At 65.8% G+C, this 227,918-nt stretch carries 205 protein-coding genes and 1 riboswitch (2 of these 206 running past the window's edge); of the genes, 87 read left to right on the forward strand and 118 right to left on the reverse strand.

What is annotated here, in order from left to right; genetic code table 11:
- The 6 genes in view from CEJ42_RS09630 to CEJ42_RS09655 are tightly spaced (at most 19 nt apart) and all read left to right on the forward strand, a layout consistent with a single transcriptional unit that may run on beyond the window.
- Window positions 1-940: the 3' portion of an IucA/IucC family protein gene (locus CEJ42_RS09630; RefSeq protein ID WP_088751150.1), read on the forward strand. It extends 905 nt beyond the left edge of the window; 940 of the gene's 1,845 nt are visible here — the last part of the coding sequence; its start codon lies off the left edge, out of view; its stop codon occupies window positions 938-940.
- Complete coding sequence (locus CEJ42_RS09635; protein WP_088750822.1) at window positions 941-2,176, forward strand: MFS transporter; 1,236 nt, start codon at window positions 941-943, stop codon at window positions 2,174-2,176. It begins immediately after the preceding gene.
- A gap of 11 nt (window positions 2,177-2,187) precedes the next feature.
- Window positions 2,188-3,915, forward strand: coding sequence for an IucA/IucC family protein (locus CEJ42_RS09640; protein ID WP_088750823.1), 1,728 nt, complete (start codon window positions 2,188-2,190; stop codon window positions 3,913-3,915).
- Between the two features lie 4 nt (window positions 3,916-3,919).
- Window positions 3,920-5,704 (forward strand): IucA/IucC family protein, encoded by a 1,785-nt coding sequence (locus CEJ42_RS09645; RefSeq protein WP_088750825.1) that lies wholly within the window; start codon window positions 3,920-3,922, stop codon window positions 5,702-5,704.
- A complete protein-coding gene (locus CEJ42_RS09650) occupies window positions 5,701-6,459 on the forward strand; it encodes an HpcH/HpaI aldolase family protein (RefSeq protein WP_088751151.1) in 759 nt (252 codons plus the stop codon). The genes CEJ42_RS09645 and CEJ42_RS09650 overlap by 4 nt, the downstream gene beginning before the upstream one ends.
- Before the next feature lie 19 nt (window positions 6,460-6,478).
- Window positions 6,479-7,666, forward strand: a complete 1,188-nt coding sequence (locus CEJ42_RS09655; RefSeq protein WP_088750827.1) for a type III PLP-dependent enzyme — start codon at window positions 6,479-6,481, stop codon at window positions 7,664-7,666.
- A gap of 91 nt (window positions 7,667-7,757) precedes the next feature.
- Here the strand turns inward: CEJ42_RS09655 and CEJ42_RS09660 are convergent, their stop codons facing one another.
- From CEJ42_RS09660 to CEJ42_RS09685, 6 genes are all read right to left on the reverse strand, one after another.
- A complete protein-coding gene (locus CEJ42_RS09660; RefSeq protein WP_079216255.1) occupies window positions 7,758-9,080 on the reverse strand; it encodes an MFS transporter in 1,323 nt (440 codons plus the stop codon).
- 75 nt (window positions 9,081-9,155) lie between these two features.
- Window positions 9,156-10,100: a hydroxyacid dehydrogenase gene (locus CEJ42_RS09665; protein WP_088750829.1), complete on the reverse strand. Its 945-nt coding sequence runs from the start codon at window positions 10,098-10,100 to the stop codon at window positions 9,156-9,158.
- Complete coding sequence (locus tag CEJ42_RS09670) at window positions 10,097-10,789, reverse strand: RraA family protein (RefSeq protein ID WP_079216258.1); 693 nt, start codon at window positions 10,787-10,789, stop codon at window positions 10,097-10,099. Before CEJ42_RS09670 ends, CEJ42_RS09665 begins: the two co-directional genes overlap by 4 nt.
- A gap of 52 nt (window positions 10,790-10,841) precedes the next feature.
- Window positions 10,842-11,762, reverse strand: coding sequence for an SMP-30/gluconolactonase/LRE family protein (locus CEJ42_RS09675; protein ID WP_088750831.1), 921 nt, complete (start codon window positions 11,760-11,762; stop codon window positions 10,842-10,844).
- An 18-nt stretch (window positions 11,763-11,780) separates the two neighbouring features.
- A complete protein-coding gene (locus CEJ42_RS09680; RefSeq protein WP_079216262.1) occupies window positions 11,781-13,106 on the reverse strand; it encodes an MFS transporter in 1,326 nt (441 codons plus the stop codon).
- A 10-nt stretch (window positions 13,107-13,116) separates the two neighbouring features.
- A complete protein-coding gene (locus CEJ42_RS09685; RefSeq protein ID WP_088751152.1) occupies window positions 13,117-14,073 on the reverse strand; it encodes an amidohydrolase family protein in 957 nt (318 codons plus the stop codon).
- Between the two features lie 128 nt (window positions 14,074-14,201).
- On the opposite strand from CEJ42_RS09685, the gene CEJ42_RS09690 reads away from it, so the two are divergent.
- Both CEJ42_RS09690 and CEJ42_RS09695 read left to right on the forward strand, forming a co-directional pair.
- Entirely contained in the window at window positions 14,202-15,107 is a 906-nt protein-coding gene (locus CEJ42_RS09690) for a LysR family transcriptional regulator (RefSeq protein WP_088750832.1), read from the forward strand.
- 4 nt (window positions 15,108-15,111) lie between these two features.
- Window positions 15,112-15,705 (forward strand): nucleotidyltransferase family protein, encoded by a 594-nt coding sequence (locus CEJ42_RS09695; protein WP_088750834.1) that lies wholly within the window; start codon window positions 15,112-15,114, stop codon window positions 15,703-15,705.
- 70 nt (window positions 15,706-15,775) lie between these two features.
- Here CEJ42_RS09695 and CEJ42_RS09700 read toward each other — a convergent pair whose 3' ends face one another.
- Window positions 15,776-16,444, reverse strand: coding sequence for a winged helix-turn-helix transcriptional regulator (locus CEJ42_RS09700; RefSeq protein ID WP_088750835.1), 669 nt, complete (start codon window positions 16,442-16,444; stop codon window positions 15,776-15,778).
- 152 nt (window positions 16,445-16,596) lie between these two features.
- On the opposite strand from CEJ42_RS09700, the gene CEJ42_RS09705 reads away from it, so the two are divergent.
- A complete protein-coding gene (locus tag CEJ42_RS09705; protein WP_338064252.1) occupies window positions 16,597-17,052 on the forward strand; it encodes a MaoC family dehydratase in 456 nt (151 codons plus the stop codon).
- 22 nt (window positions 17,053-17,074) lie between these two features.
- On the opposite strand, the gene maiA is transcribed toward CEJ42_RS09705, so the two are convergent.
- Genes maiA through CEJ42_RS09725 form a run of 4 tightly spaced genes read right to left on the reverse strand, consistent with a single transcriptional unit; the run spans window position 17,075 to window position 21,781 of the window.
- Window positions 17,075-17,722: a maleylacetoacetate isomerase gene (gene maiA / locus CEJ42_RS09710; protein WP_079216269.1), complete on the reverse strand. Its 648-nt coding sequence runs from the start codon at window positions 17,720-17,722 to the stop codon at window positions 17,075-17,077.
- Between the two features lie 38 nt (window positions 17,723-17,760).
- The gene (gene fahA / locus CEJ42_RS09715; RefSeq protein ID WP_088750837.1) at window positions 17,761-19,107 is read right to left on the reverse strand and encodes a fumarylacetoacetase; all 1,347 of its coding nucleotides are present in this window, start codon (window positions 19,105-19,107) and stop codon (window positions 17,761-17,763) included.
- A complete protein-coding gene (gene hmgA / locus CEJ42_RS09720; protein WP_088750839.1) occupies window positions 19,104-20,441 on the reverse strand; it encodes a homogentisate 1,2-dioxygenase in 1,338 nt (445 codons plus the stop codon). Before hmgA ends, fahA begins: the two co-directional genes overlap by 4 nt.
- Window positions 20,438-21,781, reverse strand: a complete 1,344-nt coding sequence (locus CEJ42_RS09725; RefSeq protein ID WP_088750840.1) for an MFS transporter — start codon at window positions 21,779-21,781, stop codon at window positions 20,438-20,440. Before CEJ42_RS09725 ends, hmgA begins: the two co-directional genes overlap by 4 nt.
- A gap of 218 nt (window positions 21,782-21,999) precedes the next feature.
- Between CEJ42_RS09725 and CEJ42_RS09730 the strand changes: the two genes are divergently transcribed.
- From CEJ42_RS09730 to CEJ42_RS09750, 5 genes are all read left to right on the forward strand, one after another.
- Window positions 22,000-22,908 carry a LysR family transcriptional regulator gene (locus CEJ42_RS09730; protein ID WP_079219180.1) on the forward strand — a complete coding sequence of 303 codons (909 nt, stop codon included), beginning with the start codon at window positions 22,000-22,002 and terminating at the stop codon, window positions 22,906-22,908.
- A 58-nt stretch (window positions 22,909-22,966) separates the two neighbouring features.
- Window positions 22,967-23,800 (forward strand): alpha/beta hydrolase, encoded by an 834-nt coding sequence (locus CEJ42_RS09735; RefSeq protein ID WP_088750842.1) that lies wholly within the window; start codon window positions 22,967-22,969, stop codon window positions 23,798-23,800.
- A gap of 253 nt (window positions 23,801-24,053) precedes the next feature.
- Window positions 24,054-26,696, forward strand: a complete 2,643-nt coding sequence (locus tag CEJ42_RS09740; RefSeq protein WP_088750844.1) for a sulfite reductase flavoprotein subunit alpha — start codon at window positions 24,054-24,056, stop codon at window positions 26,694-26,696.
- Between the two features lie 343 nt (window positions 26,697-27,039).
- Window positions 27,040-28,425, forward strand: a complete 1,386-nt coding sequence (gene cls, locus CEJ42_RS09745; protein ID WP_243397836.1) for a cardiolipin synthase — start codon at window positions 27,040-27,042, stop codon at window positions 28,423-28,425.
- A gap of 60 nt (window positions 28,426-28,485) precedes the next feature.
- A complete protein-coding gene (locus tag CEJ42_RS09750; protein ID WP_338064253.1) occupies window positions 28,486-29,355 on the forward strand; it encodes a hypothetical protein in 870 nt (289 codons plus the stop codon).
- Window positions 29,356-29,503: 148 nt separating this feature from the next.
- On the opposite strand, the gene CEJ42_RS09755 is transcribed toward CEJ42_RS09750, so the two are convergent.
- Window positions 29,504-29,818: a c-type cytochrome gene (locus tag CEJ42_RS09755; RefSeq protein ID WP_079216283.1), complete on the reverse strand. Its 315-nt coding sequence runs from the start codon at window positions 29,816-29,818 to the stop codon at window positions 29,504-29,506.
- 227 nt (window positions 29,819-30,045) lie between these two features.
- Window positions 30,046-31,716, reverse strand: coding sequence for a dihydroxy-acid dehydratase (gene ilvD, locus CEJ42_RS09760; RefSeq protein WP_088750848.1), 1,671 nt, complete (start codon window positions 31,714-31,716; stop codon window positions 30,046-30,048).
- A gap of 228 nt (window positions 31,717-31,944) precedes the next feature.
- On the opposite strand from ilvD, the gene CEJ42_RS09765 reads away from it, so the two are divergent.
- Both CEJ42_RS09765 and lgt read left to right on the forward strand, forming a co-directional pair.
- Window positions 31,945-32,856, forward strand: coding sequence for a LysR family transcriptional regulator (locus tag CEJ42_RS09765; RefSeq protein ID WP_420809783.1), 912 nt, complete (start codon window positions 31,945-31,947; stop codon window positions 32,854-32,856).
- Between the two features lie 72 nt (window positions 32,857-32,928).
- Window positions 32,929-33,750, forward strand: coding sequence for a prolipoprotein diacylglyceryl transferase (lgt, locus tag CEJ42_RS09770; protein ID WP_088750850.1), 822 nt, complete (start codon window positions 32,929-32,931; stop codon window positions 33,748-33,750).
- A 203-nt stretch (window positions 33,751-33,953) separates the two neighbouring features.
- Here lgt and CEJ42_RS09775 read toward each other — a convergent pair whose 3' ends face one another.
- Both CEJ42_RS09775 and edd read right to left on the reverse strand, forming a co-directional pair.
- A complete protein-coding gene (locus CEJ42_RS09775; protein ID WP_079216289.1) occupies window positions 33,954-34,583 on the reverse strand; it encodes a bifunctional 4-hydroxy-2-oxoglutarate aldolase/2-dehydro-3-deoxy-phosphogluconate aldolase in 630 nt (209 codons plus the stop codon).
- The gene (gene edd, locus CEJ42_RS09780) at window positions 34,580-36,451 is read right to left on the reverse strand and encodes a phosphogluconate dehydratase (protein ID WP_079216291.1); all 1,872 of its coding nucleotides are present in this window, start codon (window positions 36,449-36,451) and stop codon (window positions 34,580-34,582) included. The genes CEJ42_RS09775 and edd overlap by 4 nt, the downstream gene beginning before the upstream one ends.
- 315 nt (window positions 36,452-36,766) lie before the next feature.
- Here edd and pgi point away from each other — a divergent pair, with 315 nt between their 5' ends.
- The 4 genes from pgi to tal all read left to right on the forward strand — a co-directional run bounded on the left by pgi (window position 36,767) and on the right by tal (window position 41,908).
- Window positions 36,767-38,422, forward strand: a complete 1,656-nt coding sequence (gene pgi, locus CEJ42_RS09785; protein WP_088750852.1) for a glucose-6-phosphate isomerase — start codon at window positions 36,767-36,769, stop codon at window positions 38,420-38,422.
- A 71-nt stretch (window positions 38,423-38,493) separates the two neighbouring features.
- The gene (gene zwf / locus CEJ42_RS09790) at window positions 38,494-39,960 is read left to right on the forward strand and encodes a glucose-6-phosphate dehydrogenase (RefSeq protein ID WP_079216295.1); all 1,467 of its coding nucleotides are present in this window, start codon (window positions 38,494-38,496) and stop codon (window positions 39,958-39,960) included.
- 42 nt (window positions 39,961-40,002) lie between these two features.
- Entirely contained in the window at window positions 40,003-40,857 is an 855-nt protein-coding gene (locus CEJ42_RS09795; protein WP_079219183.1) for an SIS domain-containing protein, read from the forward strand.
- 115 nt (window positions 40,858-40,972) lie between these two features.
- Entirely contained in the window at window positions 40,973-41,908 is a 936-nt protein-coding gene (gene tal, locus CEJ42_RS09800) for a transaldolase (RefSeq protein WP_079216297.1), read from the forward strand.
- 89 nt (window positions 41,909-41,997) lie between these two features.
- Here the strand turns inward: tal and CEJ42_RS09805 are convergent, their stop codons facing one another.
- The 5 genes from CEJ42_RS09805 to CEJ42_RS09825 form a co-directional block, all read right to left on the reverse strand.
- Entirely contained in the window at window positions 41,998-42,798 is an 801-nt protein-coding gene (locus CEJ42_RS09805; protein ID WP_088750854.1) for a hypothetical protein, read from the reverse strand.
- Window positions 42,799-43,138: 340 nt separating this feature from the next.
- On the reverse strand, window positions 43,139-44,176 hold the full coding sequence (locus CEJ42_RS09810) for an L-idonate 5-dehydrogenase (RefSeq protein ID WP_079216302.1): 1,038 nt from the start codon (window positions 44,174-44,176) through the stop codon (window positions 43,139-43,141).
- Window positions 44,177-44,225: 49 nt separating this feature from the next.
- Complete coding sequence (locus tag CEJ42_RS09815; protein ID WP_088750855.1) at window positions 44,226-45,020, reverse strand: glucose 1-dehydrogenase; 795 nt, start codon at window positions 45,018-45,020, stop codon at window positions 44,226-44,228.
- Between the two features lie 37 nt (window positions 45,021-45,057).
- Entirely contained in the window at window positions 45,058-46,611 is a 1,554-nt protein-coding gene (gene gntK / locus CEJ42_RS09820) for a gluconokinase (RefSeq protein WP_088750857.1), read from the reverse strand.
- A gap of 55 nt (window positions 46,612-46,666) precedes the next feature.
- Window positions 46,667-48,019, reverse strand: a complete 1,353-nt coding sequence (locus CEJ42_RS09825; RefSeq protein WP_088750859.1) for a GntP family permease — start codon at window positions 48,017-48,019, stop codon at window positions 46,667-46,669.
- Between the two features lie 433 nt (window positions 48,020-48,452).
- Between CEJ42_RS09825 and gntR the strand changes: the two genes are divergently transcribed.
- Together gntR and ggt are read left to right on the forward strand one after the other, a co-directional pair.
- Entirely contained in the window at window positions 48,453-49,505 is a 1,053-nt protein-coding gene (gntR, locus tag CEJ42_RS09830) for an HTH-type transcriptional regulator GntR (protein ID WP_088751155.1), read from the forward strand.
- A 341-nt stretch (window positions 49,506-49,846) separates the two neighbouring features.
- Window positions 49,847-51,607, forward strand: a complete 1,761-nt coding sequence (gene ggt, locus CEJ42_RS09835; RefSeq protein WP_079216310.1) for a gamma-glutamyltransferase — start codon at window positions 49,847-49,849, stop codon at window positions 51,605-51,607.
- A gap of 102 nt (window positions 51,608-51,709) precedes the next feature.
- Here ggt and CEJ42_RS09840 read toward each other — a convergent pair whose 3' ends face one another.
- From CEJ42_RS09840 to CEJ42_RS09850, 3 genes are all read right to left on the reverse strand, one after another.
- Entirely contained in the window at window positions 51,710-52,468 is a 759-nt protein-coding gene (locus CEJ42_RS09840; protein WP_165774415.1) for an outer membrane protein, read from the reverse strand.
- Between the two features lie 422 nt (window positions 52,469-52,890).
- Entirely contained in the window at window positions 52,891-54,213 is a 1,323-nt protein-coding gene (locus CEJ42_RS09845; protein ID WP_088750863.1) for a hemolysin family protein, read from the reverse strand.
- Window positions 54,214-54,346: 133 nt separating this feature from the next.
- Window positions 54,347-55,354, reverse strand: a complete 1,008-nt coding sequence (locus CEJ42_RS09850; RefSeq protein ID WP_088750865.1) for a zinc-binding alcohol dehydrogenase family protein — start codon at window positions 55,352-55,354, stop codon at window positions 54,347-54,349.
- A gap of 141 nt (window positions 55,355-55,495) precedes the next feature.
- Here CEJ42_RS09850 and CEJ42_RS09855 point away from each other — a divergent pair, with 141 nt between their 5' ends.
- Complete coding sequence (locus tag CEJ42_RS09855; protein ID WP_088750866.1) at window positions 55,496-56,428, forward strand: LysR family transcriptional regulator; 933 nt, start codon at window positions 55,496-55,498, stop codon at window positions 56,426-56,428.
- Here CEJ42_RS09855 and pdxR read toward each other — a convergent pair.
- Entirely contained in the window at window positions 56,406-58,031 is a 1,626-nt protein-coding gene (gene pdxR, locus CEJ42_RS09860; RefSeq protein WP_088750868.1) for a MocR-like pyridoxine biosynthesis transcription factor PdxR, read from the reverse strand. The two genes, CEJ42_RS09855 and pdxR, sit on opposite strands and share 23 nt — an antisense overlap.
- A gap of 118 nt (window positions 58,032-58,149) precedes the next feature.
- Here pdxR and gabT point away from each other — a divergent pair, with 118 nt between their 5' ends.
- From gabT to CEJ42_RS09905, 9 genes are all read left to right on the forward strand, one after another.
- Complete coding sequence (gene gabT / locus CEJ42_RS09865; protein ID WP_088750870.1) at window positions 58,150-59,433, forward strand: 4-aminobutyrate--2-oxoglutarate transaminase; 1,284 nt, start codon at window positions 58,150-58,152, stop codon at window positions 59,431-59,433.
- A gap of 43 nt (window positions 59,434-59,476) precedes the next feature.
- Window positions 59,477-60,607 carry an ABC transporter ATP-binding protein gene (locus tag CEJ42_RS09870; RefSeq protein ID WP_088750872.1) on the forward strand — a complete coding sequence of 377 codons (1,131 nt, stop codon included), beginning with the start codon at window positions 59,477-59,479 and terminating at the stop codon, window positions 60,605-60,607.
- 115 nt (window positions 60,608-60,722) lie between these two features.
- A complete protein-coding gene (locus tag CEJ42_RS09875; RefSeq protein ID WP_079216324.1) occupies window positions 60,723-61,769 on the forward strand; it encodes an ABC transporter substrate-binding protein in 1,047 nt (348 codons plus the stop codon).
- Between the two features lie 137 nt (window positions 61,770-61,906).
- On the forward strand, window positions 61,907-63,190 hold the full coding sequence (locus CEJ42_RS09880) for an ABC transporter permease (protein ID WP_088750874.1): 1,284 nt from the start codon (window positions 61,907-61,909) through the stop codon (window positions 63,188-63,190).
- A 23-nt stretch (window positions 63,191-63,213) separates the two neighbouring features.
- On the forward strand, window positions 63,214-64,047 hold the full coding sequence (locus tag CEJ42_RS09885; protein WP_088751156.1) for an ABC transporter permease: 834 nt from the start codon (window positions 63,214-63,216) through the stop codon (window positions 64,045-64,047).
- 21 nt (window positions 64,048-64,068) lie between these two features.
- The gene (gabD, locus tag CEJ42_RS09890) at window positions 64,069-65,523 is read left to right on the forward strand and encodes an NADP-dependent succinate-semialdehyde dehydrogenase (protein WP_088750876.1); all 1,455 of its coding nucleotides are present in this window, start codon (window positions 64,069-64,071) and stop codon (window positions 65,521-65,523) included.
- 244 nt (window positions 65,524-65,767) lie between these two features.
- Window positions 65,768-67,111, forward strand: a complete 1,344-nt coding sequence (locus tag CEJ42_RS09895; RefSeq protein ID WP_088750878.1) for an MFS transporter — start codon at window positions 65,768-65,770, stop codon at window positions 67,109-67,111.
- A complete protein-coding gene (locus tag CEJ42_RS09900; RefSeq protein ID WP_088750879.1) occupies window positions 67,111-68,130 on the forward strand; it encodes a histone deacetylase family protein in 1,020 nt (339 codons plus the stop codon). The genes CEJ42_RS09895 and CEJ42_RS09900 overlap by 1 nt, the downstream gene beginning before the upstream one ends.
- A gap of 72 nt (window positions 68,131-68,202) precedes the next feature.
- Window positions 68,203-69,180, forward strand: coding sequence for a LysR family transcriptional regulator (locus tag CEJ42_RS09905; protein ID WP_088750881.1), 978 nt, complete (start codon window positions 68,203-68,205; stop codon window positions 69,178-69,180).
- Here the strand turns inward: CEJ42_RS09905 and CEJ42_RS25375 are convergent.
- The 7 genes from CEJ42_RS25375 to pruA all read right to left on the reverse strand — a co-directional run bounded on the left by CEJ42_RS25375 (window position 69,177) and on the right by pruA (window position 77,327).
- Window positions 69,177-70,772: a methyl-accepting chemotaxis protein gene (locus CEJ42_RS25375; RefSeq protein WP_088750883.1), complete on the reverse strand. Its 1,596-nt coding sequence runs from the start codon at window positions 70,770-70,772 to the stop codon at window positions 69,177-69,179. The genes CEJ42_RS09905 and CEJ42_RS25375 overlap by 4 nt on opposite strands.
- Before the next feature lie 77 nt (window positions 70,773-70,849).
- Window positions 70,850-71,569: an ABC transporter ATP-binding protein gene (locus CEJ42_RS09915; protein ID WP_088750884.1), complete on the reverse strand. Its 720-nt coding sequence runs from the start codon at window positions 71,567-71,569 to the stop codon at window positions 70,850-70,852.
- Window positions 71,566-72,372: an ABC transporter ATP-binding protein gene (locus CEJ42_RS09920; RefSeq protein WP_088750886.1), complete on the reverse strand. Its 807-nt coding sequence runs from the start codon at window positions 72,370-72,372 to the stop codon at window positions 71,566-71,568. Before CEJ42_RS09920 ends, CEJ42_RS09915 begins: the two co-directional genes overlap by 4 nt.
- Window positions 72,369-73,256 (reverse strand): branched-chain amino acid ABC transporter permease, encoded by an 888-nt coding sequence (locus tag CEJ42_RS09925; protein WP_079216340.1) that lies wholly within the window; start codon window positions 73,254-73,256, stop codon window positions 72,369-72,371. Before CEJ42_RS09925 ends, CEJ42_RS09920 begins: the two co-directional genes overlap by 4 nt.
- The gene (locus tag CEJ42_RS09930; RefSeq protein WP_088750888.1) at window positions 73,249-74,142 is read right to left on the reverse strand and encodes a branched-chain amino acid ABC transporter permease; all 894 of its coding nucleotides are present in this window, start codon (window positions 74,140-74,142) and stop codon (window positions 73,249-73,251) included. The genes CEJ42_RS09925 and CEJ42_RS09930 overlap by 8 nt, the downstream gene beginning before the upstream one ends.
- A 169-nt stretch (window positions 74,143-74,311) precedes the next feature.
- A complete protein-coding gene (locus CEJ42_RS09935) occupies window positions 74,312-75,406 on the reverse strand; it encodes an ABC transporter substrate-binding protein (RefSeq protein WP_207760415.1) in 1,095 nt (364 codons plus the stop codon).
- A gap of 301 nt (window positions 75,407-75,707) precedes the next feature.
- Complete coding sequence (pruA, locus tag CEJ42_RS09940; protein ID WP_088750891.1) at window positions 75,708-77,327, reverse strand: L-glutamate gamma-semialdehyde dehydrogenase; 1,620 nt, start codon at window positions 77,325-77,327, stop codon at window positions 75,708-75,710.
- A gap of 244 nt (window positions 77,328-77,571) precedes the next feature.
- Between pruA and CEJ42_RS09945 the strand changes: the two genes are divergently transcribed.
- Both CEJ42_RS09945 and CEJ42_RS25000 read left to right on the forward strand, forming a co-directional pair.
- Window positions 77,572-78,282, forward strand: a complete 711-nt coding sequence (locus tag CEJ42_RS09945; RefSeq protein ID WP_079216346.1) for a GntR family transcriptional regulator — start codon at window positions 77,572-77,574, stop codon at window positions 78,280-78,282.
- A gap of 207 nt (window positions 78,283-78,489) precedes the next feature.
- Window positions 78,490-78,663, forward strand: coding sequence for a hypothetical protein (locus tag CEJ42_RS25000; RefSeq protein WP_165774417.1), 174 nt, complete (start codon window positions 78,490-78,492; stop codon window positions 78,661-78,663).
- 436 nt (window positions 78,664-79,099) lie between these two features.
- On the opposite strand, the gene CEJ42_RS09950 is transcribed toward CEJ42_RS25000, so the two are convergent.
- From CEJ42_RS09950 to CEJ42_RS09960, 3 genes are all read right to left on the reverse strand, one after another.
- Window positions 79,100-79,708 carry a GNAT family N-acetyltransferase gene (locus tag CEJ42_RS09950; RefSeq protein WP_088751157.1) on the reverse strand — a complete coding sequence of 203 codons (609 nt, stop codon included), beginning with the start codon at window positions 79,706-79,708 and terminating at the stop codon, window positions 79,100-79,102.
- A gap of 104 nt (window positions 79,709-79,812) precedes the next feature.
- The gene (locus CEJ42_RS09955) at window positions 79,813-80,550 is read right to left on the reverse strand and encodes a hypothetical protein (RefSeq protein ID WP_079216350.1); all 738 of its coding nucleotides are present in this window, start codon (window positions 80,548-80,550) and stop codon (window positions 79,813-79,815) included.
- 76 nt (window positions 80,551-80,626) lie between these two features.
- Window positions 80,627-81,697, reverse strand: a complete 1,071-nt coding sequence (locus CEJ42_RS09960; RefSeq protein WP_088750892.1) for an alpha/beta fold hydrolase — start codon at window positions 81,695-81,697, stop codon at window positions 80,627-80,629.
- Window positions 81,698-81,948: 251 nt separating this feature from the next.
- Here CEJ42_RS09960 and CEJ42_RS09965 point away from each other — a divergent pair, with 251 nt between their 5' ends.
- A complete protein-coding gene (locus CEJ42_RS09965; RefSeq protein ID WP_079216354.1) occupies window positions 81,949-82,164 on the forward strand; it encodes a glycine zipper 2TM domain-containing protein in 216 nt (71 codons plus the stop codon).
- An 83-nt stretch (window positions 82,165-82,247) separates the two neighbouring features.
- On the opposite strand, the gene CEJ42_RS09970 is transcribed toward CEJ42_RS09965, so the two are convergent.
- Complete coding sequence (locus tag CEJ42_RS09970) at window positions 82,248-82,949, reverse strand: SDR family oxidoreductase (protein WP_088750894.1); 702 nt, start codon at window positions 82,947-82,949, stop codon at window positions 82,248-82,250.
- Window positions 82,950-83,200: 251 nt separating this feature from the next.
- On the opposite strand from CEJ42_RS09970, the gene CEJ42_RS09975 reads away from it, so the two are divergent.
- The 4 genes from CEJ42_RS09975 to CEJ42_RS09990 all read left to right on the forward strand — a co-directional run bounded on the left by CEJ42_RS09975 (window position 83,201) and on the right by CEJ42_RS09990 (window position 86,843).
- A complete protein-coding gene (locus CEJ42_RS09975) occupies window positions 83,201-83,992 on the forward strand; it encodes a phytanoyl-CoA dioxygenase family protein (protein WP_079216356.1) in 792 nt (263 codons plus the stop codon).
- A gap of 242 nt (window positions 83,993-84,234) precedes the next feature.
- Window positions 84,235-85,260 (forward strand): TRAP transporter substrate-binding protein, encoded by a 1,026-nt coding sequence (locus CEJ42_RS09980; protein WP_079216357.1) that lies wholly within the window; start codon window positions 84,235-84,237, stop codon window positions 85,258-85,260.
- A 151-nt stretch (window positions 85,261-85,411) separates the two neighbouring features.
- Window positions 85,412-86,128 carry an MgtC/SapB family protein gene (locus CEJ42_RS09985; protein ID WP_088750895.1) on the forward strand — a complete coding sequence of 239 codons (717 nt, stop codon included), beginning with the start codon at window positions 85,412-85,414 and terminating at the stop codon, window positions 86,126-86,128.
- Between the two features lie 97 nt (window positions 86,129-86,225).
- Window positions 86,226-86,843 carry a LysE family translocator gene (locus CEJ42_RS09990; RefSeq protein WP_088751158.1) on the forward strand — a complete coding sequence of 206 codons (618 nt, stop codon included), beginning with the start codon at window positions 86,226-86,228 and terminating at the stop codon, window positions 86,841-86,843.
- Window positions 86,844-86,922: 79 nt separating this feature from the next.
- Here the strand turns inward: CEJ42_RS09990 and CEJ42_RS09995 are convergent, their stop codons facing one another.
- The 7 genes from CEJ42_RS09995 to CEJ42_RS10025 all read right to left on the reverse strand — a co-directional run bounded on the left by CEJ42_RS09995 (window position 86,923) and on the right by CEJ42_RS10025 (window position 94,220).
- Entirely contained in the window at window positions 86,923-87,798 is an 876-nt protein-coding gene (locus CEJ42_RS09995) for an L-fucono-1,5-lactonase (protein ID WP_088750897.1), read from the reverse strand.
- Window positions 87,799-87,963: 165 nt separating this feature from the next.
- Window positions 87,964-88,902, reverse strand: a complete 939-nt coding sequence (locus CEJ42_RS10000) for an ABC transporter substrate-binding protein (RefSeq protein WP_079216362.1) — start codon at window positions 88,900-88,902, stop codon at window positions 87,964-87,966.
- Between the two features lie 91 nt (window positions 88,903-88,993).
- Complete coding sequence (locus tag CEJ42_RS10005; RefSeq protein ID WP_079216364.1) at window positions 88,994-90,046, reverse strand: ABC transporter permease; 1,053 nt, start codon at window positions 90,044-90,046, stop codon at window positions 88,994-88,996.
- 21 nt (window positions 90,047-90,067) lie between these two features.
- Entirely contained in the window at window positions 90,068-91,615 is a 1,548-nt protein-coding gene (locus CEJ42_RS10010) for a sugar ABC transporter ATP-binding protein (RefSeq protein ID WP_088750899.1), read from the reverse strand.
- 142 nt (window positions 91,616-91,757) lie between these two features.
- On the reverse strand, window positions 91,758-92,099 hold the full coding sequence (locus CEJ42_RS10015; RefSeq protein ID WP_088750901.1) for an L-rhamnose mutarotase: 342 nt from the start codon (window positions 92,097-92,099) through the stop codon (window positions 91,758-91,760).
- 9 nt (window positions 92,100-92,108) lie between these two features.
- A complete protein-coding gene (locus CEJ42_RS10020; RefSeq protein WP_079216370.1) occupies window positions 92,109-92,885 on the reverse strand; it encodes an SDR family oxidoreductase in 777 nt (258 codons plus the stop codon).
- 57 nt (window positions 92,886-92,942) lie between these two features.
- Window positions 92,943-94,220, reverse strand: coding sequence for an L-fuconate dehydratase (locus CEJ42_RS10025; protein ID WP_088750903.1), 1,278 nt, complete (start codon window positions 94,218-94,220; stop codon window positions 92,943-92,945).
- 447 nt (window positions 94,221-94,667) lie between these two features.
- On the opposite strand from CEJ42_RS10025, the gene CEJ42_RS10030 reads away from it, so the two are divergent.
- The gene (locus CEJ42_RS10030; RefSeq protein WP_079216373.1) at window positions 94,668-95,522 is read left to right on the forward strand and encodes an IclR family transcriptional regulator; all 855 of its coding nucleotides are present in this window, start codon (window positions 94,668-94,670) and stop codon (window positions 95,520-95,522) included.
- A gap of 22 nt (window positions 95,523-95,544) precedes the next feature.
- On the opposite strand, the gene CEJ42_RS10035 is transcribed toward CEJ42_RS10030, so the two are convergent.
- Together CEJ42_RS10035 and CEJ42_RS10040 are read right to left on the reverse strand one after the other, a co-directional pair.
- Complete coding sequence (locus CEJ42_RS10035; RefSeq protein ID WP_088750905.1) at window positions 95,545-96,426, reverse strand: SMP-30/gluconolactonase/LRE family protein; 882 nt, start codon at window positions 96,424-96,426, stop codon at window positions 95,545-95,547.
- A 156-nt stretch (window positions 96,427-96,582) separates the two neighbouring features.
- Window positions 96,583-97,728: a porin gene (locus tag CEJ42_RS10040; protein WP_079216377.1), complete on the reverse strand. Its 1,146-nt coding sequence runs from the start codon at window positions 97,726-97,728 to the stop codon at window positions 96,583-96,585.
- 319 nt (window positions 97,729-98,047) lie between these two features.
- Here CEJ42_RS10040 and CEJ42_RS10045 point away from each other — a divergent pair, with 319 nt between their 5' ends.
- Window positions 98,048-98,989 (forward strand): LysR family transcriptional regulator, encoded by a 942-nt coding sequence (locus CEJ42_RS10045; RefSeq protein WP_079216380.1) that lies wholly within the window; start codon window positions 98,048-98,050, stop codon window positions 98,987-98,989.
- A gap of 294 nt (window positions 98,990-99,283) precedes the next feature.
- Here CEJ42_RS10045 and CEJ42_RS10050 read toward each other — a convergent pair whose 3' ends face one another.
- The 9 genes from CEJ42_RS10050 to CEJ42_RS10090 form a co-directional block, all read right to left on the reverse strand.
- Window positions 99,284-100,069, reverse strand: a complete 786-nt coding sequence (locus CEJ42_RS10050; protein WP_088750907.1) for an SDR family NAD(P)-dependent oxidoreductase — start codon at window positions 100,067-100,069, stop codon at window positions 99,284-99,286.
- Window positions 100,070-100,150: 81 nt separating this feature from the next.
- Complete coding sequence (locus CEJ42_RS10055; RefSeq protein ID WP_088750909.1) at window positions 100,151-101,908, reverse strand: IlvD/Edd family dehydratase; 1,758 nt, start codon at window positions 101,906-101,908, stop codon at window positions 100,151-100,153.
- Between the two features lie 64 nt (window positions 101,909-101,972).
- Window positions 101,973-103,190, reverse strand: a complete 1,218-nt coding sequence (mmsB, locus tag CEJ42_RS10060) for a multiple monosaccharide ABC transporter permease (protein WP_079216386.1) — start codon at window positions 103,188-103,190, stop codon at window positions 101,973-101,975.
- A 26-nt stretch (window positions 103,191-103,216) separates the two neighbouring features.
- On the reverse strand, window positions 103,217-104,746 hold the full coding sequence (gene mmsA / locus CEJ42_RS10065; protein ID WP_079216388.1) for a multiple monosaccharide ABC transporter ATP-binding protein: 1,530 nt from the start codon (window positions 104,744-104,746) through the stop codon (window positions 103,217-103,219).
- A gap of 215 nt (window positions 104,747-104,961) precedes the next feature.
- Window positions 104,962-106,035 (reverse strand): multiple monosaccharide ABC transporter substrate-binding protein, encoded by a 1,074-nt coding sequence (gene chvE, locus CEJ42_RS10070; protein ID WP_079216390.1) that lies wholly within the window; start codon window positions 106,033-106,035, stop codon window positions 104,962-104,964.
- A 217-nt stretch (window positions 106,036-106,252) separates the two neighbouring features.
- Entirely contained in the window at window positions 106,253-107,284 is a 1,032-nt protein-coding gene (gene yjfF / locus CEJ42_RS10075) for a galactofuranose ABC transporter, permease protein YjfF (RefSeq protein ID WP_088750911.1), read from the reverse strand.
- A complete protein-coding gene (locus CEJ42_RS10080) occupies window positions 107,281-108,360 on the reverse strand; it encodes an ABC transporter permease (RefSeq protein WP_088750913.1) in 1,080 nt (359 codons plus the stop codon). The genes yjfF and CEJ42_RS10080 overlap by 4 nt, the downstream gene beginning before the upstream one ends.
- Window positions 108,357-109,907, reverse strand: coding sequence for a sugar ABC transporter ATP-binding protein (locus tag CEJ42_RS10085; protein WP_079216397.1), 1,551 nt, complete (start codon window positions 109,905-109,907; stop codon window positions 108,357-108,359). The genes CEJ42_RS10080 and CEJ42_RS10085 overlap by 4 nt, the downstream gene beginning before the upstream one ends.
- A 238-nt stretch (window positions 109,908-110,145) precedes the next feature.
- On the reverse strand, window positions 110,146-111,120 hold the full coding sequence (locus tag CEJ42_RS10090) for an ABC transporter substrate-binding protein (protein WP_079216399.1): 975 nt from the start codon (window positions 111,118-111,120) through the stop codon (window positions 110,146-110,148).
- Window positions 111,121-111,643: 523 nt separating this feature from the next.
- Here CEJ42_RS10090 and CEJ42_RS10095 point away from each other — a divergent pair.
- The 5 genes from CEJ42_RS10095 to CEJ42_RS10115 all read left to right on the forward strand — a co-directional run bounded on the left by CEJ42_RS10095 (window position 111,644) and on the right by CEJ42_RS10115 (window position 116,839).
- Window positions 111,644-112,570 (forward strand): aldose 1-epimerase, encoded by a 927-nt coding sequence (locus CEJ42_RS10095; protein ID WP_079216400.1) that lies wholly within the window; start codon window positions 111,644-111,646, stop codon window positions 112,568-112,570.
- Between the two features lie 56 nt (window positions 112,571-112,626).
- Window positions 112,627-113,589 carry a 2-dehydro-3-deoxygalactonokinase gene (locus CEJ42_RS10100; protein WP_088750915.1) on the forward strand — a complete coding sequence of 321 codons (963 nt, stop codon included), beginning with the start codon at window positions 112,627-112,629 and terminating at the stop codon, window positions 113,587-113,589.
- A gap of 28 nt (window positions 113,590-113,617) precedes the next feature.
- Window positions 113,618-114,256, forward strand: a complete 639-nt coding sequence (locus tag CEJ42_RS10105; RefSeq protein WP_088750917.1) for a 2-dehydro-3-deoxy-6-phosphogalactonate aldolase — start codon at window positions 113,618-113,620, stop codon at window positions 114,254-114,256.
- 45 nt (window positions 114,257-114,301) lie between these two features.
- On the forward strand, window positions 114,302-115,450 hold the full coding sequence (gene dgoD / locus CEJ42_RS10110; protein WP_088750918.1) for a galactonate dehydratase: 1,149 nt from the start codon (window positions 114,302-114,304) through the stop codon (window positions 115,448-115,450).
- 261 nt (window positions 115,451-115,711) lie between these two features.
- Window positions 115,712-116,839, forward strand: a complete 1,128-nt coding sequence (locus CEJ42_RS10115; RefSeq protein WP_088750920.1) for an MFS transporter — start codon at window positions 115,712-115,714, stop codon at window positions 116,837-116,839.
- A gap of 37 nt (window positions 116,840-116,876) precedes the next feature.
- Here CEJ42_RS10115 and CEJ42_RS10120 read toward each other — a convergent pair whose 3' ends face one another.
- Complete coding sequence (locus CEJ42_RS10120; protein ID WP_079216405.1) at window positions 116,877-117,818, reverse strand: LysR family transcriptional regulator; 942 nt, start codon at window positions 117,816-117,818, stop codon at window positions 116,877-116,879.
- Between the two features lie 232 nt (window positions 117,819-118,050).
- Between CEJ42_RS10120 and CEJ42_RS10125 the strand changes: the two genes are divergently transcribed.
- The 8 genes from CEJ42_RS10125 to CEJ42_RS10160 all read left to right on the forward strand — a co-directional run bounded on the left by CEJ42_RS10125 (window position 118,051) and on the right by CEJ42_RS10160 (window position 124,294).
- Window positions 118,051-118,617: a cupin gene (locus tag CEJ42_RS10125; RefSeq protein ID WP_243397837.1), complete on the forward strand. Its 567-nt coding sequence runs from the start codon at window positions 118,051-118,053 to the stop codon at window positions 118,615-118,617.
- 78 nt (window positions 118,618-118,695) lie between these two features.
- The gene (locus tag CEJ42_RS10130) at window positions 118,696-119,004 is read left to right on the forward strand and encodes a ParD-like family protein (RefSeq protein ID WP_088750922.1); all 309 of its coding nucleotides are present in this window, start codon (window positions 118,696-118,698) and stop codon (window positions 119,002-119,004) included.
- Window positions 119,001-119,798, forward strand: a complete 798-nt coding sequence (gene map, locus CEJ42_RS10135; RefSeq protein ID WP_088750924.1) for a type I methionyl aminopeptidase — start codon at window positions 119,001-119,003, stop codon at window positions 119,796-119,798. The genes CEJ42_RS10130 and map overlap by 4 nt, the downstream gene beginning before the upstream one ends.
- 161 nt (window positions 119,799-119,959) lie before the next feature.
- On the forward strand, window positions 119,960-120,181 hold the full coding sequence (locus CEJ42_RS10140) for a hypothetical protein (RefSeq protein ID WP_088750926.1): 222 nt from the start codon (window positions 119,960-119,962) through the stop codon (window positions 120,179-120,181).
- Between the two features lie 135 nt (window positions 120,182-120,316).
- Window positions 120,317-120,712: a tautomerase family protein gene (locus CEJ42_RS10145; protein ID WP_079216411.1), complete on the forward strand. Its 396-nt coding sequence runs from the start codon at window positions 120,317-120,319 to the stop codon at window positions 120,710-120,712.
- A gap of 48 nt (window positions 120,713-120,760) precedes the next feature.
- Entirely contained in the window at window positions 120,761-121,234 is a 474-nt protein-coding gene (locus CEJ42_RS10150) for an OsmC family protein (protein WP_088750928.1), read from the forward strand.
- 233 nt (window positions 121,235-121,467) lie between these two features.
- Window positions 121,468-122,943: a methyl-accepting chemotaxis protein gene (locus CEJ42_RS10155; protein ID WP_420840752.1), complete on the forward strand. Its 1,476-nt coding sequence runs from the start codon at window positions 121,468-121,470 to the stop codon at window positions 122,941-122,943.
- 151 nt (window positions 122,944-123,094) lie between these two features.
- Window positions 123,095-124,294: an MFS transporter gene (locus tag CEJ42_RS10160; protein WP_088750932.1), complete on the forward strand. Its 1,200-nt coding sequence runs from the start codon at window positions 123,095-123,097 to the stop codon at window positions 124,292-124,294.
- Between the two features lie 49 nt (window positions 124,295-124,343).
- On the opposite strand, the gene CEJ42_RS10165 is transcribed toward CEJ42_RS10160, so the two are convergent.
- From CEJ42_RS10165 to CEJ42_RS10175, 3 genes are all read right to left on the reverse strand, one after another.
- The gene (locus tag CEJ42_RS10165; RefSeq protein WP_088750934.1) at window positions 124,344-125,057 is read right to left on the reverse strand and encodes a flavin reductase family protein; all 714 of its coding nucleotides are present in this window, start codon (window positions 125,055-125,057) and stop codon (window positions 124,344-124,346) included.
- Window positions 125,058-125,294: 237 nt separating this feature from the next.
- Window positions 125,295-125,561 carry a hypothetical protein gene (locus CEJ42_RS10170; RefSeq protein ID WP_088750936.1) on the reverse strand — a complete coding sequence of 89 codons (267 nt, stop codon included), beginning with the start codon at window positions 125,559-125,561 and terminating at the stop codon, window positions 125,295-125,297.
- A gap of 246 nt (window positions 125,562-125,807) precedes the next feature.
- Entirely contained in the window at window positions 125,808-126,044 is a 237-nt protein-coding gene (locus tag CEJ42_RS10175; protein ID WP_079216423.1) for a hypothetical protein, read from the reverse strand.
- A gap of 259 nt (window positions 126,045-126,303) precedes the next feature.
- Between CEJ42_RS10175 and CEJ42_RS10180 the strand changes: the two genes are divergently transcribed.
- Entirely contained in the window at window positions 126,304-126,492 is a 189-nt protein-coding gene (locus CEJ42_RS10180; RefSeq protein WP_079216424.1) for a hypothetical protein, read from the forward strand.
- A 161-nt stretch (window positions 126,493-126,653) separates the two neighbouring features.
- On the opposite strand, the gene CEJ42_RS10185 is transcribed toward CEJ42_RS10180, so the two are convergent.
- The 7 genes from CEJ42_RS10185 to CEJ42_RS10215 all read right to left on the reverse strand — a co-directional run bounded on the left by CEJ42_RS10185 (window position 126,654) and on the right by CEJ42_RS10215 (window position 134,866).
- Window positions 126,654-127,817, reverse strand: coding sequence for a Gfo/Idh/MocA family protein (locus tag CEJ42_RS10185; protein WP_079216427.1), 1,164 nt, complete (start codon window positions 127,815-127,817; stop codon window positions 126,654-126,656).
- Window positions 127,807-128,859 (reverse strand): sugar phosphate isomerase/epimerase family protein, encoded by a 1,053-nt coding sequence (locus CEJ42_RS10190; RefSeq protein ID WP_088750938.1) that lies wholly within the window; start codon window positions 128,857-128,859, stop codon window positions 127,807-127,809. Before CEJ42_RS10190 ends, CEJ42_RS10185 begins: the two co-directional genes overlap by 11 nt.
- 115 nt (window positions 128,860-128,974) lie before the next feature.
- Entirely contained in the window at window positions 128,975-129,955 is a 981-nt protein-coding gene (locus CEJ42_RS10195) for a substrate-binding domain-containing protein (protein WP_088750940.1), read from the reverse strand.
- 163 nt (window positions 129,956-130,118) lie between these two features.
- Window positions 130,119-131,141 carry an ABC transporter permease gene (locus CEJ42_RS10200; protein ID WP_202818605.1) on the reverse strand — a complete coding sequence of 341 codons (1,023 nt, stop codon included), beginning with the start codon at window positions 131,139-131,141 and terminating at the stop codon, window positions 130,119-130,121.
- Entirely contained in the window at window positions 131,122-132,609 is a 1,488-nt protein-coding gene (locus CEJ42_RS10205; protein ID WP_088750942.1) for a sugar ABC transporter ATP-binding protein, read from the reverse strand. Before CEJ42_RS10205 ends, CEJ42_RS10200 begins: the two co-directional genes overlap by 20 nt.
- On the reverse strand, window positions 132,606-133,811 hold the full coding sequence (locus CEJ42_RS10210; RefSeq protein ID WP_237772535.1) for an ROK family protein: 1,206 nt from the start codon (window positions 133,809-133,811) through the stop codon (window positions 132,606-132,608). The genes CEJ42_RS10205 and CEJ42_RS10210 overlap by 4 nt, the downstream gene beginning before the upstream one ends.
- Before the next feature lie 137 nt (window positions 133,812-133,948).
- Window positions 133,949-134,866 carry a LysR family transcriptional regulator gene (locus tag CEJ42_RS10215; protein WP_088750944.1) on the reverse strand — a complete coding sequence of 306 codons (918 nt, stop codon included), beginning with the start codon at window positions 134,864-134,866 and terminating at the stop codon, window positions 133,949-133,951.
- A gap of 142 nt (window positions 134,867-135,008) precedes the next feature.
- Between CEJ42_RS10215 and CEJ42_RS10220 the strand changes: the two genes are divergently transcribed.
- Together CEJ42_RS10220 and CEJ42_RS10225 are read left to right on the forward strand one after the other, a co-directional pair.
- Window positions 135,009-135,995, forward strand: a complete 987-nt coding sequence (locus CEJ42_RS10220; protein WP_088750946.1) for an aldo/keto reductase — start codon at window positions 135,009-135,011, stop codon at window positions 135,993-135,995.
- Window positions 135,996-136,038: 43 nt separating this feature from the next.
- Complete coding sequence (locus tag CEJ42_RS10225) at window positions 136,039-136,962, forward strand: Gfo/Idh/MocA family protein (RefSeq protein ID WP_088750947.1); 924 nt, start codon at window positions 136,039-136,041, stop codon at window positions 136,960-136,962.
- 151 nt (window positions 136,963-137,113) lie between these two features.
- Here CEJ42_RS10225 and CEJ42_RS10230 read toward each other — a convergent pair whose 3' ends face one another.
- Window positions 137,114-137,575 (reverse strand): hypothetical protein, encoded by a 462-nt coding sequence (locus CEJ42_RS10230; RefSeq protein ID WP_129587694.1) that lies wholly within the window; start codon window positions 137,573-137,575, stop codon window positions 137,114-137,116.
- A gap of 188 nt (window positions 137,576-137,763) precedes the next feature.
- Here CEJ42_RS10230 and CEJ42_RS10235 point away from each other — a divergent pair, with 188 nt between their 5' ends.
- A complete protein-coding gene (locus CEJ42_RS10235; protein ID WP_088750951.1) occupies window positions 137,764-138,201 on the forward strand; it encodes a hypothetical protein in 438 nt (145 codons plus the stop codon).
- Between the two features lie 265 nt (window positions 138,202-138,466).
- On the opposite strand, the gene CEJ42_RS10240 is transcribed toward CEJ42_RS10235, so the two are convergent.
- From CEJ42_RS10240 to CEJ42_RS10260, 5 genes are all read right to left on the reverse strand, one after another.
- The gene (locus CEJ42_RS10240) at window positions 138,467-138,706 is read right to left on the reverse strand and encodes a hypothetical protein (protein ID WP_079216460.1); all 240 of its coding nucleotides are present in this window, start codon (window positions 138,704-138,706) and stop codon (window positions 138,467-138,469) included.
- 436 nt (window positions 138,707-139,142) lie between these two features.
- On the reverse strand, window positions 139,143-139,658 hold the full coding sequence (locus CEJ42_RS10245; protein ID WP_088750952.1) for a flavin reductase family protein: 516 nt from the start codon (window positions 139,656-139,658) through the stop codon (window positions 139,143-139,145).
- Between the two features lie 115 nt (window positions 139,659-139,773).
- A complete protein-coding gene (locus CEJ42_RS10250; RefSeq protein ID WP_079216465.1) occupies window positions 139,774-140,802 on the reverse strand; it encodes a methionine synthase in 1,029 nt (342 codons plus the stop codon).
- 25 nt (window positions 140,803-140,827) lie between these two features.
- Window positions 140,828-141,811, reverse strand: coding sequence for a DUF1852 domain-containing protein (locus tag CEJ42_RS10255; RefSeq protein WP_088750954.1), 984 nt, complete (start codon window positions 141,809-141,811; stop codon window positions 140,828-140,830).
- Between the two features lie 514 nt (window positions 141,812-142,325).
- Window positions 142,326-143,216 carry a LysR family transcriptional regulator gene (locus CEJ42_RS10260; protein ID WP_079216469.1) on the reverse strand — a complete coding sequence of 297 codons (891 nt, stop codon included), beginning with the start codon at window positions 143,214-143,216 and terminating at the stop codon, window positions 142,326-142,328.
- A gap of 368 nt (window positions 143,217-143,584) precedes the next feature.
- Here CEJ42_RS10260 and CEJ42_RS10265 point away from each other — a divergent pair, with 368 nt between their 5' ends.
- Entirely contained in the window at window positions 143,585-144,322 is a 738-nt protein-coding gene (locus CEJ42_RS10265) for a type 1 glutamine amidotransferase (RefSeq protein WP_088750956.1), read from the forward strand.
- A 181-nt stretch (window positions 144,323-144,503) separates the two neighbouring features.
- On the opposite strand, the gene CEJ42_RS10270 is transcribed toward CEJ42_RS10265, so the two are convergent.
- Both CEJ42_RS10270 and CEJ42_RS10275 read right to left on the reverse strand, forming a co-directional pair.
- Window positions 144,504-145,568, reverse strand: coding sequence for an aldose epimerase family protein (locus tag CEJ42_RS10270; RefSeq protein ID WP_079216473.1), 1,065 nt, complete (start codon window positions 145,566-145,568; stop codon window positions 144,504-144,506).
- A 61-nt stretch (window positions 145,569-145,629) separates the two neighbouring features.
- Window positions 145,630-146,922, reverse strand: a complete 1,293-nt coding sequence (locus CEJ42_RS10275; protein ID WP_079216475.1) for a XylR family transcriptional regulator — start codon at window positions 146,920-146,922, stop codon at window positions 145,630-145,632.
- A gap of 495 nt (window positions 146,923-147,417) precedes the next feature.
- Here CEJ42_RS10275 and xylF point away from each other — a divergent pair, with 495 nt between their 5' ends.
- From xylF to CEJ42_RS10315, 8 genes are all read left to right on the forward strand, one after another.
- A complete protein-coding gene (xylF, locus tag CEJ42_RS10280) occupies window positions 147,418-148,434 on the forward strand; it encodes a D-xylose ABC transporter substrate-binding protein (RefSeq protein ID WP_079216477.1) in 1,017 nt (338 codons plus the stop codon).
- A 114-nt stretch (window positions 148,435-148,548) separates the two neighbouring features.
- Entirely contained in the window at window positions 148,549-150,120 is a 1,572-nt protein-coding gene (xylG, locus tag CEJ42_RS10285) for a D-xylose ABC transporter ATP-binding protein (protein ID WP_079216479.1), read from the forward strand.
- 29 nt (window positions 150,121-150,149) lie between these two features.
- Window positions 150,150-151,289, forward strand: a complete 1,140-nt coding sequence (locus tag CEJ42_RS10290; protein WP_088750958.1) for a sugar ABC transporter permease — start codon at window positions 150,150-150,152, stop codon at window positions 151,287-151,289.
- 40 nt (window positions 151,290-151,329) lie between these two features.
- Entirely contained in the window at window positions 151,330-152,139 is an 810-nt protein-coding gene (gene xylB / locus CEJ42_RS10295; protein ID WP_079216483.1) for a D-xylose 1-dehydrogenase, read from the forward strand.
- A 13-nt stretch (window positions 152,140-152,152) separates the two neighbouring features.
- Window positions 152,153-153,034: an L-fucono-1,5-lactonase gene (locus CEJ42_RS10300; protein WP_079216485.1), complete on the forward strand. Its 882-nt coding sequence runs from the start codon at window positions 152,153-152,155 to the stop codon at window positions 153,032-153,034.
- A gap of 361 nt (window positions 153,035-153,395) precedes the next feature.
- Window positions 153,396-153,686: a co-chaperone GroES gene (gene groES / locus CEJ42_RS10305; protein ID WP_079216487.1), complete on the forward strand. Its 291-nt coding sequence runs from the start codon at window positions 153,396-153,398 to the stop codon at window positions 153,684-153,686.
- Window positions 153,687-153,791: 105 nt separating this feature from the next.
- Window positions 153,792-155,441, forward strand: a complete 1,650-nt coding sequence (groL, locus tag CEJ42_RS10310) for a chaperonin GroEL (RefSeq protein ID WP_079216489.1) — start codon at window positions 153,792-153,794, stop codon at window positions 155,439-155,441.
- A gap of 288 nt (window positions 155,442-155,729) precedes the next feature.
- Entirely contained in the window at window positions 155,730-157,130 is a 1,401-nt protein-coding gene (locus CEJ42_RS10315; RefSeq protein WP_088750960.1) for an ABC-F family ATP-binding cassette domain-containing protein, read from the forward strand.
- A gap of 3 nt (window positions 157,131-157,133) precedes the next feature.
- Here the strand turns inward: CEJ42_RS10315 and CEJ42_RS10320 are convergent, their stop codons facing one another.
- The 3 genes from CEJ42_RS10320 to CEJ42_RS10330 are packed head-to-tail and all read right to left on the reverse strand — an operon-like array spanning window position 157,134 to window position 160,971.
- Window positions 157,134-157,817: a Fe2+-dependent dioxygenase gene (locus CEJ42_RS10320; RefSeq protein WP_088750962.1), complete on the reverse strand. Its 684-nt coding sequence runs from the start codon at window positions 157,815-157,817 to the stop codon at window positions 157,134-157,136.
- Entirely contained in the window at window positions 157,814-158,575 is a 762-nt protein-coding gene (locus CEJ42_RS10325) for a tetratricopeptide repeat protein (RefSeq protein WP_088750963.1), read from the reverse strand. The genes CEJ42_RS10320 and CEJ42_RS10325 overlap by 4 nt, the downstream gene beginning before the upstream one ends.
- Complete coding sequence (locus CEJ42_RS10330; protein ID WP_207760409.1) at window positions 158,575-160,971, reverse strand: TonB-dependent receptor; 2,397 nt, start codon at window positions 160,969-160,971, stop codon at window positions 158,575-158,577. Before CEJ42_RS10330 ends, CEJ42_RS10325 begins: the two co-directional genes overlap by 1 nt.
- Window positions 160,972-161,223: 252 nt before the next feature.
- Here CEJ42_RS10330 and CEJ42_RS10335 point away from each other — a divergent pair, with 252 nt between their 5' ends.
- Window positions 161,224-161,946 (forward strand): response regulator, encoded by a 723-nt coding sequence (locus CEJ42_RS10335; RefSeq protein ID WP_079216499.1) that lies wholly within the window; start codon window positions 161,224-161,226, stop codon window positions 161,944-161,946.
- Window positions 161,943-163,358: an ATP-binding protein gene (locus CEJ42_RS10340; protein ID WP_088750965.1), complete on the forward strand. Its 1,416-nt coding sequence runs from the start codon at window positions 161,943-161,945 to the stop codon at window positions 163,356-163,358. The genes CEJ42_RS10335 and CEJ42_RS10340 overlap by 4 nt, the downstream gene beginning before the upstream one ends.
- Here the strand turns inward: CEJ42_RS10340 and CEJ42_RS10345 are convergent.
- The 10 genes from CEJ42_RS10345 to CEJ42_RS10390 all read right to left on the reverse strand — a co-directional run bounded on the left by CEJ42_RS10345 (window position 163,345) and on the right by CEJ42_RS10390 (window position 170,868).
- Entirely contained in the window at window positions 163,345-164,136 is a 792-nt protein-coding gene (locus CEJ42_RS10345; protein ID WP_079216504.1) for an ABC transporter ATP-binding protein, read from the reverse strand. The two genes, CEJ42_RS10340 and CEJ42_RS10345, sit on opposite strands and share 14 nt — an antisense overlap.
- Window positions 164,133-164,621 (reverse strand): azurin, encoded by a 489-nt coding sequence (azu, locus tag CEJ42_RS10350; RefSeq protein ID WP_243397838.1) that lies wholly within the window; start codon window positions 164,619-164,621, stop codon window positions 164,133-164,135. Before azu ends, CEJ42_RS10345 begins: the two co-directional genes overlap by 4 nt.
- Before the next feature lie 26 nt (window positions 164,622-164,647).
- A complete protein-coding gene (locus CEJ42_RS10355; RefSeq protein ID WP_088750967.1) occupies window positions 164,648-165,736 on the reverse strand; it encodes a FecCD family ABC transporter permease in 1,089 nt (362 codons plus the stop codon).
- Complete coding sequence (locus CEJ42_RS10360) at window positions 165,733-166,848, reverse strand: ABC transporter substrate-binding protein (RefSeq protein ID WP_088750968.1); 1,116 nt, start codon at window positions 166,846-166,848, stop codon at window positions 165,733-165,735. Before CEJ42_RS10360 ends, CEJ42_RS10355 begins: the two co-directional genes overlap by 4 nt.
- 241 nt (window positions 166,849-167,089) lie before the next feature.
- On the reverse strand, window positions 167,090-167,509 hold the full coding sequence (locus tag CEJ42_RS10365) for a DUF6691 family protein (protein ID WP_207760410.1): 420 nt from the start codon (window positions 167,507-167,509) through the stop codon (window positions 167,090-167,092).
- Window positions 167,510-167,513: 4 nt separating this feature from the next.
- On the reverse strand, window positions 167,514-167,948 hold the full coding sequence (locus CEJ42_RS10370; protein WP_088750971.1) for a YeeE/YedE family protein: 435 nt from the start codon (window positions 167,946-167,948) through the stop codon (window positions 167,514-167,516).
- Window positions 167,949-168,150: 202 nt separating this feature from the next.
- Complete coding sequence (locus tag CEJ42_RS10375; protein WP_079219192.1) at window positions 168,151-169,341, reverse strand: porin; 1,191 nt, start codon at window positions 169,339-169,341, stop codon at window positions 168,151-168,153.
- Between the two features lie 536 nt (window positions 169,342-169,877).
- Window positions 169,878-170,132: a type II toxin-antitoxin system YoeB family toxin gene (locus tag CEJ42_RS10380; RefSeq protein ID WP_158522561.1), complete on the reverse strand. Its 255-nt coding sequence runs from the start codon at window positions 170,130-170,132 to the stop codon at window positions 169,878-169,880.
- Window positions 170,129-170,371 carry a type II toxin-antitoxin system Phd/YefM family antitoxin gene (locus tag CEJ42_RS10385; protein ID WP_079219193.1) on the reverse strand — a complete coding sequence of 81 codons (243 nt, stop codon included), beginning with the start codon at window positions 170,369-170,371 and terminating at the stop codon, window positions 170,129-170,131. Before CEJ42_RS10385 ends, CEJ42_RS10380 begins: the two co-directional genes overlap by 4 nt.
- A gap of 107 nt (window positions 170,372-170,478) precedes the next feature.
- The gene (locus CEJ42_RS10390; RefSeq protein ID WP_088750975.1) at window positions 170,479-170,868 is read right to left on the reverse strand and encodes a DUF4148 domain-containing protein; all 390 of its coding nucleotides are present in this window, start codon (window positions 170,866-170,868) and stop codon (window positions 170,479-170,481) included.
- 595 nt (window positions 170,869-171,463) lie between these two features.
- Here CEJ42_RS10390 and CEJ42_RS10395 point away from each other — a divergent pair.
- The 3 genes from CEJ42_RS10395 (at window position 171,464) to CEJ42_RS10405 (ending at window position 174,027) form a co-directional block, all read left to right on the forward strand.
- Window positions 171,464-172,501, forward strand: a complete 1,038-nt coding sequence (locus CEJ42_RS10395) for a methionine ABC transporter ATP-binding protein (protein ID WP_079216521.1) — start codon at window positions 171,464-171,466, stop codon at window positions 172,499-172,501.
- Window positions 172,491-173,144: a methionine ABC transporter permease gene (locus tag CEJ42_RS10400; protein WP_079216524.1), complete on the forward strand. Its 654-nt coding sequence runs from the start codon at window positions 172,491-172,493 to the stop codon at window positions 173,142-173,144. The genes CEJ42_RS10395 and CEJ42_RS10400 overlap by 11 nt, the downstream gene beginning before the upstream one ends.
- Window positions 173,145-173,229: 85 nt before the next feature.
- Complete coding sequence (locus tag CEJ42_RS10405) at window positions 173,230-174,027, forward strand: MetQ/NlpA family ABC transporter substrate-binding protein (RefSeq protein WP_079216526.1); 798 nt, start codon at window positions 173,230-173,232, stop codon at window positions 174,025-174,027.
- A gap of 104 nt (window positions 174,028-174,131) precedes the next feature.
- Here CEJ42_RS10405 and ylqF read toward each other — a convergent pair whose 3' ends face one another.
- Together ylqF and CEJ42_RS10415 are read right to left on the reverse strand one after the other, a co-directional pair.
- Window positions 174,132-175,091 (reverse strand): ribosome biogenesis GTPase YlqF, encoded by a 960-nt coding sequence (ylqF, locus tag CEJ42_RS10410; protein WP_088750977.1) that lies wholly within the window; start codon window positions 175,089-175,091, stop codon window positions 174,132-174,134.
- A gap of 130 nt (window positions 175,092-175,221) precedes the next feature.
- Window positions 175,222-176,643: an MFS transporter gene (locus CEJ42_RS10415; protein ID WP_088750978.1), complete on the reverse strand. Its 1,422-nt coding sequence runs from the start codon at window positions 176,641-176,643 to the stop codon at window positions 175,222-175,224.
- Between the two features lie 204 nt (window positions 176,644-176,847).
- Here CEJ42_RS10415 and CEJ42_RS10420 point away from each other — a divergent pair, with 204 nt between their 5' ends.
- Window positions 176,848-177,720, forward strand: a complete 873-nt coding sequence (locus CEJ42_RS10420) for a LysR family transcriptional regulator (RefSeq protein WP_079216532.1) — start codon at window positions 176,848-176,850, stop codon at window positions 177,718-177,720.
- Between the two features lie 34 nt (window positions 177,721-177,754).
- Here CEJ42_RS10420 and CEJ42_RS10425 read toward each other — a convergent pair whose 3' ends face one another.
- Window positions 177,755-178,696, reverse strand: coding sequence for a histone deacetylase family protein (locus tag CEJ42_RS10425; RefSeq protein ID WP_088750979.1), 942 nt, complete (start codon window positions 178,694-178,696; stop codon window positions 177,755-177,757).
- Window positions 178,697-178,872: 176 nt separating this feature from the next.
- Here CEJ42_RS10425 and mltB point away from each other — a divergent pair, with 176 nt between their 5' ends.
- The 3 genes from mltB (at window position 178,873) to CEJ42_RS10440 (ending at window position 183,449) form a co-directional block, all read left to right on the forward strand.
- Window positions 178,873-180,042, forward strand: coding sequence for a lytic murein transglycosylase B (gene mltB / locus CEJ42_RS10430; protein WP_207760411.1), 1,170 nt, complete (start codon window positions 178,873-178,875; stop codon window positions 180,040-180,042).
- A 61-nt stretch (window positions 180,043-180,103) separates the two neighbouring features.
- A complete protein-coding gene (locus CEJ42_RS10435) occupies window positions 180,104-182,275 on the forward strand; it encodes a TonB-dependent siderophore receptor (protein WP_088750981.1) in 2,172 nt (723 codons plus the stop codon).
- A 7-nt stretch (window positions 182,276-182,282) separates the two neighbouring features.
- The gene (locus CEJ42_RS10440; RefSeq protein ID WP_088750983.1) at window positions 182,283-183,449 is read left to right on the forward strand and encodes a phosphotransferase enzyme family protein; all 1,167 of its coding nucleotides are present in this window, start codon (window positions 182,283-182,285) and stop codon (window positions 183,447-183,449) included.
- Between the two features lie 168 nt (window positions 183,450-183,617).
- Here CEJ42_RS10440 and CEJ42_RS10445 read toward each other — a convergent pair whose 3' ends face one another.
- The gene (locus CEJ42_RS10445) at window positions 183,618-184,160 is read right to left on the reverse strand and encodes a YaeQ family protein (protein WP_079216541.1); all 543 of its coding nucleotides are present in this window, start codon (window positions 184,158-184,160) and stop codon (window positions 183,618-183,620) included.
- Between the two features lie 108 nt (window positions 184,161-184,268).
- Here CEJ42_RS10445 and CEJ42_RS10450 point away from each other — a divergent pair, with 108 nt between their 5' ends.
- Window positions 184,269-184,847: a DUF1415 domain-containing protein gene (locus CEJ42_RS10450; RefSeq protein ID WP_207760412.1), complete on the forward strand. Its 579-nt coding sequence runs from the start codon at window positions 184,269-184,271 to the stop codon at window positions 184,845-184,847.
- Between the two features lie 340 nt (window positions 184,848-185,187).
- A complete protein-coding gene (locus tag CEJ42_RS10455) occupies window positions 185,188-185,535 on the forward strand; it encodes a hypothetical protein (RefSeq protein WP_079216545.1) in 348 nt (115 codons plus the stop codon).
- Window positions 185,536-185,638: 103 nt separating this feature from the next.
- On the opposite strand, the gene cysM is transcribed toward CEJ42_RS10455, so the two are convergent.
- Window positions 185,639-186,541 (reverse strand): cysteine synthase CysM, encoded by a 903-nt coding sequence (gene cysM / locus CEJ42_RS10460; RefSeq protein ID WP_079216546.1) that lies wholly within the window; start codon window positions 186,539-186,541, stop codon window positions 185,639-185,641.
- A gap of 233 nt (window positions 186,542-186,774) precedes the next feature.
- Between cysM and CEJ42_RS10465 the strand changes: the two genes are divergently transcribed.
- Entirely contained in the window at window positions 186,775-188,427 is a 1,653-nt protein-coding gene (locus CEJ42_RS10465; RefSeq protein WP_088750986.1) for an isovaleryl-CoA dehydrogenase, read from the forward strand.
- Window positions 188,428-188,760: 333 nt separating this feature from the next.
- Window positions 188,761-190,407 (forward strand): methyl-accepting chemotaxis protein, encoded by a 1,647-nt coding sequence (locus tag CEJ42_RS10470; protein ID WP_088750988.1) that lies wholly within the window; start codon window positions 188,761-188,763, stop codon window positions 190,405-190,407.
- Window positions 190,408-190,413: 6 nt separating this feature from the next.
- Here the strand turns inward: CEJ42_RS10470 and CEJ42_RS10475 are convergent, their stop codons facing one another.
- From CEJ42_RS10475 to CEJ42_RS10490, 4 genes are read right to left on the reverse strand one after another with little or no spacing between them, the layout of a single operon-like run.
- On the reverse strand, window positions 190,414-191,769 hold the full coding sequence (locus CEJ42_RS10475; RefSeq protein WP_088750990.1) for a four-carbon acid sugar kinase family protein: 1,356 nt from the start codon (window positions 191,767-191,769) through the stop codon (window positions 190,414-190,416).
- Between the two features lie 7 nt (window positions 191,770-191,776).
- Window positions 191,777-193,066 (reverse strand): ribulose-bisphosphate carboxylase large subunit family protein, encoded by a 1,290-nt coding sequence (locus CEJ42_RS10480; protein ID WP_088751163.1) that lies wholly within the window; start codon window positions 193,064-193,066, stop codon window positions 191,777-191,779.
- Window positions 193,067-193,074: 8 nt separating this feature from the next.
- Window positions 193,075-193,614: a VOC family protein gene (locus tag CEJ42_RS10485; RefSeq protein WP_088750992.1), complete on the reverse strand. Its 540-nt coding sequence runs from the start codon at window positions 193,612-193,614 to the stop codon at window positions 193,075-193,077.
- 22 nt (window positions 193,615-193,636) lie between these two features.
- Complete coding sequence (locus CEJ42_RS10490) at window positions 193,637-194,674, reverse strand: TRAP transporter substrate-binding protein (RefSeq protein WP_079216551.1); 1,038 nt, start codon at window positions 194,672-194,674, stop codon at window positions 193,637-193,639.
- Between the two features lie 252 nt (window positions 194,675-194,926).
- On the opposite strand from CEJ42_RS10490, the gene CEJ42_RS10495 reads away from it, so the two are divergent.
- Window positions 194,927-196,012 carry a LacI family DNA-binding transcriptional regulator gene (locus CEJ42_RS10495; RefSeq protein ID WP_079216552.1) on the forward strand — a complete coding sequence of 362 codons (1,086 nt, stop codon included), beginning with the start codon at window positions 194,927-194,929 and terminating at the stop codon, window positions 196,010-196,012.
- 12 nt (window positions 196,013-196,024) lie between these two features.
- Here the strand turns inward: CEJ42_RS10495 and CEJ42_RS10500 are convergent, their stop codons facing one another.
- From CEJ42_RS10500 to CEJ42_RS10530, 7 genes are all read right to left on the reverse strand, one after another.
- The gene (locus tag CEJ42_RS10500) at window positions 196,025-197,863 is read right to left on the reverse strand and encodes a hypothetical protein (RefSeq protein WP_088750994.1); all 1,839 of its coding nucleotides are present in this window, start codon (window positions 197,861-197,863) and stop codon (window positions 196,025-196,027) included.
- A 178-nt stretch (window positions 197,864-198,041) separates the two neighbouring features.
- Window positions 198,042-198,776, reverse strand: a complete 735-nt coding sequence (locus tag CEJ42_RS10505) for an amino acid ABC transporter ATP-binding protein (protein WP_088750995.1) — start codon at window positions 198,774-198,776, stop codon at window positions 198,042-198,044.
- Window positions 198,773-199,456, reverse strand: coding sequence for a glutamate/aspartate ABC transporter permease GltK (gltK, locus tag CEJ42_RS10510; protein ID WP_079216558.1), 684 nt, complete (start codon window positions 199,454-199,456; stop codon window positions 198,773-198,775). The genes CEJ42_RS10505 and gltK overlap by 4 nt, the downstream gene beginning before the upstream one ends.
- An 11-nt stretch (window positions 199,457-199,467) precedes the next feature.
- Window positions 199,468-200,193 carry an amino acid ABC transporter permease gene (locus tag CEJ42_RS10515; protein WP_088750997.1) on the reverse strand — a complete coding sequence of 242 codons (726 nt, stop codon included), beginning with the start codon at window positions 200,191-200,193 and terminating at the stop codon, window positions 199,468-199,470.
- 41 nt (window positions 200,194-200,234) lie between these two features.
- Window positions 200,235-200,810: a carboxymuconolactone decarboxylase family protein gene (locus CEJ42_RS10520; RefSeq protein ID WP_079216562.1), complete on the reverse strand. Its 576-nt coding sequence runs from the start codon at window positions 200,808-200,810 to the stop codon at window positions 200,235-200,237.
- A 37-nt stretch (window positions 200,811-200,847) separates the two neighbouring features.
- Window positions 200,848-201,729, reverse strand: coding sequence for a transporter substrate-binding domain-containing protein (locus CEJ42_RS10525; RefSeq protein ID WP_420809796.1), 882 nt, complete (start codon window positions 201,727-201,729; stop codon window positions 200,848-200,850).
- Between the two features lie 85 nt (window positions 201,730-201,814).
- On the reverse strand, window positions 201,815-203,137 hold the full coding sequence (locus tag CEJ42_RS10530) for an aspartate aminotransferase family protein (RefSeq protein WP_088750999.1): 1,323 nt from the start codon (window positions 203,135-203,137) through the stop codon (window positions 201,815-201,817).
- 95 nt (window positions 203,138-203,232) lie between these two features.
- On the opposite strand from CEJ42_RS10530, the gene CEJ42_RS25160 reads away from it, so the two are divergent.
- Complete coding sequence (locus tag CEJ42_RS25160; protein ID WP_207760413.1) at window positions 203,233-203,427, forward strand: hypothetical protein; 195 nt, start codon at window positions 203,233-203,235, stop codon at window positions 203,425-203,427.
- A 26-nt stretch (window positions 203,428-203,453) separates the two neighbouring features.
- Here the strand turns inward: CEJ42_RS25160 and CEJ42_RS10535 are convergent, their stop codons facing one another.
- On the reverse strand, window positions 203,454-204,335 hold the full coding sequence (locus CEJ42_RS10535; RefSeq protein ID WP_079216568.1) for a MurR/RpiR family transcriptional regulator: 882 nt from the start codon (window positions 204,333-204,335) through the stop codon (window positions 203,454-203,456).
- Between the two features lie 451 nt (window positions 204,336-204,786).
- Between CEJ42_RS10535 and CEJ42_RS10540 the strand changes: the two genes are divergently transcribed.
- Entirely contained in the window at window positions 204,787-205,173 is a 387-nt protein-coding gene (locus CEJ42_RS10540) for a hypothetical protein (protein ID WP_088751001.1), read from the forward strand.
- Here CEJ42_RS10540 and CEJ42_RS10545 read toward each other — a convergent pair whose 3' ends face one another.
- A complete protein-coding gene (locus CEJ42_RS10545; RefSeq protein ID WP_088751003.1) occupies window positions 205,174-206,001 on the reverse strand; it encodes an AraC family transcriptional regulator in 828 nt (275 codons plus the stop codon).
- A gap of 81 nt (window positions 206,002-206,082) precedes the next feature.
- Between CEJ42_RS10545 and CEJ42_RS10550 the strand changes: the two genes are divergently transcribed.
- Window positions 206,083-207,333, forward strand: a complete 1,251-nt coding sequence (locus CEJ42_RS10550) for an MFS transporter (RefSeq protein WP_088751004.1) — start codon at window positions 206,083-206,085, stop codon at window positions 207,331-207,333.
- Window positions 207,334-207,395: 62 nt separating this feature from the next.
- Here CEJ42_RS10550 and CEJ42_RS10555 read toward each other — a convergent pair whose 3' ends face one another.
- Both CEJ42_RS10555 and CEJ42_RS10560 read right to left on the reverse strand, forming a co-directional pair.
- Window positions 207,396-209,240, reverse strand: coding sequence for a methyl-accepting chemotaxis protein (locus tag CEJ42_RS10555; protein ID WP_088751006.1), 1,845 nt, complete (start codon window positions 209,238-209,240; stop codon window positions 207,396-207,398).
- Window positions 209,241-209,746: 506 nt separating this feature from the next.
- On the reverse strand, window positions 209,747-211,000 hold the full coding sequence (locus CEJ42_RS10560) for a voltage-gated chloride channel family protein (protein WP_088751008.1): 1,254 nt from the start codon (window positions 210,998-211,000) through the stop codon (window positions 209,747-209,749).
- Window positions 211,001-211,085: 85 nt separating this feature from the next.
- A riboswitch (Fluoride riboswitch) is annotated at window positions 211,086-211,158 on the reverse strand.
- 223 nt (window positions 211,159-211,381) lie between these two features.
- On the opposite strand from CEJ42_RS10560, the gene CEJ42_RS10565 reads away from it, so the two are divergent.
- Complete coding sequence (locus tag CEJ42_RS10565) at window positions 211,382-212,596, forward strand: cyclic di-GMP phosphodiesterase (protein WP_079216580.1); 1,215 nt, start codon at window positions 211,382-211,384, stop codon at window positions 212,594-212,596.
- Window positions 212,597-212,664: 68 nt separating this feature from the next.
- Here the strand turns inward: CEJ42_RS10565 and CEJ42_RS10570 are convergent, their stop codons facing one another.
- The 11 genes from CEJ42_RS10570 to glpD all read right to left on the reverse strand — a co-directional run bounded on the left by CEJ42_RS10570 (window position 212,665) and on the right by glpD (window position 223,468).
- Entirely contained in the window at window positions 212,665-213,255 is a 591-nt protein-coding gene (locus tag CEJ42_RS10570; protein ID WP_079216582.1) for an OmpA family protein, read from the reverse strand.
- The gene (locus tag CEJ42_RS10575) at window positions 213,248-213,688 is read right to left on the reverse strand and encodes a FecR family protein (RefSeq protein WP_088751010.1); all 441 of its coding nucleotides are present in this window, start codon (window positions 213,686-213,688) and stop codon (window positions 213,248-213,250) included. Before CEJ42_RS10575 ends, CEJ42_RS10570 begins: the two co-directional genes overlap by 8 nt.
- A gap of 198 nt (window positions 213,689-213,886) precedes the next feature.
- The gene (locus CEJ42_RS25005; protein WP_158522563.1) at window positions 213,887-214,036 is read right to left on the reverse strand and encodes a hypothetical protein; all 150 of its coding nucleotides are present in this window, start codon (window positions 214,034-214,036) and stop codon (window positions 213,887-213,889) included.
- 190 nt (window positions 214,037-214,226) lie between these two features.
- The gene (gene glpK, locus CEJ42_RS10580; RefSeq protein ID WP_088751012.1) at window positions 214,227-215,717 is read right to left on the reverse strand and encodes a glycerol kinase GlpK; all 1,491 of its coding nucleotides are present in this window, start codon (window positions 215,715-215,717) and stop codon (window positions 214,227-214,229) included.
- Window positions 215,718-215,840: 123 nt separating this feature from the next.
- Window positions 215,841-217,535 (reverse strand): ABC transporter substrate-binding protein, encoded by a 1,695-nt coding sequence (locus tag CEJ42_RS10585; protein WP_420809797.1) that lies wholly within the window; start codon window positions 217,533-217,535, stop codon window positions 215,841-215,843.
- Between the two features lie 156 nt (window positions 217,536-217,691).
- Entirely contained in the window at window positions 217,692-217,976 is a 285-nt protein-coding gene (locus tag CEJ42_RS10590) for a DUF2160 domain-containing protein (RefSeq protein WP_079219196.1), read from the reverse strand.
- A 2-nt stretch (window positions 217,977-217,978) separates the two neighbouring features.
- Window positions 217,979-218,797: a carbohydrate ABC transporter permease gene (locus tag CEJ42_RS10595; protein WP_079216590.1), complete on the reverse strand. Its 819-nt coding sequence runs from the start codon at window positions 218,795-218,797 to the stop codon at window positions 217,979-217,981.
- Window positions 218,790-219,680 carry a carbohydrate ABC transporter permease gene (locus CEJ42_RS10600; RefSeq protein WP_079216592.1) on the reverse strand — a complete coding sequence of 297 codons (891 nt, stop codon included), beginning with the start codon at window positions 219,678-219,680 and terminating at the stop codon, window positions 218,790-218,792. Before CEJ42_RS10600 ends, CEJ42_RS10595 begins: the two co-directional genes overlap by 8 nt.
- A 3-nt stretch (window positions 219,681-219,683) precedes the next feature.
- On the reverse strand, window positions 219,684-220,775 hold the full coding sequence (locus CEJ42_RS10605) for an ABC transporter ATP-binding protein (RefSeq protein WP_088751014.1): 1,092 nt from the start codon (window positions 220,773-220,775) through the stop codon (window positions 219,684-219,686).
- A gap of 1 nt (window position 220,776) precedes the next feature.
- Complete coding sequence (locus CEJ42_RS10610; protein ID WP_088751016.1) at window positions 220,777-221,865, reverse strand: ABC transporter ATP-binding protein; 1,089 nt, start codon at window positions 221,863-221,865, stop codon at window positions 220,777-220,779.
- A gap of 46 nt (window positions 221,866-221,911) precedes the next feature.
- Window positions 221,912-223,468 (reverse strand): glycerol-3-phosphate dehydrogenase, encoded by a 1,557-nt coding sequence (glpD, locus tag CEJ42_RS10615; RefSeq protein WP_088751018.1) that lies wholly within the window; start codon window positions 223,466-223,468, stop codon window positions 221,912-221,914.
- 158 nt (window positions 223,469-223,626) lie between these two features.
- On the opposite strand from glpD, the gene CEJ42_RS10620 reads away from it, so the two are divergent.
- Window positions 223,627-224,385 carry a DeoR/GlpR family DNA-binding transcription regulator gene (locus tag CEJ42_RS10620; RefSeq protein WP_079219197.1) on the forward strand — a complete coding sequence of 253 codons (759 nt, stop codon included), beginning with the start codon at window positions 223,627-223,629 and terminating at the stop codon, window positions 224,383-224,385.
- A gap of 192 nt (window positions 224,386-224,577) precedes the next feature.
- Window positions 224,578-225,603 (forward strand): alcohol dehydrogenase AdhP, encoded by a 1,026-nt coding sequence (gene adhP / locus CEJ42_RS10625; RefSeq protein ID WP_088751020.1) that lies wholly within the window; start codon window positions 224,578-224,580, stop codon window positions 225,601-225,603.
- Window positions 225,604-225,683: 80 nt separating this feature from the next.
- Here the strand turns inward: adhP and CEJ42_RS10630 are convergent, their stop codons facing one another.
- Together CEJ42_RS10630 and CEJ42_RS10635 are read right to left on the reverse strand one after the other, a co-directional pair.
- The gene (locus CEJ42_RS10630; RefSeq protein WP_088751164.1) at window positions 225,684-227,189 is read right to left on the reverse strand and encodes a DASS family sodium-coupled anion symporter; all 1,506 of its coding nucleotides are present in this window, start codon (window positions 227,187-227,189) and stop codon (window positions 225,684-225,686) included.
- A 306-nt stretch (window positions 227,190-227,495) separates the two neighbouring features.
- Window positions 227,496-227,918, reverse strand: the end of a protein-coding gene (locus tag CEJ42_RS10635) for a glycosyltransferase family 9 protein (protein ID WP_088751022.1). It continues 894 nt past the right edge of the window; 423 of the gene's 1,317 nt are visible here — the last part of the coding sequence; its start codon lies off the right edge, out of view; the stop codon is at window positions 227,496-227,498.

Consider the following 227,918-nt stretch of genomic DNA (forward strand, 5'->3'; position numbering starts at 1 on the left):
GTCCCTCTCCGTCAACACGCTGGGGGCGATACGCACCATGCCGCCACGTTATCTGCTCAATGCCGTCTGCGCCTCCGCGCTCCTTGAGAAGCTGAGGCAAGACGATCCATGGCTTGCCCGCCATATGCTCTTGTGCGACGAAACACGCTGGTGGGCCGTCAACACCGACGCCTCCACGGAAGAGCATGCCGGCCTGATTCGCGACCCCGGCGAACTGGCTTGCCTGATCCGACGCTATCCGACCTCCCCTGGAAGAGTCCTGATCCCGATGTCCGCACTGCCGGTGTGCCTTGAAGATGGTTCGCTGCCGGCCTTCGACTACCTTGCCGCCAATATCGCGAGCGGCACGGGGGACGACAGGAGCGAGACCGATTGGCGCCTGTTCGGCGCTATCGCCGCAATGGTCGTCGGAATCGGCCTGCGCTGCATCGCCAAGGGTGTCATGCCCGAAATGCATGGACAGAACTTGCTGCTGGCATGCAACGGAGCACAAATCGAAGCGATTGTGCTGCGCGATCACGACACCCTGCGCATCTGCCCACCCAGCCTGCGAAAAAATGGCCTCGCCGTTCCGGCCTACCTCATCGATCGCAACACGCCCAACACTCTGGAGCTGGAGCGACTGGTCGACCTGCTGGCCTATTTTCAGACGCTGGCCGTCGAGGTCAACCTCTACGCGATACTCGCCGCGTTGGCTCTGCGCCATGGCGTACCTGAAAGCCATGGCTGGCGGATCGTCCGCAGGGAAATCACCTCGCTCCTGGAGGAGCTCGCCATAGCGACGGACGATGCCGCCCTGATCCACAGCAGCCTGCTGGAAGAGGAACGGTGGCCGTTCAAGCAGGTAATCGCCCCGCTGCTGGAGAGAGAGAACTTCGGAACCGGCATGCCCAGCAAGATGGGGAACATCGCCAACCCCCTGCTCGCGGTAGGAGGCTGAATGCGCAAACTCCGCTTGCCAGTCCTGGACCACAATCTTTCACTGCTCCTGATCTGCCAGGCCGTCACCACGCTGGGCATGATGACGGTGGTGCCGGTCATGCCGCTGTACATCGCATCGCTGTCACGATCCGGCGCAGCTCCTGATCCAGCCGCCGTACTGCTCTGGAGCAACCTGGCCCTGGCAGCGCCGGGCCTGGGCACGCTTTGCTGCGCGCCGCTGGCGGGACGCTTGTGCGAGCGCTTCGGCTATCGCCGGATGTTGCTGCTGTCCTTGCTTGCTTTCGTCGCCAGCATGCTGGCGATGGCCTTGAGCCAGGAAATGCTGATGTTCATCGCCGGCCGGCTCCTGCAAGGCATCAGCACCATCGGCCTGATACTGACCGTATTCATCGGCCGCATCAGCGAAAGCAGCACGCGCGGACGCAACTTCGGCCTGCAGGAAAGCGCCATCGCCGCCGGCTCCCTGCTCGGTCCCGTTGTTGGTGGCCTCATGCTGGATCACTGGTCGTTGCGCCCGATGCTGATGGCCAGCGCCGTGGTCACCGCCCTGGCCGGAGCGATGTTGTGGAGCCGCACCCGTGAACCGGCAAAGGCGGCAGAAAATGCAAATGCGGATACCGGTCCCGTGCCCGGCTTCCGCGGATTGCGCAGCATTCTCCATCACAGCGACCTCCGATGCTGGGCCCTCGCCGCCTGCCTTGCACAAGCTGCCGGCTTTGCCATGCTCACCGTATTCGCCCAGTTCATCCCGACGCGTTTCCCGGGGCTTGAGGCGCCTGCAAGCGCCATCGGCTCGCTTCACGCATTGGGCTGGCTGGCCACCATGCTGGCAGGACCGGCATGGGGACGCATCAATGACCGCGGCGATCCGCGACGCAACTTCCTGCTGGCGGCCGCCGGCTGCGCCGCATCCAGCGCATTGCTGATGGCGTGCGGACAATTGTGGATGGTTGCACTGATGCGCCTGCTCCAAGGCGCCTGCTACGCGGCATTGGCGCAATCCATGCTGCTGGCTTGCCTGCGCCAACTGCCGCCATCGGCCAATGGACATTTCACCGGCCTGAGCCGCAGCTTCATGGTCATGGGGCAATTGCTCGGCCCCTTGCTGGTCATCCTTTTCTCGCCGCTATTGGCGCCGCAACACCTGCCCTGGCTGGTATCCCTGCTGTTTATCTGCGCAGGCTTGCTGGTCTGGCAGCCCGGTCGCAGCGCTTCCCACTCCCAACAGATCTGAGGAGGACACTCATGTCTCATCCGATTCAACACGCTCACGGCATCGAGCGCCGCCTGGCTGAGCAATACATCAACACCTATTGCCGCGAGACCGCTTATCCTGATCCCCGTATAAGCGGCAGCGATGTGCCTGAAGCTTTGACGGCCGAAACGTACGCTGCCTGGCGCAGCGCAGGACTGGCGCCGTTTGTGATCGGTTTTCCGCTGCTCGGCGCCCGGATCGCCGGCGCATTCAGCTATTTCTCACCGATCGGCTACCACCGCCTCGCGGGAGAAATCTGGCTCGAACAGGCGGGCCGGTGGGCTCGCCTGGAAGACGCCGCCGTGCTGTCCGACCTGATTGCCGCTTCACTTGCTGCAAGCGCTGCTGCAACCAGCTGTGTGCAGGCAGGCAAACTGCGGCTGCAAGGCCTGATGCGCAACAGCATCGCCAAGGTCCGTCATTTTCACGCGATCGCGCCGCAAGCTGGTCGCCCGGCCTACATGAGATCTGAACAGGGCCTGCGCTTCGGTCACATTTTCCACGTCACCTCCAAGGCGTCGGACGGATTCGACGAGAAAGACCTGCAGGCCTATGCGCCGGAACTCGGCGCCTCGTTCCAGTTGCACTATTTCGCCGTGCGCTCGGATCTGCTGGAAATGCGTGCCCTTGAGCGCAAGGCGGTTCCCATCGACCCGGAAGCCATGCATTTTGCCGAAGCCCTGCTGAAAGAAGGCGAATATCGCCTGCTACCTTGCCACCCATGGCAGGCCCGATACCTTCTCGGTTTGGACGACGTCGCCATGCTCATACGTGACGGCGCCCTGATTTCACTGGGGCCTCTGGGAGAACGGGCCTGGCCGACTTCCTCCGTACGCACGGTCTGGCTGCCGCAACAAAATCTGTTCTTCAAGCTCGCCCTCAATATCCGCATCACCAACTTCGTGCGCAACAATCCCGACGATCACGTCGCCCGTGCACTCGACGCCAGTGCTGCATTGGGTATGTTGCCCGCACATCGGATACGCAATGCGCGCTTCCGCATCCTGCTGGAGATCGGCAGCGAGACACTGAAGGTCCCTGATACCGAACTGCGCGCCGCCTGCTCGGTTATCTATCGCCAGGCCATGACGCCGACGGAAGCCCAGGAAACCCACCTGGTCGCCGCCCTGCTGGAAGAGCCGGCGCAAGGAGAAATTCCCCTGCTGGCACTGCTGCGGCAAGCGGCCGGCGAGGCGATACCCGACGCCGATCTGGCACGCCGTTGGTGGCGACACTACCTCGACGTCACCTTGATTCCGATGCTTGAGTTATTCGCCGACTACGGCGTCAGCCTTGAAGCGCACCTGCAGAATTGTCTGGTGGAATTTCGCGATGGCTGGCCCAGTTGCGGCTATGCGCGCGACATGGAAGGCACATCGATCAGTCGTCAGCGATTCCCCTTCCCCGACCGGCTCGCAGCAACAAGCCCGGCGTTGTACGACGAAACGCAAGCCTGGCATCGATTCCAGTACTACGTACTGGTCAATCACATCGGTCATGTCGCGGCTTGCCTGGCTCGACTCGGATTGTCCGACGAGCGCGAGCTCTGGGATGATGCGGGCAGGCATCTTCAGACCTGCTCGACCGGCGCCGCACCGCTGGTCCAATCCCTGTTGCAGCAATCCGCACTGCCGGCCAAGGCAAACATGCTGAGCAGCTTCAATCAGCAGGGTGAGACGCCGTCCTGGATTTCCATTCCCAACCCGCTGAGGAAGTAAGCTCATGTCCCCCTTGACCTACCAAACGCTGCTCGATTCTCCCGCCTATGCCCAGGCGGGCCGGCGCGTGCTGCGCCAATTGCTCGAAGCGCTGTTATTTGAAAATGCACTGGCCGGCGTACAGGTCCGCGATGGGCAGATACATCTGGACGGCCTGGACCACGACGGCCGGGCCGTGACCTACCGCTGCGCCGCGCAGGCTACCGTCAGCTTCGGTCGCGTCCGCCTGCTCGATCCGCTCGTGCGTACCGATACCAACGGACGTGATCAGGAGGCCGGCGACCCGGCGCTGTTCCTGGCCGAGATCGCTCATCTTCTTCATGCAGACCCGCAACGCCTTCAACAATTCGCGACCGAACTTCTGTCGACGCAGATCAAGGATGCCCAAACCTTGCAGGCGCGAGGCAAGGAGCCGCTGCGCGATGCTCCCTATGACCGGATTGAGGCCCGCCTGACCGACAGCCATCCTTACCACCCCAGCTATAAATCGCGCCTGGGCTTCACTCTTTCCGACCAAGCCGCCTATGCACCAGAGATCACGGAGACCGTCCGCCCGCTGCTGCTGGGCGTGCTGCGCACGAAGGCGCGCGCGGCGTTCGGCGCCGGCATCCCTGCCGCAGATGAAAGTCGCCACCTCCTGCATGAGCGCGACTATGACCGGTTCTGCACAGAACTGGCGCGTCGCCATCTGTCTGCAGACGACTACCTGCCGTTACCGGTCCACCCCTGGCAATGGGACGAGATCATCGCGCCTGGATATCACCAGCCCCTGGCGGTCGGGGAGCTGCAGTTGCTGGGCATACTGGAGGAACAATACCTGCCGCAGCAATCGATTCGCACCCTCGGCAGCATGGCAGCTCCGCAGCGGCCCTCGCTCAAGCTGGCCATGAATCTGGTCAACACGTCGACCTCGCGCGTATTGGCGCCGCATACGGTGCAAAACGCCGCACCGATCAGCGACTGGTTAGCCGCCCTGGTCGGAACGACCGATTGGCCGCAGCCGATGAAGCCCCCGGTCATCCTGCGCGAAGTCGCGGGGGTCAGCTATACCTCCCGGGCTCCGGCTGCCGGCCACTACGGCGCGCTGTCGTGCATCTGGCGCGAAAGCATCCATCTGCATCTGGCCGCGCCTGAGCATGCCGTGCCGATGACGGCCCTGCTTCACATCGACGCCGACGGTCGCCCATTCATTGATCCGTGGATTAATCGTCACGGCATAGCGCGATGGCTGCAAACGCTGATCGAGCGGGCCTGGCTGCCGGTCCTGCATCTGCTGTGGACCCACGGCACCGCGCTGGAATCGCATGCGCAGAACATGCTGCTTCTGCACGTCGATGGCCTGCCGGAGCGGGTGGCGCTGAAGGACTTCCATGACGGCGTACGCTTCAGTACTGCGTTGCTCTCAGGACCACCACCCGCCTTGACGCCACCGCCACCCGAACATGCCAGGGTCAATCCGAACTCCTTCATCCACACGGACAATCCGGATGAATTGCGCGACTTTACCTTCGACGCGCTCTTCTTCGTCAACCTGGCAGAGCTGGCGTGGCTGTTTGAGCGTTGCTATGACTTTCCTCAGCACCGTTTCTGGCAGGTCGTGGCGCAAGTGCTGCGCGCGCACCAGCAGCGCCATCCCGAACAGGCGCCGCGCTTTGCGCTGTTCGATTGCTTCGCGCCACAAGTCGAGATCGAATTGCTGGCGAGCAGGCGCTTCCAGCCGGAAATCCGGCTGCGCACCCGCTCGGCCCCCAATCCGCTGTCACAAACGCCCCCGCAGGAATGCTCATGATGGCCCTCAAGAACCGGATCTCCCTGCCCTCGCCACTATTTGGGCTGTTTTGCTCGACACCGTCGCCGCTGACGGTGGAACTGATCGCGGCCGCCGGATACGACTTCACGATCATCGATCTGGAACATACGCTGATCTCGCCCGACCAGCTTGCCGTCATGCTCATGGCCGCACGCGCGTCCGGCATCTCCGCGCTGGTCAGGGTCGCCGCTCCTTATCAGGCTCTGCAGGCGCTGGACAACGGCGCCGAGGGCATCGTGTTCGCGCGCATCCGTTCGCCCGCGCAGGCGCTTGACGCGGTGCGCTCCTGCCACTACGCGCCGCTTGGACTGCGTGGGCTCAACAGCACATGGCATAGCGCTTACGGTCGCGACGATCTGGTCGAGACCATGCACGCCATGGCGCTGGAAACTCTGGTCATCGCCATGATCGAGGATCTTGAGGGCCTGGAACACGTGGATGCCATCGCCGGCGTGGACGGCATTGATGCCCTGATGGAAGGTGCGGCCGACCTGTCGCAATCGCTGGGCCTGCCTTGGCAAACCCGGCATCCGCGTGTGCGCGCCGGCGTCAGCGCCATACAGTCGGCTGCGGCCAGAAACGGCAAAGCGTTCTGCTGCCTGCCTCGGGCAAAGGAGGATTTCGACTGCGCCGTGGAACAGCAAGTCCGGCTGTTCATCCTCGGCGACGATCGAGGAATCACACGCCGTGCCATGAACAGCCACCTGGTACAACACAAGCCCTCCCTCCGCTAAGCAGACAAGAGCACACCACATGCGTGAACAATTGATATCCGACTACCTCCGGTCGATGCCGTCCCCCGCCTGCGCCTACCTGTACGACCTGCGCCACCTTCAGGAGCGAAGCCAACGGCTGCGCGGCGCGCTGCCGCCCCAATGCAAGCTTTTCTATGCCATCAAGGCCAACAGTGATGCCCCCATCCTCGACACGCTCAGACACAACCTGGACGGATTTGAAGTCGCTTCACTGGGAGAAATCGAGAAGGTCCGCGCCACGGATCACAAGACGCCCATCGTCTTCGGGGGGCCTGGCAAGACCGATGCCGAACTTGAAGGCGCTCTGAAACATAGCGTCATGCTGATTCACGTCGAGAGCGAACACCAACTGCGTCGGCTGAACTGGATTGCCGGTCGGCGCAGACAGGCCGCGCGCGTGCTGTTGCGGCTCAATCCGGCTGCCCTGCCAGGCGAAACCCGGGCCACTTTGCGCATGGGCGGACAGGCCACGCAGTTCGGCATCGACGAAGCGCAAATGCCGGAGATGATCGCGCTCAGTCAAAATCTGCCCAACATCCGCCTGGAGGGTCTGCACATTCATGCCCTTTCCAACAATCTGGATGCTGCAGACCATCTGGCCCTCGTGCGCCACTACCTCGAACTGGCCCAGGCGTGGGAACGCCGCTACGGGATCCGCTTTTCCTGGCTCAACGCCGGCGGCGGCATCGGCATCAACTATGCCGATCCGGCGACGCAATTCGCCTGGGACGGTTTTTGCGAGGGCCTGCACGCGCTATTGGAGCAATACCGGCCCGGATTCAAACTGATTTTCGAATGCGGGCGATACATCAGCGCAGACTGCGGCTGCTATGTCGCCGAAGTGATCGACATCAAGACCACGCATGGAAAAAATTTCGCCATTCTGCGCGGCGGCTCACACCATTTCCGCCTCCCATCATCATGGCAACACAATCATCCGTTCACGGTCTTCGACCGCGAGAGCTGGCATTACCCGTTCCCCCGCCCCGGGCTGACCGATGCTGACGTCACTGTTTGCGGAGAGCTCTGCACGCCCAAGGACACGCTGGCGCGCGATGTCCGTGTGGCGCGATTGCGCGCCGGCGACTGCCTGGTGTTTTCGCTCGCCGGGGCCTATGGGTGGCATATTTCGCACCATGATTTTCTCAGCCACCCTCATCCCGATCGGCGGTACTTCAACGGATGAGGATAACGTTCCCGCAGGCATCCGATAGGAGGGCGACCGAAAAATTCGACCACCCGCCAACCGGAGTACCGCAAGACGCAGGGCATGCGCCTCAGCGCACCGCCTCCTTGACCGCGCCGGACGGCGTGCGCGACTTGCGGCTCAGGTGCAGCAGGATGCTCACGCTGGCCAGCGACATCAGTACCATCGGCAGCAGCGCCATCGAATAGCTGCCGGTGGCGTCCTTCACCCAGCCGTAGACGTTGACCATCAGGCCGCCGCCGATCAGGTTGGAGACGGCGTTGATGCCGGCCAGGCCGGCTGCGGCCGAACCGGTGGCCAGCCAGCCGGTGGCCATGGCCCAGAACGGTCCCTTGAACGAATACGCTCCGATCAGCACCAGCGACAGCAGCATCACCACCGGCGCCAGCGTGTGAACCGCGGAGGCCAGCCCCATGCCCGCGCCGATCAGCAGCAGCGGGATGGCGGTGTGCCAGCGGCGCTCGCCGGTGCGGTCGGAGTGGCGGCCCCACCAGACCATCAGCACCGAGGCGATGGCATAGGGAATGGAATTGACCAGGCCGGTCTGGATCACGCTCAGCCCGAAGGATTTCAGCAGCTGCGGCTGCCAGACGTTGAGCACGGTGCCGGCGGCCGAGGCGCAGGAGCATACCAGCGCCATCCCCCACACATGCGGGCTGCTGAAGAGCTTCCACAGCGGCACATGGGCCTTGGCGCTGCGGGCGGCGGCTTCGCGGTTCATGGTGCGGGTCAGCCATTCGCGCTGCTGCGGGTTCAGCCATGCGGCATCCTCGGGCTTGTCGGTCAGGTAGAACAGGCAGACCACGCCCAGCAGCACGGTGGGCAGCCCTTCGATGACGAACAGCCAGTGCCAGCCGCGCATGCCGCCCACGCCGTCCATCTGCAACAGCAGCGCCGAGACCGGCGAAGCGATGAAGCTGGCGGCCGGGATCGCCACCATGAACAGCGCCACGATGCGCGCGCGATAGGCCGACGGCACCCAGTAGGTCAGGTACAGCACCACGCCGGGGAAGAAGCCGGCTTCGGCCGCGCCGAGGATGAAGCGCACGAAGTACAGCGAGTTGGGCCCCTGCACCAGCGCGGTACTGGCCGAGATCAGGCCCCAGGTGATCATGATGCGCGCCAGCCACCTGCGCGCGCCGAAGCGTTGCAGCGCCAGGTTGCTGGGCACCTCGAAGATGAAATAGGCGATGAAGAACAAACTGCCGGCAAAGCCGAACATCCTGGGCGACAGCCCGATGTCCTGGTTCATCTGCAGCGCGGCCATGCCGATGTTGCCGCGGTCGATGAAGGCGAACAGGTAGCAGACCATCAGGAAGGGCAACAGGCGCCAGGTCACCCTGCGCACCGTCTCCTGTTCCAGCTGCTTCTCGTCTGTGACGCTTGTCTGCATGTGTCTCTCTCTTGGAAGGATGGCCGCCGTCTGCCGCTCTGTCTGCGACGGCTGGCCGGTTGTCATTATGATCAATCAGGCCATTGCCTGCTCGGCCTCCAGCACCGCCAGCACGTTGTCGGCCGCGCCCGTGCCCATGGCGATGTAGGCATCCTCGGTGACGCCGCCGATATGCGGGCTGAGCACGACGTTGCCCACCTGCTGCAGCGGATGCGGAGCCGCGAAGGGTTCCTTCTCGAAGCTGTCCAGGCCGGCCGCGCGCAACTTGCCCGAGGCCAGCGCCGCGACCAGCGCCTGCTCGTCGACCAGGCCGCCGCGCGCGGTGTTGACCAGGATCGCGCCGTCCTTCATGCGCGCGATCGACTGCGCGTTGATCATGTGCCGGTTCTCGGCCGTCAGCGGGCAATGCAGCGACAGCACGTCGGCCTGCGCAAACACCGCGTCCAGGTCGGCCAGCTGCACGCCGGCCGGCGCCTCCTTCGCGTAGGGATCGTGGGCGATCACGCGCATGCCCAGCGACAGCGCCGTGGCCGCGACGCGGCGACCGATCGCGCCCAAGCCCACCAGGCCGATGGTGCGGCCCTGCAGCTCCAGGCTTTTGTGAGTGGACTTGTCCCAGTGCCCGGCGCGCATGCGGCCATCCAGGCCGACCACGTTCTTGGCGCAGGCGAACACCAGCGCCCAGGTGTGCTCGGCCACGGCCGGGGCATTGGCGCCGGCCGCCGCCTTGACGGCGATGCCGCGCTCCTGCGCGGCGCGGCTGTCGATGGTGTCGATGCCGGTGCCGTGCTTGGAAATCACGCGCAGCGCCTTGCTGGCGTCCATCACGCGGCCGGTCACGCCGCCGTAGCGTACGATGATGCCGACCGGCTGGTGCTGCGTCGACAGCGCCAGCAGGTCGTCCTCGGTCGGCTTGGCGCCGGCGAACACCAGCTCGTAATCGCGCAGGATCTCCACGGCCTGCGGCGCGAGATCGACGCCGGTGACCAGCACCACGCCCTTCTTGCCTGCCGCGCTCACAGCGTTTCTCCTTCGGCCAGCGCGCCGGCCTTGCGCAGCGCGCCGTCCAGCCAGCCCGGACGCAGCGGACCGCCGGTGCGGATCTCGGTCAGGCGCTTGGTCTCGTCCTGCACCTTCTTGGCGGCGGCGGCCAGCAGCGATGCGGCCTTCTCGCGCTCGACCACCACCACGCCGTCGGCGTCGGCCACGATCAGGTCGCCCGGCTGCACGCTGGTGCCGCCCACCGACACCGGCCAGTTCACGCGGCCGGCGATGTTCTTGGTCGGGCCGTTCGGGTTGGCGCCGACCGCATAGACCGGGAAACCGATCTCGCGGATCGCCTCGGTGTCGCGCACCGAACCGTAGATGACGATGCCGGCCAGGCCGATGGCCTTGCACTGCGACACCATGATCTCGCCCATCAGCGCGCAGGTCTCGTCACCCTTGCCGTCGATCACCAGCACGTCGCCGGGCCTGGCGATGGCCATGGCGGCGTGGATCATCAGGTTGTCGCCGGGGCGCACTTCCACCGTCAGCGCCGGGCCGGCGATGCGCATGCTGGGCGCCAGCGGCGCGATGCGGCTGCTCAGGGTGCCGCGCCGGCCGGCGACGTCGGCCAGGATGGAGGCGGCGAATTCCGACGCCTGGGCGACGATGCCGGCGTCGACGCGCTCGATGTCGCGGATGAGGTCTGGCTTGGTAGTGCTCATGGAAAAGGTCCTTTGCTGAAACGTTTGCAGGTTGGTTGATCTTGGGTGCGGCTCAGGCGTGCGAGTACATCGGCAGGCCGGGAACCGGCACATCGGCGCGCAGGATGGAGCCGGTCTGCGACTCGGTGATGAACAGGCTCTTGCCCGCGGGGCCGCCGAAGGCCAGGTTGGTGGTCGAGATGCCGGCGCTGGAACGGATGCGCAGCAGCGGCTCAGCGAACTTCGACAGCCGCCAGATCGAGCCGAAGCCGGTGTGGGCGATGTACAGGCAGCTCTCGGCATCCAGCGCCAGCCCGTCCGGCCCTGCCATGCCGCCGTGCAGGTTGGCGAACACGCCGACCTTGCCGACCACGCCGCTGTTGTGCAGCGGAATGCGCCAGATCTGCTGCGCGCGGGTCACCGCCACCAGCAGGTGATTGAGCGCCGGGTCGTAGACGATGCCGTTGGGGCTGGGAATGGTGTTGATCAGGCAGCTCAGCTGTCCTTGCGGCGAAAGGCGGTAGACGCGACCGGTCGGATCCTGCAGGCCGGTCTGTCCCTGGTCGGTGAAATAGATCTCGCCCGACGGCCCGAACACCAGGTCGTTGACGCCCTTGAAGCCTTCCGAACCGACCGTCTCCAGCAAGGGCGAGACCGCGCCCGTCTCCGGATCCAGCTGCACCAGCCCGCGCTTGTAGTCGGTGATGACGATGCGACCGTCCTTGTCGATCTTCAGCCCGTTGGGCCAGCCGTCGTATTCGGTGACCAGTTCCCACTCGCCTTGCGGCGAGATGCGGAAGATGCGGCCGTAGGGAATGTCGGTGACGTACAGCCGTCCCTGGCGGTCGAAGGACGGCCCTTCCAGGAACGAGTCGATCGGCAGGCCGCCGCGGTTGGCGTCGCTCCAGGAGTTCTTGCGCGGCTTGCGGAAATGCTCGGGCAGGCGCGTGAAGACGGTGGTCTCGATGATGGGCGGGGGGGCGAAGAAACTCATGGTCAGCTTTCGTGGGGTTTATTGCCGGGCCCTGGACGGGTCGCCGAGCGCCAGGGTGATCACCGCGCCCAGCAGCAGCGCGCCGGCCACGAAGATCAGCGGATAGGTGAAGCCTTGCGTGGCTTCGCGGATGAAGCCGATCACCGAGGGGCCGACGAAGCCGCCCAGGTTGCCGATGGAAACGATCAGCGCCAGCCCGCCCGCGGCGGCGCGGCCGGTGAGGAAGCCCGAGGGAATGGCCCAGAACGTGGCCTGGAAGGAAAGGATGGACGCCACCGCCACCGTGATGGCCAGCATCTTCAGCAGCGGGTCGTGCAGGAAGGCCGAGATGGCCAGCGACACGGCGGCGGCGACGATGGCGCCGGCCACGAACAGCAGCCGCTGCTCGCTCTTGTTGGCCAGCCTGGCCCACAGCGTCATGGCGACGGCGCCGACGATGTAGGGCACCGCGGCCACCAGCCCGACCTGATGCGACGGCAGGCCGAATTCCTTGATGATCTGCGGCAGCCACAGGCCGATGCTGAGCGAGCCGATGATGCCGCAGAAGTTGGCGCCGGCCAGCGCGAACACGCGCCAGTTGGTGAAGGCGTCGCGCAGCTTGTTGCCGTGGCGCGCGGCCAGCGTGTTCTGTTCGGCGTCCAGCCTGGACTCCAGCCATTGCCTTTCCTGCGGGCTCAGCCAGCTCGCCTGCGACGGGCGGTCGGGCAGCAGGAACAGGCACAGCACGCCCAACAACACCGCCGGCAGCGCTTCCAGCAGGAGCAGCACCTGCCAGCCCTTGAAGCCCCACATGCCGTGCAGCTCCATCAGCGCGCCCGACAAGGGCGAGCCGATGATGTTGGCGATCGGAATGCCGACCAGGAAGAAGGCGGTAGCCTTGCCGCGCCACTGCCCGGGGAACCACTGGGTGAAGTAGAGATAGATGCCGGGCGTGAAGCCGGCCTCGGCCATGCCCAGGAAGAAGCGCGCCGCGGCGAAGCTCTTGGGGCCGACCACGAAGGCGGTCAGCATGGAGATCACGCCCCACGAGATCATGATGCGCGAGATCCACATGCGCGCGCCGAAGCGATGCAGGGCCAGGTTGCTGGGAATCTCGAAGAAGAAGTAGCCGATGAAGAACAGCCCCGCGCCCAGGCCGAACTGCGACGGCGTCAGGCCCAGGTCCTTGTTCATGGTCAGCGCTGCGAAACCGACGTTGATGCGGTCGAGGTAACTCACCACGTAGCACAGCAGGATGAAGGGGATCAGGCGGCGCATCACCTTCTTCATGGTGTTCTGTTCGTCGATGGCTGGCGCGTGCGTTGCGATGTCGCGTGTCATGCCGATGTCTTGTGCCTGGCTCATGTCGGTCCGATCAGAAGTGGTAGAGGCGCGCCGGGTTGTCGACCAGGATGGCCTTGAGGCGCTCGTCCGAACCCGCCCAGGCGGCCATCAGGTCCAGCAGCCGGGCGTCGTCGGGCTTGTGCTGCTCCGTCGGGTGCGGCCAGTCGCTGCCCCACACCACCTGCGCGGGCGCGGCGTCGATGAGCGCGCGCGCCAGCGGCGCGACGTCGGCATAGGACGGGGCGCCGCTCCTGCTGGCCAGGTAGGCGCCGGAGAGCTTGACGCTGGCGCGCCGGTCCCGCATCAGGCCGGTGACGACATCGAAGACCGGATGGGACGCGCCGTCCTGCAGCGGAATGCGCGCAAAATGGTCGAACACCACCGGCACCGGCAGGCGCGACAGCATGTCGCGATTGGCCAGCAGGTCGCCGTTGGACATGTTGATCTGCAGGTGCCAGCCCAAGTGCGCCACGCGGCGCGCCAGCGGCTCGATCATGGCGACGGTGGTGACCGAACCCAGCGCCAGGTTGAAGCGCAGGCCCTTGACGCCGGCCCGGTCCAGCCGCGCCAGTTCCTCGTCGCTCACGCCGTCGTCGACCACGGCCACGCCGCGCGCCGACGCGCCCAGCTGCGACAAGGCGTCCAGCGTGCAACGGTTGTCGGTGCCGTAGGCCGACGGCGTGACCACGACATTGCGCGCCGTGCCCAGCCGCCGGCGGATCTGCAGATACATCGCGACGGTGGCCGGCGCATGCGTGAGCCTGGCGCCCGGCGCCCAGGGGAAGCGCTCGTCGTAGATATGCATGTGGCAGTCGCAGGCGCCCTCGGGCAGCCTGGCCGAGGCGCGCTGGTCGCCTGATGAATGCGGATACGCCGCAGGCAAGGAGTCGGCCGCGAACGCCGCCGGCAGGTATGCCGCCGCGCCCAGTGCCGCCGCCGTCGCGCCGCTTCGGCGCAGGAAATCACGACGTGTGTGTAGTGCCCTCAAGATGCTGGTCTCCATGTTTTCCCGCGCCGGCAGTGGGCGGGGTTCTTGTTTGGAGGGCAGTCTACGCGGCGGTTTTTTTAATGTATATTTGCTTTTATTTTATATTTCATAAATCTCAGGAATGAATCATGGACTTCCGCGACCTCAAGTATTTTGAGGTCATCGCCGAGGAAGGGCACGTAGGCCGCGCCGCCGAAAGGCTCTACAAAACCCAGCCGGCGCTGACCAAATGCATCGACCGGCTGGAAGAACAGCTGGGGGCGCCGCTGTTCGAGCGGGTAGGCCGCGGCATCCGCCTGACCGCAGTCGGCACGGCGCTGCTGGCGCGCGCGCGCCGGATCAGCCTGATGATGGACGACACCGCGCGCGAGATCGGCGACTACGCCAACGGCCGCGAAGGCAACATCCGGCTCGGCTGCATCCCCACCCTGGCCGAGCACATCCTGCCGGGCATCTGCGAGGAGCTGCTGGCCGAAGCCGGCAAGGTGACCATCGACCTCAGGGTATCGATGAACGACGTGCTGCTGGAGGGACTGAAGGCCGGCGAGCTGGACATCGCGCTGGGCCCGATGATCCAGACCGACGACCTGTTCGAGACCGAAGAAATCATGCAGGACCAGATGGTGGTCATGGCCAGCGCCAGCCACCCGATCTTCAGCCAGAAGAAGATCAGCCTGCGCACGCTGCTCGATTACCAGTGGGTGCTGCCGGCGCATTCGGTGGCCAGCCGCCAGTGGCTGGACAATGTCTTCGACCGCCACCACCTGCCGCGGCCCGCGGTGCAGATCACGCCTACGGTGCTCAACATGATCATGCCGCTGATCGAGCGCAGCAACCTGCTGGGTTTCGCCTCCAAGCTGAACCTGAGCACCGGGCGCGGACAGCTCAAGGAGGTCGTATTGAAGGACACCACCATGCTCAGGCGCATGGGCCTGAGCTATCGGCGCGACACTTATCTCTCGCCCGCCGCGCAACGCCTGATCGCCATCATCCGGCGCAACTACCGCGGCAAGCGCCAATCCGCAAAGGCCTGACGCGATGACCGCCCCGCCCGCTCCCCGCTACACCGCCATCCTGCTGGCCGCGGGCCGCGGCTCGCGCTTCGACGCCGACGAAGGCAAGCTGGTCCAGCGCTTCAGCGGCGCCGACACGGTTGCCGTCGCCGCCGCCCGGGCCTGCCTGGCGGCGATGCCGGTGCTGGCCGTGGTGGCGGAAGAAGGCTCCCTGGCGCAGGCCCTGCGCGACTGCGGCTGCGACGTTGCGATACTGGACGCAGGCGCCGCGCGCGAGATGAGCGCGTCGTTGCGGCATGGACTGCAGCAACGCGGGCAGGATCACGGCTGGCTGGTGGCGCTGGCCGACATGCCGCTGGTGCGCCCGGCCACCATCGCGGCCGTGGTCGCGGCGCTACAGGCCGGCGCCGACATCGCCGTGCCCGCGATGGAGGGCCGGCGCGGCCATCCGGTGGGATTCTCGCGCCGCCACCTGGATGAATTGCTGGCCCTGCGCGGCGACCGCGGCGCGCGTGCGCTGCTGCAGGCGCATCCGGTGCGCGAGGTGGAGGTGGACGATCCCGGCATCTTCGCCGACATCGATACGCGCGAGGATCTGGAACGCCTGCGCGGGCGCTGACGCGGCCAGGCGCGGCGCGAAAAAAAACGCAGCCGCGCGGGCTGCGTTTTTTCATCCGGCGGCAAAGCGCTCAGGCACGTTTGGCCAGCTTTGCTGCCTTCCCCGTTTTTTCCGCCGGCTTGGCTTTTGCCTTGGCCGGCTTGCTTTCCTTCACCTTCAGGTCCGACACTTTTTTCGCTTTCTTCGGCGCCCCGGGCTCGACTGCCTCTTCCGTCAGGCGCGCCTCATTGGCCGCATCATTGGCCGCCTCGCGCAGGCGCTGCATCGAGTCCAGGCGCTCGCGGGTCATCTCGTCGGCTTGCGGGCCGGCCACGATGACGTGCTCGCGGCCACTGATCTCCTTGCCGGTGTTGCGGTCCACCAGGCCGAGATCGACCTGCTTGCCGCTGTCGCGGTCGACCAGCATGACGCTCGGGCCTTCCGGCGCGAAGTGCTTGTTGCCCCAGGCATTGAGCGCGACGATGATGGTGCGGAAATCGCGGCCGAGGTCGGTCAGCACGTATTCGAAGCGCGGCGGGCGGTCGCTGTACTGGCGGCGCTCCAGCATGCCGGCGTCGACCAGCGTGGTCAGGCGCCGCGTGAGCATGTTGGGGGCGATGTCCAGGCTCTTCTGGAACTGGTCGAAACGGGTCAGCCCCTGCAGCGCGTCGCGCAGGATCAGGATGCTCCACCATTCGCCCACGCGCTCCAGGGTGCGCGCCACCGGGCATTGCATATTGCCGAAACTCTTGCGTTCCATATCCGCTCCTCGCCCGCCGCAGGCCCTTGCCGGCCGCCCCGTGGCGGCTATACTCGGCAGTGGCTGGAGCCGGGCTTTTCAGTTACCATCGTCCAGTTACTATCATTTTGCAATGATATAGGCAGTATATACCAATCAAACGTGGAGACGCCGTGAAAGAGCTGATGTTCCTGGAAGATTTTGAGGTCGGTCAAGTGTTCCGCCATCCCGGCGGCGTGGTCGTGACGGCCGATGCCATCAAGCAATTCGCGGCGCAGTACGACCCGCAGCCCTTCCACCTGGATGAGGCTGCCGCGCAACAGTCCTTCTTCCGTGGCCTGGCCGCCAGCGGCTGGCATACCGCCGGGCTGACCATGAAGATGCTGGTGGAGACGCTGTCCATCCACGGCGGCCTGATCGGCGCCGGCTTCGACGAATTCCGCTGGCCGCGCCCCACCCGTCCGGACGACACGCTGCGCCTGGAGGTCGAGGTGCTGGGCGTGAAGTTCTCGCAATCCAAGCCGCACCAGGGTTTCCTCAACCACCGCGTGACCACCTTCAACCAGCACGACGAAGCCGTGCTGATCATGACCGGCAACCTGCTGGTGCCGCGCCGCCCGCAGTCCTGACCCGGGGTCTGGCCGGCGACCGTCAGGCGGCGTCGGGCTGCTGCGCGGGATGCGCGGCCTGGAAGGCCGGCAAGGCGTTACAGGCGTCCTCGATGGCGCACAGCGTGGGGTACGGCGCCATGTCGACCTCGAAGCGGCGCGCATTGAAGATCTGCGGCACCAGACAGCAGTCGGCCATGGTCGGCATGTCGCCGACGCAGAAATGGCCGCGCGCGGCGTCGGCCGCCAGCTGTTTTTCCAACGCGGTGAAACCGAGCTTGATCCAGTGCTGGATCCAGGCGTTCTTCTTCTCTTCGTCCACGCCCAGCGTGTGCTTCAGGTAGCGCAGCACGCGCAGGTTGTTCAACGGGTGGATCTCGCAGGCGATCGCCAGCGACAGCTCGCGGATGCGGGCGCGCTGGACGAAATCGCCCGGCAGCAGCGAAGGCATCGGGAAGCGCTCTTCCAGGTACTCCAGCACCGCCAGCGACTGGGCCAGGTGATGGCCGTCGTGCGCCAGCACCGGCACCAGCGAATGCGGATTGAGCTCGGCGAAGGCCGGCAGGAACTGCTCGCCACCCTGGTTGAGCAGGTGCACCGGCACCGTGTCGTAGGCCTGGCCCTTGAGGTTCAGGGCGATGCGCACGCGGTAGGACGCGGAACTGCGGAAATAGCCGTAAAGGGTAGTCATCCTCTTCCTTCCAGATCGAATGGGGTCTGCGGGCCTGCTCAGGGCAGACTGCGCGCCGGCAGCACGGTTCCCGCCGCCTCGCCGAAGCCTATCACCGGCAGACCGTCCCGGCGCGCGGCGGCGCGCAGGATGATGGTATCGCCGTCTTCGACGAAGGTGCGCTTCTCGCCGCCGGCCAGGGTCACGGCCTGCTTGCCGCCGCCGCTCAGCTCCAGCAGCGAACCGGCCTCTTCCGGCCTCGGCCCCGATTGCGTGCCCGAGCCCAGGAAATCGCCCGGGCGCAGGTTGCAGCCATTGACGGTATGGTGCGCCACCAGCTGCGACACGCTCCAGTAAGAATCGCGGAAGTTCGACAGCGACAGCCGCTGCGGGGCCTGGCCGGCTTCGCGCATGGCGCGCGTCTGGATCAGCACTTCCAGCTGCAGGTCGATGGCGCCGGTCTCGCGCAGCGTGGGCGAATCGAGGTAGGGCAGCGGCTGCGGATCGCCTGGCGCGCGCGTCCACGCGCAGCGGTACGGCGCCAGCGCTTCCAGCGTGACGATCCAGGGCGAGATGGTGGAGGCGAAGCTCTTCGACAGGAACGGCCCCAGCGGCTGGTATTCCCAGGCCTGCACATCGCGCGCGGACCAGTCGTTCAACAGGCACAGGCCGAACACCTTGCCCTCTGCGTCGTCCATCGCCACCGGCTCGCCCAGCGCGTTGCCGGCGCCGATGAAGATGCCCACCTCCAGTTCGTAGTCCAGCCGCTTGCAGGGGCCGAAGGTGGGCGTCTCGGCGTCCGGCGCCTTGGTCTGCCCGACCGGGCGGCGGAACTGCTGGCCCGACACGCCGAGGGAGGAAGCGCGGCCGTGATAGCCGATCGGCACCCACTTGTAGTTCGGCAGCAGCGGATTGTCGGGACGGAACAGCTTGCCTATCGTGGTGGCGTGATGGATGGAGGTATAGAAGTCGGTGTAGTCGCCCACGTGCGCCGGCATCGCATGCTCGGCCGCGGCCTGCGGCACCAGGCAGGCGGCCAGCTCGCGCTGGTGCGCCGACCCCGTGCGCAGCGCATGCGACAGCGCCGCGCGCAGCGCCGACCAGGCGGCGGCGTCCAGCGCCATCAGCGCATTCAGCGTCGCTCCTTCGCAGGCCGCGTGGGCCGCCTTGCGCGCACTCTCGTCGAAGCCGGAGAAAGCGCCGGCGGCCCACGCCGCCTGCAGGTCGAGAATCTGGTCGCCGATGGCCACGCCGGCGCGGAAGCGTTCTTCGCTGCCGGCGCGGCGGAACACGCCGTAGGGCAGGTTCTGGATCGGGAACGGGCAGCCGTCGGCGTTGGCGCTCTCGACCCAGCTACGCAGTTCGGGATCGTGGGTGTCGTTCAGTTTGATGCTAGGCAGGCTCATGCTCGCTCCGGGTTGAAGTTCTTCTTGATGCCCAGCCAGCAGTCCTGGTAGTCGCGCTGCAGCGTGGGCGACTCCAGCGCATGGCGCGTCGGGCGGATGATGTTGCGGGTCTCGAACATGAAGGCCATGGTGCTGTCGACCTTGTTCGGCTTGCTGGTGTCGACGCGGCTGGCCTTCTCGAAGGTGGCCGCGTCGGGCCCGTGGCCGCTCATGCAATTATGCAGGCTGCCGCCGCCGGGCACGAAACCGCCGCCTTCCTTGGCGTCATACTGGCCGGTGATCAGGCCCATGTATTCACTGGCCACGTTGCGGTGGAACCAGGGCGGGCGGAAGGTGTGTTCGGCCGCCAGCCAGCGCGGCGGGAAGATCACGAAGTCCAGCGTGTCCACGCCCGGCGTGTCGCTTTGCGCCTGCAGCACCAGGAAGATCGACGGGTCGGGATGGTCATAGCTGATCGAGCCGATGGTGTTGAAGTGGCGCAGGTCGTACTTGTAGGGCGCGTAGTTGCCGTGCCAGGCCACCACGTCCAGCGGCGAATGGCCGATCTGCGCCTGCCACAGGTGGCCGCCGAACTTGGCAAGCAGCGTGAAATCGCCTTCGCGGTCTTCGTACCAGGCGTTGGGCGTGAGGAAGTCGCGCGGGTTGGCCAGGCCGTTGGAGCCCAGCGGACCGAGGTCGGGCAGGCGCAGCAGCGCGCCGAAGTTCTCGCACACGTAGCCGCGCGCCTCGCCGTCCGGCAGGCGCACCTGGAACCGCACGCCGCGCGGGATCACCGCGATCTCCTGCGGCTCCAGCGCGATCACGCCCATTTCGGTGAACAGCTGCAGGCGGCCGGCCTGCGGCACGATCAGCAACTCGCCGTCAGCCGAATAGAAAAAGCGCCCGGTCATCGACCGGTTGGCCGCGTAGAGATGGATGGCGCAGCCGCTCTGCGCCTCCGGCGAACCGTTGCCGGCCATGGTCACCAGGCCTTCGACGAAATCGGTCGGCGCCGCCGGCATCGGCTGCGGGTCCCAGCGCAGCTGGTTGGGCGGCGTGGGCACGGCGTCGAAATGGCTCAGCAGCTTGCCGCCGTCGATCTGCTCGAACGGTTGATGCACCGCCGCCGGACGGATGCGGTAGAGCCAGGAGCGGCGGTTGTGGCCGCGCGGCGCGGTGAAGGCGGTGCCGGAAACCTGCTCGGCGTACAGGCCGTAGGCCACCTGCTGCGGCGAGTTCTGGTGCGGCGGCAAGGCGCCGGGCAGCGCCTCGGTGGCGAATTCGTTGCCGAAGCCGGACTGGTAGCCGCGGGCATCGACGTCTTGCTTCAGGTGCGGGTCTGCGATGGTGTTCATGCGGTTGCTCCATGGGATGTGCGGTGCAGGCGCGCGATCGTCAGCGCCGAGATCAGGGCCGGCACGGCGGCGGCGACGAACAGCGAGGCGTTGCTCCATTGCATGGCGATCAGCTGGCCGCCGATCACCGGGCCGACCACCGAACCGATGCGGCCGATGCCCAGCGCCCAGCCGATGCCGGTCGAGCGCAGCGTGGTCGGATAGTAGGTGCCTGCCAGCGCATTGACCGCGGGCTGGCCGCCGACGATGCAAAAACCGGCCACCACCACGGCGATGAACAGGAAGGCGGGCGTGGCCGCGACCTTGCCGATCAGCGCGATGGCCACGCAGGCGGTCACGAAGCAGCTGCCCAGCACGCGGGTGAAGCCGAAGCGGTTGATGAACCAGCCCAGGGTCAGCGTGCCGGCCACGCCGCCCACCTGCAGCGAGGTGCCGATCAGTACCGCCATGCTGGTGGAATATCCGGCGTCATGGATCAGCGTCGGCAGCCAGTTGGAGAGGAAGTAGAGGTTGATCAGGTTCATGAAGCTGATCAGCCACAGCAGCAGCGTGATGCCGCCGCGCCCGCCGCGAAACAGCTCGGCCACCGGCATGCCCTCGGCCTTGCTTTCCTTGACCACGACGCGGGTGGCGGCGTCGATCACGATCGAGGGATCGAGCTTGCTCAGCCAGCGCGCGACCTGCTCCGATGAACGGCGGCGCAGCACCAGGAACTGGATCGACTCCGGCAGCCACGCCAGCATGGCCAGGCCCAGCGCCAGCGGCACGGCCCCGCCCACCCAGAATACCGCATGCCAGCCATAGGCCGGGATCAGCGCGGCGCTGACGAAGCCGCCGGCGGCGGCGCCCACGGTGAAGCCGCAGGACACCAGCATCATGCGCGTCACGCGCGAGGACGACGGGCTGTATTCGCCCACCAGCGCCATTGCGTTGGGCATGATGCTGCCCAGGCCGAAACCGGTGATGAAGCGCAGCGCCAGCAGCTGGTCGATCGATGTCACCAGCGGCGTGGCCAGCATGCAGACGGCGAAGAACAGGGTGGAGGCGATCAGCACCGGGCGGCGGCCGTAGCGGTCGCCCACCGGCGTCAGCGCCAGCGAACCCAGCAGCATGCCGAACAGGCCCGCGCCGAACACCGGTCCCAGGGCGGCCTTGCTCACGCCCCAGTCGGCGATGATGGCCGGCGCCACGTAGCCCATGGCCTGCACGTCGAATCCGTCAATGATCAGGCACAAACCGCACAGCAGCAGCAGGCCGAACTGGAAAGCGCCGAATCCGCCCTGTTCCACCACCTGGTCGACATTGACCGTGGGCGCGGCCGCGCTCGCATGAATGCTCATCTCGTCTTGCTCCTCGTCTTTATGGTTGGACCTGCCGCTTCGCCGTGCGCCGATTGGATGGCGCGGGAGCAACAATCGCGGGGATTGCCGGCAGGACATCGTTAATTGTTCTTATTGCGTTGACACTCTAGTGCAATCGACTTTCTTTTACGATATAAATGCCAAAATCCAGTCCATTGATTTCATGAATATTGGTCGGCTTTGCCGGCCGCACCGCCATGATCGAACCCCGCGACATCGACCTCAACCTGCTGGTGGTCTTCCAGGAAGTGTTCCAGGAACGCCAGATCTCTTCCGTGGCGCGCCGCCTGGGCCTGTCGCAGCCGGCGGTCAGCAACGCGCTGGCGCGGCTGCGGCGCAGCTTCGGCGACGAGTTGTTCGTGCGCACCGCGCAAGGCATGCAGCCCACGCCGTTCGCCGAGCACCTGGCCGAGCCGGTGGCTGCGGCGCTGCAGCAAGTCTCGCGCGCGCTCAACCTGCAGGAAGGCTTCTCGCCGCAGTCCAGCGAACGCCACTTCACCATCGCCATGACCGACGTCGGCGAGGTCTACTTCATGCCGGCGCTGATCGAGACCTGCGGCCGCCTGGCGCCGGGCGTGCGCATCAGCACCGTGCGCGCCGGCGCCATCGACCTGAAAAACGAGATGGAATCGGGCCGGGTGGACCTGGCCATCGGCGCGTTCGACAATGTCTCCGGCGCGCTCTACCAGCGCCGGCTGTTCCGCCAGAACTACGTGAGCATGTTCCGGGTCGGCCATCCGCTGGACGGCAGGGACGAGATCACGCTCAAGGATTTCCTTGCCGCCGAGCACCTGATGGTGTCGTCGCTGGAGAGCCCCTACGACCGCATCAACCAGAACCTGGAAAAGGCCGGCGTGCTGCCGCGCGTGCGTTTCCGGGTGCCGCACTTCACCGCGGTGCCCTACATCGTCAGCACCACCGGGCTGGTCGTGACGGTGCCGCGCAAGCTGGCCGAGAGCGCGGCCGAGCCGTTCGGACTGCGCTATGTCAAACCGCCGCTGCGCCTGCCCTCATTACAGACCAATATTTTCTGGCATCGCCGGTACAATCAGGATGAGGGCAACCAATGGCTGCGCGGCTTCATCTCCGAACATTTCGCCGAATAGCGCCAGGCAATGCCGAGCCGGCCAGGACCGGACGAGCCAATACCAAAAGGGACATCGCATGAAGATCTACCGCGACTACACGCGAGACGAGCTGGACCGGCAGTACAACGTCAGGCTGGGCATCACCGACTTCCAGGACTACTTCGACCGCTTCGCGCGCCAGGCGCAGGCGGTGCGCGAAGCCCATCCGCACCTGGCCGACGTGCCCTACGGCGAGGATCCGCTGCAGACCTTCGATTTCTTCCCCGCCAGCGCCAACGGCCGGCCCCTGCTGGTCTTCATCCACGGCGGCTACTGGCGCTCGCTGGACAAGGACCAGTTCAGCCACCTGGCCGAGCCTTATCTTGCGGCCGGCATCAACGTCGCCCTGCTCAACTACCGGCTGGCGCCGCAGGTCAAGATGGGCGACATCGCCGCCGACTGCGCGCGCGCCTTGCGGCTGCTGCACGCCAAGGCGGCGGCGCTGGGCTTCGACGCCGGCGCGATCTGGCTGATGGGCCATTCGGCCGGCGGCCACCTCGCCTCGCTGATCGCGGCGCTGGGCGCGGTGCCGGTGCGCGGCATCGCCTGCCTCAGCGGCATCTATGACCTGGAGCCGGTCAGGCTGTGCTACCTCAATGAAATCCTGCACCTCTCGCCCGGCGACGCCGAGCAGGCCAGCCCGGTGCGCCGCTTCCTGCCGCAGCAGGCGAAGGCGCTGCTGTGCGCCGGCGGCAAGGAAAGCGACGAGTTCCTGCGCCAGCGCGACGCCTACGCCGCCAACCTGCGGCAATCCGGGCACGAGGTGCTGATCGCCCAAGCGCCCGACGCGCACCACCTGAGCATCATCGATGTGGCCGCCGACGCCGGCAGCGCCTTCACGCGCGGCATGCTGGCGATGATCGAGGACTGACGCCGGTTTCGTTTCCCGGATGACAATATTTCGCGGCGCGTACGACACGCCGCCGCGAAATAAAGACAAACGCCAATCATTATCATTTACAGCCGTTCTATAATGGATGGTTGCTTCCGCGCGCTCATTGCCAGCCGGCAATCGCAGTGCGCCGGCCAGGCAAGCCGGGCCGCGGCTGATCTCTTCCACGGCACCCATAACAAGACGCGGCGCGCCCGGGGGCCGCCGCACGCACAGACGCAGCGCCAACAGCATGTTCAAGAATATCTGGTTCCAAATCCACTGGTTCATCGGCATCACCGCCGGCACCATCCTGATGACCATCGGCGTGTCCGGCGCCCTGCTGGCCTTCCGTGAAGAAATCATGGACGTCCTGAGCCCGGGCGTGATGCATGTCAAGGTGCAGGAGCAGCAAGCCCTGACGCCGCAGCAGCTGCTGGAGAAGATCCGCGACCAGGAGCCGGAGCGCCGCGTCACCTCGATGTCGATCACGCCGCAGCCGGGCGCCTCCGCGCGCGTGGTGTTCGCGCCGCCGCCGGGCGTGCGCCGCGGCGAGGCGCGCTATGTCGATCCCTACACCGGCGCGGTGCTGCCGCCGCCGACCGGCATGGAATTCTTCGAGATCACCGAGCGCTTCCACCGCTGGCTGCTGCTGCCCACCGAGATCGGCAAGATCGTGCTGGGCACGCTGGGACTGGGGCTGCTCACGCTGGCGCTGTCGGGCCTGTACCTGCGCTGGCCGCGCCGGCCCTTGTCGCTGAGCGCCTGGTTCCGGCTGGACTTCCAGCTGCAGGGTCGCTCCTTCCTGTGGAACCTGCACTCCATCATCGGCACCTGGCTGCTGGTGATGTATGTGATCTTCTCCATCACCGGCACCTACTGGGCGCTGGACTGGTTCAAGCAAGGCATCAACACCCTGGCCGGCGAAGGCCGCCCGCCGCAGATGCAGCGCGCCGGCGGCAATGAAGGCAAGCGCCAGGGCGGCGAGCACGCGCACAAAGACAAAGGCCAGGAAGCCGCCCCCGCGCCGCTGGAGCTGACGCTGGCGTGGCAGGCCTTCATCGCCAAGGTGCCGCATTTCGAGAACGCCCAGATGCGCCTGCCGGAGAAATCCACGCAGCCGATCCAGATCCTCTTCCTCGGCGAGAACGCGCCGCATGAGCGCGCCCGCAGCCGCATGACGGTGCTGCCGCAGACCGGCGAGGTGAAGCAGCTCGAACTGTACGAAGACAAGAGTTTCGGCGGCAAGGCCATCGCCGCCATCTACCCGCTGCACATGGGCACCTTCTTCGGCCTGCCGGGCCGCATCATCATGGCGCTGGCCAGCCTGATGATGCCGCTGTTCGGCATCACCGGCTGGATGCTCTATCTCGACCGCCGCCGCAAGAAGGCGGCGCTGCGCGCCGAACGCGCCGCGCTGGCCCGCACCGAACAGGCCGCCCCGCCGGCGGCCAATGAGGTGACCGCGCGCGGCCCCTTCCTGGTGGCCTATGCCTCGCAGGCCGGCCAGGCCGAACGCGTGGCGCTGCACACCGCCGCCCTGCTGCGCCAGTCCGGCGCCGAAGTGACGGTGCAGTCGCTGGCGCGCACCACGCCCGAGAAACTGCGCCACCACCAGCGTATCCTGTTCATCGCCAGCACCTTCGGCGAAGGCGACGCGCCCGACAGCGCGCGCGCCTTCGAGCGTCGCATGCGCATGAGTTCGGGCGAGTCGCTGGCGCATGTCGAATACGCCTTGCTGGCGCTGGGCGACCGCAACTACGTCAAGTACTGCGGCTTCGGCCACACGCTCGACCACTGGCTGCGCAACCGCGGCGCCAAGGCGCTGTTCCCGCTGGTGGAGGTGGACCGCATGGAACCTGCCGGGCTGCAGAAATGGGAGTCGATGCTGGCCTCCCACGGCGTCATCGACGCCGCCGTCGCCGGCCGGCAGGCCCCGCGCGACACCGCCGTCGCGCCGCAAGCGGGATGGCAGGCCTGGTCGCTGTCCGAACGCCTGCAGCTGAACCCGGGCAGCCAGGGCGAACCCATCTTCCACATCGAGCTGCGCCACGCCGCCAACGACGGCGCCTGGCAGGCCGGCGCGCTGGCCGAGGTGCTGCCGCGCCACGCGCCGGACCGCATCGCGCTGCTGCTGCAGCGCCTGCGCCTGGACGGCTCGCTGCTGGTCGACAGTAACGGCGCGCGCCACGCCCTGCAGGATTTGCTGGCCACCAGCGTGCTGCCGCTGGCGCACGCCGCGCCCGACACCCACGACAAACAGGCCGCCGCCCAGGCCCTGGCCGACACGCTGCAGCCGCTGGCCGCGCGCAGCTACTCGGTGGCCTCGGTGCCGCAGGACGGCGCGGTGCACCTGCTGGTGCGCCAGGCGCGCCATGAAGACGGCCTGGGCCTGGCCTCCGGCTGGCTGACCGAATACGCCGACGTCGGCGCCACGCTGCAGGTGCGCCTGGTGGAAAACGCCAACTTCGCGCCGGCCGGCGACGTGCCCGCCATCTTCATCGGCAACGGCTCCGGCATGGCCGGCCTGCGCGGCCACCTGCGCGCGCGCGTCGGCGCCGGCCACGCGCGCAACTGGCTGCTGTTCGGCGAACGCAACCGCCGCCATGACTTCCTCTACCAGGAAGAACTGGAGCAATGGCTGGCCCAAGGCAAGCTGGCGCGCCTGGACCTGGCCTTCTCGCGCGACCAGAGCCAACGCGTCTACGTGCAGGACCGCCTGCGCGAAGCCGGCGAGGAGCTGCGCCGCTGGATCGCCGAGGGCGCCGTCATCTACGTCTGCGGCAGCCTGGAAGGCATGGCCGCCGGCGTCGACGCCGCCCTCATCGAAGCACTGGGCGAACAGGCCGTGGAAGACCTGATCGAACAGCACCGCTATCGCCGCGACGTCTACTGAGGCCGCAACGCCGGCCAGGCCGACCACATCGCAATGCATCGGATGCGCCCGCCGCGGCGCATCCGGCCCATCCCGCTCCCCCTCCTCCGCTAGCCCTCCTCCGCTAGCCCCGCCGCATCGCCGCTGGCATCCTGGCAACAGGCCCTGTAGGCAGCTCCCGCTTTCCCCTGTAGGAATCCGCCGCTTCCGCCGCATGGCGTATGGAGCGCCCAAAATCCCGGGCATATACTCAGCCGGACAGCGCCATCAAAACGTCCGGCCATCTCCGCGCTCGGACGGCGGCGCGCAACCGAGACGAGTCATGAAGACGTTCGCTTCAATAAAAAATACAAGCCGAACCGGCATGCATGCCGCGCTGCTTGCGCTCATCCTGTTGTCCACCTTGCTGGTCGGCTGCGGTTCGCTGCCCACCATCGTGCCCGACATGGATACGCAGTCGGCCCGCAGCATCGAGATGAAGGGCGGCCGCGGCATCCTCTCCGAGCAGCAGACCAAGGCGGTGCTCGACAAGCTGAAACAGCAGAACGGCGACAGCACCCTGCTCGATCGCCACCTGGCGGTGGAAGGCGCGGTCACCGGTTCGCCGCTGGTGACCGGCAACAAGGTCACGCTGCTCATCGACGGCCCCGCCACCTACGCCTCGATGACGCAGGCGATCCAGGCCGCGCGCTACCACATCAACATGGAGACCTACATCATGGAGGACGACGAGGTCGGCCGGCAGTTCTCCGACATGCTGATCGCGATGCAAAAGAAAGGCGTGCAGGTCAATCTCATGTACGACAGCGTGGGCGCGCTGAACACGCCGCGCGCCTTCTTCCAGCCGATGATAGACGCCGGCGTGAAGGTCCTGGAATTCAATCCGCTGAACCCGACCCAGGTGCGCAAGGACTGGGAGGTCAACCAGCGCGACCACCGCAAGCTGCTGGTGGTGGACGGCAAGACCGCCTTCGTCGGCGGCATCAACATCAGCAGCGTCTATTCGGCCGGCTCCTTCAGCAAGCGCAAGAGCCGCAAGCGCGACGCCGACAGCAAGGAGGTGCCGTGGCGCGACACCCAGGTGCGCGTGGACGGCCCGGTGGCGCTGGAATTCCAGAAGCTCTTCATCGACACCTGGAACAAGCAGCGCGGCCCCGATCTCGGCGAACACAATTATTTCCCCAAGGTGGCGGCCGCCGGCGGCGAGATCGTGCGCGCCATCGGCAGCTCGCCGGACGATCCCTACAGCGTGATCTACGCCACCTTCATCTCGGCCATCCACCATGCCGAATCGTCGATCTACCTGACCAACGCCTACTTCGTGCCTGACCCGCAACTGCGCGACGCCTTGAAGAATGCCGCCAAACGCGGCGTGGACGTGCGCCTGGTGCTACCCTCCACCAGCGACTCCTCGCTGGTGCTGTACGCCTCGCGCTCGTTCTACCAGGAGCTGCTGGAAGCGGGCATCCGCATCTATGAGCGCCAGGACGCGCTGCTGCACTCCAAGACCGCCATCATCGACGGCGTCTGGTCCACGGTCGGGTCGACCAACCTCGACTGGCGCAGCTTCGTGTTCAACCAGGAAATCAACGCCGTGATCCTCAGCCCGCAGTTCGGCGCGCAGATGAAAAACATGTTCGACCGGGATCTTGGCGCCTCCAAAGAAATCACACTGAAAGAGTGGGAGCAGCGCCCCGTGAGCGAGCGCATGAAGGAATTCGGCGCGAGCGTGTGGGCGCGGCTCCTGTAAGGATGAGTTTTCCCGGAGGGACTTTTGCGACCACGCCTACTACGATTTGCTGTTGAGATATTGCTGCTGACGCTGCTGACGTCGACGCTGGCCTTGCGCCCGGCGCTGGCCGATGAGCCCGCCGGCGCCGCTGCCTTGAAGGCGAAGTATGAAGAGCTGCAGGGCGAGCTGGCCGACAACCAGTTCAAGCAGCCGCTCTACCTGAAGTCGAGCGAAGGCTCGGGCGCCGTCAAGGGCGACATCTACGCCGTGCTGGGTTATCCGTTCGCGCAGGTGCGCGAGGCGCTGGGCGCGCCGGAGAACTGGTGCGACATCCTGATCCTGCACCTCAACACCAAGTACTGCCGGCTGTCGACGGCGCAGGGCAAGTCCATGCTGCGCATGCACGTCGGCAAGAAGATCGAGCAGGACCTGTCCGACACCTACCGCGTAGACTTCTCCTATCGCGGCGGCGCCGCCGGCGCCGACTACCTCTCGTCGTCGATGCAGGCCGACAAGGGGCCGCTGGACACCGCCGACTACCGCATCCAGATCGAGGCCATCCCGCTGGCCGACGGCCGCTCCTTCCTGCACCTGAGTTACTCCTACTCCTACGGCATGGCCAGCAAGCTGGCGCTGCGCGCCTACCTGATGACAGTGGGACGCGACAAGGTCGGCTTTACAGTCGTCAAGCGCAACGCCGACGGCCAGCCGCAATACGTGGACGGCACGCGCGCCACGGTGGAGCGCAACACCATGCGCTACTACCTGGCCATCGACGCGTATCTCTCGGGCCTGTCCGCGCCGCCGCAGCAGCGCCTGGACAAGCGGCTGGAGGCCTGGTTCGCCGCCACCGAACAGTATCCGCGCCAGCTGCACGAGGTCGAGCGCGAATCCTATCTGTCGATGAAGCGCAACGAATACGCGCGGCAGCAGAAACAGGTGGACTGAGCGGCCCGGCCCGCATGGCCGGCGACCGTGCGTCATTCGCCGCGCCCGGGCGAAAAAAAAGGAAACGCCGAAGCGTCTCCTCAACTCCACATCGACCGGGCGGGGCCAGACAACCCCGCGCGGCACCACACTGCAAAAACGGTATTGCTTACTTCAGGGTCAGGATCCACTTGACCAGTTCGCGCGCCTCGGCTTCGCTGACCTGGCCCTTGTTGGCGGGCATCGGCACCGCGCCCCACACGCCGCCGCCGCCGGCCAGCACCTTCTGGGTCAGCTTGGTTTCGGCATCCTTCTGCCCGGCGTATTTCTTGGCCACGTCCTTGAAGGCGGGGCCGACGATCTTGGCATCCACCGAATGGCAGGCCATGCAGTTCTTGGACTTGGCCAGCTGCGGGTTGGCCAGGGCTTCGGCGGAAATGGCCGATCCGGCGACCAGGGTGGCGATCAACAGCAGATATTTCATTGGGGGCTCCTCAGCATTCGGTGAACGCGGCCTCCCGCGAAACGGGGCGCGGGAAGACTGCAGGCGGGGCTATTCTACCCGCCTTCGGGAGCTTGCCATTATCTGTGGGCGCGTATATCTGTCATAGATCAAATCCCATGTGAAAAAGCATATGGCGCGCGGGAGCCGCCATAAAAAAAGCCCCCGGCGCCAACGCCGGGGGCTGTGCGGATACCGCCGGCGGCGCTTCAGCCGGTGACCGCCCCCTTGCTGGCGGTGGACGCCAGCGTGGCGAACTTGGCCAGCACGCCGCGCGTGTACTTCGGCGCCGGCTGCTTCCAGGCGGCGCGACGCCGGGCGATCTCGTCGTCGGCCACGTTGAGCTGGATCAGCTGCCGGTGCGCGTCGATGGTGACGGAATCGCCCTCCTGCACCAGCGCGATGGTGCCGCCGACGAACGCCTCCGGCGCCACATGGCCGACCACCATGCCCCAGGTGCCGCCGGAGAAACGGCCGTCGGTGATCAGCCCCACCGACTCGCCCAGGCCCTTGCCGATCAGCGCCGAGGTCGGCGCCAGCATCTCCGGCATGCCGGGGCCGCCCTTGGGCCCCAGGTAGCGCATCACCAGCACGTCGCCGGGCTTGATGCTGTCGGCCAGGATGGCGTCCATGGCGCTGTACTCGTCGTCGAACACGCGCGCCGGACCGGTGATGACCGGGTTCTTCAGCCCGGTGATCTTGGCCACGCAGCCCTCGGTGGCGAGATTGCCCTTGAGGATGGCGAGGTGGCCCTGCTCGTACAGCGGCTTGTCGATCGGATGGATCACGTCCTGGTCGGCGCGCAATGCGGGGATGCTCTCCAGCTCTTCGGCCAGCGTCCGGCCGGTGATGGTGAGGCAGTCGCCGTGCAGCAGGCCCGCCTGGTGCAGCACCTTCAGCACCGCCGGGATGCCGCCGGCCCGGTGCAGGTCGGTGGCCACATATTTGCCGGAGGGCTTGAGGTCGCAGATCACCGGCACCTTCTGGCGCATGCGCTCGAAGTCGTCGATGTTCCACTCGACCTCGGCGGCGTGGGCGATGGCCAGGTAGTGCAGCACGGCGTTGGTCGAACCGCCGGTGGCCATGATCAGCGCCACCGCGTTCTCGATGGATTTGCGGGTGATGATGTCGCGCGGCTTGAGGTCCTTCTTCACCGCTTCCACCAGCACGCGCGCCGACTCGGCGGCCGAACCGTCCTTCTCGTCGTCGGGATTGGCCATGGTGGACGAATACATCAGCGCCATGCCCAGCGCCTCGAACGACGACGACATGGTGTTGGCGGTGTACATGCCGCCGCACGAGCCGGTGGAGGGACAGGCGTTGCGTTCGATGCCGTCGAAGTCCTCCTGCGTCATGCGCCCGGCCGAGAATTCCCCGACCGCCTCGAAGGCGGAGACGATGGTGAGGTCGCGCCCCTTCCACTTGCCCGGCTTGATGGTGCCGCCGTAGACGTAGATGCCCGGCACGTTGCTGCGCGCCAGCGCGATCATGCCGCCGGGCATGTTCTTGTCGCAGCCGCCGATGACCACCACGCCGTCCATCCACTGGCCGTTGACCGCGGTCTCGATGCAGTCGGCGATCACCTCGCGCGAGATCAGCGAGTACTTCATGCCCTCGGTGCCCATGGACATGCCGTCCGAGATGGTGGGCGTGCCGAACACCTGCGGGTTGGCGCCGGCGTCCCTGATGGCGGCGATCGCAACGTCCGCCAGTTTCTGCAGGCCGGCGTTGCAGGGCGTGATGGTGGAGTGGCCGTTGGCCACGCCGATCATGGGATTGTCGAAGTCGCCCTTTTCATAGCCGAGGGCGTAGTACATGGAGCGGTTGGGGCTGCGCGACACGCCCTCGGTGATGTTCCTGGAACGGCGGTTGTATGGCATGGCTGTCTCCTGGTTGAAATCTCGGACGAATGATTCGCGGATCCTTCAGGGTTCGGCCAAAGCCGGCAACGGCGCTGGCGCGAACGGCGCCTTGCCCCTGCGCTGTCGATTGTTGTGGTTGTGGTTGTGGCGGGGGCGGGCGTTCTGGCTGCGGCCAGCTTGCCTTGCCGGTACTGGCGTGTCAAATATATTATTCGTTCCAGACTAATTCACCGCCGATATCAATCCATGCCCGCATCCATGTCCGAAAGCCGCCTGGAGCTGCGCCAATTGCGCTACTTCGCCGCCGTCGCCGAGGAGAAGCATTTCGGCCGCGCCGCCGCCCGGCTGCACATGACGCAGCCGCCGCTGTCGCAGGCCATCGCCGCGCTCGAAGAGATGCTGGGCACGCCGCTGTTCCTGCGCACCAAGCGCAGCGTGGCGCTCACGCCGGCCGGCGTGGCGCTGCTGCCCGAGGCCCAGCGCATCCTGCAGCAGGCCGCCGCGCTGCCCGACCTGGTGCGGCGCGCGGCCAGCGGCGCCTCGGGACTGCTGTCGCTGTCCTTCATCTCGACGGCCGACTACAGCATCCTGCCGCCACTGCTGCAACGCTTTCGGGCGCGCTATCCTCAGGTACAGATCGACCTGCGCGAAGCCACCACCGACATCCAGCTGGAAGACCTGATGCAAGGCAAGATCGACGCCGGCCTGCTGCTGCCGCCGCTGCCGGAGAAAGCCGCCGCCGTGCTGGATTGCCGCCCGGTGCTCTCCGAGCCGCTGATCGCGGCGCTGCCGCAGGGCGCGGCGCGCGGACGCGGGCCGGTGTCGCTGAAGAGCCTGCGCGAGCTGCCGCTGATCATCTTCCCGCGCCGCATCTCGCCGGCTTTCCACGACACCATCCTGTCGTGCTTCCGCGATGCCGGCGTCACGCCGCATATCGGCCAGGAGGCGATCCAGATGCAGACCATCGTCGGCCTGGTGTCGGCTGGCATGGGAATGGCGCTTGTGCCACAATCCGTGTCGAACCTGAAACGGCCCGGGGTCGACTACCGGCCGCTGTCGGATCCCACGCCGCAGATCCAGACCGGCCTGGCCTGGCGGCGCGACAGCCAGTCCACCGTGCTGCGGGCCCTCCTCGAACTGCTGGATACCCCGGCCTGACACGGCCCGCGAACTTGCATCGCCGGCGCGGCTCCAACCGCCGTTCCGCCCAACAACAGAAAGATCAAACTCATGCTGATCCACCCCATGCCCAACCCGATCGCAGTCCAGATCGGGCCGCTGGCCGTCCATTGGTACGGCCTCATGTATCTGCTGGCCTTCGCCCAGTTCATCGCGCTGGGCCGCCTGCGCATCAGGCAGCCGCACATCGCCGCCGCCGGCTGGAAGAAGGAGGACCTGGACGACATGCTGTTCTACGGCGTGCTGGGCGTGGTGATCGGCGGGCGCCTGGGCGAGATCCTGTTCTACAACCCGGCCTATTACTTCGCCAACCCGGCCGACATGATCGCGGTATGGAAGGGCGGCATGTCCTTCCACGGCGGCTTCCTCGGCGTGATGCTGGCAATGTGGCTGTGGGGGCGCAAACGCGGCCACCAGCTGATGGACATCATGGACTTCATCGCCCCCATGGTGCCGCTGGGCTACGCCGCCGGCCGCCTGGGCAACTTCATCAACGCCGAACTGCCGGGCCGTCCCGCCGATCCTTCGCTGCCCTGGGCCATGATCTGGCCCAACGTGGACAACATCCCGCGCCACCCGTCGCCGATCTACCAGATGCTGGTGGACGGCATCCTGCTGTTCATCCTCCTGTGGTTCTTCTCCCGCAAGCCGCGCCCGCGCATGGCGGTGGCCGGCATGTTCTCGCTGCTGTACGGCTGCGCGCGCTTCTTCACCGAGTATTTCCGCACGCCCGACTACGAGGTGCACTTCGGCCCGGTGACCATCTCGGCCGGGCAGATGCTGTCGGTGCCGATGATCGTGCTGGGCATCGTGCTGCTGCTGATTGCCTATCGCAATCCGCAGGCGCCCAAGTCTGCGGCGCAGATCAGATAAGCCTCACGCTGGCTTCAGATAAGCGACAGAAGCGGCAAAGAAAAACGGGCGACACCATCATCGGTGTCGCCCGTTTTTCTTTGGCCGCTTGAAACGTATGCACTACCCGGTCCGAGCTGTTTTCCCATCAGATGGCAACATCACTCCCGTTCGAACCGAGCAGCCGCGCGACGACGCACCGGGGCGCGCCGCCGCGTCGGCGATCAAGCCTTCTTCAACGCGCTGGCGGCACGGGCCAGCTCGGTGATCTTGTCCCAGTCGCCGGCTTCGATCGCCGCCTTCGGGGTCAGCCAGGAGCCGCCCACGCAGACCACGTTCTTGCACGCCAGGAACTGCGGCGCGGTCTCTTGCGTGATGCCGCCGGTGGGGCAGAAGGCGACGTCGCCCAGGGGGCCGGCGATGCCGTTGAGCATGCCCACGCCGCCGGCCGGCACCGCCGGGAACAGCTTCAACTGGCGGAAGCCCGCTTCGCGCGCGGCCATCACTTCGGACGGCGTCATCACGCCCGGCAGCAGCGGCAGGCCGCTGCGTTTGGCGGCTTCGATCAGCGCCGGGGTCAGGCCCGGCGAGACGCCGAAGACGGCGCCGGCGTCGCGCGAGGCGGCGAACTCTTCCGGCGCGGTCAGGGTGCCGACGCCGACGATGGCGTCAGGCACCGACTCGGCGATCGCGCGGATGGCCGGCAGGCCGTGCTCGGTGCGCAGCGTGATTTCCAGCACGCGGATGCCGCCCGCGACCAGCGCCTTCGCCAGTGGAACGGCGTGTTCGAACTTGTCGATCGCAATCACCGGGATGACCGGCGAGGCGCGCATGATTTCCAGTGTAGTCTTCATACCGTTGTCTTCTCTTTCTCTCTGATCGGAGGCAGGCCGAAGGTGGCCCCGCCCTCTTCCGCCGTACCGACGGTGTTACGGAACATGGCAAACAGCTCGCGGCCCATGCCGTGCTGGTTGTCGAACAGGTCGCTCTCGTCTTGCCCGCGCTTGTCCCATTCGTCCTGCGGCACCAGCGCCTCCAGCACGCCGGCTTCGGCGTCCAGGCGGATCATGTCGCCGTTGCGCACGCGGCCCAGCGGACCGCCGCCCAGCACTTCAGGCGTGACGTGGATCGCGGCCGGCACTTTACCCGATGCGCCCGACATCCGTCCATCGGTCACCAGTGCGACATGGCGGCCCTTGTCCTGCAGGATGCCCAGCGCCGGGGTCAGCGCGTGCAGTTCCGGCATGCCGTTGGCGCGCGGACCCTGGAAGGTGATGACGGCGATGAAATCGCGGTCCAGCTCGCCGGCCTTGAAGGCGGCCATGAAGGCTTCCTGCGAATGGAACACGATGGCCGGCGCCTGCACGGCGCGGTGCTCGTGCTTGACGGCCGAGATCTTGATCACGGCGCGGCCCAGGTTGCCCTGCAACAGCTTCAGTCCGCCGTCGGCCGAGAACGGCTTGGCGACCGTGCCCAGCACGCCTTCGTCGCCGCTGGTGGCCGGCACGTCCTGCCAGCTCACCCGGCCGACCTTGCCCTCGGGTGCGTCGCCGTCCAGCATCGGCTCCTTGCAATGCTGGCGCAGGCCCTGGCCGAGGATGGTGGTGACGTCGTCGTGCATCAGGCCGGCGTCGATCAGCTCGCGCAGCACGAACCCGGTGCCGCCGGCGGCGTGGAAATGGTTCACGTCGGCCGTGCCGTTCGGGTAGATCTTGGTGACCAGCGGCACCACGGCCGAGAGCTTGTCGAAGTCGTCCCAGTCGATCACGATGCCGGCCGCCTTGGCGATGGCCACCAGGTGCAGCGTGTGGTTGGTCGAGCCGCCGGTGGCGTGCAACGCGACGATGGCGTTGACGATGGCCTTCTCGTCGATCATGCGGCCCACCGGGGTGTATTGCGAACCGAGGTCGGTGATCTTGGCGGCCTGCCTGGCGGCGGCAGCCGTCAGCGCGTCGCGCAGCGGCGTGTTGGGAGTGATGAAGGCGGCGCCCGGCAGGTGCAGGCCCATCGCTTCCATCAGCATCTGGTTGCTGTTGGCGGTGCCGTAGAAGGTGCAGGTGCCGGCGCCGTGGTAGGACTTGGACTCAGCCTCCAGCAGCTCGGCGCGGCCGATCTTGCCGGCGGTGTAGAGCTGGCGGATCTTGACCTTGTCGCTGTTGCTCATGCCGCTGGTCATGGGACCTGCCGGCACGAACACCGCCGGCAGGTGGCCGAAGTGCAGCGCGCCGATCAGCAGGCCCGGCACGATCTTGTCGCACACGCCCAGGTACAGCGCGGCGTCGAACATATTGTGCGACAGCGCGATGGCGGCCGCCATGGCGATGGCGTCGCGCGAGAACAGCGACATTTCCATGCCGGTCTGCCCTTGCGTCACGCCGTCGCACATGGCCGGCGTGCCGCCGGCGAACTGCGCCACTGCGCCCACTTCGCGCGCGGCGTCTTTCAGGATCTGGGGGAAACGCTCGAACGGCTGGTGCGCCGAGAGCATGTCGTTGTAGGCCGAGACGATGGCCAGCGACGGCGCCTTGTCTTCCTTCAGCTTGAGCTTGTCGTTGGCCGGGAAGGCGGCAAAGCCGTGGGCCAGGTTGGTACAGGCCAGCGCGCCGCGCTGTGCGCCCTTGCGGCGGGCCGCTTCGAGTCGTTCGAGGTAGGCGGTCCGGTAGGGACGGCTACGTTCGGCGATGCGTCGGGTGACGCTGGCTAAGGTAGCGTTGAGAGGCATTGTCGGTTTCCTGTTAGCGTTAACAATGTAATTTTACTACACAATTTTCAACGAATGAAATCATACACTTAGATCGCGATGAGATGCGACGCCGGACCTATTTTTCAACGCCGCTTCAAAAACTGCGAAAAGCCCTGCTCAGCAAGCATTTCAGGGCAAAACAGAAGAACATCGGCATTTGTCACGGCTTCGTCATAAACTGTAGTGAAATTACCATTCCTGCTGCAATTGATGTATAGTCTGGCCGTCATATCCAAGAATACAAGCCGTGCGCGCCATGCCAGCAACGCCGCGCCGCCAACAGACTGAAGACACATGCACACCACCGCCCTGACAGACACGGCCGCTTTCCAAGCCCTGCAGCAGCATCATGCCCAGGCCGCCGGCTGGCACATGCGCGACCTGTTTGCGCAACAGCCCGACCGTTTCGAGCGCATGTCGGTGCGCGCCGCCGGCCTGCTGCTGGACTACTCCAAGAACCGCGTCGGGTCCGACACCCTGTCCCTGCTGATGAGCCTGGCGCGCGAGCGCGGTGTTGAAGCGCTGCGCGACGCCATGTTCGGCGGCGAGAAGATCAACTTTACCGAACATCGCGCGGTCTTGCACACTGCACTGCGCGCACCGGCCGGCGCCTGTACGGTGCAGGTGGATGGACAGCAGGTCGGTCCGGACGTTCAAGCCGTGCTCGGACATATCCGCGATTTCGCCGGGCGCGTGCGCGACGGCCAGTGGCGCGGCTACACCGGGCGCGAAATCACCGACATCGTCAACATCGGCATCGGCGGTTCCTTCCTCGGCCCGCAGATGGTGTGCACGGCGCTGCACGACTACGCCCATGCCCGCCTGAAGGCCCACTTCGTCTCCAACGTCGACGGCCACGACCTGCACGAGGTGCTCTCGCGGGTTGATCCCGAGACAACACTGTTCATCGTTGCCTCCAAGACATTCACCACCCAGGAAACCATGCTCAACGCCAAGTCGGCGCGCGCCTGGTTCCTGCGCCACGGCAAAGAAGCCGACCTGGCGCGCCATTTCGTGGCGGTGTCGACCAATGCGACCGAAGTCGCCGCGTTCGGCATCGATACCGCGAACATGTTCCCCTTCTGGGACTGGGTCGGCGGGCGCTATTCGGTGTGGTCGGCGATCGGCCTGTCGATCGCGCTGCTGGTGGGTTTCGACAACTTTTCTGCCTTCCTGGCCGGCGCCCACGAGATGGACCGCCATTTCCGCGAAGCGCCGCTGGAAGCCAACATGCCGGTGATCCAGGCCCTGATCGGCATCTGGAACCGCAACTTCTACAACAGCGAATCGCTGTCGATCGCGCCTTACCACCAGTGGCTGCGCTACTTCCCGGCCTATCTCCAGCAGCTCGACATGGAGAGCAACGGCAAGCGCATCACCCGCGACGGCACGCCGGTGGGCGTGGCCACCTGCCCCTTCATCTGGGGCGACGTCGGCACCAACGGCCAGCACGCCTTCTTCCAGCTGCTGCACCAGGGCACCGACGTCACGCCGATCGACTTCATCGCCGTGCTCAAGCCCACCCACGGCATCGCCGACCACCATGACGTGCTGCTGGCCAACTGCTTCGCGCAGTCGGAAGCCTTCATGCGCGGCAAGGATGCCGGCGAAGTGCGCGCCGACCTGCAACGGCAAGGCGTGGACGACGCGGAACTGAACGCGCTTTTGCCGCACAAAACCTTCGACGGCAACCGTCCCAGCAACACCATCCTGCTGCCCGAGCTGACGCCGAAATCGCTGGGCTCGCTGATCGCGCTGTATGAGCACAAGACCTTCGTGCAGGGCGCGATCTGGGGCATCAACAGTTTCGACCAGTGGGGCGTGGAGCTGGGCAAGGTGCTGGCCAAGACGATTCACGGCGAGCTCAAGGCAGAGTCCAACCCGGCGCTGCACGATGCTTCCACCAATGCCCTGATTGCCCTGGCGAAACAGGCCAGGCAGGCGCAGTAAAGCAAAGACCAAAGCAAGGCAACGGCGCGCCGCGCGCGCTTCCACCAACGCATACGAACCGATATCACATCATGGCTATTTCCGATTTCGATCTGGTTTTATTCGGCGGCACCGGCGACCTGTCGATGCGCAAACTGCTGCCCGCGCTGTACGCGCGCGACCGCGCCCGCGACCTGCCGCCTGAGGCGCGCATCGTCTGCATCGGCCGCGACGACAAGACCAAGGAAGAATTCCTGAAGATCGTCGAGAAGGACTCCAAACCCCACATCCCCGCCGCCAACCTGGACGCGACGGTATGGGAACGTTTCTGCGGCCGCCTGCAATACGCCTCGGTCAACGCCAAGGAAGGCGCCAGCTTCTCGCACCTGAAGGACGCCCTGCGCGACGCCGACGGCCTGGCGCGCGTGTTCTACCTGGCCACGCCGCCCAGCCTGTTCGCCTCCATCTGCGAAAACCTCTCCAAGGCCGGGCTGGTGACGCCGAGCTCGCGCGTGGTGCTGGAAAAACCGCTGGGCCGCGATCTCGCCAGCGCGCGCGACATCAACAAGCAGGTCGGCCAGTACTTCGAGGAATCGCAGATCTTCCGCATCGACCACTACCTCGGCAAGGAGGCGGTGCAGAACCTGCTGGCGCTGCGCTTCGGCAACGTGCTGTTCGAGCCGCTGTGGCGCCGCGAATGGATTTCCGACGTGCAGATCACCATCGCCGAAGAGCTCGGCGTGGGCGGCCGCTTCGATTACTACGACACCTCCGGCGCGCTGCGCGACATGCTGCAGAATCACCTGCTGCAGCTCCTGTGTATCGTCGCCATGGAACCGCCGGTCTCCAACTCGGCCGATGCCGTGCGTGACGAGAAACTGAAAGTGCTGCGCTCGCTCAAGCGCTTCACGCCGACCACGCTGGCCATGAACGTGGTGCGCGGCCAGTACCGCGCCGGCCACGTCAACGGCACCGCCGTGCCGGGCTACCGCAAGGAGGCCGACGCCAATCCCGAATCGCGCACCGAGACCTTCGTCGCGGTGAAGGCCGAGATCGAGACCTGGCGCTGGGCCGGCGTGCCCTTCTACCTGCGCACCGGCAAGCGCATGGCCGACTCGCTGGCCGAAATCGTGGTGCGCTTCAAGAGCGTGCCGCACTCGATCTTCGCGCACCAGAACGACACCCCGAACTGCCTGGTGATCCGTCTGCAGCCCGACGAAGGCCTGCACATGAACCTGATGGCCAAGCAGCCCGGCGACGGCATGCGCCTGCGCCCGGTCGAGCTGGAACTGGACTTCCGCGAGAAATTCAAGACCCCGCGCATGGACGCCTACGAGCGCCTGCTGCTGGACGTGCTGCGCGGCCACCTGACCCTGTTCATGCGCAGCGACGAGCTGGAAGCGGCCTGGGAATGGGTCGAACCCATCCTCAACCACTGGGACCAGCAGGAAGCCGACCCGATTCCGTACAACGCCGGCACCTGGGGCCCGGCCGCGGCCAGCGCCCTGATCGGACGCGACGGCCTGCAGTGGCGCGAAGAAGCGCTGCCCGAGGTCTGACGTCCAGATGCCCTAAAGGAAAGCCCAGGTCGCGCCATGTCCATGCTGCTTGATTCCATCCGCACCCACATCAACTCCCTCTCGAAGTCGGAGAAGAAGGTGGCCGCGACCGTGCTCGCCAATCCGCAGCTGGCGCTGGCGGAAAACCTGACGGCGCTGGCCAAGAACGCCGAGGTGTCGGAGCCGACCGTGATCCGCTTCTGCCGCGCCATCGGCTACGAGGGCTGGCACGACTTCAAGCTCAAGCTGGCGCAAAGCCTGGCGCTGGCCCTGCCCGGCGCCGACGAGACGCTGGCCCAGGACGACCTGGCCGCCGACCTGGTCAACAAGATCTGCAGCCGCTCCATCAACACCCTGCTGGACCTGCGCAACCACCTCAATCCCGACGCGATCCAGCTGGCGCTGGACGTGCTGGCGCGCGCCAACAAGATCGAGTTCTACGGCCAGGGCACCTCCGGCATCGTGGCCAACGACGCCCAGCACAAGTTCTTCCGCTCCGGCGTGCCCACGGTGGCCTACTCCGACCCGCACATCCACAGCATCGCGGCCTCGCTGCTCAAGGCCGGCGACTGCGTGGTGGCGATCTCCCAGCGCGGCGGCAACGCGGCGCTGCTGCGCTCGATCCAGCTGGCCCGGAAAGGCGGCGCCGACATCATCGTGCTGGGCCCCTCCGGCACGCCGCTGGCCGAGCTGGCCACGGTGCTGGTGCCGATCGACCTGTCCTTCAACATCGACCCCTACACGCCGATCTCGGCGCGCCTGGCGCACCTGGTGGTGATCGACATCCTGGCCGTGGGGCTGGCGCTGCGCCGCGGTCCCGAGTTCCGCCGCCAGATGCAGAACGCGCAGAAGTCGCTGCAGAAGTTCGACATGCAATTCGACTCCTTCTTCCGCTGAGCGCCCGCAGCCTGCGACAGGTCAAGGATCAGTCTTTGGCCGACAGACAGGCCGCCGCGATTGCGTACAATGCTGCTGTTGAGCCTTCCTTCCAACTTTGCAACCAGGACTTCCCATGAGCCAGCTTGACCAGTTGAAGCAGTACACCACCATCGTGGCCGACACCGGCGACTTCCAGGCCATGAAGGCCTTCGCGCCGCAGGACGCCACCACCAATCCCTCGCTGATCCTGAAGGCGGTGCAAAAGGACGAATACAAGCCGCTGCTGGAAAACGTCGTCAAGGCCAATGCCGGCAAGAGCACCGAACAGATCATCGACCGCCTGCTGATCGCCTTCGGCCTTGAAATCCTGAAACTGATACCGGGTCGCGTCTCCACCGAGACCGACGCCCGCCTGTCCTTCGACACCGAAGGCACGGTCGCCAAGGGCCGCGAGCTGATCCGTTTGTACGAGGAAGCCGGCATCAAGCGCGAGCGCGTGCTCATCAAGATCGCCTCCACCTGGGAAGGCATCCGCGCCGCCGAGATCCTGGAAAAGGAAGGCATCCATTGCAACCTGACCCTGCTGTTCTCGCTGCCGCAGGCCATCGCCTGCGCCGAGGCGCAGGTGCAGCTGATCTCGCCCTTCGTCGGCCGCATCTACGACTGGTACAAGAAATCCACCGGCCAGGAATACGCCGGCGCCGACGACCCGGGCGTGCAGTCGGTCAAGGCTGTGTACAACTATTACCGCAAGTTCGGCTATGCCACCGAGGTGATGGGGGCGAGCTTTCGCAACACCTCGCAGATCGTCGAACTGGCCGGCTGCGACCTGCTGACCATCAGCCCCGAGCTGCTGCAGAAGCTGGCCGACGCCGATGCGCCGGTCGAGCGCAAGCTGAGCCGCGATGCCGCCCAGGCTGCCGACATCGAACGCATCTCGCTGGATGAAAAGGCCTTCCGCCTGGCCCTGAACGCCGATGCGATGGCGACCGAAAAGCTGGCCGAAGGCATCCGCCTGTTCGCGGCCGATGCGGTGAAGCTGGACAAGATCGTCGAAGCGCTGCGCTGATCGCGCACGACCGCCTTCTGCATCAAAAAGGGCCGCATTCCCCCCGGGAATGCGGCCCTTCTTCATTCAAGCATCAGTGCGTCAGACCATCAGCGTGCCAACATTTTCGGCAAGGCCGCGATCACCTTGTCGGCGCACAGCTGCAGGGTCTCGTCCATCCATTGGCGCACCATGACGTAGTCGTCCTTCATCCAGTCGTCCAATGGGAGGGCCTTCTCCGAGACGCGGTTGCAGGAGACACGCTCGAAAGGATTCACGGAGAACATGCCCGCGCCCTCCTTCTTCTTGTAGACCTCCAGCTCTGTATTCATCCTGAACTGCTTCGACTCTTCGCCGGTCAGGCTTTCGTAGATGAGGCGGCTGCTGCCGCCGGCCACGCTGACGGGGTGCTTGTACACTGCCTTGTACTGACTGCGCTTGACATCCATCTCGGCATTGAGCTGCTCGCGCAAGTGCGCCGTGAAGTCGGTCGATACCGTATTGCGAATGTTGTTGCGATCCTTCACGTCTTCGATCTTCTCTCCCTTCAGCGATTCCTTGCTGAAGCCGCTGAACCCTGCGCCACCGCCGAACGCGAAGGTCAGAATCGCGAGAGCGGTCTGTCCGGCAGCCGCCTTTTGCGTGGTCTCGCTGCGCACGATCATGATCTCCGTCGGCGTGTCCTTCAAACGACTGCCATCAGGAAAATTGGTGGTGTAAACCACATTCAGCGCGCCGGGGACGGGCTTGGCCGCATCCGCCTTCACCCCGTTGTCGGCCGGGCCGCTGGCGCCGGTGGTGGGGGCTGCGGTAGCAGCCGCCGGCGCCGCATCGTTGGCGGCGCGATGGCCGGCGCAACCGTTGAGGACAATCAGTGAGGCCAGGAAAAGATGCTTCAGGTTTTTTTGCATGTTCTTGTTTCGTCGGATGATTGGATAAAGCCGCCCCCTCGCCCTTCCATCCGGAAAGCGATCGATCAAAAAAGGAGGCGGGAGAGCAGACGAAATCCTTCCTGGCGATGCGCCGCAAGCCTCATGGCCGGCTGCGCCTGCAGTGACAGATTCCCCCTTGTCTGCGAGGGAGAAATCTTATGCGATGAGAAGACATATTGTCTATAGACAATGTTTCAACACGGCATCAGGCGCCGATCCAGACAGGGCAGCCCGCATCACCAACGCTGCGCCAACTCTGCGCTCAATAAAAAAGGCAGGCCTCGCGGCCTGCCCTGCATCGACGCACCATCCCGCCGTATCACGCGAAGCTGATCTGTACCTTCATCATCTTCGAGCGGTCGCCGGCGATCTCGAAGGCTTCCACCGATTTCTCGATCGGATAGGTGGCCGAGATCAGCGGCTTCACATCCACCAGCTTCTTGTTCATCAGCTCGACCGCCATCGCGAACTCTTCATGGAAGCGGAACGCGCCGCGCCAGTCCAACTCCTTGCCCACCAGCAGGTTGGCCGGGAAGTTGATGTCGCCGCCCAGGCCGACCTGCACGATGATCGCCTGCGGGCGCAGCGCTTCCAGCGCGCCGACCAGCGCGCGCTCGTTGCCGCTGGCTTCGAACAGGACGTCGAAGGTCCCCTTGTCGGCGGCGTAGGCCTTCAGGGCATCGGGTGTCTCGGCCATGTTGACGGCGCGGTCGGCGCCGACCTTCAGCGCGGTTTCCAGCGGCATCTTCGCCACATCCGTGGCCACCACTTCCAGCGCGCCGGCGCGGCGGGCGGCGATCACCACCAGTGCGCCGATGGGACCGCAGCCGGTCACCAGCACGCGTTTGCCGACCAGCGGGCCGGCGCGGCGCACCGCGTGCAAGGCCACCGACAGCGGCTCGGCCATGGCGGCTTCGCCGTCGCTGACGTGGTCGGCCACCACATGCGCCTGCGAACGTTCGATCACGATCTCCTGGCGGAACGCGCCCTGCACGTGCGGGGTGCGCATGGCGCTGCCGTAGAAGCGCATGTCCAGGCAGTGGTTCTGCTTGCCTTCCTGGCAGTACTTGCAGGCGCCGCAGGGACGGCTGGGCGAGATCGCGATGCGGGTGCCGGGAGCGATGTCGGCAATCGCCGAACCGACTTCGGCGATCTGGCCCGAGACCTCATGGCCCAGCACCATCGGCTCCTTGATGCGCACCACGCCGAAACCGCCGTGGTGGTAGTAGTGCAGGTCCGAGCCGCAGATGCCGCCGGCCTTGACCTTGACCTTCAGTTGCTGCGGCTGCAGCTCGCCGGTGTCCAGTTCCTGGATGCGCAGGTCGTGCGGCGCGTGGATGACGATGCCTTGTTGCATGGTGGTCTCCTGAGTTGTCCTGAATTGTCCTGAGTGCTGCTGATTATTGTTAGAGCGTGGCGGTGACGCCGCCGTCGACGTAGAGAATGTGACCATTGACGAAGCGCGAGGCGTCGCTGCCGAGGAACACCGCGGCGCCGACCAGGTCCTCGACGTCGCCCCAGCGGCGCGACGGCGTGCGGCCCACCAGCCAGTCGGTGAACTTGGCGTCGTTGACCAGGGCCATGTTCATCTCGGTCTTGAAGTAGCCCGGGCCCAGGCCGTTGACCTGGATGCCGTACTTGCCCCAGTCGATCGCCATGCCCTTGGTGAACATCTTGACCGCGCCCTTGGTGGCCGCGTAAGGCGCGATGCCCGGACGGCCCAGTTCGCTCTGCACCGAGCAGATGTTGATGATCTTGCCGCGGCCGCGGCCGATCATGTGGCGCGCCACCGCCTGCGCGGCGTAGAACACGCTGTTGAGGTTGGTGTTGATGATGTCGTGCCAGTCGGATTCCTTGAACTCTTCCAGCGGATTGCGGCGCTGGATGCCGGCGTTGTTGACCAGCACGTCGATGGCGCCGATCTCGCCCTCGATCTTCTGCACCGCGGCCTTGACCGCCTCGTTCGAGGTAGCGTCGAAGCTGGATTCATGGATGGTGTGGCCTTCGTCGCGCAACTGCTGCGCCACCTTGGCCAGCTTGCCGGCATCGCGCCCGTTGAGCACGATGGCCGCGCCCGCCTGCGCCATGCCGCGCGCCAGCGCCAGGCCGATGCCGCCCGACGATCCGGTGATCAGGGCCAGCTTGCCCTCCAGCGAAAATTGCTTCAGCCCGGCGGGCAGCGCCGCAGTCTTGTCTGTCATGTCGTCTCCGTGATTGAGGTGGGTCGCTACGAATCGATTATTTAGGTTTGACCATCTCGCGCTGGAAGGCGGCGATGGCGTGGTATTCGGGTTCCAGCTTGGCCGGGATGGCCGCGAAGATCGGTTGCAGGCGACCGTAGACCTTGACCGCGTCGACCTCGGGCTTGTGATGATGGTTGGAGCCGACCATGCCGGAGATCGCCTCCAGCGAATCCACCAGGCCCAGCGCATAGGCGCCCAGCACGGCCGCGCCCAGGCAGGACGATTCCACGCTCTCGGGCACCATCACCTCCCGGTTGAAGATGTCGGCCATCATCTGGCGCCACAGCGCCGAACGCGCGAAACCGCCGGTGGCCATCATGCGCTTGGTGGGGCCGACCAGGTCTTCCAGCGCCGGCAGGATGCTGTAGAGGTTGAAGATCACGCCTTCCAGCGCGGCGCGGATCATGTGGTGCTTGCCGTGGTGCAGGCCCAGGCCGAAGAAGGAGCCGCGCAGGTCGGCGTTCCACAGCGGCGCGCGCTCGCCCGCCAGGAAGGGATGGAACAGCAGGCCCTCGGCGCCCGGCGCCACCTTCTCGGCGATGCGGGTCAGCGCTTCATACGGATCGACGCCCTCTTCGCGCGCGGCGGCGGCTTCGGCCGTGGCCAGCTCGTCGCGCACCCAGCGGAAGATGTTGCCGCCGTTGTTGACCGGGCCGCCCACCACCCAGTGCTTCTCGGTCAGCGCGTAGCAGAACAGGCGGCCGTGCGGATCGGTCAGCGGTTCGTTGATGACGGTGCGCATGGCGCCGGAGGTGCCGATGGTCACGGCGACGTGGCCGGTCTCGATGGCGTTTACGCCCAGGTTGGAGAGCACGCCGTCGTTGGCGCCGATGATGAAGGGCGTATCGGTGGCCAGCCCCAGGCGCTGCGCCATGTCAGGCTTCAACGCCGGCAGGCGGTAGGTGGTCGGCACCGGCCTGGGCAATTGCGCCGCATCGAGCTTCAGCAGCGCCAGCGCGTCCTGGTCCCAGTCCAGCTGGCGCAGGTTGAACATGCCGGTGGCCGAGGCGATGGAATGGTCCACCACCCACTCGCCGAACAGGCGGAACATCACGTATTCCTTGATGCCCACGAAGCGCGCCGCCTTGCTGAACACCTCCGGCTTCTCATGGCGCATCCACATCAGCTTGCACAGCGGCGACATCGGGTGAATGGGCGTGCCGGTGCGGCGGTAGATGGCGTTGCCGTCGAATTCCTTCTTGATGCGCTCGGCCCAGACCGAGGCGCGGATGTCGCCCCAGGTGATGCTGTTGGACAGCAGGCCGTTGGCCTCGTCCAGCGCGATCACGCTGTGCATGGCGGCGCTGAAGGACAGCAGCGCGATGTCCTGCGGCGTGGCTCCGGCCGCCTTCACCGCGCCGGCGATGGAGCCCAGCGCGGCCTCGAAGATCTGCTGCGGGTCCTGCTCGGCCATGCCCGGCTCGGTGCACAGCACCGGATACTCCTGCGCGTGCTGCGCGACCACCTTGCCATCCAGGGTGAAGACGACGGTCTTGGTGCTGGTGGTGCCGAGATCGACGCCGAGCATGTAGCGGGGAGTAGCGGACATGATGTTGGTTTCCTTTAAGACAAAAGCCCGGCGCAAGGCCGGGCGGGTAAAGCGGTTACACGACCAGGTTGAGCAGCATGATGAAGATGATAGCAACAACCGAAATCAGGGTTTCCATGAGCGTCCAGGTCTTGAAGGTTTCGCCCACGCTCATGTTGAAGTATTCCTTGACCAGCCAGAAGCCCGCATCGTTCACATGCGACAGGATCAGCGAGCCGGCGCCGGTGGCCAGCACCAGCAGTTCCTTGTTGGTACCGGGAATCAGCGCCACCAGCGGCGCCACGATGCCCGCGCCGGTGATGGTGGCGACCGTCGCCGAACCGGTCGCCACGCGGATCACGCCGGCCACGAACCAGGCCAGCAGCAGCGGCGAGATCTCCGCATGCACGGCCAGCTGGCCGATGGCGGTGCCCACGCCGGAGTTCACCAGCATCTGCTTGAAGCCGCCGCCGGCGCCGATGATCAGCACGATGGCCGCGGTCGGCGCCAGGCTCTGGTCGACGAACTTCAGCACCTGCTGGCGGGTGAAGCCGCGGGCGATGCCGAAGGTCCAGATCGCCAGCAGCAGCGCCGCCAGCAGCGCCACGATGGGGTTGCCGATGAAGTCCATCAGGTCGCGCAGGGCGTGGCCTTCGGGCAGGGTGACGTCGACCAGGGTCTTGAGCAACATCAGGAACACCGGCGAGAGCACGGTGATCAGGGTGATGGCGAAGCCCGGCAGGTTCTTGGTCTGCGGCTCGCGCGCCAGTTGCTCCATCAGCTCGTCAGAGGGCTTGATGTCGACGTACTTGGAAATGAAGGAACCGAACATCGGACCGGCGATGATGACCGTCGGCAGGCCCACGACCAGGCCGTAGAAGATGGTCTTGCCGATGTCGGCGCCGAAGATGCCGATGGCCAAGAGCGGTCCCGGGTGCGGCGGCACCAGGCCGTGCATCACCGACAGGCTGGCCAGCATGGGCATGCCGATCTTGAACAGCGGCACGCCCGAACGGCGCGCCACGATGAACACCAGCGGGATCAGCAGCACGAAGCCGATCTCGAAGAACAGCGGGATGCCGACCAGGAAAGCGCCCATCATCATCGCCCAGTGCACGCGCTCGCGGCCGAAGGCGCGCACCAGCGTCTGCGAGATCTGGTCGGCGCCGCCGGACTCGGCCATCAGCTTGCCCAGCATGGTGCCCAGGCCCAGCACGATGCCGACGAAGCCGAGCACGCCGCCGAAGCCGTCCTGGAAGGACTTCACGATCTTGGGCAGCGGCATGCCGGAGATCAGGCCGAGAAAGCCTGAGGTAATGGTCAGTGCGATGAAGGGGTGGATGCGCAGGCGCGTGATCATCAGGATCAGCGCGGCGATGGCGATGACTGCGTTCAACAGCAAGCTTGCTTCGTGGCTCATGCCCAGCATGGGATCTCCATATGCCGATAGCCGACGGCGCGCAGCCCGTGCACGCGGCCGCGCGGCGACAGGCCCCGGCGACCGTCAGGGCGCGGGGGCGTACGTCTCCGGCGGCCGCGCATTGGCGGGCGGCGCATTCGTCTGCACTATCTTCGTAGTGTTTGTGATGGACGCTCCATGGGGTCAGTCATGAATGCGTCACTTCCTGAGTGTGGTATGCCTCGGCTGCCACCGCCGCCGTGTTCCCGGAGGTTCGGATGTTAGCGTTAACATGGGGCGCGATGATAACGCTAACATTTTGCATGGGTCAAACACTTGTTGTGCTGCGCTGCGGCAGACGGCGGTCGTCGCCGCGCGAAATATTGAACCTGGGAAACGGCTTGCCGTCGCCGCCCGGCGGCGGGCGGGGTATCATGTCGCCAATCCAAAAATACCCATGCCCATGAGCAAGCGCGCAGCACAGAACCACAAGGCATCCGCCATCCCGAAAGGCAGCCGGGCCACCGGCCGGGTCACCATCATCGACGTCGCGGCCGAAGCCGGCGTCAGCCCGATGACGGTGTCGCGCGCGCTGAAGACGCCGGCGCTGGTGCAGGAGCAATCGCGCGAACGCATCATGGCGGCCATCGACAAGCTCGGCTACGTGCCCAACCAGGCGGCGGCCACGCTGGCCTCGGCGCGCTCGCAGGTGATCGCGGTGCTGGTGCCGTCGCTGACCAACGCGGTGTTCATCGAGACGCTCTCGGGCATTCGCGACTACCTGGCCGAAGCCGGCTACCAGTTCCTGATCGGCGAGACCGGCTATGCGCGCGACAAGGAAGAGCAGCTGATCTCGACCTACCTGGCCCATGCGCCGGCGGGCTTCCTGCTCTCCAGCAGCGAGCAGCACGAGATCCTGCAAAGCCGCCCGGCCAGCCGCGCCATCCCCGCGGTGCGCATGTTCGACCTGGGCCGCAGCAACGACGATTTCTCGGTCGGCTTTTCGCAGACCAAGGCCGGTTACGCCGTGGCGCGCCACCTGGCCGAGCGCGGCTACAAGCGTCCCGCCTTCATCGCCGCCCAGCTCGACCCGCGCATGATGAAGCGCCGCGAGGGCTTCCGCAAAGGCCTGCAGGACGCGGGCATCCAGAGCGCAGTGGAAGTGCTGCTGCCGCTGCCGACCACGGTCGACATGGGCGCCCAGCTGCTGCGCCGGGTGCTGGACGCCAATCCGGACTGCGACGCCGTGTTCTGCTGCAACGACGACCTGGCGCTGGGCGCGCTGTTCGAGTGCCAGCGCCGCGGCATCGCGGTACCGGGACGCATGGCGATCGCCGGCTTCAACGACCTCTCCTGGGCCGCCTGCGCCACGCCCTCCATCACCACCGTGGTCACGCCGCGCTACGACATCGGCTACAAGTCGGCCCGGATGCTGATCAGCCAGCTGCGCGGAGAAGACATTCCCAAGGGCCGCCTCGACCTCGGCTTTGAACTCGCCGTGCGCGAGAGCACCTGAAGCCTGGTGGCCGGGCCGCCGGTCTGTCCGGTTGCCGCGGCGCAGCATCGTCTTTCATCGACTGGCCCCATCAAAAGCACCGCCGCTGGCCCTGCCCCGCAGCGGCGCGAAGTGCTATCGTCCGGCCGCCGTGACCAGCGGCGGGAAGCTCATCGATATCGCACCCGCGTGGACGAAAGCGCCTTCAATAATCCACCGCGTGTCAGACGATTCCTATAGACAGGCGCGAGCCAGACTCTACAATCGTCGGGTGCCGTGATCCGTCAGCCTCCTGCCACGGAAACGGCGCATCAATAACAAACAACGATCCACAACAAGTCCAGACACTCAGGAGAATCCACATGCAAAAGTTCACGGGACTTTGCAAGCCGGCCGCCTTGGCCCTGCTGCCCCTGTGCGGCGCGCTGTCCTTCATGCCGGCGACCGCCCAGACTCCCCCGCCGGCGGCGCCGGTCGTCAAGTACGACCTCACCTACGACATCATCAGCCCGGTCTATGCCAAGAACGGCATGGTCGCCACCGAGCAGGAGCTGGCCACCAAGGTCGGCGTCGACATCCTCAAGAAAGGCGGCAACGCGATCGACGCCGGCGTGGCCGTCGGCTTCGCGCTGGCCGTGGTGCTGCCCAACGCGGGCAACATCGGCGGCGGCGGCTTCATGATGATCCACGACGCCAAGACCGGCAAGAACGTGGCGCTGGACTTCCGCGAGATGGCGCCGCAGCGCGCCACCCGCAACATGTACCTGGACGACAAGGGCAACGTGGTGCCCGGCCGTTCGCTCTACACCCACCTGGCCGTCGGCGTGCCCGGCACGGTCGCCGGCCTGACCCATGCGCTGTCCAAGTACGGCACCATGAAGCTGTCGCAGGTGATCCAGCCGGCCATCGAACTGGCGGAAAAGGGCTACCCGGTCAGCCCCAGCCTGGCGCTGATCCTGGCCGCCGAGCGCGAGCACCTGGGCCAGTGGGACTCCTCCAAGGCCATCTTCTTCAAGGACGGCCGCCCGCTGCAAGCCGGCGAGATGCTGGTGCAGAAGGACCTGGCCAAGTCGATGCGCCTGATCGCCAAGCAAGGCGCCAAGGCTTTCTATGACGGCGCCATCGCCAAGAAGATCGTGGCCGAGATGGACAAGCACGGCGGCCTGATCACCGCCGACGACCTGAAGAACTACAAGGTGGTCGAGCGCGTGCCGGTGACCGGCAACTACCGCGGCTATGAAGTGATGTCGATGCCGCCCCCGAGCTCGGGCGGCGTGCACATCATCCAGATGATGAACATCCTGGAACGCTATCCGCTGAAGCAGTACGGCGCCGACAGCGCCCAGACCATCCACCTGATGGCCGAGACCATGAAGCTGGCCTACGCCGACCGCTCCGAATACCTGGGCGACCCGGACTTCACCAAGGTGCCGGTCAAGGGCCTGACCTCGCGCGCCTACGCCGACGAACTGGCCAAGAAGATCAACCCGGACCGCGCCACGCCGTCCTCCGAGATCAAACCAGGCCAGCCGCAGCCGTATGAGAGCGACCAGACCACGCACTTCTCGGTGGCGGACAAGGACGGCAACCTGGTGGCCACCACCTACACGCTGAACCTGAACTTCGGCAGCGGCATCGTGGCTACCGGCACCGGCATCACCCTGAACAACGAGATGGATGACTTCTCCGCCAAGCCGGGCGTGCCCAACGCGTTCGGCCTGGTCGGCGGCGACGCCAACGCGGTCGGCCCGTACAAGCGCCCGCTGTCGTCGATGTCGCCCACCTTCGTGCTCAAGGACGGCAAGCCCTTCCTGGTCACCGGCAGCCCGGGCGGCAGCCGCATCATCACCACCACGCTGCAGGAAATCCTGAACGTGATCGACCACGACATGAACGTGGCCGAAGCCACCATCACGCCGCGCATCCACCACCAGTGGGCGCCGGACCAGCTGCGCGTGGAAAAGGGCCTGTCGGCCGACACCATCAAGATCCTGCAGGACAAGGGCCAGAAGGTCAGCGTCCAGCCCTCGATGGGCCGCACCCAGACTATCCAGATCAAGCCGGACGGTTTCTACGGCTTCTCCGATCCGCGCAATCCGGACGGTCGTACGATCGGTTTCTGATCGCTGCGCGAAAAAAAGAAAATGCCGCCAGGTTTGCTCCTGGCGGCATTTTTTTCACGCTCCGGGATATCCCCGATAGGTGTCAGCAATACGCTTGCCTACTTACTCAAAACGATAGCGCAGGCCTGTGAAGAACTGATGCGCCACAAGGGTGCCGCCGAAGGATTCGGAATTCCGGAATGCAGGGGTCAGGGTTCCGTCGGAAAGCATATTGAACTTGCCGAAATTGACGTATCGGTAACCTACATCCAACGTCGTGCTCTTGCTCAACATATAGTTGAACGATGCGCCAAGATTCCAGGCCAGGCTGTTTTCGCTGTTGGCGCGAAAACGTTCGCCTTGCAGCAAGCCGGCGTTGGGGGTAGCCGGCAAGGTGAAGATCTGGTTGCCTGAAGTCGTATTGCGGCTCATGCCGACGCCGCCGTTCAGCGTGACGGAAGCGGCAGGGGAGCCCAGCGGAATCCGGTAGCCCAGGTTGACGAACAACGCCTGCGATTTCACCCGCACCGAATTGAAGCCATTGAACGCCAGCGGAGAACCGCAGACCGACGCCGGACAGATTCCTACCGTATTGCGCTGGAAATCACTGGTGCCCTGGCGCTGGTATTCCAGCTCGACGCTCAGCGGGCTGGCGTCGAACGTCCTGCCCACAAGGATGCTTGCAAATTTGGCCTGAGATGAGTCATTCGACGACACGATGCCTTGCACCCGGGGATTGGTATAGTTCTGCCCGGTCTCAGCCGTGCTGGCCGCGCCCGCACGGGCGCCGACGTACCAACTGCCGGATTGGTCGGCCGCCGTGGCCAGCACGGGAAGAAACAGCGTGGAAAGCAGCAGCCCCGAATAGTGTTTTTTCTTCATGGACAAGTCCTTTTCTTTGATGAAATGAATGGCCGTGCCGCGCAACATTTAGAGCGCGATAGGCAGCCACTGCATGGACTGTTGCAAGACAGGCAATATCCGATTACTGCGTGCGCTCCCGAAATTAGAGAAAAAAACCAAACAAGTTTTAACCGGATGTCGCAATGGGATGAGCCCAAGCCGCTATGCCGGATTGCTGCACGAAAAAAAACCGCGATGTATTGAACATCGCGGTTTTTTTTTGCAGCGCTGCGGGAAAGCCTATCCAGCGGCCCCCCTTGATCAGACTTCTGATGACGTTCGCGGCACCCGCCAGGCACCTGAAAAACATGGCCAGCGCCGACAGGCAGCGACCTCTTCAGGGACGGCACGAAAGAAGAGCACCAAACCCGCAACGGCTCGCGCCGCCGCGAGGCGCGGCGTTATTCCTGCACCTCCTGCTGCTTGGGATAGATCTTCACCAGCACGATCTTCGGCCCCGACATGCGCTTGATCACCACGTCGAAGGCGGCGAACTCGATCCGCTGGCCTTCCTTGGGCAGGTCGCCCAGCTTTTCCATCACCAGGCCGCCCACCGAGTCGATGCTGTCGTCGTACTCGATGTCGATGCCCAGCATGTTCTCCAGCGTGACGATGGGCAGGCTGCCCTTGCCCAGCAGCGTGCCGTCGTCCTGGCGCGTCCACTCGCCGGTGTTGTGGCGGAACTCGTCGCGGATCTCGCCCACCAGCAGGCTGAGCATGTTGTCCAGCGTGATGAAGCCGTCCGGCGACTGGCCCTTCTTGCCGATCAGCGCGAAGTGCGGCGAGCCGGTACGGAAACGCCGCAGCAGGTCCAGCGCCGGCAAGGCCGGGGAGATGAACTGCACCGGGCGCAGGTAAGCCTTGAGGTCGGCGATGGCGCGGCCGTCCTGCTGCGCCAGGAAGACGTCCTTCAGGTGCACCAGTCCCAACACCTGGCGATGCTCGGCGTCGAAGTACGGATAGCGCGAGAAGCGGTTGCGATAGACGATCTCCAGGTTCTCGGCCAGCGTCTTGTCGTCGCCCAGCGAAACGATCTCGCTGGCCGGGCGCATGATGTCGGCCACGTCCATCTCGGCGAAGTTCAGGCTCTGGGTGAGCACGTTCCATTCGTCGCGGGTGAACTTGCCGTTCTTGGCGCCGGTGTTGCCGGCGCGCAGGATCAGCTTGAGCTCGTCGGACGAATAATGCGCGTCGTGGCCATGGCTGTTGCCCAGGCCCGCCACGCGCAGCAGCCAGTTGGAGCTGGCGTTGAGCACCCAGATCAGCGGGTACATCATCCAGTAGAAGCCGTACAGCGGCATGGCGCACCACAGGCCCAGCTTTTCCGGGCTGCGGATGGCCATGGACTTCGGCGCCAGCTCGCCGGCCACGATGTGCAGGAAGGAAATGACGAAGAAGGCGAACACGAAGGACACGCCGTGGATCAGTTCCACGTTGGTGACGCCGGCCAGGGTGAACAAGGGCTCAAGCAGGCGTGCGAAGGCCGGTTCGCCGATCCAGCCCAGGCCCAGCGAGGCCAGCGTGATGCCCAATTGGCAGGCGGAGAGATAGGCGTCCAGTTGATTGTGGACCACGGCCAGGATGCGGCCGCGTACGCCTTGAGTTTTTGCGATGGCCCGGATGCGCGTTTGCCGCAATTTCACCAGGCTGAATTCTGCTGCGACGAAAAAACCGTTCAACGCGACCAGGAAGAAGGCCGCGACGATCAGTAATATGTTTTCCAACTAGGGTTCCTATGGGGGTTGTCGAGGGGCCCGGGCGCAATCCACCGGCCCAGACTCCGTAATTTACCATGCGCCGGGCCCGCGCCCGGTTTCATTGCATATCAGGCAACTTTCACCCTCTCCCCCGCCGGCCTCAGAAACCTTCCAGCACCACCTTGCCGCGGGCGCGGTGGGTTTCGATCAGCGCATGCGCGCGACGCAGGTTGTCGGCGTTGATGCGGCCGAAGTTCTCGCCGGTGGTGGTGCGCAGCACGCCCTCGTCAATCAGCGACGAGACCCGTTGCAGCAATTCGTGCTGTTTGATCATGTCCGGCGTGCCGAACATCGAGCGGGTAAACATCAGCTCCCAGTGCAGCGAGATGCTCTTGCGCTTCAACGGCACCGCATCCAGCGTGGCCGGATCGTCGATCAGCGCGAACTTGCCCTGCGGCGCCAGCACCTCGACGATCTGGGCGTAGTGCTGGTCGGTATGGGTCAGGCTGATAACGATGTCCACCTCCGGGTGGCCGATCTTCTGCAGCTGCTCCTTCAGCGGCTGGCTGTGGTCGATCACATGGTGCGCGCCCAGCTCGCCGACCCATTGCGCGGTTTCCTTACGCGAGGCGGTGCCGATCACGGTCAGGCGGGTCAGCCTGCGCGCCAGCTGGGTCAGCATCGAGCCCACGCCGCCGGCGGCGCCGATGATCAGCAGGCGCTTGCCCTCGCCGCCGTTTTCAGCAACGGCCACGCGGTCGAACAGCAGCTCCCAGGCGGTGATCGCGGTCAGCGGGATGGCGGCCGCATCGGCGTGGCCCAGGCTCTTGGGCTTGGCGCCGACGATGCGCTCGTCGACCAGGTGCAGCTCGCTGTTGGAACCGGGACGGGTGATCGAGCCGGCATAGAAGACTTCGTCGCCGGCCTTGAACAGCGTTACCTCCGCGCCCACCGCGCGCACCACGCCGGATGCGTCCCAGCCCAGCACGCGCGGCTCCTTCACCGGGGCGCCGGCGCGGATCTTGGTGTCGACCGGATTGACCGAAATCGCCTTGACCTCGACCAGCAGGTCGCGCGGACCGGGCGTCGGCTCGGGCAGGTTGGTATCGACCAGGGCGTTGGCGTCGCCAATGGGCAGGCCGTGCTGCGTGTAGACTATCGCTTTCATGTGATTTCCTTTTCCGGAGATAAAGTGGACCTGGGCGGCATGCCGTTCACCACACGCCTCGCCCTTGGAAGCCATATTAAGAAACCGGCGGTGCCCTGAACAGCCGCCATTCCGATCAAGACTTTCACTCCTGGTGTGAAAATGATCCGCCTCGAAGATCTCCATCTCTTCCTCCGCTCGGCCGCCCTGGGCAGCTTTTCCCAGGCCGCGCGCGAGGCCGACCTGCTGCCCGGCCAGGTCAGCGCGGCGATCCAGCGCCTGGAGCGCGAGCTCGACATCCGCCTGTTCGCCCGCTCCACCCGCAGCCTGCGCCTGACCGAAGAGGGCGAACGCTACCTGCCCTACGCCCAGGAGGCGCTGCAGACCCTGCGCGAAGGCCGGGAAGGCCTGCGCAGCGACGACGCCGAACTGGCCGGCACGCTGCAGGTGGCCGCCCCGTCCGACCTGGGACGCAACGTGCTGCTGCCGTGGCTGTCGGAGTTTCGTCGCGCCAATCCGCGGCTGGACCTGCGCCTGCTGGTGTCGGACCAGGTCACCGATGTCTTCCGCGACCCGGTCGACATCGCCATCCGCTACGGCCGCATGGACGACGCCAGCTTCATCGCCCTGCCGCTGGCGCCGGACAACCGCCGCGTGCTGGTGGCCTCGCCCGACTACCTGCGACGCCACGGCGCGCCGCAGACCGCCGACGAGCTCAAGCGCCACGATTGCCTGATCTACCAGCTGCAGGGCCGGGTCTACGACAAATGGTTTTTTCCCGCCGACGGCGGGCGCACGATACAGGTGGGCGGGCCGCTGGTGACCGACGACGGCGACGTGGTGCGGCGCTGGGCGGTGGCCGGCGAAGGCATCGCCTACAAGTCGTGGCTGGACGTGGGCGCCGACGTGCGCGCGCGGCGCCTGTCCATCGTGCTGCCGCAACTGCGCGGCGAGGCGGCGCAATTGCACATGGTGTGTCCGCACCGGCGCCAGTATTCGCCGGCGGTGCGCCAGCTGCAGGCGCTGCTGGCGGCGCGCTGCGCCGCCCTGAACGAAGACCTGGAGCGCGAGATCAGCCAGGCAGGTGGCGCTTGATCACCGCCGCCAGTTTGTCGAAGGAGCGCGCGATCTCCTCGTTGGGCACGCTGGCGTAGCCCAGCAGCAAGCCGCGCCGGGCGCCGCGCGCGTGCATGTAGTAGCGCGACAGCGGCCGCACGATGATGCCGGCCTGCAGCGCCTGTTCGCATATGAGCACATCGTCGCATTCCTGCGGCAGCCCCAGCACCAGGTGCAGCCCGGCCTCGCCGCCGGTGATCGCCATCTTCTCGCCGAAATGCCGCCCGATGGACTGCATCAGCAGCTGCAGCCGCTCGGCGTACAGCACCCGCATCTTGCGGATGTGCGAGGCGAAATGCCCTTCGGCCATGAAGTCGGCCAGGGTCGCCTGCAGGAACACCTGGCCGTTGCGGTAGAGCTCGGCGATGCCGGTGGAGAAGGCCTTGGCCAGCGACTCCGGCACCACCAGGAAACCGATGCGCAAGCCCGGGAACATGATCTTGCTGAAGGTGCCCATGTAGAGCACCCGGTCGTGCGTGTCCATGCCCTGCAATGACGCCAGCGGCCGGCCGCCGTAGCGGAACTCGCTGTCGTAGTCGTCCTCGATGATCCATACCTTGTGCGCGGCCGCGTACTCCAGCAGCATGCGCCGGCGCGACAGGCTCATCACCATGCCCAGCGGATACTGGTGCGAAGGCGTGGTGCAGATGAAGCGCGGCGGCCGGCGCAGGTTGGCCAGGCGCATGCGCATGCCCTCCTGGTCGACCGCAATCGGCACCGACTGGATGCCCAGCGAGTTGAGCACGCTGCGCGTGCCCCAGTAGCAGGGATCCTCGACCCAGGCCGAGTCGCCGTGCTCGCCCAGCAGCTTGACCACGATGTCGATGGACTGGTGGATGCCGGTGGTGATCAGCACCTGCGAAGGATTGCAGTTCACCGAGCGCGCCACCCGCAGGTACTCGGCCACCGCCTCGCGCAGCGGCGCATAGCCGGCGCCCGGGCCGTAGGTCAGGAGGTCCGAGTTCGAGCGCCGCCAGTGCTTGTTCTGCAGCCGGCTCCATACCTTGTGCGGCACGCAGGTCACATCCGGCACGCCCGGCATGAACGCGCCCCACTGCCGCTCGCCCACGCCGGCCATGCGTGTGAGCAGCGCGCCGCGCGCCGACAGCTCCGACTTGCCGGAAGGGTCGGTCAGCGGCTCGATGCGCTCGGCCGCCTCCGGGATCTGGTCGGGCGCGGTGTCGGCCACGAAGGTGCCGGCGCCGGTGCGGCTTTCCAGGTAGCCCTCGGCCAGCAGCTGCTCATAGGCGTAGGTCACCGTATTGCGCGACATGCCGAGTTCGCCCGCCAGGTCGCGCGAGGACGGCAACTGCATGCCGGCCGGCAGCGTATGGGCCAGAATCGCTTCGCGGATCAGCTGGTAGATCTGGCGGTTGACCGGCATCTTTTCGGCCGGCTTGGCGGCGCCCTTGTCGTCCGGCTTTTTCGCCCCGTTTGCGGTCGTCTTTTCCGCCCCCTTCCCAAGCGCTTTTTCCGCATTGCTTTTGCCCGCTCCGGCCGCTTTGGACTTGTCCGAAGTGGTTTTCGAAGGGGTGCGATTGATGCGTAGCAGCAGATAATCGGAAAGCGAGACCAGTTTCAAGTGGCACCATCAAATAATTGAAATTGGCTCTATATTACAGGGCCAATGCGGTTTTAGTATTGTTTCCGGATCAAGCAATTCCCGCGCCGCCACGGCGCCTCATCACCCGGAGCAAGCAATGAACAGCAAGGCCCTCAGCAACGAGCAGCTGCAGCAACGAAAGAACGCCGCCACCCCGCGCGGCGTCGGCGTCATGTGCGACTTTTACGCCGAACGCGCCTCCAACTCCGAACTGTGGGACGTAGAGGGCCGCCGCTTCATCGACTTCGCCGCCGGCATCGCCGTGCTCAATACCGGCCACCGCCATCCCAAGCTGCTCGACGCCATCCGCGCCCAGATGGAGAAGTTCACCCACACCGCCTACCAGATCGTGCCGTATGCGAGCTATGTCGAGCTGGCCGAGCGCATCAACGCCGTCACCCCGGGCGACTACGCCAAGAAGACCGCCTTCTTCTCCACCGGCGCCGAGGCGGTAGAAAACGCCGTCAAGATCGCCCGCGCCCACACCGGCCGCCCGGCCATCATCGCCTTCTCCGGCGGCTTCCACGGCCGCACCATGATGGGCATGGCGCTCACCGGCAAGGTCGCGCCGTACAAGCTGGGCTTCGGTCCCTTCCCGGGCGAGGTGTTCCACGCGCCCTACCCCAACGCGCTGCACGGCATCAGCAGCGACGACGCGCTGGACGCCGTCAAGGGCCTGTTCAAGAGCGACGTCGACCCGCACCGCGTGGCGGCCATCATCCTGGAACCGGTGCAGGGCGAAGGCGGCTTCTACGCCGCGCCGGCCGAGTTCATGCGCGGCCTGCGCGCGCTGTGCGACGAGTACGGCATCCTGCTGGTGGCCGACGAAGTGCAGACCGGCTTCGGCCGCACCGGCAAGCTGTTCGCCATGGAGCACTACGACGTGCTGCCCGATCTGATCACCATGGCCAAGAGCCTGGCCGGCGGCATGCCGCTGTCGGCCGTCAGCGGCCGCGCCGAGGTGATGGACGCGCCCGCCCCCGGTGGCCTGGGCGGCACCTATGCCGGCAACCCGCTGGCGGTGGCGTCGGCGCTGGCGGTGCTGGAAGTGATGGCCGAAGAAAACCTGGTGGCGCGCGGCGCGCGCCTGGGCGACAGGCTCAAGGCCCAGCTGGGCGAGCTCAAGTCGTCGGTGCCGCAGATCGGCGAAGTGCGCGGCCTGGGCGCGATGGTGGCGGTGGAATTCACCCAGCCCGGCACCGGCAAGCCCGACGCCGAGTACGCCAGGAAGGTCCAGCAGCATGCGCTGAAGAACGGCCTGCTGCTGCTGACCTGCGGCAGCTACGGCAACGTCATCCGCTTCTTGTTCCCGCTGACGATTCCCGATACCGTGATGGATGAAGCGCTGGGCATCCTGTCGGCCGCCATCCGGCTGGCTTGAGTCTTGCATCAGCGCCAGGATCGATACATGAACGGAGACCAACATGGCCGCTAACGCCTTGAGGAAAGAGGACGCGCCGGCGCGCACGACGACGTCCGACACGCTGGTGCAGTTCTGCGGCGTGAAGAAGACCTATGACGGCGAGAACCTGATCGTCAAGAACCTGGACCTGGACATCCGCCGCGGCGAGTTCCTGACGCTGCTGGGTCCGTCCGGTTCGGGCAAGACCACCTGCCTGATGATGCTGGCCGGTTTCGAGTTTCCCACCGGCGGCGAGATCCGTCTGGACGGGCAGCTGCTCAATCGCGTGCCGCCGCACAAGCGCAACATCGGCATGGTGTTCCAGAACTACGCGCTGTTCCCGCACATGACCATCGCCCAGAACGTGGCCTACCCGCTGTCGGTGCGCAAGATGGGCCGCGCCGATCGCGAGGCCAAGGTCAGGCAGGCGCTGGACATGGTGCAGATGGGGAAATTCGGCGACCGCTATCCGACCCAGCTCTCGGGCGGCCAGCAGCAGCGCGTGGCGCTGGCGCGCACGCTGGTGTTCGACCCGCAGCTGGTGCTGATGGACGAGCCGCTGGGCGCGCTCGACAAGCAGCTGCGCGAACACATGCAGCTGGAACTGAAGGCGCTGCACAAGCGCCTGGGCGTGACCTTCGTCTACGTCACCCACGACCAGAGCGAGGCGCTCACCATGTCGGACCGCGTGGCCGTGTTCGACCAGGGCGTGATCCAGCAGCTGGCGCCGGTGGCCGAGCTGTATGAATACCCGGAGAACCAGTTCGTCGCCAACTTCATCGGCGACAACAACCGCTTCAAGGGCAGCGTCGAGAGCGTCAGCGGCGAGCACTGCACCGTGCGCCTGGCCGACGGCACGCAGCTGTCCGGCCTGAACGTGCATCGCGCCCACGCCGGCCAGGCGGTCACCGCCTGTGCGCGTCCCGAGCGCATCCGCCTGGGTGCTGCGGGCGGCGAGGAAGCCAACCGGATCAAGGCGCGCATCGCCGGCCTGATCTATTTTGGCGACCATGTGCGCGTGCGCTGCAGCGTCTCCGGCCAGGACGATTGCTTCGTCAAGCTCTCGCTGGCCGATCCGGCGCTGGCGGGCCTGGCCGAAGGCAGCGAAGTGTCGCTGCACCTCGCGCCGCAATACCTGCGCTGCTTCCTCTGAGCGGCGCCGTCGTTTTCATTTCCAAGGCAACGCAAGATTGCCGGCAGTTCCAACGCATGCAGTCAATCATCGCAACAAGTACAACTAAGTAAGCACGATAACCAACGAGGAACACATGAAACGCCTATCTCCCGCTCTGCTGTCCCCGCTCGCCCTGGGCATGCTGTTTACCGTCGGCGCAGCCTCGGCCGCGGAACTGACCGTGGTCAACTTCGGCGGCGCCAACGCCAATGCGCAAAAGGTCGCCTATGTCGAACCGTTCCAGAAGAGCACCGGCACCAAGGTCGTGACGTCCGAATTCAACGGCGAGCTGGCCAAGGTCAAGGCCATGGTCGAAGCCAAGAAAGTCAGCTGGGACGTGGTGGAAATCGACGGCGGCGACCTGAACCGCGCCTGTGACGACGGCCTGATCGAAAAGCTCGACCTGGCCAAGAGCATCAAGAAGGACGACTACATCCCCGAAGCGACGGTGAGCGAATGCGGCATGGGCGCCTTCGTCTGGTCCACCGTGCTGGCCTACAACGCCGACAAGCTCAAGAACGCCCCCACCGGCTGGGCCGATTTCTGGGACACCAAGAAATACCCCGGCAAGCGCGGCATGAAGAAGAGCGCCCAGTTCAACCTGGAGTTCGCCTTGATGGCCGACGGCGTGCCGACCAAGGACGTCTACAAGGTGCTGGCCACCAAGGAAGGCGTGGAGCGCGCCTTCAAGAAGCTGGACCAGTTGAAGCCCAATATCCAGTGGTGGGATGCGGGCGCATTGCCGGCGCAGTTCCTGGCCTCGGGCGACGTGGTGATGGCCAACGCCTACAACGGCCGCATCGACGCCGCCCAGCGCGAAGGCAAGAACCTCAAGGTGGTGTGGGCCGGCAGCGTCTACACGCTGGACTACTGGGTGATCCCGAAGGGTTCGCCGAACAAGGCGCTGGGCGAAAAGTTCATCGCCTTCGCCAGCCAGCCCGAGACCCAGAAGACCTACGCCAACAACATCGCCTACGGCCCGGTCAACAAGGGCGCGCTCAAGCTGCTGGACGCCAAGACCCTGTCCAACCTGCCGACCTCGCCGACCAACGCCAAGGACTCGGTGCAGCTGAGCCTGCAGTTCTGGACCGACCACGGCGAGGAGCTGGAACAGCGCTTCGCCGCCTGGGTCGCGAAATAAGGCGCGTCGCCTTAGTCGCTTAGACCGCCGCCATGCCTGAAGACGGCCCGCCCCGATGGCGGGCCGTCGACATGACAAGCGCAGCGGCAACAGCGACATGCCGTTTGCCGACTCACGCAGCACCGGAACACAGAACCATGACCACCATCGCCACCAGCTCCGCCGCAGCCATGCCACTGGCCGAACCGACACCCCAGCAACTCAGGCGCGAACTGCGCGCCGCCGAAACCCGCAAGCGCGTCGCCGCCCTGGCCCTGATCGCGCCGCTGGCGATCTTCCTGCTGCTGACCTTCGTGGCGCCCATCGTCGCCCTGCTGCAGCGCGCGGTGGAAAACCCCGAGGTCGCCACCACGCTGCCGCGCACCGTGGCCGCACTGGCCAGATGGGACCGCAAGGCGGCCGTGCCCGACCAGGCCTACGCCGAGCTGGCCGAAGACCTGGCGCGCGCCAAGGAAGACACCACCGCTGGCCCGCTGGCGCGCCGCATCAACATCGAGATTTCCGGTTCGCGTTCGCTGATCATGGGCACCACGCGCGCCATGCCGCTGCGCGACGCCGACGGCAAACCCTTGCCGGCCGCCGCCGCAAAGGATGCCCTGATCGCCATCAACGCCCAATGGGGCCAGCCCGACATCTGGCGCGTGATCGCGCAGAACGGCTCGCTGTATTCGCCGTATTACCTGCTGGCCTCGATGGACCTGCGCCAGAACATCTACGGCGACATCGTCCAGGCCGATCCCGACGCCTCGATCTACCGCTCCATCTTCGGCCGCACGCTGTGGATGAGCGCGGTGGTGACCGTGATCACCCTGCTGCTGGCCTATCCGCTGGCCTACTGGCTCTCCACCATGAGCGAACGCCGCGCCAACCTGCTGATGATCCTGGTGCTGATCCCGTTCTGGACCTCGATCCTGGTGCGCGTGGCGGCCTGGATCGTGCTGCTGCAATCCGAGGGCCTGGTCAACAAGGCGCTGATGCTGGTGGGCATCACGCACGCGCCGCTGGAGATGGTGTTCAACCGTGTCGGCGTCTACGTGTCGATGACGCACATCCTGTTGCCCTTCATGATCCTGCCGCTGTACAGCGTCATGAAATCGGTGCCGCCGACCTACCTGAAAGCGGCCGTCTCGCTGGGCAGCCATCCCTTCGCCGCGTTCTGGCGCGTGTACGTGCCGCAAACTTATCCGGGCATCGGCGCCGGCGTGCTGCTGGTGTTCATCATGGCCGGCGGCTACTACATCACGCCGGCGCTCCTGGGCGGCCCCAACGAGCAGATGGTGAGCTACTTCATCGCCTACTTCATCAACACCACCATCAACTGGGGCATGGCCTGCGCGCTGGGCGCCCTGCTGCTGACCGGGACCCTGGTGCTGTACGGCGTCTACCGCCGCTTCGCCAGGATCGACGTGGGCATCGGCTGATGCGCGGCCAACAGGAAACCGACATGAACAAACCTCCCCTCTTTCCGCCCTACGTGTCGCTGCTCGAACGCGCATGGTTCTTTGCGCAGCGCAGCTTCAACCTGCTGGTGCTGCTGTTCCTGGTGCTGCCGATCCTGGTGATGATTCCGTTGTCGTTCTCCGACAGCAGCTTCCTGATGTACCCGATCAAGGGCGTGTCGCTGCGCTGGTACCAGAACCTGTTCCACTCCGACGACTGGATGCGCGCCGCGCAGAACAGCTTCATCGTGGCCCCGGCCGCGACCCTGATCGCCACCGTGCTGGGCACGCTGGCCGCGGTCGGCCTGAACAAGGCCGACTTCCGCGGCAAGGGCGTGCTGATGGCGATCCTGATCTCGCCGATGATCGTGCCGGTGGTGGTGGTCGGCGTGGGCGTGTACATGTTCTTCGCCCGCATCGGCCTGTCCGACACCTATCTCGGCCTGATCCTGGCGCACGCCGCGCTGGGCGCGCCCTTCGTGGTGACCACGGTGCTGGCCACGCTGCAGGGGTTCAACCACAACCTGGTGCGCGCCAGCCTGAGCCTGGGCGCCAGTCCCTTGCGCACCTTCTTCCGCATCACGCTGCCGGTGATCGCGCCGGGCCTGATCTCGGGCGCGCTGTTCGCCTTCGCCACCTCGTTCGACGAAGTGGTGCTGACGCTGTTCGTGGCCGGCCCCAACCAGGCCACGCTGCCGCGCCAGATGTTCGCCGGCATCAAGGACAACATCAGCCCGACCATCGCCGCGCTGGCGACCATCCTGATCATCTTCTCGACCTGCCTGCTGCTGGCGCTGGAATGGCTGCGCGGACGCAACAAGGCGGCCGCCCGCTTCTGATTTCTTGAGACTGGAAACCCTATGCTGCAACTGAAAGACCCCACCCTGCTGCGCCAGCAGGCCTACCTCGGCGGCCAGTGGTGCGACGCCGACGACGGCGCCGCCTTCGATGTCGTCAACCCCGCCAACGGCGAGCGCTTGGGCAGTGTGCCCGAGATGGGCGCGACCGAAACGCGCCGCGCCATCGACGCCGCCAACGCCGCCTGGCCGGCCTGGAAGAAGAAGACCGCCAAGGAGCGCAGCGCCATCCTGCGCCGCTGGCACGACCTGATGCTGGCCAACGCCGACGACCTGGCGCTGATCATGACCGCCGAGCAGGGCAAGCCGCTGGCCGAGGCCAAGGGCGAAATCAACTATGCCGCCTCCTTCATCGAATGGTTCGCCGAAGAAGGCAAGCGCACCTACGGCGACACCATCCCCTCGCCGTCGCTCTCCAGCCGCATCGTGGTGGTGAAGGAAGCCATCGGCGTGTGCGCCGCGATCACGCCGTGGAACTTCCCGGCCGCGATGATCACCCGCAAGGCCGGACCGGCGCTGGCCGCCGGCTGCCCGATGGTGTTGAAGCCGGCCGAAGCCACGCCCTTCTCGGCGCTGGCGCTGGCGGTGCTGGCCGAACGCGCCGGCATCCCGGCCGGCATCTTCAGCGTAGTGACCGGTTCGCCCAAGGCCATCGGCGGCGAGATGACCTCCAACCCCATCGTGCGCAAGCTGTCCTTCACCGGCTCCACCGCGGTGGGCAAGCTGCTGATGCAGCAAAGCGCCTCCACCATCAAGAAACTGTCGCTGGAGCTGGGCGGCAACGCGCCCTTCATCGTGTTCGACGACGCCGACCTGGACGCCGCAGTCGAGGGCGCGATGGCCTCCAAGTACCGCAACGCCGGCCAGACCTGCGTGTGTGCCAACCGCATCTATGTGCAGGACGGCGTCTACGAGGCCTTCGCCGCCAGGCTGGTGGAAGCGGTCAGGAAACTCAAGGTCGGCGACGGCATGGAAAACGGCACCACCACCGGCCCGCTGATCAACGAGGCGGCGGTGCAAAAGGTCGAGCTGCACATCGCCGACGCGCTGGGCAAGGGCGCGCGCGTGCTCACCGGCGGCGCCCGCCATGCGCTCGGTCACGGCTTCTTCGAGCCGACCGTGCTGGCCGACGTCACGCCGGACATGCGCGTGGCGCGTGAAGAGACCTTCGGCCCGATGGCGCCGCTGTTCCGCTTCAGGACCGATGAAGAAGCCGTCGCCCTGGCCAACGACACCGAGTTCGGCCTGGCCAGCTATTTCTACTCGCGCGACATCGGCCGCATCTGGCGCGTGGCCGAAGGCCTGGAGTCGGGCATGGTCGGCATCAACACCGGGCTGATCTCCAACGAGGTGGCGCCGTTCGGCGGCGTCAAGCAATCCGGCCTGGGCCGCGAAGGTTCGCACTACGGCATCGACGACTACCTGGCCATCAAGTACCTGTGCATGGGCGGCATCTGAGCCTGCGCCATTCCCTTTCTTCCCGGCCGGCAGGATGAGGGCCGGGGACGTTTCCCGCCGTACGGTTCAGCCTGGACCGTGCGGCGCCGCCGCATTTTCGCTCCCCGCAAAGCCGCTCCCAGCCTGGACACCCATAAGACATAGCAATATGCAAAATTAGAAATCATAATTTTTCTTATGGCCTCGGCGGACGTATAAATCTGTTCTCGCACCATCAATTCACAACAAACGGGAGAGCAGAACAATGAGCAGCACCACAGCCACTCGGCGTCACCAGCCGGTCCGCGCATCGCTGGCGGCCTTCGTCGGCACCATGATCGAATGGTACGACTTCTACATCTACGCCACCGCCGCCGCGCTGGTGTTCGGCAAGTTGTTCTTCCCCACCACCACGGGCTTCTACGGCACGCTGGCCTCGTTCGGCACCTTCGCCGTGGGCTTCTTCGCGCGGCCGCTGGGCGGCGCGGTGTTCGGCTACATCGGCGACCGCATCGGCCGCAAGAAGTCGCTGGTGGTGACGCTGCTGATGATGGGTACGGTCACGGTGCTGATCGGCCTGTTGCCGACCTACGCCAGCATCGGCGTATGGGCGCCGGTGGCTCTGGTGGCGCTGCGCTTCATCCAGGGCATCGCGGTGGGCGGCGAATGGGGCGGCGCGGTGCTGATGGCCAGCGAGCATTCGCCGGACCAGAGCCGCCGCACCTTCCTGGCGTCCTTCGCCCAGCTCGGCAGCCCGGCCGGCCTGATCCTGGCCACGCTGATGTTCAAGCTGGTCAGTTCGCTGGACAACGAGGTCTTCCTCGACTGGGGCTGGCGCGTGCCGTTCCTGCTGAGCGCCGTGCTGCTGGCGGTGGGCTTCGCCATCCGCCTGTCGGTCAACGAGTCGCCTGATTTCCTGGACGAGCAGGCGCGCCGCGAACAGGCCGCGCGCAACACCCAGGCCAAGCGCGAATCGGCGCCGCTGGCCGAAGTATTCAAGAGCGCCCCCGGCCTGCTGGCGCTGGCCATCGGCGCCAACGTGCTGGGCATCGCCGGCTTCTACTTCACCAATACCTTCATGCTGGTCTACACCACGCAGTACCTGCACCTGCAGCGCGGCCTGGTGCTCAACTGCCTGCTGGTGGTGTCGGTGATGCAGTTCTTCATCACGCCGCTGTCGGCGCATATCGCGCGCAAGGTCGGCAACCACCGCTTCCTGGTGCTGGTGTCGGCGCTGTCCATCCTCTCGCCCTACATCATGTTCTCGCTGGTCGACATCGGCTCGCTCACCGCCGTCACGCTCGGCGTGGGCGTGGCGATCCTGTTCATCGGCGCCTACTACGCGGTGATCGCCGGCTTCGTCAGCGAAGCCTTCCCGACCCGCGTCCGCTACACCGGCATCTCGATGGCCTACCAGGTCTCGGGCGCCATCTTCGGCGGCCTCACGCCGCTCCTGGGCACCGTGCTGGCCGAGAAATTCCAGGGTCACTGGTGGCCGCTGGCGCTGCTGTTCTCCGCCATCTCGCTGCTGTCGATGCTGTGCGTGTCGCGCCTGGGCGCGCAGCGCCAGGCCGGCGCCGCCGCGTTCAAGCTGCAGCAGGAGGCGTGATGAAAGCCTTCTACCATCCCGACCAGAAGCTGCACCATCCGCAAAGCTATTACTCGCGCGGCAAGATGCGCGTGCCGCAGGAGGTGCCGCAACGCCTGGACGAACTGGCCGCCGTGGCCGCCCGCCTAGGCTTCACGGTGCAGCAGCCGGCCGATGCCGGCGCGGCGCCGATCGGCGCGGTGCACTCGCTGGACTACCTGCAGTTCCTGCAGGAGGCGCACGCGCAGTGGATGGCCTTGCCCGACGACTGGGGCAACGAGGTGGTTTCCAACATCTTCGTGCGCCACCCCAATCCGCTGCGCGGCGTGCTGGCCAAGGCCGCGCACTACCTGGCCGACGGCAGCTGCCCGGTGGGGCCGCACACCTGGCGCTCGGCCTACTGGGCGGCGCAGTGCGCCATCGCCGGCGCCCAGGCGCTGCTGCAGGGCGAGCGCCAGGCCTACGCCATCTGCCGGCCGCCCGGCCATCATGCGCGGCGCGACGCCGCCGGCGGCTTCTGCTATCTGAACAACGCCGCCATCGCGGCGCAGATGCTGAGCGAAAAGCACAAGCGCGTGCTGGTGCTGGACACCGACATGCACCACGGCCAGGGCATACAGGAAATCTTCTACGCCCGACGCGACGTCATGTACGTCTCCATCCACGGCGACCCGGAGAACTTCTATCCGGTGGTGGCCGGCTTCGAGGACGAGCGCGGCAGCGGCGAGGGCTACGGCTACAACCTCAACCTGCCGATGCCGCACCATTCGCCGGAGGCGGTGTTCTTCGAACGGCTGGAGCGGGCTTGCCGCGCCATCGAGCTGTACCAGCCGGAGGCGCTGGTGCTGAGCCTGGGTTTCGACATCTTCGAGAAGGACCCGCAGGCCATGGTGGGCGTCACCGCCGCCGGCTTCGAGCGGCTGGGCCGCGCGGTCGGCCGCTTCGCGCTGCCCACGCTGGTGGTGCAGGAAGGCGGTTACTATATCGAAGGCCTGCAGGACAACGCCGAACGCTTCTTCGCCGGGCTGGCGCATCCTTAGGCGCCGGCGGCGGACCTGCTGCTGCGTTCCTGCATTCCAGCCTCGCCGTCCAACCACCCAGCCTGCCGCCAGATGACCGTCGCCGACCACACCGCCGCCCGCCTCCTGCATCCCTCGCTCTCGTCGGAGCGCATGGACTGGAACCTGCTGCGCACCTTCATGTTCGTCGTCCAGGAGCGCGGCGTCGGGCGCGCCGCCAACGTGCTGTGCCTGAGCCAGCCGGCGGTCAGCCAGGCGCTGCGCCGGCTGGAGGAGACCGTCGGCGGCGTGCTGCTGCACCGGCGCAACGGCGAGTTCCGGCTGACCACGCTGGGCGAGGAAATCTACGCGGTGGCGCGCGAGATGTATGGCATGGTCTCGCGCATCGACGGCGCGGCCGGCCATGCCGCCGACGACGTGGCCGGCACGCTGCGGCTGTTCCTGATGAGCCGGGTGCAGAGCGCGGCCTATGACGATTTCCTGGCGCAGTTCCACCGCCGCTACCCCAAGGTCGAGTTCCGCATCGACGTCATGCAGAGCGCCGCCATCCTCGATGCGCTGGCCAAGGGCACCACGGCGCTGGGCATCTGCCTGTGCCGCAAGCCGGTGGAGAAACTGGAGCGCCGGCTGTTCCTGCGGCACCGCTACGTGATCGTGTGCGGGCGCCATCATCCGCTGTTCGCCCAGCGCACGGTGGGCATCGACGACATCCTCGGCCAGAACTTCGTCTGCTTCGCCAGCGACCAGCTGGGCGACACGCTCTCGCCGCTGACCGTGTTCCGCGACCAGCAGGGCTTCACCGGCCACATCGCCGGCACCTCCCCGTACGTCGAGGAAATCCGCCGCATGGTGGTGGCCGGGGTCGGCCTGAGCTTCCTACCCGAGCACCTGATCCGCCAGGACGTGGCCAACGGCGAGCTGAAGATCCTGCAGGCCGGCGGGCCGGTGGCCGAGATCGACGTGTTCCTGACCTGGCATCGCCAGCGCAAGCTGTCGGCGCCGGAGCAGGCCTTCCTGGATTCCTTCGAGCGCTTCCTGCAGCGCGTGCCGCTGGAGGTGCGCACCGCCTAGGCCGGCAACAGGCGCAGCTCCGGCGACGGCTGCGGTGGGACTGCCTCGGCGGTGGGCGCGATCCGGAACGCGCCCACCGCCGCCGCCAGCTCGCGCGCCTGCAGCTGCAACGCCATGGCCGAGGCGGCGGCCTGCTCCACCAGCGCGGCGTTCTGCTGGGTGCCCTCGTCCATCTGCGCGATGGCCTGGTTGATCTGCTCGATGCCGTGGCGCTGGTCGTCGCTGGCGTCGGCGATGGAGGCCACCACCTGGGTCACGTTGTTGATGCTGTCCATCACCTGCTGCATGGTGGCGCCGGCCTTTTCCACCAGCCGGCTGCCGGCGTCGACCTTGCCCACGGTGTCGCCGATCAGGCCCTTGATCTCGCGCGCGGCGGCCGCCGAACGCTGCGCCAACGCCCGCACCTCCGAGGCCACCACCGCGAAGCCGCGGCCCTGCTCGCCGGCGCGCGCCGCCTCCACCGCCGCGTTCAGCGCCAGGATATTGGTCTGGAAGGCGATGCTGTCGATCACCGCGATGATCTCGACAATCTTGCGCGAGGCGGCGTTGATCGCGCTCATCGTATCCACCACCTGCGCCACCACCGCCCCGCCGTCGGCGGCCACGCCGGCGGCCTGCTGCGCCATGGCGTTGGCCTGCTGCGCGCCTTCGGCGTTCTGGCGCACGGTAGCTGTCAGCGTTTCCATCGACGACGCGGTCTCTTCCAGCGAGGCCGCCTGGCGCTCGGTGCGCTCCGACAGGTCGCGGTTGCCGTTGCCGATCTCGGCCGAGGCGGCGGCGATCGCCCGGGTGCTCTGGTGGACCTTGGCGACGATGCCGACCAGGTTGGCGTTCATGGTGGCCAGGGCCTGCATCAGCTTGCCGGTTTCATTGTCGCCGGCGGCGGCGATGTGCTGGCCGAGGTCGCCCGCGGCCACGCCTTCGGCGATGCCCACCGCCTGCGCCAGCGGGCGCGAGATGGCGCGCACCAGCAGCACGCCCATCAGCAACGCGAAGCCCAGGCCGGCGCACATCGCCGCCAGGCAGGCGGCGAAGATGGCGTGGTAGCGCTGCTGCGACGCTTCATAGATGGCGCGGCCGGCCTCTTGCTGCAGGGCGATCAGGCGCGTCATCGGCGCGCCGGCCTGCTGGTGCAGCGGCGCCAGGTTCTGGCTGTAGAGTTCGGTGGCGCCCGGGATGTTGAAGCTGCGCACCGCTTCCATGGCGGGCATCACGCCGTCCTTCTTCAGCTGCTCGTAGCGGCGCGCGAAGTCCGCCGCCAGCGCGCGTTCCTGCTCGGTCAGGGCGCTGGCGGCATAGGCTTTCCAGGCCGCCTCGCCGGCCCTGAGCGACTGTTCCAGCGCGCGCATGTCGGACTCGACGTCGGCCGGGTTGAGGATAGCGGCGGCGATGCCGGAGCGGCTGCGGTCCAGCGCCGCCATCACCTGCGACAACTGCTGCATGGGCAGCAGGCGGTCGGCGTACATGGCGCGCAGCTCGCCGTTGCTGCCATGCAGACTGAACAAGCCCAGCGCCCCCAGCACCAGCAGCATCGCCGACAGAAACCCCATGCCCCAGACCAGGCTGGTCCTGATCGTCAGATTGCGCAACATTGCTCCCCTCCCCAAGTTCGACTGCGAAAAAAAACGGGCCGCGACATCCGCCGCGGCCCGCCAGGCTCATCGCCGCATCATGCGGCGCGCCCACCCAGATACAACTCCCGCACCTGCGAATCGCTCATCAGCTCGTCGGCGCGCCCGGTCAGCGCCACCGTGCCCATCGACAGCACGTAGGCGCGGTCCGAGATGCGCAGCGCCTCCATCGCGTTCTGCTCCACCATCAGGATGGTGACCTGCTCCTTGGCGCGCACCTCGCGGATGGCGTCGAACACCTCCAGCAACACCTTGGGCGACAGGCCGGCCGAGGGCTCGTCCAGCAGCAGCAGGCCGGGACGGGGCATCAGCGCGCGCGCCAGCGCCAGGATCTGGCGCTCGCCGCCGGACATGGAGGCGGCCGGCGCGTTGAACTTCAGCTTCAGCACCGGGTACAGCTCGCACAGCTCCTCCATGCGTGCGCGCGCATCGCGCTCGGGCAGGTAGTGGCCGCCGACCTGCAGGTTCTCGCGCACCGTCAGCGCCGAGAACACGTTCTCGGTCTGCGGCACGAAGCCGATGCCGCAATGGCGGATCTTGTGGTGCACCGGCAGCGCCGACACATCCTTGCCCTGCAGCGTGATGCTGCCCTCGCGCGGCTTGAGGAAACCGGCGATGGTCTTCAGCAACGTGGATTTTCCGCAGCCGTTGGGCCCCAGCAGGGTGACGATCTCGGCGCGCTCCGCCTTGAGCGTCATGCCCTTCAGGATGTCGACTTCGGCGCTGTAGCCGGCCACGACGTGGTCGATGATGATCATTGCGCGGCCTCCCCTGCCATGGCTTGCTGGTGCGCGCCGCCGCCCAGGTAGGCTTGCAGCACGCGCTCGTTGGACGAGAGTTCGTCAGGATGACAGCTGGCCACGATGTGGCCGCGGTCCAGCACGATGCAACGGGTACAGACTTCGCGGATGAAGTGCATGTCGTGCTCCACGATCACCAGCGTCATGCCCTGGCGGTTCAGGCGTTTCAAGGCCTGCACGATGTCGTTGCGCAGGTTGGGATGCACGCCGGCGGTGGGCTCGTCGAGCATCACCATCTGCGGGTCGCCCATCAGCGCGCAGACGATGCCCAGCAGCTTCTTCTGCCCGCCCGACAGCGCCGAGGCCGGCAGGTCGCGCACGTGGGTCAGCAACAGCTCGTGCAGCAGGCGCGTGGCCTTGTCGCGCGCGGCGGCTTCGGCGCCGCGCACGCCGGCGCCGTTGCACAGGGTCTCCCACAGGCCGTGACGGGTGGTGGCCGCCGCCATCGCCACTTCCATCACCGACATCATCGACGGCATGGAAGGCAGCTGGAAGGTGCGGGCGATGCCGCGCTCGACGATGCGGTGCGCGGCCAGCCGGCCGATCTCTTGGCCGCGATAGCGGACGGCGCCGTTGTCGATGGCCTCGAAGCCGGTGATGGTGTTGAGCAAGGTGCTCTTGCCCGAGCCGTTGGGGCCCAGCAGGCCGACGATCTCGCCGGCGCCGATGGAAAAGTTCACGTCCTGCAGCACGCGGTTGCCGCCGAAGGCCTTGGCCAGCGACGCCACCTCCAGCAGCCGTTCTTGGTTCGGTGTCGTCATGGGATCTTCCTCAGTTTTTCAGGGACCAGGCCCTGGCTGCGCCACAGCAGCGAAGCCAGCAGGATCAGGCCGATGGCGCCAATGCGCAGCGCGCCGGCGATGTCGGAGCCGAACTGGAAATAGTCCTTGGCGAACGGCACCAGCGAATAGGCCGCCTGCACCAGCACCACGCCGGTGATGACGCCGGCGGTGTTGCCCATGCCGCCTATCATCAGCATGGTCCACAGCATGAAGGTCTCCGAGGCCAGCATGTAGTCGGGACCGACGAAGCTCATGTAGTGCGCATAGAGCGAGCCGGCGATGGCGGTTACGGCGGCGCCGGCCATGATGGCGCGGGATTTCAGCGAGCGCAGGTCGTAGCCCATGCACGCCGCCAGCTTGGGCTCCTCGCGCATCAGGCGCAGCGCGCGCCCGAAACGGCCGTTGCCCAGGCGACTGCAAGCCAGCGCGAAGGCCGCCAGCACCGCCAGCACCACGGCCATGAAGGCCAGCGCGTCCCACGGTTTGGGCAGGTCGCCGAACAGCGAAGGGATGGCGCTGATGCCTTGCGCGCCGCCGGTCAGCCAGTCTTCGTTGGTGGCGACGGTGCGCAGGATTTCGGCGATGGCCAGCGTCGCGATGCCCCAGTAGTCGGAACCGAGCTGGCGCCCCAGGCGGGCGATGCCCCAGCCCAGCGCGACCGCGGCCGCGACGCCGGCGACCGCGCCCAGCGCGGCCGGATAGCCGGCGGCGATGGTGATGCCGGTGGCATAGGCGCCGATGCCGGCGAAGGCGATATGGCCGAAGTTGAGCAGGCCGGAATAACCCGCCTGCAGGTTCAGCCCCAGCGCCATGATGGCGTAGATGCCGGCGATGGTGACGGAGAAGATCAGGAAATCAGACACGGCGCACCTCGCGGTCGAACAGGCCGTAGGGCTTGAACAGCAGCGCCAGCAGCAGGATCAGGAAAGAAGCGGCGCTGATGTAGGCCACCGGCAGGAACGCCACGGTCTTGCCGAACATCCAGCCGAAGTTGAGGTTGGTGACCACGGTCTCGGTCAGCGCGATCAGGAAGGCCCCGGCCACCGCGCCCAGCGGGTTGCCCAGGCCGCCCAGGATGGCGGCGGCGAACACCGGCAGCAGCATGTCGTAGCCCAGGTTGACGTGGGCGCCGCTGGTCATGGCCAGCATGCTGCCGCCCAGCGCGGCCAGCGCGCCGCTGCTGAAGTTGACCAGGCGCGTGATGCTCTCCGCGTTCAGTCCCGACGCCGCGGCCAGCGCGCGGTTGGAGGACAGCGCGCGCATCGCCCGGCCGGTTCGGGTATAGAACAGCAGGCCGGCGAACAGCGCCAGCAGCAGCACCGTGGTGCCCAGCGCATACAGCTGGGTGTAGCCGATGCGCACCTCGCCGATCACCAGCGGCGCGCTCAGCGGCAGCTTGTACATCAGCGGGAAGGAGCCGGCCACGCCCAGCGTGACGGCCACCACCAGCATGGCCAGCGCCAGCGAGCCGATCATGGTGATGGCAGGGCCCGAGCGCAGCAGCCGGCGAAACACCAGCAGGTGCATCAGCAGCGTGAGCGCGCCGGTAGCGCAGCAGGACACGGCGATGGCCAGCGCCATCGGCAGGCCGAGGCTGTGGAAAAGATAGCTCAGGTAAGCGCCCAGCATCGCGTATTGCACATGCGCGATATTGGGAAACTTCACCAGTCCGTACACCATGGACAGACCCAGCGCCACCAGCGCCAGGTCCGAGGTGCGGACCAGTGTGTCGATCAGGAATTGAAACATCGGGAACTCCGGGTACAAAGAGCGAAACCCGTATGACGCGCGGGCCATACAGACTTGCAAAAAACTCCGAATTTGCCCGCGGGCCGCAGCGAGAGCGCATCAGCCGGCGCCGTACGGCGCCGGCTCAGGTTCTCGCGGCAGGTCCGCGGGCAGATTTCAGCGGCAAATTTCAGCGCGGAACCACCTTGCCGTCGTACTTCAGCTTCGCGTACGGCGGATTCTGGCGCTGGCGGTCCTGGTCGAAGGTGATCGAACCGGTGACGCCGGCGTAGTTCTTGCCGATTTCCTTCAACGCGGCCTGGATGTCGGCCGGCTTGGTCGAGCGGGCCTTGTTGATGGCGGCGGCGGTCATCAGCACGGCGTCATAGGCGTAGCCCGTGTAGGAGGTCTTCATGCCTTCCTTGTACCGGGCGCGGAAGGCGTCGGCGTAGGCCTTGCCGGCCGGGCCGTCGACCGAGCCGACTTCCATGCCGAGCTGGCCGTTGGCGATCTCGGCCGGCGTGTCGGACAGGCACATCGACAGCAGGATGCCGTACCACGGGGTCTTGCGCAGGCCCAGCTCGAAGGCTTCGCGATTGATGATGGCCGACTCCTGGCCGTAGGCGGTGTAGACGTAGGCGTCAGGCGCGCTCCTGGCGATCTGCTGCAGCTCGCGACGGTAGGTCGACTGGCCGGCGGTGTAGAGCACCTCGGTCACGACCTGGCCGCCCAGCTTCTCGAACTCTTCCTTGAAACCATGCGACACGCCCTGGCCGTAGGCGTTGTTGGGTGCGATCACCGCGACCTTGCGGTAGCCCAGCGCCCAGGTGTCGGCGGCGGAGAACTTGTTGCCGAAGTTTTCCAGGCCGATCAGGTTGAAGGAGGTCGCGCCGATGTCGCGGATCTTCACGCTGGTGCTGGCGATGTTGATGTGGGTGACGCCTTCCTTGACCAGGTACTGGCCCAGCGGGATGCTGATGCCGGAGGAGTATTCGCCGATCACCACCGGCACCTTGTCCACCGAGACCAGCTTGCGCGCGGCGTTCAGGGCCGTGGTCGGGTTGCCGCCCGAGTCTTCCACGATCACCGAGAACTTCTTGCCCAGCACGCCGCCCTGGCTGTTGACCTTCTCCACGGCCAGGTCGACGGCGCGGCGCACGTCCTCGCCCACGGTGGCGTTGGCGCCGGTCAGCGACAGCACGGCGCCCATCTGCACGCTCTCCTGCGCCAGCGCGCCCACGGAAGCGGCGCACAGCGCCGCGGCTACGATTGCCTTCATCTTCATCATTGCTCACTCCTGTTTTAAGAAAAGCCGGTCCCCTGCGGCGGCTGCCGCATGGTTGGCTTCGATTCATGGAATCCGCGGGCGCGCGCCCGCGGTGGAGACGGAACTGCATCGCCGCCGCATGCAAAGGCCCGATGCGGCGGCGGACTACGGACGATCAACGCAGGCGCTGCACAGGACTCCCCTCCCCCGCTGCCGTCCTCCTGCCGCGCGCCCCCGGCTTGCGCCGATCTCCCTGAAGCGCGCGGTCGCTTCTGCTGTCACTGCCCCGACCTGCTGCGCCGGCTTTATGTCGTCCGCTTCACTGCCCCATGTACGGATAGGCGTAGTCGGTCGGCGGCGCCGAGGTTTCCTTCACGGTACGCGGCGAGACCCAGCGCAACAGGTTCAGCGCCGAGCCGGCCTTGTCGTTGGTGCCGCTGCGGCGCGCGCCGCCGAATGGCTGCTGGCCGACCACCGCGCCGGTGGGCTTGTCGTTGATGTAGAAGTTGCCGGCGGCAAAGCGCAGCGCCTGCTGCGCCTGCAGGATGGCCGCGCGCTCGGTGGCGAACACGGCGCCGGTGAGCGCGTAGGGGCTGGTGCCGTCGACCAGCTTCAGCACCTCGTCCCACTCGGCGTCCTGGTAGACGTAGACCGACAGCACCGGGCCGAAGATTTCGTTTTGCATCAGGGCGTGACGCGGATCCTTCACCTCGATCACGGTGGGCTCGATGAAGTAACCGGTGCGGTCCTCGCACTTGCCGCCGACCAGCACGTCGGCGTTGGCGTCCTCACGCGCGCGGTAGATGTAGCCGCGGATGCGGTCGAAGGCGCGGCGATCGATGACGGCGCCCATGAAGTTGCTGAAGTCGCAGACGTCGCCCATCTTGATGGTGTCCACCATCGCCACCAGGCGCGCCTTGACCGCCGGCCAGAGCGAAGCGGGGATGTAGGCGCGCGAGGCGGCGCTGCATTTTTGTCCCTGGTATTCGAAGGCGCCGCGCAAAAGGCCGACGGCCAGCGCTTCGGCGTCGGCCGAGGGGTGCGCCAGCACGAAATCCTTGCCGCCGGTCTCGCCGACCAGGCGCGGATAGGAGCGGTAGCGCGCGACATTGCGGCCGACCTCGCTCCACATGGTGTCGAACACCGCGGTGGAACCGGTGAAGTGCACGCCGGCCAGCTCCGGGTGGGACAGCGCGATGTTGCTGATCTCGATGGCGTCGCCGGGGACGAAGTTGATCACGCCCTTGGGCAGGCCGGCCGCTTCCAGCAGCTCCATGAACATGTAGTTGGACAGCGCGGCGGTGGCCGCCGGCTTCCACAGCACACTGTTGCCCATCAGCGCCGGCGCGATCGCCAGGTTGCCGCCGATGGCGGTGAAGTTGAAGGGCGTGACGGCGTAGACGAAGCCTTCCAGCGGACGGTACTCGCTGCGGTTACGCACGCCGGCCGAGTTTTGCGGCTGCATCTGCGCGATCTCGTGGGCGAACTGGACATTGAAGCGCAGGAAGTCGATCAGCTCGCAGGCCGAGTCGATCTCCGCCTGGTAGGCGGTCTTGCTCTGGCCGAGCATGGTGGCCGCGTTCAGGCGCGCGCGCCACGGCCCGGCCAGCAGGTCGGCCGCCTTCAGGAAGACCGCCGAACGCTCCTGCAGCGACCAGCTGCTCCACTCCCTCTGCGCGGCCAGCGCGCAGTCGACCGCCGCCTGCACGGTCTTCTGGTCGGCGTGATAGAGGTTGGCCAGCACGCGGTCGTGCTCGTGCGGGGCGCGCACCGCGGTAGCGGTGCCGCCGAACACGCGCTCGCCGTTGACCACTGACGGGATCTCGCGGCAGACGTTCTTTTGCGCCGCCAGTTCGTTGCGCAGGGATTCGCGTTCCGGGCTGCCCGGCGCGTAGTTCAGGACGGGCTCGTTGGCCGTCACTGGATATGTCTTATTCATAATTTTATACGAAATAATATAAATTGGATCCAACTAAAACTAATTGGATCCAGTCTATCAGAGGAAAACTTGAGGCACAATAGGAGGCTTTGAGAACGTGGTTCTCAACGAATGCGAACGTTGTGAGAGACTGTTCGCCATCGGCGTCGAGCCGGGCCGGAGCCTCCCTGAGAAGGCAGCCTGCGGCGCCGGCGAGCAGGTTCCAGGTAAGCCCCAGAATCAATTTCGGAATAAGAATTCAGTCATGCCCACGCAACAACCCCGCGCCAAGGCCCCCGCCAAAGGGCTGCCGCAAATCATCCGCGACCAGCTGCGCTACGAGATCCTGAACGGCACCATGGCCACCGGCACCCAGCTGCGCCAGGACGCGCTGGCCGAGCGCTTCAACACCAGCCGCCTGCCGGTGCGCGAGGCCTTGCGCCAGCTGGAGTCCGAAGGACTGGTCACCTACCAGCGCAACCGCGGCGCGGTGGTGGCCGGCATGGACGTGAACCAGCTGTGCGAGATCATGGACATCCGCATCGCGCTGGAATGCCACGCCGCCAAGATCGCCGTGCCCAACATGGTCCAGCGCGACTTCGCCCACCTGCAAGAAATCCTCGACCTGTACAACGCCTCGGAGTCGGTGGCCGAATGGGGCGAATACAACCGCCGCTTCCACCTGGCGCTGTGCGCCCCGGCCAACAACACCAAGCTGCGCCGCCTGATCGAAGAGTTCTGCCTCAACACCGACCGCTACACGCACGAGATGATGTCGCTGGCCACCGGCAAGGAAGGCCCGCAGTCGGACCACTTCGAGATCCTCGAAGCATGCAAGCAGCGCGACGCCGCCCGCGTGGCGATGCTGCTGGAGCGGCACATCATGGAAACCAAGAACAACCTGCTGGCGACCGACCGCATGAAGCGCGAGAACGCGGCCGCCGGAGAGGACGAAGACGTACGCGACGCCGCCTGATGGCGGGATGCATTGAATGAAGACAGCCGGCGTTTGCCGGCTGTTTTTTTATGTGGCGGCTGGAGGGCCTGAGCGGGACTTCGATACGCCGCTTTGCGGCTACTCAGTCCGAACGGAGTTCAGAGAAGCGCAACGAACGACAACGACGCTGGATCCCGGCCTTCGCCGGGATGACGGATTCATCGGGATGGCGCGTCTGCGTATGGTGTGGATAAGAAGAAGCTGGAGATCGTTGCGCTCGTCGCTGTGGACAGATTTGCCGGAGGCGACGGCATGTGCGCGGGCTCGAGAGGCCGCTTTGCGGCTACCCGGTCCGAGCAGGGTCTGGTGAAGCGCGACGAGCGACACTGGATCCCGGCCTTCGCCGGGATGACGGATTAAATGAGACGGCCAGTCGATGACTTGAAGCGCAGGCGAGTCACAACGCAAGATCGCGATCCGGCGCATCGAAGCCGCAGGCGAGCTGCAAGCAGCGCGATGCCGAAGGCGAGCCGGATGCAAGGCAAAGCCGCAGGCGAGCCGTTCACGCTGTCCCCTTGTGGGCCAGCCGCCGGAGCGCGGTAAAAAATGGATCAGCGGGGCAGCCGGAGCGCAGCGACTCTGCCTCGCCCATTTTTTACCGCGCTCCGGCGGGAACCCCGCAGGGGCTGGCACTTAGGGGCCGCCTTCTTTTGCTTACTTTTCTTGGCGGAGCAAGAAAAGTGAGCGGCTGCCGGGCCGCCCCCGGCGCTCCCTTCCGACCGGAGAAAGATAGGCATAGAGCCGATACATCGGCATGCAGCAACACCAGACTACCCAACTGCGCCGCCAAACACACTCAATCCCCTCGCCCCATCCTCCGCAACAACCCCACCCGCACCTCCGGCCACTCCTCATCAATAATAGAAAACCGCACCGAATCCCTCTTCCGCCCATCCGGCATGATCCGCTCATGCCGGACAATCCCCTCCTGCCGCGCGCCGATGCGCAAGATGGCCGCCCGCGACCGCTCGTTGAGCACATCGGTGGTGAACTGCACCCGCACGCATCCCATCTCCTCGAACGCATGCCGCAGCAGCAGGAACTTCGCCTCGGTATTGGCCCCGCTGCGCTGGAAGGACAACGACAGCCAGGTATGCCCGATCTCCAGCTTGCGGTTGGCCGCGTCCAGCTTCCAGTAGCGCGTGGTGCCGATCGGCCGGCCCGATGCCCGGTCAACGATCAGGAAGGCCATCACCTTGCCGGCCGCCTGCCCCTCCAGCGCGGTGGCGAGATACTTGTCCACCGTCTGCTCGCCCGGCACCACGGTCAGCGTCATGTTCCACAGCTCGCCGTCGGCGGCGGCCTCGAGCAAGGCGGCCCGGTGCCCGGCCGTCAGCGGCTGCAACTCGACCAGCTCGCCCGGCAGCAACGGATGACGCAAAAAGGAAGAAGAAGACGAAGACATGCGGCCCCTGTGGACAAGAAAGATGAAAACGCAATGATGCCGCATCCGCCCCGCCCTGGCGACGCACAGATCCGCGCCAAACCCGCCGCAACAGCGGCAAGGGCTCAGAAGCCGAACTGCAACCGCATCGTGACGCTGCGCGCGCTGTGCGCATTGTTGGTGCCGAACAGGTAGGCCGCTTCGTACTTGAGGAACTGCCGGCCGAAATACGCCGTGCCGAACAGCGCCGGGCCCAGCCGGTGCGACTGGTCTTCGCGGTGGTTCCAGTTGTCCCACTTGCCCAGCTCGCCGAAGCCCTGCACGCCGAAATTGAGCAGCGGACGCCAGTGCTGGCGCACCTGCCACTGGTAGACCAGTTGCGTCGGGCCGCCTTGCGCGACCCGGTAGTCGCGCTGGAAGAAGAGATTGAGGTTGAACTGCGTGCGCCACCACTCAGTCTGCAGCGCCGGCCCCCACTCCAGGCCGTAGCCGTCGCGCCCGCGGTATTGCTCGAGGTTGGTGTGGATGGCCAGGTCGAAGGGATATTCGCCTTGCGTGAGCAGCACGTCGTTTTGCCAGTTCAGGCTGAAAAAGCTGGTGCCCTGGGCGGCGGTCTGGGTGTAGACGCCGTAGAGCTCGGTGTACCAGCGCGAGTTGACGCCGTAGCCCACGCCCAGTTCGGGTGAGCCGACCGGCGCGCTGCCGGGGCGCTTGGCGTTCCAGTATTTGTAGTCCAGCGTCAACTGGCCGGGGTCGGAGTAGACGTTGACCAGGTAGTAGCCGGTGGCGGCCGCGGCTTCGCCCGCAAGAAAGCAGCATGCCGACAGCAGCAATACCGAGGCCCACCCGCCCGTCCTGATCATGGTCTTGTCTTGCCCCCTGTGAATGCGCCGGCCGCCGCGATCTGCGCGCGGCTTGCCGGCGTTAGCCCCGGTGCCGTCAGCGCGTCGGCAATGCCCTGATGAACTGGTCCAGCTGCGCCGCGTAGAACCTGGCCATGCCGGTGGTGCCGTGGCCGCGCGTCTCGGCGCTGGCCGGGATCAGCATCACGGCGGCGTTGGGCAGGTCCTTCAGCGCCGCTTGCAGTATGCCGGTTTCCGGCGGATTGCGTTCGTCGTCGGCCGAATTGATCGCCAGCAGCGGCACGCGGATCTTCGCCAGGCCCGGCATGGCGTTGTAGTCGGCCGACGAACCCCACTGATAGATGAAGTCGTTGGCGTCAGCCGTCACCGGCGCGGCCAAGCGCTCGTCGACCAGCTTGTCGGCCTGGGCATGGGTGCCGGCCATCTGCTGGTAGGCCAGCGTGCCGCCATTGGTGGCGAAGATGAACATGTTGTTGGCCAGGCGCAGCGAGGGCGGCTGTACGGTGTAGTTGCCGTTGTTCCAGGCCGGATCCTGCCTGATCGACTCCACTAGCATGCGGCGCATGATCCAGTTGCGGCTGGACATCTCGGTGGGCTGCGAGGCCATCGGCACCAGGCCGTCGGCGAAGCCGGGGTAGGTGCCGCCCCACAGCCAGGCCTGCATGCCGCCCATGGAGTTGCCGATGATCAGGCGCAGGCGCTTGATGCCCAGGCCTTCGGTCAGCATGCGGTACTGCGCCAGCACCATGTCGGCATAGTTGTACTGCGGGAAGGCCGCGCGCAGGCCGTCGGAAGGCTTGGTCGACTTGCCCACGCCGATGCCGTCGGGAATGACGATGAAGTATTTGCTGGCGTCCAGCGGCTGGCCGGGGCCGAACAGCTGGCCGCCGAAGTCCTTGGACAGCATCGCCTGCGCGGTCTGGTAGGTGCCGTGCAGCACCAGCACCGCCGGGTTGCTGCGCTCGCCGATGGTCACGTAGTGCAGGCGCAGGTTGTCCAGCGCCTGGCCGTTGTGGAACACGAAGGTCGGCGCGATCCAGTCGCCCTCGACCGGGGCCGGCTGGTCGGCGGCATGCGCCGGGACATGGAGGGCCGCTGCGCAAAGGCAGAAGGCGGCGGCGCGCAAGGCGCGGGAAATCAGGCTCATTGGAATCCTTGTTGTGGGAGCGGGTGGTCGGGAAGCGCCATGGTATCCGGCGGCCCGCCGCGCGGCAAAGCTGCGCTGCAGCACGAGGCATGACGCCGGGCATCTATGTAACAACTGTAAGAGATCGTGTTACAGCTGAGTCTGTTCCAGAATTTTTTCTATTATTGCGACTCTACGGTACAGCTGCAGGCACAGCCGCAGCACCTCATGCTCAGGAACAACGTACAGCGCACAACGAAGGAAGAACAATCATGAAAACCCTGCACAAGATCACGGCCATTTCCCTTATCGCATTCACCCTGGCGGCGATGGGAGGCTGCAGCAACATGAGCCGCCGCGACAAGAACACCGCCGTCGGCGCCACCATCGGCGCGGTCGGCGGCGCCATCCTGACCGGCGGCAGCGGCATCGGCACCGCCGGCGGCGCGGCGGTGGGCGGCGTGATCGGTCACCAGATCGGCCGCTGATCCCCGCTGCCCCATCGGGCAATGACCACGGGCCGGGCGCTTGTGCGTCCGGCCCGTTTTGTTTGGCGATCTGCTGCCGGCGCTTACACCGAGCGGGTCAGGCCGCCGTCCACCTTGATGTTCTGGCCGGTGATGTAGGCGCCGCCTTCGGAGGCCAGGAAGGCGATGGTCGCGGCCACTTCCTCGCTGGTGCCGTAGCGCTGCATCGGCACGCTGGCGCGGCGCTCCTCGCGCGCGGGCAGGCTGTCGATCCAGCCCGGCAGCACGTTGTTGATGCGGATGTTCTCCCTGGCGTAGTTGTCGGCGAAGATCTTGGTGAACGACGCCAGGCCGGCGCGAAACACCGCCGAGGTCGGGAACATCTCGCTGGGTTCGAACGCCCAGGCCGAGGAAATGTTGATGATGGCGCCGCCGCCCTGCTTTTGCATCAGCGGGGTGACCAGGCGGGTCGGGCGGATCACGTTGAGCAGGTAGGTGTCCATGCCGCGGTGCCAGTCCTCGTCCGAGATCTCCAGGATCGGCGCGCGCGGCCCGTGGCCGGCGCTGTTGACCAGTACGTCGACGCGGCCCCATTTTTGCACTGCCAGGTCCACCAGTTTCTGCAGGTCCTCGGGCGACTGGTTGGAGCCGGTCACGCCGATGCCGCCCAGCTCCCCGGCCAGCGCTTCCCCCTTGCCGGAGGAAGACAGGATGGCGACGTGAAAGCCGTCGGCCGCCAGGCGGCGGGCGGCGGCGGCGCCCATGCCGCTGCCGGCGGCGGTAATCAGGGCTACTTTGCTGGTCATGGAAACTCCTTGTTTTCTTGTTGAACGGGCAAACCGCCATTCTAAACAGAACGCCCCGTTTCTTCCCGGCTACCTCCCCGCCCCCCTTCCCCCCCGGTCTTTCCGCCTTTCGGCAATGCTTGAAATTTGTGTTTGACAAAGCCAAATTTAAGTCGCATTCTGTATACAGAACACGATAACAACAACACAAGATCGCAAGACGCCCAGGCATCACGCCGCCGGCAATCCAGCCATCAACAGAGGAGACACACATGCAACTCACCCCGCAGCAGCTCAAGGATTTCGACGAACTGGGCTACCTGTTCATGCCCGAATGCTTCAACGCCGAAGAAGTGGCGCTGCTCAAGCAGGAAGCCTCGAACGTGCTGGCGCAGCAGCGCCCCGAAATCTGGCGCGAGAAGAACGGCGCCCCGCGCACCGCCTTCGCCGCCCACACCTACAACGACGCCTGCAACATCCTCGCCTCGCACCCGCGCCTGGTGAAGCCGCTGCAGCAGCTGTTCGGCGAGGATGTCTATGTGCACCAGTTCAAGATCAACGCCAAGGCCGCCTTCACCGGCGAGGTCTGGCAATGGCACCAGGACTTCCCGACCTGGCACGCCGACGACGGCATGCCGGATGCGCGCGCGATGAACATCGCCGTTTTCCTGGACGAGGTGATGCCGATCAACGGCCCGCTGATGCTGGTGCCGCGCAGCCACAAGGCGGGCGCGCTGAAGTCCGAGCACGACCTGGAGACCACCTCCTACCCGCTGTGGACGCTGGACCAGCCGACGGTAACCGAGATGGTGGAAAAGAACGGCATCGTCACCCCGACCGGCCGCGCCGGCGGCGTGCTGATGTTCCACGCCAACCTGGTGCACGGCTCGGCCGGCAACATCACGCCCTATCCGCGCCGCATCGTCTACCTGACGCTGAACTCGGTCTCCAACGCGATCGCCAAACCGACCCGCCCCGAGTTCATCGCCCACCGCGACTTCACCCCGGTCAAGCCGGTGGCCGACGACGCGCTGCAGCGCTACATAGGCAAGAAGGCCGCCTGAGTTTCCCCTGAAGCACCCTTCCCCGCTGCGGCGTGCAATGCGCCGCGCCCGGGGACGGGCCGCAAGGCCCGCCGCCAGGCCGCCCCGGCCGGGCACGCCGTATCCATGCAAGCGCCTCACCCGCAGTCCGCTTCATCCGCACCTGAGCAGCTGAATACTTGAACGCATCTCGTAGCTAGGCCGCCGCGCCGCTTGCGGCCGCGTGTGCCGACACACACCAATAAAAGCCAACGGAGACAACCATGAAGCAACCCACCTCACGCCGCGACTTCATCCGGAGCGCCGGCGCCGCCTCGCTGGCGCTGGCCGCCGGCAGCTGGCCCGGCCGCGCGCATGCCGCCGAATTCACGCTCAAGTACGCCAACAACCTGGCGCTGACGCACCCGATGAACATCCGCGCGGCCGAAATGGCCAAGGCGATCTCGGAGCAGAGCCGCGGCCGGGTCGAGATCCAGATCTATCCCAACAACCAGCTGGGCGGCGACACCGACATGCTGGCGCAGGTGCGCTCGGGCGCCATCGACATGTTCACGCTCTCGTCGCTGACGCTGGGCACCCTGGTCCCGGTCACGCAGATCTCCGGCATGGGCTTCGCGTTCAAGGACTACGACACGGTCTGGGCGGCGCTGGACGGCGATCTCGGCGCCCACATGCGCCAGGAGGTGCAGGCCAAGTCGACGCTGTTCGCCTTCGAGAAGATCTGGGACAACGGCTACCGCCAGATCACCAACAGCGCCAAACCCATCGCCTCTCCCGACGACCTCAAGGGCATGAAGCTGCGCGTGCCGCCCAGCCCGCTGTGGACCTCGATGTTCAAGGCCCTGGGCGTGTCGCCCACCAGCATCAACTTCGCCGAAGTGTATTCGGCGCTGCAGACCGGCATCGTGCAGGGGCAGGAGAATCCGCTGGCCATCATCTACACCAGCAAGCTCTACGAAGTGCAGAAGTACTGCTCCATGACCAACCACATGTGGGACGGCTTCTGGATGCTGGGCAACAAGAAGTCCTTCGAGAAGCTGCCCAAGGACCTGCAGGAGCTGATCCGCACCAACGTCAACGCCGCCGGCGTCAAGCAGCGCGAGGACGTGCGCAAGCTCAACGAGTCGCTGGCCGGCGAGCTCAAGGCCAAGGGCATCCAGCTCAACGAGGCCGACCACCAGGCCTTCCATGCCAAGCTCAAGCAGGCCGGTTTCTATGAGGAATGGCGCAAGAAGTTCGGCGACCAGGCCTGGGCCATCCTGGAGAAATACAGCGGCAAGCTGGCCTGAGGCGCCGGCGTCGCCATCGAACAAGCGCATGGGCTTTTTGTCATGCGCTTGTTGCATTTCTGGGGCATCATCGCGCAACATCGTGCAGCGGGCCGGCACATCCGTTCCCGCCGCCGACAATACAGACAAGAAACGCGCTCCCGGACTGCCCATGGAAATCCTCAACAACGTCAACCTCGCCTCGCTCGCCGATACCGTCATCAGCCTGACCGCCGCCTTCATCCTGGGCGGCGCCATCGGCCTGGAACGCCAATACCGCCAACGCACCGCCGGCTTGCGCACCAACGTCCTGGTGGCGCTGGGCGCGGCCGTGTTCGTCGACATGGCCAACCGCATGGGCGGCCATGAGGGCGCGGTGCATGTGGTGGCCTATGTGGTGTCGGGGGTGGGCTTCCTCGGCGCCGGCGTGATCATGCGCGAAGAAGGCAATGTGCGCGGCATCAACACCGCCGCCACGCTGTGGGGTTCGGCGGCGGTGGGCGCGGCGGCCGGGGCCGACCTGATCCTGGAAGCCATCGTGGCGACGGTCTTCGTGCTGGCCGCCAACACCCTGCTGCGCCCGGTGGTCAACACCATCAACCGCAAGCCGCTGGACGTGCCGTCGGTGGAAGTCACCAACACCCTGCACCTGATCGTCGACAGCGAGCACCAGAAGGCGGTGCTGACGGCGGTGACCGACATGCTGGAGCAAAGCCGCTATCCGACCCACGACCTGGAAGTGCGCCCGTTCACCGAAGACGAGGTCGAGATCGAAGCCACGCTGGCCGCCACCTCGGTCGACGGCGACGAGCTCGACGCCCTGATCGCCCGCCTGCTGGACTTGCCGCCGGTGAAGCAGGCCTTCTGGAGCCCCAGCACCACGGACTGACGCAGCGCGCCGGGCGCGCCCGAGAGCCGCGGCCTCAAGCGGAGTATCATGGCGGCTTCGCCTTCCTCTTCCCTCTTTCCGCCTGCCCGCCATGCACCTGATCGACTGGTCCGCCGTCCTCGCCGTCTTTTCCGTCTACATCACCGGCGTCATCATCCCCGGCCCCAATTTCGTGGCGGTGCTGCACAAGGCTGCCTCGTCGACCCGCGCGGCCTCGCTGGCGCTGGTGGCGGGCATCGTGGTGGTCAACCTGTTCTGGGCGACCTGCGCCATCCTGGGCGTGGGCATCGTGTTCGCCACCTTCCCCTGGATGGCGCTGGCGGCCAAGATCCTCGGCGCCGGCTACCTGTTGTGGTTCGGCTCGCGCCTGATCACCAAGGCGCAGCACAAGACGCAGGGCGCAGCCGAGATGACGACCACGGACAGCCTGAAATCGTCCTTCATCCAGGGCTTCCTGACCAATATCGTCAATCCGAAGTCGATGGCCTTCTTCGCGGCGGTGTTCGCCTCGGCCGCGCCCGCGCATGTCTCCTGGCCGACCTTCGCCGCCATGCTGTGCGTGGTGCTGGTGGTGGCCGGCAGCTGGTACAGCTTCCTGGCGCTGGTGATGTCGCACGGCGGCGTGGCCGCGCGCTACCGCAGGAGCGCGGTGCTGGTGGATCGGTTTTGCGGGAGCCTGATCGTGTTCCTGGGGATCCGGCAGCTGATGCGCTGAACCTGGGCTGGAGGGGGGCCACGCTCTTGTTCTTCTCTGCTCGCGGCGTTAGCGGACGTCGATTTGCCGACGACGATGTCTACTGCGCATCCAACCCATAGCAGCGCGCCGCCGTCCCGCCCCACAACTGCTCCTGCTCGGCCGCCGACAGGCGCGTTGCCGCCCAGTCCCTGACCACCGCCGCCACCTTGGCGTAGGACGCCGCCAGCAGGCACACCGGCCAGTCGGAGCCGAACATCAGGCGCTGCGGCCCGAAGGCGTCCAGCGCCGTGTCCAGGCACAGCGCGATGTTTTCATAGTCCTTTTGCCGCAGGCCGCGCATCCAGTCGGCCTCGGTCACCAGTCCCGACAGCTTGCACGCCACGTGCGGCAACGCGGCCAGCGCCTCGAGCTCGCGCTTCCAGCGCGCGTAGGCGACTTCGCCGCGGCCGAACTCGGTCAGCGCCGGCTTGCCCAGGTGGTCCAGCACCAGCCAGTGGCGGTCGTGCCGGGCGCAGAAGGCCTGCACCTCGGGCAGCTGGCGCTCGTAGACCAGCACGTCGTAGACGTAACGCTGGTCCTGCAGCCAGGCCACGCCGTCGTTGAAGGCCGGCTGTTCCGTGAACACCGTGACGTCGTGCTCGTCCTGCACCTGGTGGCGAAAGCCCAGCAGCTTGTCCCGTCCCCATTCGCCCACATGCTCGGCCAGTTGCGGCGAGGCGATGTCCTCCCAGCCGACCACGCCGGCAATGCGCGCATCGTTGCGCGCCAGTTCCAGCAGAAATCCGGTTTCCTCGCGGCCGGCGCGCGCCTGCACCGCGATCGACGCGTCCAGGCCCTGAGCGCTGAGCATGGGGTGCAGCTCGCAGGGCATGCGGTCCTGCGCCAGCAGCTCCATGCCACGGCCTATCCACGGATAGTCTTCGGGGCGATAGCGCCAGAAATGCTGGTGGGCGTCGATGCGTTGCGGTTTCATGGTGTTCCTGCAAATCGGAGGGATGATCGGATGTAGCGATGCGCAAAGCGAAAGAAGACGGCCGCGCCGTCTTCGCCCGCGGCCTCTTCACGAGTACGGAAGAGGGCCGCGCAAGAAAGGAAAGCGGAGCGCCGGTGGGGAAGCCGGCGCCCGCCAATGCCGTACTCAGTCGTACAGCTGCGATGCGACCTTGGGGTCGTCGATGTTGTTCTTGTCGTACCAGTAGAAGCCGGTGTCGATGATCTTGGGCAGCTTCTCGCCCTTGAGCGCCTTGACCGCGGCTTCCACGGTCTTGTAGCCGATACCGACCGGGTTCTGGGTGATGGCGCCGGCCATGGTGCCGTCGCGCACGGCATCCTTCTGCTGCTTGCCGGAGTCGTAGCCGACGATGATGATCTTGCGCTTCATTTCCTTCACGCCGTTGACCACGCCGATGGCCGAACCTTCATTGGTGCCGAACATGCCCTTGAGCTTCGGATAGGCCTGCAGGATGGACTTGGTGACTTCGGTCGACTTCAGGTGGTCGCCGCCGCCGTATTGCACGCTGACCACTTTGATCTTCGGATAGGCCGACTTGATGCGGTCCAGGAAGCCGTCGCGACGGTCGATGGCGGTGCGGCTGGTCTGGTCGTGCGCGACCACGGCCACTTCGCCTTCCTTGCCGATCAGCTCGGCCATCTTGTCGGCGGCCAGCGCCGCGGCGGCCTTGTTGTCGGTGGTGGCGGTGGTGACCGGGATGTCGCTGTCAACGCCGGAGTCGAAGGCGATCACCGGGATCTTGGCGGCCTGCGCCTTCTTCAGCAGCGGCAGCGCGGCCTTGCTGTCCAGCGCGGCGAAGCCGATCGCCTGCGGCTTCTTGGCCAGGGCGGCCGAGAGCATGTCGATCTGCTTGTCGATCATGGCCTCGGTTTCCGGGCCTTCGAAGCTGACCTTGACCTTGTAGTCCTTGGCCGCCTGTTCCGCGCCCGACTTCACGGCCTGCCAGAACTGGTGCTGGAAGCCTTTGGAAATCAGGGGAATGTAGGTTTCCTGCGCATGGGCGCCGGCGGCGCCGACAGCGAAGGCCAGGCCGAGTGCGGCGCCGAGCAGTTTGTTCTTGAACACGTTGAGTCTCCTTTTGTTATCGGTGATGGAGTGCCGGTCGCCCGGCGCGGGTTGAAATCGAATCGTCGACTGTTTGCAGCTTGCTGCGTCCTCACGCGCGCCGGCGGCGGCGCAGGATGTCCAGATACACGGCCAGGATGATGATCACGCCGGTGACCACCGTCTGCCATTCCTGCGCCACCGACATGATGCGCAGGCCGTTGACCAGCACGCTCATGATGAAGGCGCCGATGATGGTGCCCAGGATCGTGCCGGTGCCGCCGGACAGCGAGGTGCCGCCGATCACCACCGCGGCGATGGCGTCCAGCTCGTAGCCCTGGCCCAGCGCCGGCTGCGCCGAGTTCAGGCGCGAGGCGATGATCAGGCCGGCGATGCCGCAGATGGCGCCGGAGAAGGTGTAAACCGCGACCTTCCAGAAATCGACCTTCACGCCCGACAGGCGCAGCGCCTCCTCGTTGCTGCCCAGCGCGAAGGTGTAGCGGCCGAACACCGTCTTGTTCAGGATCACCGAGGCGGCGATGGCCACCAGGAACAGGATCAGCACCGCGTTGGGAATCGGCAGCGCCGGAATCAGGTCGCCGATCAGCGAATCCTGGGCGATAGACGAGAAGCCCTCGGTGTCGTTGAAGTAGATCGGGCGCGTGCCGGAGATCACCAGCGACAGGCCCTTCAACAGCATCATCATGCCCAGCGTGGCGATGAAGGGCGGCACCTTGAGCTTGGCGATCACCATGCCCGAGACCCAGCCCGACAGCGCGCCGAAGAACAGCGCGGCGGCGATGCCCAGCGGCAGCGGCATGCCCCAGTTGGTCAGCACCACGCCGGTCATCACGGCGCAGAAAGTCATCATCGTGCCCACCGAGAGGTCGATGCCGGAGGTGATGATGACGTAGGTGCAGGCGATCGCCAGCACGCCGTTGACCGCGGTGGACTGCAGGATGCTCACCAGGTTGTCCACCTCCAGGAAGTTGGGCGAGGCGAAGCTGAAGAACACCATCAGCAGCATCAGGCTGGCGAAGGCCAGCAGCTTCTGGCGCGCGGCGGGATTGAAGAAGCGTGCCCTGAAGCCGGGACCGGCGGAGTTCTCTGGTGTGGCCATGGTGGCGGAGGTGGCGGATTGGAGCGGGTGGATGTTGTTAGCCATGATCGTCTGGATACCGTTGATTTATTGGACGACTGCCGATTCGCGCAGGGTGGCGAGCTGCATGATCTTTTCCTGCGAGGCTTCGGCGGCGCTCAGCTCGCCGGTGACGCGGCCTTCGCACATCACCAGGATGCGGTGGCTCATGCGCAGCACTTCGGGCAGCTCGGAAGAAATCATCACGATCGCCTTGCCTTGCGCGGCCAGCGCGTCGAGCAGCTTGTAGATCTCGCTCTTGGCGCCGATGTCGATGCCGCGCGTGGGTTCGTCGAAGAACAGGATGTCGCAGTCGCGCAGCAGCCATTTGGCGATCACGATCTTCTGCTGGTTGCCGCCCGACAGCAGCCGCGCCTGTTGCTCCACCGACGGCGTCTTGATCGCCAGCTGGCGCACATAGCCCTGCGCGGTCTCCCGGATGGCGCGCTGGTCCATGAAGCCGGCACGGGTGAAGCGCCCCATGCTGGACATGGCGATGTTGGCCTGCACGTCCATGCCGGTGGCCAGGCCGAAATGCTTGCGGTCCTCCGACAGGTAGCCGATGCCGTGGGCCACCGCGTCGGCCGGGGTCTTGATGACGGCGCGCCCGCCATGGATGTGGATCTCGCCGGCCTCCAGCGGATCGGCGCCGAAGATGGCGCGCGCCACCTCGGTGCGGCCGGCGCCCATCAGCCCGGCAAATCCCAGGATCTCGCCCCGGCGCAGCTGGAAGCTGACGTTGCGGATCGCCCGCCCGCGCGTCAGGCCGCGCGCCTCCAGTACCACCTCGTTGGCGGAGGTGTCGGGCGGCGTGCGTTGTTCACCGTCGAGCTGGCGACCGACCATCATCGAGATGATGGTGTCCATCGACGTGCCCTGCATCGGCACGGTGGCGATGTAGCGGCCGTCGCGCATGACGGTGACGCGGTCGGCGATCTGGCGCAGCTCGTCCATCTTGTGCGAGATGTAGACGATGCCCACGCCCTGCGCCTGCAGGTCGCGGATGATGCGGAACAGCTCGGCGATCTCGGCGTTGTTCAGCGCGGCCGTGGGTTCGTCCATGATCAGCACGCGCGAGTCGAAGGACAGCGCCTTGGCGATCTCCACCATCTGCTGGCGCGCGACCGTCAGCTGGCCGACCGGCGTGGCCGGGTCGAGGTCCAGGCGCATGCGTTCGAAGATGGCGGCGGCCTGGCGGTTCAGTTGCTCCTCATCGAGGAACAGGCCGAAGCCCTTCTTCGGCTCGCGGCCGATGAAGATGTTCTGCGCCGCCGACAGGTGGTTCATCAGGTTGAGCTCCTGATGGATGATGCCGATGCCCAGCGCCTGGGCGGCGCGCGGCTCGTCGATCTCCACCGGCCGGCCGTCGAGCAGGATCTCGCCGCTGTCGCGCTGGTAGACGCCGGAGAGGATCTTCATCAGCGTCGACTTGCCGGCGCCATTCTCGCCCATCAGCGCGTGCACCTCGCCGGCGGCCAGGTCGAACTGGCAATTGTCCAGCGCCAGCACGCCGGGAAAGCGCTTGCTGACGTTGCGCAGCGCGATCAGCGGCGCTCGCGTGTGCTGCGTGTCGTGTGTCTCTTGGTCTTGTTGCATGCTCACCTCGGATGCATATGCGGCTCTTCTGGGTAGCCGTCGTCTTGTCGTTTCCCTGCACTGCGCCTGACTGCGCAGCGCCCGTCGATACCCGACGCAGGACGCGGGTTCCGGCCTGCGCCGGGATGACCCGTCCTGCTGTTCAGGACTGCGACGACAGATCGAAGATCCTCTCCATCGCCATCCACTTCTGCCCTGCCGGCGTCCACGGCGTCGGCGCCTGGAAGCGCCACATCAGTTCTTCCCACTCGCGCACCCTGGGGTCGCTTTCCATGGCGGCGGCCATCGCCGCGGCGTCGTAGACGGCGTCGTCGGTGTCCATCACCATCGTCATGCGCGTGCCCAGGCGGTAGATCTCCATGCCGGTGACGCCGTGCCGCTTCAGGTGCTGCGCGATCTCGGGCCAGATGCGGCGGTGGTGCTGTTCATACTGCGCAATCAGCGCCGGATCGTCCTTCAGGTCGAGCGCGAGAAGATGTCGCATGGTCTCTCCTCAGCTCAGCGCGCGGTCGAGATGGGTATAGCCGCCGTCCACGAAGATCCATTGCCCGGTGGTGTGCGAGGAGCGCCCCGAGAGCAGGAACACCGCCATGTCGGCCATCTCCTCGGCGGTAGTGAAGCGCTTGCCGAGCGGGATCTTGCTGGTGATGGCGTCGAGCTTTTCCTGCGGGTTGTCGAAGGTGGCGATCCATTTCTCGTAGAGCGGCGTCATCACCTCGGCCGGGATCAGCGCGTTCACGCGCACGCCGTCGGCCAGCAGCGCGGCCGCCCATTCGCGCGTCAGCGACAGCTGCGCGCCCTTGGAGGCGCAGTAGCCGCTGGTATTGCCCTGGCCGGTGACGGCGGTCTTGGAGGAAACGTTGACGATGGCGCCGCGCGTGGCCTTCAGGTGCGGCACGCAGTAGTGCGCCATCGTGTAGTAATGGATGAGGTTGCGTTCCAGCGAGGCGACGAAGGCGTCGCGACCGGCGTCCAGGCCGATGCTGTCGTTGACGCCGGCATTGTTGACCAGGCCGTCCAGGCGGCCGAAGCGCTTGACCGTCTCGGCCACGGCGTTGCGGCAGCCGGCGTCGTCCTGCAGCTCCAGCTGGAACAGCGCGGCGCGCGGCTGCAGCTCCAGCAGGCGCTTCCAGAACTGCGGCTCGGGTTCGCTGCGCGCGAACACCACGGGGATGGCGCCCTCTGCGGCCAGCTGCAGCGTGATCGCGCCGCCGATGCCGGAGGCGCCGCCGGTGACGATCACCACTTTGTCTTGCAGGTTCAGATCCACTTCTGTCTCCGTTTTCTTTTATGTCTTGCTTGCCGGGTGGATGCGCTTGCGTCTTGGCTATCCGCGGAAGCGGTACTGCTCCAGCGACTCCGGCTTCATCTCGATCGAGAATCCCGGCAGGCTGGGCGGCATGTAGGCCGCGTTCTTCACCACGCAGGGATCGACGAAGTGTTCATGCAGGTGGTCGACGTATTCGGTCACGCGCCCCTCCTTGCTGCCGGAGATGCAGACGTAGTCGATCATCGACAGGTGCTGCACGTATTCGCACAGGCCGACGCCGCCGGCGTGCGGGCAGACCACCAGCTTGTACTTGGCCGCCATCAGCATGACCGCCAGGATCTCGTTGACGCCGCCCAGGCGGCAGGAGTCGATCTGCACCACGTCGATGGCGCCGCGCATGATGAACTGCTTGAACAGCACGCGGTTCTGGCACATCTCGCCGGTGGCGACCTTGACCGCGCCGATGCCTTCGCGGATCTTGCGGTGGCCCTCGACGTCGTCCGGGCTGGTCGGCTCTTCGATGAACCACGGTTGGGCGAAGGCCAGTTCATTGACCCAGGCGATAGCCTGGTCGACTTCCCAGACCTGGTTGGCGTCGATCATCAGCTTGCGCTCCGGCCCCAGCACTTCGCGGGCGATGGTGACGCGGCGCTTGTCGTCGGCCAGGTCGCGCCCGACCTTGAGCTTGACGTGGTTGAAGCCCTCGTCGACGGCTTCCTGGCACAGGCGGCGCAGCTTGGCGTCGTCATAGCCCAGCCAACCGGCCGAGGTGGTGTAGCAGGGATAGCCCTCCTGCTGCAGGGTGCGAATGCGCTCGGCCTTGCCTGCTTCCTGCGCGCGCAGCAGCGCCAGTGCCTCGTCGGGCGTGATGCAGTCGGTGATGTAGCGGAAGTCGATGGCGCGCACCAGTTCCTCGGGCGTCATGTCGGCCACCAGTTTCCACAGCGGCTTGCCACAGGCCTTGGCCCACAGGTCCCAGGCGGCGTTGACCACGGCGCCGGTGGCCAGGTGAATGGCGCCCTTGTCCGGGCCGATCCAGCGCAGCTGGCTGTCGGAGGTGACGTGGCGCCAGAAGCGGCCCATGTCGGCGGCGATCCATTCCAGCTCCAGCCCCACCACCAGGTGTTCCATCGCGCGGATGGCGGCGCAGCAGATCTCGTTGCCGCGGCCGATGGTGAAGGTCAGGCCGTGGCCCTTGAGCTGGTCGTTGTCGGTATCGAGGATGACGTAGGCGGCGGAATAGTCCGGATCCGGATTCATCGCGTCCGAGCCGTCCAGCGATTGCGAGGTGGGGAAACGCACGTCGAGGACGCGCATGGCAGTGATCTTGGTCATCGGTCAGTCTTCATGGGTTGCTGGCGGCGGCTGGTCTGCGCATGCGGCTTGCGCTCTTCACGCGCGCTGTCGGCCGGCGTCTGCGCCGGCCCGGAACCTGCCGTTGGCAGCCTGTTCCCTGTCTTCCTTATGGTTGTCTCGCTCCCGAAGCTGCAGCTGTCTGGTGGCTGCGGCCCCGATTCAATTCACAAATAAAATTTATTTTTATATGTGAGATCGACAGGATACCTGCGATTTTGCCATGCTTCCCGCTCTGAACCGATGATGTTTCCATCACGACTGATACCGAAATGCAGATATCAAAATGGCAAATAAATAGATGCCAATAAAAATTTCTTTTACAAATAAAATTTTGTGACTTATAAAATCTTCTAGAATCTGCCCGGATAATTACGACCATTTCACCGCCAGCGAATTCCGCGCACGGAACAACGACAACAGGCCGACATGCCAAGAACCAGAAAGATCACCGCGCCGGAATCGGCCGCCCTGCAGACCGCGGCCGAGCCGGACGACGATGCGACCGGCAGCGGCAAGAACCGCTACGCCGCTCCCGCGCTGGACAAGGGGCTGGACATCCTGGAGCTGCTGTCGCGCTCGGAGCAGATGCTCACGCTGAACCAGATCTCCAGGCAGCTGGGGCGCAGCGTCAACGAAATCTTCCGCATGGTGGTGACGCTGGAGCAGCGCGGCTACCTGATCGCCGACAACGACCACTACCGGCTCTCGCTCAAGCTGTTCGAGCTGGCCCACCATCACCAGCCGATACGCTCGCTGGTCAGCACCGCCCTGCCGCACATGCGCGAGCTGGCCGCCCGCGCGGTGCAATCGACGCACCTGACGGTCTATGAAGCCGGCCGCGTGATCGTGGTGGCCCAGGTCGACAGCCCGGAACGCTGGGCCTTCGGCCTCAAGGTCGGGGCGCTGGTCAGCCTGACCGACACCGCCTCCGGCCACGTGCTGCTGGCCTTTCGCGACGAGGCCGAACGCGCCGGCATGCTGGCCGCGCACGTGCGCATGGACGGCGAGCAGGAAATCGAAACGGCGCAGCTGGTGCGCCAGATCGACGACACCAGAAAACGCGGGCACTCGCGCATGGACAGCCGTCAGATCCGCGGCGTGGTCAATCTCTCCTACCCCGTCATGGGCGCCAACAATCGGATGCTGGCGGCCCTGAACGTGCCCTACATCGAACGCATCGACAAGAAGGTCAACCCCAGCCTGGATGAAGTCCAGGGCATCGTGCAGGAAATCTCCGCGCGGCTGTCGCGGCTGATGGGCGACTCCAGCTTCGGCTCCTGAGGCCGCCCGGACGCGGTGTGCGTCAGCCGCCGAAGCGCGCTTCGGGCAGGCCGCGCACGCCGTTCAGCGGCACCGCGAACAGGGCGCCGGCCAGCGCGTCCGCCTCGCGTTTTTGCGGCGACATGCCTTCATGCGCGGTGGTCACATACAGGGTCGACAAGTCGGCGCCGCCGAAGGCGACGCAGCTGGGTTGCTCGGACGGGATGTCGACGATGCGCTCGATGCTGCCATCCGGCGCGAAGCGCACCACGCGCGCGCCGCCCCACTGCGCGTTCCACACATGGCCGTCGGCATCCACCGTGGAGCCGTCGGGGCTGCCCGGCTGGCCGGACAGGTCGGCGAACACGCGCTGGCCTGACACCGCGCCGGTGGACGCGTCATAGTCGCAGCACATGATGCGGCCGGTCAGCGTGTCGCAGTGGTACATCAGGCTGCCGTCGGGGCTGAAGCAGATGCTGTTGGAGATCGCGATGCCGGGCAGCGGCAGGCGCTCCAGCGTGAGGTCGGTATTGAGCCGGTAGAAACTGCCGACAGGCGCGCGCGCCGGATCTTCATTGAGCGTGCCGAACACGAAGCGTCCCTGGCGGTCGCAGCGGCCATCGTTGAGGCGCGTGCTCGACAAGTCCTGCTCGACGTCGCAGATGGGCGTGATGGCGCCGGTGGAAAGATTGAAGAACGCCAGGCGCGACTCCAGCCCGATCAACAAGCGCTCGACGTCGGCGGTGAATGCGTAGCAGCACAGGCGCTCCGGCATGCCCCAGCTGCGCGTGGCGCCGGTCTGCGGGTTGTGGTTCCACAAGCGCGAGGCATGGATATCCGTCCAGTACACCGTCTGCGTGCGTTCGCACCACAGTACGCCTTCGCCCAGTTCATGACGTCCGTCCACAGCCAGTTGCGCATTCATCAATAAAATTCCCGTATTTTTTAATTCACAGTTACGTTGCAGCAAGCCCCGGGATCATCGCACGGCGCCCGCAAAACACGAATGAAAAAGAAAAAAGGGCGAGCTTGCGCCCGCCCTCAACTACATCAAGACCACCTCAGGAAGGATTTCACATCATTAGAACGAGTGGGCGACACCCCAGTAAGCGCCAGTCTGGTTGAAGCCGGAAGCGCCGGCGGTGTTGCCGCCGTTTTCCAGCTGGTGCGACGCGCCGGTGCCGTTACGCACGGTACCCACGTCGAAGTACAGAACGGTACGCTTGGACAGGAAGTAGTTCACGCCGGCCATGTACATGTTGGCCGTGCCGCCGCCGCCGGTCTTGCTGCCGGTATTGGCAACGCTGCCGTTGTTGGCATTGACGTGGAAGACCGCGCCGATCAGCTGGAACTGCGGAGTCACGTCATAGTTGGCGCCGACCCAGTAGTGGTTCGCGCGATCCGGATCACCGGCTGCAGCGTCAGGCGCGCGCAGGTTTTCGTAACCGGCGAACAGCTTGAGCTTGTCGAACTTGTAGGTACCGCCGATGATCAGCTCTTTGGAGTGACCCCAGATGTCGCTGTAGTTGCCGTTGGCGTCGCGCACCACGTCATAGATCAGGCGCAGTTCCAGGCCATTCTTCTGGTAGGCCAGCGAGATGCCGTCCTTGCGGCCGTCGCTGGAGCCGGCATTGGCCACGCCGCCGCTGAACGAACCCGGCTTTTCGCCCAGGCTGGTCTGCAGACCGACAGTGAAGCCGCCCATGTCGGGGCTGGCGTATTCGATCACGTTGCTGGCGCCCGGCCAGTTGCGGCCGTTGACCAGGCTGGCGGTGCCGATGGCCTGCTGGCCGGTCGGATCCAGATACCAGATGTCGTTGTTGATGAACAGGTTCTTACCGAACTTGATGGAGCCGGCGGTGGCGGAACCCAGGCCGACGTAGGAACGACGATTGAACAGCGCGCTGCCGCTGCTGGTGTCGGAACCGTTGAAACCGCCCTTGGTCGAGTTGAAACCGGACTCCAGCAGGAAGAAGGCATTGTTGCCGCCGCCCAGGTCTTCCGTACCCTTGAAGCCGATCATGCTGGTGCCCCACTGGTTATTGGCGGCGCTCCACTTGGTGCCTTGGCCATTAGTGCCGGCATTGGTCAGGACATCGACGCCGGCCACGACGCGACCGTAGATGGTGACGCTGCTTTGCGCCTGCGCTTGTGCAGAAAATGCTCCCAGCAGCGCGAGCGCGCACAGGGTCTTTGCTCCAGTAAAGGATGGCTTCACTTGCTTCATGAATAGTCTCCGTGGATATTGCCGTTTAAATTTTTTTCGTCGGTGGGCTTGGCCGTGCAGCTTGCACTTCTGACCATTCTGGACCTGACGCGGTCCTGACGATCTCCCAACTTTTTGTTCTGATGCTGCCCGACCGTCTCTTCTCTCATTCCCGGTTGCGTTCGTTTGAATTTATGCGAGCCCGGAATGTGGCTAGATACTAAGTATTCAGCACATGTCTTTCCAATGAATTCTTTCGCAAATCCGATATGCGATTTGATATCATCATTCGCAGCAAAAAATTCCAACTAAAAAATTTACAAAGGTCCCACGGAGACATATGAAAAACAGTGACCCCAACTGGTTTCTCCGAGCGCGATTGAAGACCCGCCAACTTCTTCTGCTCATCGCCCTCGACGACACGCGCAACATCCACCGCGCCTCCAGCGAACTCAACATGACCCAGCCGGCCGCCTCCAAGCAGCTCAAGGACCTGGAGGACATGCTGGGCGTTTCCCTGTTCGAGCGCCTGCCGCGCGGCATGCGGCCCACCATCTACGGCGAGGCCATGATCCGCCACGCGCGCATGGCGCTGACCAGCCTGTCCAAGGCGCATGAAGATATCGTGACGCTGAAGTCGGGCCTGTCGGGCCAGGTGGATGTGGGCGTGATCCTGTCGCCGGGCATGGCGCTGCTGCCGCCGGCGATCGCGCGGGTCAAGGAGAATGCGCCGATGCTGCGCATCGGCGTGGAAGTGGAAAGCAGCAACATCCTGCTCTCGCGCCTGCTGCACGGCGAGCTCGACTTCATCATCGGCCGCATCCTGGACGAAGAAGCGCGGCACGGCCTGCAATACCAGGAGCTGGCCGACGAGCCGGTGTGCGCGGTGGCGCGCGTCGGACATCCGCTGCACGCGCACACCGGACTGAAGCTGTCCGACCTGGCCAACGAGCCGTGGATCATGGCGCCCAAGGGCAGCATCCTGCGCGCGCGCTGCGACCAGATGTTCCGCGAGGAAGGACTGACGCCGCCGTCCAACGTGGTCGACACCACCGCCATCCTCTTCATCACCAGCCTGCTGCAACAGACCGACTTCCTGTATGCGATGCCGACCGAAGTGGCGCGCTACTACACGCAGGCGCGCCTGATCGACATCCTGCCGATCGACCTGCCCTGCCGCATGGCCGGCTTCGGCATCATCACGCGCGAAGACAACCTGCTCTCGCCCGGCGCCACCATGCTGCTGCAGGCGATCCGCGAAGTGGCGAAGATGATCTACTGAGTCGTTTCGCCGCGCATTCCGTTGTGCCGGATCCACAATGGCGAATCATTATGCTGCCGCGCTGTCGCCTTGCGACGCAGAGTTTTATTAAGAAATGTAAGGAAGAGTAATGTTGACTTCGGCCAGATGAAAACGCCGCCGCGCCGGTGCCCTGCATGTCATCGAAAAATACATTTCCTGCGCCCGAAAAATGCAAAAGAGTCGCCAAACGGCGACTCTTTTTTCTTGGGCGGCGCTGCGGGATATCGCTTTCGATATCCGCGTCAGCCCCTTAATCCTTCCAGGCCGGGCGGATCACACCCAGCCGGCGTCGACGATGAATTCCTGCGCGGTGCACATCGCGCTGTCGTCGGCCGCCAGGAACAGCACCATGCGCGCCAGGTGCCACGGCAGCAGTTCGCCCTGCAGGCACTGGTTGCGCGCGATCGCCTGCTTGCCTTCTTCATCCAGCCACAGCTTGATCTGGCGCTCGGTCATGACCCAGCCCGGGGTGACCGTGTTGACGCGGATCTTGTGCGCGCCGAGGTCGCGCGCCAGGCCGCGGGTCAGGCCCAGGGTCGATGCCTTGGCCGTGGTGTAGACCGGGAAACCGCCGCTGGACTGGTGCCAGCTGATGGAACTGAAGTTGATGATGGAGCCGCCGCCGCGCCGCTTCATACCTTCCAGCACCGACTGCACGGCGAAGAAGGAGGGACGCTGGTTGATGGCGATGCGGTCGTTCCAGTATTCCAGCGTCACGTCTTCCAGCTGGTGGCGCTCGTCGTTGGCAGCGTTGTTGACCAGCACGTCGAAATCGCCGACTTCGGCTTGCAGCTCGGCGATGATTTTCTGGAAGCCGGGGATGTCGCGCAGGTCGCAATGGCGAAACGCCGGCTTCGGGTAACCGGCTTCGGCCAGCTCACGGCACAGCGTCTCGCTCGGCTCCCTGGCGATGTCGACGAAGGCCACGTGCGCGCCCTGCTGGGCGAAGGCCTCGACGATGGCCGCGCCGATGCCGGTGCCGCCGCCGGTGATGAAGATGCGCTTGCCCTTCAGGCTGGGGAAGTTCGCCAGTTGTTCGTTCTTCTGGATGCTGCTCATTGATTCTCCTTGGGCGCCCGTCTCGCTTCGAGGCGGGCGCGTGTCGTTTCTTGTTGATGTCGTTCGTGGCCGACGCGGGCCTCAGTGCGAATGCTTGGGCACGGCCGCGCCGCGGCAGCCGACCAGGAAGTCGAAGTCGCATCCCTGGTCCGCCTGCAGCACGCGGTCCACGTACAGCGACTGGTAGCCGCCGGCCATGGCCGGCTGCTGCGCGGCCAGCTTGCTTGCGCGCTCCGCCAGGCGGCGCTGCATTTCCTCGTCGCTGATGTCCAGCTGCAGGCGACCGGCATAGGCGTCGAGCTCGATGAAGTCGCCGTCCTGCACGATGCCCAGCGGACCGCCGGCGGCGGCTTCCGGCGCCACGTGCAGGATCACGGTGCCGTAGGCGGTGCCGCTCATGCGCGCGTCCGAGATGCGCACCATGTCCTTCACGCCGGTGGCCAGCACCTTGGGCGGCAGGCCCATGTTGCCGACCTCGGCCATGCCGGGATAGCCCTTGGGACCGCAGTTCTTCATCACCAGCACGCAGCTGGCGTCCACGTCCAGCTCCGGATCGTTGATGCGTTCCTTGTAATGCGCGAAGTCCTCGAACACCACGGCGCGGCCGCGATGCTTCATCAGCTCGGGCGACGCCGCCGAGGGCTTGAGCACCGCGCCGCGCGGCGCCAGGTTGCCGCGCAGGATGCACATGCCACCATCGTCGATCAGCGGGTTCTTCAGCGGGCGCACCACCTCGTCGTTGTAGATCGGCGCGTCCTTGACGTTCTCCCACATGGTCTTGCCGTTGGCGGTCAGCGCATCCGGGTGCGGCAGCAGGTCGGCCTCGCCCAGGCGGCGCATCACCGCGGGCAGGCCGCCGGCGTAGTAGAACTCTTCCATCAGGTAGCGGCCCGAAGGCTGCAGGTCGACGATGGTCGGCGTGCCGCGGCCGACGCGGGTCCAGTCTTCCAGCTCCAGGTCGACGCCGATGCGGCCGGCGATCGCCTTGAGGTGGATCACCGCGTTGGTGGAGCCGCCGATGGCGGCGTTGGTGCGGATCGCGTTCTCGAAGGCCTTGCGGGTCAGGATCTTGGACAGCTTCAGGTCTTCCCAGACCATGTCGACGATGCGCATGCCGGACAAGTGCGCGAGAACATAGCGGCGCGCATCGACGGCGGGAATGGCGGCATTGTGCGGCAGCGACACGCCCAGCGACTCGGCCATGCAGGCCATGGTCGAGGCCGTGCCCATGGTGTTGCAGGTGCCGGCCGAACGCGACATGCCGGCTTCGGCCGCCATGAAGTCATGGATGCTGATCTCGCCCGCCTTCACCTGCTCGGACAGCTGCCACACCACGGTGCCCGAGCCGATGTCGCGGCCCTGGTGCTTGCCGTTCAGCATCGGGCCGCCGGTCACCACGATGGCCGGCACGTCGACGCTGGCCGCGCCCATCAGCAGGGCCGGCGTGGTCTTGTCGCAGCCGGTCAGCAGCACCACGCCGTCGATCGGGTTGCCGCGGATCGATTCCTCGACGTCCATGCTGGCCAGGTTGCGGGTGAGCATGGCGGTCGGGCGCAGGTTGGACTCGCCGTTGGAGAACACCGGGAACTCCACCGGGAAGCCGCCCGCCTCGATGATGCCGCGACGCACGTGCTCGGCGATCTTACGGAAGTGGGCGTTGCAGGGCGTCAGTTCGGACCAGGTATTGCAGATGCCGATCACCGGCTTGCCCTGGAACTCGTGGTCGGGAATGCCCTGGTTCTTCATCCAGCTGCGGTACATGAAACCGTTCTTGTCGGCGGTGCCGAACCATCCGGCCGAGCGCAACTGGCGGCTCTTGTCTTTCTTGTCACTGCTCATGCTTGAATTCCTGTGGTCTTGAATGTGAAAAGGCGGGCATCGCTGCCCGCCTCCGCCCTGCCTGTTACTTGTTCTTGTTATACACGTCGAAGCACACGGCCATCAGCAGCACGAAGCCCTTGATCATCTGCTGGTAGTCGATGCCGATGCCCATGATGGACATGCCGTTGTTCATCACGCCCATCACGAAGGCGCCGATGACCGCACCCATCACCTTGCCCACGCCGCCGGAGGCCGAAGCGCCGCCGATGAAGCAGGCCGCGATCACGTCCAGCTCGAAGCCTAAGCCGGCCTTGGGAGTGGCGGTGTTCAGGCGGGCCGCGAAGATCAGGCCGGCCAGCGCCGCCAGCACGCCCATGTTGACGAAGGTGAAGAAGGAGACGCGCTCGGTCTTGATGCCCGACAGCTTGGCCGCCTTCTCGTTGCCGCCCACGGCGTAGACGCGGCGGCCCAGCGTGGTGCGGTTGGTGATGAAGGTGTAGAGCACCATCAGCGCGAACATGATGATCAGCACATTGGGCATGCCGCGGTAGGTCGCCATCAGGTAGCTGAAGGCGATGATCACGGCGGCGAACAGCGCGTTCTTGATCAGGAAGAACAGCTGCGGTTCATCTTCCATGCCGTGCTTGGTCTGCTTGCGGCGACCGTGGATCTTCACCAGGACCAGCACCGCTGCCGCAAACACGCCGACGATCAGCGAGGTGGTGCGGAACTGGGTGTTGTCGGTCAGTTCGGGGATGAAACCCGAGGACAGCATCTGGAAGGCCGGCGGGAACGGTCCCAGGGACTGGCCCTGCAGCAGCGCCAGCGCCATGCCCTTGAACACCAGCATGCCGGCCAGCGTGACGATGAAGGACGGGATCTTGAAGTAGGCGATCCAGTAACCCTGCGCCGCACCGATGACGGCGCCGGCGATGATGCAGACGATCGAGGCCGACACGAAGTCCCAGCCGTAGTCCACCATCAGCACCGCCGCCAGCGCGCCGATCAGGCCCACTACCGAACCGACCGAGAGGTCGATGTGACCGGCCACGATCACCATCAGCATGCCCAGCGCCATGATGACGATGTAGCTGTTCTGCAGCACCAGGTTGGTCAGGTTCAGCGGACGCATCAGCGTGCCGTCGGTCATGACCTGGAAGAAGGCCATGATGGCCACCAGCGACAACAGCATGCCGTACTCGCGCATGTTGTTCTTCAGGAAGCTGCCGTAGTCCTTCTTCTCTGCCGGTCCGCCGCCGGCAGCCAGCGACTCTTTCTTGCTCATGTTCATGGTCTCCATGTTTTACTCCTCGATTCTCTTATTTCTCAGATCCGCTTGTTGCGCATGATGGCGCGCATGATGCTTTCCTGGCTGGCCTCTTCGCGCGGGAATTGCCCCACGAACTGGCCCTCGTTCATCACGTAGATGCGATCGCACATGCCCAGCAGCTCGGGCATCTCCGACGAGATCATGATGATGCACTTGCCCTCGGCGGCCAGCTTGCTGATGATGTTGTAGATCTCGAACTTGGCGCCGACGTCGATGCCGCGCGTGGGTTCGTCCAGGATCAGCACTTCCGGCTGCGAGAACAGCCACTTGGAAAGCACCACCTTCTGCTGGTTGCCGCCCGACAGGTTCACCACCTTCTGCAGCACGCTGGAGCAGCGGATGCGCATCTGGCTCTTGAAATCGGCGGCGACCTTGTATTCGCGCGCCTCGTCGATCACGGTGCGTTCGGAGACGCCGCCGAGATTGGCCAGCGAGATGTTCTTCTTGATGTCTTCTTCCAGCACCAGGCCGTCGCCCTTGCGGTCTTCGGTGACGTAGGCGATGCCGTGGGAGATCGCCTTCTGGATGGTCGAGAGGTCGACCTCCTTGCCGTGCAAGAAGGCCTGGCCGCTGATCTTCTTGCCGTAGGCGCGGCCGAAGATGCTCTTGGCCAGCTCGGTGCGGCCGGCGCCCATCAGGCCCGCGATGCCGACGATCTCGCCGGCGCGCACGCTCATGTTGACGTCCTTGATCGCCAGGCGCTCGGTGTTCAGCGGATGGTGCACGCGCCAGTCGCGCACTTCGAAGATGACTTCGCCGATCTTTGGGTCGCGCTGCGGATAGCGGTCGGCCATTTCGCGGCCGACCATGTGCTGGATGATGCGGTCTTCGCTGATCGGCTCGGCGCGGCAGTCGAAGGTGTCGACGGTGGCGCCGTCGCGCAGCACGGTGATCGAATCGGCCACCTTGGAGATTTCGTTGAGCTTGTGCGAGATCAGGATGGAGGAGATGCCGTGGGTCTTCAGCTCCAGCAACAGCTCCAGCAGCGCGTCGCTGTCGCTCTCGTTGAGGCTGGCGGTGGGTTCGTCCAGGATCAGCAGCTTGACTTCCTTGGACAGCGCCTTGGCGATCTCGATGAGCTGCTGCTTGCCCACGCCCAGGTCGCCCACCAGCGTCAGCGGCGACTCCTTCAGGCCGACCTTGGCCAGCAACTCCTTGGCGCGCGCATAGGAATGTTCCCAGTCGATGACGCCGCCGCGGGCCTGCTCGTTGCCCAGGAAGAGGTTTTCCATCACCGACAGCAGCGGCACCAGCGCCAGTTCCTGGTGGATGATGATGATGCCCAGGTGTTCGCTGTCGCGGATGTCCTTGAAGGAGCGCACGTCGCCCTTGTAGACGATGTCGCCGGAATAGGAACCGTGGGGATAGACGCCGGAGAGAACCTTCATCAGCGTCGACTTGCCGGCGCCGTTCTCGCCGACGACGGCGTGGATCTCGCCTTCGCGCACCGCCAGGTTGACGTTGTTCAACGCCTTCACACCCGGGAAACTCTTTTCGATGCTGCGCATTTCCAGAATGTTGCTCATGATGCGGACCTCGTGTCTTGCCGGTCTTCCGTTCGTGGCGGGACCGTGCGTTCTGTCTCTATTGCGCTGCTCCCGGATTGCCTTGGCGCGGCGCAACTTCCTGAATGCAATAGTCCCGCACAGGGCGGGACTATGCTGTTCTTATGATTGCTGGTCTTGCGGAAAATTCAGCGGGCGGCGCATATTCAGTTTCCCGTGGCACCGCCCGTTGCTGCTTACTTCACTTGTGCTTCGGTGTAGTAGCCGCTGTCGATCAGGACCGGCTTCCAGTTGGTCTTGTCGACCACGACCGGCTTCAACAGGAAGGAAGGCACGACCTTCACGCCGTTGTTGTAGGTCTTGGTGTCGTTGATCTGCGGCTGCTTGCCGCCCAGCACGGCGTCAACCATGCCGACGGTGACCTTCGCCAGTTCGCGGGTGTCCTTGAAGATGGTCGAATACTGCTCGCCGCGGATGATGGACTTGACCGACTGGACTTCAGCATCCTGGCCCGACACGTACGGGAACGGTTGCTGTGCAGTACCGTAACCGACACCGCGCAGCGACGACAGGATACCGATCGACAGACCGTCGTACGGCGACAGCACCGCGTTCACCTTGGCGTTGGTGTAGTAGGCCGACAGCAGGTTGTCCATGCGGGCCTGGGCGGTAGCCGGATCCCAGCGCAGGGTCGCGACCTTGTCCATGCCCATCTGCTTGGAGCGCACCACCAGCTTGCCGCTGTCGATGTAAGGCTTCAGGACCGACAGGGCGCCGTTGTAGAAGAAGAAGGCGTTGTTGTCGTCAGCCGAACCACCGAACAGTTCGATGTTGAACGGACCCTTGCCGTCCTTCAGGCCCAGCGCCTTTTCCAGCGACTGCGCCTGCAGCACGCCGACCTGGAAGTTGTCGAAGGTGGCGTAGTAGTCGACGTTCTTGGAACCGCGGATCAGGCGGTCATAGGCGATGACCTTGACGCCCTTGTCGGCGGCCTTCTGCAGCACGTCGGTCAGGGTGGTGCCGTCGATGGCGGCGATCACCAGCACCTTGGCGCCCTTGGTCAGCATGTTCTCGATCTGGGACAGCTGGTTGGGGATGTCGTCTTCCGCGTATTGCAGGTCGGTGTTATAGCCCTTTTCCTTCAGGACCTTGACCATGTTGTTGCCGTCGGCGATCCAGCGGGCCGAGGACTTGGTGGGCATGGCCACGCCGACCAGCGCCTTGGATTGCGCGCTCACCTGCGCGCTGATGGACATCAGGGTTACGCCCAAGCCGAGCGCCAGCCCGGACAATACCGATTTGATCTTCATGCCGTATGTCTCCTGTTTATATTGAATGGCGTGTTGTTGTTGTCGAAACAGCGCGCCGCATCGTTCTATCGCATCACATGCAGAGGTACTGTTTTGCGGCCTCTACATTAATGACTTTACCAATACATTTCTAATGATTTTTTAAGCGTAATGGATATGTTTTTCAGTATAGCTCCCTCTATGTAAAGTTATCTTAATTAAGCTGAACAAATCTTCTCTAACCCAATACCGGCGCGGCTTTCGCGCTCCCCGCACTGTTAGCCTGCTTGCCGCGCGCGGCGCCCAGGGAGATCACGCGCTGGGCCACGCAGAAAATGAACAGCAGGGCCCCGATGAAGATCTTGGTCCACCACGAACTGAGGGTGCCGTCGAAGGCGATCAGGGTCTGGATCACGCCCAGGATCAGCACGCCGGTCAGCGTCCCGGCCACGTAGCCGTAGCCGCCGGTCAGCAGCGTGCCGCCGATCACCACCGCCGCGATGGCGTCCAGTTCGGCGCCTTGCGCATGCAGGCCGTAGCCGGACAACATATAGAAAGAGAACAGCACGCCGCCCAGCGCCGCGCAGAATCCGCTGAAGGCGTAGATCAGCACCTTGGTGCGCCCCACCGGCAAGCCCATCAGCATGGCCGACTGCTCGTTACCGCCGATGGCGTAGACCGCGCGACCGAAGCGCGTGCAATGCGCCAGCCAGATGGCCGCGGCCAGCATCGCCAGCGCGATCACCACGCTAGGCGAGACGAACAGTTCGCCGAACTCGATCCGGGTCTGCGACATCGCCACGAACAGCGGGTCGTCGATGGTGATGGAGTTGATGCTGATCAGGTAGCACAGCCCGCGCGCCAGGAACATGCCGGCCAGCGTGACGATGAAGGCCTGCAGCCTGAAGTAGTGGATCAGCGCCCCCATCGCCGCGCCGAAGGCCGCGCCCAGGCCCAGCACGATGGCAATCACGAGGATCGGATTCCAGTGCCAGCTCTGCAGCATCCAGGCCGAGAGCATGGTGGTCAGCGCCAGCACCGAACCGACCGACAGGTCGATGCCGCCCGAGAGGATCACGAAGGTCATGCCGATGGCCACCACCAGCAGGAAGGAATTGTCGATCAGCAGGTTCAGCATCACCTGCGGCGACAGGAAGCCGTCGTAGCCGGCGGCGCCCGCCAGCAGCATCACGACCAGCAGCGCCACCGTGACGGCGGAGGTGAACCAGGGCGCGCCGGCGGCGCGGCGCAGGAAGGGAGTGGTGTTCATGATTTGGCGGATTTGAAGATGCGGCGGAATTCCGGCGACTGCGACAGGCACACCAGGAACACCACGATGGACTTGACCACCATGTTCACTTCGGGCGGCACGCCCAGCGAGTAGATGGTGTAGGTCAGGGTCTGGATGATCAGCGCGCCGATCACGCTGCCCACCAGGCTGAACTTGCCGCCGGCCAGCGACGTGCCGCCCAGCGTCACCGCCAGGATGGCGTCCAGCTCCAGCAGCAGGCCGGCGTTGTTGGCGTCGGCGCTCTTGATGTTGGAGGCGATCATCAGTCCGGCCAGCCCGGCGCAGGCGCTGCAGAACATGTAGACGAAGAAGATCAGCGCCGCGGTGCGGATGCCGGCCAGGCGCGAGGCCACCGGATTGATGCCGACCGACTGGATGAACAGGCCCAGCGCGGTCTTCTTCATCAGCAGCGCCAGCAGCACGAACATCGCCCCCGCTATATACAAGGAGAACGGCAGGCCGAACAGGTAGCCGCCGCCGAGGAAGAAGAACGGCTTGTAATAGACCGTCACGATCTGGCCGTCGGTCAGCAGCTGCGCCAGGCCGCGCCCGGCCACCATCAGGATCAGCGTGGCGATGATGGGCTGCAGTCCCAGCCCCGCCACCAGCAGGCCGTTCCACGCGCCGCACAGCAGCGCCGCGCCCATGGCCGCGCACAGCGCCCACACCATCGGCACGTTGCTGACGTATTGCGACGCGCCGTCGACCACCACCATCTTGCCGCCGATCAGGATGGCCGCCACCGCGCCCGAGATCGCCACCACCGCGCCCACCGAGATGTCGACGCCGCGCGTGGCGATCACCAGCGTCATGCCCAGCGCCGCCAGCATCAGCGGCGCGGCGCGGTTGACGATGTCGATCAGGGAGCCGTAGAGATGGCCGTCCTTGATCTCCAGCCGGAAGAATCCCGGCACCAGGAAGAAGTCGATCAGCAGCAGCACGGCCAGCGCGCCCAGCGGGCGCACCAGCGGATGGCGCATCAGCCAGGCCAGCGCCGGCCGCTCGTCGTTTTGGGCAGCGTCGGGTATCAGTTTGGACTCCATGGATGCGCTCATGCGGCTTCTCCCGCGATCACCTGCAGCACCGACTGGTCGTCGAGCTCGCCGCGCGCGTATTGGCCGCAGGCCCGGCGGTCGCGCAGCACCAGCATGCGGTCGCTGCAGCGCAGGACCTCGGGGATTTCGGAAGAGATGAAAAGAATGGCCATGCCCTTGCGGCACATCGCGATGACGAAATCCATGATCTCCTGCTTGGCGCGCACGTCGATGCCGCGCGTGGGTTCGTCCAGGATCAGCATGCCCGGGTCGGTGGCCAGCCAGCGCGCCAGCAGCGCCTTTTGCTGGTTGCCGCCGGAGAGCGAGCCGATCGGCGTGTCGAGGTCGGCGGTCTTGATGCCCAGCCATTTCACGTAGTCCGAGGCGATCTGGTTCTGGCGCTTCCTCGGCAGCACGCGGAACAGGCCCTGGCGCGCCTGCAGCGCCAGGATGATGTTCTCCCGCACCGACAGCTCCAGGATCGCGCCTTCCTTCTTGCGGTCTTCCGAGCAGAAGCCGATGCCGGCGGCGATCGCATCGCGCGGCACGTTGAGCCGGAGCTCCTTGCCGCCGATCGTCAGCGTGCCGCTGTCGGCGCGCTCGGCGCCGAACAGCAGCCGCGCCATCTCGGTACGCCCCGACCCCAGCAAGCCGCACAAACCGAACACCTCGCCGCGGCGGATGTCAAGATCCTGCGGCGCCAGCATGCCCTTGCGGCCAAAGCCGCGCGCCTGCAGGAACACTTCGCCGCGGCCGGCCTCGTCGGCCGACAGCTCCTGCGCCAGCGCCTCGGCGCCGGCCTCCACCTTGCGCTGGTCGACCGCGGTCACGCCGACCATCTTGTTGACCAGCTCCAGGCGCGACAGATCGGCAACCGGATATTCGCCCTCGCGCACGCCGTTGCGCAGCACGGTGATGCGGTCGGAGATCTCGTAGGTCTGTTCCAGGAAGTGGGTGACGAAGAGGATCGCCATGCCCTGCTCGCGCAGGCGGCGCAACACCTTGAACAGCTGCTGCACCTCGGCCTCGTCGAGGCTGGAAGTGGGCTCGTCCAGGATCAGCACCTTGGCCGACACCGACAGCGCGCGCGAAATCGCCACCATCTGCTGGATCGCCAGCGGATAGGACGAGAGCTGCGCGGTGACGTCGATCTCGATTTGCAGCTGCTGCAGCAGCCGGCGCGACTGCTCGTGCACCGACTTCCAGTCGATGCGGCCGAAGCGGCGCGGATAGCGGCCCACGAAGATGTTCTCCGCGACCGAAAGATTGGGACAGAGGTTGACCTCCTGGTAGACGGTGCTGATGCCCAGCTCCTGCGCCTGCAGCGTGGAAGCGGGGGATATCTCGCGGCCGTCCAGGGTGATGCGCCCGCTGTCGGGCTCATACACGCCGGTCAATACCTTGATCAGGGTGGATTTTCCTGCGCCGTTCTGCCCCATCAGGGTATGCACCTCTCCGGGGAACAAACGCAAGCCGACGTCGGCCAGCGCTTTCACGCCCGCGAACGCCTTGTGGATACCGCTCAGTTCCAGCATGGGGCGCGCCTGCGCCCCGACAGCCATCGTCATTGCAACTCCTGCCAAGAAACCAACGCCCTGACGAAGCTCTGGATCGAGCATCGTTCAGCGATCATCGATGCGCAATGAACGGCGCCGGGCCCGGGCCTGCGCCAGGGCGACGCGCAGGGGATGGTCTCGCACCTGCGAGGGTTCCAGCCACCTCCTCCGTGTCGCCCTGACGCGGGTCAGGACCCAGCGTCGTTCAGCCGCCGTCGAAACGCAACCGACGTCGCGGATACGCTCAATCTCAATACTTGCGGTTCGGGAATTCCTTGGCCGCGACTTCAGCCGGGAACACGCTTTCTTCGGTGGTGATGCGCTTGGGCACTTCCTTGCCGGCCTTCACGTCCTTGGCGATCTGCATCAGCTGCGGTCCCAGCAGCGGGCTGCATTCCACGGTGACGTTGAGCTTGCCGGCCATCATGGCTTCGAACGCGCCCTTCACGCCGTCGATGGAGATGATCAGGATGTCCTTGCCCGGCTTCATGCCGGCTTCCTCGATCGCCTGGATGGCGCCGATGGCCATGTCGTCGTTATGCGCATAGACCACGTTGATCTTCTTGCCGTCGGCCTTCAGGAAGGCTTCCATCACTTCCTTGCCCTTGGCGCGGGTGAAGTCGCCGGTCTGCGAACGGATGATCTTGAAGCGCGGATCGGTCTTGATGATTTCCTCGAAACCGGCCTTGCGGTCGATCGCCGGCGCCGAGCCCACGGTGCCCTGCAGCTCGACGATGTTGATGTCGCCCGCCGGCAGGGTCTTGGCCTTGTCCTGCAGCCAGCGTCCGGCGCGGCGGCCTTCTTCGACGAAGTCCGAGCCGATGAAGGTCACGTACAGCGACTTGTCGGTGACGTTGACCGCGCGGTCGGTCAGGATCACCGGGATCTTGGCGGCCTTGGCTTCACGCAGCACGGTTTCCCAGCCCGACTCCACCACCGGCGAGAAGGCGATCACGTCGACCTTCTGGGCGATGAAGGAGCGGATCGCCTTGACCTGGTTTTCCTGCTTCTGCTGGGCGTCGGCGAACTTCAGGTTGACGCCGGCCTGCTTGGCGGATTCCTTGATCGACACGGTATTGGCGGTGCGCCATTCGCTCTCGGCGCCCACCTGCGAGAACCCCAGGGTCAGCGGCTTGTCGGCGGCGAATGCGGGCAGGCCGGCGATGGTGCTGCCCAGGCCCATGCAAATGGCTGCGCCCAGAAGCGCCCTTCTTTTCGTTTTCATTGTTTGTCTCCATTGGCCGGAAATCGTCGATTTCCTTGTTATGTGCAAGAAGTGCTTACGTACTCTTGATGCGCTTGGTGCTTGAGCGGCGCCGGCTTGGCTTTCGACTTGTTTGGATGTCCGGCGCGATGCTGTCTCGAATCGCGGGAACCGATGCAATGTTCCTCAATTCGCGCTCAATATTAGGAGAGCAAAAAATATGTATCCAATGAATTTTTCATGAAACTCGATATCGTTTCGCACATCGCTGAGCCTGCGCGGATTGCGAAGGGATATGCGTGCGCGAGAGGAAAAATCGTCCGATCGGCACTCACAATTTTGATATCGCTTGCGTTCTTTTTTTCATTATTCCGCATCAAACCCCGGTGTTAGGATCGGCCTGTTTTTTTGAAGCGCATTTCATGAGAAGACGTGAGTGCGGCGTAACGTGAGCAATCCTCTCTCTCATGCGATGGCCTTCCGCCCAGACGGCACACAATGCCTTCCGGCGCGCGCGGCATCCCATAACAACATACGAGACACCATGCCCTCCCGAGCAACCGATGCTACCCGCGCAGGCTCCCAGGAGCTGCCGGAGATCCACACCCTGCAGTCCGGCCGGCAGCGCCTGCATGTCATGCCCGCACTGGGCGGCAGCATCGCCGCATGGGACTGGCAGCGCGACGACCGCTGGCTGCCGCTGTTCCGCCCCTGGGATGCGCGCGCACGCGACCTCTACACCACCGCCTGCTTTCCGCTGCTGCCCTGGTCCAACCGCATCACCGAAGGCGGCTTCGACTTCAACGGCAAGAAGCATGCGGTGCGGCCCAACCGCGCCGGCGAACCCTATCCGATCCACGGCGACGGCTGGCTGCAGGCCTGGAACGTGGCCGCGCAATCGGAAGACCGCATGACGCTGGAGCTGGATTCGGCGCGCTTCGACGACAATCCCTATGTATACAGCGCGCGCCAGCTGCTCACGCTGCGCGAGAACTCGCTGGAGATCGAACTGCGCGTGACCAATACCGGCGACCAGACCCTGCCCTTCGGCCTCGGCCTGCATCCGTATTTCCTGCATGACGCCAGAACGCGCCTGCAGTTCCGCTCGCGCGGCGTATGGATGTCGGGCGCCGATCCGATTCCCACCGGCTTCGCGCGCAAGCTGCCGCTGAGCTGGGACTACAACCGCCCCGCGCCGCTGGACGGCCCGCTGGTGGACAACTGCTTCGAAGGCTGGGACGGCCTGGCCATGATCGAGGATCCGACCCGCGGCCTGCGCCTGCAGATGCATACCACCGACCGCAGCGGCTATACGCTGATGTACCGCCCTCCCGGACTGGATTATTTCTGCCTGGAGCCGATCACCCACCCCATCGACGCCTTCCACATGCCCAACCGCCCCGGCCTGATCGACCTGGCCCCCGGCGAGGACATGGTGCTGCTGACGCGCTTCTCGGTCTGCGAGACCTGAGCGGCGCCCACCGATGCACCGGCGCCGTGAGGGCGCCGGCGACAAGACAAGAACAGATGAAGAAAGACACACAGAACGACTACGCGCTCATCGCGCTGGACTGGGGCACGTCATCGCTGCGCTGCTACCGCTTCAACGCGCAGGGCGAGGTGGTCGAACGCCGCGGCCATCCGTGGGGCATCATGAACCTGCCGGCGGTCGAGGTCGGCGACGACCCGCAGGCGCCGTTTCGCGCGGCGCTGCAATCGGCCTGCGGCGACTGGATGCAGGCCGCGCCCGAGGCGCCGCTGATTGCCGCCGGCATGGTCGGCAGCAAGCAGGGCTGGCGCGAGGCGCCCTACCTCACCATTCCGCTGGCGCCCGACCGCATCGGCCGCAAGCTGACCCAGGTGGACACCGGCGCCGGCCGCCCGCTGTACATCGTGCCCGGCCTGCTGCAGGTCTCGACGCTGCCCAACGTGATGCGCGGCGAGGAGACGCAGGTAGTCGGCGCGCTGCGCCAGTACCGCGACGACGAATTGCTGATCGGCCTGCCCGGCACCCACTCGAAATGGGTGCGCGTGACCCACGGCCGCATCCAGCATTTCGACACCTTCATGACCGGCGAAGTCTATGGCGCGCTCTCGGCGCACACCATCCTCGGCCGCACCATGCAAAAGCCGGACGCCCCGGACGACGCCGCCTTCATGCGCGGCGCGCGCGTGGCGCAGACCGTGGAAGGCCAGGCCGGCGTGCTCTCCAACATCTTCAGCAGCCGCACGCTGGGACTGACCGGCGAACTGGACGCCGCCGCGCAGCCGGACTATCTCTCCGGCCTGCTGATCGGCCACGAGCTGGCCGCACTGAAATCGATGACCACGGTGCACCGCCAGCGCATCGTGCTGATCGGCGACGCAGGCCTGTGCCGCCGTTACCGCCTGGCCCTGGAGCTCTACAGCATGGGTCCGGTGAGCGTGGCCGAAGAGGCGACCGAAGCCGGCCTGTGGCTGCTGGCCCAGCACGCGGGCCTGGTGAACTGAAACGGCGCAACCGACAACACAAGGAATCATGAACAGCAATCCCAAACGATTTGAAGACGCGCTCGGCGCCACCGGCCTGATCGCCATCCTGCGCGGCGTGCGCAACACCGAAGCCGAGGCCATCGGCGCGGCGTTGTACGAGAGCGGCTTTCGCATCATCGAGGTGCCGCTCAACTCGCCCGAACCGCTGGTGAGCATCGCGGCGCTGCGCCGCAGCCTGCCGGCCGACTGCATCGTCGGCGCCGGCACCGTGCTCAAGACCGAGCAGGTCGAGCAGGTCAAGGCCGCCGGCGGCGAGCTGATCGTCATGCCGCACAGCGACGGCGCCGTGATCCGCGCCGCGCGCGCGGCCGGCCTGTACAGCGCCCCGGGCGTGGCCACCGTGACCGAAGCCTTCGCCGCGCTGGACGCCGGCGCCGACGTGCTGAAGATGTTCCCGGCCGAGCAGCTGGGACCGCAGGTGGTCAAGGCCTGGCGCGCGGTGGTGCCGCGCGACATCGCGTTGCTGCCGGTGGGCGGCATCACCCCGCAGGGCATGGAAGCCTTCCGCGCGGCCGGCGCCTCGGGCTTCGGCCTCGGTTCGGCGCTGTACGCGCCGGGACTGTCGGCCGCCGAAGTGCGCCTGCGCGCGCAAGCCTTCGTCGCCGCCTGGAAGGCCCTGGCCTGACACGCGTATCGAACAACTGAATATCTCCCAAGAACGGACTAGCCAATGAAAATCACCAAGATCAGCACCTTCATCGTTCCACCGCGCTGGTGCTTCCTGAAGATCGAGACCGACGAAGGCGTGGTCGGCTGGGGCGAACCCATCGTCGAAGGCCGCGCGCACAGCGTCGCCGCAGCCGTCGATGAACTGGCCGACTACCTGGTCGGCAAGGATCCGCGCAACATCGAAGACCACTGGACGATCCTCTACCGCGGCGGCTTCTATCGCGGCGGCGCCATTCACATGAGCGCGCTGGCGGGCATCGACCAGGCGCTGTGGGACATCAAGGGCAAGTCGCTGGGCGTGCCGGTGCACCAGCTGCTGGGCGGCGCGGTGCGCGAATCGATCCGGGTGTACTCCTGGATCGGCGGCGACCGCCCGGCCGACACCGCCGCGGCGGCCAAGAACGCCGTGGCGCGCGGCTTTACCGCGGTGAAGATGAACGGCACCGAAGAACTGCAGTTCATCGACAGCTACGACAAGGTCGAACTGACGCTGGCCAACGTGCAGGCCGTGCGCGAAGCGGTCGGCCCCAACATCGGCATCGGCGTGGACTTCCACGGCCGCGTGCACAAGCCCATGGCCAAGGTGCTGATCAAGGAACTGGAGCCGTACAAGCTGATGTTCATCGAAGAACCGGTGCTGTCGGAGAACTCGGAGGCGCTCAAGGAAATCGCCCACCTGACCTCGACCCCGATCGCGCTGGGCGAGCGCCTGTACTCGCGCTGGGACTTCAAGCGCATCCTGTCGGAAGGCTACGTGGACATCATCCAGCCCGACGTCTCGCACGCTGGCGGCATCACCGAAACGCGCAAGATCGCCGCCATGGCCGAAGCCTACGACGTCGCGCTGGCGCTGCACTGCCCGCTCGGACCGATCGCGCTGGCCTCGTGCCTGCAGGTCGACGCCGGCAGCTACAACGCCTTCATCCAGGAGCAGAGCCTGGGCATCCACTACAACGAAAGCAACGACCTGCTGGACTACGTCAAGGACAAGAACGTGTTCGCCTATGAAGACGGCTACGTGAAGATCCCGCAGGGTCCGGGCCTGGGCATCGAGATCAATGAAGACTATGTGAAGCAGCGCGCCGAAGTCGGCCACCGCTGGCGCAACCCGATCTGGCGCCACAAGGACGGCAGCTTCGCCGAATGGTGAAGCCGCCTGCGACAAGAACTCCTCGGTAGTACCTCCAGCCCGGTTCCGACTTTGTCGGCCGGGCTTTTTTTATTGTCCGCCCGGCAAGATGAACCGGAATTGATCTGCCTGGCAGATTGTTCCGATCTGAATATTCCATTTAACGAATAAGACGAAAGCTGGCAAAGTGTCGACTTTTTCGTTTCTTCAGGATTTCCCATGAGCCACGGCACGAACTGCAGCGACGCTGCGCGGCCGCTTCCGACCGGACGGCAGCCGGACATGCGCCACGCCACCTGGGCCACGATGGCCCAGTTCTTCGTCAACGGCGCCACCTTCGCCACCTGGGGCGTGCTGATCCCGTCGGTCAAGGCGCGCTTCGAACTGTCGGACGCGGTGCTGTCGCTGGCCATGCTGGCGGTGGCGGGCGGCGCATTGCTGACCATGGGCCGCTCCGGCAAGTGGATCGCGCAGGTCGGCAGCGCCCGCGGGCTGATGCTGTCGGGCGTGCTCTATGCGTTCACGCTGCTGGCCATTCCGCTGGCGCCGCAGTTCTGGATGCTGGTGGGCCTGCTGCTGGTGTTCGGCACGGCGATGGCGGCTTTTGATGTCGCCATGAGCGTGCAGGCGGCGCTGGTGGAGGGTGGCCGCAGCAAACCCATCATGTCCACGCTGCATGCCATGTTCAGCATCGGCGGCATCGCCGGTTCGGCGCTGGGCGCGGTGCCGGGGCTGTCGCCGCTGGCCCACGCCGGGCTGGTGGCGTCCTGCACGCTGCTGGTGGCGCTGCTGGTGAAACGCTTCATGCTGCCGGACGCCGCGCATGACGAACAGGCCGCGCAAGCCGGCGGCGACAAGCGCGGCCGGCGCATGGTGCTGGTGCTGGGATTCATCGCCTTCCTGGCGCTGGCCTGCGAGGGCGGGATGTACGACTGGGCGGCGGTCTACATGCGCGACGTCGCGCAGTCGCCGGCGGCGCTGGTGAGCTACAGCTATGCCGCTTTTTCTACCGGCATGGCAGCCGGACGCCTGACCGGCGACCGCATCCGCGCGCGCATCGGCGGCCTGCGCACGCTGGCGTGGAGCGCGGCCACCGGCGCGGTCGGCATCGCCTTCGCGGCGGCCGTGCCGCTGCCGCTGGCGACCATCGCCGGCTTGTTCCTGTCGGGACTGGGCATTGCCAACCTGATGCCGATCTTCTTCCTGGCGGCGGCGCGCGTGCCGGGCATGAGCGCGGCCGAAAGCATCGCGGCGGTGGCGCGCTTCGCCTATGTCGGCATGCTGCTGGGGCCGGTGCTGATCGGCGGCGTGGCCGAGCACCTGAGCCTGCGCGTGAGCTTCGTGGGGGTGGCGCTGGTGATGGCCGGCATCGCCGCGTTCGGCGGCAAGCCGGTGCGGCGCTTCATCTGATCCTCCGGATCTGATCGTCCGGATCTGATCGTCCGGACTACGCCGCCTTGCGGCGTTTCGGCTCCGGCTTGGCCGGCTCGCTCGCGCGGGCCTGGGCCATCAGCAGCTCAAGAAAGGCCGCCGGCGCCGCGTCCAGCACGGCGGCGCCGCTGCGGCCGGCGGCCTTGTGCGTGACCACCAGCTCCCAGCACAGCTCGACCCCGCGCAAGTCCACGCAGGCCAGCTTGCCGCGGCGTCCCAGCACCACATCGCGCGGCAACAGGGCCACGCCCAGGCCATGCGCCACCAGGTCGAGCAGGGTTTCCAGGTCGCTCACCTCGAAAGCCAGCCGGCGGCGCAAGCCGGCTTCGGCGAACCCGCGGTCGACCAGCATGCGCGTACCGCGCCCCTGCTCGAAGTCGACGAAATCCTCTCCCGCCAGCTGCTCCAGCGTCACCGCCCTGGCCTGCGCCAGGCGGTGCGACGGCACGCAGGCCAGCACCAGGTCCTCGCAGGCGACGATCTGCGTCTGCAGGCCTTCGCCGCTCTCCTCGATCGGCAGGATGGCGAGGTCGAGCTGGCGCGAGGCGACCTTCTCATTGAGTTCGCTCGCCGCGCCCTGGCACAGGCGCACCTCCACGCCCGGATGGCGGCGATGAAAGCGCGCCAGCACCGTCGGCAGGTCGACGAAGGACGGCAGGCTCTGCACCGTGCCGATGGCCAGGCGGCCGCGCTTCATCGCGCTGACGTCGGCCACATCCGAAGCGCCCTGCTCCAGCACGCCCAGCGCGCGCCGCGCGCTGTCCAGGAAGGCCAGGCCGGCGGCGGTCAGTTCGACATGGCGCGTGGTGCGCACGAACAGCGGCGCGGCCAGTTCTTCTTCCAGCAGGCGGATCGAGCTCGACAGCGCCGACTGCACGATATGGCAGCGCCGGGCGGCACGCGTGAAGCTCTTCTCTTCCGCCACGGCGACGAATTGGCGCAGCTGTCTCAGTTCCATGTCCCGCTCCTGTGTCCTGTCATTTATCGTTGATACAGATCGATCCGTTTCCAATAATCTATTTTACATAGATGCGCGGCGCCGCCGAAGCGGAAGCGGAAGCGGAAGCGGAAGCGGAAGCGGAAGCGGCGCAGGAACTATTGCGCGTCGCAGCAACCGTAACGGCATGAGCCGCTATCGGCCGATATCCAACCTGGGAGCCACGATGGAAAAGATGACGCGCAGGAACTTCATGAACACCCTGCTGGGCGCCTGGTCGCTCGCAGCCTTGCCCGGCGCCGCCTCGGCCGCCGCCGCCGCGAGCGCGCCCGAACATTTCATGCTCGAACGCAACGACTGGGTCCCCAACAACGAGCGGCTGCCGGTGCTGCATTACCGCGCCGTGTCCACCGAGGGCGACCTCGCGCGCCGCATGGAAGACCTGTTTGCCTCCAACGGCTGGCCGGCGCAATGGCGCGACGGCGTCTACGACTACCACCACTACCATTCCACCGCGCACGAAGTGCTGGGCATTGCCGCAGGCCGCGCCAGCCTGATGCTGGGCGGGCCGGGCGGGCGCACGGTGGACGTGGCCAGGGGCGACGTCGTGCTGCTGCCGGCCGGCACCGGTCATTGCCGCCTGTCCGCCAGCGCCGACTTCCTGGTGGTGGGCGCCTATCCGGCCGGACAGAAATGGGACGTCTGCACTTCGGCGCCGGACGAGAAGATGCTGCAGCGTATCCGCACCCTGCCCTTCCCCGACAACGACCCGGTGCGCGGCGCCTCGCCGCCGCTGGCGCAACTGTGGCCGCGCAGCTGAACGCGGCACGATGCTGGCAGAAATTTTCGGCTGCGATTACAATACACGAAACATATACGTTTCATATAAAAGGCAGAGATGGGAATCGTCAAGATATCGGACCAGATGCACGACAACGTGCGCATCGCCGGCAGCGCCCTGAACCGCTCGATCAACGCGCAGGCGGAACACTGGATGCTGCTGGGCATGCTCTCGGAACTCCATCCCGACCTGACCCACGCCGAGGTCGCGCAGTTGCTGGTGCGCGACCAGCTCGCGCGCGAGCATGGCGGGGTGATGTCGATACGGGAGCTGGTCGACGCCGCAAGGCACCGGCAGGACGGGGACAAGACAAAGGACAAGGCCGCGCCCGGCGCGCGCCGCAAGACGGGGAAAGAATACGCATGAGAAAAGTGAAACTGCGCAGCGAGGCCGAAATCGCCCAGGCGCGCGAGGCCGGCAAGCTGGCCGCCGAAGTGCTGCAGGTGGTGGCCGAGCACGTCAAACCCGGCGTCACCACCGACGAGCTGGACCGCATCTGCTTCGAGCATATCGTCAAGGTGCAAAAGGCCAAGCCGGCCAACATCGGCTACCACGGCTTTCCCAAGACCATCTGCAGCTCGGTCAATGAAGTGATCTGCCACGGCATTCCCTCGGGCCAGGTGCTCAAGGACGGCGACATCATCAACGTCGACGTGGCCGTCATCAAGGACGGCTGGTTCGGCGACTGCAGCCGCATGTACTTCGTCGGCCAAGCCGCACCCGCCGCGCACAAGCTGGTGGCCACCACCTATGAAGCGATGTGCGCCGGCATCCGCGCCGTGCGCCCCGGCGCCACGCTGGGCGACGTCGGCCACGCGATCCAGTCGGTGGCGCACCGCGACGGTTTTTCGGTGGTGCGCGAATACTGCGGCCACGGCATCGGCACCACCTACCACGACGAGCCGCAGGTCCTGCACTACGGCCAGCGCGGCGCCGGCCTGCCCCTGAAGGAAGGCATGATCTTCACCATCGAGCCCATGCTCAACGCCGGCAAGCGCCACTCGCGCCAGCTCGACGACGGCTGGACCGTGGTCACGGTCGACGGCTCGCTGTCGGCCCAGTGGGAGCACATGGTCGTGGTCACCGCCACCGGCTACGAGATCCTCACGCCCTGGCCGGACGGCGCCGGCGACTACCCGCCCATCGCCACGCGCACCTGAGCCTCGCGGCCGGCCGCCGAACATCCGGCGGCCACGCTGCAACACTTGCCTTTCCGACATCCACAAGCCCCGCAAGGCCCCGGCCGGCGGGGCTTTCTGCTGTGTTTTTCATATTGCAGTGAGGATTTGTGAGGAGTATATTTCCATCGGGAAATATAACAATGGAGGCATACGTGATGCGCTGTCTGACCCTGGCCCCTCTGCTGCTTGCGCTGGCCGCGCTGGGCGGTTGCGGCCGCACCGCTGAAGAGCAGCTGGCTTACCAGCACGCCGAAGAGCAATACCAGTTCAATATGCGGCAGTCTGAACGTTACCGGCAGACTGCGGATGAAAATTCGGATCAGGATTCCCAGAATCGGCAGCAGGAAAGCAGAAGACAGTAAGCCCGCGCAAGCGGGCTTTTTTATGCGCCCCGCTTTCGCCAGCGCCAAGGCAAGAATCCCCGCCAGGTCTTAGAATGACGCCTCGCACAGCCGCCGCGACCGCCGCCGGCTGCCGCCACCCGCCAGGAGACCGCCATGCCCTACCTGCAACTGGACGTCAACGAGCATTTCCCCGCCGAGACCAAGCAGCGCCTCGCCCGGGCCATCAGCGAAAGCTACGCCGAGATGATGCAGGTGGACATCCGCCGCATCAGCGTGGCCATCCGCGAACTGGGCGAAGGAGGCGTCTGGCGCATTCCCGAGGTCGGCGGCGAGCCGGTTCCGGTGGCGATGCTGATGCTCGACATCCGGCGCGGCAGGCCCGTGGAGTTGCGCATGGAAGTGGCCAAGACGCTCTGCGCCCACTGCATCGAGATCCTGGGCCTGCGCGAAGACCGCCTCAACGTCGAATTCACCCAGCACGACGGCGACGAGATGTACCACCCCACGCTGGGCGGCTTCAGCCCCGACTGGAAACCCGGCGAAGCATGAACATTCCTTACCATTCCTAACCCCCAACTTCACGCGGAGACGGCAGCGATGGCACACGGCGAACACAAGTACCAGGTCACGGTGGAGTGGACCGGCAACAAGGGCAGCGGCACCTCCGGGTATCGCGACTACGGGCGCGAGCACGTGATCCGCTCGGGCGACAAGCCCGACATCGCCGGCTCCTCCGACCCGGCCTTCCTGGGCGACGCCGCGCGCTGGAATCCGGAAGACCTGCTGCTGGCCTCCGCCTCGGCCTGCCACAAACTGTGGTACCTGCACCTCTGCTCGGACGCCGGCATCCGAGTGCTCGCGTATGTGGACCATGCCGACGGCACCATGATCGACGGCGCCGACGGCGGACGCTTCACCGGCATCACGCTGCATCCGCACGTGACCATACGCGCCGGCGACGACCGCGCCATGGCCGAACACCTGCACCATGTGGCGCACGAGAAGTGCTATGTCGCCAACTCGGTCAACTTCCCTATCCGCTGCGAGGCGCAGGTGGTCTGGGCCGCGTAGCGAAAGCGGCGGCGTCTTGCGAAGACGCGCCGGATTGCCAATCAGGCAATTTCTTGTAAAGGCCCGTTTATACGGGCCTTTTTTGTTCTTCCCCGCCCATTCTTTTCAAGTAAATTCATGCGTTCAACATAAATGAACACATGTTCAACACGATAGGGATGGGGATAGTGAAGCTTAGGACGAAAATCATTTACTTGTGCGCGACGACCCTGATCGGGATCCTGGTCATCGCGATGGTCTCTCTGAACACCTTGAAGAAGACCATGCTGGAAGAACGCGAAGCCCAGCTTTCGCTGCTGGTGACGCTGGCCAAGGCGGCCTCGGAAAAGGTCTACGAACAGGAGAAATCGGGCAAGCTCACGCGCGAGCAAGCCCAGGCGCAGGCCAAGATGATCATCGGCAGCTATGCCAAGGAGCAGAACTACTTCTTCGTGCGCGGCTACACCGACGACTTCAACTACGTGCATCCCAATCCCAAGCGGGTGGGCATCCAGGATAAGACCGCCAAGGAAGACGGCGACCGCTATCGCGCGGCGCTGGCCGGCCGGGAAATCGGGCTGCTGACCGCCGAAGGCACACGCCCCAACACCACGGAGAAGGTGTTGAAGCTGTACGCGGTGACCAGGTTCGAACCGTGGGACTGGACCATCGGCTTCGGCGCCTACATCGACGACATCAACCTGGCCTTCTACCGCAACGCCCTGATCCTGCTGCTGATCGGCGCGGTGCTGATGGCGGCCATCGCCACCATGGCGGCCTTCATGTTGCGCTCCATCCTCAGGCAGCTGGGCGGCGAGCCGGCCAATACCGTGGACATCGTCGAACGCATCTCGCAAGGCGACCTGTCCGATGCGATCGACCTGAAGGGCAAGGACAGCCACAGCCTGCTGCGCTCCATCGAAACCATGCGCGGCAGCCTGTCCGGCATCGTGGCCGGCGTACGCAACGGCACCGACACCATCGCCACGGCCTCCAACCAGATCGCCGCTGGCAACCTAGACCTGTCCTCCCGCACCGAGGAACAGGCCAGCGCACTGGAGGAGACCGCGTCCTCGATGGAACAGCTGACCTCCATCGTGCGCCAGAACGCCGACAACGCGCGCCAGGCCAACCAGCTGGCGATCTCGGCCTCAGGCGTGGCGAGCAACGGCGGCAAGGTGATTGAACAGGTGGTCGGCACCATGGCTGACATCAATACCGCCTCGACCAAGATCTCCGACATCATCGGCGTGATCGACAGCATTGCTTTCCAGACCAACATCCTGGCCTTGAACGCCGCGGTGGAAGCGGCCCGCGCCGGCGAACAGGGCCGCGGTTTCGCGGTGGTGGCCTCCGAGGTGCGCACCCTGGCCCACCGCAGCGCCACCGCCGCGCGCGAGATCAAGGCGCTGATCGAGGATTCGGTGGCCAAGGTCGACAACGGCTCGCACCTGGTCGAAGAAGCCGGCAAGACCATGCAGGACATCGTCTCCAGCGTGAAGCATGTGGCCGACGTGGTGGCCGAGATCAGCGCCGCCAGCCAGGAACAGAGCGCCGGCATCGAAGAAGTCAATCGCGCCATCACGCAGATGGACCAGGTCACACAACAGAACGCCGCACTGGTGGAAGAAGCCGCCGCAGCGGCCGCCTCCATGCAGGACCAGGCGGCGCAGCTGGCGCAACTGGTGAGCGTGTTCCGCCTCCCGGGCGCGGGTGCGGCCAGGGCCTGAACGCAGCCCTGACCTCACCGCCCCCGACTGCAGCGCCGCCGCTCTGGCAACGACGGCGGCGCTGCGTATTTGAAGGCATACTTCATCCATCGACAACAAGGCCGCACCGCATGCGCAAGCAGCGAGCACGCAGCCACCGCCAGACAGACGAATGCACATCCAGCCCGCCGATCCCGCCCTCGGCCAGTCCGCCGATGATGAACGCCCGATGCGGCGCCGCTCGCTGTTTGCCGCCTGCAGCGCGCATGCGGTGCATGACGGCCTGACCGATGCGATCTATGTGCTGCTGCCGCTGTGGCAGGCGCAGTTCTCGATCAGCTACGCCATGGTGGGCCTGCTGCGCGGTTCGTATTCCGGCGTGATGGCGGGCTGCCAGCTGATGGCCGGGCGCCTGGCCCGCCGCTGGGGCCGCAAGCGCCTGCTGGTCGGCGGCACCGCGCTGGCCGGACTTGCCTATCTGGTCGCCAGCCAGGCCGGCAGCATGGGTTGGTTGTTGTTCGCGCTGGTGCTGGGCGGCCTGGGCGCAAGCACCCAGCATCCGCTGGCCTCGTCGCTGGTGGCCGACAGCCACGAAGGCGGCAAGGTGAAGGAGGCGCTGTCGCACTACAACTTCGCCGGCGACATCGGCAAGACCCTCATCCCCGGACTGGTCGGACTGCTGCTGGCCGCGGCGAGCTGGCAGGCCGGCGCGGGACTGCTGGGCGTGATCGGCGTGGCCTCGGCCGCGCTGCTGTGGCGTCTGATCCCGTCCGATGCGCAGCTGCGCGCGGCGCAGCGCAAGTCTTCCGCCAGGGGCGCCGGCGCCGCGCGCGGCGGCATGTGGGCGCTGCTGTCGACCGGCACCATCGACAGCGCGGTGCGCATGGGTTTCCTGACCTTTCTGCCCTTCCTGTTGCAAGACAAGGGCGCCGGCGCCGCCGGCATCGGCGTGGCGCTGTCGCTGCTGTTCGTGGGCGGCGCCTTCGGCAAGCTGCTGTGCGGCTACCTCGGCGCGCGGGTGGGCATGATGAAGACGGTCTGGCTGACCGAAGCCACGACGTCGCTGTGCATCCTGCTGGCGGTGTGGCTGCCGCTGTCCTGGCTGATGGCCATGCTGCCGCTGCTGGGGCTGGCGTTGAACGGCACCTCGTCGGTGCTGTACGGCGCGGTGCCCGAACTGGCCGGCGCCGACCGGCGCGACCATGCCTTCGCGCTGTTCTATACCGGCACCATCGGCGCCGGCGCGCTGTCGCCGGTGCTGTTCGGGCGCTTGGGCGACCTGGCCGGCATCACCGCCGCACTGGAAGTCCTAGCGGCGGTGCTGCTGCTGACCTTGCCGCTGTCGTGGGTGGTGCAGAAGAACCTGGAGTGATCGCCGGCGTCGCGTTGCTGCTTCTTCAGCCGCTTCCTCGCCCTCTTTCTCAGCCGGTCGCGTAGCGCCGTGCCTCGGCCGCACGCTCGTCCTGAACCTTCTCCGGAATTTCGGCGAGCACCCGGTAGGCCTGTTCCGGGATCTCCGCCAGCCGCGAGGAATGCACCTGCGCGCCGAGGCCATAGAACTTCTGGAAACTCATGATCAGCGGCGACCACTTGTCGGGATCGATGCGATTGGGGTGCCCCTCCATCAGCAGTCCGGGATGCACATGGACGCGCTGGATGCGCACCTCGAACAGGCTGATCGAGCCGCGCAGCGCCTCGTTGTCGTCGCCGATGCCGTGGGTCGCGGCGAGCACCGCTTCGAGCTGGATCGGGCATTCGAGCGCGCGCGACGCCGCCACGGTGTCGGACTTCACCTTCGTCATTCCCGCACGGCCGAACTTGTCGGGCTCGTAGACGTAGCCCAGCGCCTTCCTGAATTCTGAAACAGGATAGGTCCCCGTGGTCCGCGCGATGCGGTCGACCGCGCCGACCTCGCCGGTGGAGGGCAGATTGAGCACGCATTCGCCGGTGCGACACAGGTTGCGCGCCGTCTGCGAGGCCGATGCGATGCCCAGCACGCCGCGCCATCCCAGCCAGAATACCGACGATATCGGCGCGAGATTGTGCGTGCCGTCTTCATTGACGGTACTGACCAGGGCGACGGGCGTTCCGAGATACAGGATGCTGGGTTCTGCAACGACGTGAGGAGTATTCATGGTGTCCTTGGGTGGTGAGTGGATGCGCCGATTATGCGATCGGCCCGCCGCCCGCACACTCCACTTCTTGCTGCCCAATTGCTCGTCTTCAGCGGCGCGATATTTTCCCGGATGCGGTTCCGGTGTCGGGACCGATGCCTGCGCCCGGCGATGAAAATCCGTTGTCGAAAATGAAAAAGCCCGCACATGCGGGCTTGTTGTCATTGATGCCACCGACGCGACTGCCGTCGCGAAGGCTCAGAAGATCACCACGGCGGCCGACTCCACTCGCTGGATCACCGCGATCTGCGTGCCCAGGGCCTGGGAGGTGAAGTCCACGCCATTGGTGCAGACGCTGTTGGCCACCGAAGGATGGTCGTGGTCCTGGGTCAGGCGGCAGGTGGTGGTGACGAAGGCGGAAACCGTCAGGCTCTTGGAGGACGCGGCGGCATCGGCCTGCTGCGCAAGGCCGCTCAGGCTGATTACTGCAACACTGGCCATCAGGATTTTTTGCAAGGTTTTCATGCTGCACCATCGGGGATTTCCTGATGCCAATTCTATTGCCGCAGAAAAACTAATGGCATCAGGTTTTCTCCGATTGTGCGATTGCCGGTTTGCTGATAATTGGCCTTCACCGCAGGCAACGCCGGCATGCGATGTGGGCAATGTGAACATAGAACGGGCCGGATAAAAGAAACGCCCGCGCAGGCGGGCGTTTGCTGGTTCGCACCGGCGGCGGTCAGGCGCGTCGCGCAGCCCGCTCGCCGTGGCTCATGGCTGCTTCGCGCCCTGCGCAGCGTCGCTTTGCTGTTGCGCCTGCGCATTCTTCTTTTGCTCGTTGGCGTCGTTTGCGCCCTGCTGCTGGCTCTCCTTGTCGCGGCCGCCTTGCTGCTGGTCGGGGCGCGATCCCTGTTCCTGCTGGCGATTGCCGGATTGCTGGTCGCTTTGCTGGTTCTGTTGCTGCGGGTTCTGTTGCTTCTTGTCCTGGGACTGATTGAGGTTCGACATGTCGTTTCCTTGCATGCGGTCTGTAAAAGGCGTTTTCGGATCAGGCCGCCATGTCCGCGTTCGCATCATTGCCATCCGGGGGATCCCCGGGGTTTTCCCGGGGGCTGGGTGGCATGGATGCATAGTGCGCCGCTTGCCGGGCCGGTGATGTAGGCGCAAGCCCTATTGATGCGTCATCATTGCAGCGGATCAAATATATAAGTTCATGTGTAGCCGCCGCCGTGGTAAAAAGAGGATATTCGTTCCCACAGGAGTAGATATGCACCAACGGTACAACGAGAGCACCGCAGATCTGAAGGAATTGATGACGGCGGCGCCTATCGCCCCCGAGCTGCACGCAGCGCTTGTCAGGAAACAGGTTGCCATGCGCAGGCTGATGGAAGACATCAGGGAAGAAGCCAGGCTGCTGGGAGACGAATTGCTCGGAGCGGAGCAGAAATCCGCATGAGGCACGGCCAGTCCGCCGCCGGAGGTCGGCGTCGGACGAAAAGATATCAAGCTCACAACAAAAAGCCCGCATGCGCGGGCTTTTTCATTTCCTGCGGGCGCGTTGGCGCACTGGTGCGTCCTCCCGCGCATCAATCGCCGTGCGGGGAGAACATCTTGGCATCAGGACAGGCTGGTCCATTTTCTTTCGCTCGCAGCCGACTCCAGCACCTTCTCGATGAAGCGCACGCCGAGCGCGCCGTCCTCCACCCGCGGATAGTCCGCCTCGAGCGGATCGGCGGGGCGGCCGGCCGCATGGGCGCGGATATCGGCGGCCACGCCCAGATAGACGTTGGCAAAGGCCTCGACGAAGGCTTCCGGATGACCGGCCGGAATGCGTCCCGCGCGCTTTGCCGATTCGCCCAGCCAGGGCGATCCGCGCGTGAGGATGCGGCGCGGGCCGTCCACCGGCGAGTGGACCAGTTGGTTGGGCTCTTCCTGGCGCCACGTCAGCGTGCCCAGGGTGCCGGAGACCAGCAGCCGCAGATCGTTCTCCAGCCCGGCCGCCACCTGCGAGGCGACGATGATGCCGCGCGCGCCTTCGGCGTAGCGCAGCAACAGTTGGGCGTCGTCGTCCAGGCGACGGCCCGCGCCGAAGACCGTCAGGTCGGCGCACAACGCGTCCGGCCGCAGGCCGGTGACGGTCGCGGCCAGGTTCTCGGCGTGCGAGCCGATGTCGGCCATGGTGCCGGCGTTGCCGCTGCGCTGCGGATCCAGCCGCCAGTCGGCCTGCTTGTTGCCACCGCTGTGCTCGACCGCGGTGGCCAGCCAGCCCTGGTTGTATTCGACGGCAATCTTGCGCAGCGTGCCCAGCGCGCCGCTGCGCACCAGGTGGCGCGCTTCGCGCACCATGGGATAGCCGGTGTAGTTGTAGGTCACGCCGAACACGGTGCCGGCCCGGCGCACGGCGGCCACCAGTTCGTCGGCTTGCGCCGCGGTATGCACCAGCGGCTTGTCGCACACCACGTGAAAGCCCGCCTGCACGAAGGCCAGCGCCACCGGATAGTGGACGTGGTTGGGCGTGACGATGCTCACCAGGTCGATGCGATCCTCGGGGCTGCGCCTGAGCTCGTCGGCCAGCAGGTCCTGCCAGCTGCCATGGTTGCGGTCGTCGGCCAGTCCCAGCGCGGCGCCGGATTCGCGCGCGCGTTCGGGCGCGGATGAAAAGGCCCCGGCCACCAGCTCGAACTGGTCATCCAGCGCCATGGCCCGGCGATGCACCGCGCCGATGAAGGCGCCCTGGCCGCCGCCGACCATGGCATAGCGGAGTCGTCTTTCACGGGGCATACGTGTTCCTCGCTTGGTCTTCGGTGGTTGTCGCGGCTTGGCGGTCCTTGGCGAACACGGCGTCGAAGGCGCCGCTGGCCGGCTTGAAGTCGAGCCGCCGGCAGAAGGCCGCGCTCTCGGTGGCGCCGTGGACGCGGTCCATGCGGCTGTCTTCCCACTCGACCGAGAGCGGGCCCTGGTAGCCGATGTCGTTGAGGGCGACGATGATCGATTCGAAATCGATCATGCCGCGCCCGACGCTGCGGAAATCCCAATGCCGGCGGGCGTCGCCGAAGCTGGTATGGCCGCCGAACACGCCCACGGTGCCGTCGCCCTTGCCCCACCAGACGTCCTTCATGTGGGCGTTGTAGATGCGATCGGCGAAGCCGCGGATGAACTTCACATAGTCCACGCCCTGGTAGGCCAGGTGGCTGGGATCGAAATTGAAACCGAAGCGCCGGTGCCCCTTGACCGCTGCGATGGCGCGTTCGGCCGAGGCGATGTCGAAGGCGATTTCGGTCGGGTGCACCTCCAGCGCGAAATTGATGTCGTGCTGCTCGAAGGTGTCGAGGATGGGGCCGAAGCGCTGCGCGAAATCGGCGAAGCCCTTGTCCCAGTAGGCCTGCGTGGTCGGCGGGAAGGCATAGATGGAATGCCAGACCGAAGAGCCGGTGAAGCCGGTGACCGTCTTCACCCCGAACCTGGCGGCGGCCCGCGCGGTGTCGGCCAGCTCGCCGGCGGCGCGCCGGCGCACGCCTTCGGGATCGCCGTCGCCCCACACATGGGAGGGCAGGATGGATTGGTGGCGTTCATCGATGAGGTCGCACACCGCCTGCCCCACCAGATGGTTGCCGATGGCCAAGCATTGCAGGCCGTGCCCGGCCAGCAGTGCGCGCTTGTCTTGCACGTATTGCTCGCTGGCCAGCGCCTGCTGCACGTTGAAGTGGTCGCCCCAGCAGGCCAGCTCCAGGCCGTCATAGCCCATACGGCGGGCCAGGGGCGCAAGCTCCGCCAGCGGCAGGTCGGCCCATTGGCCGGTAAAGAGTGTGACGGGTCTTGGCATGTGCCGGACTCCTCTCGCAGGTATTGCTCAGTTCGTTGAAGGCGCGGCCGACAAGCGCCGCGCCGCGCGCAAACGTCCTGCCCGCCGCACGGCGGGACAGGTTTTTTTCATCCGTTCAGAACGGCGAATCCGGGAAGTAGAAACCCTTGGCGTTGTCCTTCGTGATCAGCACCGAAGGGATGATGGTGGTGGGCGGCAGCTTCTCGCCCTTGAGGCGAGCCTCGGCGGTGAGCTTGATCGAGTCATAGATAAACTTGGGGCTGTACGACACGTTGGCCTGGATCAGCGGATTGCTGCCGTCGATCAGGGTCTTGATCATGCCCTTGGCGCCGGCGCCGCCGAACACCAGCTTGATGTCCTTGCGCTTGGCCTGCTCGATGGCCTTGAGCACGCCCACCGCCATGTCATCGTCGGCCGCCCACACGGCGTCGATGTGGGGGAAGCGCGTGAGGTAATCCTGCATCACCTTGAAAGCATCGTCGCGGTTCCAGTTGGCGTACTTGGCATCCAGCAGCTTGATGTCGGGATGCTGCTTGAGCACCGCGTTGAAGGCGTCCATGCGCTCGTTGTCGAGCGTGGTGGCGATGCCGCGCAGCGCCACCACATTGCCTTTTCCGTTGAGCGTCTTGGCGATGTACTCGGCCGGGATCTTGCCGAAGGCGGTGTTGTCGCCGGCCACGTAGGCGTCCTGGGCGCTGGTGTCGGTCAGGCCGCGGTCAACCACCGTCACGTAGATGCCCTTGGCCTTGACCTGGGCCACCGGCTTGGTCAGCGCCGCCGACTCGAAGGGGAAGATCACCAGCGTGGTGATCTTGTTGACCGTGACCAGGTCCTGCAGCTGGTTGGCCTGCTCGGGCGCGCCGCCGGCGGTCTTGACGATGACCTGCAGGCCCGGGTGGGCCTTCTCCAGATCCTTCTTGGCCTGGTTGGCCCAGTACACGATGCCGGCCGTGAAGCTGTGCGTGGCCGAGGGAATGGCCACGCCGACCACCACCTTGTCGGCCTGCGCCAGCGCCGGACCGGTCAGCGCCAGCGCAACTGCGGCGCCCATGGCTGAGAGAGCGAGGCGGCGGGTGAAAGAAAGCTTGCTGTTCATGCGTTGTCTCCTGTTGTTTTTTAAAAAGGCCATGAAAACCGACCGGTTGGGGAACACACTGACAAACTGAAACCGTTCACGGGACGCTCCCGACTGCGCCTGCTCCCGTTGCCGCCTGCTGCGGACACGGTGCGAAGCGAAGATCGGAAAGCCCCGAACGGCCTCACCTCCTGCCACGCTGCATGAAGGCCACCGCGATGATCACGAAGCCCTGCACCGCCGCGTTCAGGTACACGCTGATGATGCTGCTGAGATTGAGGATGTTGCTGATGACCGAGAGCAGGATGGCGCCCACCACCGTGCCGGTGATGCTGCCCGCCCCGCCCTTCAGTACCGTGCCGCCCACGATCACCGCGGCGATCGCTTCCAGCTCCCACAGCAGGCCGGTGGTCGGCGACGCCGAACCCAGGCGCGGCACATAGAGCAGCGTGGCGATGCCCACGCAGACCCCGAGCAGCATGTAGGTGATGATCTTGATCCTGTGCACGTCGACCGCGGCGTACTGCGCCACCTGTTCGTTGGAACCGATCGCCTGCACGTAGCGGCCATAGGCGGTACGGTTGAGGATCACGCCGCCCAGCAGCGCCACCAGCAGGAACACCCAAACCGGGATCGGCACCCCCAGCAGGTTGGCGTAGTACACCGGGCTGTAGATGTCCGACAGATCGTTCTCCAGCGTGATGGCGCCGCCGTTGGAAAAATAGGTCAGGTAGGCGCGGAAGATGCCCAGCGTGCCCAGCGTCACGATGAAGGGTTCGATGCGCCCCTTGGTGATCAGCAGGCCGTGCACCAGGCCGAATACCGCGCCCAGCACCACGGCCAGCAGCATGCCTGCCGCCACGGCGGCGATCGGCGAGCCCAGCAGCGGCGCCATGGCGTTCATGAACAGGATCACCGAGCCCGCGATCAGCGCCGCCATCGACCCCACCGACAAATCGATGCCGCCCGAGATGATGACGAAGCACATGCCCACCGCGATGATGCCGATGAAGGCGGTGCGTGTGAGCACGTTCATCACGTTGTCGTAGGTGGCGAAATTGCTGTTGAGCAGGGTGCCGGCGATGCACAGCAGCACCAGGCCGATGACGGGGCCGAATCCGTGCAGCCGGCCCCACCAGCCGGCCACGTCGGCGGCACGCGGATGGGAGCGGGGAACGGCGGCGTTTTCAGCGGGTACCTGTGGCATGAACGATCAACTCCTCTTCGGTCAGGTGGGGCGCTTGCAGCGTGGTTTGCAGTCGGCCGGCGCGCATCACCGCGACGCGGTGGCACAGGCCGATCAGCTCCATCAGTTCGGATGAAATCACGATCACCGCCAGGCCCTGCGCCGCCAGGCGCTGCACCAGGTGGTAGATCTCGCGCTTGGCGCCGACGTCCACGCCGCGCGTGGGCTCGTCGAGCACCACGACCGAGGGGCCGGGATGCAGCACCTTGGCCAGCGCCAGTTTTTGCTGGTTGCCGCCGGACAGCGAAGAGGCGCGCACCTCCAGCGAACCGGTGCGTATGCCGAACTCCTGCACCGCGTCGCGCAGCGCCGCCTCTTCGCCGGCCGGACGCAGCCAGGGACTGGCGTAGCGCTCCAGCGCCATCAGCGTGAGATTGGGGCGCAAGCCGAAATGCACGTGCAAGCCCTTGCCCTTGCGGTCTTCGCTGAGATAGGTGAGGCCGTGGCGCGCCGCGTCGCGCGGGCTCCTGACCTGCACCGGCTGGCCGGCCAGCTCCAGCTCGCCGGCGGTGCGTGGCCGCAGGCCCAGCAAGCCCTCGAACAGTTCGGTGCGACCGGCGCCGACCAGGCCGGCAAAGCCCAGGATCTCGCCGCGCCGCACCTCGAAATCGATGTCCTCGGCCCAGCCCGGCACCGTCAGGCCGCGCACGCGCATGGCCGGCGCGCCGTCCGGCGCCGGCAGTTTTTCCGGGAACAGGTCGGCCAGTTCGCGCCCCACCATCAGGTTGGCCATCTGCCGCCGCGTGACCGAGGCCGTCGCTTCGCGCGCCACCAGCTGGCCGTCGCGCATCACGATCACCTCGTCGGTGGTGCGTTCCACCTCGTCCAGTTTGTGCGAGATGTAGATGATGGTCACGCCCGCCGCCTTGAGCCCGGCCATCAGCGCAAACAGGCGTTCGGTCTCGCCCGGCGTCAGCGTGGCGGTGGGCTCGTCCATGATGAGCAGGCGCGCATGGCGGGCCAGGGCGCGGGCGATCTCCACCAGCTGCTTCTCGGCCACGATCAGCTTGCGCACGCGGGTGTCGGGATCCAGCGGCAAGCCGACCTTGGCCAGCGCCGCGCGGGTCTGCTCGCGCATGGCGCGGTCGTCGAGGAACAGGCCCTTGCGGATCTCGTGCCCGAGGAAGATGTTCTGGGCGATCGTAAGGTCTTCGGCCAGGTTGAACTCCTGGTGGATCAGCACGATGCCCTGCGCCTCGGCCGCGCGCGAACCGCCGGCGGGCGCGCGCACCGCGCCGTCGATGAGGATCTCGCCTGTGGTCGGGCTTTCATAACCTGCGAGGATCTTCATCAGCGTGGACTTGCCCGCGCCGTTCTCGCCCAGCAAGCCGTACACGCGGCCCGGCTGCAGCGCGAAACCCACGCCATGCAGCACGCGCACCGGGCCGTACTCCTTGGTCACATTGCGGAACTCGACGGCGACGCTCATGGCGCGTCCCCTCCCGCGCTGGCCATGCTCTCCTGCATCGCCAGCACGCCGGCGCCCACTACACCGGCATCGTCGGCCAGCGGCGCGTACTGGATCTCCAGATGGCGGGTCGAGAGCGCCAGCGAGCGGTGATACACGCTCTGGCGCACCGACGCCAGGAACAGCGGCCCCATGTCGGCGACCCGTCCGGTGATGAACACATGCGAAGGATTGAAGAAATTGACGATGGACGCCAGCATCTGCCCCACCAGGTTGCCGGCGCGCTGGATGATGGCATTGGCCGCCACATCGCCGGTGCGGCTGGCCTGGGCCACGTCCTCCGGCGTCAGGGTGCCGCTGGCCTGCAACCGCTCGGCCAGCACCTCGCTCTCGCCGCGCTGCGCCGCCTCGATCGCCATGCGCGCCATCGCGGGCGCCGCCGCCATCGCCTCCACGCATCCCTGGTTCCCGCAATGGCAGCGCGGTCCGGCCTGGTCCACGCAGATGTGACCGACGTCGCCGGCCGAGCCATTGGCGCCGCGATACACCTGGCCGTGGCACACGATGCCGCAGCCGATGCCGGTGCCGACCTTGATCACCAGGAAATTGGGCAGGTTGCGCTGCAGGCGGTACATCTCGCCCAGCGCCATCAGGTTGACGTCGTTGTCGACGAACACCGGCGCGGTGAATGCCTCGCGCAGATAATCGCGGATGGAAAAACCGTCCCAGCCGGGCATCAGCGGCGGATTGACCAACTGGCCGCTGGCGAAGTCCACCGGCCCGGGCACGCCCATGCCGATGGCGATGACCTTCGACGCCGGCAGGCCGCAGCGCGCCATCAGCTCCCGCATCAGGCCGCGCAGCCGCGCCAGGATCACGCCCGGCCCCTGGCGCACGTCGATGGTTTCGCGGTGGCGCGCCAGCAAGGTCATGTCGGGCCGCATGATGGCCACCTGCATGCTGGTGGCGCCCAGGTCGGCGCCGATCACCACGCCCAGGGTTTCGCTCAGGCGCAGCGTCTCGGCGCGACGGCCGCCGGAAGACTCCTGCAGCCCGACTTCGTCGAGCAGCCCTTCGTCCAGCAGGGCCGCCACCATGGCGTTGGCCTTGCTCTTGGAATAAGCCAGGCGCTGCGCCAACGCATGGCGGGATGCGCCGGCCGACCAGAAAATGGTCTGCAAGACGTCAAGGTCTTCGGTGCCGCAGTTTTGCCAGCGTGCCAAGGCTTGTCTCCTGTCATGGCGCATCATCGCGTGCGCCTTGCAGGAATACTATGAGGTCATCTTTGACTTATCAAGTCGGAACTTAGACCTAAAACAGGTCAATGTAGGCGTGGCGACGATATGCATTGCCCGGCCCGCTAACGCAGCCTGGCCAGTCCGTTCTGGATGCGGATGATGTCGATCAGCTTGCGCAAGGCCGGATGCGCGTGACGCCGGCTGCTGTAGTACATGTGGAAAGGTTCGCTGGGAGCGGCGAACTCCGGCAGGACGACCTCCAGCGATCCCTCTTCGATTTCCTTGGCTATCCTTGCCTCCAGCAGGTAGGCGATGCCCACGCCGGCCTTGGCGGCGGTGATGGTGGCGGCCGTATTGTTGATCGTCACCAGCCCGGGCACCCGGATGCGCTGCTTGCCCTTGCCTTTCCCGAACTCCCATTTGTAGCTGGAATTGTCGCCCAGGAGCAGCTGCAGGCAATTGTGCTGCGCCAGGTCTTCCAGCTGCGCGGGACGGCCATGTTGTTCAAGGTAGCGCGGAGCCGCCGCCGCCACCCATTTGTGGCCCCGGGTCAGCGGCGCGGCCACCATGCCCTCGGGCACGTAATGGCCGTAACGGATGCCGGCGTCATAGCCTTCGCTGACGATGTCGATCGGCTTGTCATCGACCACGATGGTCAGCTTGACGCCCGGGCATTGCCTCACGAACTCGGGCAGCGCCGGGTCGATCAGCAGGTGGGCCGCGTCGGCGAAGACATTGACGCGCAGTTCGCCCAGGCTGCCGGCGGCGGAAGTCTCGAGCCTGCCCAGCGCGGCGCCGATCTTCTCGAACCCCTCCTCCAGCTGCAACGCCAGCGCCATCCCGACGGCGGTGGCCGACACCGCGCGACTTGAGCGGTACAACAGCTGAGCTGACAACTTCTCCTCCAGCCGTTTCATGGCGTGGCTGGTAGCCGACGGGGTCAATCCCAGCTGGATCGCGGCCGCCTTGAAACTCCCCGCGCGCAGGATGGTGACAAACACGCGCAGGTCCGAAAAATCGACATGGTCCAGCAACGACATGGATGAATCCCAATCACTTCATGAATTAACCATGCTCATGTTAAACCAAGAGCGCCGCGCCGCAGCGCGAGGTATAAATGCAGGCTGGCCGCCGGCAACGCCGGCGCATGGTTTAGGCCCCAACGCAAAGGAATCCATCAGCATGAAATTGAGAAGCTTCGGCCGCACCGGCGTCGACGTATCGGAAATCGGCTTCGGCGCATGGGCCATCGGCGGCGCCTGGGGAGACGTCTCCAGCCAGGACGCCAAGGCCGCCTTGCACGCGGCGCTCGATGCCGGCGTGTCGTTCATCGACACCGCCGATGTGTATGGCGACGGACGCTCGGAGCAGCTCATCGCCGAGGTCCTCAAGGAACGGGGCGGCGCGCGGCCGTTCGTGGCGACCAAAGCCGGTCGCCGTTTGTCGCCGCATGTGGCCGCCGGATATACGCGGGAGAACCTCACCGCATTCGTCGAGCGCTCGCTGGCCAATCTGAAGACGGATTGCCTGGACCTGGTCCAGCTGCATTGCCCGCCGCCGGAAGTCTATTACCAGCAGGAAGTCTTCGGCCACATGGACGGCCTGGTCGCTGCGGGAAAAATACGCCACTACGGCGTCTCGGTGGAGAAGGTGGAAGAGGCGCTCAAGGCGATCGAATACCCCAACGTCAAATCCATCCAGATCATCTTCAACATCTTCCGCCAGCGCCCGGCGGCGCTGTTCCTGGAAGAAGCGAAACGCCGCAACATCGCCGTCATCGCGCGCGTCCCGCTGGCCTCGGGGCTCTTGACCGGGAAGATGTCGGCCGGCACCACGTTCGCCGCCGACGACCATCGCAACTTCAACCGCCACGGAGAAGCCTTCGACGTGGGCGAGACCTTCTCGGGCGTGCCCTACGAGGTGGCATTGGCGTCCGTCGACAAGATCCGCAAGCTGGTGCCGGACGGCGTGCCGATGGCCCAGTTCGCGCTGCGCTGGATCCTGATGGAGCACGGCGTGACGACGGTCATCCCCGGCGCCAGGAACGTGCAGCAGGCCGAATCGAACAGCGCCGCAAGCGCATTGCCGGCGATCCCGGCGCAGGTGATGCAGGCGCTGCAGCAGATCTACCTGCACGACATCGCGCCGTACGTTCATCAACGCTGGTGATGCGCGCACGCAGCCAACGACTCCAACCGAACCAGGAAAAATCATGCAAGCGATAAAACTCGCCATCGCCGGCGTCGGCAAAATCGTCTACGACCAGCACCTTCCGGCCGTTCTGGGCAACAAGGATTTTGAGCTGGTTGCGACAGCCAGCCGCAACAATACGATCGACGGGGTGCAGGGGTTCAGGCACATCGAAGAGATGCTCGCGTCGCGCCCGGACATCGATGCGGTGTCCCTGTGCATGCCGCCGCAGTACCGCTATGAAGCGGCGCGCCTGGCGATTCGCGCCGGCAAGAGCGTCTTCCTGGAAAAGCCGCCGGGCGCCACGCTGTCCGAGGTCGAGTCCCTGCGCGAACTGGCGGCCGCGCACGCCGTCACGCTCTTCGCCAGCTGGCACTCGCGCCATGCGCCGGCGGTGCAAGTCTTGAAGGACTACCTGCGCGAACACCCGCCGCGGCAAGTCAAGGTGATCTGGCGGGAAGACGTGCGCCACTGGCACCCCGACCAGGAGTGGATCTGGCAGCCGGGCGGGCTCGGCGTCTTCGATCCGGGCATCAATGCGCTGTCGATTGTCACCGAGATCCTTCCGGAAGAAATCTTCCTGCGCCAGGCCGCGCTGGAATTCCCCGCCAACCGGCAGACCCCGATTGCGGCGCAACTGTCGTTCACCGACGCCGCGGGAACGGACGTGCAGGCCGACTTCGACTGGCGGCAGACCGGGGAGCAGACATGGGACATCCTGGTCGACACCGGCGACGCCCACCTCCATCTCAAGAAGGGAGGGCATGAGCTCTGGATCAACCAGGCGCAGCGCGAGCTGCCCGTCGAAGGAGAATACCCTTCGCTCTACAGGCACTTCTCCGACCTGATCCGACGCCGGAGTTCCGACGTCGACGTGGCGCCGCTGCGCCATGTGGCCGACGCCTTCATGCTGGGGCAGCATATCGTCACCGATCCGTTCATTTGAGGACCGTGCGGATCCTCTGAAAGGGGAGTTGGCGATGTCGCGCGGGCGTGACGATGGCGGCCCGTTGTGCACTGTGCATGTGGAGTGGCAGCAAGCGGGCCGGCGATCCCGGCGCTGACGCGCCGACGAGGAGGCAGCTGTCGCCGCGCCCTCAAACCTCGCCCGGCGAAGCGCGAAAATAGGCCGCCATCGCCTCCTGCCAGGGGACGAAATCGACGATCGCGAGAGGCGGCGCCTTCTTCTCCTTCCAGCGTTCGAAGTGATCGACCAGCGCGCTTTCTTCCGTGTGGACCCGTTCAAACAGGCCGCTGATGCGCGCATCGTCAAACCGCAGGGACTTGTCCTCGCCGTGCAGATGGGACTTGAGGCCCGTCACCCGGCAAAACTCAATCTCCGCTTCCAGCAGTTGGGCAAACAGCCTTTCGGCAGGCTCCGTCGACATCGCCGCCTGCATGGCGCCGGTCAGTTCTTTCCATACCTCGTTCTTCTTCTGATGCAGCAGGTCGCATTGCCGCTGTAGCCAATCGAGCGATTGTGCATGCCCCGTGTCCAAATTTCCCCCTTTGGATTCTGATGATTTCCCCGAAAAAGTCTCTATCAGGACGCTTCCCACCGCGCCCTTCTTTCACGCAATCTTTACATGTCGCACTGACAAAATACTGACGACAAGCTGACAACTCCGGTCGAAATACGATGCGCGCTCCGGTGAACGGATCAGGAGCGCGATGCGGCAGTCTGCCAGCGAACAAGAAAGCAGCAGTGGTATGCTCTCGTTCCTCAATCAAACTAGCAGGGAAAGCGATGAGCAACGTTCTGGCCGTGAGTCTCTATGCGGACAAAGCCCATATCGAGGTATATGTCGAGGCGCTGCGAAAGAGCAATTTCACGTTGACGCTCAGCGTCAACGGCAAGGCCAAGATCGGGCCTACCGATGGATTCGCCACGCCCCATGATGCGCTGGATCACGCGCTGACTCACTACACGGGCTATCCGCTGACCGGCGTATACGTCGAGGGCGGAAAGGGCACGCTGGAAGCCGGCGCGGCCAATGACTTCGTCCAGAGCGTGGAGAGCAAGGGCTTGCGGGCGTTCCGCAAGTTCCTGGCCGACCTCGCCGCGCAATACGGCATCGCGCCCGCGAACGAAGCCGAGTACCGGGCCGCCCACACGACCTGGGTGCATAAAGGCAGCTTGTTCGACGCTGCCGTGGCCATCAACAGGCGCCGCAACAGTCCCTGATCCGCTCCGTGCCGCGGTGCCTGCCCGGCAACATCCGCCCTCCGGCTTCTGCCGGAAGCGGACATCGGTGGCACAAGAAAAAACGCCCGCATATTGCGGGCGTTTTTGGTTTCAAACTCTGATCTGCAGTGATTGCCGTTCCGCACTGGATAACGTCCATCACACGCGCAGTCAAACGGTCGTGCCTGTCGACTGTCTCGCAACGAGGCCGATGCCGGTCGCTGCAGCGCTGTTCACCATCCTGACAACCGGCCGCTCTCTGCCGTCACGGGAAGGTCAGGTCCAGGCCGAGCATCCGGCTCAGGAAGAAGGTGATGAGCCCCACGCCCAGCAGCAACACAACGAAGATGACGACCACCTTGCCGCTCGCACGCAGCACCGAGCGCGTCTCCTTGCCCTTGCCTTTCTTCCCCTGATCGTAATGCCACTTGATGGCAAAGAACATGCCCGTACAAAGCACGATGACCTTGAAGGTGACGAAGATTATTGGGATCCAATCGATCATTTTTGCGTATTTCCATTGGCTGGGAGAGACAAAAAATCCGATAACGCTCTGCTTGCCTGAGCGTTATCGGATATCACCACAGTCAAACCCCTTGCACGCCTGGCGACCAGCAATGTCGCACCAGCTATAAGTCTGAAAATAGCAGAGATGTGTCACTGTCCCCGCAACACTCGATAGCGAATTTTAACCAGGCAGTTTGGGGCGAGTCCAGAAGACAAGATCCATACAAACGCCTTTGCGATGCAGACCAAAAAGTGTGCCTCAGGCAATCTTTTCGTGGAGGCCGGCAACCAGTGCCGCATCGAGCTTAACAGCCACCGATGGCCTCCGGTACGGAGGCTTGCCGGATTGACATGGAGGGAGTGGATGAAGAGCAGCGCGGGAAGACTGTCTGCAAACGAAAGCGACAACTCCGGAAATGCCCGGCCGCAAGCGCTTACCCTGCGCTGTGCACGGCGATGTGGCGATACTCTCCCTTGAAGTACAGCAAGGGTTGCATGGCGACAGTCTGCTGCAGGTTCATGGCTTTGACCTCGCCGATCACGATCAGGTGATCGCCTGCGGCGTGTTCGGCGTGGATTTCGCAATCCAGCCAGTGCAGGCTGCCGGCGATGAGCGGATTGCCCAGCGGCGACGCCTGCCATTCGATGCCGTGCCATTTGTCCGTGCCGCGTCGGGCGAATTGATTGGAGATCCGGACCTGCTCGTCGGACAGGATATTGACCGCGAACCGGCCGGCCTGGCGCATCCTGGGATAGCTGGCCGACCCGGACATGACGCTGAACGACACCAGCGGCGGACTCATCGACACGCTGTAGAACGACTGGCAAGTGAAGCCGACCGGCTCGCCGTCGACAAGCGACGTGATCACCGTGATGCCGGAGGCGTAGTGCCCGAGCGCTTCGCGAAAGCGCAATGGCTCAATGGCGGTGTTGAAGCTGGAAAGTGACATGACAAGGGTTCGGTAGGCGGGCGGATCGACAAGGTGGAGGAAGGCCGGGGCATCCGGCCTTCCTCCAGGCCAGGTCGTCGCGAACCGTTCGCGACGACCTTTTCTCGCCCGGTGCTTACTTCGCGAGTTCCTTGCGGACGATTTCCGCGCCGGCGCTCAGGGCATTGAGCTTGCCCCTGGCGACGTGGCGCGACAGGGGCGCCATGCCGCAGTTGGTGCAAGGATAGAGCTTGTCGGCATCGACGAACTGCAGCGCCTTGCGCAGGGTATCGGCGACTTCCTCGGGCGTCTCAATGGTGTTGCTGGCCACGTCGATGGCGCCGACCATCACCTTCTTGCCGCGGATGAGTTCGATCAGGTCCATCGGAACGTGAGAGTTGTGGCACTCCAGCGACACGATGTCGATGCTCGACTTCTGCAGCTTGGGGAAGGCTTCCTCATATTGCCGCCACTCGGACCCCAGCGTCTTTTTCCAGTCCGTATTGGCCTTGATGCCGTAGCCGTAGCAGATATGCACGGCGGTTTCGCACTTGAGCCCTTCGATGGCACGCTCCAGGGTGGCCACGCCCCACTCGTTCACCTCGTCGAAGAAGACGTTGAAGGCGGGCTCGTCGAACTGGATGATGTCGACGCCGGCGGCTTCCAGTTCCTTCGCTTCCTGGTTCAGGATCTTGGCGAATTCCCAGGCCAGTTTTTCGCGGCTCTTGTAGTGGGCGTCGTAAAGCGTGTCGATCATCGTCATCGGTCCCGGCAGCGCCCATTTGATGGGTTGCCCGGTCTGCCGGCGCAGGAATCTGGCGTCGTCGACGAACACCGGCTTCTGGCGCGAGACCGCGCCCACCACCGTCGGCACGCTCGCATCATAACGGTCACGGATCCTGACGGTCTCGCGCTTCTCGAAATCAACGCCGTCGAGGTGCTCGATAAAGGTCGTCACGAAATGCTGGCGCGTCTGCTCGCCGTCGCTGACGATATCAATCCCGGCGTGCACTTGCTCCTGCAACGACAAGCGCAAGGCGTCCTGCTTGCCGCTGCTCAATTCCTCGCCCTGCAATTTCCAGGGGGACCAGAGCTTTTCGGGCTCCGCCAGCCAGGAGGGTTTAGGAAGGCTGCCGGCGGTTGAAGTGGGTAATAGTTTTTTCACGGTAGAGGACCTTGTTGTTGATGCGTCAAAGGGCGTAGCTGGCGGACCATTGATCGAGAATCGCCCGGTATGGCTTGATGAAGTTTTCCTCCACGAACCGGCCCTGCTCGACAGCCAGCCGACTGCGTTCTTCCCGGTCGTAGACGATCCGCGTCAGTGAATAGTCCTGGTGCTTCAGGCTGGGTTGATAGGACTTCCCGGCCGCGGAATTCGCGTTGTAGATCTCCGGGCGGTAGATCTTCTGGAAGGTGTCCATCGTGCTGATGGTGCCGATAAGCTCAAGGTTGGTGTAGTCAGCCAGCAGATCGCCGGAGAAATAGAACGCCAGCGGCGCGGCGCTGTTGGGCGGCATGAAGTAGCGGACCTTCATTCCCATCTTCTTGAAGTATTCATCCGTCAGGGAATATTCATCCTGCTGGTATTCCACGCCCAGCACGGGATGCTGGTTCTCGGTCCGGTGGTAGGTCTTGCTGCTGGACACGCTGAGGCAGATCACCGGCGGCTTGGCGAAGTGTTCCTGGTAGGCGCTCGAATTCACGAAGCACTTGAACAGCTTGCCGTGCAGGTCCCCGAAATTGTCCGGGGCGCTGAACTCGGGCTGGTTCCTGGCGTGCTCCAGCAGGACCACGCTGAAGTCGTAGTCGCGCACGTAGGAGGAAAAATTGTTGCCCACGATGCCCTCGATGCGCTCGCCGGTTTTTCGATCGAGGATGTTGGTCTTCAGTATTTCGATCAAAGGCAGGCCGTTGCCACTGCTTGCGCCGTCGATGTTCATCTCGACGGAGATGATTTCAAGCCCGACCGTATAACGGTCGCCCTTGGGGTTGTCCCAATGCGCCAGGGCGTTGAACCGGTTGTCGATCATCCGGAAGGTGTTGCGCAGGTTTTCCTGGCGGCTCGCGCCCCTGGCCAGATTGGCGAAGTTGGTGGTGATGCGCGTATTGTCCGAAGGACGATAGTCCTCGTCGAAACAAATGCTCTTGATGGCAAATGTGAATTCTTTATTCATGATGATCCCGAGCCCTCATTCCAGTGATCAAGCCCTGCGCCGGTTTGCCGGCGGGCAGTCTTGACTTTGTTCATGTTCGGAACGGATTCTATGCGCAGTCATCCATGAATAAAAATGAATTTATCTAATAAAACCATTAGATAAGCTCATGATTTCAACGTGCACCCCGATCTGTTCGCAGCCGGCCCTTTCCATTTCATCCCGCTCTCAAGCCCGGGATATCCGCTTCAGGACGTTCTTTTCCGTGGGAGCTGGCGCTCCGCAATACTCAGACGCACAAAGCTCCTGATGACGACATCAGCGAGAACATGTGGCGAACGCCGTACGCGCGCGCAGGCTTGCCCGCGTCGGATCGAAGCCGCAGCGGGATGGAAAATGGAAGATGGAAAGTGATACGAGAAAGAGAGCCGGGCAGTGTCTCTCGGTGCGAAGACGAGGAAGAGTGAACGCAGTCGTTCGATCACACCCTCGCGCGCCCGCGCGCCGCATGGATGGCGCCTGCGACCACGGCAAACTAGGCCAAGGCCGGCTTCTTCGCCTGTTCGATGAAGGCGCGCAGGTAATCGATGCTCACGTCCGCCTCGCGCGCGCCCAGGAAGATATTCTTGGCGATGCCGTGCTTGCCCAGCCGCACCGGCACCACATCCATCTTGTCCGCGTATTCCAGCACCAGCCAGCGCGGCAGCGCAGCCACGCCGCGGCCGCTGGCGACCATCTGCAGCATGATGTCGGTGGTCTCGATCGCCTTGTGGCGCTTGGGCGTGATCCCGGCCGGCGCGAGGAACATGCTGTAGATGTCCAGGCGATCCACCGGCACCGGGTAAGTCACCAGCACCTCATTGAGCAACTGCCGGGGCTTGACGTATTCCTCCCCGGCCAGCTTGTGGTTGCCGGCCACGACCAGGACCTGTTCGTAGTCGAACACCGGCTCGAACACCAGACCCGGCTTGTCCAGCGGATCGGGCGTCACCAGCAGGTCGATCTCATAGCCGAACAATGCGCCGATGCCGCCGAACTGGAATTTCTGTTTGACGTCCACATCCACGTCCGGCCACGCGGCCAGGTAGGGCGATACGACTTTCAACAGCCATTGGTAACAGGGATGGCACTCCATGCCGATGCGCAGCGCGCCCCGCTCCCCCTGGGCGAACTGCTTCAGACGCTCTTCCGCCAGATTCAGCTGCGGCAGCACCCGGTTGGCCACCGCCAGCAGATATTGCCCCGCCTGCGTCAGGCGCAGGCTGCGGCCTTCGCGCAGCCAGATGTCAGTGCCCAGCTGCAGCTCCAGCTTCTTCATGCTGTGGCTCAAGGCCGATTGGGTCACATGCAGGACGCCTGCCGCCGCGGTCAGCGAACCTTGTTTTTCCACTTCTTGGACGATGGACAGATGGATGCGATCAAGCATGATAAATGAGAAAAATTCATATTCTTGGAAGATAAAACCATTCTACTTCATCATTTATCGGCACTGGAAGAAGCCCTCCCCAACCCTGTCGAGACGCAATGACCGGCGTCGAACTGGCGAGAAGAAGACGTTTTCCGTTCATGGAAAGCCGGCCCATCCACACAGCGGACATCCGGAACAGGCAAGATCGACGCGGCCACCGCAGGCCTGTGGCCGGCGACAGGCAGGCATATCCGGGACGGTCGCTCGGTCACGATTCTTTACGCGTCGTTTACGCCAATCGCCTCAAATGCAACCCGATTTTTACGCCGAAGATTCTAGATTGGCGACTTCATCACTACGGGCTTGTCCACCCAAGCCGCAGCCTTATGAGACCGATCGCCATTCTTCAGCACGAATCAACCCAGGGACCGGGTGTATTGCGCGACCATCTGGACCGGCACGACCTGCCCTACCGGATCATCGCCCCTGCCGCGGACGGGAGCGCGCCGGTCGATGCCGCGCCATTCTCGGGCATCGTCGTGCTGGGCAGCGATCACTGCGTCAATGAAACCCTGCCGTGGATCGAGCACGAGCGGGTATTGCTGCAAGACGCCATCCGGCGCGACGTTCCTGTCCTCGGGCACTGCTTCGGCGCCCAGATGCTGGCGCGCGCCATGGGCGCCAAGGTCGGCCGCAACATCTGCCCGAACATCGGCTGGAGCGAAGTATGGATCACCCCGCCCGCGCAACGGCGCATGGCGCTGCCCAGGCAGGCGACCATCTTCAACTGGCACTATGACACCTTTGAAATCCCCGCCGGCGCGGTACGCACGATGTACGGCAGCCATTGCCTGAACAAGGGTTTCATGCGCGGCCGCCATTGGGCGTTCCAGGGCCACCTGGAGGTCACCGAAACCAGCGTCAGGAACTGGTGCGCGGCGGGTCGCGCCGAAATCCTCCGCGCGCGCGGCCCGGCGGTCCAGGACGAGACGCAGATCCTGCGCGGGCTGCACGAGCGCATCGCGCACCTGCACCGGATCGCGGACCAGACCTATCGCGCCTGGACCGCCCAACTGGACCGGCCGTTGTTTTTCTCGCTGGGTCGCGCGGCCGCGTATGCCTGAACGGAGCCCACGTATTCCTTGATCTCGCGGTCGCGCCGGCCGGCCGCTCGTCCTCGGACCTCTTACGAACGAAAGCCCGCGCATGCGGGCCTTCATCGCTGCCGCCATGACCGGCGGCATCCACATCATCGGCAGGAAATGACGCCCGTGTCGACGCCCCTGCCGACGCCAACGCCGTCACCTACTCCCGCACGCTCATCCGATATACCGTGGTCTGCCGGTAGACCTGCCCCGGGCGCAGGATCACCGCTTCGCTCTCCGGGCCGTTGATCTGGTTCGGATAGGCCTGCGCCTCCAGGCAGAATCCGTCATGCGGCGCGTAGGGCTGGGCGCTGCGTCCGGGCACATCCCTCAGGAAATTTCCGCTGTAGAACTGCAGGCCGATCTCGGTGGTGGAGACGGTCAGCAGGCGGCCCGATCCCGGGTCGTAGACGGTCGCCACCTCGCGCAGGGGCTGGCTGCGCCCGCCGGGTTCACCGGCGTCGGCTTCTTCACGGTGCAGGCAATAGCAATGGTCGAAGCCGCCGGCGATGGCCAGTTGCTCGTCCGGCCATGACAGGCGCGGCCCGATCGGCGCCGGCTGGCGGAAGTCGAAGGCGCTGCCGTCGACTTCGGCCGCGCGTTCGGGGATGAGCTTGCCGTTGACCTGCAGGTAGGTGTCGGCGTCGATGGACAGGATGTGGTCGCAGATGTTGTCGGCGCCGCCGTTGAGGTTGAAGTAGCCGTGCGAGGTCAGGTTGATCGGCGTGGGCGCGTCGGTGGTGGCGGTGTAGTCGATCTGCAGGCGTCCCTCCTCGTCCAGCCGGTACAGCACCGAAGCCAGCACGTTGCCGGGGAAGCCGGCGGCGCCGTCGGGCGACACCAGCGACATGCGCAGGCCTTCCGGATCCGGCTGCACCTGCCACTGCATCAGGTGGAAACCGGCCTCCCCGCCGTGCAGGTGGTTGCCGTTGTTGTTGCGATGTACCTCATAGTCGGCGCCGTCCATGGTGAAGCGGCCGTCGGCGATGCGGTTGCCCCACCTGCCGACGATGCTGCCGAAATGGGCCTGGTTGGCGACGTAGCGCCCGATGTCCCGATAGCCGAGCAGGATGTCGGCTTCGCGCCCGTAGCGGTCGGGCGCGAACCACGAGACCAGCGCCGCGCCGCGGTCGCTGATGACGATGCGCATGCCGCGGGCATTGCTGAGGGTGTACAGGTTGATACCGTGCTCGGCGGTTTCGCTGGAGATAGTGAAATACGTCATCTTATGAAAGGTTGGCGGAGGATCGCATTGCCCTCCGGTGCGTTCATCATCGGGTGGTTGTCTACAAGTTGCCGCCGTCGTCCAGCGAGGGCGCCAGTGCCGGCGCGCTCAGGCCGGCAAGCGGCGACGGCGATCGTTTTTTGGGCCGCTGCGGCGGCTGCCTTGCGGCATCCGCGCCGGCGGCGAATTCTTCCTGGTATTCCCGGGGCGTGCAGCCCAGCTCGCGCTTGAAGACGGCGTGCATGTATTGCACCGAGGTGAAGCCGCAGGTCACCGCGATGTCGGCGGCATTGCTGCCGGCCGCCTGCAGCAGGCGCTTGGCGGCGTCGAGCTTGAAGCGCAGGATCTCGTCATGCACGCTGCGTCCCAGTTCGCGCCGGAAGTACCACTCCAGCGAGGAGCGCGAGATGCCGACATAGTGGGCCACCTGCTCGGTCTTGATGCCCTGGCAGGCATATTGGCGGATGAAGTGCAGCGCCTGCATCACGTGCGGGTGGTTGCGCACCTCATGGCGGCTCGAGGCCAGCACGTTGATGCCGGCCGGCGGCACCATGATGCGGGTGTTGGTGAACTGGGCGCCGTGCAGCATCTGGTGCAGCAGGTGGGCGGCGGTGCGGCCCATCTCGGTGGTGCCCTGGATCACCGAGCTCAGCGGTACCCGGGTCAGCACGCGCGCCAGCGGGTCGTTGTCGATGCCGATCAGGGCGACCTGCTCGGGCACGGCGATGCCGGCGAATTGACAAGCCTGCAACAACTGGCGGGCGCGGGCGTCGGTGACGGCGATGATGCCGATCGGCTTGGGCAGGCCGCGCACCCACTCGACCAGTTGCTCGACGGCGGTGTCCCACGACTGCGCGCTGGTCTCCACGCCGCGGTAGATGTGGCCCTGCAGGCCGTCGCGCCGCATCAGGCCGTCGAAGATGCGTTCGCGCTCCTGCGCCCAGCGGTTGCCGCCGGCCTCGGGCAGGCTGAAGAAGGCGAAGTTCTGCAGGCCGGCCTCGATCAGGTGATCGTAGGCCAGCTTGACCAGCTTGAAGTTGTCGGTGGCCACATAGGGCCGGTCCTGGGGATACATGCTCTCGTCGGCATAGGAGCCGCCGATGGCGACCACCGGCAGGCGCACCCGCGCCAGGGCCTCGCAGGTGGCCGGGTCGTCGTACTCGGCGATGATGCCGTGCCCCTGCCAGCGCTCGATGCCTTGCAGGCGGCAGCGGAAATCCTCCTCCAGGTAAAGATCCCAGGAGGCGCGCGTACTGCTGAGGTACTCGCCGATGCCGGCGATGATCTCACGGTCGAAGATCTTGTTCGCATTGAACAGCAATGCGATGCGATGCACCGTTGGCGCTCTTGCCACTCCGCATTCTCCCGATGTCCCTCTGCATTCGTCGCGCCTGGCCGCCGCTGCGGCGGCCGGCGCGCTTCTGCTTGTTGGTTGGCATTCATTCCACGTCCGGAATTGTAACGATCCGCTGTTGCAGCGGCGGCTTTGTGCGGCCGCAACAGAAAGAAACGCTAGTCGACTTGGTGAATTTCGTAATTGTAGACATGAATCGGCGATTGCTAGTATCGCCCTCACATCAGGTCGGGCCCTTTCCTGGCCCGGAATTGATGTGCCGCAGCACATGGGGAAGCCTTTTACTGCGCGACCTGCCGAGGCGACATGACACATCGCCGCATCCCGTCGCCGCCCGTCGGTACTGCAGCCGCAGGCGGATCGCCCCATGAAAAATGGCTGATGCACCCGAAGAAGCCATGAAAGCAGGCCCTGAAAGCCGGAATACGGACTGACACCCGTCACGCTCCCCGGACCCTGCCCCTTAAAAAACATAATGAAATTGGAGATCAGGCAATGAACGCAATTCTGAAAAAAAGTGTGCTGGCGCTGATGGCCGCGGCCAGCCTCTCGCTGGTGAGTGCCGGCGCCATGGCGGACGCCAAGAACCCCAAGATCGGTTTCTCCATCGACGACCTGCGCGTGGAGCGCTGGGCGCGCGACCGCGACTTCTTCACCGCGGCGGCGGAGAAGCTGGGCGCCAAGGTGTTCGTGCAGTCGGCCGACGCCAGCGAGGCGCGCCAGATCTCCCAGATCGAGAACCTGATCTCGCGCGGCGTCGACGTGATCGTGATCGTGCCCTTCAACGCCACCGTGCTGACCAACACCATCAAGGAAGCCAAGAAGGCCGGCATCAAGGTGCTCTCCTATGACCGCCTGATCCTCAATGCCGATGTCGACGCCTACATCTCCTTCGACAACGAGAAGGTCGGCGAAATGCAGGCCGAGGGCGTGGTCAAGGCCCAACCCAAGGGCAACTACTTCCTGCTGGGCGGCTCGCCCACCGACAACAACGCCAAGATGTTCCGCGCCGGCCAGATGAAGGTACTGCAGCCGCTGATCGACAAGGGCGACATCAAGGTGGTCGGCCAGCAATGGGTCAAGGAATGGAACCCGACCGAAGCGCTCTCCATCGTCGAGAACGCACTGACGGCCAACAACAACAAGATCGACGCCATCGTCGCCTCCAACGACGGCACCGCCGGCGGCGCGATCCAGGCGCTGGCCGCGCAGAAGCTGGCCGGCAAGGTGCCGGTGTCGGGCCAGGACGCCGACATCGCCGCCGTCAAGCGCGTCATCGGCGGCACCCAGACCATGACCGTGTACAAGCCGCTGAAGCTGATCGCCAGCGAAGCGGCCGCATTGTCGGTGCACCTGGCGCGCAACGAGAAGCCGACCTACAACGCCCAGTACGACAACGGCGTCAAGAAGGTCGACACCATTCTGCTCAAGCCCATCCTGCTGACCAAGTCCAACGTCAACATCCTGGTCCAGGACGGCTTCTACACGCAGGCGCAGATCGACGGCAAGTGATCGCCGCAAGTCATCCGTTCAGGCTGCGCGCCTGAGCGGATGGCCTGGTGCGCAGGACGCCGCCGCGCGTCCTGCCGCATCGCCCTGTCGTCCTTCCCCCCTACGAGAGCAGGCATGTCCGAGTATCTGTTAGAAATGAAAGGCATCGTCAAGAAGTTTGGCGGTGTGCGCGCCCTCGACGGCATCGACATCAGCATCAGGCCCGGCGAATGCGTCGGCCTGTGCGGCGAGAACGGCGCCGGCAAATCGACGCTGATGAAGATCCTGTCCGGCGTCTATCCCCATGGCACCTGGGACGGCGAGATCCTGTGGGACGGCAAGCCGCTGGTGGCCCATTCGGTGCGCGACACGGAAGCGGCCGGCATCGTCATCATCCACCAGGAACTGATGCTGGTGCCCGAGCTGTCGGTGGCCGAGAACATCTTCATGGGCCACGAGCTGACGCTGCCCGGCGGCCGCATGAACTATCCGGCGATGTACCGCCGCGCCGAGGAACTCATGCGCGAGCTGAACATGCCCGACATCAACGTGGCCCTGCCGGTGATGCAATACGGCGGCGGCCACCAGCAGCTGGTGGAGATCGCCAAGGCGCTCAACAAGAAGGCGCGCCTGCTGATCCTGGATGAACCATCCTCGTCGCTGACCGCCTCCGAGATCGCGGTGCTGCTCAAGATCATCAAGGACCTCAAGGCCAAGGGCGTGGCCTGCGTCTACATCTCGCACAAGCTCGACGAAGTGGCCGAGGTCTGCGACACCATCTCGGTGATCCGCGACGGCCGGCACATCGCCACCACGCCGATGCAGTCGCTGGATGTGAACAAGATCATCACGCAGATGGTCGGGCGCGAGATCACGGCGATGTATCCGACGCGCGACCATGAGATCGGCGAAGTGGTCTTCGAGGCCCGCAACGTGACCTGCTACGACGTCGACAACCCGCGCCGCAAGCGGGTCGACGACGTCTCGCTGTCGGTGCGGCGCGGCGAGATCGTCGGCATCGCCGGGCTGGTCGGCGCCGGCCGCACCGAGCTGGTGTCGGCGCTGTTCGGCGCCTATCCGGGCCGCCATGAAGGCAAGGTCTTCATGAACGGCGCCGAGGTGGACACCGGCAGCCCGCTCAAGTCGATACGCCTGGGCCTGTGCATGGTGCCGGAGGACCGCAAGCAGCACGGCATCGTGCCCGACCTCGGCGTCGGCCAGAACATCACGCTCACCGTGCTGGACCGCTTCTCCCACCGCACCCGCATCGACACCGGCTCGGAGCTCAAGACCATCCAGGACGAGATCGCCCGGATGCAGCTCAAGACCTCCAGCCCCTTCCTGCCCATCACGGGACTGTCGGGCGGCAACCAGCAGAAGGCGGTGCTGGCCAAGATGCTGCTGGCGCAGCCCAAGGTGCTGATCCTGGACGAGCCCACGCGCGGCGTCGACGTCGGCGCCAAGGCGGAAATCTACCGCCTCATCGCGGCGCTGGCGCGCCAGGGCGTGGCGATCATCATGGTCTCGTCCGAACTGGCCGAGGTGCTGGGCGTGTCCGACCGCGTGCTGGTCATCGGCGAAGGCAAGCTGCGCGGCGACTTCGTCAACCAGGACCTGACGCAGGAGACGGTGCTGGCGGCCGCCATCAACCAGCCGGCGCACCATCGCGCGGCCGATCAAGCGGCTGCGCAGCGCGCGGCCTCATAAAGAAGAAAAGAAGACAACTGGAATCCGGTATGACAACAACAAGCATCAAGCAGATTTTCAGCCGCTACAAGATCATCGCGCTGCTCATCGCCATCGCCATCATCTGGGCGTTCTTCAGCTGGCAGACCGAAGGCGGTTTCGTGACGCCGCGCAACCTCTCCAACCTGCTGCGCCAGATGGCCGTCACCGGCATCCTGGCCTGCGGCATGGTGCTGGTCATCATCGCCGGCGAGATCGACCTGTCGGTCGGTTCGCTGCTGGGCCTGCTGGGCGGCGTGGCCGCCATCCTGGACGTGACCTACCACCTGCCGCTGCCGCTCAACCTGGCGCTGGTGCTGGCGCTGGGCCTGGCGTTCGGGCTCTTCAGCGGCTACCTGACCGCCTACAAGCGCATCCCCTCGTTCATCGTCGGCCTGGGCGGCATGCTGGCTTTTCGCGGCGTGCTGCTGGGCGTGACCGGCGGCCTGACGATCGCGCCGGTCTCCGACCACCTGGTCTACCTGGGCCAGGGCTACCTGCCGCCGCAGCTGGGCGTGGCGCTGATGCTGGGCCTGTTCGCGCTGACGCTGGCGCTGACCTGGCGCCAGCGCGTCAACCGCGCCCATCACGGGCTGCCGGTGCCGGCGCTATGGCGCGACGGGGTCAAGGTGCTGGTCATCGGCGCGGTGCTGCTGGCCTTCGTGCGCACGCTCAACAGCTACGACGGCATCCCGGTGCCGGTGCTGCTGCTGCTGGCCTTGCTGGGCCTGTTCAGCTACGTCAGCACGCAGACCGTGTTCGGCCGCCGCATCTATTCGGTGGGCAGCAACATGGAAGCCACGCGCCTGTCCGGCGTGAACGTGCAGGCGGTCAAGCTGTGGGTGTTCGGCATCATGGGCCTGATGTGCGCGCTGGCCGGGTTGGTCAACACCGCGCGCCTGGCGGCCGGCTCTCCCTCGGCCGGCAGCATGGGCGAGCTCGACGCCATCGCCGCCTGCTTCATCGGCGGCACTTCCATGCGCGGCGGCTCGGGCACCATCTACGGCGCCCTGATCGGCGCGCTGGTGATGGCCAGCCTGGACAACGGCATGTCGATGCTCGACGTCGGCACCTACTGGCAGATGATCGTCAAGGGCAGCATCCTGGTGCTGGCCGTGTGGGTGGACGTCAGCACCCGCTCGGGGCGCTGAGCAGATCCCTATTCCCATTTCTCTTTCGGAGCATTCCAGCATGACCGCATCACAGCAACCTCCCCAGTCCGCCCCCGGCGCCGTGGAACACGCCATCTACCCCAGCCTGGCCGGCAAGCGGGTGGTCGTCACCGGCGGCGGCACCGGCATCGGCGCCGCACTGGTGACGGCCTTTGCCGAGCAGGGTGCGCAGGTCTTCTTCCTCGACATCGCCGAAGAAGAATCGCGCGCGCTGGCCGCTTCGCTGAAGGACTCGGTGCACGCGCCGGTCTTCCTGCCCTGCAACCTGCTCGACCTGGACGCGCTTGCCGCCGCCTTCGCCCGCATCGGCGAGAGCGCCGGCACGGTCGACGTCCTGGTCAACAACGCCGCCAATGACGACCGCCATACGATGGCCGATGTCAGCCCGGCCTACTGGGACGAGCGCATGGCGGTCAACCTGCGCCACCAGTTCTTCTGCGCCCAGGCGGTCGCCCCGGGCATGCGCGCGCAGGGCCGCGGCGTGATCCTCAATTTCGGCTCGATCTCGTGGCACCTGGGCCTGCCCAACCTGACGCTCTACATGACGGCCAAGGCCGGCATCGAAGGCCTCACCCACGGCCTGGCGCGCGACCTTGGCGCGCACGGCATCCGCGTCAACTGCATCCTGCCCGGCGCCATCCGCACGCCGCGCCAGACGCGCCTGTGGCACAACCCGGAAGAAGAAGCCAAGATCCTGGCCGCGCAATGCCTGCCCGGCCGCATCGATCCGCACGACGTGGCGGCGATGGCATTGTTCCTGGCTTCGGACAGCGCGGGCAAATGCACCGGCCGCAACTATTACGTCGACGCCGGCTGGCTCGGCGCCTGATGCGGACCTCGCCATGAACGCCAAGCCGCCGCCGCGGATCGACGCCCACCAGCACTTCTGGCACTACCGCTCGGAGGACTATCCGTGGATAGGCGCCGACATGGACCTGCTGGCGCAGGACCGGCTGCCCTACCAGTTCCAGCCGCTGCTGGAGGCCAACGGCCTGCATGCCTCGATCACGGTGCAGGCGCGCCCGGGCCGCGAAGAGACCGCCTTCCTGCTGGGACTGGCACGCCAGAACCGCCGCATCGCCGGCGTGATCGGCTGGGAAGACATCTCCTCGCCGGCGCTGGCCGAGCGCGTGGAGCAATGGGGCCGCGACAAGCTGCTGGGATTTCGCCACCAGATCCAGGACGAGAGCGACCCATCGGCCTTCCTCGCGCAGCCGCAGTTCAACGCCGGCATCCGCTGGCTGCAGGAGCGCAGGTACGTCTACGACGTGCTGGTGCACGAGCGCCAGCTCTCCGCGGTGCGCGCTTTCTGCGCGCGCCACGACAAGCACTGGCTGGTGCTCAACCATCTCGGCAAACCGGCCCTGAAGGAATTCCGCAAGAACAAGGGCGCCTTCGAACGCTGGCGCGAAGAGGCGCGCGAACTGGCCGCCATGCCGCACGTCGCCTGCAAGCTCTCGGGCCTGCTCACCGAGGCCGACTGGATACGGGGCCTGAGCCTGCGCGACTACGACTACATCCTGCAGTGCCTCAATACCGCGCTCGAACTGTTCGGGCCGCAACGGCTCATCTTCGGCTCGGACTGGCCGGTATGCCTGCTGGCCGCGTCCTACTCGCGGGTGGTGGCGGTGACGCGGGAATGGGCCAACACCCGGCTCTCGGCCACCGAGCAGGATGCGCTGTGGGGCGCGACCTCGGCCGAGGTCTACGGCTTGTCGCTGTGAGCGATCAAGCCTGACAGTTGCGGGGTGCCGCGCAGCCCGCGCCGGCAAGTTTGCCGGCCGCAGGCTGCCCTGATCCGGGTGGCGCGGGGTTTCCTTCCGGCAGCAATGTTCCGGTCGTTTCCGCCTGCTTCTTCCTTGTTGGTTTGACCGCAATCTTTACCTCCCGGCAAACGCCATCACCTTGCGCCTTGAAAATTCCCAAGGCCATCCCTATACTTAGCACTCGCCACAGGAGAGTGCTAACAGCCCACCTTGGCTTATTTCCCCTTTTTCATGCGGTGCCGTCTGCTGCATTTGGAAGAAAAACCATTGCAGCCATCGCCGCAATTAACGCTAACTTATTGAAAATTAAGGAGTTCTCATGAATCTTCGCCCCTTGCACGATCGCGTCATCGTCAAGCGCCTGGACCAGGAAACCAAGACCGCTTCCGGTATCGTTCTGCCTGATGCAGCGACCGAAAAGCCGGACCAAGGCGAAGTCCTGGCCATCGGCGGCGGCAAGATCCTGGATGACGGCAAGGTCCGTCCGCTGGCAGTGAAGGTCGGCGACCGCGTCCTGTTCGGCAAGTACTCCGGCCAGGCCGTGAAGATCGATGGCCAGGAACTGCTGGTCATGCGCGAAGAAGACCTGTTCGCCGTCGTCGAGAAGTAATTCGGCAAGCGGCCTTATATAGGGGCCGCCGGCAGCAAGACATTTCGCCGGTGCGGCGTTTGCCCCCGGCGACAAGAATTCAACCGAATTTCTGGAGAATCCAACATGGCAGCAAAGCAAGTTATTTTCGGCGATGAAGCACGCGCCAAGATCGTCAACGGCGTCAACATCCTGGCCAACGCGGTCAAGGTCACCCTGGGTCCCAAGGGCCGCAACGTGGTCCTGGAGCGCAGCTTCGGCGCCCCGACCGTGACCAAGGACGGCGTTTCCGTCGCCAAGGAAATCGAACTGAAGGACAAGCTGGAAAACATGGGGGCCCAGCTGGTCAAGGAAGTCGCTTCCAAGACCTCCGACAACGCCGGTGACGGCACCACCACCGCAACCGTGCTGGCACAAGCGATCGTTCGCGAAGGCTTCAAGTACGTTGCAGCAGGCTTCAACCCGACCGACCTGAAGCGCGGCATCGACAAGGCTGTCACCGCCATCGTCGGCGAAGTCAAGAACCTGGCCAAGCCCACCACCACCTCCAAGGAAATCGCCCAGGTCGGCTCGATCTCGGCAAACTCCGACCAGGACATCGGTGACATCATCGCCAAGGCCATGGACAAGGTCGGCAAGGAAGGCGTGATCACCGTCGAAGACGGCAAGTCGCTGGAAAACGAACTGGAAATCGTCGAAGGTATGCAATTCGACCGCGGCTACCTGTCGCCGTACTTCATCAACAACCAGGAAAAGCAAGTTGTCGCGCTGGACAACCCGTTCATCCTGCTGTTCGACAAGAAGGTCTCCAACATCCGTGACCTGCTGCCGGTGCTGGAACAAGTCGCCAAGGCTGGCCGTCCGCTGCTGATCATCGCTGAAGACGTCGAAGGCGAAGCGCTGGCAACCCTGGTGGTGAACAACATCCGCGGCATCCTGAAGACCGCCGCCGTCAAGGCTCCTGGCTTCGGCGACCGCCGCAAGGCCATGCTGGAAGACATCGCCATCCTGACCGGCGGCCAAGTGATCGCCGAAGAAGTCGGCCTGACCCTGGAAAAGGCTACCCTGGCTGAACTGGGCCAAGCCAAGCGCGTTGAAATCGGCAAGGAAAACACCACCATCATCGACGGCGCCGGCGAAGCAGTTGGCATCGAAGCACGCGTGAAGCAAATCCGCGCGCAAATCGAAGAAGCCACTTCCGACTACGACCGTGAAAAGCTGCAAGAGCGCGTGGCCAAGCTGGCCGGCGGTGTTGCACTGATCAAGGTCGGCGCTGCCACCGAAGTCGAAATGAAGGAAAAGAAGGCCCGCGTGGAAGATGCACTGCACGCTACCCGCGCCGCTGTTGAAGAAGGCGTTGTGCCTGGCGGCGGCGTTGCCCTGCTGCGCGCTCGCGCCAACGTGAAGAACCTGAAGGGCGACACCCCGGATCAGGAAGCCGGCATCAAGATCGTGCTGCGCGCGATCGAAGAGCCGCTGCGTCAGATCGTCTTCAACGCTGGCGACGAACCGTCGGTCGTGATCAACAAGGTGCTGGAAGGCACCGGCAACTTCGGCTACAACGCCTCCAACGGCACCTACGGTGACCTGGTGGAACTGGGCGTGCTGGATCCGGCCAAGGTGACCCGTTCGGCCCTGCAGAACGCCGCTTCCGTGGCTTCGCTGATCCTGACCACCGACGCACTGGTGGCAGAAGTGGCTGAAGACAAGCCGGCCGGCATGCCTGGCGGCATGGGTGGTATGGGCGGCATGGGCGGCATGGACGGCATGATGTAATTTGCCTTCCGGCCTGCCGGCCCCGGTTCGCCGGGGCTGCCAACCGAAAGAAAAAACCCGCGTCGGGAAACCGGCGCGGGTTTTTCTTTGGGCGTTCGATCAACGGCAGGCGAACATCCTGCGCTACTGCCGAGTTTGACAGCCGCGCCGGGTGCGGCCGATAATCGCCCCTTCGTTTTTCCCTCCAAGGACACTTCGACATGCGCCAGTTTCTCGCCTGACCGCCCCGGTTGATTCGGGGCACGACGCTGCCACGGCAGCCGATCCACCCTGATCGCGAGAGACCACATGACGATGCTGCGACTGCAAGGCCTAAGCCTTGCCTTTCCCCACAAGACCTGTTTTTCCGACTTCGATGGCGTGCTCGACTGGGGCCGGCGCGTGGCCGTGGTCGGCGACAACGGCTGCGGCAAATCCTCGCTGCTGCAGCTGCTGCGCGGGGCCCTGGCGCCTGATGCCGGCCGCATCGTGCGCGCCGACGGCCTGCGCATCGGCTACGTGCCGCAACTGGCCGCGCCGGCCGACGGCCTGAGCGGCGGCCAGGCCGCCAATCGTGCGCTGAGCCGCGCCCTGGCGGATGCTCCCGAGCTGCTGTTGCTGGACGAGCCGACCAATCACCTGGACGCCGGCAACCGGCGCTCGCTCACGCGCATGCTGGCGCACTTCCCCGGCGCCATCGTGCTGGTCACGCACGACGCGGCCTTGCTCGATGCGCTGTGCGACACCATCTGGCATATCGAAGACGGCCGTATCCACTGCTTCCAGGGACGCTATGCCGACTTCCTCGCCGAACAGGAACTGCGGCGCGAAGCCATCGATCGCCAACTGGCCTCGCTCAGGCGCGAGCAGGACGATGCGCACCGGGCCCGCATGCAGGAGCAGCTGCGCGCCGGCAAGGCCCGGCAGCGCGGCGAACGCGCGGTGGAAAACCATCGCTGGGCCACCATCAAGTCAGCCACCAAACTCGGGCGCGGCAACCAGACCGCCGGCCGCAAGCAGGCCGCCATCGCCGAACGCCAGCAGGCGCTGGCCGATGAACGGGCGCAACTCAGGCGCGCGCCGGCAATCACGCCGCGCTTTCAGCTGGCGCCGGGATCATCGCGCGAGGCCGGCGTGCTGCACATCAGCGCGGGCAGCGCCGGCTATGCGGCGCCGGTGGTGAGCGGGTTGCATCTGGATATCGCACGAGGAGAACGGGTCGCGCTGACCGGCGCCAACGGCAGCGGCAAGTCCACGGTGGCGCGCGCCATCGCCGGCATCGCGCCGGCGCGGCGACTGTCGGGACAATGGCATGCCCCGCCCGCGGCGCACATCGGCTATCTGGACCAGCACTATGCGCAGCTGGTGCCTGGCGCCAGCGTGCTGGACAGCCTGCGCGCCGTGGCCGACGGCTGGAGCATGGAACAGCTGCGGCGCTGGCTGGCCGACTTCCTGTTTCGCGGCGAGCATGAGGTGCATGCCGATGTCGCCACCTTGTCCGGCGGAGAAAAGGCGCGACTGAGCCTGGCCTGCATCGCGGCCCGCCCGCCGGCACTGCTGGTGCTCGATGAGGTAACCAACAACCTGGACCGGCGCACGCGCGGGCACGTCATCGACGTGCTGCGCGATTACCCCGGCGCCATGCTGCTGATCTCGCACGACGACGATTTCCTGCAGGCGCTGGGCGAGGTCAGGCGTGTCCCGCTGTAGGCATCAGCTGCTGGCCCACATGCGCAAGAGGTTGTGATACGTCGCACCCAGCCCGACCACCGCCGGGTCGTCGCCCGGCAGGCGGGCTCGCAGCGACATCAGCTGGCAATCCATGTCGAACAGCAGGCGCCGCCGCTCGCCCTCGCGCACCATGCTCTCGCTCCAGAAGAAGCTGGCGTAGCGCACGCCGGCGCGCACCGGCTCAACCCGGTGCACGGTGGCGGCGGAGTACAGCAGCATGTCGCCGGCCGGCAGCTTGATGCGCTTGTCTTCCCAGGGGTCGGCCACCACCAGCTCGCCGCCCTCGTATTCGTCGGGCTCGCTCAGGAACAGCGTGCATGAGACGTCGGTGCGCACGCGGCTGCCGTCGGGCATGAAGCGCATGGCCACGTCCACGTGGTCGCCGAGATGGTCGCCGCCGGCGCCATAGCGATTGAACATCGGCGTGGCGACCTGGCGCGGCAAGGCCGCCGAGAAGAACATCTGGTTGCGCCGCAGGGCCGCCAGCACCATCGCCTGCAAGGGCGCGGCGCCGGCCGACTGCTCGGGCAACTGCCGGTTCTGCTTGAGCGCGCCGGGCAGGCTGCCCGAGGTGGCGCGGCCGTCTGTCCACTCGCCCTGCGCCAGCAGCCCGCGCGCGTGGCGCACTTCTTCGGCGCTGAAGACCTGTTTGAGGTGCAGCATCATGCGGCGGCCTCCTGCCATGCGGCTTCATCGGCCAGCGCGCGCACGGCGGCATGGCCGGACTGCGACAGCCAGCCGCGCACGTTGCGCATGAAGGCCGGCGTGGCGGCATCGGGAATGCGCCGCAGCCAGGCCAGCGCCTGCTCCATGAGGCCGCGCTGCAGCAGCATGCGCGCATAGTTGAACTGGCCGCGGAAGTCGCCGCCCAGCGCCGCCTGCCGGTACAAGGCAAAGGCCTGTTCAGGGTCGGCGTCGAGCTCCCAGCCTTCTTCATGGAAGCGTCCGAGCACGTTGACCGACTTGGCATGCCCCAGCGCCGCGGCACACCGATACAGCGCCAACGCCGCGGCACGATCGGCCGCGACGCCGTCGCCGTTCATCATCAGGTTGGCCAGGTTGTACATGCCCCAGTCCAGCCCGCGCGCCGCCGCCAGCCGATACCAGTAGACCGCCATCTGCGCGTCGCGCGCGCGGCCCCAGCCGAGCTCGCAACAGCGGCCCATCATGTTGATGGCGTCGAGGTCGTCGGCCTGCGCGGCCAGCGCGAACCAGTGCAGCGCCTCGCCCTCGTCGCGCGCCGTGCCTTCGCCGGACAGCAGGCGCTGCCCGAGGATGGCCTGGGCGCGCGGCACGCCCTGGCGCGCCGCCGCCCGCAGCCAGGCGATGGCCTCGGGTGAACGGTCGGCGACGATGGCGGCCAGATGCTGCGCGTCTACCTGCGAGAGCTGGCGCACGCTGACCTTGCTTGCGCGCTGGCTCATCAGAAGCTCATGTCCGCGCTGAGGGTGTAGGTGCGCCCCGCGCCCGGCACGCCGTACAGCTGGAAGCCGTCCAGCGAGGAGCCGATGCGCGACCAGTAGAACTTGTTGAACAGGTTGTCGACGTTGAAGTTCAGCGCCAGCTGGCGGTTCACGCGCCAGCGCGCGGCCACGCTGTGCAGCCAGTAGGCCGGCGCTTTCTCTTCATCCAGCACATACACCGGGTGGTTGCCGGAGGCGCCGCTGACGGTGCTGCTGGTGTTGTTCAGGCCGCCGACATACTTGTTGTCGCTGTAGCGGCGACGGCCGACGTACTGCGCGCCGTAGCTGAAGAACAGGCCCGGCTTGGCCTCATACGAGGTCCACAGGTTGAGCGTCCAGTCGGGCACGTTCTTGGCTTCGCTGCCGGCGTTGGCGCCCTTGGTCTGCTTGCTCTTGAGGCGCGTGAGGCCGCCGAACACCGACCAGGCGTCGGTCAGGTTGCCCTGCACGCCCAGCTCCACACCGTCGACCCGCTTGGCCGGCAAGGCGCGCACCGGCGAGGTCTCGTCGTCGCCGTATTCCCAGGAGTCGCTGACCTCGGTGCGAAACACCGCGCCGGTCAGCGCCAGGCGCTTGTTGAGCACATCCCACTTGCCGCCGAACTCCTTGGTCTTGGCGACCGCCGGCGAATACACCGACGCCGCGGCGGTGCCGTAGATGGCGTTGTTGGTGGTCGCGCCCAGCGCCGAGGGCTGCGCCGCACGCGCATAGGAGACATACAAACTGGCGTTGCCCACCGGCTTGTAGACCAGGCCCAGGCGGCCGCTCAGCGCGCCGGCGCTGCTGCTGGAGGTGGTCGTGCCCTTGGTGGAGTTCTCGGCCTTCCAGCGGTCATAGCGCAAGGCGGCGAGGAACTGCCATTGCGGCGAGAACTTCATGGTGTCGGCCACGTACAGCCCGGCATTGGTCACGCGCGACTCGACGCCGGCGCTGCCCTTGACGGTCGGCGCCGAGGCGAACGAAGTCGACGGATTGGTGAGATCGAACCACAGCGTGCCGGTCGGCGCGTTGACGGTGCGTTGCAGGTCGCCGTAGGTTTCGCGGTAGAGGTCGACGCCGGTGGAGAGCTCGTGGCGCACGAAGCCGGTGTTGAACTTCAGCGACAGGTCGGTCTGGTTGTCGAGGATGGTGTAGCGCTTGGAGGTGCCGAAGTCGTTGCCGCGCAAGACCGCATAGCGGCTCGCTGTATTGGTGAAGTCGCTGTATGAGGCGATGCCGCTGGCCGAGGTCAGCGCGCCGGCGCCGGCGTAACCGAGCGAGGTGCCCAGCGTGGCGCCGCTCGCGCTGGCGGCGTTGAAGCGCGCCGGCGACAGCACCGACAGGTTGTCGGCGCGCTCCCAGCGGGTCTGGTTGCGGATCTTCACGTCGTCGCTGAAGTCATGCTCGATGCGCGCCGTCAGCGCATCGGTGGTGGTCTGCTGGGTATAGGTATCGGAGCCGTACCAGGCGCTGCGCGAGACATAAGGCATCACGCTGCCGCCGGTGCCGCGCTGGATGGGCAGGCCGGTGTCGGGGATGTTGACGTCGTCCTGATGGAAGATGTCGAAGAACATGCGGGTCCTGGTGCCCAAACCCAGGCCCAGCGAAGCGGCGATGCCCTGGCGGTCGTACTTCACCACATCGCGCTCGGCGACGTGGTTCTGCTGCTTCATCAGGTTCAGGCGCAAGGCGCCGGTCTCGCCCAGGCGCTGGTTGAGGTCGGCGGTGAAGCGCGTGTAGTCGGCGCTGCCGATGCCGAAGGAGCTGTTGTAGAAGTTATCGAGCTTGGCTTCCTTGCTGACCAGGTTGACCGAGCCGCCGATGGCCGACACGCCGGACTCGATCGAGCCGGTGCCCTTGAACACTTCCACCTGCTCCAGGTTGAAGGTGTCGTTGCGGCTGGACATGCCGGCGTCGCGCACGCCGTCCACCGTCAGGCTCTGCTCGGACGAGAACCCGCGAATGGTGAACATGTCGCCCCAACCGAGGTTGCCCTCGCCGGAGGTGAAGGTGATGCCGGGGACGTTCTTCAGGATGTCCTGCAGGCTTTGCGCATTCTGCTGCGACAGCACTTCCTTGGGCACCACGGTGATGCTTTGCGGGATGTCCAGCAGCGGCTGGGTGAACTTGGGCGAGGCCACTGCCTCGGGCTTGTACTCCGGCGCCTCGCGCGGGGCGGTGACCACCACTTCCTTCAGGCCGGACTTGTCCTGCGGCGGCTGGGCCGGCGCGCTGTCCTCGGCGTGGGCATGGGCCGCGCCCAGCGATCCCAGCGCCAGGCCGACCGTGGCCGACAACTTGCCGTAGGTGGAAAAGAGGGTTTCGATGGCCTGCGCGCTGTGCTGCGCAGATGCGTCTTTCTGACTGCCTTGCTTCATGTCTGACGGTTCCCCGGAATGAAGAGGCGCCTTCCGCCGCGGCTGTGCAGCACGGCGGACAGGCGCCTCAAGTTATAATGATTCTCATTTGTAAAAAGAATATATATCGGGCAACACACCGCCAATGTGTTGGAAACCGGACCAAATGTAATGCAATGTAATGGGCCGCCTTTACATTTCCTGACGTTACAAATTCATGCCCGCCCAGGGAGACGGGCCGGGAAAATGGCATGCATGCAAGAACTCACGCTCATGGGCAAACAAGATCACGTGCTGATCGTGGACGACGATCCCGAAATCCGCCAACTGCTTTCCGAATACCTGCAGGCCGCCAACTACCTCCCCTTCACCGCCGCCGGCGGGCAGGACATGTGGCGCATCCTGGGCAGCGAACAGATCGACATCATCATCCTCGACCTGATGATGCCGGGCGAAGACGGCCTGGAGCTGTGCCGCGAACTGCGCAAGAAGCGCAACACGCCGCTGGTCATGCTGACCGCGCGCGGCACGCTGATCGACCGCATCGTCGGCCTGGAGGTGGGCGCCGACGACTACCTGCCCAAACCCTTCGACCCGCGCGAGCTGCTGGCGCGCATCAAGGTCATCATGCGCCGCGCGCGCAGCTTCCCGGAGCGCAATGAGGCCGACCGCGTCGCGCACATCCGCTTCGCCGGCTGGAAGCTGGACACCCAGGCGCGCCAGGCGATCTCGCCCGAGGGCGTGACCATCACGCTGGGCGGCTCCGACTACCAGGTGCTGCGTACCCTGCTCGACCATCCCAAGCGGGCGCTGTCGCGCGACTTCCTGCTCAACACGGTCTACGGCAAAGAAGCCATGCCCTTCGACCGCTCCATCGACGTCTGCATCAGCCGGCTGCGCCAGCAGCTGGCCGACAACCCGCGCTCGCCCTCGCTGATCCGCACGGTGCGCAACACCGGCTACATGCTGATGGCCGACGTCGCCTACGACGCATGAGCGCGCTGCTGCGCCGCTGGCGCCTGTGGCCGCAATCGCTGTCGGGCCGGCTGGCGCTGATCCTGGTGGCCGGCATGCTGGCCGCGCAGATGCTGACCGGCACCATCTGGTACGACATGCGCTACGGCAATGCGATGGAAATGCCGGCCCGCCTGGCGGCGGCGCGCCTGGCCGACGCGGTGCTGATCCTGGACGACGCCGACGCGGCGCAGCGGCCCGAGCTGGCGCGCAGGCTCTCGCGCGGCGAATTCGTATTGGCGCTGCGCCCGGCGCCGGCGGCGCATGAGATGGCGCCGCCGCAACCGGCGCTCTCGCGCGGCAACGAAGCGGTGGCCGATCTGTTCGGCGCGGTGCTGCAAAAGCATGCGGGCGCGCGCGAATGGCGCATGTTGCAGGTGGACCTGGACGACCAGCAGGGCAGCCATGAAGACGCCTGGCTGACGCTGCTGGTGGATGAGTTCCCGCACGGTCGCTTCCGGGCGCTGGTGGCGCTCAAGGACGGCGGCTGGCTGCAGGCCGAGATCCGCGAAGGCCAGGCCGGCATGAGCACGGCGCCGCAGAGCGCGGCGTTCGACTATTTCCTGCGCATCTACGCGCTGCGCATTTTCGCCGTGGTGCTGATCGCCTGGATGGCGGTGCGGCTGGCGATGAAGCCGCTGCAGGTGATGGCCAACGCGGCCGAGAAGCTGGGCCGCAACATCCACAGCCCGCCGCTGGCCACCGACGGCCCCACCGAAGTGCGCACCGCGGCCCAGGCCTTCAACGCCATGCAGCGCCGCATCATCGACAACATCGCCGAGCGCACGCGCTTCCTGGCGTCGGTGTCGCACGACCTGCGCTCGCCGATCACGCGCATGAAGCTGCGCACCGAGCTGCTGGCCGACGAAGAGCGCAAGGAAAAATTCCGCAAGGATCTGGATGAGATGGACGCGATGATCTCCGCCACCCTCAATGTGGTGCAGGACATCGACGTGCAGGAGCACCGCCAGCTGATCGACCTCGACAGCCTGCTGGAAAGCCTGCGCAGCGACCAGGCCGAAGTCGGCCGCGAAGTCACCGTGAGCGGTCACGCCGCGCCGCTGCACGGCTATCCGCGCAGCCTGCGGCGCTGCCTGCAGAACGTGGTGGAGAATGCGGTGCGCTACGGGCAGCGCGCCCGCGTGCGGCTCGACGACGGCGCCGAGCGCGTGACGATCACGGTCGACGACGACGGTCCCGGCATTGCGGAGGACATGCTCGAGCGCGTGCTGGAACCCTTCTACCGCCTCGAGCGCTCGCGCAACGCGGCCACCGGCGGCTTCGGCCTGGGCCTGTCGATCGCGGCCACGGTGGCGCAAGCGCACCGCGGCGAGATCGCGCTGGCCAACCGCGCAGGCGGCGGCCTGCGCGCGAGCATCGTCATTCCACGCTGAGCAGGCCGTCGATCTGCACCTGGCCGTGGCCCTGCGAACAGGGCTCGATGCGCCCCGTCACGCCGTAGGCCTGCGCCAGCGAGGCCGGCGTGATCACCTCGGCCGGCGACCCTGCGCGCAACAGGCGGCCGCGATGCAGCAGCAAGGCGCGGTCGACGTGGCGGAAGGCGGTGTTCAGGTCATGCAGCACCACCAGCGTGACCAGCCCGTGGCGACGCGTCTCCCGCCGCAGCAATTCCATCACCAGGTATTGGTAGTTCAGGTCCAGCGCCGACAGCGGCTCGTCCAGCAGCAGCACGCGCGGACGGCGCACCAGCGCCTGCGCCAGCGCGGCCAGCTGGCGCTGTCCGCCGGAGAGTTCGTCGAGGTGATGTTGCGCCAGCTGGCCGATGCCCAGGTGCTGCAACAAGGCCTGCACCCGCTCCAGTTCCTGCGCATCGGGCCGCGCGCGCTGCTGCGCCTGGGCCGCCACCAGCACCGATTCGAACACCGAGATATGCACCGGCCGCGGCAACGCCTGCGGCATGTAGACCACGTGCTGCGCCCGCGCCGCGGCGTTGGCCTGCGCCAGCTCCACCCGGCCCAGCCGCACGCTGCCGGCACTCGCGCGCGTGAGGCCGCCCAGCGTGCGCAACAGGGTCGACTTGCCGCTGCCGTTGGGCCCGAGCAGGGCCGTCACCGAGCCTGCCGTGAGCGGCGGCAGATCCAGCCCGTGGATCACCTGGCGGCGGCCGTAGGCCACCTCCAGCCGGCTGACCTGCAGCGAATCGCTATTCACGGCTGCGGCCGCAAGGACAGCGTGCCGCGCATATGCATGGCATGGCTGGGGAAGGAACAGAAGAAGGCGTAAGGCACGCCGGCCTGCAGGCGCGCCACCGGGAAGCTCACGCTGGCCCGTTCGCCGCCGCCCAGCATCGGCGTGGCGGCGATGATGCGGCTGTCGCGCGGGGGCAAATAGTCGGCCCCGGCGCCGGCTCGCAGGCCGTCGCGGATCACGCCCTCGAGCTGCGCGCCGGCGACCAGCACCCAGTTGTGGCCGGCCTGCTCGCGCGGCTTTTTACCGGTGTGGACAAGATGGACGGTGAAGCGCTCGCAGGATGCGGGCACGTCGATGTGGTCCAGCGAAAACTTCTTGCCGGGCCGGCCTTCGATGGTGGTCGAGCAGGCCGCATCGGCGGCAACAGGTGCGGAGGCGGCGGCGTGCGCCGGCAGCGCGGCGGCCATGCCGGCCAGCATGGCGATGGGAAACAGCAGTCTATTCATGGTTGCAAGCGGCGTTGGAGGTGAAATCATTCGCGCCGCAGGCGGCGCAGCACGATGGCCAGGAACAGCGGAATGCCGACCAGCGAGGTCACGATGCCCACCGGGATCAGCACCCCGGGCAGGATGGTCTTGGAAGCGACCGAGGCCAGCGAGATGATCAGCGCGCCGGCCATGGCGCTGCCGGGCAGGTAGTAGCGATGGTCTTCGCCCAGCAGCAGGCGCGCGATGTGCGGCGCCACCAGCCCGACGAAGCCGATGGTGCCGACGAACGACACCGACAGCGCCGCCAGCGCGCTGATGCGCAACAGGCTCACCAGCCGCAGCCGCGCCATGTCGATGCCGAAACTGGCCGCGCGCTCCTCGCCCAGCCGCACCGCGGTCAGCTGCCAGGCGTCGCGCAGCGAGAACGGCGCCACCAGGATGAAGGCGACCGCCAGGATCGCCACCGTCGTCCAGCTCGCGCGCGCAAGGCTCCCCATGGTCCAGAACACGATGCCCTGCAGCGCCTCCTCGCTGGCCACGAACTGCAGCAGCATGATCAGCGCCTGGAAGGAGTACACCAGCGCGATGCCGAACAGGATCACGCCCAGCGTGGAGCCGCCGCGCCAGCGCGCCACGCGCTCCAGCACCAGCACCGACAGCAGCGCGGCCGCGCAGGCGCAGGCCGACACCGTCATGCCGGCCGGCAGCGCCGGAAAGCGCCAGTTGAACGTGATCGCCAGCGCCGCGCCGAAGGCGGCCGCGGCCGAGATGCCCAGCGTGTAGGGGCTGGCCAGCGGATTGTCGAGCACGGTCTGCATCTCGCCGCCGCCCAGGCCCAGGCACATGCCCACCAGCAGCGCCATCAGCGCGGTGGGCAGGCGGAACTCCCACACCACCACGCGCATGCCGGGCGCGGCGCCCTCGGCGTGCAGCAGCGTGGCGAACAGATCATGCAGCGACAGGCCGGCCGGGCCGGTGGCGATATCCAGCAGCAGGGATGCCGCGATCAGCGCCAATAACACCAGCGTGAACGCCATGCGGCGGCGCATGCTGCGGCGGTAGGCGCGCACCGGATCGGCGACGGTTTGCGGCGACGCGGCGGCGCCCTCTTCGCTCAGGTAGGCGGCGCTCATTTGGCCGGCGCGGTCCAGTAGGTGCCCTGCCCGTCCACCTTCAGGAAGCGGCGATACAGCTCGGCCTGCGCAGCGTCGGGATCGAGCGCGGCGGCGCGCTGTGGATAAAACATCTTTGCCAGCGCTTCGATCGCCAGCACGTTATAGGGCGAGTTGTAGAAGGCGTGCCAGATGCCGAAGGCGCGTTGCGACTTCACCGCCTGCAGCTCGCGGATGCCGCCGCGCGCCAGCAATACCGAGAGGCTGGCGGCCGATTGCGAAGCCGCCGCGCCCGGCCCGATCAGCAAGCCGTCGCGGCCCGGCTCGGAGCGGCTGCCGGTGGCCACATACACGTCAGGCTGGTGCGACAGCAGGTATTCCATGCTGACGTCGCCCAGCGCGCCCGGCACCAGGCCGGCGACGATGTTGACGCCGCCGGCGGCCTGCACCATGTCGCCGTAGCTGCCGTTGCCGGTGGTGTGGCAGCAGGCCGGCCACACGCCGGCCAGCATCTCGACGAACACGCGCGGGCGCTGCGCCTGCGGCACCGGATCGACGATCTGCTTCACGCGCTCCAGGTGCGACTGGTAGAAATCGATGTACTCCTGCGCCTCTTTCTCGCGCCCCAGCGCCTGGCCCAGCAGCTTCATGCTGGGCACGGTGTGCAGCAGCGGCTTGTCGCGGAAATCGATGAAGATGACCGGGATGCCGGCCTCATGCAGCGCGCGCAGCATCGGGTTGGTCGGCGTCGGGCCGTGGCCGGTCAGGCCGAAAATGGCGAGGTCGGGCTGCAGCGAGACGATCTTCTCGGGGCTGACGCTGGCCTCCGAGGTCTTGCCGATCAGCGGCACCTTGCCGGCCTGCGGAAAGCGTTTCAGCAGTTGCCCCCAGGCATAGGGATCCTGGGCCTTGAGCTCACCCTGCCAGCCGACCACGCGCTGCACCGGATCGTCGCGATCCAGCAAGGCCATGGCGAACACGAAACGCCCCTCGCCCAGCAGCACGCGCTGCGGATGGTCCGGCACCTCGACCTGGCGACCGGCCAGGTCGGTCACCTGCCGCGCCGCAGCGTGGCCACACAACAAAACGGCCGACGCCAGCGCCAGCCCGGAAAACAATTGCCTGAACTTCACGATGCTCCCTTGCGCCCGATGCGGAGAAGTCGCCCGGGCAGAATGATTCCCATTTGAAGGAGCTCACTATAGGTCGGCGCGGCGGCGGCAATGTGTCGGTGGAGCGGCGATACGTAATGGAAGTTTGCGGACCTTGCGCGCAACACATTCCATTACAAATCCGGGCGGCGGCGCACGCGCGCGCAAACAAAAAATCCGCCGTGACGGCGGATCTTCCGGCCAGGAGAACGCGGGCGCAGGACTAGCGGCGGCGAGCCTCGAGCAGCTCGAACACGCCCATGCCGCCCAGCATCGCCAGCACGAAGGCGAGCGCCTTGCCCTCGCCCATGCCCAGCGCCACCAGCGCCGGCCCCGGGCAAAAGCCCGCCACGCCCCAGCCGACGCCGAACAGCGCGCTGCCCAGCAACAGGCGCGGCGTAATGCCGGCCGCCACGGGCAGCTGCATGGGCAACCCCAGCCAGGAAGAAGAACGCCGGCGCGCCGCGGCGAAAGCGAACACGCCCACGCCGATGGCGCCGATCATCACGAAGGCCAGCGAGGGATCCCAGGCGCCGGCGATGTCCAGAAAGCCCAGCACCTTGGCCGGATCGGCCATGCCGGACAGCATCAGGCCTAGGCCGAACAGCAGCCCGTTGAAAAAGGAAGCGATGGATGCGCGCATGGCCTCAGCCTCCCAGCACATGGCGCAGCACAAACACCGTGACGAACCCGGCCGCCATGAAGGTCGCCGTCGCCGCGATCGAACGCAGCGCGCCGCGCGAGATGCCGCATACCCCGTGGCCGCTGGTGCAGCCGCCCGCATAGCGGGTGCCGACGCCGACCATGAAGCCGGCCGCGATCACCGTCGGCCAGCCGGCATCGATGTGCGGTGGCGCGTGCCAGCCGGCCAGCGCGCCCAGCAGCGGCGCGGCCACCAGCCCGGCGACGAAGGCGGCGCGCCAGCCGCGTTCTCCCGAGGCCGCGCGCAGCAGGCCGCCGAGGATGCCGCTGATGCCGGCGATGCGGCCGTTGAAGAGGATCATGGCGGCCGCCGCCAGTCCGATGGCAATGCCGCCGGCCAGCGAAGGCCAGGGGGTGAAATGCGTCCAGTCGATATGCATGGTGGAGTTCCGTTCAGGATCGAAGCGCCATTATAGGAAGTCGCGGCGCTGCAAACGGAAACGCCCGCGTCCTGGGAAGAACGCGGGCGTTGCGGGCCTGCCGGGAAGACAAGGCCTGCGGGCACTACAGGGGAAACTTCACGCGGGATGGACGGCTGGCGCCGCCGTCCCGCGTCGCGCTTCATGCGCGGCGTTCATCCGATCAGAAGTTGTGGATGATGCCGGCGTTGAAGGCGTTCTGGCTGCCGTCCGAACCAGGAGCCTGGCCGTTGGAAACGCCCGGGTTGTAGGTGTCGGAAGCGCGCAGGTTGCGGTAGATCGCGTACAGGCTGGTGCGCTTGGACAGGGCGTACTTGGCGCCCAGGTTCAGCTGCAGCAGGTGGCCGTCGGAGGCGCCGACGAAGCTGGCCTTGGTGTACTGCACTGCGCCCAGCAGCGACAGGGCCGGGGTCAGGCCGTAGTTCACGCCGATGTCGAAGATGTCGTTCTTCTCGTTGTTCACGCCGCCGACCAGGTACTGGCCGGTGGTGTCAGCCGCGTAGCTGGCCGAGGAAGCGGCCGAGAACGAGGAGGATGCGCCGGCGGTCGCCAGCGGCAGCTTCACGCGCGACCAGGAGCCGTACACCTTGGCCGGGCCGAACTGGTAGGACGAAGCCAGGGTCCAGGTCTTCAGGCAAGTGTCGCCGGAGGAGCCGGCGGCGTTGGTGCACGAGGTGGCGTTGGTCGAGTTGACGTCGCTGGCGCCCGAGGTGCCGCCCTTCTTGGACTGGAAGTAGGACAGGCCGATGTTGAACGGGCCGTTCGAGTAGGCGCCGCCGATGCCGAAGGACTGGCCTGCGGTGTTCTGGCCGGCTTGCTCGCCGAAGCCGTAGATCAGGCTGCCGTAGAAGCCGTTGTAGTTGTTGGTGTTGTAGCGGATCGAGTTGTTCACGCGCTCGCCGTTGGTGCGGTCCAGGTCACGTGCGTGAGCCTGGCTGACCATGCCGCCGAAGTCGGCCACGGAGGTGAAGGCGGCGATATCGTCGGTGAAGTCCTTTTGACGACCCAGCAGCACGGTGCCGAAGCCGCCGGACAGGCCCACGGTCGAAGTACGGCCCCACAGGGTGCCGTTCTGGGCGGCTGCGCCGTTATCCAGGTTGAAACCGTTTTCCAGGTTGAACAGCGCCTTCATGCCGCCGCCCAGGTCTTCGCTGCCCTTGAAGCCGATGCGCGAACCCTTGATCGCACCGGAGTCGACGCCCATGCGGTTGCCGTTGCCGGTACCGGTGGTGGCGACCTTGCTGTTGTAGGACAGGCTGGCGTCGATGATGCCGTAGATGGTGACCGAGCTTTGCGCGTGTGCCACGCCGGCGAAGGCGCCCAGCACTGCCAGTGCCAAGAGGGACTTTTTCATGGAGAACTCCAAAGTTTGTTGAATTGCTGTTTGATTGTTGGCAACTCGTGCGCCTATCCGGACTAACGAGCCACCCAAGCTTCCAGAGAGAAATATCAAGAATGCTTAATTCATTTAATCAAAATTTATTTTCTCAAACAATTTATCTTTTTAATTTTGTGTTTTTATTCTTATTTTTGTCTCATTATTACAACTTAATGTCGATAAGAATAGAGACGTAAAAAATGCCGGCTCGCGATTTCAATCGAGACGAAGACGCAACAATGATGCAAATAAACAACGCATTGTTGGCATCGCCCCGACCGCTCACGGCCGGCAAAAAGCCCTTGGCATCGTCCGGCGCAAGGAAAGGCGCCGGACAAGACCGCGGGCGGACAAGCCTGCACTGGGGACATCTCTCACGTGAACACCCGGCCCCGGGCCGTCCGCAGTCGATCGCGGGCGGCCGCCGCAGGCTAGCCACTAGGAGCTGTTGCTAGGGCGGTTCGCTTGCCCGTACCGGGCGCCATCGGCCCCGGCTTCCAGGCGCTTCCCTCTCAATAGTGGAAGCGGCACTGGTGTACCACGATGCGGTCGCGCAGCCGCTCGAACACCAGCCGGTGTTCGGCGGTCAGGCGCACCGCGCACAGACCCTGCAGGCGCAGCGGCAAGGCCGAGACCTGTTGCGGCGGCAGGCTTTCGCCGTCGCGCAGGCGACGCAGCAGGCGTGCGATGCGGCGCGCCAGTTCGCTGTCCTGGCGGCGCCAGAAGGCGAAGTCTTCCATCGCCATCGGGGTCATGAACAGTTTCATTCGACCTCCGGCTGCGACAGGAACTCGGTGCGCAGCTGCTGCAGGCTGCGCAGCAGGCGGTCGGCGTTGACGTCGGTGGCGAACAGGTGGGCGGCGTCCTGCAGCGAGCGCCATACCGATTCCTTGACGATGACCAGGTTTTCGCCGCTGTCGCGGGTGACGACCACCTCGTCGATATCGGCCAGCTCAAGGATGTCGGGCAGGCGGTCGTTCAATTGATTGGCGTTGAAGGAGTACATGGGATCCTCTTGTTGTTCTGTACGGCGGCAATGCACGGGCCGGCGGCGCGACCCGTATCCCTCGCGGGAGCGTGCGCCGGGCGGCTCGGGCCGCGCCGGCGGGCGCATCAATAACCGCGGTAGAGGCCCTGCGGATCGGGGTTCTTCTGGTACTCGGCCAGCTCGGCCTGGACCTGGGCGCGGCTCTTGGTGGACACGAACTCGGGCAGCTTCGGGTAGTAGGCGTCGCCGACGTTGACCAGGCCGCGGGCCTGGGCTTCCTTCAGCTCGGCGATCACCTGGGCGCGGGTCTTGGTGGAGACGAAGGCCGGCGTCTTGGGGAAGTCGGCGTCGCCGATGGCGATGCTGCCGTCGGCGCGGGCCTGCTTCAGTTCTTCGATGACCTGGGCGCGGGTCTTGCCCTGGACGGCGGTGGATTGGGCGTAAGCGGTGTCGGCCATCACGATGCCGCTTGTGGCGGCCAGTGCGACGGCGATGAGGAGATGACGGGTATTCATGTTGTGCTTTCTTCTTACAGTACGGCTTGATGCAAATTTGGACTTGGTCGGCGCCCTGCTGCATTTGCATGAAACGGCGTGAGGCGCTGGTAGCCGCAGAAGAACTGATGTGTCATCCGGGCTGCAGATGAACTTTAATCTTTACGAAAACATAGAAAAACATTGCCCAAGGAAAGTGATCATTTCCAAAAACGGAACAATAAGGGTATTGACGCGCTTGGCTCGCATTTCTTGTGGACAAATGTCCGGCGATGCCGAAACGGATCGCGCAAGCGCTCACACGCGACAAAATGAAGAAGGGAAATGCGCAGCCGTGGAAATCCCGGAGCACGGGAACAGGCTCGCACGAGAACCCGCCGGGCAACCGAAGAAGCTATGCCACATGCGGCTTTGCGGGGCGTTCTAAGATGATTCGGTTATATGTATAGGCGAAAATTTATTTTCCCCTTATAACCGAGCCGACTTAAAATAGCGCCTTCTTATAAAAATATCGATGGCAGTGGAGACTTGTGGTTTTGTTCTCGCCCGCGGCGTCTCCTGAGGCCTGCGGCGGCGGTGCGAACAGCAAGGGCCCGCTGCCATTTCTATTCCCATCATGATCGAAATCCAAGCTGTTACCCAGCGCTTCGGCAATGTCGAGGCGGTGCGCGACGTCGAGCTGACGATCCGCAAAGGCGAGATCTTCGGCATCATCGGCCGCAGCGGCGCCGGCAAGAGCACGCTGGTGCGCACCCTGAACCTGCTGAACCGCCCGACCTCGGGCCGCATCCTCCTCGACGGCCAGGACCTGACCGCGCTGTCGTCCGACCAGCTGCGCGAAGCGCGCCGCGGCATCGGCATGATCTTCCAGCACTTCAACCTGCTGTCCTCGCGCACCGTGTACGACAACATCGCGCTGCCGCTGGAACTGGCCGGCAAGTCCAAGGCCGAGATCGCCAGGAAGGTCGAGCCGCTGCTGGAGCTGGTCGGCCTGACCCAGCTGAAGAACCGCTATCCGGCGCAGATCTCCGGCGGCCAGAAGCAGCGCGTGGGCATCGCGCGCGCGCTGGCCAACGACCCCAAGGTGCTGCTCTCCGACGAGGCCACCTCGGCGCTGGATCCCGAGACCACCCGCTCGATCCTCGAGCTGCTGCGCAAGATCAACAAGGAGCTGGGCCTGACCATCGTGCTGATCACGCACCAGATGGAAGTGATCAAGGACATCTGCGACCGCGTGGCCGTGATGGAAGCCGGCCAGGTGATCGAACAGGGCGAAGTGCTGGACGTGTTCCGCCAGCCCAAACATGAGGTCACCCGCGCGCTGATCGGCGACGTGATCGCCCATGAACTGCCCAAGGGCGTGCTGGCGCGCCTGCGCGAGCGCCTGGCGCGCGCCGAGGCCGGCCAGGGCACCGACCACCTGTTCCGCTTCGCCTTCACCGGCAACGACGTGGACCAGCCGCACCTGTCGGAAGCGGTGCGCCGCTTCAACCTGAACTTCAACATCCTGCACGGCCAGATCGACGAGATCCAGGGCCAGGCCTTCGGCTCGCTGGCGATCCTCGCCAACGGCGCCCAGGAAGACATCAACAAAGCCATGCAATACCTGCGCGAGCAGGGCGTCGTCGTAGAGGAGCTCAACCATGTCATCTGAACTGATCGATCTGTTCGTCAGCTCCTTCGGCGAAACCCTGATGATGGTGCTGATCTCCGGCGTGGTCGGCTCGGTGCTGGGCATTCCGCTGGGCATCGCGCTGCACCTGACCGACCGCGGCGGCATCCTGCCCAACGTCGCGTTCAACCGCATCGCCGGCCTGCTGGTCAACGCCGTGCGCTCCACCCCCTTCATCATCCTGCTGGTGGCGGTGATTCCGATGACGCGTTTCTTCGTCGGCACCTCGATCGGCACCGCTGCCGCCATCGTGCCGCTGACGATCGCCGCCGCGCCCTTCATCGCGCGCCTGGTCGAGACCGCCCTGCGCGAGGTCGACCGCGGCCTGGTGGAGGCCGCCCAGGCCATGGGCGCCACCACGTGGCAAATCATTTACAAGGTCTTGGTGCCTGAAGCATTTGCTGGTATCGTCGCCGGTCTCACGATCACGTTCGTCAGCCTGGTCGGCTATTCGGCCATGGCCGGCGCGATCGGCGGCGGCGGCCTGGGCGACCTGGGCATCCGTTACGGCTATCAGCGCTTCCTGCCGGAAGTGATGCTGGCCGTGGTGCTGATCCTGATCGTTTTCGTGCAGCTGGTGCAGTCGCTGGGAGACCTGCTGGTACGCAGGCTGAGCCACCGCTAAAAGCGCAGGCCGCCGCCCGCAGTACTGAAACAAACCGCCGCTACCCGCCGCGGCTATTACAAAGACAAAGACCGAAAGGAAAGTCATGAACCGTCGTCAGTTGATTCAATTCGTTGCAGGCCTGGGCGTCGCTGCCAGCCTGATCTCCGCTCCCGTGCTGGCCGCAGACCAGATCAAGATGGGCGTGACCGCAGGTCCGCACGCCGAGATCATGGAACAGGTCAAGAAGCTGCTCGCCAAGGACGGCGTGGAGATGAAGATCATCGAGTTCACCGACTACATCCAGCCCAACGCCGCCCTGGCCGCCGGCGACCTGGACGCCAACTCCTACCAGCACCAGCCCTACCTGGATGCGCAGGTGAAGGACCGCGGCTACAAGTTCGTCAGCGTGGGCACCACCATCACCTTCCCGATGGGCATCTACTCCAAGAAGGTCAAGTCGCTGGACGACCTGAAGCAGGGCGCCCGCATCGGCGTGCCGAACGACCCGACCAACGGCGGCCGCGCGCTGCTGGTGCTGCAAGCCAAGGGCGTGATCAAGCTCAAGGCCGACGCCGGCCTGAAGGCTACCCCGCTGGACATCGTCGACAACCCGAAGAAGGTCAAGATCGTCGAACTGGACGCCGCCCAGCTGCCGCGTTCGCTGGATGACTTCGACGCCGCCGTGATCAACGGCAACTTCGCCGAATCCGCCGGCCTGTCGCCGACCAAGGACGCCATCTCCGTGGAAGCCTCCACCGGCCCCTACGCCAACGTGCTGGCCGTGCGCGCCGCCGACAAGGACAAGCCGTGGGTGGCCAAGCTGGTCAAGGCTTATCACAGCCCGGAAGTGAAGAAGTTCGTGCTGGAAAAGTACAAGGGTTCCGTGATCACCTCCTGGTAATCCGCCCCTTCCCTGCGCCTGCGACTATTCGCCGGGCGCAGGGCGCATGAAAAAAGCCCACCGCATGGTGGGCTTTTTCATTGGCCGCGCGGCCTGCGATCCGCTCAGTCGCGCCGCTCGCGGTGGTCCGGCGCATTGCGCCAGTCGTAGTCCTCTTCCTCTTCTTCGTCCTCTTCGGGCAAGGCATCGGGATTGTCGGTGGACTGGTAGGTGGCCAGCAGCTCGGCGCGCGAGGCCGGCGTTTCCAGCGAGATGCGGCCCAGCGCGCCGCTGCGGTAGTCCTGCAGGAAGATGTGCGAGGCCTTCTCGAAATCGTAGTCGCCGCCCTTGAGGCGGAAACCGCGCTTGGCCGCCACGCCCTCCACCACCGCCACGCCGTCCATGCCGTCGGTGTTGAAGCCGTAACGCGCCTTGAGCAGCTGCGCATAGCGTTGCAGCAGCAGGTCGGCCAGGAAGGTGGCGACCTCTTCCTCGATCAGCGCATTGCTGCCCACGGCGTGGCTGGCGGCCAGCATCAGGCCGTCGCTGGGGTGCTCGATCTTGGGCCACAGCATGCCGGGCGTATCGGTGAGCACCATGTTGTTGCCCAGGTAGAGGCGCTGCTGGGTCTTGGTCACGGCCGGCTCGTCGCCCACCGCGGCCACGCGCTTTTTCAGCAGCGCGTTCATCAGCGTCGACTTGCCCACGTTGGGAATGCCCATGATCATGATGCGCAGCGGCTTCAGGGCGGTGCCGCGATGCGGCGCGACCTGGATGGCCAGCTTGGGAATGCGCGCCACGTCGGAGGGCTTCTTGCACGACAGCGCCACGGCGGTGACGCCCTTCTGGGCGTTGTAGTGCTCGATCCAGGCTTGCGTGGCGACCGGGTCGGCCATGTCGGTCTTGTTCAGGATCTTCAGGCAGGGACGCTGGCGGGCATTGCGCAGCTGCTCGATCATCGGGTTGCAGCTGGCCTGCGGCAGGCGTGCGTCGACCACTTCGATCACCAGATCGACTTTTTCCATGGTCTCCGCCGCTTTCCTGCGGGCGGAGTTCATGTGGCCGGGGAACCATTGGATGGACATGCGGGATTCTTCTTTCTGATGCGTATTTCGTCTAACCCTCTATTTTAAGGCCCCGCCCCCACATTCCCTAAAAAAACAGCCTGCCGCGCGCAATGCGGGGCAGGCTCTTGGTCGAGGAACAACAGTTGGCTCAGGTCCGGCGCGCCGCCATTTGCTTTCCGACAACACCGACGAAGCGCCACACCAGCCACAGCGCGATCAGGTAAGCCAGCGCCATCATGCCGAAGGCCAGCGGGTTGCGCAGGCCCCAGCCGTCCACCGTATGCAGCACCGCGCCCATCACCGCCACCCCGACCAAGGCGCCGATCTGGCGATTGGCGTTGAGCGCGGCGGCCGCGCTGTTGGCGTGCGCCCGGCCCGCCACCTGCATCACCACCGCGGTCATGGCCGGGATGGCGGTGCTCACGCCCAGGTTGGCCGCAGCGCAGATCAGGGCCAGCATCCAGTACGGCGTCTCCGGCCGCAGCGTGGTCGACAGCGCGGTGAACAGCGCGCCCACCGACAAACCCAGCAGCAGCGGCACGCGCGGCCCCCAGTGGGCCGACATGCGGCCGGACATTAGGTTGCCGAAGAAGATCACCACCATCATCGGCACCAGCTGCAGCCCGGTATGCAGCGCATCGGCGCCGCGCCCCTGCTGCAGGAACAGCGCCAGGTAGAAGAAGTTGCCGTACACCGCGAAGTTGATCAGGAAACCGATGCCGTTGGCCGCCGCGAACTGCGGCGTGGCGAACAGGGCGCGAGGCAGCAGCGGCGCCACGCCGCGCAGCTCATGGCGCACCAGGGCGGCCGCGGCCAGCAGCGTGAGCGCGGCGCCGGCCACGATGCGCGCCGAGCCCCAGCCGTACACCGGCCCCTGGATCAGCACGAAGGACAGCGCCGCCAGCATCACCACGCCGGCCACGTGGCTGTAGAGATTCAGCGCGCGCTCATGGCGCGGCACCTGCGGAATCAGCCGGCGCGCCATCCACAAGCCGACGATGCCCACCGGCACGTTGATCAGGAACACGCTGCGCCAGCCCAGCGAGTGGATCAGCACGCCGCCCAGCAGCGGACCGACCGCCGCGGCCACGCTGACCGTGGCCGACCACACGCCCAGCATGCGGGCGCGCACGCGGTCGTCTTCATAGACGTGGGACAGCAGGCTGAGCGAACTGGGCATGAAGAAGGCCGCGCCCAAACCCTGCAGCAGGCGCGCCGCGACCAGGAAGCCGCCGGTGGGCGCCGCCCCGCACAACGCGGACGCCACCACGAACAGCAGCAGGCCCAGCAGGTAGAGGCGGCGGCCGCCGAAGCGGTCGGCCAGCGCGCCGCCCACCATCAGCATGGCGGCAAAGGTCAGCGTGTAGCCGTCGACGATCCACACCAGGGTGGACAGCGGCGCATCCAGGCTGGCCGAGATATTGGAGAGGCCGACGTTGACCACGGTCACGTCCAGCATGGCCATGACGAAGCCGATGGCCAGCGCCACCAGCGGCAGCAAGCCGGCCCTGGGGGCGGCGCCTGCCGCTGCGGCGGCCAGCGGGGGATGGGAAGATTGTGCGGATGACATGGCGGGTTCTTTCTGCAATAAAAAAGCGCCCGGACATCCGAAAAGCACGGAGGCAGGCGGCGACAGTGGGAATTGTAGGCGCTCGCCGCAATGCAATAAATAGGTATAAGATCGGCAGTCTGATGCAAATTTGCATCCTGCCGCCGGTCGCGCACATGCATGCCTGCATGCGCCCTTGCAGCGGCCATCACAAGGAGATCGCCCATGGACTGGGACAACGCGCGCGTCTTCCTCGCGCTGCACCGCGCCGGCACGCTGCGCGGCGCGGCCGAGAAGCTGGAAATCGACCAGGCCACGGTCGGCCGCCGGCTGGCCTCGCTGGAGAAGTCACTGGGCGCGCGGCTGTTCCTGCGCACCCCGGCCGGCTACGTGCCCACGCCGGCGGGCGAACTGGCGGCGCAGGCCGCCAGCCAGATGGAGCAAGGCGCCGAGCAGCTGCAGCGCCAGATGCAAGGCATAGACGAGCGCCTGTGCGGCGTGGTGCGGGTGGCCGCCACCGACACCTCGGCGCGCCACTTCCTGGTGCCGGCGCTGCAACGGCTGCGCGAGTCGCATCCCGGCATCCGCGTGGTGCTCTCCACCTCCACCCTGATCACCAACCTGACCAAGCGCGAAGCCGACATCGCCGTGCGCACGCTGCGCCCGGACAGCCCGGACCTGATCGCGCGCCACCTGAAGCGCCTGCATACCGGCATCTACGCCTCGAAGTCCTATGTGAAAAAGCGCGGCCTGCCCGAACCGGGCACGGCGCTCAAGGGGCATGACGTGGTGGTCTACCAGCGCGCGGCGGCGCCCCAGATGGCCGACCAGGTCTGCGGGGAGTCGGTGGCCAACGCCAACGTGGCCATGGAAATCAGCACCGGGCTGTTGATGATCGACTGTGTGCAGGCCGGCATGGGCCTGGCCGAGCTGCCCACCCACGTGGGCGACAAGACGCCCGGGCTGGTGCGCATCTGGCCGGAGCGCAAATCGCCCTACGACATGTGGCTGGTGCTGCACAGCGACCTGAACCGCACGGCGCGGGTGCGCGCCGTGGCCGACGCGATCATTGCGGCCTATGAAGCGCACGTTGAGTGAAGAGTAAGGTGCGCGCGCCTGCGCCAAGCCTGCCTCACTCCAGGTCGGCCAGCACCTTCAGATGCGCCACCACGCTGCGTCCCAGCGCCGACAGGTTGTAGCCGCCTTCCAGGCAGCTCACGATGCGCCCCTGGGCATGCTCCTTGGCCACCTGCATGATCTGGCGCGTCATCCAGGCGTAGTCGGCCTCGACCAGCCCCATCTGCCCCATGTCGTCCTCGCGGTGGGCGTCGAAGCCGGCCGAGATGAAGATCATCTGCGGCCGGTGCGCATGCAGCGCCGGCAGCCATTTTTCGGTGACCAGCCGGCGCACCGCGTTGCCGTCGGTGAAAGCCGGCACCGGCACGTTGACGATGTGGCCCTCGGTGGGCGCGTCGCCCGAGAAGGGATAGAACGGATGCTGGAAGAAGCTCACCATCAGCACCCGGGCATCATGGGCGAAGGCGTCTTCGGTGCCGTTGCCGTGGTGCACGTCGAAATCCACCACCGCCACCCGCTCCAGCCCGTGCACATCCATCGCATGGCGCGCGGCGATGGCGACGTTGTTGAACAGGCAGAATCCCATCGCCTTGTCGGGCGTGGCGTGATGGCCCGGCGGGCGCACCGAGCAGAAGGCGTTGTCGAGCTCGCCGGCCAGCACCGCGTCGGTGGCCGCCACGGCCGCGCCCGCCGCGCGCAGCGCCGCCTGCCAGCTGTGCTGGTTGAGCAGGGTGTCGCCGTCGATGGAGTAATAGGCTTCGCCCGACAGGCCCAGCGCGTGGCTGTGCTCGCGGATGCGGTCGACGGCCGCGGCGCTGTGGATGCGCTCGAGATCGGCCGGATCGGCCAGCGGCGCGTCGCGGCGGTCGAGGAACTGGTCGATGCGGCTGGAGATCAGCTGGTCTTCGATCGCCTGCAGGCGGGTCGGCGTCTCGGGATGCCAGTCGCCCATTTCATGGCGCTGGCAGTCGGCGTGCGTATAGATGGCGGTGGTCATTGTTGCTCTTATTGCAAGCGGGCAGGCGGCGCGCTGCCCGGGTTCGTCTCGTCCGGCTAGTGTACATCCTGCCGGACCGCCGGTGCGGCCCGCCGCATGCACCACCACGGGGCGCGCGGCCCGATGCGGTATACTTGAAGGCTTGTTCCGCCCGCCCTGCGTCCAGACTGCTTCTCATGCCGATCACACTGCCTCGCCTGACCTCCCTGCCGTCCGCCCTCCTGCTGTGCACCCTGTGCGCCCTGCCGCCGGCGCTGCACGCCGAAGGCAGCCAGTCCGGCAAGGCCCCGGCCAAGAGCAGCAAGAACGCCAAGGCCAAGAAGGCTGACAAGAAAACCGACAAGAAGGCCCAGGCCAAGAAGAAGGCCGCGCCGGAAGACCAGGGCGAGTTCGTCAATTTCAATGAGTGGAAGGAAGTCGCGCGCTTCATCGACGAGATGGTCGAGCGCAACGGCTTCAACCGCGCCGAGCTCAACACCCTGTTCGGCCAGACGCGCTACCTCGACACCGCGATCCAGCTGATCAAGCCCGCGCCCAGCAACAAGCCCAAGAACTGGGCCGCCTACCGCGCCCGCTTCATCGAGCCGACCCGCATCAACGCCGGCGTCGAGTTCTGGAACACCTATGGCGTGGCGCTGGCGCGTGCCGAGGCGCAGTACGGCGTGCCGATGGAAATCATCGTCGGCATCATCGGCGTGGAAACCGTCTACGGCCGCAACACCGGCAGCTTCCGCGTGATGGACGCCATCACCACGCTGGCCTTCGATTACCCCAACACGCCCACGCGCGAAGCGCGCATGGCCTTCTTCCGCGGCGAGCTGGAAAACACCCTGCTGCTGTCGCGCGAATCGGGCATCGACCCGCTGACGCTGCGCGGCTCCTACGCCGGCGCCATCGGCTGGGCGCAGTTCATGCCGGGCAGCATCCGCGAATACGCGGTGGACTTCGACGGCGATGGCAAGATCGACCTGCGCAACTCGCCCGTGGACGCCATCGGCAGCGTGGCCCATTACCTCTCGGTGCACGGCTGGCAGCGCGGCGAACCGGTGGCCTTCCCGGCGACGGTGTCCGGCGACAACCGCCAGTGGGAGGCGATGCTGAACCAGGGCCTGGAAGCCAAGTACACCCAGGACCAGCTGCAGGCCGCCGGCGTCTCCGCGCCCGCCCTGCCGGCCGGCATGCGCTTCGGCCTGGTCGACCTGCAGAACGGCACCGGCCCCACCGAGTACTGGCTGGCCACGAACAACTTCTACGCCATCACGCAATACAATCGCAGCTACTTCTATGCGATGTCGGTGGCCGAACTGGGCCGCGCCGTGGCTGCGGCCCGCAATCGCCAGCCCTGATCAAACAACCGCCGCACCGGCCCCGGCCGGCGCATGAAATCCGCCACTTCCTGACGTAACGATGAAACGTATTGCTCCCCTGGCCTCCACGCTGATGCTGACGCTGGCCGGCACTTCCCTTGGCCTGTCCGGCGCGGCGCGCGCCGCCGACGGCCGCGACGAATCCGGCGACAGCCTGCCCACGGTGAACGTCACCGCCAGCGGCGCCGGCAAGAGCGACGCGCACGCGCGCTCGGCATCGGTGGCCGGCTTCGACGACGCGCCGCTGCTCGATACGCCGGCCTCGGTGTCGGTGGTCACGCGCACGCAGATGAGCGACCAGCAGTCGCGCCTGCTGTCGGAAGTGATCAAGAATGACGCCGCCATCGGCGAGAACTACGCGCCGGTCGGCTATTACGAGAACTTCAGCATCCGCGGCGTGACGCTGGACCCGGCCAGCGCCTACCGCATCGACGGCCTGACCGTGGCGGGCGAGCAGACCATCGCGCTGGAGAACAAGGAGCGCGTGGAATTCTTGAAGGGCGCGGCCGGCCTGCAGGCCGGCGTGGTTGCCGCCGGCGGCATCGTCAACTACGTCACCAAGCGCCCGGCCGATGTGCGCTCGGTCACGCTGGGCACCGACTCCAACGGCTCGCGCTATCTCGCCACCGACCTCGGCGCGCTGTTCGGCGAGCAGAAGCAGTTCGGCCTGCGCATCAACGCCGCGCATGAAGACATCCATTCCTACGTGAACAACGGCGACGGCTGGCGCGACTTCGCCTCGCTGTCGGCCTCCTGGGCCATCACGCCCAAGACGCTGCTGCAGTTCGACGCCGAGTACCAGCAGAAATCGCAGCGCTCGGTGGCCGGCTACCAGCTGCTGGGCGGCGCCACCATCCCGTCGGGCATGTCGCCCTCGACCATGCTGACGCCGCAATCCTGGGCGCAGCCGGTGCGCGACACCTCGCTGAACTACCGCCTGCGCCTGGATACCGAGTTCAACAGCGACTGGCGCGGCTATCTCCAGGCCGGACGCAGCCGGGCGGTGATCGATGATTACCTGGCCTTCCCGTATGGCAGCGGCGGCGGCGCTTCGGCCACCTTCGCGGCCAACGGCGACTTCGACGTGTACGACTATCGCGTACCCAACGACGAACGCCGCAACGACGAAGTACAGGCGGTGGCCATCGGCAAGTTCGCCACCGGACCGATCCGGCATGAGCTGACGCTGGGCGCGGCCATGTCGCGCCGCGTGGTGGACAAGTCCGACGGCATCAGCGTGCTGGTCGGCAGCGGCAACATCTACACCGGCACGCCGGCGCTGGCGCCGGCCACCGACGTACCAGGCCCCGCCTATCGCAACCTCGACAGCCGCCAGAAGGCGCTGTTCTTCAGCGACCGCGTGCAATTCTCCGAGCGCTGGCAGGCCATCGCCGGCGGCCGCCAGGTGTGGCTGAACGAAGACGCCTTCGGCAGCGACGGCAGCGTCAGCCGCCATACCGGGCGCAATATCTTCCTGCCGCAACTGGCGCTGATCTTCAAGCCCGTGGCCAACCTGTCCCTCTACGGCAGCTATGCGGAAACGCTGTCGCTGGGCAGCTCGGCGCCGTTCTGGGTCAGCAACTATCCCGTCACGCTGCCGCCCTCGGTGGCGCGCCAGCTGGAAGCCGGCGTGAAGTATGAAGTCAGCCCCGACCTGGCGCTGACGGCCGCGGTGTTCCGCCTGCGCAAGGCCTACGAATACCAGAAGCCCGACGACAGCGCCTTCGGCTTCAGCTACGTGCAGGAAGGCCGGCAGACCAACACCGGCATCGAACTGGGCGCCAACGGCAGGCTGAGCCCCCGCCTGCAGGTCGGCGCCAGCGTCGCCGTGACGCGCGCACGCGCCAGCGATACCGGCACGCCCGCCTACGACAACCAGCAGGCGGTCAACGTGCCACGCCTGCGCAGCGCCGTGTACGCCGACTACGCCATGCCCGGCGTCGACGGCCTGAACGTGATGGGCAGCTGGCTCTACAGCGGCGCCAAGCCGGTCACCCGCGACGGCAGCGTGAGCCTGCCGGCGGTGCACGTCTTCAACGCCGGCCTGCGCTACAAGCTGCGCCTGGGCGGTCACGACACCACGCTGCGCCTGAACGTGGACAACGTCTTCGACAAGCGCTACTGGAAGGATGCCGGCCAGTACCTGGGCGACAGCTACATCCACCTGGGCGCGCCGCGTACTGCGCGCCTGTCGCTGCAATACGATTTCTGAGCCGGACATGGAAGCGGCCTCGCATCACCTCACGCGCGTCATCAGCCACGGCATGGGCACCGAGCCGGTGATCTCCGACTGGCCCGCGCTGACCTCGGCGGAAGTGGCGCGCGTGCTGCAGCACTACCCCGACGCCGGCCGGCCGCAGCGCCTGGAGTGGCATAGCCCGCGGCCGTTCTCGGCGGCCTGCGTGATGCATACCGACGCCGGCGAGATCTTCATCAAGCGCCATCACGTGCGCGTGCGCGACGTCGCCGCGCTGGCCGAGGAGCATCGCTTCGTCGAGCATCTGTATGGCAACGGCCTGCCGGTGAGCACCGCGCTGCGTACCGCAGAAGGCGCCAGCGCGCTGGCCGACGAGCACTGGACCTATGAAGTGTTCCGGCTGGCGCCGGGCGTGGATTTGTATCGCGACGCCATGTCGTGGACGCCGTTTTCCAGCGGCGCGCACGCGCATTCGGCCGGCCGCATGCTGGCGCGGCTGCACCAGGCCGCGCAGGGCTTCGATGCGCCGGCGCGCGCGGCGCGGCCGCTGATTTCCAGTTTCACGATCTTCTCGCAGGACGACGCGGTACGCCCGCTGCAGGCCTACATCGAGCAGCGCCCCGCGATCGCCGATTACCTGGCCGAACGGCCGTGGCGCGGCGAAGTGGCGCAGCACCTGCTGCCCTTCCACGACAAGCTCAAACCCTACCTGGATGAAATGGTCCCGCTGTGGACCCACAATGACTGGCACGCCTCCAACCTGCTGTGGAGCGACGCCACGCCGCAAGCCCAAGCGCATACCGTGCTCGACTTCGGCCTGTCCAATCGCACCTGCGCGCTGTTCGACCTCGCCACGGCGATCGAGCGCAACGTGATCGAATGGCTCTCCATCCCGCATCGGGCGGAGCAGCTGATCCATCTCGACCTGCTCGATGCGATGCTGGACGGCTACGGCTCGCTGCTGCCGCTGTCGGCGCGCCGGCTGCAGGCGCTGGCGGCCTTGCTGCCGCTGGTGCACGCCGAGTTCGCGCTGGCCGAGCTGGATTATTTCCACGGCGTCACCCATTCGCAGCAGAACGCCGCGCTGGCTTACGACGCCTATTTCCTGGGACATGCGGCCTGGTTCAATACGCCGGAAGGCCAGCGGCTGCTGGCGCACCTGCGCCGGCGTGCGGATGCCTTGAAGTAAGGGAACGGTCACCGGGCGCCGGATCGGGCGTCGATCCGGCTGCCGCGATGGCATGATGAGCAACGCCGGCCCCGCCCTGCGCGGGAATGACAAGCCAGGGATGAAAACCATCGTCCGGGAACCGGCGCTGCCGCTACCCTGACGACAGGCGAGTACCCTGCCTTGCGATCAGGCGTAATCCTTGATGGTCTCGGGTTCCACCAGCACCATGTTCTCATTGGCACCCAGCCAGATCTGGCCGTCCTGGATCGTGCATTGCAGCTGCATGGTGCGCTGGGCCAGCGCCGCCAGTGCCTGGCTGGCCTCGGCAGGAATGTTGACGACCTTGAGGTTCTTGGCGCGCTCGACGCGGCTGCCGGTCTGGTTCCACCAGATGTTGGACACGCTGCTGTAGCTGTACACCACCACCCGCTCGGAGCGGCCGCACGCCTTGAGGATGGCGCGGTCGTCGGGCTGGCCGACTTCGATCCACAGGTCCACCGCGCCGGTCAGGTCCTTCTGCCACAGGTCGGGCTCGTCCACATCGGACAAGCCCTTGCCGAACGCCAGCGCCTCGCTGGCGTTGAGGGCGAAGGCCAGCACCCGGATCATCATGCGCTCGTCGGTCTCCGACGGATGGCGCGCGATGGTCAGCGCATGGTTTTCGTAATAGTGCCGGTCCATGTCGGAGATCTGGAGTTCGGCCTTGAAGATGGTGGATTTGAGCGCCATGAAGAATTCTTGATAGATGCGAGGGGCGGCTGCCGCCGCCGAGGTTCGCAAGCATAGCCGATCTGGCGCGCGGCGTCGCGCGCCATGGCGGCCGTGCGACAATGGCGAATGAGCAACGCATCCCCCACCCGCAGCGACGAAGAAGTCGTCGCCCTCACCCAGGCCTGGCTGGAACAGGCAGTGATCGGCCTGAACCTGTGTCCGTTCGCCAAGTCGGTCCACGTCAAGAAACAGATCCGCTACAAGGTCAGCCATGGCCGCGAATGGGACGAGCTGTCGCAGGAGCTGGAGCAGGAACTCGCACTGCTGAGCCAGGCCGACCCGGAACTGGTCGACACCACGCTGCTGATCATTCCGCTCGCATTAGCCGATTTTCTGGAATACAACGATTTCCTGGACTGGGCCGACCGCATCCTGGAACGCCTCGAACTGGACGGGGAGCTGCAGATCGCCAGTTTCCACCCGGCATACCAGTTCGCCGACGCCGGCCCCGACGACATCGAGAATTACAGCAACCGTTCGCCTTTTCCCATCCTGCATCTGTTGCGAGAAAACAGCATCGACCGGGCCGTCGCCGCCTACCCTGACGCCAGTGCAATTTTCGAGAAAAACATGGCTACCTTGCGGAAATTGGGCTTATCAGGCTGGAATGCACTGCCATTTGTCGTGTCAGACAGACAAGCCTAACAAATCTCGAAAAAATCCTGTTAATATCTGTTACAAATTCGAAAATGAGTTTCTGCAACTATTGTGGAATAGAATTTTCTGACCACATGAAAAATGTGCAATTATTTCTATATAGACATAGAATTAGTTCTATGACGAATAGGATCTGAGCGCACTGGTCAGAGAACTCCATGCCGCTGTTTTGAAGTCGTTCTTTGATAGGGCTAGTCGATATCTTGCAGAAATAAGGCCGTGGGCCTTGGCCTCAGATAGAGTTAGTCGCGTTTTGCAGTTTTACCAACAATTAATGCTTAGGCAGTTCAAGCCTTCACAAACATCTGCATAATGGAACGTCCCGATCATGACTACAACCACCGATACTGCTGAAACCAACTTGATGTCCGATCAAGTCAACTACGATCCGAACCACCTGCTGGATGCGCTGATCGAGAAGCTCCACCTGAAGAATGACGCTGCCCTGTCGCGCGCTCTGGAAGTGGCGCCGCCGGTGATCAGCAAGATCCGCCACCGCCGCCTGCCGGTGGGCGCGTCGCTGCTGATCCGCATGCATGAGGTGAGCGAACTGTCGATCCGCGAACTGCGCGAACTGATGGGCGACCGCCGCGAAAAATTCCGCATCAGCGACAAGCAATTCAAGCCGAAGCCAGGCGCCCCCGCAGGCGCTCCTGCCACCGGCAGCGCAGAATAAGAAAACGGAGCCTCTGGCTCCGTTTTTCGTTGGTGCTGCACATCCCTGCTGCCACAAGGCCGCGCCCGGCGATCCGTCCGGCGCGGCTTTGCTTTGGCCGGCCTCAGGCCGGGAACACCCCGGTCGACAGATAACGGTCGCCGCGGTCGCAGACCACGAAGACGATGGTCGCGTTCTCCACCTGGTGCGACAGCCGCACCGCGACCTCGCAGGCGCCGGCGGCCGAAATGCCGCAGAACAGGCCTTCGGTCACGGCCAGCTTGCGCGCCATGTTTTCGGCATCGGCCTGGCTGACCGACTCGGTCTGGTCCACGCGCGACTTGTCGAAGATCTTGGGCAGGTAGGCTTCCGGCCATTTGCGGATGCCGGGAATGGATGAGCCTTCTTCCGGCTGGGCGCCGACGATCTGGATCGCCTCGTTCTTTTCCTTCAGGTATTGCGACACGCCCATGATGGTGCCGGTGGTGCCCATGGCGCTGACGAAGTGGGTGATGGCGCCCTTGGTGTCGCGCCAGATTTCCGGGCCGGTGGTCTCGTAGTGAGCCAGCGGGTTGTCCGGATTGGCGAACTGGTCGAGGATCAGGCCCTCGCCGTTCTTCTGCATCTGGTCGGCCAGGTCGCGCGCGTATTCCATGCCGCCGCTCTTGGGCGTGAGCACGATCCTGGCGCCGTACGCGGCCATGCTCTGGCGGCGCTCTTCCGACAGGTTCTCCGGCATCAGCAGCACCATCTTGTAGCCGCGCATGGCGGCCACCATCGCCAGCGCGATGCCGGTGTTGCCGCTGGTGGCCTCGATCAGGGTATCGCCCGGCTTGATCTGGCCGCGCGCCTCGGCGCGGGTGATCATGGAGTAGGCGGCGCGGTCCTTGACCGAACCCGCCGGGTTGTTGCCCTCGAGCTTGCCCAGGATGATGTTGTTGCGGCGCTTGGCTTCTTCGCCGCCGATGCGCGGCAGCTGGATCAGCGGGGTGTTGCCGATGGTTGATTCGATGGTCGGGTAGGACATCTCTTTGGCTTTCCTTGCGCGATCGTTGCTCGGATCGTTCTTTGGTCGAAAGGGTCATTTTAATATGACTCTTTATCATGTGCAGGCAGGCCAACCTAACAAGATGCTTATATAGATATAGCCAATTCGTTTAAAGCGGGCGATGGCATACACTGACGGAACCAACAGGCGCGCGGCGGCAACGACACAACAACAAACGCCGCGCCCCCCCTGCGCAAGCCCACGGAGACAGCATGCACACCCATGAGATCGTCAACCAGGTTCCCGACCTGAAGGACTACAACCTCTTTTCCACCGACCTCGCGCTGGCCGAAGGCGTGGCGCGCGAAGGCGCCGGCTGGCACGCCTGCGCGCTGTCGGCCCACGGCGCCGAGCTCGGCAGCGCCGAGGTGATCGGGCTGGCCGAACTGGCCAACCGCCACACGCCCGAGCTGCGCACCCACGACCGCACCGGGCACCGCATCGACGTGGTCGATTTCCACCCGTCCTGGCATGCGCTGCTGGAGTTGCTGCGCCGCGCGGGCCTGCATGCGCTGCCGTGGATGCAGCCGGGCGACGGCGCCCACGCCGCGCGCGCGGCCGGTTATTTCATGCATGGCCAGGTCGAGGCCGGGTCGCTGTGCCCGACCACCATGACCTTCGCCGCCATCCCGGTGCTGCAGCAGGAGCCGGCGCTGTTCGCGCAGCTGCGCGAGCGCCTCTACGCGCGCGAGCACGACGGCCGCGACCTGCCGATCCAGCACAAGCGCTCCATCCTGATCGGCATGGGCATGACCGAAAAGCAAGGCGGCTCCGACGTGCGCAGCAACGCCTCCATCGCCATGCCGATGGATCCGCTCAACGGCGGGCGCGGCCAGCCCTACCTGCTGTCGGGCCACAAATGGTTCTTCTCGGCGCCGATGTGCGACGCCCACCTGATGCTGGCGCGCACCGAGAACGGCCTGTCCTGCTTTTTCGTGCCGCGCTGGCTGCCGGAAGGCGCGCGCAATCCCATCCTGATCCAGCGCCTCAAGGACAAGCTGGGCAACCGCTCCAACGCCAGCAGCGAGGTCGAGTTCGAGGAAGCCATGGGCATCATGGTCGGCGAGGAAGGCCGCGGCATTCCCACCATCATCGAGATGGCCAACCACACGCGGCTGGACTGCGTGATCGGCAGCGCCGCGCTGATGCGCCAGGCGCTGGTGCAGGCCATCCACCACGCGCGCCACCGCAGCGCCTTCGGCCGCCACCTGGCCGACCAGCCGCTGATGCGCAACGTGCTGGCCGACCTGGCGCTGGAGAGCGAAGCCGCCACCATGCTGATGCTGCGCCTGGCGCACGCCTTCGACGCCCCGGACGATCCGCTGCAGCGCGCGTGGAAACGCATCGTCACGCCCGCCGCCAAGTTCTGGATCTGCAAGCGCGCGCTGGAATTCACCGGCGAATGCATGGAAGTCTGGGGCGGCAACGGCTACGTCGAGACCGGGCCGATGGCGCGCCTGTATCGCGAGGCGCCGGTCAACTCGATCTGGGAGGGTTCGGGCAACGTGATGTGCCTGGACGTGCTGCGCGCCGTCGAACGCGAGGCGCAGGGCTTCGCGCTGCTGCTGGCGCAGCTGGAACAGGCGGCCGCCGGCCACGCCCTGCTGGCCGCGCGCGTGGACGCCATCAGGCAGATGCTGGCGACGCCGGCCGACCGGCGCGAGGCGCTGGCGCGCCGCTTCGTGCAGCAACTGGTGCTGGCGTTGCAAGGCATGCTGATGCTGGCGCACGCCCCGGCCGCCAGTGCCGACGCCTTTCTTGCCGGGCGCTGCGAGGCCGACGGCGGGCGCGTCTACGGCACGCTGGGCGCGGCCACCGTCACCGCCCAAGAAGCCATCCTGCAGCGCGCCTGGCCGGCACACTGACTTACGCCTGACTCGGCCCGGGCGCGGCCGCGAAGCTGCGCCCTTTCTTGTCGATTGCACATCCGCCCGACTCATCCGCACGCGCGCCGCGTTGAAAGAACGGCAACGGCCGCGCATCTCCCGGCCTCAATCCTGGTCTTAATCCCGGCCTGCCTTCCAGAACTTTCACCGCGCCTGCGACACCAACAAGAAGTAAACTGAAAATTACGCTATAACATACATTAGCGACTCATCCGTTCAGTTTCCCTTCCGGCATTTCCTGCGTTTCGGGTTTTTCCGCTTCTTCGCATTTCCCGTGTTTGTTTGCTCCTTGCCAACGGAGGCCAGACCGCCATGAAACTCACCGACCTGAAGATCGGCTCCCGCCTGTACATCGGCTTCGGCATGGTCGCGGCGATACTTGTGATCCTGGTATCGGTCGCGTCCGTCAACTTCAAGCGCCTGAGCACCGCCAACGAATGGAACACCCACACCTACGTCGTGCGCGATGAGGTCAAGGGCGTGCTGGAGAGCCTGCTCAACATCGAATCCGGCCAGCGCGGCTTTTCGCTGACCGGCGCCGACGCCTCGCTGGAGCCGCTCAATGCCGGCGTGAAGAGCTTCGCCGAACATCTCAACAAGGCGCGCGAGCTCACGGCCGACAATGCCGCCCAGCAGGACCGCCTGCGCAAGCTGTCCGAAGCCCAGCAGCGCTGGATGGCCAACGCCATCGAGCCGGCGCTGGCGCTGCGGCGCGCGGTGCGCGACGGCAGCCGGCCGGTGCAGGATGCGGTCGCCTTCGAGCAGGCCGGCCGCGGCAAGGCGGAGATGGACGGCATGCGCGCCGTCATCGCCCAGATCGACACGGCGGAGAGCTCGCTGCTGGAGCAGCGCGCCAAAGACGCGGCGGCGCTGCAGACGCTGACGGCGGCCACGCTGATCGGCGGCGGCCTGATCGCCATCGCGCTGGCGGCGATGCTGGCGCTCTGGCTCTCGCGCAACATCACGCGGCCGCTGGCGCAGGCCATCGCCCTTGCGCGCAAGGTGGCCGACGGCGACCTCAGCACGCGCATCGTGGTGGCCTCGAAGGATGAGACCGGCCAGCTGATCGGCGCGCTCAAGGACATGAACGACGGCCTGGTGCGCATCGTCACCGGTGTGCGCCAGGGCACCGACACCATCGCCACCGCCTCATCCGAAATCTCCAGCGGCAACCTGGAGCTCTCGGCCCGCACCGAGGAGCAGGCGGCCTCGCTGGAACAGACCGCCTCGTCGATGGAAGAACTGACTTCGACGGTGCAGCAGAACACCACCAACGCGCGCGAGGCCGACCGCATGGCGCAGGAAGCCACCGACGTCGCCGGCACCGGCGGCGCCGTGGTCAACAGCGCGGTGCAGACCATGGAAGCGATCAACGAATCGTCGCGGCGCATCGTCGACATCATCGGCGTGATCGACGGCATCGCCTTCCAGACCAATATCCTCGCGCTCAATGCCGCGGTGGAGGCGGCGCGCGCCGGCGAACAGGGACGCGGCTTTGCCGTGGTCGCCTCCGAGGTGCGCTCGCTGGCGCAGCGCTCGGCCTCGGCCGCCAAGGAAATCAAGCAGCTGATCGGCGATTCGGTGGAGAAGGTGCAATCGGGCAGCCGCCTGGTCAACGAGGCCGGCCAGACCATGAGCAAGGTGGTCGACAGCGTGCACCGGGTCGGCCACATGATCGGAGACATCAGCATGGCCAGCGACGAACAGCGCACCGGCATCGAACAGGTCAACCAGGCGGTAGTGCAGATGGACCAAGTGACGCAGCAGAACGCGGCGCTGGTGGAAGAAGCCGCCGCCGCTTCGCAGTCGTTGCTGGAGCAGGCGCAGAAGCTGGCGCAGATGGTGGGCGTGTTCAGGCTGCCGGTCGAACATGGCGCCACCGCCGCGATGCAGGAGACGCCGTTGACGCCTGCCGGCTATCGCGGCCGTCGCAATCCTCCGCTGCTGCCCACGACGTGAGGCCGGTCAGACGCCGCGCACCAGCAGCTCGAACAACTCCGCCGGCCCCATCTGGCCGCCCTTGAGCATGATCTCCAGGCCGTCCAGATGCGCGGCGCCGGCATGCGCGCGGCAGAGCGCCACGCCCGGCGCCAGATTGCCGCGATAGGACAAGCCCCAGATATCCAGCGCCTTCAGGGCATGGCTGGACGTGTCACCGCCCGCCACGCCCACGCGCGACAAGGGCGCCGCCTGCAGCACGCGCCGCAGCAGCTCGCCGCATGCCATGGCCAGGCGTTGCGCGGCGCCGGCGTCGGACAGCAATTGCCGCTCGCCCTCATGCGCGGCGGTGCAGGCCAGCGTGTGGCGGCCGGCGCGCAGGCCCGCGGCGATACAGGCGACGGCGGTCTGGAGATAATCCGCGTCGCCGCCCACCAGGCGGGCCGGGTCCAGCAGGATCTTGTCGTAGGACGAGGCCGCGCCGACCTGCAGCGCCGTGATCGGCGACAGGCTGCCGGCCAGCGCGAACACCGCGCCTTGCGCTGCTGCAATGGCATAAGGCCCGCCATCCGGGTTGACATCCGGCTCGACCGGCGCGGGCGCCAGCCAGCCCTGGCTGCGCCACCAGGCCGCCAGGCTTTGCACCACGCTGCTGGCGCCCACGGCCAGCAGATCGCGCTCGAGCGCCCGCGTCCATATCGAGCGGCCGATGGCGGCCAGGTCGGCTTCGCCGGCCACGTCGAACAGCAAGGCCTCGTGCCCGGCGTCGAGCAGCGCGTCGATGCGCGCCGCCAGCGCCGGGGCGTCGGCGTACAAAGGGTAATGCACGCCGGCTGCGCGTAGCCCCTGCCGGGCCAGGTGCACGCGCATGTCCGACTCGTCCATCGGCGTGACCGGGTGGCGGCTCATGGTCGGATGACGGTCGATGCGCACCACGTCGCCGCCGGCTTTCTCGGCCGCATGCAGATGGCTGAACAGGCAATAGCGGCGCAGGTTGGGCTGGCCGCCGACCACCGGCACGAAAGGATTGCGGATGCGCGCGCGCCAGATGCGCACGGCCGCGCCGATGCTGCCGATCTCCGGCGCGCTGTCGAAGGTGGAGCAGATCTTGTAATGCGTGACCGGCGCACGCAGGCCGGAGAAGAAAGCCGATACCGGCTCCAGCTCGGCGCGCATCTGCGCCGGATCCATCGAGCGCGCGGCGCCGGCGATGCCCAGGCAGTCCAGGTGGCCGGCCGCGCGCAATTGCGCGGCGTCCGGCACGCGCAGGAACAGCAGGCTGCGCAGGCCGGCCAGCGTCGCCGTGGCCAGGGTGTCGGTGGCGCCGGTGAAGTCGTCGCCATAGAAGGCGATCTTGGGCCGGCCGTCGAGGAAAGCCTGCATCAGCGCATCACTTCAACCGGGCGCCGTAGAAGGCGATGGCGCGCCGCAGTTCGGGCGCATCCTTCGCGTACTCCTCCAGCGCGATGCCGGCGCGCGCCGCATCCCACGCCTGGCGCAAGCTGGCCACGCCGGCGGCCGCGCCGTCCGGATGCGCCAGGATGCCGCCGCCGGAGAGGAAGATCACGTCGCTGCTGTTGATGGCATCGAAGGTGGGCCGCACCGTGCCCGCCCACTGGCCGTTGGAAAACACCGGCATCGCCGCGTCGCCCTCCGACATCTCGCTCAGGCAGGCGCGCGCCGAAGCGATCACCTCGTCGTTGAACTCGGAGAACTTGCCGTTGAGCCCATGCACATGCAGATGGTCGACCCCGGCCAGCCGCCACAGCGCCTGGTAGGCCGGATAGGACATGCCCAGCAGCGGCTCGCGCGACATCATGCCGAAACCGTTGCGGTGGCCGTGCAGCGCCAGCGAGGTGCTGCGGCGCAGGCTCTGGACGGCCGAGTAGCCGCACCAGTTCAGGCTCACCATGACGCAGCTTCCGCCTTCGCGCTCGACCAGTTCGGCGTGGCGACGCATGCTGTCCAGGTCGTCGCTGATGTTGAAGGCGACCATCACGTTGCGCCCGCTCTTCTCGCGCCAGGCGCGCACGCGCTTCATGACCGAACGCACGCGCTGTTCCAGCGGCGCATGCGAGGGATTGGCGCAGACCTCGTCGTCCTTGATGAAATCGACGCCGGCCTCGCACAGGCACCCCACCAGCTCGCCCGTCTCTTCCGGCGTCAGGCCGACGTTGGGCTTGATGATGGTGCCCAGCAGCGGCGCGTCGGCCACGCCGGCCAGCTTGCGCGTGCCGGCGATGCCCTGGCGCGGCAGGTCGAAGCGGCGGCGGTAGGACGCCGGCAGCGTCACATCCAGCAGGCGCAGGCCGGTCACCTCGCCCAGGTCGAACAGGTTGCCGGCCACCGTGGCCGCCAGCGTCGGCAGGTTGGGGCCGACGTTCTCGACCGGGAAGGAGATCCGGATGCGGGCGCGGCGATACGGGCCGCCCATGTTCTGGCGCTGCTGCCAGGCGTTGGGCAGGCTGGGCTCGGCCACGCCGTCGAGCTCGTCGATGGCTTCCACCACCGCGCGCGCCCGTTGGCGCAACTGGTCGGTCTCGCCTGCCACGCGCACGAAGGTGCCGCAGGACTGCTCGCCGGCCATGACCTCGGCCACCGCCGAGGGATCCAGCGGCGTCTCGATCAGGTAGTCGGCGCTGAAACGGCTGCCGTCGGCCGGCAGGATCGCGGGTCCCATGGCCATGCTCACAGCTTGCTCAGGTCGGGGAAGGCGCGCACCGGATCGCTGCCGTCCCAACCTTCGGAGGACTCGCGGATGATGCGAAAGACACGGCCCTTGGGACCGGCCACTTCCGACAGCTCGATCACGGTGCCGGGGTGGTATTCGGTCTCGAAGTAGACGAAGCGCCCGCGCTCGCCGACCTCGCCGCTCATGCCCACCTTCCAGCCGCGCGCCTGCAGCAGCGCCAGATCGCGATCGAAGTCCTCGGTCCAGTAGGCCACATGCTGCAGCCCGGTCTGGCCGTTCTTCATGAAGTCGCGGTACATCGACGGCGTGTCGCTGCGCGCCTGGATCAGCTCCACCTGCACGCCGCCCGAGTTGGCCAGCGCCACCGAGTTGTGGATTTCGTAGGGCTGGCCCTTGTAACGGTAGTTCTGCAGCGGCACCCGTTCCATGTAGTAGAACGGGCCCACGCCCAGCACCTCGGTCCAGTACTTCATCGCGGCTTCGATGTCGGCCACGACGTAGCCCAGCTGCTTGATTTCTCCGAGAAAGCGGCTCATGTTTTTCCTTTGTCTGTGTCGTTCAGGCCAGCTTGCCGGTGTACTTTTCCAGCAGCGCCCAGGCCTCGTCGCCGAACTTCTTGTGCCACTCGGCGTAGAAGCCGGCGCTGCGCAGCTTGGCGCGGAAGGCGGCATTGTCGATCTCGTTGAACTGCAGCCCCTTGGCCTTCATGTCGGCCACCAGCGAATCGTTGAGCGCCTTCACATCCACGCGCTGCTTCAGGCCCGCCTCGTTGATGTTGCGCGTGACGATCTCCTGCAGCTCCTTGGGCATGCGCTCGAAGGACTTCTTGTTGCCCATGAACCAGAAGCCGCTCCACACGTGGTTGGTCATCGAGCAGAACTTCTGCACCTCGTAGAACTTGACGGTGGAGATCACCGCCAGCGGGTTCTCCTGGCCTTCGACGATCTTGGTCTGCAGCGCCGAATACACCTCGGCGAAGTTGATGCTGGTGGGCGAGGCGTCGAAGCCGCGGAACAGCGAGGTCGCCAGCGGGCTGGGCGGCACGCGCAGCTTCATGCCCTTGAAGTCTTCCGGCCTGGCGATCGGACGGGTGCTGGTGGTGACCTGGCGGTAGCCGTTGTCCCAGCATTTCTCGAAGGCGAACAGCGCGGTCTTGGCGGCAATCTCGCGGCGCACGTAGGCGCCCAGCTCGCCGTCCATGGCGGCCCACACCTGGCCGTAATCCTTGAAGGCGAAACCGACGCCGCTGATCTGGCCGGCCGACACCAGCGTGCCCAGCACCTCGGGCGAGATGGTGAAGAAGTCGATGGCGCCCGAGCGCACCTGCGACAGCATGTCGGTATCGGTGCCGAGCTGGCCGTTGGGATAGACCTGCAGCTCCACCCGACCCTTGGATTCGGCGGCGATCTTCTCGGCCATTTCCTTGGCGCGCACATTCATCGGGTGCGACATCGGCAGGTTGTTGGCGTACTTCAGCGTGAATTCGGCGGCATGCGCCTGCGTGCCGTACAGGCCTGTGGCCAGCACGGCGCAGGCCTGCGACGTCTTCTTCAGGAAATCGCGGCGGCTGGAAATCTTGTCACCCGGTTGCTTCATCGTCGTCTCCCAATGATTGGTGTTATGTGCGGCGGCTCGCGCGTCGCTTTACGGCCTCTCCCCGGCGACGCCGGCGCGGCCTTGCTGATGATGTTTTCTGATTCGATTTGATTTAGACTTTGACGGCACGCCACATGCCTTGACTGTCGCCTCAAACCTGGATCAAGGGGCAGAATATCGCCGCCGGATCCGACCGGTCAAAGCCGTTTCTTGATGGTTTTTGATGGTTTAACCGACTTCAGCAGACAGGCCATGCCAGACAAGAAAAGCAAGACTCCTCCCGCCAATGCCCGCGCCCGCGTGACCGACATCGCGGCCGCCGCCGGCGTCTCCACCGCCACCGTCGACCGTGTGCTCAACGGCCGTCCCGGCGTGCGCGCGGCCACCTTGCAAAAGGTGATGAAGGCCGCCGCCGCGCTCGACTACCTGCCCGAGTCCGACCTCTACAAGGCCATGCGCCCGCGCCCGATGCAGCTGGTGTTCCTGCTGCCGCCGCGCAGCAACCGCTACATGCAGATGCTGGGCGACTACATCGGTTTCGCCGAGGACCACCTGGCGCCCTTCAACGTACGCTGCAAGTATCACCACATCGAAGGCTTCAACCCACGCGTGCTGGCGCAGCGCCTGCTGCACTACGGCCGCCAGGCCGACGGCGTGGCCTTCATGGCGCTGGAGCATCCGCTGGTGCGCGAGGCGGTCAACACGCTGGCCGAAGAAGGCGTGCATGTGGTGACGCTGATTTCCGACCTCTCCAATTCGCGCCGCGCCGCCTATGTCGGCATGGACAACCGCGCCGCCGGCCGCACCGCCGGCTACCTGCTGGCGCGCTTCCTCGACCGCGACGTCACCCATCCCGGCCCCGGCAGGAAGCCCGGCAAGATCGCCATGATCGCCGGCAGCCTCAGCTACCGCGGCCACGAGGAAAGGGAGATGGGGTTCCAGCATGCGCTGGAGGAGATCTGCCCGCAGGTGCAGGTGGTGGGACTGCGCGAGGGGCACGACGACGCCGACACCAACTACAAGCAGGCGCGCATCCTGCTGGAGCAGTACCCGGACCTGGCCGGCATGTACAACATCGGCGGCGCCTCCGACGGCGTGGGGCGGGCATTGAAGGAAAGCGGGCGCGACCAGAAGGTGGTCTTCATCGGCCACGGCCTCACGCCCGACACGCGCGGCCTGCTCATCGACGGCACCATGGACGCAGTGCTGACCCAGCATCCGCAGAACATGATCATGAACTGCGTGCGCATCTTCGGCAATCTGCGCGAGCGGCGCGACGCCCTGGCGGGCGTGGAGGCGGTGCGGATCAGCGTGATCCTGCGCGAGAACCTGCCCTGATCCTTCCCTGCATCAGCCCGGCATCGACGGCATCAGCGGGCTGCGTTCGGCCCAGGCCAGGAACAGCTTGCCGCGGCGCGGACGCGGGCGGCGCTTGCGCAGGCTGGAGTAGACCAGCTCGGCCAGCGTGCGCTGCTCGACGTCGCTCATCTTCAGCGAGAAGCGGTACATCCGCAGCAGCATCAGCGCATTGTTCATGAAGGCCAGGTCGGCCGCCTCGCTACGCGCCAGCGCCGCCAGCTGTGCGGCCAGCGTCAGGTTGCGCGCGCCGTCGGCCTGCGCGGCGACGGGCCGCGCCTCGGGCGGCTCGTCTTGCAGGCCCAGGCGGTACAGCGCGTGGCGGTAGGCGGATTCCAGTTCGTCCGCTTCGCCGGCGCGTTCCTCCACGCCGACGCCGGCAAGTCCCGCCAGCAGTTTCTCCAGCGCGGAAAGACCTACCGTGTGCCCGACCAGTTCGCCGTCGCTCCAGCCGCCGCCGCTGGGGTCCAGCAGCCATGCGAGGAAGCCGTGGTCGAGATGCGTGTCGCGCGCGGCGCGGCTTGAAAGCATGCGCTGCGCGGCCACCATTTCTACCGGGTCCATGCGGTAGTACTGCGGCGCGATGCCGGATGTCTCGGACCGGGACGACGATGCGCCGCGCTGGCCGGCGCCGGCCGCGCGCGAGCGCCGGTATGCGGCGAGGTCGGCGGCCAGGGCGTCGACTTCTTCCTGCGCGATGCCGTTCGACTGGGCGTAGGCATAGGCGTCGGCCAGGTAGCGGCGGTCGCCGAAGGAGAGATAGTCGCGCGCCGGCGAAGCGCCTGCGCGACGCGCCACGCCCGGCTCGTCCTCGCGGCGCGACACGCCGAACACGCGCTGCAGCAGCACCATGTAGGCGCTGTCCTGCACGCTATGGGCCAGGTTGGAGACTTGCAGGATGTCGGCCAGGTGAGGCGCCGCGGCCACCAGTTCGGCCATCGACGGCATGCGCACCAGCACCAGCCCGCGGATCACGCCGCCGGCCAGCGCCAGCGGACCAGACGGCAGCACCAGCGACTCCATCATGCGCACCAGGTCGACCTGCTGTTGCGGCGGCAGCGGCGCTTGCGGCTGCAGGTTGTACAGCTCCAGGTATTGCTGCATCAGCTGCACGTAGTTGGCCGGATAGGCGGTGCGCTCCAGCGGCGACAGCGCCGCGTAGAACACCAGCGCGGCCTCGATCACCGGGCGCCAGTCGCCGCTGGCGACGGCGCGCTGGAACACCGGCGCCCAGAATTTCTGGTCCACCTCGGTGCGCTGGTTGGCGGCGGCGTAGCGCTCGTTGACGGTATAGGCGCCGCTCTCGTCGTAGACGATGGCCGACAGTTCGGCGCGCGACAGCCCGGCAAAGGGATTGGGCGCACGCCCGTAGAGCGATTCGGTGGCTTGCCTGGCCTGCCTGATGCGTTCCGGATCGTCCGACGGCGGCAGCTCGCTGTCGGCACGGGCGACGGCGTCGGCGCCGCGGCGCGCGGCGACCAGGCGCGCCTCGATGGCGTACAGCGTGGCGCGGGTGATCGGCAGCGAGCTCTCGAGCGTCCTGATCTGGGTGGTGTGGCTGGTTTCGCTGGCGGCGAGCTTGCCGTCCTGGTCGGCGCCGGCCGCCTGCGAGGCGTCGGCGGCATCGGCCGCGGCGCCGTCGACGATACTGGCGAAGGCCGCCAGCATGCGGCCCTGGGCCGACAGCGTCAGCGTGACGCCCTCTTCGGGCGCGCCCGGGTTGGCCGGCGGCGCGCCGGCTGATGCGCCGGCGCCTTCATTGTTGGCAGAGGTTTGGGTAAAGAGCGACAACGCATCGCGTGCCGCCACCGCGATATCCGTTTCGATGGCCATGTCCATTCTCCTTTTCGGGAGCTCATGACTTCATTACGGTTCACCTGCGGCAATCTTTACACTTGAAAAGCCGTGCCCGGCAAATTATTTGCGATTTTTCAAACATTCCCAAGTCTTTGTTTCCATTGGGAATTTTCGATCCGAAGCGTATCGGAACAAGCCGTCTCGCCGACGGACTTCAGTGCGACAGGATCTTGGAGAGGAACTGCCGGCTGCGCTCCGAATGGCCGCTGCCGCCGCCGAAGAAATCGTCCTTGCTGCGGTCTTCGACGATGCTGCCCTGGTCCATGAAGATGACGCGATGCGCCACCTTGCGCGCGAAGCCCATCTCGTGCGTCACGCAGACCATGGTCATGCCTTCCTGCGCCAGTTCCACCATCACGTCCAGCACCTCGTTGACCATCTCCGGATCGAGCGCCGAGGTCGGCTCGTCGAACAGCATGCAGATCGGATCCATGGCCAGCGCGCGGGCGATCGCCACGCGCTGCTGCTGGCCGCCGGAGAGCTGGCCGGGGTACTTGGCCGCATGCGCCTTCAGGCCCACCCGCTCCAGATACTTCATGCCGTGCGCATGCGCCTGCTCCTTGCCGCGCGCGAGCACCTTGATCTGCGCCAGCGCCAGGTTGTCGGCGATGGACAGGTGCGGGAACAGCTCGAAATGCTGGAACACCATGCCCACCCGCGAGCGCAGCCTGGGCAGGTTGGTCGCGCGGTCGTTGACCTGGATGCCGTCCACCGTGATGCTGCCTTGCTGGATCGGCTCGAGCGCGTTGATGGTCTTGATCAGGGTCGACTTGCCCGAGCCGGACGGCCCGCAGACGACCACCACCTCGCCCTTGCCGATGGAGGCGCTGCAATCGGACAGCACCTTGAAGGAGCCATAGTATTTGGAGACGTTTTCCAGCCTGATCATGCCGCGACTTTCTTTCGGTAGCGCTTGACCATGAGCGACATGGAAAAGCAGATGATGAAATACACCGCGCCGGCCACGAACAGCAGTTCGATGATGCGGCCGTTGCGCTCGCCGATGCTGTAGGCGCGCCCGAAGAAATCGGCCAGCGCGCTGACATAGACCAGCGAAGTGTCCTGGAACAGCACGATGCCTTGCGTGAGCAGCAGCGGCACCATGTTGCGGAAGGCCTGCGGCAGCACCACCATGCCCATGGCCTGCGGATAGGTCAGGCCCAGCGCATAGGCGGCGGCGATCTGGCCGCGCGCCACGCTGTTGATGCCGGCGCGGATGATCTCGGCGTAGTAGGCGGCCTCGAACAGCGCGAACGCCACCAGCGCCGACGTCATGCGCAGGTCGTTGGCCGGCGACAGGCCGAACACCTTTTGCAGCAGCTGCGGCACGATCAGGAAGAACCACAGCAGCACCATCACCAGCGGGATGGACCGGAAGATGTTGACGTAGCCGGCGGCGAACCATTGCAGCGGCCGGTGGCGCGACAGCCGCATCATGGCCAGCAGCGTGCCCCACACCATGCCGAAGACGATCGCCACCAGCGTGATCTTCAGCGAAACCAGCATGCCCTCGCCCAGCACCTTGATGGCAGCGGGCGTGACGGCGCTGAAGTCGAATTCGTAGGCCATGGCGGTTCCCCTTATTTGCCGGCCATGCCGGGCAGGCTGGTCTTGTGTTCGAGCAGGCGCATGCCCGCCATGACGGTGATGTTGATCAGCATGTAGGCCAGCGTGACGGCGATGAAAGCCTCATACGGCTGCGCGGTGTAGTCCACCAGCTGGCGCCCCTGGGCGGCCAGTTCCAGCAGGCCGATGGTGGACGCCACGGCGGAGTTCTTGAAGATGTTGAGGAACTCGGACGTCAGCGGCGGCAGCACGATGCGCATGGCCATGGGCAGCAGCACCAGCCGATAGGTCTGGCCCAGCGTCAGGCCCAGGGCAAGCCCCGCGCCCCTCTGGCCGCGCGGCAGCGACTCGATGCCCGAGCGCACCTGCTCGCACACGCGCGCCGCGGTGAACATGCCCAGGCACAGCATGGCCATCAGGAACTGCTGCGCCATCGGCGGCATGGCCTTGACGGCGTCGCCGCCGGGCAGCAGCTCGGGCATGGCGAAATACCAGATGAAGATCTGCACCAGCAGCGGTACGTTGCGGAACAGTTCCACATAGCAGGCCGCAAGGCCCGACAGCACGCGATTGGGCAGTGTGCGCATGATGCCCAGCAGGATGCCCAGCAGCAGCGCGATGATCCACGACGCCAGGCCCAGCGCCACCGTCACGCCCAAGCCGGACAGCAGCCAGTCGAGGTAGGTCTGCCCGACGCTGGGCGCCTGCAGGAATACCGACCATTGCCATTGGTATGCCATGTTTGTTTCCTGTTCCTGTTTCCGTATCCGGAGCGGCCGCCTCAGGCCGCCGGCTCGGCGAAGGGCAGCTCGCCCTCGCCCTGCCCTTCGGCGCGCATGCCAAAGGTGTTCAAGGTCATCGCCACCAGCGCGTAGTAGCCCAGCAGCCCGACCAGGTTGACCACCACCGGCAGGCCGAACATCGCGCAGGCCTCGGCATAGGTCGCATCCGACACGCGCCGGTTGCGGTAGAGCTCGGTGGCGAAATGCCAGACCACATGCTCGTCGCGCTGCGCGAAGACGGGCGTGGCGCCCTGGCGGATCTGTTCGGCCACGTCGGCCGGCAAACCCGCGTCGATCGCGATGGGCAGGTGGATGTGCCACTCGGCCTGCGACTGCCAGGCGACGGCGGTCGCCAGGATCGCCAGCTCCGACAGCCGCAGCGGCAGGCCGGTGTCGTAGCGGCAGAACGCGCCCAGCGTCTGCGCCAGCTCGCCCAGCCGCGGGCTGTGGATCCAGGCCACGAAGGGTCCGTTGAGGTTCTTGCGCGGCCCGGCCAGGATGGCGTCGAGCATGGCGGTCTGGTCGGGCGTCATCTGCTCGCGGGTGATGGCGGGCAAGCGGCTGGGCTGGGTCATTGCACTCTCCTGGACGATGTCAAAGCGACAGTGTCGCTCAATCCATGGGCTTGTCGCTGGGCGCGGCGTACAGCTTGGACACCGTCTCCGACATCGGGAAGTTGAAGCTCACGTTCTTGGGCGGAATCGGGAAGGTGAACCACTTGGCGTAGATCTTCCGGATCTCGCCGCTCTTCATCAGGCCGGACAGGGTATCGTCGACCAGTTGCTTGAACTGCGGGTCATCCTTGCGCACCATGAAGGCGTAGGGCTCGGCGCCGAACGGGTTGCCGGTCAGCACCCAGTCGTTGGGCTTTTGCGCGGTGGTGCGCGCGCCGGCCAGCAGCACGTCGTCCATCACGTAGGCGGCCACGCGGCCCGACTGCAGGATCAGGAACGCCTCGCCGTAGTCCTTGGCGCTCTGGATCTGCATGTTCATCTTGCGATGTTCGTTCAGGTTGCGCAGCAGCTGCTCGGAGGTGGTGCCGGCATTGGTCACCACGGCCTTGCCTGCCAGGTCGGGGAAGTCCTTGATGCCGCTGTCGCGCTTGGTCAGGATGCGGCTGCTGGCGACGAAGAAGTTGGTGGCGAAGGACACCTGTTGCCAGCGATTCTTCAGGTTGCTGGTGACGCCGCACTCGAGGTCGATGGTGCCGTTCTGCAGCAGCGGCGTGCGGTTCTGCGAGGTCACGGGGACCATGCGCACTTCCAGTTTCGGCGTGCCCAGTTTCGCCTTCACGGCGTCGATCACCTTGTTGCACAGGTCCTGCGAATAGCCGATCACCTGCTGGTTCTCGTCGTAGTAGGAGAACGGAATGGAGCTGGTGCGGTGGCCGATGGCGATCAGGTTGGCATCCTTGATCTTGCCCAGCGTCGCGCCCAGCGCGGGATCGGCGGCGCGCGCCTGCATCGGCAGTGCGGCCAACAGTACGGACAGCATGGCGGCCGGTGCGGCCAGGCGTTTGATTGCTTGCATCGTTTACCCCTCCCTTGAAAATTCGGAACTGCGGATCTGTGCCTGCGGATCAGGCCACGGCGGCCGATACCGCCTCGGCCAGGCGCCCGACGATGTCGGCAATGTCTTGCTGCGTGGCGATGAACGGCGGCGCCAGCAGGATGTGGTCGCCATTGCGGCCGTCGATGGTGCCGCCCATCGGATACACCAACAGGCCGCGCTTCATGGCCTCGGCCTTGACGCGGGCATGGGTGCGCAGCGCCGGATCGAGCGGCGCCTTGCTCGCGCGGTCGGCCACCAGCTCGACGCCGACGAACAGCCCGCGGCCGCGGATGTCGCCCACATTGGCGTGCTGCGCAAACACCTCGCGCAACCCGGCGCGCAACTGCTCGCCGCGATCGCGCACATTGGCCAGCAGGTTTTCGTCGCGGATGGTTTCCTGCACGGCGATCGCGGCGGCGCAGGCGGTGGCGTGGCCGATGTAGGTATGACCGTGCTGGAAGAAACCGGAGCCCTGCACCACCGCCTCATAGATGCGGTCGCTGCAGATCATCGCGCCGATGGCCTGGTAGCCGGCACCCAGCCCCTTGGCGATGGCGACGATGTCGGGGACGATGCCGTCTTCCTCGCAGGCGAACAGGTAACCGGTGCGGCCCATGCCGGACATCACCTCGTCCAGGATCAGCAGCACGCCGTACTTGTCGCACACCGCGCGCATCTTGCGGAAGTAGCCGGCCACCGGCGGCACCGCGCCGGCGGTGGCGCCCACCACGGTCTCGGCCACGAAGGCGGCGACGGCATCGGCGCCCAGCGAAAGAATCTTCTGCTCCAGCTCGTCGGCCAGGCGCTGCACGTACTGCGCGTCGCTCTCGCCGTCATGGCGCTCGCGGTAGGCGTAGCACGGCGAGACGTGATGCGCCTCGATCAGCAGCGGCATGAACATCTCGCGACGCCAGGCGTTGCCGCCGATGGCCAGCGCCCCCAGCGTGTTGCCGTGGTAGCTCTGGCGACGCGCGATGAAGTACCTGCGCTGCGGCTGGCCGGTCTCGACGTGGTACTGGCGCGCCAGCTTGAGCGCCGCCTCCACCGCCTCCGAACCGCCGGAGAGGAAATAGACATGGTTCAGCGAACCCGGCGCGGCCTCGGCCAGCATCGCGGCCAGCTTCTCGGCCGGCTCGGTGGTGAAGAAAGAGGTGTGCGCATAGGCCAGCTGGCCGACCTGCGCCTTGATCGCCTCGACCACGCGCGGGTGGCCATGCCCCAGGCAGGAGACGGCGGCGCCGCCGGAGGCGTCGATATAGCGCTTGCCCTCGTGGTCGATCAGCGCCATGCCTTCGCCGGCCACGGCGACCGGGAGCTTGCTGCGGGGATTGCGATGAAATACGTGCGTCATGACGGCTGCCCTTCCTGGCGTGTGCGCAACGATAGGTGCATTCTTCAAATCACAATGCAACACTCGTTGCAGAATCAACTTGAGGCGCAATATAAATGAACGAAGCCGGCCATGCAACATATGTTGCAAATAAATTTAATAGTGATTTATTTGGTGCAATTGCAGCATTCTTTCGGTGCACGAAAGACGCGGGAGGCACACCGATGGCGCACCGCCGCCGGTGCCGCCATGCAGCATGGAAAGACGCGGGCGCAGGCTCGCCCGGAAAGATCAGGAGAAAATCAGGATGAAATCAGAAAAATGACGAGACCGATTGCTAACGGCTCACATAGGCGCCGGTGCGGTGCAGCGCCTCTTCCGCCAGCTCCAGGCGTTTGACGGCGTTCTCGTCGTCGATCGAGATGACCAGCTCGATGAGGCTTTCCGCCACCGCCGTGGCGGCCGCCATCGAGGGGAAGAAGGACGGGCTTTCATGCGTGAACAACAGGCAATGGTCGGCCTTCAACGCGATCGGCGCCACCGCGCTGTCGGTCAGCGCGATCAGTTTGGCGCCGGCATCCTTGGCGGCCTCGGCCACCCGCACCGCCTCCGCCGAATAGGGCGCGAAGCTGATGACCACCACCGCGTCCTGCGGGGCGAAGGCGCGCAGCTCGAGGTCGATCGATCCCTCGCTGCCGCGCACCAGCGACACCGAGGTGCGGAACAAGCGGTACAGGTAATGCAGCAGGAAGGAAATCGAGAACGCCGCGCGGAAACCCGCGATGTGCACATGGCGCGCCTTGGCCAGCGCGCGCGCCGCGGCCAGCATGCGGTCGGCGCTCTTGGGTTCGGAGGCATCGAGATTGGCGCGCTGGGCGGTGAAGAGCTCGGCCACCAGCTTGTCGCTGTTGCTACGGCGAACGATGTTCTTGGCCTTGAAGGCGTAGGCCTTGGGATCGCCCGCCAGGCGTTCCACGAACAGCGCGCGCAGCTCGGCCCAGCCGGCAAAGCCTAAGTATTGCGCCAGCCGCACGAACGTCGAGGGCTGCACCTGCGCCTTCTGCGACAGCGCACGCATGGTCGAGACCGCGACCTCGCCCGGGTTGTCCAGCAGGAAGGCGGCGCCGGCCTGGAACTGCGGCCGCATGTCGGTGAAGCGCTCGCGGATCGAAGCTTCCAGTTCGCTGAAGCTTTGCGGCGGATGGGTTGCGTTGTTCATGGTGGTAGGCGCGGTGCGGATGAAAACCGAGCGATGGTAGCAAACAATTCGCAGCGGCTCGCAACATTTGTTGCGGCATTTCAGAAAGTGTTCCGCGGCTTGCGAATCGGGCTCCTGCGTTGCCGCGTCAGCCATTCGTCAGCGCCTTGTCAGGGGCCGTTCGGAACGCTTCGTCTCGTCTTTATTAAAATGCGAGCAGGCAGTAGATAAAAAACCACAGCGGCACGACGGATTTTGCAAATCCCGCCGCCCTTCGCGGATCGAAAAACAGCTCGTCATACCAGCTGCGACACCGATTTCCCCAGTAAGAACGACCGTTCTCTTCCTTGTCATCGCGCCAAGCGGGAACGGATTCTCCTGCGTTGCGAATATTTCCCTGGGGATTTCAGGATTTCTCCGATGTCTGCGCGCGAAATGACGCTCTACAGTCATTTCCAAAGGGGGATCCAAGATGAACAAGAAGGTCTTTGCAGTGGTCGTGGTGTCGGCGGTCGTTTTCACCCAGGTCAACTGGTGCGGCGCGCTGCTTGCGGCGACGTCGGGCGCGCTCGCCATCTCGGTGACGGTCGCCGAGAAATGCCGTGTCGATTTTTCGGAGGGCAGCGCCGACTTCTTCCAGGTCTGTTCGGCGGTGCCGGGCGTGGCCAATGAGCGCTCGCAGAATGTGCTGGGCGCGGCGATCGCGGTGGAGCCGGGGGCCGACCCCTACTTCCTCGACCGCAATCCGGACAACCCGGCGCAGGAAGCGGCGGCGGCTCCCGGCAGCGCGGCCGCCACCGGCGTGCCGGCGCCGCAGAACGCCCGCAAGGGCCCGAAAGTGGTGGTGATCAACTACTGATCAAGCCGCGCCCACCGCCACGCGGCGTCGTTCCTGGCGTTGCAGGTAGTGGTTGGGCGTGGTCTGCAGCGCCTTGCGGAACATGTTGGAAAACGCGCTCTGGCTCTTGTAGCCGAGCGCCTGCGCCACCACGCCGACCGGCTCGCCGTTGGCCAGCCGCACCAGCGCTTCGCTCAGGTGCACCTGCTGCACCCAGTGGCGGAACTGCAGCCCGGTCTCCTTCGGAAACAGCCTGATCACCGTGCGCACGCTGGCCCCGCCCAGCCCGGCCCAGTCGGCCAGCGCAAACTGGCGGCCGGGATCGTCCAGGATCGCTTCACAGATCGCCACCAGCCGGCGGTCGCGCGGCCACGGTATTTCCACCGGGATGGCCGGCGCGCGCGACAGCTCCGACATGATCAGCTCGGCCACATGGCCGCCGCGGCTGTCGGGACGATAGTCGTTCGACTCGGCCAGCAGCGCCAGGATCAGCTCGCGCAGCAGCACCGACACTTCCAGCAGGCGGCAGCGCTCGCCGATGCCCCGTCCCTCCTCTTCGCCGATGTACAGCGTGCGCATGCTGACGTTGCTCAGCATGCGGATCTCGTGTTCCACGAACGGCGGCACCCACAGCGCCCGCTGCGGCGGCACCAGCCAGACGCCCTGGGGCGTGCGCACCTGCATCACGCCGTCCACCGCGTACAGCAGCTGGCCGCGCCGGTGCGAGTGCGAGGTGAGCAGGTCGCGGTAGCGCAGCTCGCGCGCGAAGGCCACCACGGCGCAGCCGGCGCTCTGCAATGCCGCCACTTCACGGCTGGGGCTGACCTTGCGGATGGCGGCGACTGGCATTTAATCGGCAATAAGTGTCATAAGCAGGAATAGATGCCAATGATACGCTTCGTCCATCTTCACCGCACGCCCACATCCGCCATGACAAGCACCACTGAACACACCGCGCCGGCCCAGGCCCCGAGCCCCGCCGGCGCCGACGCAACAACAGCCACCTCTTCCGCCCAGCCGCTGGTGATGAGCATCATCCTGGCCTGCGGCGGCGCGCACCTGATCAACGACATGATCCAGGCGCTGCTGCCCTCCATCTACCCGATGCTCAAGACCGGTTACGGCCTGTCCTTCACCCAGGTCGGCCTGATCACGCTGACCTTCCAGGTCACCGCCTCGCTGCTGCAGCCTTGGATCGGCATGTACACCGACCGCCATCCCAAACCCTGGCTGCTGCCCAGCGGCGCCGTGGCCACGCTGATCGGCATCGTGCTGCTGTCCATGGCCGGCAGCTTCGGCGCCTTCCTGCTGGCGGCGGCGCTGATCGGCATCGGTTCCTCCACCTTCCACCCGGAAGCCTCGCGCATCGCGCGCATGGCCTCGGGCGGGCGCTTCGGACTGGCGCAGTCGACCTTCCAGGTCGGCGGCAACGCCGGCTCGGCCTTCGGCCCGCTGCTGGCGGCGGCCATCGTGGTGCCCTACGGCCAGGGCAACGTCGCCTGGTTCGTGCTGCTGGCGGTGCTGGCCATCGTGGTGCTGTCGCGCGTGGCGGGCTGGTACCGCGGCCACCTCGCCGCCACCAAGGGCCGCGCCAAGGCGCGCGCTTCGCACCAGCTGCCGGCGTCCACCGTGCGCCGCGCGCTGGTGGTGCTGGCGCTGCTGGTGTTTTCCAAGTACTTCTACATGGCCAGCTTCACCAGCTACTTCACCTTCTACCTGATCGACCGCTTCCACATGTCGGTGGCCAGCTCGCAGATCTACCTGTTCCTGTTCCTGGGCGCGGTGGCGGTGGGCACTTTCGTCGGCGGCCCCATCGGCGACAGGATCGGTCGCAAGCTGGTGATCTGGATCTCCATCCTCGGCGCGGCGCCGTTCGCCCTGCTGCTGCCGCATGCCGACCTGTTCTGGACCGGCGTGCTGTCGGTGGTGATCGGGCTGGTGATCGCCTCGGCCTTCTCGGCCATCGTGGTGTATGCGCAGGAGCTGGTGCCGGGCAAGGTCGGCATGATCGCCGGCGTGTTCTTCGGCCTGATGTTCGGCTTCGGCGGCATCGGCGCGGCGCTGCTGGGCCACCTGGCCGACCTGTACGGCATCGCCTGGGTCTACGGCTTGTGCGCCTTCCTGCCGCTGGCCGGTTTGCTGACGGTGTTCCTGCCGGACCTGAAGGAAGGCCGCGCCTGAAGCATGCGCGGCAATGAAAAAGGGCAGCCTCGGCTGCCCTTTTTGCTGTGCGCCGGCGCCGCTCAGTGCGAACGGACCTCGAGGGTGGCGCTGCGCGCGCGCGCTTCGCTCAGGCGGAACAGCGCCACGATGTCGGCCAGGCGGCCGGCCTGCTCCTGCAGCGACTGGGCGCCGGCGGCGGCCTGTTCCACCAGCGCGGCGTTCTGCTGGGTGGCCTGGTCCATGTGCGCCACGGCGTCGTTGGTCTGGTTGATGCCCTGGCTCTGCTCGCGGCTGGCCGCGGTGATCTCGGCCACCACGTCGCTGACCTTCTGCACGCTCTCCACCACGCTGCGAATGGTGGCGCCGGCCTCCGCCACGCTCTGCTCGCCCTCGCGCACCTGGCCGACCGAGTCGGTGATGAGCACCTTGATCTCCTTGGCGGCGGTGGCCGAACGCTGCGCCAGCGAACGCACCTCGGACGCCACCACCGCGAAGCCGCGGCCTTGCTCGCCGGCGCGCGCGGCTTCCACCGCGGCGTTCAGGGCCAGGATGTTGGTCTGGAAGGCGATGCCGTCGATCACGCTGATGATGTCGACGATCTTCTGCGACGAGGCGTTGATGGCGGTCATGGTTTCCACCACCTGCTCCACCATGGCGCCGCCGCGGCCGGCGATCTCGGACGCCGACTTCGAGAGCTGGTTGGCCTGCAGCGCGTTGTCGGCGTTGTGGCGCACGCTGGAGGTCAGCTCCTCCATGGCGGCGGCGGTTTCTTCCAGCGAACTGGCCTGCGCTTCGGTGCGCTGCGACAGGTCCATGTTGCCGCTGGCGATATCGCGCGAGGCGGAATGGATGGTATGGCTGGCGTCGCGGATGTCGATCATCACGCCTTCGATCTTGTCGACGAAGCGGTTGAAGGCGGCGCCGATGCGCGCCAGTTCGTCCTGGCCGGCGGTGTCGAGGCGACGGGTCAGGTCGCCGTCGCCGTCGGCGATCTCTTCCAGCGCGCCCTGCACCAGCGACAGGCGGCGCAGCGCCTGCGACAGCAGCGCGCCCAGCGCCAGCGCGGCCAGCACCGCCACCAGCGCGGCCGTGACGGCCGACGTGCCCAGCAAGGCGGTCAGCGGCGCCGAGGCGTCGGCGCGGTCCAGCGCCACCACCAGCATCCAGTCGGTGCCGGCCACCTTGGCCGAGAACAGCATCTTGTCCTGGCCGCCCAGCCTGACGTCCTGGTGGCCGCCGGCGGCCGCGGCAGAAGCCAGCGACTGCGCGCTGATGGCGGGGTCGAGGTCGGCCAGCGGCTTCAGGCGCAGCTTGTCGTCGGGATGGGCGATCACCTTGCCGCTGCTGTCGGCCAGGAAGGCGTAGCTGTTGGGCGTGGGCTTGATGGCCACCACGTTGTTGACCACGGTGTCGAGCAGCACATCGGCTGCCGCCACCGCGCCCACCTTGCCGTCGATGCTGACGGCCTCGGCGAAGGTCACCAGCAGCCTGCCGGTGCTGGCGCTGGTATAGGGCGCGGTCACCACCGGGCCCGTGGTGCCGGCCGCCTGCTTGTACCAGGGGCGCTGCGTGGGATCGTAGTCGGCGGCGCGCTTGCGCTCCTGCGAGAACACCGCGTGCTTGTCTTCATAGCCGACATAGGCCAGGTCGAACCCGCCGGCCTGCTCGGCCGCCTTCACGAAGAGCAGCGGTTCGGGCACGGGCGCGGCCTGCTTGATGGAGGCGACCACCAGTTTCTTGGAGGCCACCCATTCAGCGATGGTGGCGGCCTGGCTCTGCGCCAGCTGGGCGGTCTGGCTGTCCAGCGCGGCCATGGTGCGCGAGCGCGTGGTCAGGAAGTTGGCGACGACGATGGCCAGCATCGCGAGCACGACGATGCCGGCGCAGATGGCGATGAGCCGGGTACGCAGGGATGAGAATTTCATAGGATTTCCACTAAGGCGGACCGCCTGCGGGTGCGCCGGAATGCCGGACGGCCGCGAGCGGGTAAGTCGATCTTGCTGTTGAGCCGGATGCCCGGCGTGAGACTAATGGGGATTTATGACTGGGACGTTACGGCAGAGCTCCGGTATGGAAAAAGAGGCAGCGCGACGACAGACCGGCGGCCTCGGCGTGGGCGCACAACCGCGCCTGCCGGGCCGCACCGCCGCCATCGCCCGGCCCTTCCCCCGTGTGTCGATACGTGTACGTGTTGTTCCGTTAGCGTACCAGCGGCCGTTCAGGAAATTTTGAAGACACTGAAAATATTCCCGCAGGCTGATGCCGCCGCGCTACATGTCCTCGCGGCAACATTATTTTCAGCAACTTAAGTCTGGCTTAATTTTCGCGGCATACAGTGGCGTCACTGGGGTCTCCTCTTTCCCCCTTGTCCGCCGCGACGACATCCGGCGGGCATCTTTTCCGGCCCGCCTGCCAATCGCGGGCCGTTTTTTTATTGCCGCCGCTCCTGCTCCGGCAGGCCATGGCGCTTGTGCAGGCCCAGCCGCTGGGCGCGATAAATGCCGGTGTGCCCCGAGAACAGATAGGCCACGACGCAGGCCAGCGCCGCGAACGGCCCGATGTCCGCGCCGAACAGTTCGATCGCCATCACGGTCGACGCCAGCGGCGTGTTGGCGGCGCCGGCGAACACCGCCACGAAGCCCAGCGCCGCCAGCAGCGGAAACGGCAGGTGCAGCAGCGGCGCCAGCGCGTTGCCCAGGGTGGCGCCGATATAGAACAGCGGGGTCACCTCGCCGCCCTTGAAGCCGGTTCCCAGCGAAGCCACCGTGAATGCGCCCTTGGCGAGGAAATCCCAGGGCGTCAGCGGCTGCCGGAACGCGTCCACGATGACGTCGATGCCCAGTCCGATGTAGCGGTGCGTGCCGCAGGCCCATACCGCGACGGCCACCACCACGCCGCCGATGGCCGGGCGCAGCGGCGCATAGGCGACGTGCTTCTTCATGAACGCCGACAGCGCGTGCGTGCTGCGCGCAAAGGCCATGCCGACCAGTCCGAACAGCGCGCCCGCGGCGATCACCGCCGCCGCGCTCCACAGCGCCACCGGGGCCGAGGCCGTCATCGCGTAGTGGGTATGGTGCACGCCCCAGGCCAGGCCGACCTGGTCGGCGGCGATGGCGGCGACGAAGCAGGGAAAGATCGCGTCATAGCGCATGCGGCCGATGGCCAGCACTTCCAGGCCGAAGATCGCGCCCGCCATCGGCGTGCCGAACACCGAGGAAAACCCGGCGCTGATGCCTGCCATCAACAGGATGCGGCGGTCTTCGTGGCGCAGCCGGAACACGTGGGTGAGCTGGTCGGCCAGCGCCCCGCCCATCTGCACCGCGGTGCCTTCGCGGCCGACCGAGGCGCCAAAGAGGTGCGACACCACCGTCCCCAGCAGCACCAGCGGCGCCATGCGCAGCGGCACCACCTTGGAGGGATCGTGGATCTCGTCGATCAGCAGGTTGTTGCCGGCCTCCACCGACTTGCCGGTATGCAGGTAGATCCAGCCGACCGCGAAGCCGGCCGCCGGCAGCAGCCACAGCAGCCAGGGATGGGCCTCGCGGGTGCGCGTGGCGAGGTCGAGCGAGAGCAGGAAGAAAGCCGAGGCGCTGCCGGCCAGGAAGGCCACCAGCGAGGCGATAAGGCACCATTTGCCGACGTAGGGCAGCAGGCGCAGCGGTTCGGGGAGCTTGGAAATGTTCATGGTGCAGGCGTTAGTGGTGAAACCAGCCTGGCCGACAGGAACGGAGGATGCTTCAGGCGCGCGCCTACAGTCCCCGGTGGTCCAGGTATCCGTAGGCATCATCAGCCCCGGCGGATGCCGGCGGCGGTTCGGGGAGGAATGCCATCTCCGGCGCGCATGGTAGCAAGTTTCCCCGGCCGCCGCAATCGCCCGGCCGGCGCGGTCTGCCGCCGGCCTCCCGGCCTGTCGCGCGATGGCCTCGCCCGTTCCATTCCGGGCTGCCATATGAGATGATTGGCGCGCGGCAATCTCGAGGAAGGGACCGCTCGCATTTCCCCTCTTGGCACGATAAAGAACCGATACACCTTTTCCTCCGGCGCGCCGAAGGAAAGAAGCACAGACATGCTGAAGAAAATAAAAGTCGAGGAACTGGTCCTCGGGATGTATTTCGCCGGCTTCGACGATGCCGCGTGGATGAACCACCCGTTCTGGAAAAACAAGTTCCTCATCAAGAGCACCAATGAACTGAAGCAGGCCCGCGACAGCGGCATCGCCCTGTGCTGGATCGACACCTCCAAAGGCAAGGACGTCGCCGCCGGCGCGCCGCAAGAGCCTGAAGAAGCGCAGGCCGCGCCGGAGCCCGAACCGGTGGCAGCACCCAGGCCGGCGCTGGACCCCACGCTGATGGACGCGCAGGCGCTGCGCGAGACCGCCAAGAAGGCGACCCAGGCCATGTTCGCCGAAGTGCGCATGGGCAAGGTGCTGGACATGGACCGCTGCGTGTCGGTAGTCGAAGACATCGCCAGCTCGGTGCTGCAAAGCCCGAACGCGCTGCTCTCGGTGGTGCGCCTGAAGCTGGCCGACGAATACACCTACCTGCACTCGGTGGCGGTGTGCGCGCTGATGGTGGCGCTGGGCCGCACCCTGGGCATGGACGAGACCGCCTGCCGCGAAGCCGGCCTGGGCGGCTTCCTGCACGACATCGGCAAGGCCTTCATCCCGCATGAGATCCTCAACAAGCCGGGCCGCCTGACCGAAGAAGAATTCACCATCGTGCGCAAGCACCCGGAGCTGGGCTACAAATACCTGAGCCAGGATCCCAACGTGCCCGACTACGCGCGCGACGTCTGCCTGCACCACCACGAAAAGATCGACGGCAACGGCTATCCCGAAGGACAGCGCGGCGGCACCATCACGCTGTACGCGCGCATGGCCGCGATCTGCGACGTGTACGACGCGCTCACCTCCGACCGCCCCTACAAGCACGGCTGGGATCCGGCCGAGGCGATCTCCACCATGGCCTCCTGGACCGGACATTTCGACCGCGCGATGTTCCTGGCCTTCGTCAAGACGCTGGGCATCTATCCGGTGGGCTCCATCGTCAAGCTGGAGTCGGGCCGTTCGGGTTTCGTGATCCGGCAGAACGACAAGGACCTGACGCGCCCGGTGCTCAAGGTGTTCCGCTACAACGACAACATGGAAGTCAGCGACACCGAGATCCTGGACCTGCTGGCCACGCCCGAGGCTGACAGCATCGTCGCGCGCGGCGGCGAGGAGTGGGCGCGGGTCAGCCATCTCGACTCGATGCACCTGCTGAGCACACGCGCACCGTCCTGAGGCGCCGTCGCCGCACAAGAAAAAAGCCCGCTCGATGCGGGCTTTTTTCTTTTTCCACGATACCAATGTCACCGGATCCGTATCTCGACAAAACGGTTGCGCGGCTCCGGCACACCCTTCTTCTGCGGCACGCGCGGCTCGCGCGCGCCCTTGCCGGCCACCTCGATACTCAGGGGTTCGATCTTGGCGCGGATCAGTTCGCGCTCGACCAGGCGCGCGCGGCGCACCGACAACGTCTCGTTGACGGCGGCGCTGCCGATGTCGTCGGCGTGGCCGACCAGGATGAATTCACCGGCGGGGAATTTGCGGAATTCCTCGATGGCCTGCTCCAGCAGCTTGCGCGAATCCGGCGTGAGGCGATCGCTGCCCAGCTCGAACAACAGGTCGTAGCTGCGCGGACGCTGCGGCAGGTTCTGCAGCAAGGGGGAATAGCGCGCCTGCACGTCGCCTTCGTTCAGGGTGGCGGTCTTGCCGGCCTTGCCGCCGGCGGTCTCAACCGAGGCGTAGGGTTGCGCCAGCGCGGTCTCGCCGGAAGCGGTCTTGACCACGATGCTGCTGGACGAACCGTCAGGCTGCGGCAGCAGCACGAAGCGCTCCTTGGGACCGGCGCAACCGGCCAGCGCGAGCAGGGCGATGCAGAGGGCGAGCAGCTTATTCATCGGCCACCTCCACGATGAAGTCGGTGCCGCGAATGCCGATGGTGGCCGTCGGCGTGGCCACCTGCTGGCGATCCGGCGCGTGCTTGCCAATCAGCCCGGAGACGTAGCGCAAGGTGCCCTTGGCCACGCGCACGGCGACGTTGCCTTCGCCGGAACTCTCGTTGTACTTGAAGTCTTCCAGCACGAAGCTGGTCTTGGGTCCGAGCGACATCAGCGTGTCGTCGCGCAGCGTGATGCCGGCGGCGGCATCGGCCGCGGTCACGACCCGGTCGCCCGGATACAGCTTGTCGCCCACCTGCGCGGCGAGCTTCTGCTCCTGGCGCTGCACCTGGACGTCACCGCGCACCACCTTGACGATGCCGGCCTGCGATCGGTCGGTGGGCTTGTCGCCGCCCTTGTCCGGCGTCTGCGCCCAGGCGGCGCCAAGCCACATCGATGCCAGCGCCGCGGCGGCAACGGCTGAACGCCGCGGCCCTTGCGAAACAGTCCCCCGCTTCATGAGTGATCCCCTTGTGGTGGTTGCAATCGTTTTGCTTCGGGGACGCAAGCACGTCACATGCCATGGTCGCCGCAGCAGCGATTATAGGCAAATTCCACCTGGAAACTCATTGCCGGCGAACAATCTCGCGCCTCACACCACGCCGAAGGCGGCGGTGAAGGAGCGGGCGCAGGCCTCGTGCGCGCAGGCGGCCGCGTCGCCGTCGTAGGAGGCCACAAAAGTGGTGGCGGCCTCGAACAGGTCGCCGAACATTTGCACGAATGCGAGGGCCAGGTCTTCCATCTCGTTCTCCTTGGGTTACAGCCCGGCGCGCGATCTGCGTTCCGGCTTGAGAACCATGATGGACTTGCAACATTGCCTTTTCATTACAGACCGGCGCGCCGCGATGTCAATTGAAACAATCGGACCATCGCGGCCGCCGGCGCTTCGGCCCCCGACCATCGTCAAACGCCCTCAATCGACCTCAATCGAGTCAGGCGCCCTCGCCCGCCCTGACCTGCCTGATCGCCGTCTCCCAGCCCTGCATCTTCGCCGCCGCCTCGTCGCGGCCGATGGTCGGCAGGAAGGTGCGCTCCATGCGCCATTGCCCGGACAGCTCGGACAGCCCGCCGTACACGCCGGTGGCCAGCCCCGCCAGGTAGGCGGCGCCCAGCGCGGTGGTTTCGGTGACCTGCGGACGGATCACCGGAATGCCCAGCAGGTCCGCCTGGAACTGCAGCAGCAGGTTGTTGGCCGCCGCGCCGCCGTCCACGCGCAGCTCGGTGATGGGCGACACCGCGTCGCGCACCATGGCGTTCAACAGCGCGGTGCTCTGGAAGGCGATCGATTCCAGCGCCGCGCGCGCGATGTGCGCCACCGTGCTGCCGCGGCTTAAGCCCACGATCGCGCCCTTGGCCGACGGATTCCAGTACGGCGCGCCCAGCCCGGTGAAGGACGGCACGAACACCACGCCGCCCGAGTCGTCCACCGTCGCGGCCAGGCCCTCGACGTCGGTGGACGTCTTGATCGCCTTCAGGCCGTCGCGCAGCCACTGCACCACGGCGCCGCCGATGAAGACGCTGCCCTCCAGCGCGTATTGCTTGCGCTGGTCGGCCTGGCAGGCGGCCGTGCTGATCAGGCCGTTGCGCGAAGTCGCGCACTGGTCGCCGGTATGCAGCAGCATGAAGCAACCGGTGCCGTAGGTGTTCTTGGCCATGCCGGGCGCAAAGCAGGCCTGCCCGAACAGCGCCGACTGCTGGTCGCCGGCGATGCCGGCGATCTTCACCGCCGCGCCCAGGTGCTGGGCGTCGACCTCGCCGTAGATGTGGGAGGAGGCGTGCACTTCGGGCAGCATCGAGCGCGGGATGTCCAGCCACGTCAGCAGCTCCTCGTCCCAGCGCCCGGTGTGGATGTTCCAGAGCATCGTGCGCGAGGCGTTGGATACATCGGAGACATGCAGGCGGCCGCCGGTCAGGTTCCAGATCAGCCAGGCGTCCACCGTGCCGAACAGCAGCTCGCCGCGTTGCGCGCGCTCGCGCAGGCCCGGCACGTTGTCGAGTATCCAGCGCAGTTTGGTGCCGGAGAAATACGGGTCGAGCACCAGCCCGGTCTTGGCCTGGATGGCCTCGCCCAGGCCGCGCTCGCGCAAGCGCGCGCACACCGTTTCGGCGCGCCGGTCCTGCCAGACCACGGCGTTGTACACCGGGCGGCCGCTGGCGCGTTCCCACACCACCGTGGTCTCGCGCTGGTTGGTGATGCCCAGCGCGGCCAGTTCGCCGGCCTTGATGCCGCTTTGCTCCAGCACCCGGCGCGCGGTCTGCAGCTGGCTGTTCCACAGCTCCAGCGGATCGTGTTCGACCCAGCCCGGCTGCGGGAAGATCTGCGGGAACTCCTGCTGGGCGGTCGCCACGATGGCGCCGCTTTCGTCGAAGATGATGCTGCGGGAACTGGAGGTTCCCTGGTCGAGGGCGAGCAGATATGCCATGAGATCCCTTACTGAATTCGTCGCCGCCGCTTGTTTCGCACAAGCTGCGGCGGATAAAAAAGACGCCATCCCGACCTTCGCCGGAATGACGTCCTGGCCAGCTGTCAGGCTTGAATCAGCCGATCAGCGTACGCGGCCGTCCTTCCAGGCCTGCAGCAGCTTGTCGTAGGCGATGGTCTCGCCCTTGGGCTTTTCGTTGGCCAGCTTGGTCCACGGCGCGCCCTTGTCGGACATCCAGCTGGCCGGATCCTTCTTCGGGTTCAGCTTGGGGGCGCACTGCTTCATGCCGGCGCGCTGCAGGCGCGCCATGATGCCGTCCATCTCGTCGGCCAGGTTGTCCATCGCGCCTTGCGGGGTCTTCTCGCCGGAGATCGCCGCGGAGATGTTCTTCCACCACAGCTGCGCCATCTTCGGATAGTCGGGCACGTTGTTGCCGGTCGGCGTCCATGCCACGCGCGCCGGGCTGCGGTAGAACTCGATCAGGCCGCCGTACTTGGCCGCGTTCTTGGTGAAGTACTCCGAGCGGATGTCGGAATCGCGGATGAAGGTCACGCCCACGATGGACTTCTTCAGCGACACGGTCTTGGAGGTGGTGAACTGCGCGTACAGCCAGGCGGCGGCCATCTGGTCAGGCGGCGTGCTCTTCAGGAAGGTCCACGAGCCGACGTCCTGGTAACCGTTCTGCATGCCGTCCTTCCAGTACGGGCCGTGCGGGCCGGGCGCCATGCGCCACTTGGGCGAGCCGTCGGTGTTGACCACCGGCAGGCCCTGCTTGGTCATGCCGGCGGTGAAGGCGCTGTACCAGAAGATCTGCTGCGCGATATGGCCCTGGGCGGGCACAGGGCCGGCTTCGGAGAAGGTCATGCCCAGCGCTTCGGGCGGTGCGTACTTCTTCATCCAGTCCAGGTACTTGGTCAGCGCGTAGACCGCGGCCGGCGAGTTGGTGGCGCCGCCGCGCGCCATCGAGGCGCCGACCGGGGTGCACTTGTCGTCTGCCACGCGGATGCCCCACTCGTCCACCGGCAGGCCGTTGGGCAGGCCCTTGTCGGCGGCGCCGGCCATCGACAGCCAGGCGTCGGTGAAGCGCCAGCCCAGCGACGGATCCTTCTTGCCGTAGTCCATGTGGCCGTAGATCTTCTTGCCGTCCAGTTCCTTCACGTCGTTGGTGAAGAAGGCGGCGATGTCTTCATACGCGGACCAGTTCTGCGGCACGCCGAGGTCATAGCCGTACTTGGCCTTGAACTTGTCCTGCAGGTCCTTGCGCGCGAACCAGTCGGCGCGGAACCAGTACAGGTTGGCGAACTGCTGGTCGGGCAGCTGGTATAGCTTGCCGTCGGGGGCGGTGGTGAAGCTGGTGCCGATGAAATCCTTCAGGTCCAAGCCGGGGTTGGTGTATTCGCGGCCGGGGCCGGCCATGTAGTCGGTCAGCACCACGGTCTGGCCGTTGCGGTAGTGGGTGCCGATCAGGTCGGAGTCGTTGACCCAGCCGTCGTAGATGGACTTGCCCGACTGCAGCGAGGTCTGCATCTTCTCGACCACGTCGCCTTCCTGGATCACGTCGTGGATGACCTTGATGCCGGTGATCTCTTCGAAGGCCTTGGCCAATGTCTTGGATTCGTAGGCGTGGGTATCCAGCGTTTCGGACACCACATGGATTTCCTTGACGCCCTTGGCCTTCAGCTTGGCGGCGGTATCGATGAACCATTGCATCTCATCGACCTGTTGCTTGCGCGACAGGGTGCTGGGCTGGAACTCCGCGTCGACCCATTTCTCGGCGGCCTTGGTATCGGCCCAGACATTGCCGGCGATGCCGGCCATCGCCAGCGCAGCCGTCAGCACAGTTAGTTTGAATTTCTGCATCATGTCTCCTCGTCACCTTCCCAAAGATGGCCGCGCCGGGGTGGGAAGGACATTCCCCGGGACGTTGTTTCATTCCGGCCTTGTGGAAGACCGGAAATCAAATACGGCAAAGCCTCAGCCCTTGCGCATGATCAGCAGCAGGGCCACGAAGCCGATGGCGGCCGCGTACCACTGGTCGAGGTCGGTCAGGCCGACCCAGGCCAGGTTGATGTAAGCCGCGCACAGCAAGCCGATGAACAGGCGGTCGCCGCGGGTGGTGCGCATCGGCAGGAACCCCTTGCGCTCGGTGGTGGGTGAACGGATCTCCCACACCGTCATGCCCACCAGCATCAGGGCGATGCAGGCGAAGAAGATCGCCACCGGCAACGTCCACGACATCCAGGAAAACGCATTGGCCATGATCACACCCTCCCCATCGCGAAGCCCTTGGCGATATGGTTGCGCACGAACCAGATCACCAATGCCCCGGGAACGATCGTCAGCACCCCGGCCGCGGCCAGGATGCCCCAGTCCATGCCGGCCGCCGACGCGGTGCGGGTCATGATGGCGCTGATCGGCTTGGCGTTGACCGAGGTCAGCGTGCGCGCCAGCAGCAGCTCGACCCAGCTGAACATGAAGCAGAAGAAGGCGGTCACGCCCACGCCCGACTTGATCAGCGGCAGGAAGATGCGGATGAAGAAACGCGGGAAGGAGAACCCGTCGATATAGGCGGTCTCGTCGATCTCGCGCGGTACGCCCGACATGAAGCCTTCCAGGATCCACACCGCCAGCGGCACGTTGAACAGCATGTGCGCCAGCGCCACGGCGATGTGGGTGTCGGACAGGCCGATGGTGGAGTACAGCTGGAAGAACGGCAGCAGGAACACCGCCGGCGGCGTCATGCGATTGGTCAGCAGCCAGAAGAACATGTGCTTGTCGCCGAGGAAGCGGTAGCGCGAGAACGCGTACGCCGCCGGCAGCGCCACCAGCAGCGACATGACGGTATTCATCGCCACGTAGATGATGGAGTTGATGTAGCCGGAGTACCACGAGGGGTCGGTGAAGATCACCTTGTAGTTGTTCAGCGTCGGCGCGTTCGGCCAGAGCGTGAAGACCGACAGCGTCTCCTCGTTGGTCTTGAGCGAAGTGTTGAACAGCCAATACAGCGGGATGAGCGTGAAGGCTACATACAGCGCCATCACCAGCAGCCGCGGCAGGCCGCCCTGGTCTTGTTTATTCATGATTGCCGCCCGATTCTTGGTTGCCGTTGCCTGCGCTCTGCATCCAGTTGTAGAGCACGAAGGACAGCAGCAGGATGATGAGGAAATAGATCAGCGAGAACGCCGCGGCCGGTCCCAGGTCGAACTGGCCGACCGCCTTCTGCGTCAGGTACTGGCTGAGGAAGGTGGTCGAGTTGCCAGGACCGCCGCCGGTCAGCACGAAGGGCTCGGTGTAGATCATGAAGCTGTCCATGAAGCGCAGCAGCACCGCGATCACCAGCACGCCGCGCATCTTGGGCAGCTGGATGTAGCGGAACACCGCCCAGCGGCTGGCGCCGTCGATCTGCGCGGCCTGGTAGTAGGCGTCGGGGATCGAGCGCAGGCCGGCGAAGGCCAGCAGCGCCACCAGCGGCGTCCAGTGCCACACATCCATCACCAGCACGGTGATCCAGGCGTCGCCCGGGTTGGACGCATAGTTGTAGTTGGCGCCCAGCAGGTTTAGCACATAACCGCCCAGGCCGATGTCGGCGCGGCCGAAGATCTGCCAGATGGTGCCCACCACGTTCCATGGGATCAGCAGCGGCATGGCCAGGATGACCAGCGTGGCCGAGGACTTCCAGCCCTTGTGCGGCATCGCCAGCGCCAGCACGATGCCCAGCGGGATCTGCACCAGCAGCACGCAGAACGAGAAGATCAGCTGGCGCAGCAGCGCCGAATGCAGCTCGCCGTCGCGCATCACTTCCTTGAACCACTCAAGGCCGACGAACACGCTCTGCTCGGGGCTGATGATGTCCTGCACCGAGTAGTTGACCACCGTCATCAGCGGGATGATCGCGGAGAACGCGACCGTCAGGAACACCGGCAGGATGAAGAACCAGGCCTTGTTGTTGTATGGCTTGTTCATGACTTAGCGCCCTATTCTTTCGTCGTTGCTGAAGTAGATCGTCTCCGGCTTGGCCAGGCGCAGCCATTGCGGCCCCTGCGCCACGCGCACCGACGGCGCGACCCTGGCCTTGACGGTCAGGCCGTCGAACTGCGCCGTCACCAGCTGGCTGGTGCCCAGATGCTGGACCTGCGTGACGTCGGCGCTGACCGCGCCGGCCGCGCCGGCTGCGGCCAGTTCGACGAACTCGGGACGGATGCCCAGCTTCAGCGGGCCGCCGGCGTCCTTGAGCGCCTGCAGTTGCGCCGCTTCCAGCTGCACGCGCTGGCGACCGATCAGCACCGCGTCGCCCTCGACGTCGAGCGGGCAGAAATTCATGCCCGGGCTGCCGATGAAATAGCCGACGAAGGTATGGTCGGGCCGCACGAACAGCGCCTCCGGCTTGCCCTGCTGCACCACCTTGCCTTCGGTCATGACCACCACCTCGTCGGCGAAGGTGAGCGCCTCGACCTGGTCGTGGGTGACGTAGATCAGCGTCAGCTTCAGCTGGTGGTGGATCTCCTTCAACTTCTGGCGCAGCTCCCACTTCATGTGCGGATCGATCACCGTCAGCGGTTCGTCGAACAGGATCGCCGCCACGTCCTTGCGCACCAGGCCGCGGCCCAGCGAGATCTTCTGCTTGGCGTCGGCCGAGAGGCCGGCGGCGCGCTGCTTAAGGTCGCGCGTGAGGTCCAGCATCTCGGCGATCTCGCGCACCCGCGCCTGCACTTCGCGCTCGGGCATCTTGCGGTTGCGCAGCGGGAAGGCCAGGTTGTCGAACACGCTCATGGTGTCGTACAGCACGGGGAACTGGAACACCTGCGCGATATTGCGTTCGCGCGTGGCCTTGTGCGTCATGTCCGCGCCGTCGAACAGCACCTGCCCTTCAGACGGCTGCAGCAGGCCCGAGATGATGTTCAACAGCGTCGACTTGCCGCAGCCGGACGGGCCCAGCAGCGCATAGGCGCCGCCGTCTTCCCACACCATGTTCATCGGCTGCAGGGCGTAGTCCTTCAGGTCGGCCGGCTTGCCGCCGCCGTAGGCGTGGCCCAGGTTCTTGAATTCAATGCGCGCCATGTCAATGCGTCTCCGTCGGGGCGCTCAGCAGGCGGCCCTCTGTGTCGAACAAAAATACCTGCGCCGCGCCGATGCTGACCTTGACCGTGCTGCCGATCTCGAACTCGTGCACGCCGGGCAGCTGCGCCACCAGCGGCACGTCGCCATGGCGCAGGTGCATATAGGTTTCGGATCCGCTCAGCTCGGCCAGCACCAGGCGGCAAGACAGGCTCACGCCGACGCCGGCCAGCGCCTGCAGGCGCACGTCGTTGCAGCGGATGCCGACCTTGCAGCGCTGCCCCGGCGACAAGCTCAGGCCGCGTCCGGCGATCTCCAGCACGCTGCCGTCTTCCAGGCGCAGCGCATCGGCGGAGCTGGCGGTGGCGTCCAGCAGGTTCATCGGCGGATCGTTGAAGATCGCGGCGACCTGCGTCGACGCCGGCGCATTGAACAGCTGCAGCGTCGGCGCGAACTGCAGCAGCCGGCCCTCGTGCATCACGGCGGTGTGGCCGCCCAGCAGCAGCGCCTCCTGCGGTTCTGTGGTGGCGTAGACCACGGTGGTGTCGCCGGCGGCGAACAGCGAGATCAGCTCGCTGCGCAACTCCTCGCGCAGTTTGTAGTCGAGGTTGACCAGCGGCTCGTCCAGCAGCACCAGCGGCGCGCGCTTGATCAGCGCGCGCGCCAGCGCGGTGCGCTGCTGCTGGCCACCCGAGAGTTCGCCCGGCAGGCGCTGCAGCAGGTGCGAGATGTGCAGCTTCTCGGCGATCTCGGTCACGCGCTGGTGGATCTCCTGCTGCGGCGTCTTCTGCAGGCGCAGCGGCGAAGCGATGTTTTCGTACACCGAGAGGCCGGGATAATTGATGAACTGCTGGTACACCATGGCCAGGTTGCGCTCGCGCACGCCCACGCCGGTGACATCCTTGCCGTCCACCAGGATGCGGCCGCCGGTGGGCTTGTCGAGCCCGGCGATGATGCGCATGAGCGAAGTCTTGCCGGCCTGGGTCGGGCCCAGCAGCACGTTGATGCCGCCCGCCGCCAGCGTCAGGTCAAGCGGGTACAGGTGCGTCTCGGCACCGACCGTCTTGACCACTTGTTTCAGTTCCAGGGTCACACTGTCTCCTTGCTGCTTTTCTGATGATTGCTTGCGACTACAAAGGCTAGGCGTGGGTGCCTTGCGTATTGCCATGCGCGCCGGCCTGCGCGTGCTGCGCCAGCCAGGCTTCCAGCCGGGCCACGTGCTGCGGCCCGCAGTACAGGCCCAGCTTGCTGCGGCGCCAGAGGATGTCGTCGGCGCCGCGCGCCCATTCGGTGTCGGCGAGGTAGCGCGCTTCGGCTTCGAAGAGGCCCGGGGCCAGCTCTTCGCCCAACGCCGCCAGGTCCTGGGCGCCGGCCAGCAGCCGTTCGGCGCGCGCGCCGTAGCTGCGCGCATAGCGCCTGGCCAGCGCGTCAGGCAACCAGGGATGACGCGCGCGGAAGTCGCGCAGGAAACCGTCGAAGTCGTAACGCCCCACCAGCTCGCCGGCCTGCTGCAGGTCGCCGCCCGGCAACGGCGCGCCGGCCGTCCACGACTGCGTTTGCACGCCCAGGCCGGGCGAGAGCATGGCCATCGCTTCCTCGGCCAGCTTGCGGTAGGTGGTGATCTTGCCGCCCCAGACGTTGAGCATGGGGGCGCCCGCGTCGTCGAGCTCGAGCAGGTAATCGCGCGTGACGGCGGAGGCGTTCTCGGAACTGTCGTCGAGCAGCGGGCGCACGCCGGAGTAGGTCCACACCACATCCTGCGCCGAGATCTGGCGCGTGAAATAGCGGTTGGCCATCTGGCACAGGTAGGCCACTTCCTCGGCGCTGATCTCCACCTTGCCGGCGTCGCCGTGGTATTCGAGGTCGGTGGTGCCGATCAGCGTGAAGTCATCCTGGTAGGGAATGGCGAAGATGATGCGCTTGTCCGGGTTCTGGAAGATGTAGGCGTACGGATGATCGAACAGCCGCTTGACGACGATGTGGCTGCCCTTGATCAGGCGCAGGCCGTAACTCTTCTTCGCGCCCGGCACCGCCTCGGCAAAACGCGCGGCCCAGGGACCGGCGGCGTTGACGATGGCGCGCGCGCGCACCTCGATGACTTGCGTGCGGCCGTCGGCCTCGCTCTCCAGCACGGCGTGCCAGCGGTCGCCGTCGCGGCGCGCGCTCACGCAGCGGGTGCGCGTGAGGATGCGGGCCCCGCGTTCGTGGGCGTCCAGCGCATTGAGGCTGACCAGGCGCGCGTCGTCGACCCAGCCGTCGGAATAGACGAAGCCCTTGCGGTAACCGCCCTTGAGCGGCTTGCCGGCGGCGTGCTCGCGCAGGTTCAGGCCGTGCGATGCGGGAAGGATTTCGCGCTTGGCCAGGTAGTCGTACATCAGCAGCCCGGCGCGGATCATCCATGCCGGACGCTGGTTGGCGTCGTGCGGCATGACGAAGCGCAAGGGCCAGATGATGTGCGGCGCGGCGCGCAGCAGCACTTCGCGCTCCTGCAGCGCCTTGCGCACCAGCTTGAATTCGTAGTACTCGAGATAGCGCAGGCCGCCGTGGATCAGCTTGGTGCTGGCCGACGAGGTGTGCTGCGCCAGATCGTGCTGCTCGCACAGGATCACGCGCAAGCCGCGGCCCGCGGCATCGCGTGCGATGCCCGCGCCGTTGATGCCACCGCCGACCACCAGAAGATCGTATTCGAGCGCCATTCGCGTTGTCTCCGCTTTTTGACCACAGCCATTTCTCATGTGCTGCTAATTTTTTCAGTACGATACGCGACAACGCGAAAAATAATCAACAATTATTTGTTGTTTTCAGTTCGTTTATGTTTTTAAATGTTCATCTCTGATAACTTTTATCGACCATGATGCTCAATCCACGGCAACAAACCCTGCTGGAATGCGTCCGCAAGCACATCACCATCTCCGTGGAAGAGCTTGCGCAACAGCTCAACGTCACCACGCAGACGGTGCGCCGCGACGTCAAGGCCATGGTCGACGCCAAGCTGCTGGCGCGCTATCACGGCGGCGTGGGGCTGCTCTCCTCGACCGAAAACATCGCCTACCCGCAACGCCAGGTGATGAACGCCGACGCCAAGCGGCGCATCGGCCGCGCCGTGGCCTCGCGCGTGCCGGACGGCTGCTCGCTGATCCTCAACCTCGGCACCACCACCGAAGAAGTCGCGCAGGCCCTGCACCGGCACAAGAACCTGCACGTGGTCACCAACAACCTCAACGTGGCCAGCATGCTGGCCAGCAATGCGGAGTCCGAAGTGATCATCGCCGGCGGCGTGGTGCGCGCGCGCGACCGCGGCATCGTCGGCGAGGCGACCATCGATTTCATCCGCCAGTTCAAGGTCGACATCGGCATCATCGGGATTTCCAGCATCGAGATGGACGGCGTGCTGCGCGACTTCGATGCACGCGAGGTCAAGGTCGCGCAAACCATCATCGAGCAGTCGCGCCAGGTCTGGCTGGTGGCGGATTCCAGCAAGTTCGGCCGCCAGGCGCTGGTGAAGATGGCGCACCTGTCGCAGATCGACGTGCTGTTCACCGACGCGCCGCCGCCACCGGAACTGGCCAAGCTGCTGGCCGAGACCGATGTCGAGGTGGTGCTAGCCAAGTAAGGCCGGGGCATCGTCTCGGCCTATTTCCACCCGATTCACGATGTGGATCAAACCCGCCGCAATCGCCGATTTACGCACGCCTCCCCGCGGAGGATAGTGAACCGGCGGGCAAGCGAATCTCTGCGGCGGGAACAATGATTCCACGCCGCCGCTGTCCCGCGTCTCTTTTTGAATTCCCCTCAAGGAGCGCACATGACGCAAACCATGAAAGCGGCGGTCGTCCGCGAATTCGGCAAGCCCCTCTCCATCGAAGAAGTGCCGGTGCCCACACCCGGCCCGGGCCAGATCCTGGTGAAGTTCGAAGCCAGCGGCGTATGCCACACCGACCTGCACGCCGCGCACGGCGACTGGCCGGTCAAACCCAATCCCCCGTTCATCCCCGGCCACGAAGGCGTGGGCTACGTCGCCGCGCTGGGCGCCGGCGTGAAGCGCATCAAGGAAGGCGACCGCGTGGGCGTGCCCTGGCTGCACACCGCCTGCGGCTGCTGCCAGCCCTGCCGCACCGGCTGGGAGACGCTGTGCGCCGACCAGCAGAACACCGGCTACTCGGTCAACGGCAGCTTCGCGCAATACGGCCTGGCCGATCCGGATTACGTCGGCGTCCTGCCGGCCGCGCTGGAATTCGGCGCAGCCGCGCCGGTGCTGTGCGCCGGCGTCACCGTCTACAAGGGCCTGAAGGAAACCGAGGTCAGGCCCGGCGAGTGGGTGGTGATCTCCGGCATCGGCGGCCTGGGCCACATGGCCGTGCAATACGCCAAGGCCATGGGCATGCACGTGGTGGCGGCCGACATCCATGAAGACAAGCTGGCGCTGGCCAAAAAACTCGGCGCCGACATGGTGGTCGACGGCCGCAACGCCAACGCCGTGGCCGATGTCCAGCGCATCGTCGGCGGCGCGCATGGCGCGCTGGTGACGGCGGTGTCGCCCAAGGCAATGGAACAGGCCTTCGGCTTCCTGCGCGCGCGAGGCACGATGGCGCTGGTCGGCCTGCCGCCCGGCGACATCACGCTGCCGGTGTTCAACACCGTATTGAAACGCATCACCGTGCGCGGCTCCATCGTCGGCACCCGGCAAGACCTGGAAGAATCACTGGCCTTCGCCGCCGAGGGCAAGGTCGCCGCGCATTTCAGCTGGGACCGGCTGGATAACATCAACGCCATCTTCGCGCGCATGGAACAGGGCAGGATCGATGGCCGCATCGTGCTCGACCTGAGCTGAATAGCGCATCCGGCAACACATGAAAAAGGGAGGCATCGCCTCCCTTTTTCATACGGTAACGGCATCGCCCCGCCTGTGCCTCACCAGAAGCCCAGCAGCTTCCACCACAGCATGCCCACGGTGGCGAACACCAGCAGCTCGAACGCTGCCATCACCAGCCCGACGCCCCACCACTTCCCCATCGAGACGTAACCGCTGCCGAAAATGATCGGCGAGGTACCGGTGGCATAGTGGGTCAGCGTCATCATCACGGCCGAGCCGGCAGTCATCATCAGCATGAACGGCGTCACGTATTGCGGCGGCAGGAGCTGCGCGCCGACGGTGAGGAAGGCCAGCAGCATGGCGCTGATGTGCGCGGTGGTGCTGGCGAAGAAATAGTGCGACAGCACGAACACCAGCAACAGCACCGCCGCCACCGAAAACCATCCCATTCCGCTGGCGACGATGGCGCCCTTCATGGCGTCGGAGAACCAGGCGACCACGCCGGTCTTGTTCAGCTGCTCGGCCAGCATCACCAGCGCGCCGAACCACACCAGCGTATCCCAGGCGCTCTTTTCGGAGAGCACATCATCCCAGTCGATGGTGCCGGTGATGATCAGCACGAACAGGCCGACGAAGGCCACCACCGTCGGATCCAGCGTGAAGGCCGCGCCCAGCAGCATCGCCGGCACATTGGCCCACAGCAGCAGGAGCAGGGCGAAGGTGCCCAGCATCACCTTCTCGCTGGCGCCCAGCGCGCCCATCTTCTCCAGCTCGCCGCGCGCGTAGCCTATCGCGTCGGGCGTGGCCTTCAACTCGGGAGGAGACAGCAGGTAGATCACCAACGGCATCGCCAGCAGGCACACCAGCCCCGGCAGCAGCATGCACAGCGCCCAGGTGGTCCACGACAACTGCAGCGCGTGGCCGGTCGCCTTGGCGACGTAGTTCACCACCAGCGGGTTGGGCGCGGTCGCGGTCAGGAACATGGCCGAAGTGATCGGATTCGCGTGGTAGTTGACCAGCGCCAGATAGCTGCCCACCTTGCCTTGCGTACCCTTGGCCGGATCCGAATCGAAGGCATTGGCGATCGACTTCATGATCGGATGCACGATGCCGCCGCCGCGCGCGGTATTGCTGGGCGTGAACGGCGCCAGCACCAGCTCGCAGATGGCCAGTCCGTAGCCGATGCCGATGGTGCGCCGGCCCAGGAGCGCAATGAACATCAGCCCGACGCGCTTGCCCAGCCCGGTCTTCTTCAGTCCGCGCGAAATCAGGATGGCGACCACGATCAGCCAGATCAGCGGATTGGAGAAACTGGCCAGCGCATCGGCGATCGCCCCCTTCGATGAGTTCGACGTCACCTGCGACAGCGAGACGATGACGATGGCCATCATCGCCATCACTCCGATGGGCATCACCTTGAGGATGATGGCCACGATGGTGGTCAGGAAGATCGCCACCAGGCTCCACGCCTTGGGATCGAGCCCCTGCGGACAGGGCGCGAGCAGCAGCAGGATCAGTACTGCCGTAGTGATCAGCGCAGGAACCAGGCGGAAGGGAACGGCGTCGTTGAAGTAGAGGAAGGTCGCTTTGAGTTTGGCGAGCATGAAGACATCCCGGTAGCAATTGAATGGCGGGGCGCCATCGGCATTGCCGCAGAGCATCCCCGGCTTCAGTATAGCCAGCTGTACCGCGGATGAAGGATCTGAATGGGGTGGACTTGATCTGTGCCGGGGAATGCGGATTTTTTGTTGGGGCGGACGTGCGTTTCGCCGCATCGACAGGAGAAATCCGGCAGGAAATCACCCCTCGGTGTACGCAGTTTATACGAGCGTCATACAGGCCACACAGAACAGGGAATCGGCAGGACTCTTCTCACTCCCGGATCCGTACAGATCACCCACCGGAGCTTTTTATATCCGGGACTCCGCTGCCGCACAAGGAACGACGGTCTCCTGGCCATTACCCTCGTCGGATTGCGGGCAGGACTTCTTCGCCCCTTCATGGATGGTCTTCAGGGCTTGCGCGACCTCGGCCTCGAACAATGCGGACTCCACATCCCGTATCGGCTCGCTGTCGAACACGATCTGTTGCGCGTGCGGATTGTTGGGCGCCCAGACCAGGTGGTTGACGGGGATGGTCCGGTCAGGCGCTGCCCTGGTGATGTACTTCTTGTCCTGGAAATAATCCTGAAACTTGCTGTTCAACAAGAACATTTCGTGAGACCGCACGACCTTGATGCTGGTGCTGACCGGGGCAACGGGCACCGTGTTGATATAGAAGGCGATGGTGTTCTTCTGATAGCACGTCGCCATGTGCACGATGGCGGTATCGAC

The organism is Herbaspirillum robiniae (genome assembly GCF_002213415.1).
In the GTDB taxonomy this organism is placed as follows: domain Bacteria; phylum Pseudomonadota; class Gammaproteobacteria; order Burkholderiales; family Burkholderiaceae_D; genus Herbaspirillum; species Herbaspirillum robiniae.

Bases quoted from the DNA above. Each gene is read 5' to 3' on its own strand.
- CEJ42_RS09875 (WP_079216324.1), top strand. From the start codon at position 60,723: ATGAAACGCCTATCTCCCGCTCTGCTGTCCCCGCTCGCCCTGGGCATG.
- chvE (WP_079216390.1), bottom strand. From the start codon at position 106,035: ATGAAGATCAAATCGGTATTGTCCGGGCTGGCGCTCGGCTTGGGCGTA.
- gltK (WP_079216558.1), bottom strand. From the start codon at position 199,456: ATGGCCTACGAATTCGACTTCAGCGCCGTCACGCCCGCTGCCATCAAG.
- mmsA (WP_079216388.1), bottom strand. From the start codon at position 104,746: ATGAGCAACATTCTGGAAATGCGCAGCATCGAAAAGAGTTTCCCGGGT.
- CEJ42_RS09960 (WP_088750892.1), bottom strand. From the start codon at position 81,697: ATGAGCCTGATTTCCCGCGCCTTGCGCGCCGCCGCCTTCTGCCTTTGC.
- CEJ42_RS10200 (WP_202818605.1), bottom strand. From the start codon at position 131,141: ATGCCACAGGTACCCGCTGAAAACGCCGCCGTTCCCCGCTCCCATCCG.
- CEJ42_RS09680 (WP_079216262.1), bottom strand. From the start codon at position 13,106: ATGAGCCAGGCACAAGACATCGGCATGACACGCGACATCGCAACGCAC.
- CEJ42_RS10155 (WP_420840752.1), top strand. From the start codon at position 121,468: ATGGTCTCTCTGAACACCTTGAAGAAGACCATGCTGGAAGAACGCGAA.
- CEJ42_RS10125 (WP_243397837.1), top strand. From the start codon at position 118,051: ATGAACACCCTGCTGGGCGCCTGGTCGCTCGCAGCCTTGCCCGGCGCC.
- CEJ42_RS09920 (WP_088750886.1), bottom strand. From the start codon at position 72,372: ATGACGACACCGAACCAAGAACGGCTGCTGGAGGTGGCGTCGCTGGCC.
- CEJ42_RS10550 (WP_088751004.1), top strand. From the start codon at position 206,083: ATGACAAGCACCACTGAACACACCGCGCCGGCCCAGGCCCCGAGCCCC.
- CEJ42_RS09855 (WP_088750866.1), top strand. From the start codon at position 55,496: ATGATCCGCCTCGAAGATCTCCATCTCTTCCTCCGCTCGGCCGCCCTG.
- CEJ42_RS09695 (WP_088750834.1), top strand. From the start codon at position 15,112: ATGACCGCCCCGCCCGCTCCCCGCTACACCGCCATCCTGCTGGCCGCG.
- pgi (WP_088750852.1), top strand. From the start codon at position 36,767: ATGCACACCACCGCCCTGACAGACACGGCCGCTTTCCAAGCCCTGCAG.
- CEJ42_RS10440 (WP_088750983.1), top strand. From the start codon at position 182,283: ATGGAAGCGGCCTCGCATCACCTCACGCGCGTCATCAGCCACGGCATG.
- CEJ42_RS10535 (WP_079216568.1), bottom strand. From the start codon at position 204,335: ATGAACAACGCAACCCATCCGCCGCAAAGCTTCAGCGAACTGGAAGCT.
- ggt (WP_079216310.1), top strand. From the start codon at position 49,847: ATGCAAAAGTTCACGGGACTTTGCAAGCCGGCCGCCTTGGCCCTGCTG.
- mmsB (WP_079216386.1), bottom strand. From the start codon at position 103,190: ATGGAGACCATGAACATGAGCAAGAAAGAGTCGCTGGCTGCCGGCGGC.
- CEJ42_RS10435 (WP_088750981.1), top strand. From the start codon at position 180,104: ATGAAACGTATTGCTCCCCTGGCCTCCACGCTGATGCTGACGCTGGCC.
- CEJ42_RS10470 (WP_088750988.1), top strand. From the start codon at position 188,761: ATGAAACTCACCGACCTGAAGATCGGCTCCCGCCTGTACATCGGCTTC.
- CEJ42_RS10570 (WP_079216582.1), bottom strand. From the start codon at position 213,255: ATGAATAAGCTGCTCGCCCTCTGCATCGCCCTGCTCGCGCTGGCCGGT.
- CEJ42_RS09730 (WP_079219180.1), top strand. From the start codon at position 22,000: ATGATCGAACCCCGCGACATCGACCTCAACCTGCTGGTGGTCTTCCAG.
- CEJ42_RS10500 (WP_088750994.1), bottom strand. From the start codon at position 197,863: ATGGCCATCGAAACGGATATCGCGGTGGCGGCACGCGATGCGTTGTCG.
- CEJ42_RS10485 (WP_088750992.1), bottom strand. From the start codon at position 193,614: ATGAGCCGCTTTCTCGGAGAAATCAAGCAGCTGGGCTACGTCGTGGCC.
- CEJ42_RS09640 (WP_088750823.1), top strand. From the start codon at position 2,188: ATGTCTCATCCGATTCAACACGCTCACGGCATCGAGCGCCGCCTGGCT.
- CEJ42_RS10560 (WP_088751008.1), bottom strand. From the start codon at position 211,000: ATGAACATTTCCAAGCTCCCCGAACCGCTGCGCCTGCTGCCCTACGTC.
- CEJ42_RS10085 (WP_079216397.1), bottom strand. From the start codon at position 109,907: ATGACGATGGCTGTCGGGGCGCAGGCGCGCCCCATGCTGGAACTGAGC.
- CEJ42_RS09975 (WP_079216356.1), top strand. From the start codon at position 83,201: ATGCAACTCACCCCGCAGCAGCTCAAGGATTTCGACGAACTGGGCTAC.
- CEJ42_RS10395 (WP_079216521.1), top strand. From the start codon at position 171,464: ATGATCGAAATCCAAGCTGTTACCCAGCGCTTCGGCAATGTCGAGGCG.
- CEJ42_RS10170 (WP_088750936.1), bottom strand. From the start codon at position 125,561: ATGAAAACCTTGCAAAAAATCCTGATGGCCAGTGTTGCAGTAATCAGC.
- CEJ42_RS10515 (WP_088750997.1), bottom strand. From the start codon at position 200,193: ATGGCATACCAATGGCAATGGTCGGTATTCCTGCAGGCGCCCAGCGTC.
- CEJ42_RS10490 (WP_079216551.1), bottom strand. From the start codon at position 194,674: ATGAAGCAACCGGGTGACAAGATTTCCAGCCGCCGCGATTTCCTGAAG.
- ylqF (WP_088750977.1), bottom strand. From the start codon at position 175,091: ATGTCCATCCAATGGTTCCCCGGCCACATGAACTCCGCCCGCAGGAAA.
- groES (WP_079216487.1), top strand. From the start codon at position 153,396: ATGAATCTTCGCCCCTTGCACGATCGCGTCATCGTCAAGCGCCTGGAC.
- azu (WP_243397838.1), bottom strand. From the start codon at position 164,621: ATGAATAGACTGCTGTTTCCCATCGCCATGCTGGCCGGCATGGCCGCC.
- CEJ42_RS09735 (WP_088750842.1), top strand. From the start codon at position 22,967: ATGAAGATCTACCGCGACTACACGCGAGACGAGCTGGACCGGCAGTAC.
- CEJ42_RS09945 (WP_079216346.1), top strand. From the start codon at position 77,572: ATGCCCACGCAACAACCCCGCGCCAAGGCCCCCGCCAAAGGGCTGCCG.
- CEJ42_RS10195 (WP_088750940.1), bottom strand. From the start codon at position 129,955: ATGAACAGCAAGCTTTCTTTCACCCGCCGCCTCGCTCTCTCAGCCATG.
- CEJ42_RS10455 (WP_079216545.1), top strand. From the start codon at position 185,188: ATGACTACAACCACCGATACTGCTGAAACCAACTTGATGTCCGATCAA.
- CEJ42_RS10235 (WP_088750951.1), top strand. From the start codon at position 137,764: ATGAGCAACGTTCTGGCCGTGAGTCTCTATGCGGACAAAGCCCATATC.
- lgt (WP_088750850.1), top strand. From the start codon at position 32,929: ATGCTGATCCACCCCATGCCCAACCCGATCGCAGTCCAGATCGGGCCG.
- CEJ42_RS10040 (WP_079216377.1), bottom strand. From the start codon at position 97,728: ATGAAGCAAGTGAAGCCATCCTTTACTGGAGCAAAGACCCTGTGCGCG.
- CEJ42_RS09900 (WP_088750879.1), top strand. From the start codon at position 67,111: ATGAAAGCCTTCTACCATCCCGACCAGAAGCTGCACCATCCGCAAAGC.
- CEJ42_RS10375 (WP_079219192.1), bottom strand. From the start codon at position 169,341: ATGAAAAAGTCCCTCTTGGCACTGGCAGTGCTGGGCGCCTTCGCCGGC.
- CEJ42_RS09985 (WP_088750895.1), top strand. From the start codon at position 85,412: ATGGAAATCCTCAACAACGTCAACCTCGCCTCGCTCGCCGATACCGTC.
- cls (WP_243397836.1), top strand. From the start codon at position 27,040: ATGCATGCCGCGCTGCTTGCGCTCATCCTGTTGTCCACCTTGCTGGTC.
- CEJ42_RS10600 (WP_079216592.1), bottom strand. From the start codon at position 219,680: ATGAACAAGCCATACAACAACAAGGCCTGGTTCTTCATCCTGCCGGTG.
- CEJ42_RS10415 (WP_088750978.1), bottom strand. From the start codon at position 176,643: ATGTCATCCGCACAATCTTCCCATCCCCCGCTGGCCGCCGCAGCGGCA.
- CEJ42_RS10370 (WP_088750971.1), bottom strand. From the start codon at position 167,948: ATGCATATCGACTGGACGCATTTCACCCCCTGGCCTTCGCTGGCCGGC.
- CEJ42_RS09645 (WP_088750825.1), top strand. From the start codon at position 3,920: ATGTCCCCCTTGACCTACCAAACGCTGCTCGATTCTCCCGCCTATGCC.
- CEJ42_RS10445 (WP_079216541.1), bottom strand. From the start codon at position 184,160: ATGGCGCTCAAATCCACCATCTTCAAGGCCGAACTCCAGATCTCCGAC.
- CEJ42_RS09905 (WP_088750881.1), top strand. From the start codon at position 68,203: ATGACCGTCGCCGACCACACCGCCGCCCGCCTCCTGCATCCCTCGCTC.
- CEJ42_RS10005 (WP_079216364.1), bottom strand. From the start codon at position 90,046: ATGGCTAACAACATCCACCCGCTCCAATCCGCCACCTCCGCCACCATG.
- CEJ42_RS10330 (WP_207760409.1), bottom strand. From the start codon at position 160,971: ATGAAGCAAGGCAGTCAGAAAGACGCATCTGCGCAGCACAGCGCGCAG.
- CEJ42_RS10240 (WP_079216460.1), bottom strand. From the start codon at position 138,706: ATGATCGATTGGATCCCAATAATCTTCGTCACCTTCAAGGTCATCGTG.
- CEJ42_RS10340 (WP_088750965.1), top strand. From the start codon at position 161,943: ATGAGCGCGCTGCTGCGCCGCTGGCGCCTGTGGCCGCAATCGCTGTCG.
- edd (WP_079216291.1), bottom strand. From the start codon at position 36,451: ATGCCTCTCAACGCTACCTTAGCCAGCGTCACCCGACGCATCGCCGAA.
- CEJ42_RS10595 (WP_079216590.1), bottom strand. From the start codon at position 218,797: ATGAATAAACAAGACCAGGGCGGCCTGCCGCGGCTGCTGGTGATGGCG.
- CEJ42_RS10175 (WP_079216423.1), bottom strand. From the start codon at position 126,044: ATGTCGAACCTCAATCAGTCCCAGGACAAGAAGCAACAGAACCCGCAG.
- CEJ42_RS10030 (WP_079216373.1), top strand. From the start codon at position 94,668: ATGCCAAGAACCAGAAAGATCACCGCGCCGGAATCGGCCGCCCTGCAG.
- CEJ42_RS10035 (WP_088750905.1), bottom strand. From the start codon at position 96,426: ATGAATGCGCAACTGGCTGTGGACGGACGTCATGAACTGGGCGAAGGC.
- CEJ42_RS10205 (WP_088750942.1), bottom strand. From the start codon at position 132,609: ATGAGCGTCGCCGTCGAGTTCCGCAATGTGACCAAGGAGTACGGCCCG.
- CEJ42_RS10290 (WP_088750958.1), top strand. From the start codon at position 150,150: ATGACAACAACAAGCATCAAGCAGATTTTCAGCCGCTACAAGATCATC.
- CEJ42_RS10630 (WP_088751164.1), bottom strand. From the start codon at position 227,189: ATGCTCGCCAAACTCAAAGCGACCTTCCTCTACTTCAACGACGCCGTT.
- CEJ42_RS10405 (WP_079216526.1), top strand. From the start codon at position 173,230: ATGAACCGTCGTCAGTTGATTCAATTCGTTGCAGGCCTGGGCGTCGCT.
- gntK (WP_088750857.1), bottom strand. From the start codon at position 46,611: ATGTCCGCTACTCCCCGCTACATGCTCGGCGTCGATCTCGGCACCACC.
- CEJ42_RS10080 (WP_088750913.1), bottom strand. From the start codon at position 108,360: ATGAGCGCATCCATGGAGTCCAAACTGATACCCGACGCTGCCCAAAAC.
- CEJ42_RS10335 (WP_079216499.1), top strand. From the start codon at position 161,224: ATGGGCAAACAAGATCACGTGCTGATCGTGGACGACGATCCCGAAATC.
- CEJ42_RS10185 (WP_079216427.1), bottom strand. From the start codon at position 127,817: ATGCCCCGTGAAAGACGACTCCGCTATGCCATGGTCGGCGGCGGCCAG.
- CEJ42_RS10505 (WP_088750995.1), bottom strand. From the start codon at position 198,776: ATGATCAGGCTGGAAAACGTCTCCAAATACTATGGCTCCTTCAAGGTG.
- CEJ42_RS09950 (WP_088751157.1), bottom strand. From the start codon at position 79,708: ATGTCTTCGTCTTCTTCTTCCTTTTTGCGTCATCCGTTGCTGCCGGGC.
- glpD (WP_088751018.1), bottom strand. From the start codon at position 223,468: ATGGCGCTCGAATACGATCTTCTGGTGGTCGGCGGTGGCATCAACGGC.
- xylG (WP_079216479.1), top strand. From the start codon at position 148,549: ATGTCCGAGTATCTGTTAGAAATGAAAGGCATCGTCAAGAAGTTTGGC.
- CEJ42_RS09775 (WP_079216289.1), bottom strand. From the start codon at position 34,583: ATGAAGACTACACTGGAAATCATGCGCGCCTCGCCGGTCATCCCGGTG.
- zwf (WP_079216295.1), top strand. From the start codon at position 38,494: ATGGCTATTTCCGATTTCGATCTGGTTTTATTCGGCGGCACCGGCGAC.
- CEJ42_RS10300 (WP_079216485.1), top strand. From the start codon at position 152,153: ATGAACGCCAAGCCGCCGCCGCGGATCGACGCCCACCAGCACTTCTGG.
- CEJ42_RS09725 (WP_088750840.1), bottom strand. From the start codon at position 21,781: ATGAGCATTCATGCGAGCGCGGCCGCGCCCACGGTCAATGTCGACCAG.
- gabD (WP_088750876.1), top strand. From the start codon at position 64,069: ATGCTGCAACTGAAAGACCCCACCCTGCTGCGCCAGCAGGCCTACCTC.
- CEJ42_RS09815 (WP_088750855.1), bottom strand. From the start codon at position 45,020: ATGACAGACAAGACTGCGGCGCTGCCCGCCGGGCTGAAGCAATTTTCG.
- glpK (WP_088751012.1), bottom strand. From the start codon at position 215,717: ATGGCATATCTGCTCGCCCTCGACCAGGGAACCTCCAGTTCCCGCAGC.
- CEJ42_RS10225 (WP_088750947.1), top strand. From the start codon at position 136,039: ATGCAAGCGATAAAACTCGCCATCGCCGGCGTCGGCAAAATCGTCTAC.
- CEJ42_RS10260 (WP_079216469.1), bottom strand. From the start codon at position 143,216: ATGCTTGATCGCATCCATCTGTCCATCGTCCAAGAAGTGGAAAAACAA.
- CEJ42_RS25375 (WP_088750883.1), bottom strand. From the start codon at position 70,772: ATGTTGCGCAATCTGACGATCAGGACCAGCCTGGTCTGGGGCATGGGG.
- gabT (WP_088750870.1), top strand. From the start codon at position 58,150: ATGAACAGCAAGGCCCTCAGCAACGAGCAGCTGCAGCAACGAAAGAAC.
- CEJ42_RS10165 (WP_088750934.1), bottom strand. From the start codon at position 125,057: ATGAATACTCCTCACGTCGTTGCAGAACCCAGCATCCTGTATCTCGGA.
- CEJ42_RS25160 (WP_207760413.1), top strand. From the start codon at position 203,233: ATGAACGAAGCCGGCCATGCAACATATGTTGCAAATAAATTTAATAGT.
- CEJ42_RS09850 (WP_088750865.1), bottom strand. From the start codon at position 55,354: ATGAAAGCGATAGTCTACACGCAGCACGGCCTGCCCATTGGCGACGCC.
- CEJ42_RS09980 (WP_079216357.1), top strand. From the start codon at position 84,235: ATGAAGCAACCCACCTCACGCCGCGACTTCATCCGGAGCGCCGGCGCC.
- CEJ42_RS09810 (WP_079216302.1), bottom strand. From the start codon at position 44,176: ATGCAACAAGGCATCGTCATCCACGCGCCGCACGACCTGCGCATCCAG.
- CEJ42_RS10120 (WP_079216405.1), bottom strand. From the start codon at position 117,818: ATGGAACTGAGACAGCTGCGCCAATTCGTCGCCGTGGCGGAAGAGAAG.
- CEJ42_RS09650 (WP_088751151.1), top strand. From the start codon at position 5,701: ATGATGGCCCTCAAGAACCGGATCTCCCTGCCCTCGCCACTATTTGGG.
- CEJ42_RS10190 (WP_088750938.1), bottom strand. From the start codon at position 128,859: ATGCCAAGACCCGTCACACTCTTTACCGGCCAATGGGCCGACCTGCCG.
- CEJ42_RS10245 (WP_088750952.1), bottom strand. From the start codon at position 139,658: ATGTCACTTTCCAGCTTCAACACCGCCATTGAGCCATTGCGCTTTCGC.
- CEJ42_RS09670 (WP_079216258.1), bottom strand. From the start codon at position 10,789: ATGAGCACTACCAAGCCAGACCTCATCCGCGACATCGAGCGCGTCGAC.
- CEJ42_RS10585 (WP_420809797.1), bottom strand. From the start codon at position 217,535: ATGGCCGGCATCGCCGGCAATGTCTGGGCCGATACCAAGGCCGCCGAG.
- CEJ42_RS10095 (WP_079216400.1), top strand. From the start codon at position 111,644: ATGCCCTCCCGAGCAACCGATGCTACCCGCGCAGGCTCCCAGGAGCTG.
- CEJ42_RS10465 (WP_088750986.1), top strand. From the start codon at position 186,775: ATGCACACCCATGAGATCGTCAACCAGGTTCCCGACCTGAAGGACTAC.
- CEJ42_RS10055 (WP_088750909.1), bottom strand. From the start codon at position 101,908: ATGAGCAGTGACAAGAAAGACAAGAGCCGCCAGTTGCGCTCGGCCGGA.
- CEJ42_RS09675 (WP_088750831.1), bottom strand. From the start codon at position 11,762: ATGAGTTTCTTCGCCCCCCCGCCCATCATCGAGACCACCGTCTTCACG.
- CEJ42_RS10140 (WP_088750926.1), top strand. From the start codon at position 119,960: ATGGAGGCATACGTGATGCGCTGTCTGACCCTGGCCCCTCTGCTGCTT.
- CEJ42_RS09700 (WP_088750835.1), bottom strand. From the start codon at position 16,444: ATGGAACGCAAGAGTTTCGGCAATATGCAATGCCCGGTGGCGCGCACC.
- CEJ42_RS09755 (WP_079216283.1), bottom strand. From the start codon at position 29,818: ATGAAATATCTGCTGTTGATCGCCACCCTGGTCGCCGGATCGGCCATT.
- CEJ42_RS10590 (WP_079219196.1), bottom strand. From the start codon at position 217,976: ATGGCCAATGCGTTTTCCTGGATGTCGTGGACGTTGCCGGTGGCGATC.
- CEJ42_RS10545 (WP_088751003.1), bottom strand. From the start codon at position 206,001: ATGCCAGTCGCCGCCATCCGCAAGGTCAGCCCCAGCCGTGAAGTGGCG.
- CEJ42_RS10390 (WP_088750975.1), bottom strand. From the start codon at position 170,868: ATGAATACCCGTCATCTCCTCATCGCCGTCGCACTGGCCGCCACAAGC.
- CEJ42_RS10050 (WP_088750907.1), bottom strand. From the start codon at position 100,069: ATGAGCAGCATCCAGAAGAACGAACAACTGGCGAACTTCCCCAGCCTG.
- CEJ42_RS10115 (WP_088750920.1), top strand. From the start codon at position 115,712: ATGCGCCACGCCACCTGGGCCACGATGGCCCAGTTCTTCGTCAACGGC.
- CEJ42_RS10315 (WP_088750960.1), top strand. From the start codon at position 155,730: ATGACGATGCTGCGACTGCAAGGCCTAAGCCTTGCCTTTCCCCACAAG.
- CEJ42_RS10130 (WP_088750922.1), top strand. From the start codon at position 118,696: ATGGGAATCGTCAAGATATCGGACCAGATGCACGACAACGTGCGCATC.
- CEJ42_RS09935 (WP_207760415.1), bottom strand. From the start codon at position 75,406: ATGAAGATGAAGGCAATCGTAGCCGCGGCGCTGTGCGCCGCTTCCGTG.
- CEJ42_RS10480 (WP_088751163.1), bottom strand. From the start codon at position 193,066: ATGGGACCCGCGATCCTGCCGGCCGACGGCAGCCGTTTCAGCGCCGAC.
- CEJ42_RS10160 (WP_088750932.1), top strand. From the start codon at position 123,095: ATGCACATCCAGCCCGCCGATCCCGCCCTCGGCCAGTCCGCCGATGAT.
- CEJ42_RS10220 (WP_088750946.1), top strand. From the start codon at position 135,009: ATGAAATTGAGAAGCTTCGGCCGCACCGGCGTCGACGTATCGGAAATC.
- CEJ42_RS09740 (WP_088750844.1), top strand. From the start codon at position 24,054: ATGTTCAAGAATATCTGGTTCCAAATCCACTGGTTCATCGGCATCACC.
- CEJ42_RS10400 (WP_079216524.1), top strand. From the start codon at position 172,491: ATGTCATCTGAACTGATCGATCTGTTCGTCAGCTCCTTCGGCGAAACC.
- map (WP_088750924.1), top strand. From the start codon at position 119,001: ATGAGAAAAGTGAAACTGCGCAGCGAGGCCGAAATCGCCCAGGCGCGC.
- CEJ42_RS10385 (WP_079219193.1), bottom strand. From the start codon at position 170,371: ATGTACTCCTTCAACGCCAATCAATTGAACGACCGCCTGCCCGACATC.
- CEJ42_RS10495 (WP_079216552.1), top strand. From the start codon at position 194,927: ATGCCAGACAAGAAAAGCAAGACTCCTCCCGCCAATGCCCGCGCCCGC.
- CEJ42_RS10425 (WP_088750979.1), bottom strand. From the start codon at position 178,696: ATGACCACCGCCATCTATACGCACGCCGACTGCCAGCGCCATGAAATG.
- CEJ42_RS10045 (WP_079216380.1), top strand. From the start codon at position 98,048: ATGAAAAACAGTGACCCCAACTGGTTTCTCCGAGCGCGATTGAAGACC.
- CEJ42_RS09660 (WP_079216255.1), bottom strand. From the start codon at position 9,080: ATGCAGACAAGCGTCACAGACGAGAAGCAGCTGGAACAGGAGACGGTG.
- pruA (WP_088750891.1), bottom strand. From the start codon at position 77,327: ATGAATAAGACATATCCAGTGACGGCCAACGAGCCCGTCCTGAACTAC.
- xylB (WP_079216483.1), top strand. From the start codon at position 151,330: ATGACCGCATCACAGCAACCTCCCCAGTCCGCCCCCGGCGCCGTGGAA.
- CEJ42_RS10620 (WP_079219197.1), top strand. From the start codon at position 223,627: ATGCTCAATCCACGGCAACAAACCCTGCTGGAATGCGTCCGCAAGCAC.
- CEJ42_RS09825 (WP_088750859.1), bottom strand. From the start codon at position 48,019: ATGCTGGGCATGAGCCACGAAGCAAGCTTGCTGTTGAACGCAGTCATC.
- CEJ42_RS10145 (WP_079216411.1), top strand. From the start codon at position 120,317: ATGCCCTACCTGCAACTGGACGTCAACGAGCATTTCCCCGCCGAGACC.
- CEJ42_RS10100 (WP_088750915.1), top strand. From the start codon at position 112,627: ATGAAGAAAGACACACAGAACGACTACGCGCTCATCGCGCTGGACTGG.
- CEJ42_RS09995 (WP_088750897.1), bottom strand. From the start codon at position 87,798: ATGAAACCGCAACGCATCGACGCCCACCAGCATTTCTGGCGCTATCGC.
- CEJ42_RS10015 (WP_088750901.1), bottom strand. From the start codon at position 92,099: ATGCGACATCTTCTCGCGCTCGACCTGAAGGACGATCCGGCGCTGATT.
- CEJ42_RS10255 (WP_088750954.1), bottom strand. From the start codon at position 141,811: ATGAATAAAGAATTCACATTTGCCATCAAGAGCATTTGTTTCGACGAG.
- CEJ42_RS10575 (WP_088751010.1), bottom strand. From the start codon at position 213,688: ATGTGGCTTGGCGCCGCCTGGGCGCAGACGCCGGACAAGGGCGGCGAC.
- CEJ42_RS09840 (WP_165774415.1), bottom strand. From the start codon at position 52,468: ATGAAGAAAAAACACTATTCGGGGCTGCTGCTTTCCACGCTGTTTCTT.
- tal (WP_079216297.1), top strand. From the start codon at position 40,973: ATGAGCCAGCTTGACCAGTTGAAGCAGTACACCACCATCGTGGCCGAC.
- CEJ42_RS10520 (WP_079216562.1), bottom strand. From the start codon at position 200,810: ATGACCCAGCCCAGCCGCTTGCCCGCCATCACCCGCGAGCAGATGACG.
- cysM (WP_079216546.1), bottom strand. From the start codon at position 186,541: ATGTCCTACCCGACCATCGAATCAACCATCGGCAACACCCCGCTGATC.
- hmgA (WP_088750839.1), bottom strand. From the start codon at position 20,441: ATGAACACCATCGCAGACCCGCACCTGAAGCAAGACGTCGATGCCCGC.
- CEJ42_RS09805 (WP_088750854.1), bottom strand. From the start codon at position 42,798: ATGCAAAAAAACCTGAAGCATCTTTTCCTGGCCTCACTGATTGTCCTC.
- maiA (WP_079216269.1), bottom strand. From the start codon at position 17,722: ATGACTACCCTTTACGGCTATTTCCGCAGTTCCGCGTCCTACCGCGTG.
- xylF (WP_079216477.1), top strand. From the start codon at position 147,418: ATGAACGCAATTCTGAAAAAAAGTGTGCTGGCGCTGATGGCCGCGGCC.
- CEJ42_RS09895 (WP_088750878.1), top strand. From the start codon at position 65,768: ATGAGCAGCACCACAGCCACTCGGCGTCACCAGCCGGTCCGCGCATCG.
- CEJ42_RS09970 (WP_088750894.1), bottom strand. From the start codon at position 82,949: ATGACCAGCAAAGTAGCCCTGATTACCGCCGCCGGCAGCGGCATGGGC.
- CEJ42_RS10365 (WP_207760410.1), bottom strand. From the start codon at position 167,509: ATGCGCGCATCCATCGCTTCCTTTTTCAACGGGCTGCTGTTCGGCCTA.
- CEJ42_RS10555 (WP_088751006.1), bottom strand. From the start codon at position 209,240: ATGAAATTCTCATCCCTGCGTACCCGGCTCATCGCCATCTGCGCCGGC.
- CEJ42_RS10525 (WP_420809796.1), bottom strand. From the start codon at position 201,729: ATGCTGTCCGTACTGTTGGCCGCACTGCCGATGCAGGCGCGCGCCGCC.
- CEJ42_RS10180 (WP_079216424.1), top strand. From the start codon at position 126,304: ATGCACCAACGGTACAACGAGAGCACCGCAGATCTGAAGGAATTGATG.
- CEJ42_RS10605 (WP_088751014.1), bottom strand. From the start codon at position 220,775: ATGGCGCGCATTGAATTCAAGAACCTGGGCCACGCCTACGGCGGCGGC.
- adhP (WP_088751020.1), top strand. From the start codon at position 224,578: ATGACGCAAACCATGAAAGCGGCGGTCGTCCGCGAATTCGGCAAGCCC.
- CEJ42_RS10010 (WP_088750899.1), bottom strand. From the start codon at position 91,615: ATGCAACAAGACCAAGAGACACACGACACGCAGCACACGCGAGCGCCG.
- CEJ42_RS10265 (WP_088750956.1), top strand. From the start codon at position 143,585: ATGAGACCGATCGCCATTCTTCAGCACGAATCAACCCAGGGACCGGGT.
- CEJ42_RS09635 (WP_088750822.1), top strand. From the start codon at position 941: ATGCGCAAACTCCGCTTGCCAGTCCTGGACCACAATCTTTCACTGCTC.
- yjfF (WP_088750911.1), bottom strand. From the start codon at position 107,284: ATGAACACCACTCCCTTCCTGCGCCGCGCCGCCGGCGCGCCCTGGTTC.
- CEJ42_RS10355 (WP_088750967.1), bottom strand. From the start codon at position 165,736: ATGAGCGCCGCCTACCTGAGCGAAGAGGGCGCCGCCGCGTCGCCGCAA.
- CEJ42_RS09965 (WP_079216354.1), top strand. From the start codon at position 81,949: ATGAAAACCCTGCACAAGATCACGGCCATTTCCCTTATCGCATTCACC.
- CEJ42_RS09690 (WP_088750832.1), top strand. From the start codon at position 14,202: ATGGACTTCCGCGACCTCAAGTATTTTGAGGTCATCGCCGAGGAAGGG.
- CEJ42_RS10565 (WP_079216580.1), top strand. From the start codon at position 211,382: ATGCTGAAGAAAATAAAAGTCGAGGAACTGGTCCTCGGGATGTATTTC.
- CEJ42_RS10320 (WP_088750962.1), bottom strand. From the start codon at position 157,817: ATGATGCTGCACCTCAAACAGGTCTTCAGCGCCGAAGAAGTGCGCCAC.
- CEJ42_RS09930 (WP_088750888.1), bottom strand. From the start codon at position 74,142: ATGTTTCAATTCCTGATCGACACACTGGTCCGCACCTCGGACCTGGCG.
- CEJ42_RS09795 (WP_079219183.1), top strand. From the start codon at position 40,003: ATGCTGCTTGATTCCATCCGCACCCACATCAACTCCCTCTCGAAGTCG.
- CEJ42_RS10325 (WP_088750963.1), bottom strand. From the start codon at position 158,575: ATGAGCCAGCGCGCAAGCAAGGTCAGCGTGCGCCAGCTCTCGCAGGTA.
- CEJ42_RS10420 (WP_079216532.1), top strand. From the start codon at position 176,848: ATGGACTGGGACAACGCGCGCGTCTTCCTCGCGCTGCACCGCGCCGGC.
- CEJ42_RS10270 (WP_079216473.1), bottom strand. From the start codon at position 145,568: ATGACGTATTTCACTATCTCCAGCGAAACCGCCGAGCACGGTATCAAC.
- CEJ42_RS10380 (WP_158522561.1), bottom strand. From the start codon at position 170,132: ATGAAACTGTTCATGACCCCGATGGCGATGGAAGACTTCGCCTTCTGG.
- gntR (WP_088751155.1), top strand. From the start codon at position 48,453: ATGAGCAAGCGCGCAGCACAGAACCACAAGGCATCCGCCATCCCGAAA.
- CEJ42_RS10025 (WP_088750903.1), bottom strand. From the start codon at position 94,220: ATGACCAAGATCACTGCCATGCGCGTCCTCGACGTGCGTTTCCCCACC.
- CEJ42_RS10450 (WP_207760412.1), top strand. From the start codon at position 184,269: ATGAGCAACGCATCCCCCACCCGCAGCGACGAAGAAGTCGTCGCCCTC.
- CEJ42_RS10090 (WP_079216399.1), bottom strand. From the start codon at position 111,120: ATGAAAACGAAAAGAAGGGCGCTTCTGGGCGCAGCCATTTGCATGGGC.
- CEJ42_RS10215 (WP_088750944.1), bottom strand. From the start codon at position 134,866: ATGTCGTTGCTGGACCATGTCGATTTTTCGGACCTGCGCGTGTTTGTC.
- CEJ42_RS09915 (WP_088750884.1), bottom strand. From the start codon at position 71,569: ATGATCATCATCGACCACGTCGTGGCCGGCTACAGCGCCGAAGTCGAC.
- mltB (WP_207760411.1), top strand. From the start codon at position 178,873: ATGCCGATCACACTGCCTCGCCTGACCTCCCTGCCGTCCGCCCTCCTG.
- CEJ42_RS09655 (WP_088750827.1), top strand. From the start codon at position 6,479: ATGCGTGAACAATTGATATCCGACTACCTCCGGTCGATGCCGTCCCCC.
- CEJ42_RS09765 (WP_420809783.1), top strand. From the start codon at position 31,945: ATGCCCGCATCCATGTCCGAAAGCCGCCTGGAGCTGCGCCAATTGCGC.
- CEJ42_RS09955 (WP_079216350.1), bottom strand. From the start codon at position 80,550: ATGATCAGGACGGGCGGGTGGGCCTCGGTATTGCTGCTGTCGGCATGC.
- CEJ42_RS09870 (WP_088750872.1), top strand. From the start codon at position 59,477: ATGGCCGCTAACGCCTTGAGGAAAGAGGACGCGCCGGCGCGCACGACG.
- fahA (WP_088750837.1), bottom strand. From the start codon at position 19,107: ATGAGCCTGCCTAGCATCAAACTGAACGACACCCACGATCCCGAACTG.
- CEJ42_RS10475 (WP_088750990.1), bottom strand. From the start codon at position 191,769: ATGCAGGCTTTCCTCGACGGCCGGCCCAAGATCGCCTTCTATGGCGAC.
- CEJ42_RS10540 (WP_088751001.1), top strand. From the start codon at position 204,787: ATGAACAAGAAGGTCTTTGCAGTGGTCGTGGTGTCGGCGGTCGTTTTC.
- CEJ42_RS09880 (WP_088750874.1), top strand. From the start codon at position 61,907: ATGACCACCATCGCCACCAGCTCCGCCGCAGCCATGCCACTGGCCGAA.
- CEJ42_RS25005 (WP_158522563.1), bottom strand. From the start codon at position 214,036: ATGGAAGACCTGGCCCTCGCATTCGTGCAAATGTTCGGCGACCTGTTC.
- CEJ42_RS09885 (WP_088751156.1), top strand. From the start codon at position 63,214: ATGAACAAACCTCCCCTCTTTCCGCCCTACGTGTCGCTGCTCGAACGC.
- CEJ42_RS10530 (WP_088750999.1), bottom strand. From the start codon at position 203,137: ATGACGCACGTATTTCATCGCAATCCCCGCAGCAAGCTCCCGGTCGCC.
- dgoD (WP_088750918.1), top strand. From the start codon at position 114,302: ATGAAAATCACCAAGATCAGCACCTTCATCGTTCCACCGCGCTGGTGC.
- CEJ42_RS10105 (WP_088750917.1), top strand. From the start codon at position 113,618: ATGAACAGCAATCCCAAACGATTTGAAGACGCGCTCGGCGCCACCGGC.
- groL (WP_079216489.1), top strand. From the start codon at position 153,792: ATGGCAGCAAAGCAAGTTATTTTCGGCGATGAAGCACGCGCCAAGATC.
- ilvD (WP_088750848.1), bottom strand. From the start codon at position 31,716: ATGCCATACAACCGCCGTTCCAGGAACATCACCGAGGGCGTGTCGCGC.
- CEJ42_RS10150 (WP_088750928.1), top strand. From the start codon at position 120,761: ATGGCACACGGCGAACACAAGTACCAGGTCACGGTGGAGTGGACCGGC.